205 protein-coding genes, 1 riboswitch and 1 other annotated feature (1 of these 207 only partly in view) are annotated in these 230,686 nt (G+C 47.6%); of the genes, 69 read left to right on the forward strand and 136 right to left on the reverse strand.

Annotated elements, in window-relative coordinates:
• Both ACE3MZ_RS18565 and ACE3MZ_RS18570 read left to right on the forward strand, forming a co-directional pair.
• Positions 1-638 carry the 3' portion of a LysR family transcriptional regulator gene (locus ACE3MZ_RS18565; protein WP_411343595.1) on the forward strand. Its footprint begins 241 nt before the window's first position, so only the last 638 of its 879 coding nucleotides appear in the window; the start codon falls outside the window, past its left edge; its stop codon occupies positions 636-638.
• A 174-nt stretch (positions 639-812) separates the two neighbouring features.
• A complete protein-coding gene (locus tag ACE3MZ_RS18570; protein ID WP_411343596.1) occupies positions 813-3,119 on the forward strand; it encodes a glycoside hydrolase family 105 protein in 2,307 nt (768 codons plus the stop codon).
• Between the two features lie 202 nt (positions 3,120-3,321).
• Here the strand turns inward: ACE3MZ_RS18570 and clpB are convergent, their stop codons facing one another.
• From clpB to ACE3MZ_RS18585, 3 genes are all read right to left on the reverse strand, one after another.
• Entirely contained in the window at positions 3,322-5,961 is a 2,640-nt protein-coding gene (clpB, locus tag ACE3MZ_RS18575; RefSeq protein WP_411343597.1) for an ATP-dependent chaperone ClpB, read from the reverse strand.
• A gap of 348 nt (positions 5,962-6,309) precedes the next feature.
• On the reverse strand, positions 6,310-7,278 hold the full coding sequence (locus ACE3MZ_RS18580) for a DnaJ C-terminal domain-containing protein (protein WP_411343598.1): 969 nt from the start codon (positions 7,276-7,278) through the stop codon (positions 6,310-6,312).
• 404 nt (positions 7,279-7,682) lie between these two features.
• Positions 7,683-8,582, reverse strand: a complete 900-nt coding sequence (locus ACE3MZ_RS18585; protein WP_411343599.1) for a helix-turn-helix domain-containing protein — start codon at positions 8,580-8,582, stop codon at positions 7,683-7,685.
• A gap of 108 nt (positions 8,583-8,690) precedes the next feature.
• On the opposite strand from ACE3MZ_RS18585, the gene ACE3MZ_RS18590 reads away from it, so the two are divergent.
• Complete coding sequence (locus ACE3MZ_RS18590) at positions 8,691-9,596, forward strand: EamA family transporter (protein ID WP_411343600.1); 906 nt, start codon at positions 8,691-8,693, stop codon at positions 9,594-9,596.
• Between the two features lie 159 nt (positions 9,597-9,755).
• Here the strand turns inward: ACE3MZ_RS18590 and ACE3MZ_RS18595 are convergent, their stop codons facing one another.
• Both ACE3MZ_RS18595 and ACE3MZ_RS18600 read right to left on the reverse strand, forming a co-directional pair.
• Positions 9,756-10,712, reverse strand: a complete 957-nt coding sequence (locus tag ACE3MZ_RS18595; protein WP_411343601.1) for an acetylxylan esterase — start codon at positions 10,710-10,712, stop codon at positions 9,756-9,758.
• 92 nt (positions 10,713-10,804) lie between these two features.
• Positions 10,805-11,020: a hypothetical protein gene (locus ACE3MZ_RS18600; protein WP_411343602.1), complete on the reverse strand. Its 216-nt coding sequence runs from the start codon at positions 11,018-11,020 to the stop codon at positions 10,805-10,807.
• A 399-nt stretch (positions 11,021-11,419) separates the two neighbouring features.
• Between ACE3MZ_RS18600 and ACE3MZ_RS18605 the strand changes: the two genes are divergently transcribed.
• Positions 11,420-12,604, forward strand: a complete 1,185-nt coding sequence (locus ACE3MZ_RS18605) for a DUF418 domain-containing protein (protein WP_411343603.1) — start codon at positions 11,420-11,422, stop codon at positions 12,602-12,604.
• 53 nt (positions 12,605-12,657) lie between these two features.
• Here ACE3MZ_RS18605 and ACE3MZ_RS18610 read toward each other — a convergent pair whose 3' ends face one another.
• Positions 12,658-13,104: a GNAT family N-acetyltransferase gene (locus ACE3MZ_RS18610; RefSeq protein ID WP_411343604.1), complete on the reverse strand. Its 447-nt coding sequence runs from the start codon at positions 13,102-13,104 to the stop codon at positions 12,658-12,660.
• A 155-nt stretch (positions 13,105-13,259) separates the two neighbouring features.
• A complete protein-coding gene (locus ACE3MZ_RS18615) occupies positions 13,260-14,147 on the reverse strand; it encodes a GNAT family N-acetyltransferase (protein ID WP_411343605.1) in 888 nt (295 codons plus the stop codon).
• Between the two features lie 373 nt (positions 14,148-14,520).
• On the opposite strand from ACE3MZ_RS18615, the gene ACE3MZ_RS18620 reads away from it, so the two are divergent.
• From ACE3MZ_RS18620 to ACE3MZ_RS18630, 3 genes are all read left to right on the forward strand, one after another.
• Entirely contained in the window at positions 14,521-15,723 is a 1,203-nt protein-coding gene (locus tag ACE3MZ_RS18620; protein WP_411343606.1) for a cytochrome P450, read from the forward strand.
• A 553-nt stretch (positions 15,724-16,276) separates the two neighbouring features.
• Positions 16,277-17,251 carry an ester cyclase gene (locus ACE3MZ_RS18625; RefSeq protein ID WP_411343607.1) on the forward strand — a complete coding sequence of 325 codons (975 nt, stop codon included), beginning with the start codon at positions 16,277-16,279 and terminating at the stop codon, positions 17,249-17,251.
• A gap of 375 nt (positions 17,252-17,626) precedes the next feature.
• Entirely contained in the window at positions 17,627-18,589 is a 963-nt protein-coding gene (locus ACE3MZ_RS18630; protein ID WP_411343608.1) for an AEC family transporter, read from the forward strand.
• Positions 18,590-18,755: 166 nt separating this feature from the next.
• Here ACE3MZ_RS18630 and ACE3MZ_RS18635 read toward each other — a convergent pair whose 3' ends face one another.
• Together ACE3MZ_RS18635 and ACE3MZ_RS18640 are read right to left on the reverse strand one after the other, a co-directional pair.
• A complete protein-coding gene (locus ACE3MZ_RS18635) occupies positions 18,756-19,376 on the reverse strand; it encodes an NUDIX hydrolase (RefSeq protein WP_411346847.1) in 621 nt (206 codons plus the stop codon).
• 34 nt (positions 19,377-19,410) lie between these two features.
• Positions 19,411-20,010, reverse strand: a complete 600-nt coding sequence (locus ACE3MZ_RS18640; protein ID WP_411343609.1) for a histidine phosphatase family protein — start codon at positions 20,008-20,010, stop codon at positions 19,411-19,413.
• A 437-nt stretch (positions 20,011-20,447) separates the two neighbouring features.
• On the opposite strand from ACE3MZ_RS18640, the gene asd reads away from it, so the two are divergent.
• A complete protein-coding gene (gene asd, locus ACE3MZ_RS18645) occupies positions 20,448-21,284 on the forward strand; it encodes an archaetidylserine decarboxylase (RefSeq protein ID WP_411343610.1) in 837 nt (278 codons plus the stop codon).
• Positions 21,285-21,788: 504 nt separating this feature from the next.
• Here the strand turns inward: asd and ACE3MZ_RS18650 are convergent.
• Both ACE3MZ_RS18650 and ACE3MZ_RS18655 read right to left on the reverse strand, forming a co-directional pair.
• Positions 21,789-22,574: a helix-turn-helix domain-containing protein gene (locus ACE3MZ_RS18650; RefSeq protein WP_411343611.1), complete on the reverse strand. Its 786-nt coding sequence runs from the start codon at positions 22,572-22,574 to the stop codon at positions 21,789-21,791.
• A 200-nt stretch (positions 22,575-22,774) separates the two neighbouring features.
• Positions 22,775-24,451: a PLP-dependent aminotransferase family protein gene (locus ACE3MZ_RS18655; protein WP_411343612.1), complete on the reverse strand. Its 1,677-nt coding sequence runs from the start codon at positions 24,449-24,451 to the stop codon at positions 22,775-22,777.
• 234 nt (positions 24,452-24,685) lie between these two features.
• On the opposite strand from ACE3MZ_RS18655, the gene ACE3MZ_RS18660 reads away from it, so the two are divergent.
• From ACE3MZ_RS18660 to ACE3MZ_RS18670, 3 genes are all read left to right on the forward strand, one after another.
• On the forward strand, positions 24,686-25,318 hold the full coding sequence (locus tag ACE3MZ_RS18660; RefSeq protein ID WP_411343613.1) for a pyridoxamine 5'-phosphate oxidase family protein: 633 nt from the start codon (positions 24,686-24,688) through the stop codon (positions 25,316-25,318).
• A gap of 298 nt (positions 25,319-25,616) precedes the next feature.
• Positions 25,617-26,915: an aminotransferase class I/II-fold pyridoxal phosphate-dependent enzyme gene (locus ACE3MZ_RS18665; protein ID WP_411343614.1), complete on the forward strand. Its 1,299-nt coding sequence runs from the start codon at positions 25,617-25,619 to the stop codon at positions 26,913-26,915.
• Between the two features lie 353 nt (positions 26,916-27,268).
• Complete coding sequence (locus ACE3MZ_RS18670) at positions 27,269-30,241, forward strand: S-layer homology domain-containing protein (protein ID WP_411343615.1); 2,973 nt, start codon at positions 27,269-27,271, stop codon at positions 30,239-30,241.
• 198 nt (positions 30,242-30,439) lie between these two features.
• Here ACE3MZ_RS18670 and ACE3MZ_RS18675 read toward each other — a convergent pair whose 3' ends face one another.
• The 15 genes from ACE3MZ_RS18675 to ACE3MZ_RS18745 all read right to left on the reverse strand — a co-directional run bounded on the left by ACE3MZ_RS18675 (position 30,440) and on the right by ACE3MZ_RS18745 (position 46,475).
• A complete protein-coding gene (locus tag ACE3MZ_RS18675; RefSeq protein WP_411343616.1) occupies positions 30,440-31,144 on the reverse strand; it encodes an ABC transporter ATP-binding protein in 705 nt (234 codons plus the stop codon).
• On the reverse strand, positions 31,141-31,929 hold the full coding sequence (locus ACE3MZ_RS18680; protein WP_411343617.1) for an ABC transporter ATP-binding protein: 789 nt from the start codon (positions 31,927-31,929) through the stop codon (positions 31,141-31,143). Before ACE3MZ_RS18680 ends, ACE3MZ_RS18675 begins: the two co-directional genes overlap by 4 nt.
• A 103-nt stretch (positions 31,930-32,032) precedes the next feature.
• Complete coding sequence (locus tag ACE3MZ_RS18685; protein WP_411343618.1) at positions 32,033-32,299, reverse strand: hypothetical protein; 267 nt, start codon at positions 32,297-32,299, stop codon at positions 32,033-32,035.
• Positions 32,235-33,533, reverse strand: a complete 1,299-nt coding sequence (locus ACE3MZ_RS18690) for a branched-chain amino acid ABC transporter permease (protein WP_411343619.1) — start codon at positions 33,531-33,533, stop codon at positions 32,235-32,237. The genes ACE3MZ_RS18685 and ACE3MZ_RS18690 overlap by 65 nt, the downstream gene beginning before the upstream one ends.
• A gap of 9 nt (positions 33,534-33,542) precedes the next feature.
• A complete protein-coding gene (locus ACE3MZ_RS18695; protein ID WP_367063079.1) occupies positions 33,543-34,529 on the reverse strand; it encodes a branched-chain amino acid ABC transporter permease in 987 nt (328 codons plus the stop codon).
• A 90-nt stretch (positions 34,530-34,619) separates the two neighbouring features.
• On the reverse strand, positions 34,620-35,825 hold the full coding sequence (locus ACE3MZ_RS18700; protein WP_411343620.1) for a branched-chain amino acid ABC transporter substrate-binding protein: 1,206 nt from the start codon (positions 35,823-35,825) through the stop codon (positions 34,620-34,622).
• A 491-nt stretch (positions 35,826-36,316) separates the two neighbouring features.
• Positions 36,317-37,036 (reverse strand): HEAT repeat domain-containing protein, encoded by a 720-nt coding sequence (locus ACE3MZ_RS18705; protein WP_411343621.1) that lies wholly within the window; start codon positions 37,034-37,036, stop codon positions 36,317-36,319.
• Between the two features lie 179 nt (positions 37,037-37,215).
• The gene (locus tag ACE3MZ_RS18710) at positions 37,216-38,232 is read right to left on the reverse strand and encodes a glycosidase (protein ID WP_411343622.1); all 1,017 of its coding nucleotides are present in this window, start codon (positions 38,230-38,232) and stop codon (positions 37,216-37,218) included.
• 312 nt (positions 38,233-38,544) lie between these two features.
• The gene (gene ald / locus ACE3MZ_RS18715; RefSeq protein ID WP_411343623.1) at positions 38,545-39,681 is read right to left on the reverse strand and encodes an alanine dehydrogenase; all 1,137 of its coding nucleotides are present in this window, start codon (positions 39,679-39,681) and stop codon (positions 38,545-38,547) included.
• A 357-nt stretch (positions 39,682-40,038) separates the two neighbouring features.
• The gene (locus ACE3MZ_RS18720) at positions 40,039-41,256 is read right to left on the reverse strand and encodes a PucR family transcriptional regulator (protein WP_411343624.1); all 1,218 of its coding nucleotides are present in this window, start codon (positions 41,254-41,256) and stop codon (positions 40,039-40,041) included.
• Between the two features lie 247 nt (positions 41,257-41,503).
• Positions 41,504-42,766: an ABC transporter permease gene (locus tag ACE3MZ_RS18725; RefSeq protein WP_411343625.1), complete on the reverse strand. Its 1,263-nt coding sequence runs from the start codon at positions 42,764-42,766 to the stop codon at positions 41,504-41,506.
• Entirely contained in the window at positions 42,723-43,487 is a 765-nt protein-coding gene (locus ACE3MZ_RS18730) for an ABC transporter ATP-binding protein (RefSeq protein WP_411343626.1), read from the reverse strand. Before ACE3MZ_RS18730 ends, ACE3MZ_RS18725 begins: the two co-directional genes overlap by 44 nt.
• Before the next feature lie 11 nt (positions 43,488-43,498).
• Positions 43,499-44,947: a DEAD/DEAH box helicase gene (locus ACE3MZ_RS18735; RefSeq protein ID WP_411343627.1), complete on the reverse strand. Its 1,449-nt coding sequence runs from the start codon at positions 44,945-44,947 to the stop codon at positions 43,499-43,501.
• 119 nt (positions 44,948-45,066) lie between these two features.
• Positions 45,067-45,843: an SDR family NAD(P)-dependent oxidoreductase gene (locus ACE3MZ_RS18740; protein ID WP_411343628.1), complete on the reverse strand. Its 777-nt coding sequence runs from the start codon at positions 45,841-45,843 to the stop codon at positions 45,067-45,069.
• A gap of 173 nt (positions 45,844-46,016) precedes the next feature.
• Positions 46,017-46,475, reverse strand: a complete 459-nt coding sequence (locus ACE3MZ_RS18745; protein WP_411343629.1) for a chemotaxis protein CheX — start codon at positions 46,473-46,475, stop codon at positions 46,017-46,019.
• Positions 46,476-46,924: 449 nt separating this feature from the next.
• Here ACE3MZ_RS18745 and ACE3MZ_RS18750 point away from each other — a divergent pair, with 449 nt between their 5' ends.
• On the forward strand, positions 46,925-47,827 hold the full coding sequence (locus tag ACE3MZ_RS18750) for a LysR family transcriptional regulator (RefSeq protein WP_411343630.1): 903 nt from the start codon (positions 46,925-46,927) through the stop codon (positions 47,825-47,827).
• Positions 47,828-47,940: 113 nt separating this feature from the next.
• Entirely contained in the window at positions 47,941-48,750 is an 810-nt protein-coding gene (locus ACE3MZ_RS18755) for a histidinol-phosphatase (protein ID WP_411343631.1), read from the forward strand.
• A 674-nt stretch (positions 48,751-49,424) separates the two neighbouring features.
• Here the strand turns inward: ACE3MZ_RS18755 and ACE3MZ_RS18760 are convergent.
• The 9 genes from ACE3MZ_RS18760 to ACE3MZ_RS18800 form a co-directional block, all read right to left on the reverse strand.
• On the reverse strand, positions 49,425-50,387 hold the full coding sequence (locus ACE3MZ_RS18760; RefSeq protein WP_411343632.1) for a DMT family transporter: 963 nt from the start codon (positions 50,385-50,387) through the stop codon (positions 49,425-49,427).
• Positions 50,384-51,022 carry a GNAT family N-acetyltransferase gene (locus ACE3MZ_RS18765; protein WP_411343633.1) on the reverse strand — a complete coding sequence of 213 codons (639 nt, stop codon included), beginning with the start codon at positions 51,020-51,022 and terminating at the stop codon, positions 50,384-50,386. Before ACE3MZ_RS18765 ends, ACE3MZ_RS18760 begins: the two co-directional genes overlap by 4 nt.
• Before the next feature lie 18 nt (positions 51,023-51,040).
• A complete protein-coding gene (locus tag ACE3MZ_RS18770) occupies positions 51,041-51,781 on the reverse strand; it encodes a metallophosphoesterase family protein (RefSeq protein WP_411343634.1) in 741 nt (246 codons plus the stop codon).
• Between the two features lie 55 nt (positions 51,782-51,836).
• Positions 51,837-52,817: a metallophosphoesterase gene (locus tag ACE3MZ_RS18775; protein WP_411343635.1), complete on the reverse strand. Its 981-nt coding sequence runs from the start codon at positions 52,815-52,817 to the stop codon at positions 51,837-51,839.
• A gap of 194 nt (positions 52,818-53,011) precedes the next feature.
• Complete coding sequence (locus ACE3MZ_RS18780; protein ID WP_411343636.1) at positions 53,012-53,791, reverse strand: DUF3891 family protein; 780 nt, start codon at positions 53,789-53,791, stop codon at positions 53,012-53,014.
• A gap of 48 nt (positions 53,792-53,839) precedes the next feature.
• Positions 53,840-54,637, reverse strand: coding sequence for an aminoglycoside N(3)-acetyltransferase (locus ACE3MZ_RS18785; RefSeq protein WP_411343637.1), 798 nt, complete (start codon positions 54,635-54,637; stop codon positions 53,840-53,842).
• A gap of 160 nt (positions 54,638-54,797) precedes the next feature.
• Complete coding sequence (gene sdhB, locus ACE3MZ_RS18790) at positions 54,798-55,586, reverse strand: succinate dehydrogenase iron-sulfur subunit (RefSeq protein WP_411343638.1); 789 nt, start codon at positions 55,584-55,586, stop codon at positions 54,798-54,800.
• A 139-nt stretch (positions 55,587-55,725) separates the two neighbouring features.
• On the reverse strand, positions 55,726-57,468 hold the full coding sequence (sdhA, locus tag ACE3MZ_RS18795; RefSeq protein ID WP_411343639.1) for a succinate dehydrogenase flavoprotein subunit: 1,743 nt from the start codon (positions 57,466-57,468) through the stop codon (positions 55,726-55,728).
• A 69-nt stretch (positions 57,469-57,537) separates the two neighbouring features.
• Positions 57,538-58,206, reverse strand: coding sequence for a succinate dehydrogenase cytochrome b558 subunit (locus tag ACE3MZ_RS18800; RefSeq protein WP_411343640.1), 669 nt, complete (start codon positions 58,204-58,206; stop codon positions 57,538-57,540).
• Positions 58,207-58,531: 325 nt separating this feature from the next.
• Between ACE3MZ_RS18800 and ACE3MZ_RS18805 the strand changes: the two genes are divergently transcribed.
• Both ACE3MZ_RS18805 and ACE3MZ_RS18810 read left to right on the forward strand, forming a co-directional pair.
• Positions 58,532-59,509 (forward strand): LysR family transcriptional regulator, encoded by a 978-nt coding sequence (locus tag ACE3MZ_RS18805; protein WP_411343641.1) that lies wholly within the window; start codon positions 58,532-58,534, stop codon positions 59,507-59,509.
• Between the two features lie 267 nt (positions 59,510-59,776).
• Positions 59,777-61,804: a type II CAAX prenyl endopeptidase Rce1 family protein gene (locus ACE3MZ_RS18810; RefSeq protein ID WP_411343642.1), complete on the forward strand. Its 2,028-nt coding sequence runs from the start codon at positions 59,777-59,779 to the stop codon at positions 61,802-61,804.
• 253 nt (positions 61,805-62,057) lie between these two features.
• Here the strand turns inward: ACE3MZ_RS18810 and uvrC are convergent, their stop codons facing one another.
• From uvrC to ACE3MZ_RS18830, 4 genes are all read right to left on the reverse strand, one after another.
• Entirely contained in the window at positions 62,058-64,241 is a 2,184-nt protein-coding gene (gene uvrC, locus ACE3MZ_RS18815; RefSeq protein WP_411343643.1) for an excinuclease ABC subunit UvrC, read from the reverse strand.
• A 497-nt stretch (positions 64,242-64,738) separates the two neighbouring features.
• The gene (gene trxA / locus ACE3MZ_RS18820; protein WP_411343644.1) at positions 64,739-65,056 is read right to left on the reverse strand and encodes a thioredoxin; all 318 of its coding nucleotides are present in this window, start codon (positions 65,054-65,056) and stop codon (positions 64,739-64,741) included.
• A 250-nt stretch (positions 65,057-65,306) separates the two neighbouring features.
• Complete coding sequence (dnaI, locus tag ACE3MZ_RS18825; RefSeq protein ID WP_411343645.1) at positions 65,307-66,272, reverse strand: primosomal protein DnaI; 966 nt, start codon at positions 66,270-66,272, stop codon at positions 65,307-65,309.
• 705 nt (positions 66,273-66,977) lie between these two features.
• On the reverse strand, positions 66,978-68,558 hold the full coding sequence (locus tag ACE3MZ_RS18830; RefSeq protein WP_411343646.1) for a helicase DnaB: 1,581 nt from the start codon (positions 68,556-68,558) through the stop codon (positions 66,978-66,980).
• A 353-nt stretch (positions 68,559-68,911) separates the two neighbouring features.
• Here ACE3MZ_RS18830 and hemQ point away from each other — a divergent pair, with 353 nt between their 5' ends.
• Together hemQ and ACE3MZ_RS18840 are read left to right on the forward strand one after the other, a co-directional pair.
• Positions 68,912-69,661, forward strand: a complete 750-nt coding sequence (gene hemQ, locus ACE3MZ_RS18835) for a hydrogen peroxide-dependent heme synthase (RefSeq protein ID WP_411343647.1) — start codon at positions 68,912-68,914, stop codon at positions 69,659-69,661.
• 333 nt (positions 69,662-69,994) lie between these two features.
• Positions 69,995-72,076, forward strand: a complete 2,082-nt coding sequence (locus ACE3MZ_RS18840) for a methyl-accepting chemotaxis protein (protein ID WP_411343648.1) — start codon at positions 69,995-69,997, stop codon at positions 72,074-72,076.
• Positions 72,077-72,220: 144 nt separating this feature from the next.
• Here the strand turns inward: ACE3MZ_RS18840 and ACE3MZ_RS18845 are convergent, their stop codons facing one another.
• Together ACE3MZ_RS18845 and ACE3MZ_RS18850 are read right to left on the reverse strand one after the other, a co-directional pair.
• Positions 72,221-72,475, reverse strand: coding sequence for a hypothetical protein (locus tag ACE3MZ_RS18845; RefSeq protein WP_411343649.1), 255 nt, complete (start codon positions 72,473-72,475; stop codon positions 72,221-72,223).
• Between the two features lies 1 nt (position 72,476).
• Complete coding sequence (locus ACE3MZ_RS18850; RefSeq protein WP_411343650.1) at positions 72,477-73,670, reverse strand: NAD(P)/FAD-dependent oxidoreductase; 1,194 nt, start codon at positions 73,668-73,670, stop codon at positions 72,477-72,479.
• Positions 73,671-74,278: 608 nt separating this feature from the next.
• Between ACE3MZ_RS18850 and ACE3MZ_RS18855 the strand changes: the two genes are divergently transcribed.
• The 7 genes from ACE3MZ_RS18855 to ACE3MZ_RS18885 all read left to right on the forward strand — a co-directional run bounded on the left by ACE3MZ_RS18855 (position 74,279) and on the right by ACE3MZ_RS18885 (position 80,096).
• Positions 74,279-75,277 (forward strand): NAD(P)/FAD-dependent oxidoreductase, encoded by a 999-nt coding sequence (locus ACE3MZ_RS18855; protein WP_411343651.1) that lies wholly within the window; start codon positions 74,279-74,281, stop codon positions 75,275-75,277.
• 393 nt (positions 75,278-75,670) lie between these two features.
• Positions 75,671-75,862, forward strand: coding sequence for a hypothetical protein (locus tag ACE3MZ_RS18860; RefSeq protein ID WP_411343652.1), 192 nt, complete (start codon positions 75,671-75,673; stop codon positions 75,860-75,862).
• A gap of 37 nt (positions 75,863-75,899) precedes the next feature.
• Positions 75,900-76,586, forward strand: coding sequence for a TraX family protein (locus ACE3MZ_RS18865; protein ID WP_411343653.1), 687 nt, complete (start codon positions 75,900-75,902; stop codon positions 76,584-76,586).
• A 149-nt stretch (positions 76,587-76,735) separates the two neighbouring features.
• A complete protein-coding gene (locus ACE3MZ_RS18870) occupies positions 76,736-76,963 on the forward strand; it encodes a hypothetical protein (RefSeq protein WP_411343654.1) in 228 nt (75 codons plus the stop codon).
• A 333-nt stretch (positions 76,964-77,296) separates the two neighbouring features.
• A complete protein-coding gene (locus tag ACE3MZ_RS18875) occupies positions 77,297-77,956 on the forward strand; it encodes a hypothetical protein (RefSeq protein ID WP_411343655.1) in 660 nt (219 codons plus the stop codon).
• 165 nt (positions 77,957-78,121) lie between these two features.
• Positions 78,122-78,742, forward strand: coding sequence for a hypothetical protein (locus ACE3MZ_RS18880; protein WP_411343656.1), 621 nt, complete (start codon positions 78,122-78,124; stop codon positions 78,740-78,742).
• 460 nt (positions 78,743-79,202) lie between these two features.
• Positions 79,203-80,096 (forward strand): hypothetical protein, encoded by an 894-nt coding sequence (locus ACE3MZ_RS18885; RefSeq protein ID WP_411343657.1) that lies wholly within the window; start codon positions 79,203-79,205, stop codon positions 80,094-80,096.
• Between the two features lie 119 nt (positions 80,097-80,215).
• Here ACE3MZ_RS18885 and ACE3MZ_RS18890 read toward each other — a convergent pair whose 3' ends face one another.
• Positions 80,216-81,040: a hypothetical protein gene (locus ACE3MZ_RS18890; protein WP_411343658.1), complete on the reverse strand. Its 825-nt coding sequence runs from the start codon at positions 81,038-81,040 to the stop codon at positions 80,216-80,218.
• 229 nt (positions 81,041-81,269) lie between these two features.
• Here ACE3MZ_RS18890 and ACE3MZ_RS18895 point away from each other — a divergent pair, with 229 nt between their 5' ends.
• Positions 81,270-81,992, forward strand: coding sequence for a metallophosphoesterase family protein (locus ACE3MZ_RS18895; protein ID WP_411343659.1), 723 nt, complete (start codon positions 81,270-81,272; stop codon positions 81,990-81,992).
• 405 nt (positions 81,993-82,397) lie between these two features.
• A complete protein-coding gene (locus ACE3MZ_RS18900; protein ID WP_411343660.1) occupies positions 82,398-82,607 on the forward strand; it encodes a hypothetical protein in 210 nt (69 codons plus the stop codon).
• A gap of 284 nt (positions 82,608-82,891) precedes the next feature.
• On the opposite strand, the gene ACE3MZ_RS18905 is transcribed toward ACE3MZ_RS18900, so the two are convergent.
• Positions 82,892-83,254 (reverse strand): HesB/IscA family protein, encoded by a 363-nt coding sequence (locus tag ACE3MZ_RS18905; protein ID WP_411343661.1) that lies wholly within the window; start codon positions 83,252-83,254, stop codon positions 82,892-82,894.
• A 449-nt stretch (positions 83,255-83,703) separates the two neighbouring features.
• On the opposite strand from ACE3MZ_RS18905, the gene mqnE reads away from it, so the two are divergent.
• Both mqnE and ACE3MZ_RS18915 read left to right on the forward strand, forming a co-directional pair.
• Positions 83,704-84,810 (forward strand): aminofutalosine synthase MqnE, encoded by a 1,107-nt coding sequence (mqnE, locus tag ACE3MZ_RS18910; protein WP_411343662.1) that lies wholly within the window; start codon positions 83,704-83,706, stop codon positions 84,808-84,810.
• A 321-nt stretch (positions 84,811-85,131) separates the two neighbouring features.
• Positions 85,132-86,208, forward strand: a complete 1,077-nt coding sequence (locus ACE3MZ_RS18915; RefSeq protein ID WP_411343663.1) for an NAD(P)/FAD-dependent oxidoreductase — start codon at positions 85,132-85,134, stop codon at positions 86,206-86,208.
• Between the two features lie 282 nt (positions 86,209-86,490).
• On the opposite strand, the gene ACE3MZ_RS18920 is transcribed toward ACE3MZ_RS18915, so the two are convergent.
• Positions 86,491-86,748 (reverse strand): YuzB family protein, encoded by a 258-nt coding sequence (locus tag ACE3MZ_RS18920; RefSeq protein WP_411343664.1) that lies wholly within the window; start codon positions 86,746-86,748, stop codon positions 86,491-86,493.
• A 182-nt stretch (positions 86,749-86,930) separates the two neighbouring features.
• Between ACE3MZ_RS18920 and ACE3MZ_RS18925 the strand changes: the two genes are divergently transcribed.
• A complete protein-coding gene (locus tag ACE3MZ_RS18925; RefSeq protein ID WP_367063181.1) occupies positions 86,931-87,179 on the forward strand; it encodes a NifU family protein in 249 nt (82 codons plus the stop codon).
• Between the two features lie 99 nt (positions 87,180-87,278).
• Here ACE3MZ_RS18925 and ACE3MZ_RS18930 read toward each other — a convergent pair whose 3' ends face one another.
• Entirely contained in the window at positions 87,279-88,049 is a 771-nt protein-coding gene (locus ACE3MZ_RS18930) for an SDR family oxidoreductase (RefSeq protein WP_411343665.1), read from the reverse strand.
• A gap of 253 nt (positions 88,050-88,302) precedes the next feature.
• Between ACE3MZ_RS18930 and ybaK the strand changes: the two genes are divergently transcribed.
• Positions 88,303-88,782 carry a Cys-tRNA(Pro) deacylase gene (ybaK, locus tag ACE3MZ_RS18935; protein WP_411343666.1) on the forward strand — a complete coding sequence of 160 codons (480 nt, stop codon included), beginning with the start codon at positions 88,303-88,305 and terminating at the stop codon, positions 88,780-88,782.
• Positions 88,783-89,000: 218 nt separating this feature from the next.
• Here the strand turns inward: ybaK and ACE3MZ_RS18940 are convergent, their stop codons facing one another.
• The 17 genes from ACE3MZ_RS18940 to ACE3MZ_RS19020 form a co-directional block, all read right to left on the reverse strand.
• The gene (locus tag ACE3MZ_RS18940) at positions 89,001-89,843 is read right to left on the reverse strand and encodes a MetQ/NlpA family ABC transporter substrate-binding protein (RefSeq protein WP_411343667.1); all 843 of its coding nucleotides are present in this window, start codon (positions 89,841-89,843) and stop codon (positions 89,001-89,003) included.
• Between the two features lie 78 nt (positions 89,844-89,921).
• Positions 89,922-90,521, reverse strand: a complete 600-nt coding sequence (locus ACE3MZ_RS18945) for a methionine ABC transporter permease (protein ID WP_411346848.1) — start codon at positions 90,519-90,521, stop codon at positions 89,922-89,924.
• 74 nt (positions 90,522-90,595) lie between these two features.
• Positions 90,596-91,615 (reverse strand): methionine ABC transporter ATP-binding protein, encoded by a 1,020-nt coding sequence (locus ACE3MZ_RS18950; protein ID WP_411343668.1) that lies wholly within the window; start codon positions 91,613-91,615, stop codon positions 90,596-90,598.
• Between the two features lie 131 nt (positions 91,616-91,746).
• Positions 91,747-91,898: riboswitch (SAM riboswitch) on the reverse strand.
• 287 nt (positions 91,899-92,185) lie between these two features.
• A complete protein-coding gene (locus tag ACE3MZ_RS18955) occupies positions 92,186-93,196 on the reverse strand; it encodes a COX15/CtaA family protein (RefSeq protein ID WP_411343669.1) in 1,011 nt (336 codons plus the stop codon).
• 181 nt (positions 93,197-93,377) lie between these two features.
• Positions 93,378-93,734: a thioredoxin family protein gene (locus ACE3MZ_RS18960; protein ID WP_411343670.1), complete on the reverse strand. Its 357-nt coding sequence runs from the start codon at positions 93,732-93,734 to the stop codon at positions 93,378-93,380.
• A 120-nt stretch (positions 93,735-93,854) separates the two neighbouring features.
• The gene (locus ACE3MZ_RS18965) at positions 93,855-95,480 is read right to left on the reverse strand and encodes an oligosaccharide flippase family protein (protein WP_411343671.1); all 1,626 of its coding nucleotides are present in this window, start codon (positions 95,478-95,480) and stop codon (positions 93,855-93,857) included.
• 153 nt (positions 95,481-95,633) lie between these two features.
• Complete coding sequence (locus ACE3MZ_RS18970; protein WP_411346849.1) at positions 95,634-96,119, reverse strand: DUF456 domain-containing protein; 486 nt, start codon at positions 96,117-96,119, stop codon at positions 95,634-95,636.
• 195 nt (positions 96,120-96,314) lie between these two features.
• Positions 96,315-97,067 (reverse strand): Cof-type HAD-IIB family hydrolase, encoded by a 753-nt coding sequence (locus ACE3MZ_RS18975; RefSeq protein ID WP_411343672.1) that lies wholly within the window; start codon positions 97,065-97,067, stop codon positions 96,315-96,317.
• Positions 97,068-97,879: 812 nt separating this feature from the next.
• Positions 97,880-98,761, reverse strand: a complete 882-nt coding sequence (locus ACE3MZ_RS18980; RefSeq protein ID WP_411343673.1) for a metal ABC transporter permease — start codon at positions 98,759-98,761, stop codon at positions 97,880-97,882.
• Complete coding sequence (locus ACE3MZ_RS18985) at positions 98,751-99,668, reverse strand: metal ABC transporter permease (protein WP_411343674.1); 918 nt, start codon at positions 99,666-99,668, stop codon at positions 98,751-98,753. The genes ACE3MZ_RS18980 and ACE3MZ_RS18985 overlap by 11 nt, the downstream gene beginning before the upstream one ends.
• Before the next feature lie 13 nt (positions 99,669-99,681).
• A complete protein-coding gene (locus ACE3MZ_RS18990) occupies positions 99,682-100,416 on the reverse strand; it encodes a metal ABC transporter ATP-binding protein (protein ID WP_411346850.1) in 735 nt (244 codons plus the stop codon).
• A gap of 201 nt (positions 100,417-100,617) precedes the next feature.
• Positions 100,618-101,535, reverse strand: coding sequence for a metal ABC transporter solute-binding protein, Zn/Mn family (locus ACE3MZ_RS18995; RefSeq protein WP_411346851.1), 918 nt, complete (start codon positions 101,533-101,535; stop codon positions 100,618-100,620).
• Between the two features lie 503 nt (positions 101,536-102,038).
• Positions 102,039-104,060: a peptidoglycan D,D-transpeptidase FtsI family protein gene (locus tag ACE3MZ_RS19000; protein WP_411343675.1), complete on the reverse strand. Its 2,022-nt coding sequence runs from the start codon at positions 104,058-104,060 to the stop codon at positions 102,039-102,041.
• 297 nt (positions 104,061-104,357) lie between these two features.
• The gene (locus ACE3MZ_RS19005; RefSeq protein ID WP_411343676.1) at positions 104,358-105,617 is read right to left on the reverse strand and encodes a cytochrome P450 family protein; all 1,260 of its coding nucleotides are present in this window, start codon (positions 105,615-105,617) and stop codon (positions 104,358-104,360) included.
• A 499-nt stretch (positions 105,618-106,116) separates the two neighbouring features.
• Positions 106,117-108,138, reverse strand: coding sequence for a peptidoglycan D,D-transpeptidase FtsI family protein (locus ACE3MZ_RS19010; protein WP_411343677.1), 2,022 nt, complete (start codon positions 108,136-108,138; stop codon positions 106,117-106,119).
• 184 nt (positions 108,139-108,322) lie between these two features.
• Positions 108,323-109,477, reverse strand: a complete 1,155-nt coding sequence (locus tag ACE3MZ_RS19015; RefSeq protein WP_411343678.1) for a transglutaminase-like domain-containing protein — start codon at positions 109,475-109,477, stop codon at positions 108,323-108,325.
• Positions 109,478-109,574: 97 nt separating this feature from the next.
• Positions 109,575-110,024 carry an ATPase gene (locus ACE3MZ_RS19020; RefSeq protein WP_411343679.1) on the reverse strand — a complete coding sequence of 150 codons (450 nt, stop codon included), beginning with the start codon at positions 110,022-110,024 and terminating at the stop codon, positions 109,575-109,577.
• Positions 110,025-110,225: 201 nt separating this feature from the next.
• Here ACE3MZ_RS19020 and ACE3MZ_RS19025 point away from each other — a divergent pair, with 201 nt between their 5' ends.
• Positions 110,226-110,567 (forward strand): toprim domain-containing protein, encoded by a 342-nt coding sequence (locus ACE3MZ_RS19025; RefSeq protein ID WP_411346852.1) that lies wholly within the window; start codon positions 110,226-110,228, stop codon positions 110,565-110,567.
• A 39-nt stretch (positions 110,568-110,606) separates the two neighbouring features.
• Here the strand turns inward: ACE3MZ_RS19025 and cyoE are convergent, their stop codons facing one another.
• The gene (gene cyoE / locus ACE3MZ_RS19030; RefSeq protein WP_411343680.1) at positions 110,607-111,542 is read right to left on the reverse strand and encodes a heme o synthase; all 936 of its coding nucleotides are present in this window, start codon (positions 111,540-111,542) and stop codon (positions 110,607-110,609) included.
• 365 nt (positions 111,543-111,907) lie between these two features.
• Here cyoE and ACE3MZ_RS19035 point away from each other — a divergent pair, with 365 nt between their 5' ends.
• Positions 111,908-112,903, forward strand: a complete 996-nt coding sequence (locus tag ACE3MZ_RS19035) for a metal-dependent hydrolase (protein WP_411343681.1) — start codon at positions 111,908-111,910, stop codon at positions 112,901-112,903.
• A gap of 729 nt (positions 112,904-113,632) precedes the next feature.
• Here ACE3MZ_RS19035 and ACE3MZ_RS19040 read toward each other — a convergent pair.
• From ACE3MZ_RS19040 to ACE3MZ_RS19050, 3 genes are all read right to left on the reverse strand, one after another.
• Entirely contained in the window at positions 113,633-114,583 is a 951-nt protein-coding gene (locus tag ACE3MZ_RS19040) for an ABC transporter substrate-binding protein (protein ID WP_411343682.1), read from the reverse strand.
• 73 nt (positions 114,584-114,656) lie between these two features.
• Complete coding sequence (locus ACE3MZ_RS19045; protein WP_411343683.1) at positions 114,657-115,682, reverse strand: FecCD family ABC transporter permease; 1,026 nt, start codon at positions 115,680-115,682, stop codon at positions 114,657-114,659.
• On the reverse strand, positions 115,682-116,689 hold the full coding sequence (locus ACE3MZ_RS19050) for a FecCD family ABC transporter permease (RefSeq protein ID WP_411343684.1): 1,008 nt from the start codon (positions 116,687-116,689) through the stop codon (positions 115,682-115,684). Before ACE3MZ_RS19050 ends, ACE3MZ_RS19045 begins: the two co-directional genes overlap by 1 nt.
• A 313-nt stretch (positions 116,690-117,002) precedes the next feature.
• Between ACE3MZ_RS19050 and ACE3MZ_RS19055 the strand changes: the two genes are divergently transcribed.
• Entirely contained in the window at positions 117,003-117,188 is a 186-nt protein-coding gene (locus ACE3MZ_RS19055; RefSeq protein WP_411343685.1) for a hypothetical protein, read from the forward strand.
• Positions 117,189-117,249: 61 nt separating this feature from the next.
• Here ACE3MZ_RS19055 and trpS read toward each other — a convergent pair whose 3' ends face one another.
• Positions 117,250-118,239, reverse strand: a complete 990-nt coding sequence (trpS, locus tag ACE3MZ_RS19060) for a tryptophan--tRNA ligase (RefSeq protein ID WP_411343686.1) — start codon at positions 118,237-118,239, stop codon at positions 117,250-117,252.
• A 186-nt stretch (positions 118,240-118,425) separates the two neighbouring features.
• Positions 118,426-118,802, reverse strand: a binding site (T-box leader).
• Between the two features lie 160 nt (positions 118,803-118,962).
• Here trpS and ACE3MZ_RS19065 point away from each other — a divergent pair.
• Positions 118,963-119,940, forward strand: coding sequence for an aldose 1-epimerase (locus ACE3MZ_RS19065; RefSeq protein WP_411343687.1), 978 nt, complete (start codon positions 118,963-118,965; stop codon positions 119,938-119,940).
• Between the two features lie 631 nt (positions 119,941-120,571).
• Here ACE3MZ_RS19065 and ACE3MZ_RS19070 read toward each other — a convergent pair.
• Together ACE3MZ_RS19070 and ACE3MZ_RS19075 are read right to left on the reverse strand one after the other, a co-directional pair.
• On the reverse strand, positions 120,572-120,979 hold the full coding sequence (locus ACE3MZ_RS19070; protein WP_411343688.1) for an O-methyltransferase: 408 nt from the start codon (positions 120,977-120,979) through the stop codon (positions 120,572-120,574).
• Positions 120,980-121,346: 367 nt separating this feature from the next.
• Positions 121,347-123,152, reverse strand: coding sequence for a M3 family oligoendopeptidase (locus ACE3MZ_RS19075; RefSeq protein WP_411343689.1), 1,806 nt, complete (start codon positions 123,150-123,152; stop codon positions 121,347-121,349).
• Positions 123,153-123,291: 139 nt separating this feature from the next.
• On the opposite strand from ACE3MZ_RS19075, the gene ACE3MZ_RS19080 reads away from it, so the two are divergent.
• Both ACE3MZ_RS19080 and ACE3MZ_RS19085 read left to right on the forward strand, forming a co-directional pair.
• On the forward strand, positions 123,292-123,444 hold the full coding sequence (locus tag ACE3MZ_RS19080) for a YycC family protein (protein ID WP_411343690.1): 153 nt from the start codon (positions 123,292-123,294) through the stop codon (positions 123,442-123,444).
• A complete protein-coding gene (locus ACE3MZ_RS19085) occupies positions 123,441-123,671 on the forward strand; it encodes a hypothetical protein (protein WP_411343691.1) in 231 nt (76 codons plus the stop codon). Before ACE3MZ_RS19080 ends, ACE3MZ_RS19085 begins: the two co-directional genes overlap by 4 nt.
• A gap of 219 nt (positions 123,672-123,890) precedes the next feature.
• Here the strand turns inward: ACE3MZ_RS19085 and ACE3MZ_RS19090 are convergent, their stop codons facing one another.
• Both ACE3MZ_RS19090 and ACE3MZ_RS19095 read right to left on the reverse strand, forming a co-directional pair.
• On the reverse strand, positions 123,891-124,601 hold the full coding sequence (locus ACE3MZ_RS19090; protein ID WP_411343692.1) for a DUF2225 domain-containing protein: 711 nt from the start codon (positions 124,599-124,601) through the stop codon (positions 123,891-123,893).
• A 54-nt stretch (positions 124,602-124,655) separates the two neighbouring features.
• Complete coding sequence (locus ACE3MZ_RS19095; RefSeq protein WP_411343693.1) at positions 124,656-125,033, reverse strand: globin; 378 nt, start codon at positions 125,031-125,033, stop codon at positions 124,656-124,658.
• 757 nt (positions 125,034-125,790) lie between these two features.
• On the opposite strand from ACE3MZ_RS19095, the gene ACE3MZ_RS19100 reads away from it, so the two are divergent.
• Positions 125,791-126,600, forward strand: coding sequence for an NAD kinase (locus tag ACE3MZ_RS19100; protein WP_411343694.1), 810 nt, complete (start codon positions 125,791-125,793; stop codon positions 126,598-126,600).
• 338 nt (positions 126,601-126,938) lie between these two features.
• Here the strand turns inward: ACE3MZ_RS19100 and ACE3MZ_RS19105 are convergent, their stop codons facing one another.
• From ACE3MZ_RS19105 to lipA, 3 genes are all read right to left on the reverse strand, one after another.
• Complete coding sequence (locus tag ACE3MZ_RS19105) at positions 126,939-127,352, reverse strand: hypothetical protein (RefSeq protein WP_411343695.1); 414 nt, start codon at positions 127,350-127,352, stop codon at positions 126,939-126,941.
• 155 nt (positions 127,353-127,507) lie between these two features.
• Positions 127,508-128,200, reverse strand: coding sequence for a YutD family protein (locus ACE3MZ_RS19110; RefSeq protein WP_411343696.1), 693 nt, complete (start codon positions 128,198-128,200; stop codon positions 127,508-127,510).
• 20 nt (positions 128,201-128,220) lie between these two features.
• Positions 128,221-129,114 (reverse strand): lipoyl synthase, encoded by an 894-nt coding sequence (gene lipA / locus ACE3MZ_RS19115; protein ID WP_411343697.1) that lies wholly within the window; start codon positions 129,112-129,114, stop codon positions 128,221-128,223.
• Positions 129,115-129,327: 213 nt separating this feature from the next.
• Between lipA and ACE3MZ_RS19120 the strand changes: the two genes are divergently transcribed.
• From ACE3MZ_RS19120 to ACE3MZ_RS19140, 5 genes are all read left to right on the forward strand, one after another.
• Entirely contained in the window at positions 129,328-130,569 is a 1,242-nt protein-coding gene (locus tag ACE3MZ_RS19120) for a multidrug effflux MFS transporter (protein WP_411343698.1), read from the forward strand.
• Positions 130,570-131,193: 624 nt separating this feature from the next.
• The gene (locus tag ACE3MZ_RS19125) at positions 131,194-131,577 is read left to right on the forward strand and encodes a hypothetical protein (protein WP_411343699.1); all 384 of its coding nucleotides are present in this window, start codon (positions 131,194-131,196) and stop codon (positions 131,575-131,577) included.
• A 458-nt stretch (positions 131,578-132,035) separates the two neighbouring features.
• Positions 132,036-132,623 (forward strand): biliverdin-producing heme oxygenase, encoded by a 588-nt coding sequence (locus tag ACE3MZ_RS19130; RefSeq protein WP_411343700.1) that lies wholly within the window; start codon positions 132,036-132,038, stop codon positions 132,621-132,623.
• A 39-nt stretch (positions 132,624-132,662) separates the two neighbouring features.
• Entirely contained in the window at positions 132,663-135,203 is a 2,541-nt protein-coding gene (locus ACE3MZ_RS19135) for a diguanylate cyclase domain-containing protein (protein WP_411343701.1), read from the forward strand.
• A 521-nt stretch (positions 135,204-135,724) separates the two neighbouring features.
• Entirely contained in the window at positions 135,725-136,729 is a 1,005-nt protein-coding gene (locus ACE3MZ_RS19140; protein ID WP_411343702.1) for a cation diffusion facilitator family transporter, read from the forward strand.
• Between the two features lie 231 nt (positions 136,730-136,960).
• Here the strand turns inward: ACE3MZ_RS19140 and ACE3MZ_RS19145 are convergent, their stop codons facing one another.
• Entirely contained in the window at positions 136,961-137,608 is a 648-nt protein-coding gene (locus ACE3MZ_RS19145; RefSeq protein ID WP_411343703.1) for a hypothetical protein, read from the reverse strand.
• Positions 137,609-137,764: 156 nt separating this feature from the next.
• On the opposite strand from ACE3MZ_RS19145, the gene ACE3MZ_RS19150 reads away from it, so the two are divergent.
• Entirely contained in the window at positions 137,765-138,691 is a 927-nt protein-coding gene (locus tag ACE3MZ_RS19150) for a dipeptidase (protein WP_411343704.1), read from the forward strand.
• A gap of 145 nt (positions 138,692-138,836) precedes the next feature.
• Here the strand turns inward: ACE3MZ_RS19150 and ACE3MZ_RS19155 are convergent, their stop codons facing one another.
• Positions 138,837-139,190, reverse strand: a complete 354-nt coding sequence (locus tag ACE3MZ_RS19155; protein ID WP_411343705.1) for a DUF3139 domain-containing protein — start codon at positions 139,188-139,190, stop codon at positions 138,837-138,839.
• Positions 139,191-139,613: 423 nt separating this feature from the next.
• On the opposite strand from ACE3MZ_RS19155, the gene ACE3MZ_RS19160 reads away from it, so the two are divergent.
• The 3 genes from ACE3MZ_RS19160 to ACE3MZ_RS19170 are packed head-to-tail and all read left to right on the forward strand — an operon-like array spanning position 139,614 to position 140,691.
• The gene (locus ACE3MZ_RS19160; RefSeq protein WP_411343706.1) at positions 139,614-140,111 is read left to right on the forward strand and encodes a hypothetical protein; all 498 of its coding nucleotides are present in this window, start codon (positions 139,614-139,616) and stop codon (positions 140,109-140,111) included.
• Between the two features lie 13 nt (positions 140,112-140,124).
• The gene (locus ACE3MZ_RS19165; protein ID WP_411343707.1) at positions 140,125-140,397 is read left to right on the forward strand and encodes a hypothetical protein; all 273 of its coding nucleotides are present in this window, start codon (positions 140,125-140,127) and stop codon (positions 140,395-140,397) included.
• Positions 140,398-140,442: 45 nt separating this feature from the next.
• Positions 140,443-140,691: a DUF6877 family protein gene (locus tag ACE3MZ_RS19170; protein WP_411343708.1), complete on the forward strand. Its 249-nt coding sequence runs from the start codon at positions 140,443-140,445 to the stop codon at positions 140,689-140,691.
• A 620-nt stretch (positions 140,692-141,311) separates the two neighbouring features.
• Here the strand turns inward: ACE3MZ_RS19170 and ACE3MZ_RS19175 are convergent.
• The 8 genes from ACE3MZ_RS19175 to ACE3MZ_RS19210 form a co-directional block, all read right to left on the reverse strand.
• Positions 141,312-143,027, reverse strand: a complete 1,716-nt coding sequence (locus ACE3MZ_RS19175; protein WP_411343709.1) for an ABC transporter ATP-binding protein — start codon at positions 143,025-143,027, stop codon at positions 141,312-141,314.
• A 167-nt stretch (positions 143,028-143,194) separates the two neighbouring features.
• Entirely contained in the window at positions 143,195-143,428 is a 234-nt protein-coding gene (locus ACE3MZ_RS19180; RefSeq protein ID WP_411343710.1) for a hypothetical protein, read from the reverse strand.
• Positions 143,429-143,736: 308 nt separating this feature from the next.
• Entirely contained in the window at positions 143,737-144,735 is a 999-nt protein-coding gene (locus ACE3MZ_RS19185; protein WP_411343711.1) for a Gfo/Idh/MocA family protein, read from the reverse strand.
• A 300-nt stretch (positions 144,736-145,035) separates the two neighbouring features.
• Positions 145,036-146,541 (reverse strand): alpha-glucosidase/alpha-galactosidase, encoded by a 1,506-nt coding sequence (locus ACE3MZ_RS19190; protein WP_411343712.1) that lies wholly within the window; start codon positions 146,539-146,541, stop codon positions 145,036-145,038.
• Positions 146,542-146,653: 112 nt separating this feature from the next.
• Positions 146,654-147,619 (reverse strand): helix-turn-helix domain-containing protein, encoded by a 966-nt coding sequence (locus ACE3MZ_RS19195; RefSeq protein ID WP_411346853.1) that lies wholly within the window; start codon positions 147,617-147,619, stop codon positions 146,654-146,656.
• 390 nt (positions 147,620-148,009) lie between these two features.
• Positions 148,010-149,416 (reverse strand): NAD-dependent malic enzyme, encoded by a 1,407-nt coding sequence (locus ACE3MZ_RS19200; protein WP_411343713.1) that lies wholly within the window; start codon positions 149,414-149,416, stop codon positions 148,010-148,012.
• A gap of 2 nt (positions 149,417-149,418) precedes the next feature.
• Positions 149,419-149,595: a hypothetical protein gene (locus ACE3MZ_RS19205; protein ID WP_411343714.1), complete on the reverse strand. Its 177-nt coding sequence runs from the start codon at positions 149,593-149,595 to the stop codon at positions 149,419-149,421.
• A gap of 123 nt (positions 149,596-149,718) precedes the next feature.
• Positions 149,719-150,639: a LysR family transcriptional regulator gene (locus ACE3MZ_RS19210; RefSeq protein WP_411343715.1), complete on the reverse strand. Its 921-nt coding sequence runs from the start codon at positions 150,637-150,639 to the stop codon at positions 149,719-149,721.
• A 270-nt stretch (positions 150,640-150,909) separates the two neighbouring features.
• Here ACE3MZ_RS19210 and ACE3MZ_RS19215 point away from each other — a divergent pair, with 270 nt between their 5' ends.
• Positions 150,910-151,818 (forward strand): DMT family transporter, encoded by a 909-nt coding sequence (locus tag ACE3MZ_RS19215; protein ID WP_411343716.1) that lies wholly within the window; start codon positions 150,910-150,912, stop codon positions 151,816-151,818.
• Positions 151,819-152,030: 212 nt separating this feature from the next.
• On the opposite strand, the gene ACE3MZ_RS19220 is transcribed toward ACE3MZ_RS19215, so the two are convergent.
• Entirely contained in the window at positions 152,031-153,176 is a 1,146-nt protein-coding gene (locus tag ACE3MZ_RS19220) for an NADH:flavin oxidoreductase (RefSeq protein ID WP_411343717.1), read from the reverse strand.
• Positions 153,177-153,439: 263 nt separating this feature from the next.
• Here ACE3MZ_RS19220 and ACE3MZ_RS19225 point away from each other — a divergent pair, with 263 nt between their 5' ends.
• On the forward strand, positions 153,440-154,144 hold the full coding sequence (locus ACE3MZ_RS19225) for a TetR family transcriptional regulator (RefSeq protein WP_411343718.1): 705 nt from the start codon (positions 153,440-153,442) through the stop codon (positions 154,142-154,144).
• A gap of 168 nt (positions 154,145-154,312) precedes the next feature.
• Here ACE3MZ_RS19225 and ACE3MZ_RS19230 read toward each other — a convergent pair whose 3' ends face one another.
• The 13 genes from ACE3MZ_RS19230 to aroD all read right to left on the reverse strand — a co-directional run bounded on the left by ACE3MZ_RS19230 (position 154,313) and on the right by aroD (position 167,461).
• Positions 154,313-155,164 carry a MetQ/NlpA family ABC transporter substrate-binding protein gene (locus ACE3MZ_RS19230; RefSeq protein ID WP_411343719.1) on the reverse strand — a complete coding sequence of 284 codons (852 nt, stop codon included), beginning with the start codon at positions 155,162-155,164 and terminating at the stop codon, positions 154,313-154,315.
• A gap of 78 nt (positions 155,165-155,242) precedes the next feature.
• Positions 155,243-155,896: a methionine ABC transporter permease gene (locus tag ACE3MZ_RS19235; RefSeq protein WP_411346854.1), complete on the reverse strand. Its 654-nt coding sequence runs from the start codon at positions 155,894-155,896 to the stop codon at positions 155,243-155,245.
• Positions 155,897-155,915: 19 nt separating this feature from the next.
• The gene (locus tag ACE3MZ_RS19240; protein ID WP_411343720.1) at positions 155,916-156,677 is read right to left on the reverse strand and encodes a methionine ABC transporter ATP-binding protein; all 762 of its coding nucleotides are present in this window, start codon (positions 156,675-156,677) and stop codon (positions 155,916-155,918) included.
• A 260-nt stretch (positions 156,678-156,937) separates the two neighbouring features.
• Positions 156,938-157,261: a nitrite reductase small subunit NirD gene (gene nirD / locus ACE3MZ_RS19245; protein ID WP_411343721.1), complete on the reverse strand. Its 324-nt coding sequence runs from the start codon at positions 157,259-157,261 to the stop codon at positions 156,938-156,940.
• Positions 157,262-157,351: 90 nt separating this feature from the next.
• Positions 157,352-159,775, reverse strand: coding sequence for a nitrite reductase large subunit NirB (gene nirB, locus ACE3MZ_RS19250; protein WP_411343722.1), 2,424 nt, complete (start codon positions 159,773-159,775; stop codon positions 157,352-157,354).
• A gap of 422 nt (positions 159,776-160,197) precedes the next feature.
• On the reverse strand, positions 160,198-160,728 hold the full coding sequence (locus ACE3MZ_RS19255; protein ID WP_411343723.1) for a DUF523 domain-containing protein: 531 nt from the start codon (positions 160,726-160,728) through the stop codon (positions 160,198-160,200).
• A gap of 12 nt (positions 160,729-160,740) precedes the next feature.
• Positions 160,741-161,352, reverse strand: coding sequence for a DUF1273 domain-containing protein (locus tag ACE3MZ_RS19260; RefSeq protein ID WP_411343724.1), 612 nt, complete (start codon positions 161,350-161,352; stop codon positions 160,741-160,743).
• 276 nt (positions 161,353-161,628) lie between these two features.
• On the reverse strand, positions 161,629-163,281 hold the full coding sequence (locus tag ACE3MZ_RS19265) for a stalk domain-containing protein (RefSeq protein ID WP_411343725.1): 1,653 nt from the start codon (positions 163,279-163,281) through the stop codon (positions 161,629-161,631).
• A 303-nt stretch (positions 163,282-163,584) separates the two neighbouring features.
• Positions 163,585-163,797, reverse strand: coding sequence for a hypothetical protein (locus ACE3MZ_RS19270; protein WP_411343726.1), 213 nt, complete (start codon positions 163,795-163,797; stop codon positions 163,585-163,587).
• An 86-nt stretch (positions 163,798-163,883) separates the two neighbouring features.
• Positions 163,884-164,639, reverse strand: a complete 756-nt coding sequence (locus tag ACE3MZ_RS19275) for a hypothetical protein (protein ID WP_411343727.1) — start codon at positions 164,637-164,639, stop codon at positions 163,884-163,886.
• 16 nt (positions 164,640-164,655) lie between these two features.
• Positions 164,656-165,441: a glucose-1-dehydrogenase gene (locus ACE3MZ_RS19280; protein ID WP_411343728.1), complete on the reverse strand. Its 786-nt coding sequence runs from the start codon at positions 165,439-165,441 to the stop codon at positions 164,656-164,658.
• Between the two features lie 132 nt (positions 165,442-165,573).
• Positions 165,574-166,500: an SMI1/KNR4 family protein gene (locus tag ACE3MZ_RS19285; RefSeq protein WP_411343729.1), complete on the reverse strand. Its 927-nt coding sequence runs from the start codon at positions 166,498-166,500 to the stop codon at positions 165,574-165,576.
• A gap of 184 nt (positions 166,501-166,684) precedes the next feature.
• Positions 166,685-167,461, reverse strand: coding sequence for a type I 3-dehydroquinate dehydratase (aroD, locus tag ACE3MZ_RS19290; RefSeq protein WP_411343730.1), 777 nt, complete (start codon positions 167,459-167,461; stop codon positions 166,685-166,687).
• A gap of 348 nt (positions 167,462-167,809) precedes the next feature.
• On the opposite strand from aroD, the gene ACE3MZ_RS19295 reads away from it, so the two are divergent.
• On the forward strand, positions 167,810-169,603 hold the full coding sequence (locus ACE3MZ_RS19295) for a SulP family inorganic anion transporter (protein ID WP_411343731.1): 1,794 nt from the start codon (positions 167,810-167,812) through the stop codon (positions 169,601-169,603).
• Here the strand turns inward: ACE3MZ_RS19295 and ACE3MZ_RS19300 are convergent, their stop codons facing one another.
• Entirely contained in the window at positions 169,604-170,647 is a 1,044-nt protein-coding gene (locus ACE3MZ_RS19300; protein ID WP_411343732.1) for a potassium channel family protein, read from the reverse strand.
• Positions 170,648-170,811: 164 nt separating this feature from the next.
• Between ACE3MZ_RS19300 and ACE3MZ_RS19305 the strand changes: the two genes are divergently transcribed.
• Both ACE3MZ_RS19305 and ACE3MZ_RS19310 read left to right on the forward strand, forming a co-directional pair.
• The gene (locus ACE3MZ_RS19305; protein ID WP_411343733.1) at positions 170,812-171,429 is read left to right on the forward strand and encodes a TVP38/TMEM64 family protein; all 618 of its coding nucleotides are present in this window, start codon (positions 170,812-170,814) and stop codon (positions 171,427-171,429) included.
• A gap of 229 nt (positions 171,430-171,658) precedes the next feature.
• Positions 171,659-172,291, forward strand: a complete 633-nt coding sequence (locus tag ACE3MZ_RS19310; RefSeq protein WP_411343734.1) for a TVP38/TMEM64 family protein — start codon at positions 171,659-171,661, stop codon at positions 172,289-172,291.
• A gap of 4 nt (positions 172,292-172,295) precedes the next feature.
• Here ACE3MZ_RS19310 and ACE3MZ_RS19315 read toward each other — a convergent pair whose 3' ends face one another.
• Together ACE3MZ_RS19315 and ACE3MZ_RS19320 are read right to left on the reverse strand one after the other, a co-directional pair.
• Positions 172,296-173,909 (reverse strand): gamma-glutamyltransferase family protein, encoded by a 1,614-nt coding sequence (locus ACE3MZ_RS19315; RefSeq protein ID WP_411343735.1) that lies wholly within the window; start codon positions 173,907-173,909, stop codon positions 172,296-172,298.
• A 124-nt stretch (positions 173,910-174,033) separates the two neighbouring features.
• Entirely contained in the window at positions 174,034-175,038 is a 1,005-nt protein-coding gene (locus ACE3MZ_RS19320; protein ID WP_411343736.1) for a DUF2167 domain-containing protein, read from the reverse strand.
• A gap of 417 nt (positions 175,039-175,455) precedes the next feature.
• Here ACE3MZ_RS19320 and ACE3MZ_RS19325 point away from each other — a divergent pair, with 417 nt between their 5' ends.
• Positions 175,456-175,836, forward strand: a complete 381-nt coding sequence (locus tag ACE3MZ_RS19325; RefSeq protein WP_411343737.1) for a hypothetical protein — start codon at positions 175,456-175,458, stop codon at positions 175,834-175,836.
• A gap of 169 nt (positions 175,837-176,005) precedes the next feature.
• Here ACE3MZ_RS19325 and ACE3MZ_RS19330 read toward each other — a convergent pair whose 3' ends face one another.
• The 5 genes from ACE3MZ_RS19330 to ACE3MZ_RS19350 form a co-directional block, all read right to left on the reverse strand.
• Positions 176,006-176,677, reverse strand: a complete 672-nt coding sequence (locus ACE3MZ_RS19330) for a deoxynucleoside kinase (protein ID WP_411343738.1) — start codon at positions 176,675-176,677, stop codon at positions 176,006-176,008.
• Positions 176,655-177,296 (reverse strand): deoxynucleoside kinase, encoded by a 642-nt coding sequence (locus tag ACE3MZ_RS19335; RefSeq protein WP_411343739.1) that lies wholly within the window; start codon positions 177,294-177,296, stop codon positions 176,655-176,657. The genes ACE3MZ_RS19330 and ACE3MZ_RS19335 overlap by 23 nt, the downstream gene beginning before the upstream one ends.
• A 328-nt stretch (positions 177,297-177,624) precedes the next feature.
• Complete coding sequence (locus tag ACE3MZ_RS19340; protein WP_411343740.1) at positions 177,625-178,302, reverse strand: Na-translocating system protein MpsC family protein; 678 nt, start codon at positions 178,300-178,302, stop codon at positions 177,625-177,627.
• Between the two features lie 112 nt (positions 178,303-178,414).
• Positions 178,415-178,786 carry a response regulator gene (locus tag ACE3MZ_RS19345; RefSeq protein ID WP_411343741.1) on the reverse strand — a complete coding sequence of 124 codons (372 nt, stop codon included), beginning with the start codon at positions 178,784-178,786 and terminating at the stop codon, positions 178,415-178,417.
• A gap of 129 nt (positions 178,787-178,915) precedes the next feature.
• Positions 178,916-179,596, reverse strand: a complete 681-nt coding sequence (locus tag ACE3MZ_RS19350; protein WP_411343742.1) for a Na-translocating system protein MpsC family protein — start codon at positions 179,594-179,596, stop codon at positions 178,916-178,918.
• Positions 179,597-179,866: 270 nt separating this feature from the next.
• Between ACE3MZ_RS19350 and ACE3MZ_RS19355 the strand changes: the two genes are divergently transcribed.
• The 3 genes from ACE3MZ_RS19355 to ACE3MZ_RS19365 all read left to right on the forward strand — a co-directional run bounded on the left by ACE3MZ_RS19355 (position 179,867) and on the right by ACE3MZ_RS19365 (position 183,115).
• Positions 179,867-180,241, forward strand: a complete 375-nt coding sequence (locus tag ACE3MZ_RS19355; RefSeq protein ID WP_411343743.1) for a DUF805 domain-containing protein — start codon at positions 179,867-179,869, stop codon at positions 180,239-180,241.
• A gap of 503 nt (positions 180,242-180,744) precedes the next feature.
• Positions 180,745-182,013, forward strand: a complete 1,269-nt coding sequence (locus tag ACE3MZ_RS19360) for a stalk domain-containing protein (protein WP_411346855.1) — start codon at positions 180,745-180,747, stop codon at positions 182,011-182,013.
• 289 nt (positions 182,014-182,302) lie between these two features.
• A complete protein-coding gene (locus ACE3MZ_RS19365) occupies positions 182,303-183,115 on the forward strand; it encodes a TraX family protein (RefSeq protein WP_411343744.1) in 813 nt (270 codons plus the stop codon).
• Between the two features lie 564 nt (positions 183,116-183,679).
• Here the strand turns inward: ACE3MZ_RS19365 and ACE3MZ_RS19370 are convergent.
• From ACE3MZ_RS19370 to ACE3MZ_RS19430, 13 genes are all read right to left on the reverse strand, one after another.
• Positions 183,680-186,400, reverse strand: coding sequence for a DUF5704 domain-containing protein (locus tag ACE3MZ_RS19370; protein WP_411343745.1), 2,721 nt, complete (start codon positions 186,398-186,400; stop codon positions 183,680-183,682).
• A 376-nt stretch (positions 186,401-186,776) separates the two neighbouring features.
• Positions 186,777-187,010 (reverse strand): hypothetical protein, encoded by a 234-nt coding sequence (locus ACE3MZ_RS19375; protein WP_411343746.1) that lies wholly within the window; start codon positions 187,008-187,010, stop codon positions 186,777-186,779.
• A 239-nt stretch (positions 187,011-187,249) separates the two neighbouring features.
• The gene (locus ACE3MZ_RS19380; RefSeq protein ID WP_411343747.1) at positions 187,250-188,239 is read right to left on the reverse strand and encodes an S-layer homology domain-containing protein; all 990 of its coding nucleotides are present in this window, start codon (positions 188,237-188,239) and stop codon (positions 187,250-187,252) included.
• Positions 188,240-188,371: 132 nt separating this feature from the next.
• Positions 188,372-189,361, reverse strand: a complete 990-nt coding sequence (locus ACE3MZ_RS19385) for a hypothetical protein (protein ID WP_411343748.1) — start codon at positions 189,359-189,361, stop codon at positions 188,372-188,374.
• A complete protein-coding gene (locus tag ACE3MZ_RS19390) occupies positions 189,348-189,893 on the reverse strand; it encodes a hypothetical protein (RefSeq protein WP_411343749.1) in 546 nt (181 codons plus the stop codon). The genes ACE3MZ_RS19385 and ACE3MZ_RS19390 overlap by 14 nt, the downstream gene beginning before the upstream one ends.
• Before the next feature lie 13 nt (positions 189,894-189,906).
• On the reverse strand, positions 189,907-190,242 hold the full coding sequence (locus ACE3MZ_RS19395; RefSeq protein ID WP_411343750.1) for a hypothetical protein: 336 nt from the start codon (positions 190,240-190,242) through the stop codon (positions 189,907-189,909).
• A 67-nt stretch (positions 190,243-190,309) separates the two neighbouring features.
• Complete coding sequence (locus ACE3MZ_RS19400) at positions 190,310-190,792, reverse strand: ABC transporter permease (protein ID WP_411343751.1); 483 nt, start codon at positions 190,790-190,792, stop codon at positions 190,310-190,312.
• Positions 190,793-190,952: 160 nt separating this feature from the next.
• Positions 190,953-193,040 carry a hypothetical protein gene (locus ACE3MZ_RS19405; protein ID WP_411343752.1) on the reverse strand — a complete coding sequence of 696 codons (2,088 nt, stop codon included), beginning with the start codon at positions 193,038-193,040 and terminating at the stop codon, positions 190,953-190,955.
• A complete protein-coding gene (locus ACE3MZ_RS19410) occupies positions 193,027-194,943 on the reverse strand; it encodes an ATPase, T2SS/T4P/T4SS family (RefSeq protein ID WP_411343753.1) in 1,917 nt (638 codons plus the stop codon). The genes ACE3MZ_RS19405 and ACE3MZ_RS19410 overlap by 14 nt, the downstream gene beginning before the upstream one ends.
• A gap of 6 nt (positions 194,944-194,949) precedes the next feature.
• Entirely contained in the window at positions 194,950-195,780 is an 831-nt protein-coding gene (locus ACE3MZ_RS19415) for a hypothetical protein (RefSeq protein ID WP_411343754.1), read from the reverse strand.
• The gene (locus ACE3MZ_RS19420; RefSeq protein ID WP_411343755.1) at positions 195,768-196,487 is read right to left on the reverse strand and encodes a hypothetical protein; all 720 of its coding nucleotides are present in this window, start codon (positions 196,485-196,487) and stop codon (positions 195,768-195,770) included. The genes ACE3MZ_RS19415 and ACE3MZ_RS19420 overlap by 13 nt, the downstream gene beginning before the upstream one ends.
• Positions 196,488-196,533: 46 nt before the next feature.
• Positions 196,534-197,694 (reverse strand): SAF domain-containing protein, encoded by a 1,161-nt coding sequence (locus ACE3MZ_RS19425; protein WP_411343756.1) that lies wholly within the window; start codon positions 197,692-197,694, stop codon positions 196,534-196,536.
• A 135-nt stretch (positions 197,695-197,829) separates the two neighbouring features.
• Positions 197,830-198,030: a helix-turn-helix domain-containing protein gene (locus ACE3MZ_RS19430; protein ID WP_411346856.1), complete on the reverse strand. Its 201-nt coding sequence runs from the start codon at positions 198,028-198,030 to the stop codon at positions 197,830-197,832.
• A gap of 217 nt (positions 198,031-198,247) precedes the next feature.
• On the opposite strand from ACE3MZ_RS19430, the gene ACE3MZ_RS19435 reads away from it, so the two are divergent.
• Together ACE3MZ_RS19435 and ACE3MZ_RS19440 are read left to right on the forward strand one after the other, a co-directional pair.
• A complete protein-coding gene (locus tag ACE3MZ_RS19435) occupies positions 198,248-198,637 on the forward strand; it encodes a winged helix-turn-helix transcriptional regulator (protein ID WP_411343757.1) in 390 nt (129 codons plus the stop codon).
• A gap of 113 nt (positions 198,638-198,750) precedes the next feature.
• Positions 198,751-199,311 carry an NAD(P)H-dependent oxidoreductase gene (locus ACE3MZ_RS19440; RefSeq protein ID WP_411343758.1) on the forward strand — a complete coding sequence of 187 codons (561 nt, stop codon included), beginning with the start codon at positions 198,751-198,753 and terminating at the stop codon, positions 199,309-199,311.
• 76 nt (positions 199,312-199,387) lie between these two features.
• On the opposite strand, the gene ACE3MZ_RS19445 is transcribed toward ACE3MZ_RS19440, so the two are convergent.
• Both ACE3MZ_RS19445 and ACE3MZ_RS19450 read right to left on the reverse strand, forming a co-directional pair.
• Positions 199,388-200,572 carry an MFS transporter gene (locus ACE3MZ_RS19445; protein ID WP_411343759.1) on the reverse strand — a complete coding sequence of 395 codons (1,185 nt, stop codon included), beginning with the start codon at positions 200,570-200,572 and terminating at the stop codon, positions 199,388-199,390.
• A gap of 12 nt (positions 200,573-200,584) precedes the next feature.
• Positions 200,585-201,007, reverse strand: coding sequence for a MarR family winged helix-turn-helix transcriptional regulator (locus tag ACE3MZ_RS19450; protein ID WP_411343760.1), 423 nt, complete (start codon positions 201,005-201,007; stop codon positions 200,585-200,587).
• A 151-nt stretch (positions 201,008-201,158) separates the two neighbouring features.
• Here ACE3MZ_RS19450 and ACE3MZ_RS19455 point away from each other — a divergent pair, with 151 nt between their 5' ends.
• Positions 201,159-202,664, forward strand: a complete 1,506-nt coding sequence (locus ACE3MZ_RS19455) for an MFS transporter (protein ID WP_411343761.1) — start codon at positions 201,159-201,161, stop codon at positions 202,662-202,664.
• Positions 202,665-202,844: 180 nt separating this feature from the next.
• Here ACE3MZ_RS19455 and ACE3MZ_RS19460 read toward each other — a convergent pair whose 3' ends face one another.
• Positions 202,845-203,741 carry a DUF4261 domain-containing protein gene (locus ACE3MZ_RS19460; RefSeq protein ID WP_411343762.1) on the reverse strand — a complete coding sequence of 299 codons (897 nt, stop codon included), beginning with the start codon at positions 203,739-203,741 and terminating at the stop codon, positions 202,845-202,847.
• A gap of 379 nt (positions 203,742-204,120) precedes the next feature.
• Positions 204,121-205,080 carry an MraY family glycosyltransferase gene (locus ACE3MZ_RS19465; protein ID WP_411343763.1) on the reverse strand — a complete coding sequence of 320 codons (960 nt, stop codon included), beginning with the start codon at positions 205,078-205,080 and terminating at the stop codon, positions 204,121-204,123.
• 706 nt (positions 205,081-205,786) lie between these two features.
• Here ACE3MZ_RS19465 and ACE3MZ_RS19470 point away from each other — a divergent pair.
• Positions 205,787-206,635: a hypothetical protein gene (locus ACE3MZ_RS19470; protein ID WP_411343764.1), complete on the forward strand. Its 849-nt coding sequence runs from the start codon at positions 205,787-205,789 to the stop codon at positions 206,633-206,635.
• Positions 206,636-206,665: 30 nt separating this feature from the next.
• Complete coding sequence (locus ACE3MZ_RS19475; protein WP_411343765.1) at positions 206,666-206,872, forward strand: hypothetical protein; 207 nt, start codon at positions 206,666-206,668, stop codon at positions 206,870-206,872.
• Positions 206,873-206,951: 79 nt separating this feature from the next.
• Here ACE3MZ_RS19475 and ACE3MZ_RS19480 read toward each other — a convergent pair whose 3' ends face one another.
• Both ACE3MZ_RS19480 and ACE3MZ_RS19485 read right to left on the reverse strand, forming a co-directional pair.
• Positions 206,952-207,215: a NifU N-terminal domain-containing protein gene (locus ACE3MZ_RS19480; RefSeq protein WP_367063360.1), complete on the reverse strand. Its 264-nt coding sequence runs from the start codon at positions 207,213-207,215 to the stop codon at positions 206,952-206,954.
• Between the two features lie 43 nt (positions 207,216-207,258).
• Complete coding sequence (locus ACE3MZ_RS19485) at positions 207,259-207,792, reverse strand: HEAT repeat domain-containing protein (protein WP_411343766.1); 534 nt, start codon at positions 207,790-207,792, stop codon at positions 207,259-207,261.
• 197 nt (positions 207,793-207,989) lie between these two features.
• Here ACE3MZ_RS19485 and ACE3MZ_RS19490 point away from each other — a divergent pair, with 197 nt between their 5' ends.
• Positions 207,990-210,302: a hypothetical protein gene (locus ACE3MZ_RS19490; protein ID WP_411343767.1), complete on the forward strand. Its 2,313-nt coding sequence runs from the start codon at positions 207,990-207,992 to the stop codon at positions 210,300-210,302.
• 12 nt (positions 210,303-210,314) lie between these two features.
• On the opposite strand, the gene ACE3MZ_RS19495 is transcribed toward ACE3MZ_RS19490, so the two are convergent.
• From ACE3MZ_RS19495 to ACE3MZ_RS19535, 9 genes are all read right to left on the reverse strand, one after another.
• Complete coding sequence (locus tag ACE3MZ_RS19495) at positions 210,315-211,040, reverse strand: DUF6707 family protein (RefSeq protein ID WP_411343768.1); 726 nt, start codon at positions 211,038-211,040, stop codon at positions 210,315-210,317.
• A gap of 306 nt (positions 211,041-211,346) precedes the next feature.
• Positions 211,347-212,183, reverse strand: a complete 837-nt coding sequence (locus ACE3MZ_RS19500; protein WP_411343769.1) for a MurR/RpiR family transcriptional regulator — start codon at positions 212,181-212,183, stop codon at positions 211,347-211,349.
• 155 nt (positions 212,184-212,338) lie between these two features.
• Entirely contained in the window at positions 212,339-213,112 is a 774-nt protein-coding gene (locus tag ACE3MZ_RS19505; RefSeq protein WP_411343770.1) for a PHP-associated domain-containing protein, read from the reverse strand.
• Positions 213,113-213,710: 598 nt separating this feature from the next.
• Entirely contained in the window at positions 213,711-214,922 is a 1,212-nt protein-coding gene (locus ACE3MZ_RS19510) for an ABC transporter ATP-binding protein (RefSeq protein WP_411343771.1), read from the reverse strand.
• A gap of 1 nt (position 214,923) precedes the next feature.
• Positions 214,924-216,762, reverse strand: coding sequence for an ABC transporter permease (locus ACE3MZ_RS19515; protein WP_411343772.1), 1,839 nt, complete (start codon positions 216,760-216,762; stop codon positions 214,924-214,926).
• A 127-nt stretch (positions 216,763-216,889) separates the two neighbouring features.
• The gene (locus ACE3MZ_RS19520) at positions 216,890-218,083 is read right to left on the reverse strand and encodes an extracellular solute-binding protein (RefSeq protein WP_411343773.1); all 1,194 of its coding nucleotides are present in this window, start codon (positions 218,081-218,083) and stop codon (positions 216,890-216,892) included.
• 360 nt (positions 218,084-218,443) lie between these two features.
• Positions 218,444-219,070 carry a flavin reductase family protein gene (locus ACE3MZ_RS19525; RefSeq protein WP_411343774.1) on the reverse strand — a complete coding sequence of 209 codons (627 nt, stop codon included), beginning with the start codon at positions 219,068-219,070 and terminating at the stop codon, positions 218,444-218,446.
• A gap of 66 nt (positions 219,071-219,136) precedes the next feature.
• Complete coding sequence (locus ACE3MZ_RS19530; protein ID WP_411343775.1) at positions 219,137-219,745, reverse strand: bifunctional transcriptional activator/DNA repair enzyme AdaA; 609 nt, start codon at positions 219,743-219,745, stop codon at positions 219,137-219,139.
• A gap of 74 nt (positions 219,746-219,819) precedes the next feature.
• On the reverse strand, positions 219,820-220,038 hold the full coding sequence (locus tag ACE3MZ_RS19535; RefSeq protein ID WP_411343776.1) for a helix-turn-helix domain-containing protein: 219 nt from the start codon (positions 220,036-220,038) through the stop codon (positions 219,820-219,822).
• A 108-nt stretch (positions 220,039-220,146) separates the two neighbouring features.
• Between ACE3MZ_RS19535 and ACE3MZ_RS19540 the strand changes: the two genes are divergently transcribed.
• The gene (locus tag ACE3MZ_RS19540) at positions 220,147-220,410 is read left to right on the forward strand and encodes a DUF6809 family protein (protein WP_411343777.1); all 264 of its coding nucleotides are present in this window, start codon (positions 220,147-220,149) and stop codon (positions 220,408-220,410) included.
• A 129-nt stretch (positions 220,411-220,539) separates the two neighbouring features.
• Here the strand turns inward: ACE3MZ_RS19540 and htpG are convergent, their stop codons facing one another.
• Positions 220,540-222,441 (reverse strand): molecular chaperone HtpG, encoded by a 1,902-nt coding sequence (gene htpG, locus ACE3MZ_RS19545; protein WP_411343778.1) that lies wholly within the window; start codon positions 222,439-222,441, stop codon positions 220,540-220,542.
• Between the two features lie 386 nt (positions 222,442-222,827).
• Here htpG and ACE3MZ_RS19550 point away from each other — a divergent pair, with 386 nt between their 5' ends.
• A complete protein-coding gene (locus ACE3MZ_RS19550; RefSeq protein ID WP_411343779.1) occupies positions 222,828-223,874 on the forward strand; it encodes a hypothetical protein in 1,047 nt (348 codons plus the stop codon).
• A gap of 52 nt (positions 223,875-223,926) precedes the next feature.
• On the opposite strand, the gene ACE3MZ_RS19555 is transcribed toward ACE3MZ_RS19550, so the two are convergent.
• Positions 223,927-224,787 (reverse strand): aminoglycoside 6-adenylyltransferase, encoded by an 861-nt coding sequence (locus ACE3MZ_RS19555; protein WP_411343780.1) that lies wholly within the window; start codon positions 224,785-224,787, stop codon positions 223,927-223,929.
• A 152-nt stretch (positions 224,788-224,939) separates the two neighbouring features.
• On the opposite strand from ACE3MZ_RS19555, the gene ACE3MZ_RS19560 reads away from it, so the two are divergent.
• The 6 genes from ACE3MZ_RS19560 (at position 224,940) to ACE3MZ_RS19585 (ending at position 230,434) form a co-directional block, all read left to right on the forward strand.
• Positions 224,940-226,997 (forward strand): BglG family transcription antiterminator, encoded by a 2,058-nt coding sequence (locus ACE3MZ_RS19560; RefSeq protein WP_411346857.1) that lies wholly within the window; start codon positions 224,940-224,942, stop codon positions 226,995-226,997.
• Positions 226,972-227,436: a PTS sugar transporter subunit IIA gene (locus tag ACE3MZ_RS19565; RefSeq protein ID WP_411343781.1), complete on the forward strand. Its 465-nt coding sequence runs from the start codon at positions 226,972-226,974 to the stop codon at positions 227,434-227,436. Before ACE3MZ_RS19560 ends, ACE3MZ_RS19565 begins: the two co-directional genes overlap by 26 nt.
• Positions 227,437-227,533: 97 nt before the next feature.
• Positions 227,534-227,848, forward strand: coding sequence for a PTS fructose transporter subunit IIB (locus tag ACE3MZ_RS19570; protein ID WP_411343782.1), 315 nt, complete (start codon positions 227,534-227,536; stop codon positions 227,846-227,848).
• 16 nt (positions 227,849-227,864) lie between these two features.
• Positions 227,865-228,974, forward strand: a complete 1,110-nt coding sequence (locus ACE3MZ_RS19575; RefSeq protein ID WP_411343783.1) for a PTS fructose transporter subunit IIC — start codon at positions 227,865-227,867, stop codon at positions 228,972-228,974.
• A gap of 70 nt (positions 228,975-229,044) precedes the next feature.
• Complete coding sequence (locus tag ACE3MZ_RS19580; RefSeq protein WP_411343784.1) at positions 229,045-229,926, forward strand: ketose-bisphosphate aldolase; 882 nt, start codon at positions 229,045-229,047, stop codon at positions 229,924-229,926.
• Positions 229,927-230,197: 271 nt separating this feature from the next.
• Positions 230,198-230,434 carry a hypothetical protein gene (locus tag ACE3MZ_RS19585; RefSeq protein WP_411343785.1) on the forward strand — a complete coding sequence of 79 codons (237 nt, stop codon included), beginning with the start codon at positions 230,198-230,200 and terminating at the stop codon, positions 230,432-230,434.
• The last annotated feature ends 252 nt before the right edge of the window (positions 230,435-230,686 follow it).

Below are 230,686 nucleotides of genomic sequence, written 5' to 3' on the forward strand. Positions count from 1 at the left end.
AGCAGGTAGCTGCGGAAAAAGGATTGGAAGTCGGGACGATCACTGTCGGTGCATTTCCGTCGGCTTCAGCATATTTTCTACCTCCGATTATCCACGACATTCAGCAAAATTATCCGAAGCTGATCTTTGATCTGCACGAAGGTTCCACCAACGAAGTGAAGGAATGGGTGCATAATCGCCGTCTGGATGCGGGCATTATTTTGCTGCCGGATCCGCTAGTTGATGCTATTCCGCTTCACTCTGACCGGATGGTGCTGTTATTACCGGACGGGCATCCATTACAAAAGCAGTCGCAGATCACGATCCGGCATCTGCACGGGCAGGATATGATTCTGTGCAAAGGTGGGCATGAGGTGGCAATTCTGGAAGCCTTTGATCAGGAGAAAAGTCAGCTTACGATCCGCTTCACTACGCACAATGTCAGCACGCTAGTCAATATGGTGCGACAAGGATTAGGGATTGGCATCGTATCTGATCTGGCGCTGTCGATGTTCCCACACGAGCTGGCAGTCAAGCCGGTATATCCCGTCATTCAGCGCCAGATCGGCATTGCAGTGCCTTCGTTGGAGCAAGCTTCACTGGCAACACGATTATTTATTAAAACTGCACAGGAGCTATTTGTAACCGAATCGGTATGATACTGGTTCGGATTCTTTTTATTTTTGTAAGCGTTAACAAAAATGCATGGCATCTATATGTTATGTCGTTTATACTGAAGATAGTATATACAACAGTTGAACAACAGTTTGGCAAAAGATGCTCTATAATGTGCTTTGTCTGTCATTTATCCGTGAAGGGGATGTATATGCCGCATGACCACGTATTTTGATGAACCGCAGAGTATGTATTACCGTTTTGGAGAGGATCAGTCGCAGGTGCTGAAGGTGCTGGCGGAACGATATATTGGTGCGAATGCGCAGGCGGACTTTGTGTATCGCGCCTTTCAACGGGAAGGTATATTGCAAACGTCTTCCGGCTTGTACGATCTGAATCTTGGTGAGCGATTTCCAGAAGTTATCAAGGGGCAGCTTGTCTACGCCGCTGGACTTGTTTGGGGTGATGAGGAGCGCAATCTGGATGTGCTGCTGCGCTGTTATGGACCTGTGCGCTTTTTCTTTAACGGAGCGCTGCATTACCGTTCCAACGTTATGGATGAGCTAGAGCCTGATTCTACGGTGAAAGTGTCTATCGACATCAAGCCGGGCTGGAATACGCTGGTATTGGAAATGAAATATACGCCTGCCGGATTCGGCTGTCAGTTTGGCTCAGACGAAGGCAAGGTGCGGATTCTGAACGTGGTAGCGCCTTTTGCAGAACGCGCGGGACAGGCTGGCTGGGCGTATTCTGTACCATTTACACCAGAACGGCCAACAACAGCAAACTCACATTCGTCATCTGACGATGCGATAATTCTTGTACCAGAGTCATTGGATGTGTTCGGGCATGAGCAGGATAACGGTCTACAATGGCTGCCACGACAGTCATGGAATGAGCAGGAGCAAGCACTGCCACCCCTAGAGCGCATGTACGGACGTAGTGTACATCAAAGTGTGTATGCGTGGACGCGCATCAATCATACTGATCCTCAAAGTCATTCTATTCGTCTGCATGGTCAGGCAAGCGGTTCACTGCACATCTGGCTACAACAGCAGGAAGTGGTACGGTTAGAGCAAGCGGGAAACTTCGATGTGACTGTTCCTGTTCACTTTGGCTTTAACGACTTGCTAGTATGCAGCACATGTAGTGATACGGATACACCGTGGCAATTCACGGTACAAGCGCATAACAAAGAGCAAAACGTGCAACCGGAATTACCATGGCGGATTCGTGGAACGGGAGATGAGAATTGGCTATACGCTGGACCTTTTGCCAGCGGCGCGGAGCCGGCACCGGAATGGATGAACCGGATGGATCGGCTATATGACGGTGGCGGCAATTCCGTTTCCCAGCATACGTATTGGCGGTTGGATCGTCCGGGGACATGGATTCGACCGCATTACGAAAATGCCATGCTCAGCAACAAATGGACCGTCGGGCAAGTGACCAATTACGGACGCTGGGATTATCCACTCGGCGTAACCATTTACGGACTGCTTCAGGCAGGAGATTATCTGAATCGCCCGGATATTGTGCGTTATGCTGCCGAGCATGTGCAGTCATGTACACGGATGTACGATTATTCGCTCTGGGATCGGGAACAATACGGCTTTCCGGCAATTAATCAGCAGCTAGTCATGCTGAAAATGCTGGACAATTGCGGATCCTTCGGCTCGGCGATGCTGCAAGCGTATGGTGCTTGCGAAGAACCGACCTTCCTGCCAATTGCCGAGCGGATTGCTGACTTTATATTAACCCGGCTGGAGCGGCAGCCAGACGGTGCCTTTTATCGCAAATGTATCGGTGAGTATGCCGCCAATACGATGTGGGCGGACGATCTGTATATGAGCACGCCATTTCTCGTTCGGTATGCCAGATTGACTGGTCGCACGGAAGCACTGGATGAAGCAGCGCGCCAGTTCCTATTATTCCGCAAATATCTGTATATGCCAGAGCAGCAAATTATGTCGCATGTGTATGATTTCAAATACAATCAGGCGACGCAGGTGCCGTGGGGACGTGGTAATGGCTGGACGCTATTCTCATTATCCGAAGTGTTGGAAGCGTTACCGAAGCAGCATGCACAGCGCGGGGAATTGATCGCCTTTTTCAACGATCTATGTGCTGGATATGCCGCCTTGCAGGCAGATAGCGGGCTGTGGCATCAGGTACTGAATGAGCCGGATACGTATGAAGAAGCATCCTGTACAGCGATGTTCGCATACGGGTTCGCGCGTGGCGTTCGGTTTGGCTGGCTGCATGATCCGGGTATCTATACGGCTGCTGCACAAAAAGCATGGAATGGTCTAACTCGTCATGCGATCGACCGTCAGGGCAATGTGCATGGCGTATGCAGCGGCTCGCGGTATGCGTTTACCCCGGAATATTACGACCGCGATCTGCGTACAGTGACGAACGACAATCACGGGATTGGCATTATGATGCTCGCCGGAACGGAAGTGGCACGGATGAAGCAGCATCTGGGACAAACGATTGGCGTATCGGATGGCATCTTGTCATAGGATGATGCGTTTCTATAGCAATAGCCGGATATAACGAGAGAGCTTTCCCGTTCGTATCCGGCTGTTTGTCGTACTCCCATTCTTGTTGCCTATCGTATTATTTAAGACCTGAATCTCAAACTAGTTACCAATCTATATATCAAAGAACGTACACCAAGAAGCGTATTGCGAGATGAGAACGAATCACCAACTCGCTACAAACTTACAATGACGTGCCTACCGGATGAGCCGAGGATGGGGCAACAATCTGGACGTTCAGCTCCCCCTCCTGCACCGTCACATTTACCGTGCAACCGGGCAAAGCTTCCCCGGCGATCAACGCACGAGCGACCTTCGTTTCCAGTGCACGCTGAATGAATCGTTTCAACGGACGTGCACCATATGCAGGATCGAAGCCTTCCTCAGCAATCAGACTTGCTGCGTCATCGCTAATCTGTAGGTTGATCTGCCGATCATGCAGACGTTGACGTAATCCCTCTGCCAGCTTGAGCACAATTTGACGGATCTCACTGCGATTCAGCGGTTTGAAGATGACGATATCGTCTACCCGATTCAGAAACTCCGGTCGAAAATGACTGTTCAGTTCACGCAATACGGTTTGTCGTACCGATTCCTGAATATCGCCGTCACGCTCCATCGCATTCAGCAGGTGAACGGAGCCAATATTGGAGGTCATGATGACAATCGTATTTTTAAAATCGACATTCCGTCCTTGCGAATCGGTCAACCGACCGTCATCCAGTAATTGCAGCAGCAGATGGAATACGTCAGGATGCGCCTTCTCCACTTCATCTAGCAAAATAACAGAATACGGCTGACGACGTACCGCTTCAGTCAATTGACCGCCTTCTTCATACCCGACATAGCCCGGAGGCGCGCCAACCAGACGGGACACACTGTGCTTCTCCATATACTCGGACATATCGATACGGATCATACTCTCCTCACGGTCAAACAGGGAAGCGGCAATCGCTTTGGCAAGTTCGGTCTTGCCGACACCCGTAGGACCGAGAAACAGAAAGGAACCGATCGGTCGATTCGGGTCTTTGATTCCGGCGCGTGAACGAATCACTGCATCGGCAACAAGCTGCACTGCCTCCTCCTGGCCGACAACCCGCTCATGCAGCACTTCTTCCAGACGTAACAGCTTCTCACGCTCACCTTCCACCAGACGACTGACTGGAACACCCGTCCAGCGGGACACGATATCCGCAATTTCCTCCTCAGTCACGGCTTCGCGCAGCAGGCGTCCATCCTGATCGCTCTGTGCCGCTTCTTCTGCCTGCTTCAGCCGACGCTCCAGATCGGGGATGATACCATAACTTAGCTCGGCGGACTTGTTGAGGTCATATTCTTCCTGTGCTTTTTCCAGATCCAGACGCGCTTGTTCCAGTTGCTTTTTGATATTGTTAATATTGTCGATCACTTCTTTTTCCTTGTCCCAGCGTGCCTTCATCTCCAGCTGTTTCTCCTTGAGATTCGCCAGTTCACGCTGCAAATGCTCCAGACGGGACAAGCTCAGCTCATCGGTTTCTTTTTTCAAAGCGGCTTCTTCAATCTCCATCTTCATGATGCGGCGGGTAACTTCGTCCATCTCAGACGGCATCGAATCAATCTCGGTCCGAATCATCGCGCAGGCTTCGTCGATCAGATCAATCGCTTTGTCTGGCAGAAAACGGTCCGAAATGTATCGATCCGACAGCACACCTGCTGCCACAATTGCGTTATCGTGAATTTTCACGCCATGATGCACTTCAAATCGTTCCTTCAAGCCGCGCAAAATAGAGATTGTATCTTCCACATTCGGCTCGCTCACAAGTACCTGCTGGAAGCGACGCTCCAGCGCAGCGTCCTTTTCGATATACGTGCGATATTCGTCCAGTGTCGTCGCACCGATACAATGCAGCTCACCACGCGCCAGCATCGGCTTCAGCATATTGCCCGCATCCATCGCACCTTCTGTTTTACCAGCGCCGACAATTGTATGCAGCTCATCGATAAAAAGAATGATCTGCCCGTTGCTCTGCTTGATCTCACGCAGTACCGCTTGCAGCCGTTCTTCAAATTCACCGCGATACTTGGCACCTGCTACCAATGCGCTCATATCAAGTGAAAAGATCATTTTATCCTTCAAGCCCTCTGGTACATCTTTGCGTACGATACGATGCGCCAATCCTTCTACAATGGCTGTCTTACCAACGCCCGGTTCGCCGATGAGCACAGGGTTATTTTTCGTTTTGCGTGACAGGATACGGATGACGCGGCGGATCTCGTCATCGCGACCGATCACCGGATCGACTTTGCCAGCACGCACATCGGCGACCAGATCGCGTCCATATTTCTCCAATACTTCATATGTTGCTTCCGGGTCCTTGCTTGTAATACGCTGATGCCCGCGAATGTCTGATAATGCGGTCAATACAGTGTCGCGCTTCAAGCCATGCTGACGCAGCAGTGTGCGTACATCCCGATTGCCGCTATCGTCCACATCCAGCAGTGCCAGCAAGGCGTGCTCCACCGCCACATATTCGTCCTTCATCTCTGCTGCTTCCTGTTCTGCCCGGTTCAAGACAGCCAGCAGCCCTGCCGACGCATAGCGACTAACGGCTGTCGAACCGCTAATGCTTGCTTTGCGGCGCAGCTGTTCATCATTTTGCTGACGGATCACATGTGGCGAAACATTCAGCTTGTGCAGCAATCGAGGCAGTAAGCCTTCCTCCTGCTCCAGCAAGGCTTTGAGCAGATGGGCGGTACTGATCTCCTGATGTCCCATACTCGTTGCCAGCGATTGCGCCGTTGCTACCGCCTGTTGTAGCTTGTTGGTCAATTTGTTGTAATCCATACATTTTCATCCTTTCTATAGAGTAGTTATTATTGATTCATAGAAATTCTATCTTTATGAGAAATCGGCAAAATGCTGTATGGTACATTCGGCAACATGTCCGATTCACACATACAGCAGGGAAGGTATTTGGAGATAGCCCAATTGTTGTACAGCTATCGTATAGTAAAAGGCAGCTTCTTTCGTTCAGGATGCTACCCGTCTAGCAATTCAGAACAGATAATGTGTGGATTACGTGAATTACGTGATACCTGAGTTATACGATGTCTGGATTACGCGATATCTGGATCATGCAATGTCTGATGTAATTCTGGATTACGTAATGTCTCTATCATGAGTGCCTACAGGCTACAGATTGCGCTTCATCCTCGCCCGATAACGGCTCGTGCGGGACAATTCCTCGTACAGCTCGCGTTCGCGTACACTCAGATCAGTCGGAACGACAATTTCCACGCTGAGCATCAGATCGCCGTATCCGCTATCATCGTCTTTTAGCCCTTTGCCGGGAATCCGTAGCTTGCGCCCGGACTGGATACCAGCTGGCACCTTCACCCGCACACGAGATGTATCAGGCAACTGCACCTGAGCTTCCGATCCGAATACCGCTTCCCATGGAGCAATCTGCAACGTTGCCAGCAAATGACTGCCATCCAGTTGAAAGGTACCATGTGGGAGAATATGCAGTGTGATCAGCAGCTCGGTATCTATACTGATCCCGTTCGCGCCTGTTCCACGAATACGGATCGTACGGTCATTCTGAATACGTTCGGGAATTTTGACATGGATATTGGAGCTTCCTAATTGTACCGGCAGTTGATCGCCACGGTATGCCTGTTCTAGCGTAATATCCATCGTAGCACGCGTCGTACGCTGCTGCGATCCGCTATTCCAGTAATCACTGCCCAATCCGTTTGCCGCCTCGCCGAATATGTCATAGCCATTCATCCGCTCACCGAAAAACATATCAAATAAATCCTCATCCACAAACCCACGTCCAGCTCCGGTCTGTTGTTCGCGCCTTGCACCGGCTCCGCTATTGCTGCTACCGGATGAACGCTGCCCAGCTGATTGACCCGCGCCTGCTTCATATGCTCGGCGCGCCGATTCATATTGAAGCTGCTCATCGTATGTTTGACGACTCTTCTCATTACCGATGGTCTCGTACGCTTCGGTGATTTCTTTGAATTTGGATTCTGCCTGTTCATCCTTGTTCACGTCAGGATGCCACTGCTTGGCGAGTTTCTGGTAGGCTTTTTTGACCTCCTGCTTGGAGGCGGTAGATGATACGCCGAGAATATCGTAGTAACTACGGGACATCTTCTCCCTCCTTTCCACAACATAAACATACAGGTATAACGTAAGACATGGTGAAAAGGTGCATTTTTGTCGTATCTATCGACAACACACTTTGGTGAAACCACTTGATCAAGCAGTGGCATATACAATCACCAGCGATGCTGGTTTGTGATTGGAATGTATCTCTGATCTAGTCGAAAAGGGAAGCGTATCATCCACTAGTCTACCTATTTTTAAGCCAATTTACTAGTAGTCTAAACATGTGACGTTTGATCTTTATTGACTTTCAATTGTATGACTTAGCCCCGCTGCAACTAGGATCAAAAGCGAAATTCCTTCCTATTCCATCATGATCGCAGATGGAAGATATGATATCACCTATACCTGCATCGTATCCCTGTTTTTCATGGAATATTATGCTACTACTAATTGCTCGGAGCATGCCAACGTTTGCTCTTTTTGTAAGCTAGCGGTGTCATCTGCATCACATTGCGGAATCGCTCGATAAAATAGCTCGTACTGTTGAAGCCTACCTGATATGCAGCTTCGGTGACACTGCTCTCGCTCTGTAGCAGTATAAGACTTTGCTGAATTCGATAATCGGCAACATAATTCAGCGGTGTCGTTTTCAAGAAACGGCGGAAGTAACGACAGCATTCCGAACGGCTTAGTGATCCGACGCTCGCGATCTCGTCTAACGTTATCCGATCGGCATAATGCTGATGAATCCAGTGCAGCATCTGCTTTATACGCTGACTTTTGATCATTTCTGCTGGGCTATATTCAGGCTGGAAACCATGACTGATCAAGCTTTTCCAGATGGACGTCAGCTGTACTGCCAGCTCCATTTCAAACAAGGCAGGGCGCTCCTGCAAACATTGCCGAATCCTACGTATCGCTTGCTTAATACAATGTCCCCATGTCTGCTGCGGATCAATAAGCATATACGGTACATTCGTCGCTTGAATATACGGCTGCACGCAGCTAATGTACAATTCCTGCGTGGTTACAAAATGGGGCGCAACATTCAGGCAAATATATGTGCATTCATATCCACGTACCGCTTCTGCCATATGCAGACACCCGCTATTGATAAACAATCCCTCTCCTTCGCGTACATGCACCTGTTGATCCTGCACCTGAAATAACGCTTCCCCATGCGTAATCAGCACAAATTGCAATTCATCATGCCAGTGCAGCGGAATATAGCCCTGAGCATGCTGACGAATATGAGTCTCATAACAAGCAAGCGGCAGTGTCGTTGTCCGGTGCAGCGTCAATTCGCGGCGACTGCCGTTATCGATAGCAAAGCTGGTCGCACACATATGCCTCCACCTCAATCTAGTGTTATTTTCGGATGATATATCGGTATTCTTGAACGGCTTCTTTCCTTATCCTAATCATATCATTGTAGTTTAGAAGGAGAAATGATTATGATTCTGTCATCCAGAAGTAAAGGATTATTGCTGGTGATCATTGGAGCAACCTGCTGGGGAATCGGCGGTACAGTTGCCAAAAAGCTATTCGAACAATTTGCGGTCGATGTGAATTGGCTGGTTAGCACGCGCTTGCTGGCAGCAGGCATTCTGCTGCTGACACTGCAAGCTATACTTGGTGGTCGCTCTGCCGTCACCTCCGTTTGGCAACATAAATCGACGGCTGGGCGGTTAATTCTGTTCGGTCTGGCAGGCATGTTGGCAGTGCAATATACGTATATGGCATCCATTCAGCATGGTAACGCCGCGGTCGCGACGCTGCTGCAATATTTGTCACCTGTGATGATCATTATGTATTTGTTGCTACGTCGGCAAATGGTGCTCTCATCTCGTGATCTGATGATGGTAACGCTGGCGCTACTGGGCTGCTTTTTGCTGCTGACGAACGGTTCGCTAGCAGGCTTGACGGTACCGATCCCTGCGATCATCTGGGGTGTGCTGTCTGGCGTAGCAGCTGCATTTTATACCTTGTATGCCGCTGCACTTGTGCGGGAGCATGATTCGCTGACCATTGTCGGCTGGGCGATGATGATCGGAGGCTGCGGCTTGAGTATCCTTCATCCACCGTGGCAAGCGGACTTTGCCCATATGGCACCTACGATCTGGCTCTATATGGCGTTTATTATCATCTTCGGTACGATGATTGCCTTCTGGTTCTATGTCAAAAGTCTGCAATACTTGTCCGCACGCGAAGTCAGTCTGCTCGGTAGTCTGGAACCACTGGCGGCGGTGATTACGACAGTCTTCTGGCTACATACGCCTTTTGGGTGGTTTCAATGGCTTGGTACTGCATGCATCATCGGATTGATCTTGCTGCTGACGCTGAATCGTCAATTGACATAGATCCAATGGCATAAAATATGCAAAAAAACCGCGCAATCGTTGATCCATTGCGCGGTTCTTTTACTATATGTGCATACGTGTATATGTGTATTACATCATCATTCTATGATCATATCATGGTATGGAAAATATCATGCGATGAACAATACGCTCCATACATTATCCAAAATGCTGCTGCAAAAACTCCATCGTCCGCCGTGTATGGTACGGTCCGACATAATGCCCGTCAAATGGATAGACCGCAATGTCCTTCGGTGCGCGAATACGGTTGTACGCCGCGAAGATCGTTTCCGGCAAACAGACCATATCCTTTAGCCCGCAGGAGACAAGTAGCGGAATCTTCACCCGGTCACCCAGATTGAGCATATCAAAATAGCTAAGCGTTTGCAGCACCTGACCAAGATGCTCCGGGTAACGGCTTACAAATTGCGCCGCTTCTTTGAGCGAACTTTCCGAATTCAAAATCCCAAAATCCATATGGCACATATTCGGAATGTTAGCGACAGCAACCGCTGGAATCTCGCTAAGCGCCGCCGTAATCAGTGACAATCCACCGCCCTGGCTCGCGCCGTACACTGCAATCCGCGAAGCATCTACATCGTGACGCGCCGCTGCCCATTCTACTGCCTTCAGTGCATCGATCGTAATCGCCAGATAATAAAATTGCTCCTTATCCAGAATGCCCTGCGTCAGCCAGCCCGTGCTCATACCGAATTCTGACGGCAGACGATTGCCTGTCTCCCCGCCTTGTCCGCGTACATCAACAGCAAATACAGCATAGCCCATCGCCGCCCACTGGGCATATTCCTCTGGGTATCCTTTACTGCCAGTATATCCGTGGTACATCACAATACACGGCAAGGCTTCCTGCTCCTGCCCAGCTGGACGAACAAACCAGCCCGACAACGGAGTATCGTCAAATCCTTCATACGTCACTTTGAATGCCTGTACCGTTCTCATCGGTGTAGGTTGTTCTTCCACATGATCGTTTAGCGGCTTGTCACGAAACGTATCCAGCGTCCGGCTCCAGAATTCATCCAGATCTGCCGGTGCAGTCAACATCGGCGAATATTGCTCCAGATCGCGTATTCTGCGTGCAATCGCATGGCTTATCATCAGGTCAGGACTCCTTTATCATCAATTAAAATGGATCGGCAAGTACGTCATCTGGTTCATTGTGCGACTGCTCTGTATGCCAGCCTTATCACTTATTTGTTCAGCTTCACGATCCAGCCGGTAATCATACGGAAACAAAAGCTAAAAATCGCCGCCGGAATAAGCGCCACGATAAGCGTAAGCACGACACTACCGACACTAACCGTACCCGGGTTGTTACGAAACTCCAGTACGACCAACAAAATTGCCATAATAACATACCAGCCGATAAAATCGGACAGTCTAACATTGGATTTGATCCAGTTCATGCTTCTCCCTCTTTACTCCAGAATAAGCCTGCACCGCCGCAGCATGCCGGAGCGAAGGCTCAATATCCTCATGCTATCAATAAACGTGTAGGATGACAAGCCAGCATTGCCGTCTAAGTAACATTGCTGCAACCCGCATACAATCCACCCAATATTGCGTACACGCATTGGATGTAAATGGTAAAAAAATGCAACGCCTCTCCTATATCGTCGTAGTAAAGCGTAGACGTGAACAGCAGAGTCAACCGTTGTAATGAATTATGAAGGCGTAGTAGCTTATGCTTATCGCAACCCCAATACGATAGGCAATATAACGACTACCTCATGCAACAAACAATCACAATTTGTACATACGATACAACATATGCAGCTCACAAAAACAATAATGGAGGTGTCCTGATGAATACGTCTGGAACACGATTACAGCTTATCGATGCGATGCGCGGCTTTTCGCTGCTTGGCATCATCATGGCGAATATGCTCATTTTCCAATATGGCAGTTGGGGCTTAATCGATATACAATCAGCGTCCTTCACCCGTCTGGATCACATCGTCAACGGACTACTGGAAGTGTTGGTAGTTGGGAGTTTTATGCCGATTTTTGCTCTGTTATTTGGCTTTGGGATTGTGAAAATGAAAGATAGTCTGGAGCGAAAGCAACTGTCCCCATATACGCATCTGAGCAGACGCTTTTTGCTACTAATGTTGATCGGGATGGTGCATGCCTTTTTTATTTGGGAAGGCGATATTTTGACGTATTATGGGCTGTTTGGCTTTGGCTTGCTGCTGTATCTTCGCTGTCGTCCGAATACACTGCTAGTATGGACATACATCGGATTTGGCATATTGCTACTGATTGGACTGGTAAGCGTTATAATACCTGATCCGGGCAGCAGTATGGCAGAAGAGCAGTATTTGCAACATATGCTGACTGTGTATACTCAGGGCAGTTATCTGGATATTCTACTGCATCGTAATACAGAGACGCCGTTTGGCTCGTTCCCATTCAGTTTTGTGCTAATGTTTTTGCTACTTGCGATGACTTCGCTGCTCTATATTCCGATGTTCTGGCTCGGTATGTATATGGCGAAAACAGGTGTATTTGAGCAGGCAAATGCCAAACGTTCGCTGTATGCACGCGGTACGCTGATCTTACTTCCACTCGGTCTGATTCTCAAGGCGTTGCCGCTATTCATGCCAGTGCTGGAATGGGAAACGCTGGCGGTATTAGTGGGTGGTCCAATGCTAGCGATTGGCTATGTATTTGCTTTTGCATGGTTGTATGTCAACGTAGGTGAACGTCGCTGGATGAATCATTTTGCAGCAGTCGGGAAGTTATCGCTGAGCAACTATTTGCTACAAAGTCTGATCAGTACCACGCTATTTTATGGCTACGGTTTCGGCTGGTTCGGTCAGTTTGGCGTGGCGGCAGGTACCTGTGTTGCGCTAGCGATTTATATGCTGCAATGGCTGCTTAGCCCGTTATATGTCCGCCGCTATTCATATGGTCCGGTAGAAAAGCTACTGCGTATGTGGACGAATCTATCTCGCAGCGGACAGCCAAAAGCGGCTTTCTTTGAATAAAAGAAAGCCGCTTTGTCATCGTATATATTCATATTTGTGCCAGCTTGTATACATTACTGCAATGGCTTCACAAACCCGGTCGAGCCTGCCTCATAACCCATATGGCGGTAAAAATCATGCGCCCCATTGCGTTCTTCGCGGTTGCCACTATTCAGTGTCATTGCGCGTGCGCCCATCGTACCTGCCCAGCCTTCTGCCGCCTGAAGCAGCGCGCGCCCGATGCCACCACCGCGTACGTTCTCATCTACAACCAATGCGCCAATACGCACATGCGTACCATCCCGTTCAAAACGCATCTGATGAATAAGCCCGATCATCCCTACTACTTCACCGTCTGCTTCTGCCACATATGTTTGATAATCCTGATGATCTTGCAATGCCGTAAAGCGTCTACGTAAATCGTCCTCGGATACAGGATAACCAAGCTGATCCATTAGTATCGTCAATGTTGGAATATCTTCCTGATGCGCTTCGCGAATAACAAGTGTGTGCTGTTCCATACGGTGTGCTCCTTTGAATGATATTGGGTCGTGCGAAACGCTGATCTTTCTTTTATCCATCGCTTCTATGTAGTTCATAGCAGCATCTTACATGCAAGTTAATATAACGAGCCTGCACCATTCCATACCAGCAAACGTATACGTTTATCCGATTGTCAGACGTTCTCTACTCTATACCAGTAGCGATATCCATGCTGGAATCCGAGCTGCTCATACAGCTTGCAAGCCGGTTCATTATCTGCAATCACTTGCAAATACGCATATTGCGCGCCTATCTGCTCGCCCCAATTCAGCAATGCATGCACTGCATAACGTGCCAATCCCCGACGGCGATATGCTTCACCCGTCATTACATCATATATACCCACAAATTCCCCATCGCATACAGCTAGCGCACAAGCTGCCGGTTGCCCTTCCACATAAACGATCACACCTGCATAGGGACATTGACTGGCTTGTAGCAATTGCGGAATCATCTGCTGCGCTTGCTCCGACATGTCACCAATAGAGCCTGCCAGCTTGATCCATTCTAGTATAGCTTCATATTGAAAAGGAGTCTGATGGATACAATCCGTCTGAGTAGAACTGATAAACATTTTGCTGGTAGCTGCATTACTAATACTTACAACGCTCTCATCATTATGTTTGTTGTCCGGATGAAAATGATGGGCAATCTTCTGTATAGATTGATCTATAGCAGCATTGTTGGACACGTACGTATCCAGCCGCAACCACTGCACAAGTGAAATATCACATTTGTCATATCGCTGCTGCTCTAGTTCACGATCGAATGCAGCGGATACCTCATCCTCCGTGATTTTAACAATCGCTGGCAATTGCTGCGCATGATAATACGCTTCACATTGCGAGATGATATGCTGGATGTCTGCCAGATCGCCATCATAATTCAGCACACTCACGGAATTGGAGCGCTTGGTATAACCATTTGCTGTACGTAGTGCTAGCCCTTGCAGATTATACGTATGCAGCGTCGCCCATGTGCGAAGACTGCTCTGCTCTAATATCCGATGAAACTGTTCCATTATGTATACCTCCTTCACATTGTACATTGCCGTTATATGTACATACCACCTCACTCACTTCATAGTGATATCACATATTTACAACAACCGATTGACAGAACGATCAATAGAATAAAAATTCACTTTAATGAATAAAAATAATTATAAATATACTCGTAAATTGCCATACCAGCAAATATTTTGTGTAGAACAAAGTAGGTAAGCAGCAGCTCTCATATTCTCCAATTTCTACGATCCAAGTTACAAAATTTGTATACCACAGTGCAAAAGAGTATAATAGAGTCATCCTAATATGTAAATAAATATATATAAAATAATGGAAATTGTAATATTCCACTGTTTCCGCATTTCAATATCTGTAAGGAGGATATGTATGAGTCAGACAAAAACGAAGTACGCCAACTATATCCCGATGCGAGAATTGAACACAACAGAGAACCAATTATATCCATTTCATGCGTATAGTGAATTACTAGAGCAAACGCCCGTCCGCTATGATGAGCATCGCCAATGCTGGGATGTATTCCGATACGAAGATGTGCAATATGTACTCAAACATCCAAAAGTATTTTCCTCTCAGCGCAACCGTAGCAATCAGAGCCTGTTATACATGGACCCACCGAAGCACAAGCAGCTGCGCGATCTGGTAAATCAGGCATTTACTCCGAAAAAAATCGAACAGCTAGCACCACATATTCAGAATATCGCTGACGATCTGCTGGCTCCGCATCTGGCAAATGGTACGATCCCTCTGGTGCATGAGCTGGCTACCCCATTGCCTGTTATCGTTATTGCCGAACTGCTCGGTGTACCAACGACAGACCGGGATGCGTTTAAGCACTGGTCAGATCTATTAGTTAAAGGCGCACGCGACGATAGTGAAGAAGCGTTCCAAGAGTTAATGGAAGAAAAAACGCGTGCTCATGAAGAGCTAGAGCAATATTTTGGTGAAATCGTCAATCAACGTCGTGAACAATTAAAAGACGATCTAATCTCCCTGCTCATTCAGGCAGATATCGAAGGGCAGCAATTAAACGATATGGAGATTATCCGTTTCTGCATTCTGCTGCTGGCAGCCGGTAACGAGACGACGACCAATTTGATTACAAATGCAGTGCGTATTTTGTCTGAACAACCGGAGCTTCAGCAGCAATTGCGCGAGCACCCGGAATGGATTCCGACGACTGTGGAAGAAACATTGCGGTATTATCCGCCAATCGTGGCAATCGGTCGGGTTGCCCACGAGGACGTTGAGCTGCAAGGTCAACATATCCAAGCAGGGCAGCAAGTAATCTCATGGGTCGGTGCTGCCAACCGCGATGAACGCAAGTTCCCGCAAGCGGAAACCTTTATCCCGAATCGCAAGCCAAATCAGCATATGGGATTCGGCTTCGGTATTCACTTCTGCCTCGGCGCTCCACTCGCCCGTCTGGAAGGTCGGGTCGTGCTGCAAACGCTGCTGCGTCATATGGAGCAGATCCAGTTGGTAGAGGATGTTCAATTGAAGCCGATCCAGAGTGCATTTGTATTCGGCGTACAAGAATATCCCATCACATTCAAGCCGCTTAACCCGTGAGCTGGTTAATTATGACGATCGATTGTAGAGCAGTCTAGTCACTTGCTGCATGTTGTATCGTGCATATGTATCGTTTGGTGAAAATGCCGTTTTGCTCTTTGTGAGTAGAACGGCGTTTCTTTTTACTAATGTAGTCTGTACAATATCGCTCACATGTACATGTACGATCCGTGCTTTGTATTCTTTTTCCCGCTCTACTCTACGTATAACCAACTTATTAACGAATATATAAATATGTCCATAATCGCATTTTTCAGAGGATCTATCTTAGCGTTCCCATTCTCAATACAGACCCAACATCTTGGTAAAGATTTGATGAACATACAGGACTATTCGCTTATTTTTGGCTGTTTTTATATATTTTTAGCACATATACTCATCATTCGCCTGTGTTCGATCCCCATTACATAAGGGCAAACACTTGCCTATACATCCTTTCACCCAGCCATTATGGGGCAAGTTTAGCCAAACTTGAAACATGTAATGTTACAGGTTACAATCAAGGCATTCCGGTAGCTATAGCTGACCGATACCTTTTGAAGGAGTGATCTGAATGCCAAGAAAAACATCCGTTTTGCTGAGTATGTCCCTCGCTTCCGTTCTAACGCTGACTACGGTCGGTACCGCAGGAGCTGCTGCGGCAGATAGTGCCAACTGTCCATCCGTGAATGCTGTATCTGTAAAAACAAAAGCAGCTACTGCTCCCGCTCAACAAACCCAGCAGCAAAAAGCACAAAAACAATTAACACAAAACAAACAACTCGTACTGAATATGTTTAAAACGATTTTCACTGAACATAAGCTTGATCAGGCTAGCCGCTATATTGCTACCGACTACATCCAGCACAACCCGCTCGCTGCTAATGGGCGTCAAGCATTTGTCGACTTTTTCCAACCATTTGTCAAACAAAATCCAGATTATAACGTAGAGGTCAAACGGATCATTGCGCAAGGTGACCTTGTATTCGTACACAGTTTGGCGAAAACAACCAAAACAGATCGCGGTATGGCAGTCGTGGATATTTTCCGCGTCAAAAACAATAAGGTCGTTGAGCACTGGGATGTCGGTCAAGCCGTACCAGAAACGTCTGCCAACGACAACACGATGTTCCCACTGGCTGGTACACCAGTACAAGTCAAAGCTACCAGCACCAAGCAAGTTGCCGCCAATGTGAAGCTTGTAACGACATTCTATAATGACTTTTTCAATAAAAAAGATGGAAATGCGCTCACCAAATACGTAGCCGAGAATTATATCCAGCATAACCCTACCGTTCCGACCGGACGTAAACCGCTGGAATCGTTTATCCCTATGTTAAAACAAAACCCGGATAGCCAGAACAAAATCGTACGTGTCATTGCTGAAGGCGATATTGTAGCACTACATGTACATTCCACAGCCAACAAACAAGACCGCGGCTCTGCCGTCGTCGATATTTTCCGCGTAGCCAATGGCAAAATCGTTGAACACTGGGATGTGATTCAAGAAGTTCCAGCGCAATCGGCGAATAATAATACAATGTTCTAACGATGCGTTGGGAGTCGAATGAGACTCTGCTTCCTTTCATTTGCAAAGATAGATAGGATTCACGAATAGACCTGTTTGTTCCGGGCATACAATTGCTGCCTGTAGAACAAACAGGTTTTATTCCATTCAAGTAGAGATGGATAGAACAATTAGGATAACAAAATCGTCTGTTAACGAATAAACCGATTGGATGTAAACAGCACTATCTATATCTTTTATAACTATAATCAATAACGTATAAGTTAATTAATAGCTATAGCCTATCAATCAATAGGATGCAAGTATTTGACCCTACAACGATTCCAGCGTAAAGTGAAACTCGTTCTTACATACTCCATGGAACTCAAACCAGCTTCACCGGAAAGGATGTTGTTCATGCTTACTCAGTTGCTAGCTACGATGTATCAGGTATTTCTGCCCATCTCTCTACCGGTGATAGGTGGCGTATTATTACGACGGTTTCGCGGACTGGATACGAAGCCACTAGCAACGTTATCGTTGTATGTGCTCACACCGTCCATCGTATTCACTACATTGCTGCATGCGGATATTTCGCTTGGTGATGTAGGGCATACGATTAGCTTTTCATTACTTAGTCTCGTTATTTTGTGGCTGGTGGCGATTATGTTGAGTCGGGTGCTTCAGCTCAATCCACAGGAGCAAGCCGGGCTGACGATGATTTCGACATTTACGAATTGTGTCAATTACGGGTTGCCGCTCGTATTGTTGGCTTTTGGTCAACTTGGCTTGGATAAAGCTTCAGTGTATGTGATCGGGCAGATGATTATTGTGAATACAGTCGGGGTGTTTTTCGCGGCTCGTTCTCATTTTTCGGTACGTCATGCGGTGTATTCGGTCTTTCGGTTGCCTGCTATTTATGCGGCGATGATAGCGACCATCCTACGGCTAAATGGATTATCACTCCCAACGGCGCTGGATGAAGGATTTGCGATGTTAGCTGCTGCTTATTCGCCGGTAGCACTGGCAGTTCTTGGTGCACAAATGATTCATGTCGGTGTGACCAACGTCAATGCCAGCAGCAACGATCCCGCCCAGCTTGCTGCACAAGTTGCCCCTACTCGCCGTGCCTTATGGGCAGGTTTGAGTTTGCGCATCATAGCGGCTCCGCTATTATCTTGGCTGCTTCTCCGGTTGCTTGGCATTGATGGAATCTTGTTCAATGTGCTGTTTATTTTGACTTCTATGCCGACAGCGGTGAATGCGGTCATTCTGGCAGAGCAATTTGGAGCTGCACCTCGTCTGGTGTCCCGCTGCATCTTATGGACAACCTTAAGCTCGATTGTTGTATTGCCTGTGTTGATTTACCTCCTTCAATAACAAACAGGTTATACAGTATGATGAACAATGAGCCACGACAACACTAACTAGATGCAAAAAAGTAGGATACCACACATAGCGGAGTATCCTACTTTTTATATACAACGTATATAGAACATCTATTGTATCCCAATCTGACATTGTACAAATATACCATCAACATGAGTCAGTCGCAGAATACCGGCAAATGCGGATTACGCAGATGCTCAAACAACATTTGAATCTGCTGTTCCGTGTTACGATCAACCGACAACGGAGGCAATGCATCTTCGGCAAAAAAGCCGACGTCCATCGTCTCCGTTGTATCGGTGGCTGCTTCGCCTCCGGTAATCTCGCATAAAATAAATAGTTTATAAATATGCCAAGGTGATGGCGGATGCTGATGGAATTTTTTATCGAGGATGCCTAGCAGACGTACCGCTCTGGCTTCGTAGCCCGATTCTTCTGCTATTTCCTTCACGACAATCTCTTTGGGGGATAATCCGATGTCTGCCCAACCGCCCGGCAGCGCCCATGCTCCGTCGATCTTCTCGCGAATAAGCAAAATGCGTTCATCCCGAAATACGACACCACGCACATCCACTTTGGGCGTTGCATAACCCGTTTCATTCGCAAACAATCCACGAATCTGTTCTGTTTCCACATCCGTATACTGTTCCATGATCTCCACACTCAGCTCACGCAATTGCTGGAAACGCTCGATATCGTACACATCGCGCGAATATTCCAGTCCCGCTTGACTGATTGCTTGCATCTGCTTCGCCCACTCCAGCCACTTTGGCTCCACCGCTACCACCCTTTCCATCTCTCTCATCCGGCACTCAGTCTGCCGGGTTTGTCTCATATGGTAACAGATGGCGCGTGCAATTGTACAATTCGCAATTCCATTGCTCTGGCTCGTCACACTGGACGACGGTGATCGACATATTTTCAAGTGCATGCCACTTTGGTTCCTGCTGCAAAATAGCATTCAGCACATGATTCAGCAGTACACCGTGACTGACGATGAGAATACGTTCATTCGGATAGCGCTGTGCCAGCTCGCTCAAGCAGCTAATGCCGCGTGCTGCGCCAGATTCGGGTGTTTCCAGTCCAAGATCTTGTTGCTTCCAGTTCTCTCCCCAGCGTTCGATGCGTTCCGCCTGCGTCGTACCTTCGATTAATCCACCGTCCAGTTCACGCAGACGCGCATCGCAGGAGATATCCAGCTTGGCGGCTTCGGCGATTGCCTGTGCAGTCTGCTGCGCACGAATCAGGTCGCTGGCATAGATGCGATCCCAGTGCTCACCAGCGATGCGTTCGCCGAGCAAACGTGCCTGTTGCCACCCGTTTTCATTTAGAGGAATGTCCGAACTACCCTGTGCACGGCCTTCTTTGTTCCAGATTGTACTTCCATGCCGGATCAAGCCGAACGTCGTCATAATGATGCCTCCATTCCCTGTCGTTTCTGTTGAGATTCGCTGTATTATTCTGTTGAGATTCGCTGTATTATAAAGTGACTTTTGCATGTAAAAGGTATACAATGATCTTTTGGCAAGTCTGTTTGCATGATGCGCAATGCCACGTTCTGCACAGACCTCTATTTAGTGTATCATTTTTCATGTAAACGGTCTGTCCTTTTCGCAATTGTATGCTGTACGCTGGTCTTTCATTGGATATTAGCAGTACAGTCACACGTTCAACCGATTCATTCTGCGATTGATTTTGCAGTTTATATATGGCAATATAACGAAACGGATTAACGTTCGGCTATTCGTGTTTATACTATTCAAACACGGTGTTTTCCGAGGTGGATGGCTGACAGTCATCGTATCTCACTGTTTATCGTTGTTATTTTGGAAAGGGGTTCAATCATATCATGGCCAATACCATGTTTCGTCTGTTCACCGAGTTATCTTCACGCAAGTGGGTATCTCGACTGACAGGCAGCTTTGCCCAATCACGCGCCAGCCGCGCAATGATTCCGAAGTTTATTCAATTGTACGGAATTCCGGCTGAAGAAGCAGAGAAAAAAGTGGAAGATTATCATACACTGAACGAGTTTTTTACCCGTCGACTGCGTCCAGGCGCGCGACCGATTGATACGGACTCCATGTCCATAGCCAGTCCAGTCGATGCGCTGATTACCGCGATGGGTCCGCTAAACAATGAGCTGATTCCGAATGTCAAAGGGCAGGATTACACGCTGGAAGAACTGCTGAATCATTCCCCGCGCCTGGAATCGTACCGGGACGGCTATATGTTCGTATTATACCTCAGTCCGCGTGATTATCATCGCATCCATGCACCTGTGACCGGCAAGCAAACGGAACGCGAGCATATCGCTGGTAAAGTATATCCGGTGAATGAGAAAAGCATGGTGAACATGCGTACCGTGCTGAGCCGCAATGAGCGCCAGATTACGTATATGGCGCACCATTGTGGAGAAGTCGCTGTAGTCAAAGTGGGCGCGCTCAATGTGAGCAGCATCCGCTATGCCGATGAACAGCGCACGAGCTGGAACAAAGGCGATGAACTCGCTTATTTTGAATTTGGCTCTACTATTGTGCTACTCATGCAAAAAGGCACCTTTACCCCTGACGAAGAATTAGCGATCGGCAGCCGCGTCAAAATGGGCGAAAAACTCGGTACGCTGGTCGATCTGGAAGCTACACGTCCATACCAGCGAATCAAGGAAGCCGAATTGCAAAAATAGTAACTACAGCAACCGCAATCTACAGCAGCATTGATCAATTGTTATATTTGTAAACGACAGATAAAGCCTGGACAGCATCATGTGCTGACCAGGCTTTTTGCGTAAGCTTGTAAGGTGAATCCGCGTAAGATGCGAATTCTTATACCAAAATGAAGCTGTATATAAAATAAGTACGTTTACATCATTAAGTATAAACCGTTTTCAGAACCAAGCCTCTGCTTCGGGAATACTAATCTCAAAGCGGCGCAGGCGGCTGCGGAAACTTGTTCTACCGTTTCCTTGGTTACCGTTGCTTGTACGTCCCCGGCGTCTAAAGCGCATGACTGTACCCTCCTTTCTGGATGACTGTATGTGTAATCAAGCTGTATGTGAGTGGAGTGCTACATTTAGAATGAGGTGAGATTGTATTTACACAGCCTTTACAAATCGATATAACATGATTTGTACTTACCCCCGCATGTCAGCAATGAAACAAGCAGGCAACAAGCTAGGATCGCGCAGCAATCAGCGGATTTCGGAAGGGCTTTTGCCTGTATATTGTTTAAATTGACGACTAAAAAAGAAGATATCGCGGTATCCGAGTGCATCTGCTACCTCTGTTACATTCATGCCTGTATATACGAGCAGATGCTCCGCGCGCTCAATACGCATACGGATAATATAGGATTGTACTGATACGCCGATCAGTTCCTTAAATTTGATCGAAAAATAGCGTGGCGACAATCCGGCACGTGCAGCCAAATCCTCCACCCGGTGTGCCAAGCTTGGGTGCTGACGGATATAGTTTGCCACTTCCTGAATCGTCTCATTCAGCTGATTGCTCACTTTACGCGGTGCAGGTTTGTGCTGCTCATCACGCAGTAGATGGATCATAAGCTGCTTGAGAATCAGACGTGCTTCCTCTTCGGCAGCAAATGCCTGCTCTAACAACAGACGAACATAACGAACGAGCATATATTCAAAATCAATCGTTTCTTCCAATATACGATAATGTATAGGCACCTGACTGACCGGTTGATCCACATCGAAGTGAATATACGTTAACACCAGCGGTTTTTGCGGATTGTGGGTAGCGGTCGTCTCGTCACCCGGACGGAACAGAAAACAGCTGCCTTTGCTGATCGCATACGGCTCGCCGTTCAGAATCAATTCTCCTTCTCCGCTCCATACGTAGAACAGATCGTAGTTCGGCATTGGTTTATCTCGCTTCGGCCAGCGCCATTCCGGTTCGCAGAAGATTTTGGCAAAAGCCGGTTTTAATACGTAAGAAGATGGTGATAATTCAAGCATTCATGTCCCCCCCTTGATTCGTTTATGTGTATTTATGAGCAGCCGGAAGATGGTGATATACGATTCTCCACGACCGGCACATTGATCATAATGCAAAAAAGTTGCTATGCGCTTATATTGCGCAAAAAGAAGGCATTCGTCAATGGCTTGCCCTGCATCGCTATCAGAAAGAGGCAAATGTACATACCAATCATCCTGTATCAAACCTGCGATACGCGTTGCCATGCTAGCTGCAAACGCTGGATGCCCTCGCGAATTTGTAGTTCATCCATCTGAGCAAAACTAAAGCAAACTGACGGTGGTCCCGGCGTCAATCTGGAATCTGCTGCATCCCGCCAGTAGACTTGCAATTGACGAGCTTGCTGACGAAACCGTTCATATTGCTCTACCGATTGCGTCCATATACCGTAACGATGCAACCCCGAATCGGTCGGCATCCATTCAAACAGACCGTTCAATTGCTCATCCATTTGCTGCTGCAACAGATCGAATCGAGCGCGATACAACCGAGTCATCCGCCGCAGATGGCGCATGTACTCGCCGCGCATCATAAAGCGTGCCAGCGCGCGTTGTTCCAATTGCGAGGATGGCAGTGGATCGTACAGCTTTTTGGCGGCGATTAGTGCGGACGATAGACCAGGTGGCATGACCGCATAGCCGATGCGCAGACCGGAAAACATACTTTTGGAAAAGGAACCGACATAAATGACTGATTCCGACGTATCCAGCGCCTTGAGCGGCTCAATTGGACGACCACCCCAGCGAAATTCGCTATCATAATCATCCTCTACAATCCAAGCTGAATGACGATCTGCCCATTGCAGCAGCTGTTGACGACGCGCTAACGGTAAAATCACACCGGTCGGAAACTGGCGCCCCGGCGTGACAAACAACAGCTGCGATGCCCAATCCTGCGGCAAAATCCCATGCCGATCCAGCGGTGCCGGTATAATCTGTCCACCACTAGCAATAATGGCACGGGCGATGCCATTGTAACACGGGTCTTCCAGCACAACATCATCCTGCTCGTTAATTAGCAGCTGACAGAGCAGCACAATTACTTCCATCGAACCACTGCATAACACGACCTGCTCTGGTTTTGCCTGAATGCCTCTTGTTCGTCCCAGATGAGTGCAAATCGCTTCACGCAGACGTTCATCACCAGCGATACCAGTACTGCCTGCAAAATCAGGCGACTGCATATCGCGACTTGCTGCTGCCAGCGCCGTTTTCCATGCCGCTAATGAGCTACCAGATAGCAAAATATCCGGTGGAGCGAACGAAATAGGTGACAGATGTTCTTCTGTACACGCATGGTCATAGAGATGTGTAGGTAGCAACGAATGATTCAACGATCCATGTAGGCTGGAAATCGGATTGGTCGAAGTCTGTTCTGAATTGTTGGGCTGACCTTGGATAGAAGAACGATGATCAAGATCCAACACCCTCTGTCCCCAGCGTGATAACTGTGGACGGTCAGATGGAAGATCTTCGTTTTCATTTTCGTTTGCTTTTGCATTTGGATCATCGTTGTCATAAACGCGATTGGATTGTGACCATGCAGACGGCTGGTGATGCGGTTGTTCGTTAGACGTACTATTGGAATGAAGCGGTGGCAATCCCGCCAGCTGATCGGATACGTATGTGCCGCGCCCGACAGCAGATTCCACATAGCCCTCTGCCAGCAACAGATCATATGCCTCCGCTGCACTACCACGCGAAATACCGTACACTTCCGCCAACTTGCGAGTCGAAGGCAGCCGACTACCGCGCGCAAGCGTTCCATTCAAAATCCCTTCCCGTAGCGCATAATACAGCGCCAAATATTTATGCCCATGACGCTCCAATTGACGCTGATACGAGATCATAATCTCCATCGTACTGTCCCTCCCTTCGTAATCCTGTCTCTGTCTCTGACAATGATGTCAAATGCTATGTATAATTTCTATACTTTAACTCACTAAAATTGGACTACTCGTTTTGTGGATTATTGGATCTTTTCACCTGTCACTTTTTAGCATAATCTCAAACTACATAGTTGGTCAACCAATGGCAATGCGAGCTTGTCCATGGCAGAGAATGTATACAATAGACAGAGGGAGAGAATACACATGCGTAGAAAAGATTTCTCGATTGAGGAGCAGCAGGAGATTGAAGAATTTTTGGAAGAAGTCAGTTTTGGATTTCTGGGAATTCCTAGCGAGGATGGATGGCCGCGAGTCGTGCCGCTGAATTTTGCGTATGGCAATGGTGTCTTTTACGTGCATGGCAGTCGTGTGGGCGAGAAGATGAAGCTACTGCAACACGATAATCGGGTCAGCTTCTCGGCGGCACACGAATATGCGCTGATTCCTTCGTATTTTACAGATGCGGATATGGCATGCCCAGCGTCGTCCTTTTTCAAAAGTGTTACTGTACGCGGACATGCGGAGATCGTTACCGATCTGGATGAGAAGGCGGAAGCGTTAGGGATTTTTATGCGCAAATTGCAGCCCGAAGGCGGCTACGATCCGATCACCACCGACGATCCACGATATGTTCCACGTCTCAAAGGCGTAGCGCTGATCAAGATCGTTCCGCAGGAATGGAGTGCCAAATTCAAATTCGGGCAAAATGCGCGCGACGAAGAACGCCAGCAATTAATGACTGGCTTGCAACAGCGCGGTACCCCGGGCGATCTGGTAACGCTGGAAATGATGGAAAAGTACTGCCCGGCTCACCGCTCCGCACAGAATCCAGAATAATATTTCACCTGATCCTATACCTTTCTGTTCACATTCATCGTCACTTGACTCTTGGCTATCCTAATTTTCAATATATATGTAGGAACAAATTTTGTAGATACGTCAGCTATATGCTGCATAGCCAATATGTATTCACATCCTTTTCACATCTGACCGCGCAAAATTCACCGTCTGCACCGTGACACCTTCGCATCGTCAATGCTATACTATGAGACAGCGAAATCAGGCGGAAGCTCCTGAACAATCTCCATACTCTTCGCCTGGTTAATATTTAAGCAGACCCGGAAGGATGAAAAAGATGAACCCACTGGCAGGACAATTGAATGACAATTTGAAACAGGACAGTCCTTACATTTATGATATGCTGTCCGCGCTCGGCAAAGAGCTGTATTTTCCGAAGGAAGGCATTTTGAGCCAATCGGCGGAAGCGTCGAGTAAGGCGAAGAAATACAATGCCACGATCGGGATTGCGACGGAAAACGGCAAGCCGATGCATTTGAAGGTCATTCAGGACTCCTTATCCGCTTTTCAGCCAAAAGATCTGTACCCGTATGCACCACCAGCCGGCAAACCAGAATTGCGTACCGCATGGCGTGAGAAAATGATCAAGGACAATCCGTCTCTAGCCGACAAAACATTCGGTAACCCGGTAGCTACCAATGCCCTAACCCACGGTTTGAGCATCGTTGCCGATCTGTTCGCCGACGTTGGCGATGCGATCATTTACCCGGACAAAAACTGGGAAAATTACGAACTGACCTTCGGCGTACGTCGCGGTTCAGAGATCGTCAATTATGAGCTCTATACCGACGACATGAAATTCAATAGCGACGGACTGCGTGAAGCATTGCTGGCGCAAAAAGATAAAGGCAAAGCGATCGTCATTCTCAATTTCCCGAACAACCCGACAGGCTATACGCCAGATGTGGAAGACGGTCATCGCATTGTTGCAGCGATCAATGAAGCGGCGCTGGCAGGCATCAATGTTGTTGTCGTAACAGATGATGCGTACTTCGGATTGTTCTTTGAAGATTCGATGCACGAATCGCTCTTCGGTGAACTGACAGGTTTGCATCCGCGTGTGCTGCCGATCAAAGTCGATGGCGCGACCAAAGAAGAATATGTATGGGGCTTCCGCGTCGGATTTATTACGTATGGCGCTCAAAGCAGTATCGCTCTGAATGTACTGGAGCAAAAAACACTGGGTATTATCCGCTCCACGATTTCCAGCGGTGCGCATCCTTCGCAAACATTCGTACTGCACGCACTGCAATCGCCGGATTTTGAAGCACAAAAAGAAGAAAAGTTCCGCATTATGAAAGGTCGTGCCAACAAGGTCAAAGATTTGCTCGATAGCGGCAAATATGACGATGTGTGGGAGTATTATCCGTTTAACTCCGGGTACTTTATGTGTCTGAGACTAAAAGATGTATCCGCTGAAGCGGTACGTCAACGTCTGCTGAGTGAGTACGAGATCGGCACGATTGCCCTGGGCGACCACGATCTGCGCGTCGCATTTTCCTGTATTGAGGAAGAGTATCTGGAAGATTTGTATAATCTGATTTACCAGGCGGTTCTGGATGTGAAGCAGGGGTAATATGTTATCTAACTATAGAATCATAGGATGTAGCTCAAAATGATAAACAGGTCTGCGGAATATGCTGAACATCAGCATATGCTCCGCAGGCTTTTTTGTATGGAATTGGTGCAGAAAATGAAGCTGTTATATGTTGGATGATAATGAATATGGACAGTGCAGCTGCTCTACTATCCAGCCTCTTCCATTGAAGGAAAAATTCATTTTCAAATCCGTTTTGTTATAGTATTATGAATCCATATACCTACATACCTATTTCCTATAATAATAGATAAAAAATAACAATTATAGGCGGAAAGTTGTGGATTATATACACTTCGACTCATATCCACTCAATTGGGGGAACAACGGGAATGATCAAACAGAAAATACAACCGTGGGCTGTGCTGCTGTTAAGCACATTGCTAGTACTGCCTGTAACAGGCTTCAGTGGTAGTTCGACGGTTCATGCAGCAACAGATACACAGCATCATTGGGCAAAGCAAGTATTAAACGATTGGCAAAACAAAGGTTATATTAGTGGTTTTGAAGATGGCAGTCTGAAACCGGATCAAAGTGTAACCAGATCGCAGCTGGCTGCACTGATCAACAAAGCATACGGGTTTACTCACGCCGCTTCTATCCAGTATACGGATGTACAACCGTCCGACTGGTACTACAATGATGTAGCTATCGCCAAAGCAGAAGGTTATATGGAAGGATACAAAGACTCTACCTTCCATCCCAACAAACAAGTAAGTCGTCAGGAACTAGCAGTCATTCTCACCTCGCTCAAAAAATTAAAATCATCCAATTCAGCTAGCACGCTGACAGATACCGCCAATAGTCCATCATGGAGCAAAGGCTCGATCGGCGCTGTAATCGATAGCGGTCTGATGAAGGGCGACGAAAAAGGCTTCCGTCCCAAAGACACCACTACCCGCGCTGAAGCAGTAACAGTACTGGATCGTTCTCTGCAAGCAGCGACTTCAGCCGCAACTGTATACAATACGGCAGGCGTATATGGTCCAGCTAGCGGGCAACAGTCTCTAAGCGGGAATGTACAGTTGAATGCCGCAGGCAGTACTTTGCGAAATACAATCGTTGAAGGTGATCTCATCCTCGGCGAAGGAATTGGCGAAGGCGATATCCTGCTGGATCATGTAACCGTCAAAGGGACAACGACAATCAATGGCGGCGGCAGTCACAGCATTCATTTGGAAGACTCCGCATTTACCAATGTAATTGTTAATAAGAAAAGTGGGGATGTACGCATCATCACTGCCGGATCGACCACGATTCAACAATTACTGCTGCAATCTGGAGCGACATTGGAAGAAGAAACATCTACCTCCTCCGGCTTTAGTAATGTGATTCTGTCTTCCTTTATCCCATCTGGCTCTACGGTAAGCATGAAAGGACATTATGATGCAGTCGATGTAGCTTCCTCTAATGTAAATATTCAACTAAATAGCGGTGCGGTAGATCAACTGGCAGTATCCGCTAATGCAATCAACAATCGCATCAATCTGCCAACCGCAGCCTCCATCGGTACACTGAGTCTGAATGCACCAACTACCGTAAACGGGAATGGAACTATTCATCAGGCATATATTCGTTCGTCCGGCGTAACGATTACACCGAAAGTGGGGCAAACCACGCTAAGTGACGGCATTACTGCAAAAGTACAGGGTGATACCCTTGGTCTTCCACAAGCAACGACCAATATCAAAAAGGACGATGACAAGGATAAAACCAGTACAACGCCTGTACCGGAAGTTATACAACCGCAATCATATAATCTGGATGTAACAAATGGGAAAGCGATTTTGCCAGCCGAATTGGCATATGCCGGGCTGAATATGAGCGATATGAAAATTACGTTCACACTGGATGGTAAGCCGTATTCACCTTCATTGTTAACCTCACTGCATTACGATAGCGCTAGTCACTCGCTGCAATTCGCACCATTTATCGTGAAAGAAGTTAACTACGGTAAAATCGTGCAAATTACAGTAGAACCATCCGGTCCGTCTTCTTTGTTAAAAGCTTCGCTTAAAGGTAGCTTCCGTATTCATGGAGCGGTCGGACGTATTACCGATCTACAAGGCGAGCCAGTGCACAACATGTTGATTTCGTTCCGTAGAGGTATGGATGTGCGGACTGGTCCTATTGTTACTACTACCGAAAGTGGCTACGATGGTGAATACCGATTGGACTTGCCACCGGGCGTATATACCGGTGAATTACAAAAAGATGGCTATCTCATTACGTATGTCACCGTTTCTGTTCTGGCAGAGGAATATACCGAAACCGACGCAGTCGCTATTCCCAAAGCGGGGCAAGATCAGATTCGTATCGTGCTGACATGGGGCGAATTTCCACAGGACGAAGATGCTCATCTCACTGGACCAGCCGGAGATGGCTATGGATTCCACATCTCTCCGATGGATGAGAACAACTATATCTATAATGATGAAGTGTACGCGCAGTTAGATCAGGATCAACAAAAATCGTATGGACCAGAAACGATAACGATCCGTAAGCGTATGGATGGGCAATATATGTTTTACGTGACTAATTATAGTGCTATGCAATCATCCAGTGCAGCTAGCTTGAGCCGTTCCTCTGCACGGGTGCAAGTATATGTTGGTGATGCCAGTGCACCAATGAAGACGTATGATATTCCGACCGAAGGCGGCAATGAAACAGTATGGCGCGTATTTGATCTGGATGTAAAAGATGGGCAACTACAATTTTGGGATTATAACAGTCTGTTTGATTATGCACCTTATTCACCATACATGCCGGTTCAGAATAGAACGCAGCTTAACGAGCTAAAGCAGCAGTTGGATGATGAAGTCGATCTGCTGCCCGCAAGTCTCACATTGCCGTATGATACAACACCGCAGCAAGCGGTTGAATTGATTACGAGTGGCAGTGATCCAGAAGTCGGACGCACTGTGACTTCCATCAATCCTGTACAAACGACAAATGCAAGTACAGTTACCGCAGATGCGTACCTCGGAGCTTCCGAGTACAAAGATAATCTACAGTTGCTGCAATACAATGGCAGTACGGTTGCAACACAATATGATGTAACCGTACAATTTTATATTGATAATCTGGAAAAGAGTCGTGTCATCCGTATTACAGTTCCAACTATCGATACATGGCTGAATGAAGCGGCGGTTGAAGCACAAACATTGATCAGTCGTTATGGTGATGAAGATACAGCACAACTGCAAGCTGCTGTTGCTCGTCAACAAGCATTGACTAATGATGCAATCACAAACGATAAAATTGCAGTATTGGAGCAACTCAACATAGCACTCAGTGAGTGGTAAAACGTATCTCACTAGCTAACACTTCATAATTCATCGCAGCTAGATACTTTGAATACTAAACTAGTAAAAGCCAGTCCTTTATGGGGACTGGCTTTTTTGTACACTACTAGACATGATGCGAAGCATGTTATACATAGGAATCGAAACGGATGAAGCCAGTCAGCATTCATTTTATAAACGAATCATGAAGCACCAGTTTTAAGCCAAATACGCCTCTTTCACCTGATCATTTTTCAGCAACTCGCCCGCTTGATCCTGTAGCGTAATCTCGCCTGTCTGAATGACATATCCGCGATGCGCGATTTGTAGCGCTTGATACGCATTTTGTTCCACCAGCAAAATCGTCATGCCAGTCTCATTCAGCTCCTGAATGATCTCAAAAATCTGATCCACGATGACAGGTGCTAGTCCCATCGACGGCTCATCCAGCAGCAGGATTTTCGGACCCATCATCAGCCCGCGCGCAATCGCCAGCATCTGCTGTTCGCCGCCGCTCATCGTACCGCCGACCTGATGATACCGCTCCTTCAATCTTGGAAAATAAGCAAATGCCTTTTCGGTACGCTCTTTGATCAGACTTTTGCTTTTTACAGAGAATGCACCCATCTCCAAATTCTCTTTGACTGTTAAACGTGGGAAAATGCGGCGTCCTTCTGGCACATGGGCGATGCCGCCCTGCGCAGTCAGATGCGGTGGCTGGGCGGTGATGTTTTTACCGTTGAACCAGATTTCGCCTTTCATCTTCACCTGACCGCAGATTGATTTGAGTGTGGTCGATTTGCCTGCTCCGTTGGAGCCGATCAGGGTAACAATCTCGCCCTCGTTCACTTCGATATCGATGCCGCGCAGCGCTTGAATGGCGCCGTAATAAGCCTCGACCTGTTTCAGTTGCAGCAGACTCATTCCGCCACCACTCCTTCCTCCACTGCACTTTTACCGAGATATGCCTCGATCACTTTCGGATTGGTACGAATATCTTCTGGACCACCTTCTGCAATTTTGACTCCGTGATCCAGTACTAGAATATGATGTGACAGCTCCATCACGAGTTTCATATCATGCTCGATCAGAATAATGGAAATGTTCAGCTCGCTCTGGATGCGCCGGATCAATCCGGTCAGATCGGCGGTTTCGCGCGGGTTCATCCCAGCGGCTGGTTCGTCGAGCAATAATACTTTTGGCTTGGCTGCCAGTGCACGGGCAATTTCCAGTCGTCGTTGCGCGCCGTATGACAGACTGCTTGCTTCGGAATTGTACCATTCTGCCAGACCTACATATTCCAGCAACCGATACGCTTCTTGCTGTGAATGATGCTCTTCGTGCCGAACGCGCGGCAGATTCAGTAGCGTACCGACGACACCGGTTTTCAGATGGATATGCATGCCGACCTGTACATTTTCCAGTACGGTCATGCTGCCGAACAATCGGATATTTTGAAATGTACGGGCGATGCCTTTGCCAGTAATGCGATCCGGCTTCACATTGACGATCGATTCACCGTCTAGCTGAATACTGCCGCCGTCCGGTACGTAAATGCCCGTGATCATATTAAAAAAGGTTGTTTTGCCCGCACCATTCGGTCCGATGACTGCGGAAATCTGACCGCTTGGAAACTCAAAATCCACGCCGCCCACCGCCGTCAGCCCGCCGAATGTTTTGGTCAATCCGCTCACCTTCAGGATGCTCATTCTGCCAACCCCCTTTTTGTATATTCCTTACAGCTTCAATTCGATGATGCATACCATCGTAATCTTCCGATCTGATCCATCAGTGGCTATACAATGTATAGTTTTAGTGATGATTCGCTTCCGAGGTCGGTACAGGAACGATAACTACAGGGGTGTAGCGCGCCATGATCGAACCGGTGAGATGAATATACGCATTGCTCCAGAACGATGAACGCTTTTGAGACGATTGTTGTACCGTCTGGCTTTCGCTGAAGACATCGGATGTAGATGCTGTGTGCTGAATATTCCGTTCCAATGTATCCTGTTCATTTGGAGCTGACTTCGGTACGAATGGCAGCAGCAGGGGTTTTAGAGTTTGGATGATGGTCACCGGTAACAACCTCCTTCGGAATTTTGCGATTTTTGGCAGCGATAAGACCGTTGGGACGGAAGATCGCGACCAGAATCAAGATCATGCCGAAAATAAACCGTTGCATTTTGGATGGAGACAGCGCTGTCGGTACATTAATAATGCCTTGCATGGACAGCTGGTTGAGCCAGTTGGTCACTTCCGTTAGCACCTGCAAATTCAAGATCGTGACAAGACTCGCGCCGAGAATAACACCTGGTACACTCCCCATACCGCCGAGCACGACCATAACAAGAATCGTCGTCGATTCGATCAGCGTAAAGCTTGTCGGATCGATAAATGTCTGCTTCGCCGCGAACACTACACCCATCATCCCGGAAAAGGATGCCCCGATCGCAAAGGCGATCAGCTTGGTACGAATGAGCGGAATCCCCATCGACTGAGCAGCGATTTCATTTTCACGAACTGCTTTCCATGAACGTCCGAGTCGGGAATGCTCCAAGCGACGTACTGCGAAGATTACGATCAGCAAAATCGCAATCACGATAAAGTAAAACTGATGCGGAAACGTAAAATCAAAACCGAACAGATCTGGCGGCTGAATCGAGGATAAGCCCATCGCGCCGTTCGTGATGTTCACCGGCTTTTCCAGATTGTTAAAGATGATGCGGATGATCTCCCCGAAACCGAGAGTGACGATGGCTAAGTAATCGCCCTTGACCCGCAGTACTGGCAACCCAAGCAGAATCCCGAAGATGCCTGCCATAAAGCCGCCGAGCAAAATGAAAATCCAGAATGTACCACCGGATAGCGGAAACAGCTCACCGGAGATAAAATTGTTCGCCTGATCGGTAGCAAAGATACCATACGTATATGCCCCAACCGCGAAAAAAGCGATAAAGCCCATATCCAGCAGACCGGCAAAGCCGACCACAATATTCAATCCCAGCGCCATCGCCACATAGATGCCGCATTGCGTCGCCACTTCCATATACGATTCATACGAAGAGCCGCCGGATGTAGCGAACGGAATGACGACCACCAGCAGCACGAGTGCGATGATCCATTTGATCCCATTCGTAAACGAGGTGTAATACAGTAACAGCAACGATCCTAGCATTAACAAAAAGGCGGTGACCGAACGATCCATTAGATAGACCGCCCCCGCCGTCACGAGTGTGAAGGCAATCAGGAGCAATCCTTGTGCCAGCTTGCTGCCGCGCAGCGATGAGCGTACATTTGCCAGTTTTCCCATATGCTTCACCTACACTTTCTCTTTGACGGCTTTGCCAAACAAGCCTTCCGGTTTGAAGATCAGTACGACGATCAGAATCGCAAATGCGAATACATCCTTGTACTCTGCGCCAAAATTGCCACCGGTCATAATGCCGAGGTTCGCGGAAGCAAACATCTCCAGCACACCGATTACGACACCGCCGAACATCGCGCCGCGGATATTGCCGATGCCGCCCAGTACCGCAGCAGTAAAAGCTTTTAGCCCGAGAATAAAGCCGATATACGGATCAATCGTGCCATATTGCTGTGCGAACAGAACGCCTGTCGAACCGCCTAGTGCCGAGCCGATAAAGAAGGTTAGCAAAATGACTTTGTTCACGTTGATCGACATCAAGGAAGCCGTCTCCCTATCCTGCGCCACGGCACGCATCGCGCCGCCCCATTTGGAACGATTGACGAAGATGTCCAGACCGATCATCAATACAATCGCTACGATAAAAATAAAAATCGTATTCGTCTTCACTGTTGCATTGCCAAACGCCGCCGACAACGACGAGAACCCGAGTGTAAAACGTCCTTCAAACAACTGCGGTACGCTGACGATGTAGTTGCCTGTTTTCAGCTCAGCGATAAACCGAACCACGTCCTGCAAAACGAACGAGACGCCGAATGCCGAGATGAGTGAGATTAGCTTCGGTGCCTTGCGCAGCGGACGATACGCTACACGCTCAATACCGACACCGAGTGCTCCAGTGACCATCATCGCAATAAACAGAATAAGTACATACGAGAGCCATGGCGGCATGCCGCTCGATAATCCCATCGCCTGAAATCCGAACAGGACAGCGGTGCCGACAAACGCTCCGGTCATGAAAATCTCCCCGTGCGCAAAGTTGATCAATTCCAGAATGCCATATACCATCGTGTATCCGAGTGCCACGACCGCATAGATCGCGCCTAGTGCCAGACCGTCAATCAGCACCTGGGGCAATGTTTGTAAAATAGTTGCGAACATGAACGTACCCCTTTCGTAAGGAATAAAACAAGAGCCAAAAGGTATGCCGTCAACCTGCACATACCTTTTGGCCGCATGCTAACTTCCGTATTATTGGCTCACTTCGGAAACAAGCTCACCCGGATAAGTGTCCCCTTTAAATTCGTAAATGTAGACTTTTGCAAAGGAGTTGTCGCCTTTGTCATCAAAGGAAACTTCGGTGGCAATCCCTTTGAAATCTTTCGTTGCACGGACTGCATCACGAACGGCTTCACGAGTTGGCAGTTCACCTTTGCTGCTTTCAACTGTTTTCTTGATTGCATCTAGCATGATGGTCATGGAGTCGTAGGCGTAAGCGGAATAACCTTCTGGCGCTTTGCCGAATTCTTTTTGGTAACGTCCCGCCCAATCTGTACCGCCTTCCATTTTGGCAATTTCACCGGCTACGGAGCTGTACAGTGCACCTTTAACATCGGCACCTGCAACTTCTACCAGACCGGAGGAATCCAGTGCATCGCCGCCCATGATCGGTGCGGTAATGCCTTTATCGCGTGCCTGCTTGATGATCAGACCACCTTCCGCATACAGACCGCCGAAGAAGATAAAGTCTGGGCTTTGCGTTGCCGCAATGTTAAGTACGCCGTTGAAATCTTTCTCACCGACTGTAATGCCTTCATAACCAACGATCGTTGCACCTAGCTCCTGCGCTTTATCGCGGAATGCTTCGGCAAGACCTTGACCGTATGCCGTTTTATCCTGAATGACAAAGATCTTTTTCGCGCCGACCGTGTTCACCGCGTAATCAGCAGCTGCCGGACCTTGGAAGTCATCACGCGCTACGACGCGGTTAGCAACTTTCAGCTTGCGATCTGTAAACTCGGTTGCCGTACTGGCTGGCGAGATCATTGGAATATTGTATTTTTCATACACAACGGAAGATGGAATGGATACCCCGGAGTTCAGGTGACCGATAACGCCCAGTACGGATTGATCGGCACCGATTTGCTCAGCGTTGGCAACGCCTTTTTTCGGATCGCCCTGATCATCGTAAGGAACGAGTTCGAGGGAATAGCCCAGTTTGGTGAATTCTTCTTTGTGATCTTCGAGCGACATCTGCGCGCCGAGACGGATCGCTTCGCCCTGAATCGAGCTGCCGCCGGATAGAGGGGATTGGGTGGCAATTTTGATTACTTTGCCTCCACTGCTATCTCCTCCAGATGCGCCGGTTGTTGTTCCCGTACTACCACTGTTGCCACAACCTGCCAGCAAGCCCGTAATCAATGTTGCTACCACCAAACCATTCCATTTCCACTTCATACTTTGTAATCCCCCTCTTTAATGTAAGTTTATATAACATATAAAGATATAATAACTTGACTAAAGTATACATAGACGTCATGCATAGAGCAATCAAAACTTTTAATCCAAAACTTCATATATTGGAATATATTATGAATTAATATTTCAAAATTCCGAATATTATGCTGGATAAACGTCTTTATTTTTCGTTTCAGACGAATTTCGTATACATTCTATAAATAAATATGCATTTTCGAGTGATTTCATTTATAGTCATTTGTAGGATTATGTAGTTTTTCATAGGTTTTAGTTTAGAATTTTCTCTGCTTTAAATGTTAGTTTATATAACATTTAAAATAAATATTTTCTATTGAAATGTTAAATTTTATTTATCAGCTGTATTTCTGGAATATATATGTAAAAAAGCGATCTACCTAGTAGGCAGATCGCTTCGATATTTATAATGTGACAAGCATTTCGATCATATGAATTTCCCATGTACTCATTTATTATATATATCCTTTGATGCGAGCGATGGCTTGTTTAGCAGCTGTTTTCCCATTGGGCGATCCAATACGCACAACATCCGCAAGCCATTCCAACGCTTGTTCATCACGATGATACCCTAGAATCTCACATGCCCGTTCTTGCACATACATATCTTCATCCTGCACATAATGATATAGTGTGTGCAATTGTTGTGCAGGAGTCAATGCCATAATGCAATACAACCATTGGCAACGTAGATCATCATCTATATCCATCTGTTGCAGTCGAGATTGAAGTTCAATGATACATTCCACATCCAATTTCATCTGTTTTTCCGCTACTGAATATTCCAAAGTTGCCGGATAATCACGTCTCCACTCACTCCACATCGCAGAGGAACGCTGTTCCCACTGCATTAGAAAAGAAGACAAGTCACAAAACACAGGAGAAATATCTGTCTCTTCATGTCGCACAGTACAAATACGATACGACAAAGGTCCCTTATAAAAGACACCTATATAATTGGACTCATCATCTGTCCATAATAGTAAGATATCGTGAAACACTTCAATTTGAGATGTGAACGTAAGCATCTCCTGAATCTCCCCCAACTCCATAAAACGAATGTTACATTCATTCGGCAGCAACATAGCCAGTTGGGATCTATGCCGGTCTAGCGGCTCTATCCATTGGGATGGTAATGAAATCGATACGGCTTCTAATATTTCGCTAATTAGCATATGTAATAACTCCTTGCTTCAGTATTCGCTTTTGTATTTGATTGTACTACAATTATGTAGAACGACTCCAATAAAGACATAGCTTGGATAACATCCAATATTCCTTCGACATACAGTCTTTAATATACAAAAAGAAAAGGAAACGCTTGGCAAAGCGTCTCCTTTCCGAGATAGATTTCTCAGGAACTTGGATCGAGAATATGGTTAACCAGATCGCTTAAAGGCACAGTTGCCAGCGCGATGGCGGTATCGGTTACGCCATAATAAATATAGAGCAGATCGTCTTTGACAATGTTGCCAGTTGGGAAGATCACGTTGGGAATCTGGAAGCCGAATTTCTCATAGTAGGTTTCGGGTTCCATAATGAAGTGATGAGTGCGAGCGATGACCAATTCCGGGTTGTCCAAGTCGAGCAGCATAGCGCCGACACGGTAAACGATCTGGTCGTCCACTCCGTGGTATAACACAAGCCAGCCTTTATCGGTACGAATTGGTGGAGTCGAGCCGCCGATTTTGCGGGATTCCCAATCCATGTTTTCCGCTTTGGCGAGTAGCTTAGGTTCATCCCAGTGAATCAGATCATCAGAATAGGTGATCCACATCGCTGCTTTATCTGTGCCGTATGGTGTGCCTATGTATTCTTCAGGACGGCGCAACAGGACGTATTTGCCGTTGATTTTTTCTGGAAACAGGATATTGTCGCGGTCGTTAATCTCCAGCGGAGTCGTATCGGACACATGCTTCCAGTGGATCAGATCGGTAGAGGATACGATGCCAGAGCGGGTCAACCAGTGTCCCGGCTCGTTGCCCCAGCCGTCAGGATATTCAGGAATGGAGCGCTCAGGAATACCAGCACCGGTCGGATAGTAATTCATCGCACACGGACGCAGTGCATAATTCAGGTAAAAGGTGTCGTCAATTTTGACAATACGGGGGTCTTGTACACTACCATACGGAAATCCCAGCTCATCCGGCGTCAATATCGGTTGATCCACCACATGGGTAAAATGCACACCGTCGTCGCTTTCCAATAAACCAAGATAGTTTTTACAAGGGGTTAACGAACCGGCGGTGCGCTCAATCATATAAAACTTGTCATTGTCCACGATAACGGCGGGATTGAATACAGTCACTTTGCGCCATTCATACTCGCCGGGTACGACGATGGGATTGGCTTCATGTCTTGTGATTTTCATTCACTGCCTCCTGCGATATGGAATGTGGGTAGGTCATATACTTTATTTAATATAACATTATGATGTTTAAAATAAAAACAAAATATGCCTTCCTATCAAAAAAGATGATAGTCCATTCCAATAAACGATAACGTAGCAGTGCAGATGTTATGCAGCAGAAGTCATTCTATATTCCCAGACAGCAATGATCCCTTCATCCTTCTAACCTTGCGCTGTCGTAGTCGAAAGGTGCGGAACGATGAAGGGATGACATTGTACTATTCCTTGTATATGAATCGTAACTATAGCCTACTGCCTCTCAGGTAAAATAAATTAGCTCATCGCGGCAAAGGTTTTCTCCAGTGCTTGTTCAATCGCGACATGCTCGTAGCCAAGATCGCGAGCAACCGCTTCATACGTCATGAAGCCTGCGGCGGTGTTTACACCTAGCTTGAGTGCAACATTCTTTTCCAATGCAATGCGCAGACCGAGATTGGCGATTAACGAAACATAAGGCATGGTGACATTAGTCAGCGCCAATGTGGACGTTTTCGGTACAGCTCCAGGCATGTTCGCGACGGCATAATGCACGACATCATGCTTTTCGTAGGTTGGATCATTATGAGTAGTAATGCGATCCACTGTCTCCACAATGCCACCCTGATCAATCGCCACATCAACGATGACAGAATGAGCTTCCATCTGCTTGACCATATCCTCAGTCACCAGCTTCGGTGCTTTGGCACCCGGAATCAGTACAGCACCGATCACAAGATCAGAAGCTTTTACCGCTTCTGCGATATTGTATGGATTGGACATCAGCGTCTGTACGGACGAACCGAAAATCTCCTCCAGTTGACGCAGACGGTCGGCGCTCAGATCGATAATCGTTACGTCCGCGCCCATACCAACAGCAACGCGGGCTGCATTTGTACCGACGACTCCACCGCCAATAACGGTCACTTTGCCTTTTTTCACACCCGGTACACCACTAAGCAAAATCCCTTTACCACCGTGCGGACGCTCTAAGAACTGGGCACCGATCTGTACTGCCATCCGTCCGGCAACTTCACTCATCGGGGTCAACAGCGGCAGCGTGCGGTTCACTTCTACCGTTTCATAAGCGATACCGATGACCTTTTTGTCCAATAATGCAGCAGCCAGTTCTGGAGCAGCCGCCAGATGGAGATAGGTGAACAGAATGAGTCCTTCGCGGAAATAACCATATTCCGATGGCAACGGTTCTTTGACCTTGAGGATCATATCCGCAGTTGCCCATACGTCAGCAGCCTGTGACAGCAGTGTTGCGCCTGTCGCTGCATAAGCTTCATCCGTAAATCCGCTACCTATGCCTGCACCGCTCTCCACATATACGTGATGCCCTGCACCTGTTAACGTTGCCACACCTGCTGGCGTAATTGCCACGCGGTTTTCGTTGTTTTTGATTTCCTTCGGGACTCCAATCTTCATATCCATTCCTCCTTAAAATGTACTGCTGTATCGAACGTTGCTGAACCATACACTCATTATAGGATAGCTAAAATATCATGTAATCGTCTGTTTCCCCAAATTTGATAGAATTCACTTGTTTAAAAACACAAAAAGCCCCCTATAATGTCATTTAAATTAACACAAAAGAAGGCTTATTACATTGTGATGCTATGTTGAGGTGGATATACTAGTAAGTTTTTATGGCATTATGTTAATCTTTTACCCGTGTATGACAGGTTCGTATCATTTCATTATAGTCTGATAGCATACCTATGTTGATTTTGTAGGTATCACTATAGATATGCTACATGTATCGATACGTATACACCCTTCGACTTAATGCTCACCGTCAAACCAGAGCAGCTTCAATTCCAAGTACAAGGTCACCTTTTCCGCCATGCTATTGAGGTTAATCCCACCCACCTCGGCAATGCGGCGCAGGCGATAATTCAGCGTATTACTATGCACATGCAAAATCGCCGCAGCTTGCTTACCATCGCTATCCCGATCCAGAAATACCGCCAGTGTTTGTAGCAGATTGCTGTTATGCTCCTGATCGTAAGCAGCTAAGCGATCCAGCGGTCCCCATGATACCGGGAATTGACGCGCCTCGCGATGCATCGCTGGTAAATATCTGTAAAAGCCCGCATCCGGGTAATACGTGATGGACTGCGTTTCCGGCAAATGCTGATGCAGCACGAGCAGCTCTTTTGCCTGTTCGTAGCTACGCTGGATATGCAGCGCTGAGCTAACCTGTTCTCCGGCGGCGATCATGCCAAACTCACTGACAGGTAACAATTGCTGTACCCGCGCGACCATAGAACGAATACGCGTGGGCAGATCGGACGGCTGTTGTCCCGCCTGACAGCCGCACAGTAAAATCAGTCGATTCCCTTCTTCCATATATAGAGGAATCCGCACTGCATATTCTACTGCTGCCTGCTGGATACGCTCCGTACATGTATGTAGATGACGATGCTCGCCTTGCTCCATCAGCAGTACATAATGGTACGGAAGCAGCTCAATGCTATGACTGCGTGCATGATCTGCGGCTTCCTGCTCCGATTGAAAACGACCATTTAACAGACGGCGTAACAGATCGATCTTCTGTTGACGTTGTTGCTGCTGCATCATTTTGGAAGCGGCGATTACAGCGCCTCGGCGAAACTGCTCCAATTGCTCATCGCTATACGAACCGTCATGCTCCATTAGCCAGATATAACCGATGACCTCATCGTAATGACGAACCGAGATCGCCATGCGGCGGCTCAAGCCCACATCACTCAATTGCCGAATATGCTGCGGCTCAGCACTATCCTGCAATTGCTGCATCGCTCCAGATTCATATAATGCTCGCTGGACATGCTCGGGTACACGACGACCGATAATCGTCGCAATGCGCGCCGGATCGGTATTCGGATCGTGCATACTATAGGCAAGCAGCCGATGCGCTTCATCCTCAATCGTCACCGGGCTGCCCATCACTTCGCTGATCATCTCCGCCAGTGTTTGCAAACTATCCACTTCGTGCTCATTTATTTTTTTCATATCCATCGGTGTCCACCACCTGTCTGCCGGTTGTTGGTCATGTTTCATTGTGCATGGTCTAATCGATCGCTGGATACAACGACAGCAAGCCGGGCTTACGAAGCACCGGCGCTGTTATTGTACATAGGTATGATTCTAGATTGTATAGGCTTGTGTTGTTGCACATAGCTGTTTGTGTGTATAACGATTGTTCTACATCGTATATTCTCATGCTGTTGGCTAGATTTGCATTCTGAACATGTAAGCGAGCTTGTTATCCCAACTCATCATCAGCTGCCAGATCGCGCAGCCATTTCCGATTGAGCGAAGCGCGCTGCATCCATACGACGACTAGACCTGCTGCCAGTGTCCATACCATACGCAGCGGATCGCCAGTGAATAGAAATGGAATCCACAGCACTACCGCGATTAACAACTGGGCGTGAGTGATCAGGCGCACCGTTTCTAGTCGCTGTGCTGTAACCGGTAGCGGATAAATGGATAACCAGAGTGTGTCCGTATGCTGTTTGCGTAGCATCGTCATCTGAACGCCGGACAGCAGAATGAACAGCAGATATACCGCTACTCCAAACCACGACAGACGCGCCAGTAGCACTAGCACAATCCCGATGATGACGAACCGTGCCAGCGTTGGCAGAAGTTCGCTACGTACAAAAGTCTTGATTAACAGAAAACGGAATGCCTGCTCCTGATTCCAAGGCACTCGGCGTCCGATAAAGGACAACCAGCGACGGTGATTGATCTTGCGTTCACCGGTCGGTACATCGACGAACCAACCGAGCATACGCATCACACCTGCGGCATGATTCTTCTCAGCAGCAATCAATCGTTCCCAAGGCACAGCCGCTTTACCAGGCAGACGCAGAACTAGCCAGTACACGATCACGCCCACAATCACAACGACACTCGCAGTCGTCAGTGGTAGCCACAGCCATGCCGCCAGCAAAGCGGTAATATACACATACCGCAACAGTCGGAACAGCACACGCGCAGTCTGTCCGTTGATGCGTAGCTCCTGCCAGCTGCCGTAATTGCTGGCGATTTTGAGCAATAATAGAACAGCGAACAGCAGCAATAGCGGCTTGGCATCAGCCGCGGCACGTACATAGAACGGCCACGATACGAGCGCAATGAGCGCCAGCCAGATATATTTACCGATCACACTACTACGCCAAGCTGGAGCAAAATAGTTCTGCATCTGTGTTTCCAGTGGCAGCATGAAGATCACATCCGCCGGTCGCATATACGTACGAACTGTTCCATATATCGTCAGCGGTGTCAGCAGCACCAGCATAATCCAGTACACCGGCAAGCCTGCTGGAATATGTTGCACAAACGTCGTATACCAGGCGGCAAAGGCAATGAGCAGAAAGAAAGTCACAACTGCCACACCGCTCTGGACAATATATTGCGTATACGGCAAAATGCGACCCCAGAACTCGCCGCGCCGCTTTTGCCGCAACTCTGCCAGATTAATCATTGCTAACCGTCCAAGTCGAATCCTGTACCAGATCATAGAAAATCTGCTCCAGCGGTACGCCCTGCTGACCCGTCTGCTCACGAATCTGCTCCAGTGTACCTTGTACAATTACGCGACCTTTGTGCAATACGATAAATCGGTCGCAATAATTCTCAATCGTGGACAAAATATGCGAACTGAGCAAAATCGACGAACCGCTCTGCTTCGTTTCTACCATAAAATCAAGCAAGGAACGAATACCAAGCGGATCGAGTCCGAGAAACGGCTCATCGATCACATACAGCGGCGGTGCCGCCACAAAGGCGCACATGATCATGACCTTTTGCTTCATCCCTTTGGACAGATGCATGGACAAACTATCTTCCTTTTCGCCCATATTGAACAGCGAGATGAGGCGTGCTGCCCGCTGTTCATACAGACTCTGATCGACACCATAAGCGCGTGCGGTGAATTCCAGATGCTCGCGCACCGTCATTTCCTCATACAGCTGCGGCGACTCCGGTACAAATGCTAGCGAAGAACGGTACTGCTGAGCGTCGCTTTGCAGTGTCGTTCCATGAATCTGTACTTCGCCACCCTGCGGTGTCATCAGACCGAGAATATGCTTCATCGTTGTACTTTTGCCTGCACCGTTCAAACCGATCAGACCGATCATCTCGCCACGGCCAACGCTGAAACTAATATCGTGCAGGACAGGCTTGCCAAGACTGTAGCCGCCAGTCAGACGGTCTACCTGAAGTACGGGCACCTGTTCCATAGACTATAACCTCACTTTTCGTCAGAAGCGCCATTCCGTTTGGCTTTCAGCCATTTTGGCGCTCCTTTGCTTTTTTGATCGGCTTTGCGCACTTTGGCTTTGCCATCGCGTTTGGTTGGTGCAGCTTTGCCAGTAGCTGGACGACGCGCTGGTGCTTCTGATGATGTGTGTTCCTGCGTGCGGAAGCCATTCGTCTGACCTTGATTACTAGATGTAGCTGTATTGGCATTTCCTAAGCCTGCACCATTGCTATTGGTTGCCTGATCGCCTGCTGGTTTATCGTTACGGACAACCGGCTTTTTGCTGCGCGGCTTGACTGGGGAAGCGGTACGTGCTTCGCCACTCTCCAGAACGAGTTCTTTTAACGAGATATGCAGCGTATCGCTGAACTTGCGCATAATGAAGCGCTCGCGTTCGGTAATGATCGAAGCGGACACGCCTTTTTTGCCCATACGACCGGTACGTCCACTACGATGCACATAAAATTCCGCATCAAATGCCGGGTCCAGACTGACGACCAGATTCAGGTCTTCGATATCCAGTCCACGCGCAGCTACATCGGTTGCGACCAGCACCTGCAATTTGCCGGAGCGGAATTGTGCCAGCACGGTGCTGCGGGTTACTTTATCAGCGTCACCGTAGATCGCGCGCGCTCTAAAGCCCATATATTCCAGCTTGGATTCGACTTCAGCGATCTGCTCGGTATCGTTAACGAATACGATAGAACGCGGTGCTTTGTAATGGCGCAGCACACGACGCAGCGTATCCACTTTGTCGCGTTCTTCCGTTACAAAATACACATGATCAATCGCGGACGCGGTATGCTGTACCGGCTCGATGCCAACGATAGCATGATCGTTCATCTCGCGCTGAGCGATGCTATGAATCTCTTCATTAATCGTAGCCGACAAGAACACAAGCTGACGGTCACGTTTGGCGCTTTTGATAATCCGTTGTACATCGCTACCGCCACCAAGCCCAAGTACCTGATCCACTTCATCGACTACGATCGTACTGACGTTGTGCATCTTCAGCTTACGTACATTGATCAGCTCGTTGATACGTCCCGGCGTACCGACCGCGATATGTGGGTGACGACGCAGCTTTTCGATCTGGCGCTTGATTGCTGCGCCGCCGATCAGTCCGAGTGAAGTGATGCCTTTCTCTTCGCCATACCGCTCACATTCGCGAACGATTTGCATCGCCAGCTCCTGCGTTGGTGCGAGGATCAGCGCCTGCATCTCCTTTTGCTCTGGATTGATCTTTTCCAAAATTGGCAGCAGATATGCTAACGTCTTACCGCTACCAGTCTGCGATTGAGCGAGCACATCGCGTCCTTCCAAAATAAGCGGAATGCTCTGTTCCTGCACCGGCGATGGTGCGGTAATGCCATAACGGGACAGTGCATCATTCAGCGATTCACCAATGCCCAGCCCGAGAAAATTTACGTTAGTTTCCATAAGTTTCATCCTTTATCTTTCCATACTATAGCGTATTGACAAACAATTACTTCACGCCATGCAGCAAGTACCATTATATCAGCAATTCACCCTTGTCCGCACACAATCTATCCGTTCCTTTATTTACGGTCAAAAAACGAATACGTCAGGCGATCGACGAGCCGTGGGAACAGCTGATACAATCGCAATGCAAACCCGGCATAACGCGGCAAATCCACTTCCTCACGTCGGCGTTCCATCATGCGTACGATCTCGCGACAAACTTTATCCGTCGATAACATAAAGCTACTCACATTGCTCACATAAGCCCCTGTCGGGTCCGCACGATCAAAGAACGCGGTACTGATCGGACCCGGGTTGATCGCAGATACGGTAATGCCGCTGTTCCGCAGCTCCTGACGCAATGAATTGGTAAAGCCCAGCACCGCGAATTTGGTTGCCGTATAGGCGGTTGATTTGGCAGTCGGAAATTTGCCCGCCATCGACGCGACGTTGATGATCTGACCGCTACCGCGCTTCAGCATATGCGGAACAATCGCTTTGGTACAACGAACGATGCCCATATAATTCACATCCATCATCTGCGCATATTCATCTACACCCGTTTCCGCCAGTGTCGTGAATTGCCCGTAGCCCGCGTTGTTCAGCACAATATCAATGCGTCCGTACTGGTCTAGCACCTGCTGCACCACTTTCTCGACATCCTCCTGCTGCTGTACATCCATACGATACACGCGATGCTCACCTTGCAAGCCAGCCGATAATGTCCTTAGCTTATCCTCCGAACGGGCAGTCAATATCGGAATGGCGCCTTTCTCCGTCAATAATTGCGCTGTATGAGCGCCCAATCCGCTTGAGGCGCCGGTAATGAATACGATTTTGTTGTTCAATTTCAACGCCAATCCCTCCAGTCTACCTTATTTTAGGTGATGCACGGTTACATATCCAGCACAAACAAAAAAGCCGTTCTTTCCCCCTCTACCAAAGGGGCTAAAGAACAGCTTGCTTGTTTACTACATTTTCATTAAATTGTATCTTACTCAGAAACGAAATCAAGCAATAAGCGAAATTAGGATACCATAACTTGAATATCCAGCTCGCCGATCCCATCCATAATCAATGGAATCGTCAGTGCTTTGGCAGACATAAAGCCTGTTACCGCACTCGTTTTCATCACTTTTGGTGGCGTGATATCTACTACTACACCTTGATTCGATAAAATAGTACTAGCGTTACCGCTGATCATATTGCCCAGCTCCGAAATCGCGCTCTGTCCCATCTCATCCATCTCCGTTAGCACAAAACCGCCCATCATTGCCGAAACCATACGCAGTGCTACACTTTCATGAATACCGAAAATAATATCTCCGCTCATTTGCCCGGTCATACCAATTTGAATCCAGATATGATCATCAACCAGCTCGATATCTTTGATACCGAGACTGCCTGTAGAAGGTGAGACTTGAACGACCTGACCAATAACGAGTCTCGCTGCTTCCAAAAATGGATTAATAACTTCCGCCTTCATACCTTAATACTCCCTCCACTAATGGGCTATATTTTAAATGAAACTTATGACCTATGATTAATATGCTCATTATACCTTATAACCTAGGACAATTCATCCAGAAACATGGCTACAACCCAAAATTTTAAAATTATTTTTACAAAATGGGAGCGAAATCGACATGTTACGATTTTATTGGGTATAAAGACTGGTATAACGAACCTTTTTATGGGTCCATTTGACGACTTTTTATTATTATCGGAAGGTAACGATGTTTTATGTAGACCAAAAGCTGGCGTTTTATTCAAATTTCAGTGTTTTTCTGGTAAAAATTTCGTCGAATTTCGCTGTAAATGATCCATGATTGCTTTTGCAAAACTTGCGAAATGAAGAATTGGATTTTCAGCATCATTGCCGCTTTTTCGGCAATCCACTATAATTTACTCACAGGTGTACATAAGGAGGAACTCATGAATATCAGTCAACTGGAAACATTATTGACCATTTCGCGGACGATGAGCTTCCGTAAAGCAGGCGAGCTGCTGAATCTGACCCAGCCTGCGGTGTCCGCCCAGATCAAAAGTCTGGAGGACGAGTTCAAGACGGTACTGGTGAACCGGAACCAACCGGTGACACTGACCGATCAAGGAACGGTCTTTCTGGAGCATGCCGAACAGATTCTGGCTGTTGTGGAACAGCTGAAGCAGCGTCTGGCGGATCTGGATGAGACTCCACAGGGACGCATTCTGCTCGGCACGACAACTTCGTTTGCCATTCAGATTCTGCCGCGCGTGCTTGCTTATTTTCAAAATCAATTTCCGCTGATCAAAACGATGATTCATTCGATGCCTTCCTCCCAAATCTACTACAGTGTGGAAAATGGTATGGTTGATGTTGGAATCGGTTACCTGATCGAACGCAACCCGAACCTCGAAACCTCCATCCTGTATTACGATATGTTTGAGCTGGTCGTTTCTCCCCAGCATCCGCTGGCTCGCACCAAAAAGGCAACCATTCAGGATTTGCAGCATCTGCCGCTTATCATGCTCTCACCGGATACCGTCGGACGCAAATTCGTAGATGATGTATTCAAAAAGCACGGCGTTGTGCCGGAGATCATTATGGAGCTATCCAGCAGCGAGGAAGTAAAGCGCATGGTCGAGATCGATCTCGGTGCTGCAATCATCTCCCGCCAATCCATCTCCAGCGAGCTGCGTCATGGCACACTGGTCATGATTCCGATGCCAGAGTTTGAAGTAAGTCACCCGGTCGGTCTGATCTACAAATCCGGTCGTTATCTGAATTCGGCGATGCGCCAGTTTCTGGATGATCTCAAAGGCATGCCAGAAGACCGCTTTATCAGCCCTGAATAAATCGACAGGATAACTGTACGAAGTTGCGATTCTCGTGTGCTGCAACTGGTGATATGTTATGTACCAGTTCATCCGCACCTCATTCCCATGGAAGCAAAGGAGCCTGTTTGCCAATGAAATTCGATCTTCATACTCATCATTATCGCTGTGGACACGCGGATGGCGACATCCGAGACTATATTGAAGCAGGCATTGCCGCCGGGCTGCAAGTGATCGGCATTTCCGATCATACGCCATACTTCGGCTTTGACGAAGACCAGGCATTTCCTAATACCGCTATGGGCAAAAGCCAGCTATCCGCCTACGTGCAGGAAGTGCTGGATCTGAAAAAGGAATATGAGGGCAAGATCGACGTTCTGCTCGGCATCGAATCCGACTATTTCCCGCATCATGCCCATTTGTACAAACAACAGCTGGATCTATATCCATTTGACTATATTATCGGCTCTGTTCATTTTAGCAGCGGTCGCAGCATCTTCGATCCTACTCGCTGGGATGAATTGGACAATGCCGGCAAAGTAGCGGTCAAGGAAGAATACTTCCGCATGATCGGCGAATCCGCCCAGAGTGGATTGTTCCATATTCTTGGTCACATTGACGCCATGAAAAGCAACTACCCGGCGTTCACCGACATCGAAGCACCGCAAGCGCTGGATCAAATGCTGCAAACGATTGCTACTTCTGGCGTCGCCATCGAGGTCAATACCTCTGGCAAAATCAAAGCCTGCGGACTCTGGCACCCCGTCGATGCCATTCTGGAACGCGCCTACCATTTTGGTGTAGAAATTTCCTTCGGCTCCGACTCCCACATCCCACAACGCGTCGGCGACGATTTTGATGTAGTGGCTCAGAAGCTACGCGATATCGGCTATACCGAATGGGTATATTACAAACAAAAACAACGCCAAGTCGTGGCGCTGTAATAGTAAAATCAATCTGTAAGCATCTGATCACCATCCAAGTCCTGCCGACCAAAGCAGGACTTTTTTGTTTTCCACTAACCATAACTAGATAACCCCTTATCCCTCTAACATCCAATAAAACAAGTCCCCTACTCTAAAAAAACCGTACCCCATTGTAACAAATACAAGGTTTACGGTTTACGGTTTACGGTTTACGGTTTACGGTTTACGGTTTACGGTTTACTCTTCTGCCCTTCCAACTGCTCCCCTCCGTATCTGGACAAATCCGACATAGCGCGGAAGCACATAGCGGCGTAAAGGGAATAGGGAACAAAGACGACTTATAGTGTTTTCTTCAAACACGAGGTTCAATAAAAAGTGATTTTTGCGGAAGCAAAATATCTTACTGCTTTGGAGCGCGGGAATCTACCTTCACTTCCATTGCGTAGATTCCTGCGGCTCCACCGGAGTCTGTTTCCCCTATCCCTTTACAGAGCGATTGTTGCTCCAAGCTCAAACTGTCGATTTCCCCACCCATACCCACAAATAAAAAGAGACCCGCCAAGTCGACGGGTCACATGCATATACCAAAAAGGGGGTCTTACACTATGTATCTTACCCGCTCCCTGTTAAAGTTAGATTGCAACCACATTGCAGTTGCATAACATTAAATAACATAAGCATTTCCACTCCAGCTAACGTTTCCTTGGTGTATCATCCATACCAGCAGTACTCACTGCCCGCCGCTCCCGATTCACCAGTACAATCCCGCACGTCACCAACGCCAGCGCCGCAAATGACCAGATCGATGCCTGTTCATGCAGCCACAACGCCGACAGAATCACACCGAACGGCGGCGACAAAAACAAATACATCGACACCTTGCCGACCTCGTTGTACTTCATCACCGTATTCCACAGTGCAAACGCACCAGCCGACAATAGCGACAAATACAGCAGCATGAGTAGCCCCGTCCCATCCCAATCAAACGGAAACGGATTCCCCGACGCGCAACCGACGATCACCAACCCGATTCCACCCCAGAACATCTGTCTGCCAGTCAGACTGATCACCGGTTCAAAAGCTGCCTGACGACGTGCCAGCACATTCCCAACACCGCCGGACAGAGCAGACAGCAGCATCAGCAATTCAGCCACGCCAAATGCCAGATGCTGATTACCCCCAGACGCCATCCCCATCACCGCAATACCGCCAAAGCCGAGCAACAGCCCCAGCCACTTACGCGTAGACAGACGCTCCGTACGCACCAACCAGCGCACTGCCAGCAGTTGGAACAACGATACTGAACCTGAAATGATCGACATCGTCATACCTGAGCCGTTGCCTAGCGCCGCATATACGAAAATATACTGCAAAAAGGTTTGCGTTAATGCCAGCACCACCAGCGAAGAAGCTGGAATACGCGGCGCCGGAACACCACGCGGTTTGAGCAGCCACGCCAGTCCCATTAGCAGCAATCCCGCTAGTACAAACCGATACCCTGCAAACAGCCACTGAGCGAACAGATCGCCACTACCAATATGTAGATGCGCATAGCTTAATTTGATAAAAGGCAATGCACTGCCCCATAGCATCGTTGCCAGCACTGAACTGACAACAACGCCAAGGCGACTCGTAAACCAGCGTTCCACCGTCATGGCGCAACAGAATCGCCGCCGTGTTCACGCGAGGACGCATACAGTGCGGCGCGGTCTTTGCGGAGCTGAAATTCACTCTGAGCGACCGAGTACACAATGATGCCCATCTCCTGCCAGTAGCTTTTGATACCGGAATTAGAAGGCGGCTGTTGACGCATGCCGTTCTTTTCCAGCACCCGGATCGACAGATCGTTTTTGACATGACAGCGACCGACGATATGAGACAAGCCCATTTGCTCAAACCCAAAGCTGATCAGACTGCCCACTGCTTCGGTAGCATAGCCTTTGCCCCAAAATGTTTTGCATAGCGCAAAGCCAATTTCAGCGCGCGCGGCATGCTCGTCCCAGCGTTGAAAGGAGCAAACGCCGTACATGGATTCTCCATCTTTGGACATGATCGCAAAATGAATCGAACTCATACTGCGGAACGCTTCCTCCACCCGGCGCCCAAGTCGATCTGGCTGTAGCACCTGATATTCCTTCATCTCCGGTGTACCGTACAGATAGGTGAGCACCTGGGGATCGCTAGCGCACTCCCACCAGCGCTCCACGTGCTCCGCTGTCAGGCGACGCAGCACCAGCCGGTCGGTATGCAGCTCAGGCACAGCCCTTTTCAAATCCTGTTTATTCAGCATCGCCATTCCTCCGTTTCCTTACTTCTGCAATGCCCGGTAGATACCGGTACGCAGTTCTTTCATATAATAATCCAGCGCCGGAATACCAGCGTCAACCGCATCCTGTACAGCTTGCTCCACATCATACGGAATACGGGCAAATTGAATGGAATACGGAACTGGCTCCGTGGCATCTGGTTCGCCTTCAAGAATGACATACGATGCTCCTTTGCCATCTAATGGATTACCAACGCTACCGGTATTAAACAGGACGCGTCCATCCAGATGCTGCAAATACGCATTATGAATATCACCATAGCCGACCAGCTCGGGAATGCGCGGAAGAGATGTATCTTCGTCCGGCACCGGAGCAAACATGCCCATGCGACTGTCCAGATCGTCCCACGGTTGTACACGCTGAAATACACTTTCCGGTGAAGCGTGGACGAGCGAGATCAGCCGTCCGCTGAATGTAAAGTCATATCGCAGTGGCAAGGAATCCAAAAAGGACAACCGTTCTTCGCCCAAACGGCGATGATGCCAGCCGAACAACTCATCTTCGTTGCTCATGCGCACGATCAGTTCCTCCCAGTTGCCGCGCAGCACAAGTTCACAGCGTTCTCTCACACTGTCGGTAATAGCAACCGAATCCGGTCCCTTCCCCACAATGTCGCCAAGACAAAAAATGCGCCGTATCCCACGGCGATCTATATCATCCAGCACTGCCTGCCAAGCAGGCATATTTCCATGAATATCCGATACAAGTGCAATACGTTCCATGATTTCCCCCTCCATCCTGACCGTTTGCCGGCATAATTCAGTAAGCGCCCGCAGATCAGGTCGACGCGCGGTGCAAGGTAAAGATAGTCAGCTCCGGTCGGCACATAAACCGCACCGGTAGCTGCGACATCCCGATTCCTCGATTCACATACAGCGGCAGATGACCGTTGATTCCAGCCTTGTAACCGCCCATCACATATTTGCGTGAGCCTTTGGGCGTAATGACCGCTCCGACCAGCGGCACCCGAATTTGCCCGCCATGACTGTGCCCGGACAACTGCAAGCCGAATTGTAATTCCTCTGGTATACGGTCGGCATAATCCGGCTCATGCATTAGCAGAATGCGGCAGGCATCATCTGGAATGCCTTTCGCTCCTTTATGTACATCCGGGTTGCCGAGCAATTGATCATCCAGTCCGGCGATTGCCAGCACGCCGTCATCGCGAGTGATGACATGATTTTCGTTAATCAGCATCTGGAATCCACCTTGACGCATCTGCTGCGATACTGCTAGCACATCATCCAGATAATCGTGATTTCCGAGTACGGCGAACTTGCCTAGTGGTGCCTGCATTCGCTGCAAAGCGGCAATTCCGCCATTCAGCTCGCTAGCATATTCATCTACCATATCACCGGTAAAGCACAGCAGATCAGGCTTTTCGCCCATAATCACATCTGCCAGCTTATCCAGATCGCCGATATTCTTGCCCATGCCGAGATGCATATCGCTAAACTGTACTAGCCGCATCCCATTCAGACTAGGTGGCAAATTGGGCAATTCCAGCGAAATATATACCTTTTCCAGCCAGTTCGGTTCCCCGATCCAAGTGTAACTCAGCCCACCCAGACCAAGCGCTGCGCCAGTGGCAAGACTGCCTTTGAGAAACTGACGCCGACTGAAGGTGCGAGGATGCTGTGGTTTGTTCTGATTTGTATTTGAATTGATTGCTGTCCATACACGCAATTCCGGGGAATGGGTACTCCCGAAGCAGGTATATGCTTGATTATAATATGGCTTCAGGTATGTTCCCTCCATTTCCCATCCAAACGGCGATCCGCTGTTATCATTATAAGTTCTCATAATATATAATGATTATTTTGCCGAATCCTTGCGCCGCCGTCAAATGTGGAACGAAGCAATACCCAATCATACATCGTGCATTGCCAGCAATACAGCCTGCTGTATCCTTTAGAACATGAGGTATTCTGCTCTTCTCAATCCAACCATGCTTACGCCGATTCGGTTCCTCGGAATACCACTTCCTGCAATCGCTCTTCTGACGCCTCGTAAGCCACTTCCATGCCTTTTTCGGCGATCAGGGACTTGGACACTTCACGATAAATAATCGTCGCTTCAAACGGCTTCAGGAACGGGAACGGATCAAGTACAACCTGACGCTCATCCAACCATGTTGGCATAATAGTCTTCTGGTCGGCGGCGTCCAGCTTTTTACCAACTTCAAAGCCTTCTTTCCACCATTCCATCTCGTCTTTTTTGTCTACACCCGGCTCGTTCAAGCACACATACAGCGACAGATCATCGCACAATTCCAGCACAGCGCGATGGTAACGTAGCTCCTCTTCGCCCGGTGCGGTCTGCTCTTTGATCCGCTCCTGACGCTTCTTCTCCTCATCCAGAAACCCTCGTCCAAATGGATCTTGTGCACCATATTCACCGATTAGCGCGCCATAATGGAAGCTGGCAAGCATGCCTGCATACGGACACATCTCCTCTAACTGATCAATCCCGTATCGGTAAAATACCAGCTTCGCAGGCTCTGGAAAATCCATAAACGAAAATGGACGCTCCTTCACTTCATTCCACATCGGAATCTGATCCAGCGGAATCCAGCCGCGATCATGCTGCTCACAAGCGAGTAACACATCGTCCCAGCGCTGCTGATCGCGTGAAGCCCCTTGATCCATATGACGGGAAATCGCTCCCGATATACGGGCATGGTCATGCTGTCGAATCATAATAAATGAATCTTTTCGTTCTCTCCAGATCATATCTGTCATCCCCCTAGTCATGTACTTGCTGTCATTATCTATATATCCTTAGCGGTTCTGTTCCAACCAGCTTGCTGCATAATCCACCAATCCACGTTGTTTGATCAATTTGGCAGTCGCACTGCCGATGGTGCCTTGAACGACCAGATGCGGACAATCCTGCTCCAGATCAGCACCAATACGGTCAAAGTCATCAGAATCAAAGTTCAGATCGCGGAATCGTACCCATTGCTTGCCCTTCTCCGTCGTCATCGGTGCATCCATGGTGATCTGCTTTTTGCCATTCCATTCTCCATGATATTCCGCCAGATGAATCGAAGTGTTGGTGAGATACGTCGTACCGAGCATCAGCACGTATCCATCAGCGTCATATAGATGTTGAAGCGGCGATTGATCGCCCAATCCAAAGTCCAGCGGATGCTGCTCCGCCCACTCTTTTCCATGCTTGCCACGAATCGCAAATGATACATGCGGATGATGACTGCGATACACACCATGTTGCTTGCGGAATGTCTCAGCGATCACCCCCATGCCTGTCGTAACGGTAAAATCTGGATCATACGGCGGCATACTTTCGCGAATCAGATCCCACCAGCGCGGATCGGCTGGCGGGTAGCGCCATAATTTGGGATCGGTCAATTGTGATGTCTGCGTTGGCATCATGAGGGTGCCTTCGAAGCCGAGCACATCTTCTAACGCCAGAATGACCGTTTCCGCACCACCGGGAATCCAGCCGCCGATTTGTTTGAGCGAGGAATGCAGCAGCAGATTCATGCCGGGCTGCACGCCGAGCGCGGCAAATTCAGTTTTCAATTGGGTATAGCTAATCGGACGTTCCGTAATCATATTCATTCCTCCGGTCATATCTTGCTGCTATGTATATTTCAGGTACAGCAACCGAACAGATAGGAAAAAGCGGGCTGCACAATTGTGTGCTACCCGCCTTCACCGGAACCTACACGACGAGTGTATTTCCGTTCTGTATTTGCTGCCGGTCTATATGAAATTATACACTCAACCAGCGTTTAAACATACGTTTGTTCGTTTCCTTGTTCAGATCCGCAATAGATGTTGTGAGCGGAATGCCTTTCGGGCAAGAACGTACGCAGTTTTGCGAGTTCCCGCACGCTTCGATACCGCCTTCGCCCATGATCGCATCCAGACGTTCTTCCTGATTCATCTCGCCTGTCGGATGCGCATTGAACAAACGCACCTGAGACAATGGTGCCGGACCGATAAAGTCCGTTTTCTCATTCACGTTCGGGCAAGCTTCCAGACAAACGCCGCAGGTCATACATTTGGACAGCTCATACGCCCACTGACGCTTCGTTTCCGCCATCCGCGGACCCGGACCAAGATCATACGTACCGTCGATCGGAATCCATGCTTTGACCTTTTTCAGCGCGCTGAACATGCGGCTGCGGTCAATAACAAGGTCGCGTACGACCGGGAATGTTTTCATCGGTGCAATCGTGATCGGTTGCTCCAGCTTGTCGACCAGCGATGAACATGCCTGACGCGGTTTGCCGTTGATGACCATCGAGCAGGCTCCGCATACTTCCTCCAGACAGTTGGATTCCCAGCATACCGGAGCGGTGTCTTTGCCCCCGCTGTTGATCGGGTTACGCTGAATTTCCATCAAGGCGCTAATTACGTTCATACCCGGACGGTATGGAATCTCAAATTCCTCATTATACGATGGACCTTCCGGTTGATCCTGACGGGTGATGACAAACTTCACTTTCTTGGCTGTCTGCTGTGCTGCCGGGTTTCCGGTGGTTACTGCTTCCGCCATTGCTAATGCCCCCTTGTTTGGACAATAAGATAGGTTGCGTGTGCAACATGATGCTGATCAGGCTCCCTGTAGAATTACGTCATGCACAGAAAGCCTTGTATTGGCTGAACCTGACATTATCATAAACAGACTTGACGTCTTAGCTTTTGGAATAGTCGCGGATACGCGGCGGGATGAGCGATACATCTACTTCGTCGTAGGAGATCTTCGGTCCATCCGGTGTCCAAGTGGCTACCGTTGTTTTCAAGAAATCTTCGTCATTCCGACTTGGGAAGTCTGGCTTGTAGTGCGCGCCGCGACTTTCATCACGGAGCAGAGCACCGAGCGTCATCGCTTCTGCCAATTCCAGCATGTTCCACAGCTGACGGGTAAAGGCTACGCCCGGGTTGTTCCAGCGGGAAGCATCGTTGACGTTGATCTTGTTATACCGCTGCTTCAGTTCCTTGATCTTGTTGATCGTCGCTTGCAGCTTGTCGTTGTAACGAACAACCGTCATATTGTCGGTCATCCATTCGCCCAGCTCACGGTGGATCACATAAGCGTTCTCCGTACCGTCCATACTGAGCAGACGCTCATACTTGTCTTCCTGCTGCTTGCGTGCGCCGTCGAATACACTTTGCGATATATCGGCAGACGATTTTTTCAGACCTTTGACATATTCGACTGCCTTCGGACCGGCGATCATGCCGCCATAGATGGCAGACAGTAACGAGTTGGCGCCCAGACGGTTTGCACCGTGATACTGGTACTCACACTCACCGGCTGCGAACAGACCTGGAATATTCGTCATCTGGTTATAATCGACCCACATGCCGCCCATCGAATAGTGGACTGCCGGGAAGATTTTCATCGGGATTTTGCGCGGATCGTCGCCCATGAATTTTTCATAGATTTCGATGATGCCGCCCAGTTTGACGTCTAGCTCTTTCGGGTCTTTGTGAGACAGATCGAGATAGACCATGTTTTCGTTGTTCACGCCTAGTTTCTGGTTAACGCAGACGTCGAAGATTTCGCGGGTAGCGATATCACGCGGAACGAGGTTACCGTAGGAAGGATATTTTTCCTCCAAGAAGTACCAAGGCTTGCCGTCTTTGTACGTCCAGATCCGTCCACCTTCTCCACGCGCTGATTCAGACATGAGACGCAGCTTGTCGTCGCCCGGAATCGCGGTCGGGTGAATCTGGATAAATTCGCCGTTCGCGTAATTCACGCCCTGCTGATACACGGCACTTGCCGCTGTACCTGTATTGATAACCGAGTTGGTCGTTTTACCGAAAATAATACCAGGACCACCGCTCGCAAGAATGACCGCATCCGCGCCAAACGTAACGATCTCCATCGTACGCAGATTTTGTGCAGCTACACCGCGGCATACCCCTTCGTCATCCAGTACGGCATTCAGGAATTCCCAGTTTTCGTACTTGGTGACCAGACCAGCAGTTTCCCAGCGACGTGCCTGCTCATCCAGTGCGTACAGCAATTGCTGACCCGTCGTTGCACCTGCAAAGGCGGTACGGTGATGCTTCGTTCCGCCAAAACGACGGAAGTCGAGCAGACCTTCCGGTGTCCGGTTGAACATGACGCCCATCCGGTCCATCAAGTGAATAATACCCGGTGCCGCATCACACATCGCTTTGACAGGCGGCTGGTTGGCGAGGAAGTCACCACCATAGACTGTATCGTCAAAATGCAGCCACGGCGAGTCACCTTCCCCTTTTGTATTAACCGCACCGTTGATACCGCCTTGTGCACATACGGAGTGCGAGCGTTTGACCGGTACGAGTGAGAATAAATGAACGTGAACGCCAGCTTCCGCCGCTTTGACGGTTGCCATCAGACCAGCGAGACCGCCGCCCACGATAATAATATTGGATGTTGCCATAAGAAATTACCCTCCCCTTATAACGTGCCTACTCCGGCAGGTGAGCAACGAATCCGCTCTGCCGGTAATTTATGCGACCAGATGACGAATACTTTCAAATGCAACAGTCGGATCTTGGAAGTCCACATTGCGGAATGCCACCATGGACAGCAAGAACATAATTGCAACCACCACGAAGATGGTCATGCAGATATAGCTGGATACACGCTGCGCGCGCGGTCCCACTGTGATGCCCCACGTAACGAGGAAGGACCAGAGTCCATTGGAAAAGTGGAACGATGCAGAAACGACGCCGATCGCGTACAATACGAAGGTAACAGGATTGGTCATAATATTGTGCATAATCCCGCCAAGCTGTTCATGTGTTACATTGCCCAGTGCAACTTGGAAACGTGTATCGTACACATGCCATGAAATATAAACAAATGTAATAACACCGGTTACACGCTGAAGCGTATACCGCCAGTTGCGCTCATTGCCGAAATGATTGTTGTTCGGTTTCGCCTGATACGCGATATACAGACCGTAAATCCCGTGATACAGCAATGGCAAAAAGATAAACACAAGTTCCAGAAACAGGACTAGCGGCAAACCGTTCAAAAATGCCACACCTGAGTCAAATGATTCCTTTCCCCCTTCGTATGCGGAAAAGTTGGTGATCATATGCTCAATAAAGAACAATCCGAGCGGAATGATCCCGAGCAGCGAGTGCAGCCTTCTGGCGTAGAAGCCTTTCATGAATGACGTTCCCCTTTCATAATAAGAGCGTTTTCATTGCGACAGGCATGTAAAATGCCGCCTAGACTCGGATAGACGGTAATAAATCGGACCTCCGGCTACCCTTGCATAGGAAGTTCCCCATCTTCCGCAGCGTTGCAACCTGTTATTTAGCCATCATCGTATCTTGCGTTACAGTCACTCCATTCAGGGAGGCTGTCACATAAAATTACGTTGTGAACAAGTTGTGTCTTTTTCATGTTACTCTAAATTGTCTTATAATGGAATTGCAATATAATTATTAATTGTTATAACTTTTTTGCATAAGAGAGGAGACTTTTGTCAGATGATTGAAGATCTGGATGTGTTTGCAGTCGTTGTTGAGCAATCCAGCCTAAATCAGGCTTCCCGCCTGCTCAACTTATCGCAGCCTGCTTTATCACGCAAAGTTGCCAAATTAGAGGAACAGTTAGGCGTATCGCTATTCAATCGCAACGGTAAACGGCTGGAGCTAACCGCGATCGGACGGCTAACGTATACATTCGCCTTGGAACAGCGTCAGCAGCAGCTGCGCTTTTTGCAAAGTTTGAACCGCTACAAGTCCGAGGAACAGACCACCGTCACCTTCGGCGCCAGCCTGACTACGTTACAGACGACGATGCCACCGCTCGTACGCAGCTTTACCGAGAAGCATCCGTATGCCGAAGTGAAGCTAATTACGGGCAAGACACATGAGATTGTCAATGACATTCGTGACAAACGTGCTGATATCGGCATCGTCGCTTCGTCGATCCATGAATCCGGTCTTGTCTGCGCGCCACTGTTCGACGATCACTTAGAACTGGTCATTCCGAAAAGTCATCCGCTTGCTGAGCAGAAACAGCCGGGTATGCAAAGTCTGCAAGGATTGCCGATGATCATGTTCTCCAAAGGCACCTGGTATCGCAAACTGATCGACGATGTATTTCACCGTTACATGGTCATGCCAGACTTGCGCATGGAGATTGATTCCTTTGAAGCAATTGTACGCTTACTTCCGATCTGTATGGCGGCGGCACTGTTACCGCGCTCGTATATCGGGGAGCAGCTGTTGTCTAGCAATGAATTGGTATCGCTACACATTCCAGAGCTGGAACAGACACGGCGCACAACCTGTCTCATTTACAATGAAGCGGCAGAGCTGGGTAGCGCCGCTCGCCAGTGGATTGCGGATACAACTGCCAATTTTGGCGACCGTTCACCGATGATTCGCGATGCCAATATCCGGGTGGAAGATAATCCGCCTCTATTGGAAAATGAACAATTATCACCGGATGAAGAGTAACATTGCACTCGCCGTTTACCTTTTTACAATCGTGAACATACATCCTGGCATTCATACACAATCCCGTTGTAAAAGAAGACATGAGTCTTTTGCAATGGGTACGGTATTGCGATACACTTGCATTACGTATGCCTGCGCTCATCCACTACTCTATCAGAGCAAGATCATAGTTGATTCCAGCACGGTTTGTTGCGGTTAATATCCCGTATCATTACAGACTGCAATTTACAGCATACATTCATTTATTTTCATTATGAGGAGGAACTCATGAATCCAACCGGACAGCCCGTACAATTGAAACCTAATTATAAAATACTGGGCATACTTGCTATGATCGGTCTGATCTTCTTTCTGTTTACACAGGTGTTTCCCATTACGCCGTCCGACACACTGGAAACCGAACAGACCGCATCCATCACCCCACAGCAAGCGCTGCAAACCGCAGAAACATTCAAGTCCAGTCTGCCGTTGAACCCAGAGGAACGCAGTAATCTAGGCACGCCCAGTGTTACCTACGTAACCAATGCAGAATTGAGCGGTTATATCGCGCGCGAGAAGCTAGGCAGCGAATATTCCAAATCCGTCGAGAAGCTCGCTCCCTACGATGTGTTTCGCGTTCATTACGGCAACCCTGCGTATTCTGTAGATATTGATGTACATATGAACACCGGCAATGTCACTGGCTTCAAAATCGGTAAAGTGTCCCATGCACTGAGCAGTATGACGAGCATGACTACCGAATCCCCAGTCAGCAATGATGGCTCGCTCACCCTTGCGGATAAAGAAGAACTGGCACATCCGCTGTTGCTAACGCTCGGCTACGATCCTGCCAAACTGAAACTGCAAAGCACTGAAGATCAACCGGGGCTGGATTATATAGTAGATGGCGCTACAATCGGCGACGCACAATTGCACCTCAAATTGGCATTCGACGACAATCAGGTTGCATCCCTAGAACCCGTATTGACACCACCATCGTCGTATACCGGTTATATCGAGTCCCAGACCAATCTGGCGCTCTGGTTAACGCTGGGCGGTTACGGCTTCTTCACACTGGTGCTTGGCGTACTAGCGATTGTGTTCGCATCGATCAAACGCCGCCATACTTCTTTTAAAAGAGGAATTATTCTCAGCATCATCTACTGCGCAGTATCGATCATCAGCGTTGTGAACATGTGGCCGTATCTGGAGCGCATGTATGGCGGCGGCTCTTACGGCGAATTGACCATGCTCATCATGGTTGCACTGCAACTCGTACTGAATGTGCTGATGGCAGTACTGCTATACTTCTCGCTTGTCGGCGGGGATGCATTATGGCGCGAGCGCGGCATGAATATGTGGCCACGTCTCCGTGAAAAAGGCTATGGCACCTATGTACTGCACAGCGCAGCGATTGGTTATCTGTTTGCAATCATTTTGCTGGGCGTGCAATCGGTCATTTATCTGTTGCTCGAAAACTCACTTGGCGTCTTCTCGTCCAGTGACGATTCCAGCTCACCATACAATATGGTCATTCCCGTTCTATTGCCGCTACTAGCATGGATGGCAGGCATCGGCGAAGAAGGTGTATACCGTCTGTTCGGGATCGGCATGCTCAAAAAGCTGCTGCGCAATACATTTATCGCGTCCGTCCTGACATCAATCATCTGGGCGCTCGGTCATACGCTGTATCCGATCTATCCGGTCTACTCGCGTCCGATTGAGCTGCTAATTATCGGTCTGCTGTTCAGTCTCGTGTTCCTGCGCTATGGCTTTATGGCTGCGGTCTTCGCACACGTCATGTTCGATACCATTCTAATGTCGTTCAGCCTGATGTTAACTGGCGGCGCAACCAATGTGGCGTTTGGTATTTTCTATATCATTATGCCAGCGATTATCGCATATCTGATCTATCTGTATGCACGTAACAAAGGTGTGGATAACGCCTATCCGCCATACACACCACCGCCGCATCCGTATGCACCATTCCCAGGTGCTGTACCGGATGGTGGACAACCATACTATCGTCCAGATTTGCCACCGCCGGGTAACTTGCCAAACGATCCGCAGCGATTCCGTATGTATGAGGAACCGCAGCAAGGTCAGTCACAACCGTCTGATCCACAACAGCCGACACAGACACCATATGATGGGCATTCCGTTCAGCAGAACGTACCGCCCGTGCGACAACAACCAACGGATACCTCATCCGTGCAATCGGAGCACAATGATTCTTCTCTACAACAGAATGATTCTTCACAACAGAAGGATTCCCATTCGCTGGACAAAGATGACGATCCCGATCGCAAAGTGTAAAGGATCAAATACGAATAGATATACTGAAACATTCGTTCCGAACGCTCGTATAATCATCCTTCGTAAAAAATGATCATCAGAATAAGCAAAGAAATAGCCGCTGAAAAACCTACTGAAATAACCAAAGAGCCTCGACCTTATATCGGTCGAGGCTCTCTTTATTCATTTATTATACCTATATTGTATCCATACTGTACCTAATTGTAATGCCAGTTAGAATTGCATACACCATACGCTGCCGCTGAAGCATCCTCTACTCTTCCTTCAACGCATCCAAAATCGTATGTGCCAGCTTATCCCCAATCGACAACGGACGGAAATCCTCCACACTCGCCTCGCGAATCTTCTTCACTGAGCCAAAATGCTTGAGCAACTGCTTACGCCGCTTTTCGCCAATCCCCGGAATGCTATCCAGCTGCGATACGACCATCGACTTGGCGCGTTGCTCACGGTGGAACGTAATCGCGAATCGGTGAACCTCATCCTGAATCCGTTGCAACAGGTAAAATTCCTGACTGTCGCGTGCCAGCTTCACCGCTTCCGGCGGATCGCCGATCATCAGCTGTGCGGTACGGTGCTTCGCATCTTTGACCAAACCACAAACTGGAATAAACAAGCCGAGTTCATTTTCCAATACTTCAATCGCCGATGAAATCTGACCTTTACCGCCATCGACGACGATCAGGTCAGGCATCTCCAGATTTTCCTTGAGTACACGCTCATAGCGACGGCGAATGACTTCACGCATCGTGCCATAATCATCCGAACCTTCTACGGTACGAACTTTGTATTTGCGATACTCTTTGCGGGCAGGATTGCCATCTACAAAGACGACCATCGCCGATACCGGATTGGTTCCCTGAATGTTGGAGTTATCAAACGCTTCGACCCGATGCAGATTTTGCAGACCGATTGCCTGACCGAGATTTTCAGCAGCTTTGGATGTACGTTCCTCGTCACGTTCAATCAGACGGAATTTCTCATCCAGCGAGACACGTGCATTATCCTGCGCCATCGTAATCATCTGCTTTTTCAATCCACGGCGCGGGATCAATACTTTCACATTTAGCCATTGCTGCAATAAGGCTGCGCTGCTGATCGCATCCAGCGAATCTTTACTACCCGCCGCTGCTTCGCCTGCGGCAACGATCACTTCACCAGACATATCCAGTGTATCGCCTGACGCGTGCTGCGCTTCTTCCGCCTGTTGTGCAGCTTGTGCAGCTTGTGCAGCTTGTGCAGCTTGTGCAGCTTGTGCAGCTTGTGCAGCTTGTGCAGCTTGTGCAGCTTGTGCAGCTTGTGCAGCCGATTGTACCGCATACTCCTCACCTTGCTCCGCTACCTGGTCAGCAACATCGTTGAATCCGGTCGCAACGTCATTGCCATCCACGTCGCTACCGTTCAATCCCTGCTGTTCCGCCGCATCCAGCGCTACATCATCTGCACTACTCAGATCGGTAAACAATTCTTCCGCTGGTAGCATGATTTCTTGTGGCATCGCCGGATTATCGCTATAGTATTGCGTCACATACGACATAAAGTCATTATACGGCTCTCCATAAAAAGGAAAGACGGACGCATGGCGCTCAATCATTTTACCCTGACGCACGTACAAAATCTGTACACACATCCAGCCTTTGTCGACCGCAAAGCCAAACACGTCGCGGTCTTTCGCATCCGCCATCGTGATCTTTTGCTTCTCCATCAGCGCATCAATATGACGAATCTGATCGCGTAATTCCTTTGCACGTTCAAAATACAAATCTTCCGCTGCTTCTTCCATTTTGCGCTGCAAATCCTGTTTGATCTCTTCATGACCACCACTTAGAAAACGCGTAATCTCCTGACGGATATCTTCATACGATTTCTCTGGCACTTCATATTCACATGGCGCCAGACATTGTCCCATATGATAGTACAAACACACTTCCTTCGGCATCACTTTGCATTTACGCAGCGGATACATACGATCCAGCAGCTTCTTCGTCTGTTGAGCGGCAAAAGCATTCGGATATGGACCAAAATACTTCGCTTTATCTTTGAGCACCCGGCGCGTAACTTCCAGCCGCGGATGCTCCTCATTCGTGATCTTAATGTAGGGAAATGTTTTATCGTCCTTCAGCAGAACGTTATATTTGGGCTGATGCGTTTTGATCAGATTACACTCCAGAATGAGTGCTTCCATATTACTTCCAGTAACGATATATTCAAAATCGCGGATATCCGCGACCAGACGCTGGGTTTTGCCATCATGACTGCCTGTAAAATAAGAACGGACACGATTTTTGAGTATTTTCGCCTTACCGACGTAAATGATCGTACCCTGCCGATTTTTCATCAGATAACAGCCCGGCAGATCAGGCAGCAGCGCAAGCTTATTGCGAATATTGTCAATCGCCTGCTCCTGTTCCTGAATTGTTTCGTAGTGCGACTCCATAGACTGCTCCTTTCTGTCTCTGTACGCAGATTACCGATCACGCTGGGCATAGGGCTACTTGTGCCCTAAAGCAATCTTCCATCGTATCAGTCTGCTTCTCTGTTGTATAGCTAGCATTGTATAAACTATGCTCTTGCAAGCAAATCACTATCTCGATGAAACATTTCAAAATAAAAGCTTTCAATGATGACTATTACTTATTAACCGCATATAGCACACTTGCCGCGCTGTCATCAGAGCATATGCTATCGTGCCTACCCTAACTCGCCAAAATATTCATTCCTTTTTGCAACAATAGAGAAACATATGTTCTATTTCATTATAAAACATTCTGCCTATTATAATCTATCCCCAGATGATGATTACAGCAGCCACTCTCGCCTGCTCTGTATACCTGTCTTCTGAATATATGGAATCAAACACGACAAAAATACGGCAACCGCCCTAATGGACAGTTGCCGTATTATACTGCATCACATTACATGATGAAATGCGAATTATTGGTGTTTTGCCAAGATCGATTTCAGGGAGTCTTTGGAGTTCAGACCTACCACTTTATCAACCGGTTGACCATCTTTGAAGAAGATCATTGTAGGGATACTCATTACGCCGAAACGGGAAGCCGATTCAGGATTTTCGTCTACGTTGACTTTAGCGATTTTTACATTGTCGCCAACTTCAGTTGCCAGTTCATCCAGAATAGGAGCTAGCATTTTACAAGGACCGCACCATGGTGCCCAGAAGTCTACCAGTACAGTGCCTTGTCCTTCCACTTCGTTTGAGAACGTTTGATCAGATACATTAACGATTGCCATGGAAAAATCCTCCTCTAAATATACATGTATTTAAATTATTACTTATTTAAACAACGAATGCTGTCATTACAACACTATTATAACACAGAAAACGGTATCCCGAAACAGTAAATAGGAATTTTTCATATATAACTTTATTTTCGTAAGTTATATCCATTATGGAACTATGTTATAAAAGATGTCTGTTTTATTATAATCTTTTCGTGCGAAAAAGGAATCTTCTTCATCAGAAAATCATAATCCAGCTTCTCTATGACAGATTGTCCATATTGCCGCGTTTGTTATCGCCGCTAACACTGACAACGTCGACAAAAGGCGCGATCCGATTCAACAACCGCTCGCCTTTGTATCGTTCTTCACCGTCTTTGTTCGTAAAGCTCAAATGCTGCAAGAGTGCATCCAACGAATAATTGGATGTATAAAAGGTAGGCTTGCGCTCCATACGGTAGTTAAGAATAGCACCGAGCACATGGTCACGCGCCCAAGGGTTTAAATTTTCCGCACCGATATCGTCAAAGATGAGCAGATCGGTATTCTTCATCATTTCAATCGTTTCTTTAAGTCGGTTGTTATCTTGCATCATAAACTTCAAATCTTCCACAAATTCCGGCATGTAGACGATGACGCCAGTATAGCCGACCTTTGCTAGTTCATGCAGCATATAAGACATCAAAAAGGTCTTGCCTGTACCAAAATGTCCGACCAGATACAGTCCCTTGTCGGTCAGACCATTTTGTTTGACCCCGTTAATATAGTTAAAAATCTGCTTCACTGCCGGTACGCGCTCCATATCTTTGGATACGATCTCGACAGCATTATAGCCTTCATTCAGTGCGCGGTCATCCACATAAAAGCTATGGATACGTTCCCGCACCTGAAGTTCATGTTGATGGACGAGTTGCTTCTGACAGGGCGTTTTGCGTTCATGCAGCCGTGCGCCGTTTTCGGACGGTTGGACGACCAGATTCGTATAATGTCCTTGAAAATCGTTCGGACATTTGTCCAGTCCGGGGCAGTTATCACAGTGGCGTCGATCCCCGACGTATTGATACAGTTTGCTCAGATTGGTCAGCAGTTCCTGATCGGTTAGATCAGGGTGCTTGCTTCGCAGTTCCAGTACCAGCGGGTCGCCGAGCAACTGCGCGGCAATTTTATTCGATTGTTCCCGAAAACGAGAATTTTTCATCTGTCGCAGCAGATCACCGATGGATTCCATGGTGGGCTCCCTTCAAGTAAAGTGTTGGTGTGGATGGTTTTGCTCTGTTTGGAGCGGAATGATGGGGCGCTGTTGAGGAACAGCGCTTCGGAAAGGGATGAAGGCACGGACTCCGGTGGAGCCGCAGGAATCTACGGAATGGGAATTACTTGTAGATTCCCGCGCTCCAATAGGTAAGATATTTTGCTTTCGCAAAAATCACTTTTTATTGAACCTCGCGTTTAAAAATCACAAACGCTACAAGTCATCCCTTGCCTTCATTCCCTTTCCTTCGCTCCGTGCAAAGCGTTCATTGTGGTGCTTGTAAGGCGTAAAACGATCCACTCCTTGTGGAGGGGATAGCAGGAAAAGAAAATGGATTCGTGTTGGGTGGCTCTTGGTGAACGTACATTTTGGTAAATGTGCATATACTTTATATATCAATTACATCAAGCGATTTGGAGATTTTAGATTTGGTGTCGATATTGTTTGTACATATTAGAGACTTGGGATAGGTCGTGGAGCATATCTCTTTGTATTGTGTACATATGAAGTCGACATGGGAACGCGTATTTTTCAGGTGTCGAACAGGTGTTGTGCTTTTCCCGTTCTTTTATTGTACTGTTCTTTTATGGGATGGGCTATTGTTTTATTTGGTGGCAAAAGGGCACAAGCAGGCTGCGGCAGCCTGGTATTGGGAGGCTGGTGCGGCCTGCTTGTGGGGTATTAGTTTCCGTTTTTGCCGGATTGCATTTGTTCGGCGAGACGCATAACTTCGGCGAGTTCCTCTTCGGAGATGCCGGATGGTTTGCCTTTGGTATTTTCAACGATTGGGATTTCTGGTTTGGGACGAGTATTACGATTATAGGTGCGACCGGGTGCGCGTTTGCCACCAGCGGCAGCTGCGCGACCGCGTGCCTGATCGGTCAGTTGAACGTCGAGTTTTTGCTGTTCGCGTACGTAGCGTACGGCTTTTTCGTACGTGTCTACTTGCTGATTCAGCATATTGGTTACGATCCAGTCGACGAATTTGCTACTCAGGCGTTCACCCGGTTGCGACATTTTGATTGCCAGCAAATAGTGAATCAATACGTTCATCACTTGCTCTGGCAATTTGTAATTGATATCGATATGTTCGAATATATCGTGAATGCTGTTCGGCACACTGCCGGGATAGAACATTTCCAGCACTCTTGTGTATGGATGGTTGCGCAGCATCATATTGTACTGGTGGATATCGCATTTGCCGGTAAACTGGCGCGGCACCTCCAAATAATATTCCATCTCTACCGCGTATTCGACTTGCAGATCCTGTGTCTGCTCCGGCGTCTCCGCAGTCTCGGCAGCTTGAGCAGACTGCTCAGCTTCCTGTTGTTTGCGTAGCGAGACGACCTTCGCTTCGTGAATCTGGCGCTCCTCTGTCCGTTTTTTGCCCTGACGGAATTGCAGATTGGCACGACGCTGAATTTCTTCCTCTGCCAGTTCGCCTGTCGACGTGAACACACCATCTTCGTCCAGCATACGACAGATATCCTGAATATCCAGTTTGTATTTGTAAGCGATATAACTTAGCACATTCATTTGCTCAGGCTGGAAGCGCAATTGCTCCACCTGCGCCCGATTGCGTGAACCGCGCGGGAAGTAGCGAATGATGTCCGCATAGTTAATCAAGTCTTCCTCGCTCACTTTATGCTGACGATTGCGCGGCTGTGCAGCTACTTCGGTTAGCGCCTGCTCCAACTCGTAATCGATCACATGCGTATTCAATTCGAAAATATCATAAAACGGCTGCGAAATATTTTCACGCTGCAATGACGGATGTTCCCATCCTTCCGGCTGTGGTGCAAAAAACTGTTCACGTAGCGAGAGCACAGCGAATTTGCCAATTTTGTCCCGCAGCAGCAATGTCAAATGCTGTGTTCGGAAAAACTCGCCCGGTGACAGCGGCGGTTGAAGCTCGTATTCATATATATAATCATCCTGCTCAGGAAAATAAACCCGGCTCGTCTGTAACAGACCGACCGCCTCTAAGAGCGAAGCCTGCTCCATCAGTTGCTTGCGTCCTCTTTCCCCCGGCTCCAGACCAAGTGTAAGAAACAGCCCACGCTGCTGTTCAGCTGCGGAATAACCGACCCGACGTGCATCCACCTGCTCGCACAGTAACCGATATAGACTAACGGCAAAAGCACCAGTCAGCGGCTGATATACGAGATTCAGCATCCGTTCGTCCAGACTGCTCAAACCGAATTCTCGGTATACGCAGTAGCGATGATTTTCAGTAAAATGTAGTAAATTCTTGATGCGCATAGTCCGCCCCCTTTCTGTTTGCGCTTCATAATGCGGAATTTCATTCTACCATAAATCCAATATCGCAGGCGGCAAAAAGAAGTTCAAATTCTCGGCAAAATCATCACCGCTCGGGCTGAACATCCATCGTTTGCGACCTTACGCCAGATCGCCTGTTTTTTTAACAGTATACAAATGAAACAAGCATGAACAGACTGTGAAGTGAATTGCCCTGCCCTGATGCTTACGGTACAATGGAAAAGACAGATTTTGCATGATTCGTCTGTTACGTTTCCTTGCTTCCCTAAGCAAAGTAACGGGCAGACGATCCGAATAAATGTATGTTATTAACCATTATAGGAGTGAATGATCATATGAACGAAGCTGTAGCTACATTAGAAGGCTGGTACGCCTTGCATGATTTCCGCACGATCGATTGGACAGCATGGAAAGCGACAGATGATGAGGAGCGCGCTGGTGCATTAGAAGATCTGAATGTGCTGCTGGATCAATGGAACAGCATTAGTGAAGCAGGCACAGGCAGTACTGCTACGTACAGCATTGTCGGGCAAAAAGCTGATTTTGTATTCATGCACTTGCGTGAAACGCTGGAAGAGCTGAACGAGATCGAAACGGAATTTAATAAAACAGGCTTCGCCAAGTTTACGCAAAAAGCCTACTCTTATGTAAGCGTCGTTGAACTGAGCAGCTACATGGCAGGCAACAGCGATGAAGATCCGATGCAGAATCCGCATATCGTTTCCCGTCTGAAACCAGCATTACCGGGTTCGCGTTACATCTGCTTCTATCCGATGAACAAAACACGCAATCTGGGCGACAACTGGTATATGCTGCCGATGGACGAGCGCCGCGAGATGATTCGCAGCCACGGTCTGATCGGACGCAGCTATGCAGGCAAAGTGAAACAGATCATCACCGGTTCGGTTGGTCTGGATGACTGGGAATGGGGCGTTACGCTCTTCTCCGACGATGCACTGCAATTCAAAAAACTCGTTTACGAAATGCGCTTCGACGAAGCAAGCGCGCGTTTTGGCGAATTTGGTGCCTTTTATGTAGGCAGTCTGCTGAACAGCCAGAAATTCGACGATATGCTCAAACTGTAATGTATAGTTTCCCAATCATACCTCGTACTGCTTCTCGTGATAGAAGCCGGTACGGGGTATTTGCGTATAATATTTACTGTTGATTACTATCCTTTTTATGCGCATGTATGCAAATTTGGTAAATATTCATGCCTATTGGAGTAGTAGGAATATATTTTTTTCTATAATTTTGAAAAAAAGGAGATAGAAACACTGATTTTATTGAAATTTTTGTCGAAAAAGGTAATCTTTCAGTTGATAGCGGACGATATAGAAATCAAGCTGATAGACACATCGACCACGTGAAGCAGATCGTCAGCAAAACAAGATGACCGTGAAAAGAGGGGAACGCTTATGTCACTGAAATTCAAATTGATTTTGCTTGTCGTATCTGCCGTTATTCTGATCGCTGTGCCTGTAGGGGGAATCGCATTGTATGCGATCAAAGGCGAAGCGACAGAATCCGTCCATAATGAATTGCAAAACACCGTTCAAAGCGCTGTAAGCCAGACGCAAGGCTGGGTGAATACAAACCGTAAAGTACTGGAAACGATGGGCAGTTTCATTCAAGACAATATCCCATTGGATCAGGTCACAACCAAACAACTGTCCGTTTACAAAAATGAATACAACGGCGGCAGTATTTCCGATATGTATCTTGGTCTTACCAATAACAAACTGGTAGACGGAAGCGGCTGGGTGCCAGATGCGGGTTACGATCTGCGTACGCGTCCATGGTATATCAACGGCAAAGCGGCTGGGAAACTAGCAGTCAACGATCCGTATCTGGATCTGAGCAGCAACAAATATTCCGTACCAATGACTATGCCGATGAAAGATGCAAATGGCGACTTCGCTGGTATTCTCGGCGCCGATATGTATTTGTCCACCATTACCGATTATATCAACTCTATCAAAACACCAGGCGGCTTCAGCTTCCTGCTCGATAGTAAAGGCACCGTTCTGTCATATCCAAATGCAGACTTTGTTAATAAACCATTGTCCGAGCAAGCCGACTACAAATCCGTTGCTTCCAGTCTGCTCGCCAGCGATTCCGGCAATGTCACTTACAACTATAACGGCGACCCGCAACTGATGTACTTCCAGAAACTGCCGGATACGGGCTGGGTCATCGCCACTTCTATTTCTGAAAAATACGCGTTTGCTGAATATGTAAAACTGCGTAACAATATCGCGCTGATTCTAGTTGCGCTGACAATCGTCTTTATCGTGCTTGCTGTCATTATTGCAACACGCATCGTTAGACCGCTGATCAAACTGAAAGAAAATGCACAAAAACTCGCTGAAGGTGATCTCACCGGTCAAGTTGAGGTCAAAGGCAAAGACGAAATCGCTCAACTGGGCACAGCATTTAACAAAATGTCCACTTCCTTACGCGGTCTGATCCGTACCGTCTCTGGCTCTGCAACAAGCGTCAATGATGCTTCCCAGCAAATGCATCGCAATGCTGGCAACTCCAGCGATATCGCGCAGCAAATCTCCACTGTCATTGAAGAAATCGCTCGTGGCGCTAACGAACAAGCAGAATCGATCCAAAGCGGTGCCGAAATGGTCGGCGACATGACATCATCACTGGATAAAGTATCCAACCATGCAGAACAAGCTGCCAGCATGATCGGTAGTGTGAATGAAGCGATGACACGTGGTACCGATGCGATTACGCGTCAATCGTCCCTGTCACAAGCGAGCCAAGAAGCGACTGGTCGCGTTGAATCGTCCAATACCCTGCTGCTGCACAAGCTTGATGAGATCGCCAAGATTACACAGGTGATTCGAGAAATCAGCAGCCAGACCAATCTGCTATCGTTGAATGCTTCGATTGAAGCGGCACGCGCTGGCGAACACGGACGCGGTTTCGCCGTCGTTGCCAGTGAAGTTCAAAAGCTTGCTGAGCAAGCTGCCGGTTCCGCTGAAGATATCAACCGTCTGCTGAGCGAACTGCAAGAAGCAGGCAAACAAAGTACCGAAGTGCTGGGCATCTTCCGCGATACGAATACCCAACAGCTTGGTTCGATGAACGAAACCAAAGCTTCCTTTGACGAAATTCGTGAATCGGTAGACGGTATTATCTCACGCATTACGCTCGTTCTGTCTGGTGTGAACGATGTACAATCTGGCGCAGCACGCGTCTCCGATGTGATCACTGGTCTCGCTGCTGTTGCCGAAGAAAGTGCTGCTGCAACTGAAGAAGCTGCTTCGTCCACATTGGAACAAGCGCAATCCATTTCCAGCATCTCCACATCGTCCCGTAATCTGACCGACAGCGCTGATCTGCTGCTGCAAGAAATCGGACAATTCAAAGTGGACAACACTGGCGATGCTACAACATCTACTCATACTGCACCATCTGACAACACATCCGACCCTAACGCTCCAAAAAGCAAAAAAGATAGTTTCTTCCGCCGTTCGGCTTGATCGTAGTACAAACAAAAAGCAGGTTTTCCCTAATCGGAAAACCTGCTTTTTTATACATACCATATCTATTCATTTCCATATGAGACTTGCTGTTAGGAACAACAACTTGCAACAAGAGGTTGTTCCTCGCGCCGTGCACGATATTCAGTCCGCATCGATAGCGGAGCCGTCCTGACGGGAAGCCAGATAATCCTGTTCTTCCCGATCGCGGGTACGGCTTTTGTCCTTGAGCCGTTCGATGGCTGGCAGAATCAGAATGTCGACTTCTTGCTGGATGATATAAGCAAGATCATACTTGCTCTGATCTTCCAGAAAGCCGCCAACTTCCATTAAACCGTTGTATCGGTCTAACTCCTCACGCGTGAGCAGACCGCGCACTTGAACGCTACAGTGTCTCATCTTAGAAGAATTTACCTTTTTTCAGTGCCAGCGATACGCCGCCGATGATGAACAGCCAACGGATATCGATTACTTTTTTCAGTTGTGCAGCTACGAAGCCTTTCAGCTTACGGTCGCCTACGATACCTACCGCTTCGCCTTTACCCAGGGATGCTACAGTACCTTTGTTGTGGAAGACGAATTTCTTCGGCTGTTGACCACGGATCGAAGCTACGATATTTTGTGCAACGATTGGACCTTGTTGCATTGCGATTTGTGCTGTTGGAGGGTACGGACGACCTTCCGGATTGAACATCAGCGCGCTGTCACCGATGATGTAGATATCATCATGACCCGGTGCATGCAGGTACTCGTCGATTTTGACACGACCACGCATGTTTTCGAAGCCAGCATCTTCTACGATACGGTTACCACGGATACCACCTGTCCATACAACTGTGTTAGCAGGGATTTTCTCCAGATCGTCGCCAACAACTACGCCGTCTGTTTGACATTCTTTGATCGCGATACCGATTTTGAATGTAACGCCTTTGTTTTTCAGAACGTTCATTGCATACTCAACCAGTTCCGGATCGAAGCCTGGCAGTGCAGTTGGAGCTGCTTCTACGTTGTAGATTTTTACCAGCGAACGGTCGATACCGTGCTTGCGGCACAGTTCAGGAACACGGTCAGCCAGCTCAGCTACGAATTCGATACCTGTGAAGCCGGCACCGCCGACAACAAAACTCAGACGCTCAGGTTTTTGATCTTGTTTGTAAGCTACGAATTGACCTTCGATGTGCTCACGGATTTTGCGGATGGAGTTGATGCTGCGGATCATCATCGCATTTTCCATCATACCCGGGATACCGAATGTTTCCGGCTCGCCGCCCAGAGAGATAACGAGGTAGTCGTAAGACAGTGTACCGTCTTCCAGAACAACCTTTTTCTCTTGTGGCAGGATTTGTTTGATGTTGGATTTCACCAGATCGACTTTGAATTCGTCAACCAGTTTGGAGATCGCTACTTGTGCGTTCTCTTCTGCATCGGTACCTGCAGCAGGCATATGCAGATGCGTTGTGAAGTAATGATAGTCGTGACGATTAACCAGTGTCACGTCAGCCTCATTATAGTTCAGTTCTTTTTGAAGACGTTGTGCTGTCATCAGACCGCCGTAACCAGCGCCCAGAATGACGATTTTTGGAATGCTACTCATGTCAGTTTTCCCCTTCCAGGTTTGTTCGATTATAGGTAATTGAAAATAATCTACTCATTATTAACCATACTTCCGATACCGGTTTGCAAAAATACCGGAAATCAGCAAAGAATGGGCTGTATTCCGGATTAACAGACGTTTTTGCAATATTGTATAATTGTGAAAATATACACAACAGTATGCAAAGATACGTGTTTCAACAAAAGTACTATGTCATATCTCACATAACATTGTAACCTTTATCGCTTATCTTTTCAAAAAAAGTTCGACTTTTTTCAAAAAAATGTTCGTTTTCTGTCACAAACCAATATCGACACAACTGAAATGATAGCGATTTTCAGACAAAAGATCAAGAGTTAAATTGACAATATCGTCAAATTTCATATTTTATTCCTTTAAAGCGCTCACATCAACGTAAATCCGTTAACCGTGCCCTGTTCCACTTTCTTTTCCTTTGAAAATCGTTCTCAAGCGACTTATAATGAGTAAGACTGGTGTTGACCGGATGCATCGCTGTTTGTCATCCGCAATCCTATATAAATAGAGAACCATTGCAACATGCGCTGCTTACAAGCCGCAATCATTTGACCCTTATGGAGGTGTACACGGTGACATCTACAACCACCGGAGAACGTACTGATATTATTATTATTGGCGGAGGCCCTGCGGGCATGTTCGCTGCATTTTATGGCGGTATGCGTCAGGCATCCGTGAAATTAATCGAAAGTATGCCGCAGCTCGGCGGACAGCTGGCTGCCCTTTATCCTGAAAAATACATTTATGATGTGGCTGGTTTTCCAAAAGTAACCGCGCAGGAGCTGGTGAACAACCTGCAACAACAGATGAACCTGTTCGACGCAGACATCAAGCTGGAGGAAAAAGTAATCAGCGTGGAGAAAAAAGGCGACCGTCACTTCGTCGTTACGACAGACAAAGGTATTCACGAAAGTAAAGCCGTGATCATTACCGCTGGTGTCGGCGCATTTGAACCACGCCGTCTGGAGTTGGAAGGCGCGGACAAATTTGAAAAGCAAAACCTGCACTATTTTGTCAGCGATCTGAGTCGTTTTGCTGGACGCAAAGTGCTGATTAGCGGCGGCGGTGATTCCGCTGTCGATTGGGCGCTGATGCTGGAACCGATCGCTACTGAAGTGACGCTGATTCACCGTCGCGACAAATTCCGCGCGCATGAGCACAGTGTAGAGAATCTGATGGCTTCCGGTGTGAAGGTCATTACCCCGACTGAAATTACCGAATTGCATGGCGACGAGCAGATTGAACGCGTAACACTGTCTCATGTAAAAACCAAAGAAACGCAAGAGATCGAAGTCGACGACGTCATCGTTAACTTTGGCTTCCTCTCCTCACTCGGTCCGATCGCTGAATGGGGCATCGAGATTGACAAAAACTCCATCGTGGTCGATTCGCGTATGGAAACGAGCGTTGAAGGCATTTTCGCTGCCGGTGACATTACGACGTATCCGGGCAAACTGAAGCTGATCGCTGTCGGCTTTGGTGAAGCACCAACCGCGATCAACAATGCTAAAGTATACGTTGATCCAGATGCCAAGCTGTCTCCGGGACATAGTAGTAACCTGAAGCTGTAACGGATCGAAATGGAGTTTCTTTAACGTTACTATCATCCAATCAGATGATATCGTTGTAACACTTCTTGTCTCGTCATATCCTATACAATCTGTACTATGTACAATTTGTAATATGCACTAAGCGCCTGTTTCGTTGTATCAGTAATGATGCACGGGACAGGCGCTTTTTTGTTGCCAATGTTGGTATTTGTTCATCTTTTAACAGGCAAAATGATCTATTTTTATCGTATAGTATAAAGAAGTGAAGCAAACTGTTTTAAATTGGGTTATTTCAAATCAAGCGCAATACACACGGCAGTCATGTTGCTGGTTGCACTACAGCATGATGTATGGCTGCCTCTCATGAAGTCTGCTGTGCAGACCTATGCTTGTATAATAAAGGAGGTTTACTGCTTGAGCGTTGGTGTATATTTGATTCTCCGCGTGATTATCTCGCTGGTGCTGGTCGTGATTGGCGGCATGATGGTCATTCTCGGACGTAAATTTTTCAAACAGAGCAGCAAGGCGGCTGGGATTGGCTTCGTCGTATTCGGTCTGCTCGTGATTTCGCTTGCCGTACGTGGCGTTATTATGAATTTTGCCTGATTCGTAGCGGCTGGAATGAACGTTCGGGAGGTGCGACATGTTGCAATGGCTAGCAATGATTACGATGCTGATTGATCATCTTGGATATGCCTTTTTTCCAGATGAGCGTTATTTGAGGGTAATCGGACGACTTGCTTTTCCGATTTACTGCTACTTTATTGTGGTCGGCTACAGCTATACCCGTAACAAGGGCAACTATGCTGGTCGGCTGTTAACCATTGCGGTACTGGCACAATTTCCATTCATGTTCGCTTTTAACATTCAGAATCTGAATGTTGTGTTTACGCTCTTATTCGGTCTGCTGCTCATTCTTGCGATCGACCGGATTCCTAAACCGTACTTCCCACTGTCGATCTTGCTAGCGCTTGCCGTTGCCTGGATTGCCGAAGCGCTGCATACGGATTATGGAGCATATGGTATTCTGCTGATTCTGATCTTCCGCTACGCGCAAGGCTACTGGCGAGTGCTGCTGCATCTGATGATGGATATCTTGTTCTTGCTCGGTCATCTGAACAGCTCTATCCAGATCTACAGTGTACTGGCTACCCTTCTCATTACGGTTAGTGAGCAGGTACAAGTACAGCAGATGTCCAAGTCGCCAACCGAACGTCCTTCGTGGCTAGGCTGGCTGCAACCCCCGCGCTGGCTATGGCGTGCCTTCTATCCCGCCCATCTGGCGATTATCGCCATCATTGTTCAAGGAAGCGCCTATGGGTATCTGTAGGTGCTTTTTTATCGGATAGATGAAGAATTTTCGATTTTTTCTGTTTTTATATAAAAAGCTATCGCCAGATCAACAGTCATGGAGTATAATCTTTACCGGAACAATTCCGCTGGCATCAGGCGGTTTTAAATATAGGAAGGGGCTCCTCCATGAAATCGAACAAAAAACATAACCTGACTGAAGACATTCATTTTTTTACGGCAGGGCTGTCCGGCAGTCTGATTACCGTATGGCAGGAAGATGCTGCTAGTGTCTATTGTGAAATCGGGCGTGGATATGTTGAAGCTTACACAAACAAGTATGTGCGTGTACGCAATTTGCAATCCGGAACGAAAAGCCTGTATAGTCGCGATGTAACGATGTTTCAAACCGACTGATTTCGTGGCAACAACGAACACAATTGTATACAAAGGCATAGTGCCTACTGACTCACATCAACCACTGTTTTCTGCGACCAGCAGCAAAACGGTGGTTTTTTTGCGGTTTTCGATGATTCTGTCATCTCTATGAGCATATGGGATCAGGCGCTACAGCGGAATAGAAGAGTGCTTTTTTCACGTTTTTTGCCAGCTTGCTATATGAACAAAAGCTGAATTTTTTTTTAGATACTGTTCACGTACAGTTCATTTCATCTACCTATACTTCATCTCAGAGCCGCACCGATTCGTATTCTATTCAGCAGAGTCGGCTCTCATACAGAGGAGGAATTTATGATGAAAACCAATACTTTGAAAATGTTGTCCGGCGTTGCACTATCCGCTGCTATTCTGGGAGGCACCTTCGCTTCGTTCAGTACTGCCAGCGCTGCTACCCCGACATCTACCGTCACCCATAAAACAACTGCTGTTACAGCGCAAAAAGCAACCGCTCAGGCAAAACCAGCCGCACTGACCGAAGAGCAATTGGCGGCACAACAAGCGGCTCAAGCTCAAGCACCGGATACCGATGCACCCGCTCCTGCCAATGATGATGCCACTGTACCTGCTCCCCTGCCAGACGATCAGCTGAATCAAACAACGCAACCAACCCCTGTACCTGCCAAACCAGTTGTCAAAGCTACATCAATTAACAAAGTGAGCACTGTCAGCGAGCAGGAGCTGATTATTGGTAAAATCAAAGCGATCACTGGTAACAAAATTACGATCTACCGTTCCAAAGGCGAAGATTGGGACAGCCCTTCCTACAACGGCGCAACCGTCACCTACACATTGACTGAATCTACCCCAATCACAACCGTCCTGCATGACGAAGATGGCGATGTAGTCAAAGAAACGAAGCAAAACCTGTCCAATCTGAAAGTTGGCGACCTGCTCGCTATCCATCTCGCTTCCGGTAGCCAAAAAGTGATCGAAGTCGAATTGATGAAGTAACCTGTTGAACGAAGATCATTAAAAAAGTTCTTAACAATTGTTAAGAACTTTTTTATACAAATTCAGACTTTATTCATTGGGAGTTCATATAGTCAGCCTATACTTTGTACAGTAAGACAGTCACCTGGCTTACATTAACCTTAACATTTCGGGAGGAACTCAATAATGAAAGCACTCAAAGTACTATCCGGTATCGCTTTATCCGCAGCACTTCTGGCAGGCACGGCTGCCGCATCGGTTTCGACAGCTAGCGCAGCAACAACAACCAAATCGACGACAACGAAAACGACAACTGCCAAGTCCAGCACAGCCAAAGCACCAACGGCTAATACGAATGCGATTGTTGCCAAAGTGAAATCGGTAAGCAGCGGTAAACTGGTTGTCTACAAATCATCCACACAGCCGGATATTCCAAGCGGTACCGAAGGTTCCACAGCTCCAAAAGCTGGCGAAGCGCCTCCAAGTGGTACGGCTCCTACAGCTCCAGCAGACGGCGCAGCCAAAGCAGATGCAGGCGGTCAACCACCTAGCATGAGCTTCAGCACGACAGCGACTACACTGACAACAACTAGTGCAACCAGCGTCGTGAGTGTGACTCGTACAGCGAACAGCACCAAAGCAACAGAAACGAAAAAATCCCTGTCTTCCCTGAAAGCCGGTGACGTTGTCTTCATCACGCTGGCATCCGGTAGCACAACCAAAGTTAGCAAAATCGAGATCATGCCTGCTCAAACCGCTGCCAAAACGACAGCAAAAACAACAACGAAAACGACAACTAGCAAATAAGCATAATCGTCGTATCGAAGCCTGTTGCAAGCATATCGCAAGATCGGCGTTGTACTCACTGCCTGACAACGCTGCTACACACATGAAATCACGATTGCGCATAAGCAATATTCGTACATTTCGCATATATTATACAAAAGGATCGTACCGGGTTATTCCTGGTCACGATCCTTTTTAATATGTACATAGTTATAATTATACCTGCGCTGAATCCCTGTTATCCGTCCTAATCCACAGATTATGTTCTATTTTATCATTTTTTTTTAAAATTTTATGCTGTTTTCCAAGCTTATGTAAACCGCATAACAATAGGCTTTGTGATTGATATATAGTTTTTTTGCAAGCGAAAGGAAAGGAAATTTTAAGTTTCTGTTCATATAGAATTCATATAGCGTGGGTACACTCCGTGAGAACATGCTTTTCAAACTCATGTTCAGCAATGTTAAGGAGGAATAAACATATGAAGACAATGTGGAAAGTACTCTCCGGTTCAGCGTTCTCAGCAGTATTGCTGGCTGGTACAGTCTCTACAGCAACATTCGTATCAGCAGCTCCAGGTGGCGGTCCCGGTGGACAAGGCGGCAATGGCAATAATGGACGTGCAGCCCAGGTACAACAGGGTCCGGCAGCATTTGGACCAGGCTCCCAACAACAGCAGGATCGGAACCAGGCGCAAAGCACCTCTTCCAATAGCACGACAGCAACAACTGCCGAGCGTCCCGCTCCTCCGTCAAATAGCAATGGCGAAGCACCAACACCACCTGCACTGCCAAATGCAGATGCTCATGGAAAACATGTGGACGGTAACATTACAGCGATCAGCGGCAGCACGATCACTGTAGAACGACCAACTCCACCAACTCCACCGGTGAAGGCGGACAAATCGACAACGACTAATACATCGACAAAAGCAACCAAAACAACGAAAACCGACAAATCGGCGAAAACAGGCAAAACGTCTGACCGTCCAGCATCCGTTCAACGTGATACGTACGGTGAGAACAAACCTGTTAAACCTTTGCCTTCTGTAGGTAACGACACGTATGGCGGCAGCACAACGGTGACTGTCACCGACTCTACGTATATTGTAAAAGTAAGCGGCGACCCGAAATCGGGCATCACCGAAACGAAACTGTCTCTGTCCGATCTGAATGTCGGTGATCATATCTCCGTTATTCTGGAAAGCGACAGCAAACAGGCAGCACGTATCGAAGTACGCGAAGCGCCTGAAGCACCGGCAGATGGCAAAGGTCTTCCTAAGCCACCAACTCCGGGCAAAGATGCTCCAACTCCACCGGACGGTCCACCAGCACCACCGGTAGCAACAAATGAATCAACCTCTTCGGAATCCTGATTATTGCTGATTCGAACGCACCATCTGTAGAGGACAAAGCAGCTATTATGCTGAATAGCAAAACCCCCGTATCTCTGAATAGATCGAGATACGGGGGTTTTGTCATTTCTATTGTGCTATCAACCTGCGGAAGTGGTAGATGCGCTGCTGTCGGTTGTAGAACCGGAATTGCTATCAGCTGGTGTACCGCCTCCATTCCCTTGCGGTGCTCCGCCGGAGCCACCAGGACCGCCCATTCCGCCGCCCTGCATGCCGCCACCCATTCCATCAGACAACTGGATTTTGTCAGCTGTTGAGGAGTCGCTGGCGTTCAGCCATACGCTAATGATGTCGCCTTCTTTGAGGTCAGATACAGATTTGGTCGTTGTACTCGTTTGATTGTTGTCCATTGTCATTGCAGAAATCTCGGTGCTATCGGAAATGGTAATCGTTACCGTTTCGTCGGAGAACATAGTTTGTCCGCCGCCCTGTGCGCCACCGCCGTTACTTTGCGAAGTCGATGTAGATGATGCGTCGCTAGATTGTCCGGTTGGTGCTTGCGTGCCTTCATTTGGTGGAGCGGTTGGTGTCTCACCATCCGGTACTGCTGGTGGAGTCTGACCGCCATCAGCTGGCGAAGCGCCGCCATCGCCCGGTTGTCCTTGTGGTGGTGTACCGCCACCACCTCCACCGCCCATCGCGGACGGGTCCATATTGGACTTGTACAGTGTGATCGTATTGCCGTCTACCGATTTGATTTTGCCGAATAGGTCAGCGGTCTGCTGATTCTGCGTATTATCTGTCGATCCAGCAGCGGAATCCGTTGCCGACGAGCTGTCGGTTGTCGATGTGCTTGTTGTTGCTGTAGTTGCCGCGCTGGTTGCAGCTGTATTCGTACCGGTGCTGCATCCTGCCAGCATCGCGATTGCCATTGTCGTGCCCAAAACGATTGTCCATTTTTTCATATCACTTGCCTCCTTGTGTTGTAGCCGGTGCTGTAATCCAAGTTGTATTCGGCTATGAATGCATTGTAAAAAAGGCTTGTGAACTACGCATGAACACTTTCTAAAAAAAATTTAAGGTAATCTGTGATATGATAAATGGAACCATCGTACCGCAACTTAGCACCGCTGAAACAGAATATTACTTTGACATATCTATATCCCCGTATTGTATGCAGAGGAGGAATCCCCTATGACACAGCGAATGATTGCCATCAGCGATATTCACGGCGAGGTTGACCTGCTGAACCAACTGCTTGAACTAACCGAATATGATCCTGTACAAGATCAGCTTATTTTGCTGGGTGACTATGTAGATCGGGGCAGCGATGCCCGCGAAACATTGGAACGTGTAATGGAACTCGTAGATCAGGGTGCGGTTGCTCTGCTAGGCAATCACGAGGATCTGATGCTGACTGCGCTGACTAGCGGACGCGAATCTGACTGGAACCGCTGGTTGAAGGTAAACGGCGGACTGGCAACACTGCAAAGCTATGGCTTTACACGTGAGCAGCTGATTACGCTCTCTGGTGAAGATTTTCATTTGCCGGATCTGCATAATGAGGTACTGGATCGGCATCTGGCGTTTATCCGCACATTGCGGCTGTATTATGAGACACCGAATTATATTTGCGTGCATGCAGGTATTGAACCGGGCAAAACGCCGGAGGAATGTTCCCGACGCGAGTTGATCTGGATTCGCGAAGCGTTTCATAATGGATATGATGGCGACAAATTCGTTGTATTCGGTCATACGCCGACCTTTTATCTGTATCATGACAATAGCAATTTTGAGATTTATTACGGTGTGAATCGGATTATTGGCATCGACGGTGGCGCGGTATACGGCGGTCAACTCAATGCGCTTGATCTGACTACTGGAACAGCTTATTCTGTCCGCAAAGTACAGGCATAGTGTAGTGCCTATAATGCTTTGATCTGCGCGGTTCAACGAAACAGGCTGGTGGTAGTGCTATGATGCTTCGTGCTTCGGTATTGTTATGGTGCTTGCACTTGGTAGTAGCACTTATATTATTGATATAGACCTACAGCGCTGATCGTTTAAACCAGATTGTTATATACGCGCAGATCGAGCATCTATTCAAACGGTATATCTATCTGTATGATGGAGCGAATGCAAAGACTGAATTTGTACATATGTATCCTTTTCGTGACGAATTGCCGGAATATTTGTCATTAGGGGCTGAAGCTTTTACAATAGAGAATAAGACTGTTATATAACAACGATGACCAATGACCGGCAAACAAAGATCTGTTTCTGTTCTTCTGTTTGTTCCCGGTGAACCGACAAGGAGGCGCCATGAACGAAAGCACCGAGCGCAAATTGACCACCAATGTCCATTTCTTCGCCGCCGCCCTGTTTCAGGAACGCATCTACGCCTGGCAGCCCGGCTTTAGCGTGGAGCATGGCATTATCGAGCGAATCGGCAGTGATTATATAGCACTGAGAAATGAACTCGGAGACCTGACATTTTACCAGCGCAACCAGACGATCTTCGTCAACAAATGAATCTGTCGCCAACAGCACGATGGGGTGCTGACGGTTGGCGGATATTCTGTTTGTACATAATCAGAGTTCGCATCAGAGCACGAACAACAACGTTCAAGTACTAATTAATAACAGCCAACGTATTACTATAATCAGTTGAGTTATACACGAAATACCAATGCCAAAAAGCACCTGCGTAGCAGAATAACCTTCTGTAGGCAGGTGCTTTGATGTGCTTGTGCTTCTTATGTGCCGCAAACGCTATCCATATTGTAGCTCAGTCGCGCTCATTGCATGTTATACACTTAGTCCTCGCAAGGCTGAGCCAGTACTTCATCTTCCTCGCGTGTGCGGAACGATGAACCGCAGCCACACGTTGCGATCGCGTTCGGATTGTGGATCGTGAAGCCGCCGGACAGACCGGATTCTTCAAAATCGATCTCTACACCGTTCAGAAACTTCAGGTCTTCTTTATCGACAACCACTTTCATGTCCTGAATCGTCATATATATATCCTGTTCGGATTCCTCACTATCAAAGCCCATCGCATACGAAAATCCGCTGCATCCGCCAGCATTCACGCCTACGCGAACAAACAGGCCGGGAATGTCCTGGTCAGCCATGATTCCCTTCATGCGTGTTGCTGCTGCATCACTAATTGTAATCATCTGTATTCCCTCCTTTTCCCTTTTCATTATACTCCTCCACGCACAGGGTCTCAAGGCATATTCCTATATGAAAATACCTCATTTTTTAAGCAATTGTGTTGCCCGTGTCCCGGTAGAGGTTTATAATGATAAGTGAACGCTGACATGAAATGTCGAATTTTCGTCATAAACAATTCCCGTTTTAGCCCTATTTTTCGTTGTACCTTTTTTCACAAATATAGTCTTTTTCTGATGACTTCTTATGTATATTATTGTATATTGGATAATGGACAACATTTTACCTGTGGTTTCTCGCTGTCGAATACTGGTATGAATCACAGATAAATGATGACCGATAGACTTCTTCTATTATTCAATAGTGCCAAATTGGTGTAAGACAGGACAAGGGGAGTCTTACCGTATGATGACACCAGAGACAGAAGCGTCAAGGAGAACAGGAGGAATCTAGCATGTCCACCATTATTACACCGCATACGGATACTCGCATGGCGGAGATCATTCACAAAGTACGCACCGGTGAGCGTTTGACGCTCGAAGATGGCGTCTATTTATATGAAAGTGACGATATTTTGACCATCGGGCAGCTGGCGAACGAAGCCAACCAGCGCAAAAATGGCAATAAAGTCTACTTTATCGAAAATATGAGCCTGTACTTTACCAATGTGTGTGAAGCACATTGCGCATTCTGTAACTTCCGTAAGGATGAAGGCGAAGAAGGCTCGTACACACTGAGCGGTCAGGAAATGGTCGACTATGTGCAACAGCATATTCACCCTGGCATCCGTGAGTTCCATATTGTCGGCGGTCACAACAACAACGTACCGTTCCAATATTATGTAGACTCTCTCAAAGCATTAAACGAAGCGTTCCCAGACGTTACACTCAAAGCCTACACCGCAGCGGAGATCGACTTCTTCACTCGGATCAGCGGATTGAATGTACGCGAAGTACTGATCAAGCTGCGCGAAGCAGGTCTGCAATCATTGACCGGCGGTGGCGCGGAGATTCTGTCCGACGAATATCGCAAAAAAATGCGTGTCGACAAAGCGAATGTGGATCGTTATCTGGAAGTGCACCGCACCGCTCATGAACTCGGTATGCGTACGCACACTACGATGCTGTATGGTTCCATCGAGAGCTATGAAGATCGCGTGCAACATATGATTCATATCCGCGAGCTTCAGGACGAAACAAACGGATTCCAAGTATTCATTCCGTTGTCCATGCAGCCAAAAAGCAAAAATGCAAGCATTATGCGTCGTAACTCGGCGTATGAAGATCTCAAAACGATTGCGATCAGTCGTCTGATGCTGGACAATATCGACCATATCAAAGCTTATTTTATCAACATCGGGACACAGCTCACTCAGATGGCATTGGCGTTCGGCGCATCCGACGTACACGGCACTATTCTGAAAGAGCGCATCAGTCACGCAGCCGGCGCTCTAACACCGGAAGGGTTGACCCGTAAAGAGCTGGTATGGCTTGTAAAAGGTGCTGGACGCATTCCCGTCGAGCGCGATACGTTCTATAACGAAATCAAAGTGTACGACTGAGCAGATTAGACAGGATGGCGCGCGGCATAACCGTGCGCTTCATCCGCTATGATTCTCAAGCTTTCCATTTCAACACATACCGGGCTTTACTTTTGAGAACTGCATGCATACATGTGCGCTCATCGAGTAAAGCCCGTTTATACGCCTGCCGTCGTACATACCGCTGATGCCAGGCTACAATCGGCTTCACCCGGTCTCTTCTGTCCCCAATCATGCCGGATGATGCCTGTACACATCATAATCATTTCCATCTATATCATTGCTATCCGGGAATCTACTGCATTCCCTATCCATCACACTGCATATAAGGGAGAAGATACTATGAAAAACTTTGTCATTCTGGGTGGGGGTTACGGCGGCATCACGCTGCTGCACGAACTGCTGGATCAGAAAATACCGGCGGATACTCAGATCATTCTCGTAGACCGCATGCCATTTCAGGGACTGAAGACCGAATATTATGCACTGGCGGCAGGCACATCCTCCGATATGGAGCTACGTGTCAAATATCCAACCCATCCTAAGCTCAACATTCGTTATGGCGAAGTGACGGGCATTAATTTGGATGATAAAAGTATCCAATTTCAAGATAGCGAAGTCATTGCTTACGATCAACTCGTGATCGCACTCGGTTGTACCGACAATTTCCACGGTGTACCCGGTGCAGATGAATATACATGTACCATTCAAACGTTTGAAGCGACGAGAGAAACGTACCGTCGGATCAACAATCTGCCTCCACAATCGACGGTGAATATTGTCGGCGGTGGTCTGAGCGGAATCGAGATCGCTGCAGAAATTCGCGAAAGTCGTGAAGACCTGCATGTACGCATTCTGGATCGCGGTGAGCGTCTGCTCTCCTCTTCCCCGGCACGTATGTCCAAATATGTAGAAGCATGGTTCCGCGAGCATAATGTAGAGCTGCGCAACAAGATCAATATTAGCCGTGTCGAAGAAGATTGTGTCTACAATGGACCCGACGAGCGCATTGCCGCCGATATTACCGTCTGGACTGCCGGTATCCGTCCGGTGCCGCTGATCGACGAATTGAATGTCAATCAGGACAACTCCGGTCGCGTCATTCTAGATGATCTGTACCGCATCCCAGGTCGCCCAGAAGTATTCGTATGCGGCGATTGTGCATCCTTGCCATTCGCAGCTAGCGCGCAAGCAGCGGAGTCTCAGGCAGAGCAAATTGCCAATGTCGTCGTAGCTGGCTGGAAAGGCGAAACGCCAAAAGTACAACCGCTCAAGCTAAAAGGCACACTCGGCGCACTCGGCAAACATGCTGGCTTCGGTTCCGGCTTTGGCTTTGGTGGCAAAAGCTCTGTAACCGGTCGTGTACCGCGTCTGCTAAAAAGTGGCGTACTTTGGATGTCCAAGCATCATTTCGGCTAGATCCTACGCTGAAATAGCAATTGGATGAAAATACGCTGTGAAGTGTATCCTAACTAATTACAGAGACTCTTCTAACTAGTTACAGAGTATATTCTGACTTGCTACATCTTCGCTGGAAGCTGTGACAACGTATGGATATCCGATACAGCATGTTCTCATATCAAAAAAACCTTCTGCATCCGTTGAGTGAAGCGATTGCTTCCTCTTGGAGTGCAGAAGGTTTTTTATGTTAAATCCATCGTCCTCAATAGTATCATGCTTGGCAGAAATCGGTAACCTCAATCAATCGAGGTCCAAATTCGCCCATGCGTCAGCTTCGGCAATCTTTTCTTTGATTAGGGTATATAGGGAATCAGCATCGTCGGCTGATACAATTTCTCCATTTACGAGCGCGTACGGCATCGCATAACATTGTCCGCAGTTGCCCAGACAACCATATTCCACAACATCATAATCCGAGTGATTCTCCAGTTCTTTCAAGATTGCGTCCGTGCCATTATGCATATTGCTCTGACAAAATTCAATAATCGGTCTCATCATACGTAACACTCCAATCTGTATTGCGGTACATCTTTTTTATTCTAGCACGATGTGCTCGTTCTGTGCCGGATAATAAGGCGATTTTTAAAATAAATTTGAAATGAGTATAAAAATCAATGTTACAAATGCTGAAATTGGTTTACTTTTATATTATAATGTAGTTACGAAAGGAGTTGAACAATATGAGTGATAATAGCGTACAAACACAAATGTATGATGAAGTGCTTGAAGTGCTGGATAAATTGCGTCCGTTCCTGCAGCGCGATGGCGGTGACGTGGAATTGGTAGACGTTGAAGACGGTATCGTCAAACTGAAACTGATGGGTGCATGCGGTAGTTGCCCAAGCTCCACCATCACGCTGAAAGCCGGTATTGAGCGCGCCCTTTTCGAAGAAGTTGAAGGTGTAGAAGAGGTTGTACAGGTATTCTAATCTGTCTCCTGTTCATGCTTAATGTATAGGCGATTACCAGCCAAAAGAGACCTTTCCATTGCGAAAGGTCTCTTTTTTATATGCCATTTGATATGATTATTATTTACCAACATACGGACGAATGGGGTCTAGACCGCCGGAGATGTCCATAATATTACCAGTGATAAAATCAGAATTCTCTTCGCACAGGTACGAAATCACGCGAGCAATATCCTCGCCGCTGCCGGGGCGTCCACGCGGAGTTTCTCCGTCGCTCATGCCGAGTACATCCTGAATGCGCTTTTCTTTGTTATCGCCACGTATATCGCCTGGGCAGATCATATTCACGGTAATCCCGTTAGATGCTTCCTCAACTGCCAACGTTTTTGTAAACGAGACCAGCCCGACTTTGGCTGCTGCATATACTGCACGGTGCGGCCAAGAACGCGACTCGGCAGCGTGACCGAAGCCAAAGTGGATAATACGTCCCCATTTGCGCTCCCGCATACTAGCCAGCACTCTATGATCCAGCAGCATGGTGCCGATCAGATTGCCCTGTAGCAGCTCCATAATCTCAGAGCGCTGATAGTCGGCAAATAAACGTCGTTCACGGATAAACGGCCCTGCATTGTTCACCAGAATATCCACATTGCCCAGTTGTCGCTCTACCTCGTCGATCAGCCGGTCGATATCTTCTTCCTGCGATACATTCGCCTGCACTGCAATACAGCGCACACCCATATGTTCAATCTGCCGCTGAAGCTGCTCCGCCTCATGCCGGCTGTGTACGTAATTCAATGCAATATCATGACCCTGGCTCGCTAATGTGAGCGCCGTCATTTTACCAAGACCTTTGGCACTTCCGGTAATTAGGGCGGTTTTACGTTCCAATCGTGTGCCTCCTTCGATCCATCCTGCTTGCGTTTCCTTTTCAGTGTACCGATTTATTTGCCATCATGTCAAAATAAGCACCAAATCTATGCCCATATTCTGATCATGCAGCATCCTCAAGCAGGTTAGCTATCAAATCCTTACCCGTGCCGCTATCGGTTTGAAACCGCACAATATTTGCAGTACATTAGAACAAGAGACATCCAAAGCTGCGGATAGCCCTACACAGACACACGATGAAAGGAGTACGACGATGAGTTCAGCCAAAGTCAAGACGAATGCGATGCGCATTCTGGACAAAGAACATATCCTCTACCATGTACACGAATATGATCCCGAAGATGGTCAAATACACGGCAATGCCGTAGCCGAAAGAATCGGCAAACCCGCCGAAGTCGTACATAAAACGCTCGTTACTCGCAGCAAGCATAGTCTCCATATCTTCGTCATTCCCGTTGCCGAAGAACTCGATCTAAAAAAGGCAGCTCGCGCCGCAGGCGAGAAAAAGCTGGATATGCTGCCTGTAAAAGAACTGCTTGCTCACACCGGCTACATTCGCGGTGGCTGCTCGCCAGTTGGTATGAAAAAGCTATATCCTACCTTTATCGATCATCGTGCACAGACACTGGAAATGATCATCGTGAGCGCTGGCAAGATCGGTATGCAAGTGGAACTTGCTCCACAGCAATTGGCAGATGTGGTCAAAGCCCATTTTGCCGAAGTTTGTATGTGATTATATGAATATAGGGAAAAAAGCATTCTGTCTGCAGCAGATAGAATGCTTTTTTGATTATCAAAACAGGTTACCAAAAACGATATTGGTATATCTTGCGATTCGTCCTCAACAACAAAAAGGCACGTTATCTCTACTACGATAACGTGCCTCCTGTATCCATGATTCACTTTTCAGGTGATACTTAGGATCTGATTCGATCAGATATACATTAGAACTTAAAATGCAGGGATAACTGCACCTTTGTACTGTTCTTCAATGAATTTCTTCGTATCGTCGGAAGTCAGTGCTTTTGCCAGCTTTTGGATCGCTTCGGAATCTTTGTTGTCCGCACGAGATACCAGGTAGTTGGCATATGGAGCGCTACTGTCTTCTACGATCAGCGCGGATTTAGGATCGATCTTCGCTTCCAGTACATAGTTCATGTTAATCATCGCCAGATCGACTTGATCCAGTTGACGCGTCAGCATCGCTGCATCCAGCTCTTTGAATTGCAGGTTTTTCGGGTTGGATGTGATGTCTTTGGTAGTCGAAGTGATGTTTGTTTTGTCTTTCAGTTCGATCAGACCATTGTTAGCCAGCAGGATCAGTGCGCGCGCACCGTTGGATACTTCGTTCGGGATTGCGATCGTTGCACCGTCAGGCAGTTGGTCGATAGAAGTGTACTTTTTGGAATATCCACCGAAAGGCTCGATGTGTACGCCCTGTACAGTTACCAGATCCATACCGCGGGATTTGTTTTGCTCATCCAGGTAGGGCTTGGTTTGGAAATAGTTTGCATCCAGTTTACCGTCGTTCAGCTGTACGTTCGGTTGGATGTAATCAGTAAATTCAACAACGTCCAGGTTTACGCCTTCCGCTTCCAATGTTGGTTTCAGATGGTTCAGAATTTCAGCATGTGGTACAGCTGTTGCGCCAACGCGCAGTGTGACTGGCTCGCTAGAGCTACCGGAAGTACCAGATTGTGCGGATTCATTACTAGTGCTGGAAGAACTGTTACCGCAAGCGGCAACAACCGCGATCAGCATAACGCTAAGAAGTGCAAGCAACCATTTTTTCATGTTCATGTTCCCCTTTTTCTAATGTGTATTGGTATGATAAAAGTGTCATAAACGCATTATACCTACCTGATAACTCGATTATCGGCGTGAAAAATGAATCACCAGGCGATCGCCCAGCATTTGTAGCGCTTGTACGATCACAACCATCAGCACAACCGCAACGAGCATGACGCCCATATCATAACGGTAGTATCCGTAGTTGATTGCCAGCGTACCCAGTCCGCCTGCACCGATCATACCTGCCATTGCTGTATTCGATACGAGTGCAACGACCGTTACCGTCAGACCAGCAAGCAGTCCCGGCATCGCTTCGCGCAGCAATACTTTGCCTACAACCTGTCCGGTTGATGCCCCCATTGCATAAGCGGCTTCGATTACACCACGATCTACTTCACGCAGTGCAGTCTCTACCAGCCTTGCAAAAAACGGCGCAGCCGCAATGACGAGCGGCGGGATCGTTCCTTTGACACCAAGTGTAGTACCGACAATCAGATCCGTGACCGGCAACAATGCCACGATCAGGATAATAAATGGTACTGAACGCAAAATGTTCACGATAACTGACAATACCGTATACAAGCCGCGTAAAAAGCCAGATGTAGAACGAGCAGTCATAAACAGCAACACGCCCAGCGGTAAACCGATTAGCAAGGTAAACAGTCCAGATGCTCCAACCATCTCCAGCGTCTCAATCGTCGCCGTACCGAATTCGCCCCAGTCAATCTGTGAAAAGTCCAGTTCGCCAAAGTTGCTCACGATTCTATCACCTCCACATTCAGACCTTCGGCTTTCAGCATATCCAGCGTCCGCTGAACCGCAGCCGGTTCGCCATCAAAACGTACGACCAGTTGTCCGTACGGTACACTTTTGAGCGTTCCGATCGTCCCCTGCAAAATAGCAAAGTCTACACCAGTCTCACGTACCGCGCGCGATAAAATCGACTCGTACGTCTTCTCGCCAAGGAAGGATACTTTGACAGCCTTCGAAGATGCACTATGCGGACCTGCTAACACGGCATCCAGCAAGGAGCCTTCACTAGATTCACGAGTAATAAAGTCGCGTGTAACTACATGTTTCGGCTTCAGAAATACTTCTGCTACCGGACCTTGCTCGACAATGCCACCCTGATGAATGACTGCGACGCGATCACAGATCGTCTGGATTACGTTCATTTCATGCGTGATCAACACAATCGTCAGATTGAAGCGCTGGTTAATGTCCAGCAGCAGATTGAGGATCGATTGGGTCGTCTGCGGATCAAGCGCTGATGTCGCTTCATCGCACAGCAGCACATCTGGATCGCTTGCTAGTGCACGAGCGATGCCGACACGCTGCTTTTGTCCACCAGACAGCTGCGCGGGATACTTGCGCGCGTGTGCTTCCAGACCGACCAGATTTAGCAATTCCTGCACGCGGGAGCGAATTTTGGCTTCCGGCGTTTTGACCAGACGCAACGGGAAAGCGATATTATCATACACCGTTGCTGAGGACAGCAGATTGAAATGCTGAAAGATCATGCCGATTTTGCGGCGACGGGTTTGCAATGCCCGTTTACCAAGCCTGGTCATATCTACATCATCGATCCAGACATGCCCGGAAGTCGGACGCTCCAACAAATTGATACATCGGATGAGCGTACTTTTGCCTGCACCGGAATGACCGATCACACCGAAAATTTCACCTTTTTCAATCGACATGTTCAGGTTGTCCAGTGCTGGACTCAGGTTCTTGCCTTTTCCATATACTTTGGTTAAGTTCTCAAGACGGATCAAACGTAAGGTCCTCCTCCCTGTTGTCAATCATGTTGCGATTTCGTTCGTATCTATTTTCAACCGGTTCTTTTTTATACACAAAAAGAGCCCATTTCCTGCAGAAAAGGGCTCTCTATCCGTAAGATATTGCCTTCTCATCTGCCAAAATCACAGACTGTGCATATGCTGTACAGCTGTCATCTTGTAGGATTTAGCACCATGTCATTTTGCAAAGGCTCATGCCATTCACAAAATCGGTTGCCGGGCTTCATCGGGCCAGTCCCTCCACCACTCTCGATAAGAAAATATGAAAACATCGAATGAAAATCTTTACTCAGTATAGTGAACTTCACAGTCTTTGTAAAGTGCAAAATGGGCTTTTTTCACCTATTTCAGCAAATATTCATATTGGTAGAAAGTTCCGCCATTTCCCGTTCACATCCAGTTGGATTGGAAATTAAAATACGTAAAACGGCATATACTGCTGGAACGTGATCGTTGCCATTGCCTACAAAAACAGCTGACAAACACGAAATATCCGTGCTGTCAGCTGTACGTGGCTCGTGGCTCGTGGCAATTATACTGTAATCATTATCGTGGCGCAGGTACGCCTTTGTCGCCTGGTGTTTCTTTGTTCCATGCGTCCGGTGCGATTTCGCCGCGTGGTCCACGGCTTAATTGCCACGTACGCAAACTCATGTAACATAGAATCCCAAATAAGAACTGAATGAGCAATGTATGTGTCATCGTAGCGAAGAAATAAATTTCCGGCACACTCATCGTAAAGATGTTCACTGCACCGCTCACAAATTGCAGCAAAATGAACAGAACGGCGATCAGACCCATTTTGCGGATACCCGGATTGTTCGGATGATACCGGTAAGCGTAATGACCGAGAATCGCAATGACGATCACCAACGCGACCGCTGCCACACGATGCAGGAAGGCAACAGCTACACCGCCAGACAATTCCGGCACAATCGCTCCATTACAGAGCGGGAAGCCCGAACAGCCACCGCGTGAATCGGTATGTGTAACGAACGCTCCAGTATACACGACGATATACGTGAAGATTGTTGCAAACCAAGTCAGGTTACGGAAGCCTTTGCTGACAGGTGGCTGATTGGACAGATCATGCGTCCGCTGACGTATATGGAGCCGCCGTGCAGTGAACGCCATCAGCATGGAGCTAGAGAAGGCGATCATCGAGAACCCAAAGTGCAATGCCATAACAGCCGAAGATTGTGAAAATACAACTGCCAGTGCGCCCATAATCGCCTGCAATACGACGAAAATAAAGGTCAGCAACGCATACAGTCGCAATTCCCGATTTTTGTTAAAAAACATAAATCCGATAAACGAGAACAATGCGGTCAAACCGGCAAATCCGCTTACTGCCCGATGCGTGTACTCAATAAATGAAGAGATCGTATAGGCGGGAATAAATTTGCCATGACAAAGCGGCCATTGAGCGCCGCATCCCATCCCGGAGCCGGTCTTCGTAACGACTAGACCGCCCATGGTAGCCAAGAACATGGCGAGACAGGTTATATAGCTCAACCATTTTAACTGTTGAATCGTGATCAGTGGCTTGCGTGCCATAATAAGAATCACCCGCTGTTTAGTTAATAGTGACGTTCATGTGAAGTCCTCTTTTATTATAACGAAAGGACAGCCTGTGATACCGCAGGCTTTGTGACAAAAAACGATCAATCTTGCCTACATATCCAACAAAAACAGCCTGCCCCGCATCAGATCGGAACAGGCTGTTGACTTGCAATTGTTATTCAGCAGTTTGTGCATTCAGTGTATGGTACACCTCAACCGCACGATCCAGAAACTGCTCAATTTCTTGACGGGATTTGCGTGCTTTGTTCACAAAACGGATCAATTCTTTGCCGTTTGCATACGCAACAAAGCTTGGGATGCCGAGAATATTTTGCTCCTGACTCACGTCGCCCACACCGTCTACATCGACTTCTACCAGTGTCAGACGATCCGCATAGTTAGACTCTACCTCTGGCATAAATGGATCGATAAATTTGCAGTCTCCACACCAGTCGGCTTTGAACACGGCAACCGTCAGTTCTGGTGAAGCAATAGCTGTATGGAAGCTTTCGCTTGTATTAATGATTTGCATCACATATTCCTCCTTTTGAAACATAGTATGACTTTGTATCTACCACCTAAGAGATTGTAGATACGTGCTGCGGACGATCAGCGATCCTGTCCAATGCAGCAATGTTTACCAAAAATCAAATCAAGATGCTCTGCCGCGCTGCAATCTCATGAGCGGACTGAGCAATTTGCGTAATGGTCCCGGATACGTGGATAATTCCTCGGCTCGTACCACACGCAGCACAACAAGTGAAACAGGATAAATAATCAGCGTTGCTATTCCTACCATACAACAACCAATGAAAAATGCAACCCTGTGGTTCATATATGCTGTCAGCGCAATGCCCGCCTGATTGAGTAGCAGACCGACTACTGTCAAAATCATCACCGTCAGAATAAAGCCAATCCAGCGATTACCAAGCACAGAGAATGGCACTACCTGACGCAGCGAACGCAAATTAAGTACAGTGATCAGGATAAAGCACAATCCGGTCGCTGCGATGATACCGTAGATGCCTAGTAGCGGCGCCAGCGCCACGCTCATGATCAATTTTAATACGATACCAGCAAGCACATGGAACATAGACAGATTGACTTTATTGATCCCGATCAGCATGGAGTTGGTCGTCATCATCGTAATCTGGAAAATCGTGCCTAGTGTGAGCAGCGCGATAATACCTGCTCCTTCGGTATTCGTAAACAGCAAGCCGTTAATCGAGTACGCTGCCGTCGTCAGCATCAATACGATCGGAATACCGGTCAATACCGATATACGCAGCGCTAGTGAAATCTGACGTTTAAGATTATCCTCTTCCCGGCGCGCATAAGCTGCCGAGATGATCGGAATGAGCGATGTACTGAGTGCAATTGCTAGAATCGGCGGAATACCGGCAATGCTTTGTGCACGCGTACCGAGAATACCGAGTGCAGCAGTTGCTGCCGCATCGCCGATATGACCGACTAACAGCGGCTTAATCAGCGTACCATCAATAAAGTTTACCGCTGGAATCGTCAGCGACGAGATAACAATCGGAATCGACAATTTGAAAATATCACTATAAATTTGACGCAGTGGAATTACTGTTTCCGATTGCAGCGATGTTGCATGGATTCGATTCGCTGCATCCTGACGACGCAATTTCAAAGTATAGTACAGCATAACGGCAAATGCCCCGATACTCCCCAGCACACTACCAAACGATGCTCCGGCTGCAACTTCAATATCGCCGTAACCAATCCGTAGCAACGTATATGCGAGCAAAATGGCAGTCAACACACGCGCAAACTGCTCAATAATTTGCGAGATACCTCCGGCAGACATCATATTGCGTCCTTGAAAATACCCGCGCATCATCGCAATTGCCGGGAATAGCAGCAGAGATGGCGCGATTGCCTGCAATGCCAGTGCCGCAGACGGTTCTTTTGCCATTTGTGCGTAATACGGTGCCCCTATGTACATCAGCAGCGTCATCACCACACCGGCTGCTCCCGCGAATAACAGCGCCGCATAATAAATGCGCTGTGCTTCATGTGGACGTCCGAGTGCATAGCGTTCGGATACCATTTTGCTGAGCGTACTTGGAATACCGGCTGTGGCAACCGCCAATAGCATTAAATACACATTATTCGCTAGTGTAAACGAAGCATCCCCGGTAAACCCGAGCATATGCTCCAGCGGCACGCGCTGTACCAGACCGAGCACGCGCGCAACGAGTGCAGCGGCTGCCAGAATGATCGTGCCTTTAATAAATGATTCGCCTTTGGACAAAATAATTCCCCTTCTCTCAGTGCCATATTGCAAACTAGCAGACAATATAAAAACCGGAAGGCTGATTCGCCTCCCGGTCGTCGTTTTACGTCAGCATTACTATTATAGACACGCATCGCCCCGCTTCGCAATGCGACAAAACAAACGAAATCGTCAGTTAGCCACAATCCAGATGATCCAGACACCGATCATCGCCAGTTGCAAAATAATCTTTACAACGGCGCTGGCGAATAGTCCAAGCACGGTTCCCCAGCCGACGCGCAGTGCATTTTGCCAATCGCGTCCCTGAATGAGTTCCGCCGATACCGCACCGATCAATGGACCGAGAATCAGACCGAATGCCGGAATGACAAACGGACCAATCACCATACCGACAATCGATAGTATGACCGCTAATCGTGAACCGCCGAATTTCTTCGTTCCATAGGCACCGACCAAATAATCAGCAACGAGCAGTACAACTACGATCACTGTTTCAATGATCCAGAACAATGGTCCAAATTCATAAAAGGTAAAAAACCAGCCGTACACGAAAAAGGCAAAATAAATCGCTACAACCGAAGGTAGGATCGGATAAATCGTACCCAGCATCCCGACAATAAACAGGGCTATTACAAGCACCCAGCCGATAATCTCCATCGTCATATCTAGTCTCTCCTCATTGTGATGTCCGGTAAGCGGACAATCGAAATCGATGTGTATTGCTAGGAAGTCTTCTACATGACTCCATACGTTTGTATACCTGTATACTGTGCAAATGACACATTCGTTTCAAAAACATGTGGAGTCGGCTAGCTACATGTGTAGATGGTTCTGCCTAAGCAGCCTGTTGCCTTACACGAGAATATGGTCGCGGATTACTTCTACAATGCCGTCGTCATTGTTGCTGGCGACGACCAGATCGGCTTCTTCTTTGACCGTATCCTGTGCATTGCCCATCGCTACGCCAAGACCGACCGCTTGGATCACCGCTAGATCGTTCAGACTGTCACCGACGGCAACTACCTCGGACATGTCGATATTCAGCAGCTTGCACACTTCAGCGATACCGGTTGCTTTGTTAATGCCGAGTGGATTGATCTCCAGATTGTAAGGCGACGAATTGGAAATTTCCAGTCCGCCCATATTTTGCAGCGTCATCAGAATATCATGACGCAGTTCGTCATTTGGTGTGTTATAGCCAAACTTGAGCCATTCCACCTGTTCCAGCGGCTGATCTTCGTTCAGCCAGTTATCTCGATTGTATAGACGTTCAACAGAATATGCCCAGAACCAAACGTCTTTGTCGATAGCAAGCTGGTGCATTTTACGGATATTGTCCGGGTCGAGCAACGTACGACGATGCAGCTCGCGTGGGGACTTCCATACTTCGCTGCCGTTCACAGTGACCATCGGTGTTTCCAGGCCAAGCTCTTGTCCGTATGGCAATGCGCTGGAAGCAGCACGACCGGTGGACAGGCAGACATGGATGCCAGCGTCCATCGCTTTGTGAATCCATTTGCTTGTTTCGAGACTGATCTCGTGGTTATCATTGAGCAGGGTGCCGTCCATGTCGAGGGCTAGTAGTTTGTATTTAGGGGTTGTCATTGGTGGAGCCTCCAGTTGAAATTTAGTCTGTTGGGAAGTGTAGGTGATGCTTGCGGTTTGATGCTTTATCCACTGCGGAAAAGAATAAGGGAACGTAATCTTCTGATTAGGAGAGAATGAAGATTCCCGCCCCTCCAAAGAGGTAAGATATTTTGCTTCCGCAAAAATCACTTTTCATTGAACCACGTGTTTGAAATTCGCAAACACTATAAATCGTCCTTGTCCCTTATTCCTTCCCTCCGTTCCGTGCATATTGTTACTCTCACTTCTCACTTCTTACTTCTTACTTCTTACTTCTTACTTCTTACTTCTTACTTCTTACTTCTCACAATTATAGCGATGTAGGCATAAAGGTATTCAAAACTGGATGCAATATATAACAGTAATGGAATGGTTGAGCATTTGGGGACTGATAGTACATGTACAGTTTTGTAAGGTGGTCTATATTCGCAATCTCAGTAACTTCATATCAAGATAAGTGTAGCATACTCTGATTGGTGCTCTCAAAATTTTTTGTAAAATGTAAATGAAGTTTTCGTAAGATTTTTCTTTTGACTCATTTGTTCCTATGCTTATTCGCTAATGTGGAATGAGAGCATGGTTGGGGTGATGGACAATTGGCAATTTGCTAGTTCACAATCAATTTCAACAATCAGTAAAAAGGTACAGTGCGTATGGCACTGTACCTTTTATGTTAGCTGATGTTCTGGTTGTGTATTGGTATGAATTGGACATGTAGTTGGAATAGCGAATGAACGTATATACATGGTGCTCTATGCCACTTGTTTGCTTGCATTTTACGCTGTTCCCGATTACTTGGCTGGGATGGCGCGGGTTTGGCGCCATTTGCGTAGAAGGATGCCGTGGCGGGGGGAAAGTAGGAACGTGATGATGAACAGGATACCTGCTGTGGTGACGATGCTGCCGCCGATGGAGGCGTTTAAGATGTAAGCGGCGGCGTAGCCTAGAATGGAACTGGCGACGCCGACGGCTACGCTGGACAGCAGCATCATGTGCAGACGGTCGGTCAGCAGGTAGGCGGTAGCTGCCGGGATGACGAGCATGCCGACGACGAGGATTGCGCCTACGCTTTCGAAGGATGCTACTGATGTCATAGACACCATACCCATGAGCAGGTAGTGGAACAACAGTACCGGAATGCCGCAGGCTGCGGCGAGTGCCGGGTCAAAGGCAGTTAGTTTGAATTGTTTATAACATAGTGTTAGTAGTGTTACGACGACGAGCAAGGTGAAGCCTAGCATCCACACAGAACGCGGTCCCATGTCTATGCCGTTGAATGCCCACGTATCCCATTGCACATAGGCGATCTCGCCGAATAGGACGCAATCGAGATCCAGATCAATATTGCGTGCGTTCAGACTTACAACGATGACGCCGATCGCGAACAGCGCGGTGAAAATAATGCCGATAGACGCATCTGACTGTACGCCGGAGCTTTGTAGCCATTGAATGAGGAAGACCGCCAGCAGTCCGAGCGCTGTGGCACCGATCATCATTGCGAGCGAATCGCGTCCGCCACTAAATAGAAAAGCAATGGCGATGCCCGGCAACACAGCATGGCTGATGGCGTCGCCGATCAGTGCCATTTTGCGCAAAATGAGAAAGCACCCGAGCAATCCGCAGCTTGCCGACATTAGAATCGCTGTCGTAATAATCCAAAAATCACTGCTCATGCGTCGCCCCTCCGTTTCGCTGCCATTGTTGTCGATTGCGTCGATGCTGCCACATGCGTGCCAGCCAGCCGCGGCGCGGTGATGCCAATGCCGATATAGCAAAAATCAATGTTGCCGCCAATACGGTTACTGGTCCGGTCGGTAGCTGTGATACCATGCCACTCCATAACGTACCTACCATTCCGCTGACAGCACCGAATATGCCCGCTAGTATGAGCATGATGTGCAAGCGATCTGTCCAATAGCGTGCCGCAACCGCTGGCGTAATCAGCAGCGCCGACATCAGCACAACGCCAACCGCCTGAATACCGGATACGACCACTACGACCGTTAATAGCAAGATCAATTGCTCCAGCCAGACCACCCGCCAGCCCAAGCCACGGGCAAAATCACGATCAAAGCTGATCAGCTTGAACTGTTTGAAGAGCAAGCCGCACAGCACGAGTAGAACGACGCTAATTCCTGCCAGCAAATACAAATCTTCACGCATCATCGACGCCGCTTGACCGAACAGAAATTTGTCCAGCCCGCTTTGCCCACCATCTCCACTATGTTGAATCCGGGTCAACAATAGCACACCGATGCCAAAAAAGAGCGACAACACAATGCCCAGTGCCGCATCTTGCTTGATGCGTGAATAGGTCGTAATCCAGCGTATACCGAAAGTAGCAATTACCCCGGCAATCAATGCTCCGATAAAAAAGCCAAGCGCCGATTTCACCCCGGTCAGCATAAAAGCGATACAGATGCCCGGCAATGCCGCATGGGCGAGCGCATCGCCGATCAGGCTACGCTTTTGCAAGACCATGTAGCAGCCGATCACGCCGCTGCTTAATCCGAGTAACATGCAGCCTGCAATAATCCAGCGCACATTCGGATCGCCAAGCATGTATATGAGCAGTTCCATTCTGTATCCCTCCTTATTTGCCGGCGATGATCATGCCGCCTTGATCATTATGTTGCAGAAATGTAATTTTACCGCCATACGCACGTTGTAGGGTCTCGGCTGTAAAGTTCTGACTAACCGGACCAGCTGCGATCAGTTCACGATTCAGCAGCAGCACATCGTCAAAATACGATGCAACCGTCGACAGATCATGATGCACAACAAGCACCGTTTTGCCTTGCTGCTTGAGCTGCTCCAGCAGTGTGATGATCGCCTTTTCCGTTGTGGCATCTACACCGGCAAACGGTTCGTCCATCAGATACAAATCCGCCTGCTGTGCCAGTGCTCGCGCCAGAAAGATACGCTGCTGCTGTCCGCCAGACAACTGGCTAATCTGACGATCCGCATAGTCTGCCATACCAACCTGACGCAGACACTCCATTGCGGTTTCCTTTTCCCGTTTGCCCGGACGACGGAACCAGCCGAGTCGTCCATATGTGCCCATCAGTACAACATCCAGCGCATGCGTCGGAAAATCCCAGTCGACCGATTCGCGCTGCGGCACATAACCGATCCGTTTGCGCTGCTCCGTATACGGCTTGCCATAAATGTGTACCTGTCCGCTGAGCGTTGGTACTAATCCCAGCATCGCTTTGAGCAGCGTTGATTTACCAGCACCGTTCGGTCCAAGCAGACCGATGAGCCGACCTTCGCCCAGTGTAAAAGAGACATTTTGCACGACAGGCTTTTTGTGATAACTAACCGTCATATTCTCTACACGGAGCGGATAATCATTTGCAGAGATAGACCTGCTCGTAGTCTCTGTTGCGGTTGATGCAGTGAATGATGTAGTCATGGAATGACCCTCCTTGCTCGTGATTGGTATGATGAACGTTTCTACATAGGATACTATTTGCTGATCGTTACGATTCAGCTATGGATCGATCCTATGCTCTTTCGATGCAATATGTTATTTCAGCGCATTGACGATCGTTGCGGTGTTGTGTTTGACCATGCCTACGTATGTGCCTGCTTCACTGTCAGCAGCGCCAAGGGCATCGGAGTACAATTCACCGCCAATGCTTACCTGATGACCTTGCTCTGCGGCTCCGGCAATGATAGCTTCCATCGAACGTGCCGGGATGCTGCTCTCGACAAATACAGCTTTGATACCGCGTTCTACTAACATATTGCGCAGCTCGACGACATCTTTGGAGCCATATTCCGAAGCGGTGCTGATGCCCTGCAAGCCGCGTACTTCAATATCATAAGCATCGCCATAATATCCAAAAGCATCATGGGCGGTGACCAGCACCCGACTTTGCTGCGGAATATTCGCAATTTGCTGTTGTACATCGGTATGCAGCTGCTCCAGCTCTTTTAAATACGTATCCGCATTGCTGCGATAAGCATCTGCATGAGCAGGATCGGCAGCTACCATAGCATCGCGAGCACGTTCAACCGCACTCATCCACAAACTAACATCAAACCAGATGTGCGGATCATGCTCGGTTGCATTTTCCTCACTTTGACGTAGGCGCTCTGGCTCGATCTGGTCGGTGATCGCAACAACTTGTCGCGTATCGCTCATCTTTTCCAAAATGTCGGTCATGCTGCCTTCCAGATGCAATCCGTTGTACAGCACCAAATCGGCATCGTCCAGCTTGCGAATATCGCCTTGAGACGCTTTGTACATATGCGGATCGACGCCCGGTCCCATCAGACCGACAACCTCCACATGCTCGCCGCCTATTTCTCGCGCGGCATCGGCAATCATGCCAGTAGTGGCAGTAATATGCAAAATGCCATCTTCCGGTTCACCCGCTGCCTGTCCACTACTGCACCCGGCAAGGACGACAATCAGAGCAATGAGCATGGCAGACTGCATCCAACGACGACGCCATGTGCGAACAGACTGGATATGACGTATTACTACCGCTGACGATAAAGTCTCCATAGCTTGATTTTGTTTGCCAGTCTGAACGTGTTGATCTGTTTGCGCATGATGTACAGCATCTGCTGATGCATGAGAAGAATGTTGGGAGGATGATTGGGATGGCAATTGCTTGTTGTACATAAATGATTCCCCTTTCGTCATTCGCTTTTGATTATGGATGGAATGTATGAACTCAATGTTTCCTCTATGACTTTATTTTTATATACACCATATTTGTTTCCTTAGTGCAAATTTTAAGGTGTAGGGAAAGAAAAAACAAGAATGTAATTTTGAACATATTCATTTCAAGACAATAGAAAAAGCCTGTTTGTCTATAAAAGGACAAACAGGCTTGATTCAGCTCACTTTCTGTATCTTTTTGTTATTCGTCTTTTGCATGTACGTAAGACGGTCTATGTCGAAAATGTTGACATTCATTAGAAGTGGGCGAAAGCTTACTGTTGGGGATCATCCGCTTGCGCATCGGCGTTTTGATTTTGCGTTTTCTTCGGTACACCGTCCAGACCATACTCCTGATCGTAAGCGTCAAAGATTTTGACCGCAACTGGTGCCGCGCTACGAGAACCGAAGCCACCTTCTGGAATAACAACTGCGACAGCAAGTTTCGGGTTATCACGTGGGGCGAAGGCGATGAACACACCGTTATCGACAATTTTGCCGTATACGGATTGCTGGGATGTACCTGTTTTGCGTGCAACATCATAGCGATAGTTGTTCAGTACTTCCACTTTACTGCGCATTCCGTTAATAACTACGTTCCAGTCTTCTGCTGGGAAATTAATGGTGTTAAGCACTTCACGTCCATATGTTTTGACCGTATTGCCTTTGGCATCTGTAATTTTGCTGACAAACTGAGGCTTTAAGCGCTCGCCTCGGTTAGCGATTGTAGTTACATACTGCGCCAATTGTAATGCAGTATAACGCCCCTGCTGACCAAAAGAAGCATATGCCATCGCCGCCTGTGCACTACCGGCAGCTTTGATATTCGTATATTCACCACGTCCGGGATTCTCGTAAGGTAGACCGCTTTGTGTCGCTACACCGAGTCCAAATTCTTTCATATATTTGTCCCATACATTCACTGACTCATTGCCATATTTGCTATACAGCGGTTTACCGACCATATCGATCATAAACGCATTAGAAGATTTCTCAATAGCCCTTGAAGGAGTTAATGAGCTTAATACTTCACCCAATGCATTTCTGACTCGGGTTTCGTAGCCTGCTTTACCAAACTCAGCATAGCCGCGATCATAGTAACCTGCATAAGGTCCAAAAAATCCTTCCTTCATCCCAATGAGTACACTAAGCGGCTTAATAACCGAGCCCATCAGCACAAGCGACGAAGCACGTCTGCCATTGTAAATCTCCCGAATGGTACCGTTTGGATAATACGGTTCAATCGCCTTCAATTGTTCAGCTGTCGGTGACTGCGACCAGATCATCGGATCGTAGTCCGGCATACTTGCCATGGCAACGACATTCCCTGTATCGACTTCCATCGCCACTGCATACCCAGTCAGCGCGTTGGCAGCATGAGCAGTACCGCTACGATACGAACGCAGAAATGCCACTTGATCCGTAATTGCCTGCTGAGTAGCCAGCTGTACATTTTTATCAATCGTCATCCACAGATTGTAGCCCTTTTGCGGCGGTGTCAGCTCTGATCGTCCGTCTACACGATTGAGTGCATTGATTGGCGTGCTGCGAACGCCATTTTGGCCGCGCAGCTCATCTTGGAAGGTATATTCCAATCCGTCTACACCGACCAGTTCGGTATCCATATACCGTTCATCAGTTCCGCTAAGACGCGCGCGGTTTTTGTATTTGTTCATACTGGATTTTACACCGGAAAATCCTTTCAAATAGCCAATCGTCTGCACAGCTACACGATCCGGGCTATACTCGCGGATACTTTCTTCACGTACTTCAATTCCTCGATATTCGTCCTTATGCTCTAAGAAATAAGCGATTTCTTTGTTACTCAGGTCTTTCTTGATTCGACGCGGAGTATAGCCGTAGTTTTTACGATACGTAATATCCATCGCTTCGATAATCTGATCGGCAGTCATCTTATTGTTCGGGTCGCCATATGTATTGAATACCCGCTTCAGATCGCCGACAATTTTCAAAAATTCATCTTTATTCTCATCCAGACGATAGTCTTTGCTTAATGTAAAATAAAGCGATTGCGTCGATAACGAATACGCAATTTTACTGCCCGACGCATCGTAGATGATGCCCCTGCTTGGCATAATCGGCGTCTCATTGTTCACGATACTGGACTCCGCTTCCGTCAAGGTTGGACCTTCCACAAACTGTAAAATTGCCAGTCGCACGACCAGCACACTAAAGATCAGAAACGTGGCAAAAAAGAAAATATTCAAACGGATCGAAAACTGCCGCCGGTGACTCTCTTCAAATTCTTCCGAATCGGTCGAATTCCATTTTTTCATCGACTGGGTAAACCTCCTATTTGCTACAAAATATAAAATCAAGCGACAGGTATATGATTCATATTCAACAATTTTCATATTCCATAATATGTAGTTGTTTCTTCATTTTAGCATATGTGTGAACAAGAACAAATGCCATTCAACATCCTAAGCAAAATATGTGTAATACCTTATCTCACCTGCAAAATGGAGAAGGTCATACCTTATGAATCATGTTCTAACGTTTTAGATGCAAAAGCCCCGGAAGTTCCCTTCCGAGGCTCATTATATTCTATCTCCCAATGTACGAACCGATCTTCAAAATGTAACTGGTAGCGAAGCCAGACTTTGGGACGACAGCGAGAAATGCCAGACGATATCGTCGCGCGGAATGCCCAGTCGAATATTCGGCATGCGTTGCAGCAATGTCGTAAATGCCACATCCCCTTCCACCCGTGCCAGCGGAGCACCCAGACACATATGCACACCGTTACCAAATGCGAGATGGCGGTTAATATCGCGTGTAATATCCAATTCCTCGGATTGCTCAAACTGATGCTCATCCCGATTCGCCGATTTATTGAAAACGATCACTGTATCGCCCTTCTGAATCTGTTGACCGCCAAGCTCAATATCTTCTTTAGCAAAACGTGGACCGACAATTGTAGATGGACCGTTAAAACGTAGTAGCTCCTCCATCGCATTCGGGATCAAGCTATGATCGTTTTTGAGCTTTTCTAATTGCTCTGGGTAATCGAACAGCATCAGCATACCGGTCGCAATCAGATTGGATGTCGTCTCATGCCCAGCAAAGATCAGTAATGTGATCATTGAGGTCAATTCATCTACGCTCAGCTTATCGCCTTCTTCTTCAATCGCAATCAATTGACTGATCAGATCATCCTGTGGATGCTTACGCTTTTGCTCAACCAGTTGCAGCGTATATTCACCAAATTTGCGCATATTGTCAGCGACGCCGGGATCGGTTTTACCAAGTCCCAGACCGCTTGCCAGCGCATCCGACCATTCCTGAATGCGAATATGATCTTCCTTTGGTACACCCAGCATTTCCGAGATTACCCGAATCGGCAGTAAAAAAGCATAATCGTTGACCAGATCCATATGCCCTTGCTCCTGCACCTGATCCAGCAGCTCGTCTGCAATTTGCTGCACTCTCGGTCTAAGACCTTCCATGTACCGCGGCGTAAATGCCTTGGATACCAGCCCACGTAATCGACGATGATCCATACCGTCGGACGTATGCATCGATTTGCCAGTAAAGAAGGTCGCTGGACCCGACGGATCCGCCTGCTGCTTCAATGCGCGATTCGGCGGCTCGTATCCTTCGATCAATGCTGGATCGACCGTAAAATGATTGCGATCCTTCAGCACAGCTATCGCCTCTTCCATACGTGTAACGAGCCATGCCGGACGCTCCGACAATCCCCACGGCGAAGCAATCGGAACAACGGGTGCGACACCACGTACTTCCGCAATGGCTGGAAATGGATTATCGCCTGCCTCACCTTTGAAGATACGAAATGCTTTGTCAGATACTTGCGTATTGGATGGATCCATAATGAATAACCTCCTGTTGTTTTGATGTGAATGCAGGAGTCTCTCCCGTGAAATAAATAGTAAACCTACCTAAAATCAATCGCAAGTTTCCTTTTTTTCGCAAAAACGTAACATAGCACTCATTTACTGTTAGTGTGATTAGAAGTGAGCATGCCATTTTACCCAGTGTTTGAAGGGATTAAAATAGACACATCATTCTCCGCATCCCTTGCTGTATATCGTTTGAACAGATACTTGCTACTTTTATATGGATTTGTATAACATGCTTTTTTACTTTGGATCAGTGTACGCCTTCAGACTACCCATTCCGCATAAAAATGATAATAATTACTTAGTATAAATTAACATATGTATTTTTGATAATAAGTATTTTTCACTCTACATATAGAATGTACTTTCAGATCTTAGAATAAACAAAAAAGAAGCAAGCGTATCGCCTGCTTCTTTTTGTGCTTTGACGAACTGATGCTAAATCGTGATCTGTTGGCTGATTATACTATTATTGACTTGTGTTCGTGCTATCCGCATTCGCATCTGTCGATTGTTTTTTCGGTACGCCATCCAGACCGTATTCCTGATCATAAGCATCGAAAATCTTACGAGCGACTGGCGCAGCACTTTGCGCACCAAAGCCACCTTCGGGAATCACGACAGCGACAGCCAGTTTCGGATTATCACGTGGAGCAAAAGCGATAAATACACCATTATCGACATTGTGTCCATAAATGGATTGCTCAGATGTACCTGTTTTACGCGCGATAGCGTAAGGGAAATCATCGAATACCTGTACATCCGTTTGCATCCCTCTAATCACGGTGTTCCAATACTCATCTGGGAAACTAACCGTATTCACAACCTGCGCCTTGAATTGCTTCACCACATTGCCTTCCGAGTCCGTAATTTTGCTAACCATCTGTGGTTTCAGACGTTTACCTCTGTTGGCAATCGTTGTTACATACTGAGCCAGTTGCAGTGTTGTATATTTCCCACCTTGACCAAAGGAAGCAAATGCCATTGCTGCCTGTGTACTACCCGCAGCTTTGACATTCAAATACTCACCGGAACCTGCACTTTCGCCAGGCAGCCCACTCTTCGTCGAAACGCCCAGTCCAAATTCTTTCATGTATTTATCCCATACATTGACTGAATCTGCTTGGTATTTGCGATATAGCGGCATACCGACTTCATCAATCATAAAGGCGTTAGAGGAATGTCGGATTGCCGAAGCTGGATCAAGAGAGCCATATACGTGCCCACTGGCATTTTTGATTTTGGTCGTATGCCCTTCTTTACCGATCTCGGCATATCCTCTATCTTGATAGTACGTATACGGAGTAATAACTCCTTCTTTTAATCCAATCAGTACCGTGAGCGGTTTGATAACCGAACCCATTAATACCATGGAAGAGGCATGACCTTCACGATACACCTCTTTGATCGTTCCGTTTGGATAATACGGTGTAATATCCTTGATCTCATCGCTGGAAGGCGACGTGCCCCAGATATTGGAGTCGTAATCTGGCATACTTGCCATCGCAACAACGTTACCGTTAGTCACATCCATAGCGACTGCATAACCGGTTTGCGCATTGGGTGCATACGCATTCCCACTACGATACGAGTGCAAATAGGACAATTGATCCGTAATCGCTTTTTGCGCTGCTAGCTGGACATTTTTGTCGATCGTCAGCCAGACGTTGTCACCTTTTTGCGGAGCAGTCAGTTCGGTACGTCCGGTTGCGATATTCAGCGAGTTGACCGGAGTCGTTTTCAGACCGTTTTTACCGCGCAGAGCGTCTTGATACGCATACTCAATACCGTCGACACCTACATACTCAGTAGACAGATATTTCTCATCCGCATCAGTGATGCGCGATTTGTTAATATAGTGATCCATCGTAGTGCTAACGCCGCTAAATTGACGCAGATAGCCAACCGTCTGCACGGCTACACGATCTGTATCGTAGTGACGAACACTTTCTTCCACGACTTCAATTCCCGGAAATTCATCTTTGTGCTCTAGAAAATGAGCGATCTCCTCGTTGGTTAGATCTTTTTTGATCCGACGCGGGGTGTAGCCGTAGTTTTTCTTATAGGTAATATCCATCGCATCAATGATCTGCTGAGCCGTCATCTTCTCGTTGGGATCGCCATATTTGTTGAATACTTGCTTCAACTTGGCAACAATGCTGTACAACTCGTCTTTATTTTTCTCCAGCGAGTAATTTTTGGACAAGGTAAAGTAGAGCGATTGGGACGAAGTAGAGTAAGCGATTCGCTGTGTACCGCTGGCATCCAGAATGTTACCCCGGATCGGCGGGATTGGCGTACTTTTCGTGGAGATACTGGCTTCCTGCTCACGCAGATTCGGTCCTTCCACAAATTGCAAAATCGCCAGTCGTACAATGAGAATGGTAAATACGATAAACGTGGCAAAAAAGAACACATTCAGACGGATAGAGAATTGGCGCTGATTTCTGAGTTCGCGTTTGGACGACTCATCAATACCCGATTTTTTCATTGGCTGGATCTTTTCCCTTCTCTTGCGGCATTGCTTTATGATGCCTGCTTGAATCTTAGTTTTGCGTGTTTCTTGATCTTGAACGACAGCAGCTTGCGCTGCACGAATATGCAACAAACTTTATATTAGCACATGGATTACCATGTTGAGAAATTTTGCGTTCATATGATGTGATATGACATGGTTACAATACACTTTGCTCTACATGTGTCTCAGCAAACTTCGGTGGATTGAACCAGTTGCCTGCGGATGCCCACGTTGGATCAAGTGGAATCCATTGACCAGAACTCGGCACATACACCTGATTCCACGCATGCGGACCATATCCGCCTTGACCGTTATATCCAAGCCCGGTAACGACACGCACATCAATTCCTTGCGAACGAGCCATGACCGCATACAAACGAGCATAGTCGATACATACACCGAGCTTCGTTTCAAATGTATCTTCCGGTGTTTGTTCATGCCAGACGCCGCGCTGCTCATAATCGGCAACTTTGCCATAGTCGTAGCTGACGCGCGAGCCGACCCAGTCATATAGCAGTTTGGCTTTCGTCTCGGTATCGGTCGTAGTACCGACAATCTCGGCAGCTGCCTGTTCAATATTATCTGGAATGCTGCGATCCACTACATCATATTTACGCTGGAAAATGCCAGTCAATTCCTGCTCCACCGCACTGGTGAACACAGGTAGCGTATTTTTGACAAAGGAGCCGGTCAGCGGCTGTACAACTGATTTGACCGTACCATTGTATAATGACGATGCTTCTACATACGACGACCATTTGTTGTTGGGATACAGACTGACCGCGATAAATAGAATTACGATCACAATCGCACCGCGTAGCACACCATTTAGCAATCCGACCAGACCGCCAAGTATTCGGCTCAGCCAGCCTGAACGCCGCCCTTCCGTCGGAACGGGTCCACGTCGCAGACGTTCTGGAATAAGCAATACCGCCAACAACGAAAAGGTGATATTCGCTATGACATAACTCAACATAAACAACACGGCAAACCGTAACAGCGAGAATTCCGAGATCAGGTAAATGGCGGAGTAATACATTTCCCACCACCATTGCAAATTGCCGTCCGGCACGGAATTGGACACCTGCTCTGCCCATGACTGCACATACGGGGAAACGAACAGCGCAAACGGCGCCGCCAGCAGCAGCGCCAGTACCGTTAGCAGCGTGCGTCCTGCCCACGAAAATAGACGCCCTGCCGAGCGACTTGCCCCGCTGCGGACGCCTTGCAACACCGAGATCAATACGATGACATACAGCAGACAGGAAACAAAGCTGCTGTCAAACCACGCTGCAATATCCTTTACTTCCATCTACGTCCTCCTCTAGCATGACGGTCTGTATACCGCTTGCCAGTATGCTCTGTCATTCGATGATCACATGAACGAACACTCTGGATGCTTCCATTCTTCATTTACTTGCCGCCGTATTTTGCTTTGCCTGCGTAATGACCGATTGAATCGTACTGTTCACGTCCCATTCGCCAAGCGGCACACCGCGGAAGGTCATGCTGACTTTGCCTGCACCCGGTTCACCGGTAAACTCGATATTGTCCGATTTCACGGTGTACGTGCCATCTCCATTTTGAATAAAGCGTGCATCCTTAGCTTCATTTTTCATCACGTCGAGTGCCTGATCGCGCAATGCACCGACCGTTTGATCCGTTACATTGGTAACGGTATCGCGAATCTGATCCAGCGAGATGCCGCTGTAAATACAGACCGCTGCGACGATAATGATCACGATCAGCCATTTGATCACTGTTTTGACCAGATTGATCACGAGAAATAATATAATTAGAGCTACCAGAATGATCAGCCAATTCTGTTTAAAAAATTCGCTCCATACTTGCCAATCCATCTGTATAACCTCCAATATGCATTTTCCTATGGTGTCTGTACGATCTATTTTTTGTCCATGATGGTATTCAGTAGCTAGCTTTTTGGCTAGTCTATAGTATAACCGAAATATGCTTATGGTGTCAGTAGTCGCCTTGCCGCTTACAACATCATCGAATACGAGGTGTTCATTCCTTTCCAATCTTAGACAGAGGTGATTGCCCTGATTCATATTATCGTAGAAGGCAAAAACGACCGTAGTAAATTGCGCCGTGTCCTACAACCAGAAGTGCAGATTCTATGCACCTTTGGCACGCTAAACTCGCAAAAGCTGGAAAAGCTACGCAAGCAGGTCGGACAGGACGAAGTGTATCTGTTTCTGGATAACGATTCGTCCGGTCGCAAAATTCGCGGCGTGCTCAGCGATGCCTTTCCAGATGCAACGCATATGTATACCCGTCGCGGGTATGCCGGTGTAGAAGGCACGCCGGATGAGTATGTCGCAGCACAACTGGAAAAGGCAGGGTTAGACGAATATATTATCTACCCTGCACCGCCTTTTTAAAGTTTTGTTATTCGTATTCGTCGCAGACTGACATCATTCTCAGCGATGCACCGTGTCGATCATCATCAAAATAAAGCTTATCGTCAAATAGTTAATCGAAAAGATAAATGCTCTTTTTGCCCATTGATCCTTGTTCTGCTTTTGGAAACCAGCGATTGCCATCACCAGCCATGTCACAGACAGCACCAATGAAGTCACCATATAGATCCAACCAGTATAGCCGTACACATACATTAGAATCGGCACTGGAATCAGCAGTGCAATATACGGTAGCATCTGATACTGGGTACGAGTAATGCCTTTGACAACGGGCAAAAGTGGAAAGCCCGCAGCACGATATTCTTCCACCCGACGAATGCCCAACGCCCAGAAATGCGGCGGTTGCCACAGAAACAGCATCGCAAACAATAACCATGCGCCTATATCTATTTGTTGCGACACCGCTACGTATCCGATCACTGGTGGCATCGCGCCTGATATACCGCCGATCGATGTACTCCAAGTGGAGCTTCGTTTCAGCCATAGCGTATAGATGACGATATAGACAAACATGCCCAGCGCGCCAAGTGCCGCTGCCAACAGCCCTGCGAATATTGCCAGTACGGATAAGCCAACGATGCCGAGTCCAATCGCATACCACAATACAATAGTAGGAGATAGGCGACCAGTTGCCAGCACACGGTCACGAGTACGCGTCATTTTCATATCCAGTTCGCGATCCCAGTAATTGTTAAATACGCACGATGATGCCATTACCAGCATCGTTCCAAGTAATGTCCATAACAAATGTCCAAACTGAATATGCCAGCCCGAAGCGAGCCAGAAGCCGCCAAAGGTAGCAATCAGATTGGAGCGCAAAATCCCCGGTTTGGTAAGCGCGATAAAGTCACGCCAGCTTGCTCCTTGCTCGCCTGGAGCCGGAGCTTCATGTAAGCTAGAATCCGGTAGTGTAGAATAGCCCGGTTGTTTATCCAAGTGAACTTCTTCCTCCTTAACATTAGGTTGCATGCAACCGATGATTACAACATAGGGCTGTTCATAAAAAAGGCTCACCTCTTCCACTCCCTATTTCCATAGGAAGATGCAGGGTGAATCCCGATACATCCGTACAAATCGCCTTATCCACTTTATCATACTCCCATGCAATTGTCTTTGCCTTTGCCAAGAGATGGCGGCGATTATGACAATTTGTTGAAGGATGCGTATTTTAATCTCAGTTTCACGTTTTTGCTAACTGGTTATGGTAAACTACAGGCGAAATGAAGCAAAGCTACTGCGTCATTGCAAAATTGGAATTGCATACGAGATGAGACGCCGAATGACTAAGGAGAGAATATTCAATGGATACTGCCACCCATTTTGCCATGGGGTTTGGACTTGCCGGACTTGCTTATGTAGACCCTGTTGTCGCTTCCGACCCCGGTCTGGCGATTGCAGTTATGGTCGCAACGATCATCGGTTCGCAAGCGCCGGATTTTGATACTATATTACGTTTAAAAGACAATGCCACTTATGTACGCAATCATCGCGGCATTACGCATTCCTTGCCATTTATGGCATTTTGGATTGCGCTGATCGGCGGAGGCACTTCGCTGCTGCTACATCATGAAGGCTTCTGGCACATTGTATTGTGGACTGCGATTGCGGTTGTCCTGCATGTGTTTACCGATTTGTTTAACACCTACGGTACACAGGCGGTGCGACCATTTAGCGAAACGTGGATTTCGTGGAATATTATTAATATTTTTGACCCGTTTATTTTTGGGACGCATATTGCGGCGCTGCTGCTGTGGGTAACCGGATTGGTTCCGCCTGCACCGCTATTTATTACGTTGTATTCGACCATCGCTGTCTATTATGTATGGCGGACGACGACACACTGGTATTTGACCCGCAAGGTAGAGCGCATGGATATTGAAGACGGACGCTCACCGGAGCCGGATGGACATTATGTGCTCATTCCGACCATTTCGCTGCGCCGCTGGCATGTTGTGCATGCCAAACAAGACGGCAGCTACCGAGTCGGCTGGTATAGCCCGAATAAACTGATCTGGATTGACGCTGTGGCATCGATGCAGCATCCAGCGATTGAAGCGTCCCGTCAGCATCGGGATATTCAAGCGCTGCTGTACTTTTCCTCGTATACGATTTCTGAGGTGGAGCAGACGGCTGGCGGGTATATTGTACGCTGGGCGGATGTGCGCTATCGCCATCGTCGCCAGTATCCGTTTGTCGCGGTTGTGGTGATGGATAAGGAGTTTCATACGCTGGATTCGTATGTGGGCTGGTTGAGCCCGGATAAGATGAATGAGCGGTTGAGTGTGCATGTTGGATGATGTGGAGTTGAAATGATTTGGCGGGAATGCATCATGCACTTCGGGAAGGAATAAGGGAACGGGACTCCGGTGGAGCCGCGGGAATCTTTTGGATTAGGAAGGAATGAAGATTCCCGCCCCTCCAAAGTCGTCCCTATCCCTTATTTCCTTCCCTTCGTTATCTGCGCCCGCCTCATTTTCAGCTTTCACTTGGTAGGGGAAGTAGAAATTAGAACATGAACATTGCTGTGGAGTAGAAACGGGATTACTGTTTTGGATTCAATTTTTATGTGTATTATCTATTAGTTTACTGGTTCACTATTTTGTTGGTTTACTGGTTTGCTGGTTTACTATTTTAATTGGTTGATTTGTTTATTGGGTGACTAGTTTGTTGGTTTATTGGCTTAGTCGTGTATGGGTACATTATGATTAGTAAACGTTATGTATCTCTATCATTTTCAAAAAAAGCCCTGATTGGTTTGGCAGCTGGAGTGCTGGGACCGGATCAGGGCTTTTGGTGTTTTTTACATTTGGTGTTTTGGGTTTGTTGTTTACTTTTTTGTTTAGTTGGAACTTGGTGTTGTAGCGTGTGAAAGAGCGTAAACAATATGGTTGGGTGGTGGGCTGCATGGGTTGGTGTGTCATGCAGCGAGTGGTGATGATTGTTGTACGTTTTTCTTACGTGTTACTTTTAGCGGTTGGAGTTACTAAATTTCGTTTATTTCTTTATTTCGTTATTTACGTTTGTCGTTAGTTGGAAAATAGTTTTTCGGCGTCGTCTAGTGCCATGCGGTGACCTAGGGATGAGTAGTCTAGCCATTTTTGACCGTCGAGCATGTAGACGTGTTTTTCTTTGACGGCTTTTAGGTTTTGCCAGACTGGGTTTTTCTCTAGTTCGTCAAAGGTTGCCTGCGCTTCGTTGCCTTTGCTGATGATGACGAAGATCGCGTCGGCGTTGTAGTCGGGCAGTACTTCTTTGGAGACGACGGCGAATGGTTCGTCGGTAGAGATTTGTTTGACCATGTCTGGTGCTTGTAGTTTCAGGTCGGTGTACATAATTGGACCAAGTGGGCGAGCGGTGCTCATCACGCGCAGTTCTTTGGCGGTAGCGCGGATTGCCATGACTTTGGCGTTGTCGCCCAGTTTGCTATGGATCAGGGTGCTGACTTCATCGGCTTTTTGTGTGTATTCTTTAATAAATGCGTCGGCTTTGTCAGTCAGTCCGATATGCCCGGCGATTTGTTTTAGGTGATCCTGCCATGTGCCTTCGTCCATGTTGATGGATATGGTTGGTGCGATTTTCTCGAATTTGGAAAGGTCTGTGCCGGAAATGGATTCGTCGACGTAGATTACATCCGGATTCAACGCCAGCAATGCCTCCATATCAGGATCATCGGCTTTGCCTAGTTTGGTAGTACCTTGTAATTGATCCGCTACATGTGGCAGGAAGTCTTTAATATCGCCGCCAATGACCGAACCGACAGGCTGAATGCCCAATGCCAACAAATCATTGGTGACATGAATGGACAGCGATGCAACGCGTGCGTCGGCTGTATGTGTAATAGTGCCATTCTCGGTTTTAACTTTGGATGATGCTTCACCAGTAGCGCTGCTTTCGGTCGTGCTTGCGCTCTGACCGCATGCTGCCAGCAGAGCAATCAGCAGCCCCAATACGATAAATAGATGTACCTTTTTCAACATGTCTCTTACTCCTCCAAATGGATACTTATTTATAGTTGTATTGCCTGTTTACATTTCAAAACATAATCTCTGTTCAAAATTTACTTCGGAACAGCAAATACAGAAAATACGGTCCCCCAATCGCCGATACGACGACACCAGCAGGAACAGCATTCGGTTGGAAAATCGAGCGTCCAATCGTATCCGCTGTTAGCAAAATGACCAGTCCGATCAATCCGGCAGCAGGCAGAAAATATTTGTGCTGCGCACTGGTCAGACGACGCGCAATATGCGGCGCGACTAATCCGATAAAGCCAATAGAACCGACCATCGCTACACTCGCACACGACAGAGCCACCGCCAGCAGCAGCATTTCGATCCGGCTGCGACTGACATGACCGCCCACGCCTAGTGCGAGTTCATCTCCAAGCGCGAACAAATCAAGTCGGGATGAACGATAATATACCCACGGTACAATCAGCACGATCCACGGCAATAGCGTCCACACATGAATCCAATCGCGCGCCCATACACTGCCCGCCAGCCAAGTCGCGGTAAAGCTGTACGTGTCTTCGTTCAACCGAAGCGATAACAGCAGTGTCAGTGCACTGATACCCGCCGCTACTGCAATGCCAACCAGTATAAGCCTAATGGGCAACAATCCGCGTCTGCGGTCATAGGCAAGGGTGAAGATGAGCAATGCTGTGAGCGTACCACCGACAAAGGTGAAGATCGGTATCCAGATTGAGGACGAACCTTCCAATGTACGGAAAAAAGACACATACACAATCAAGCCCAACCCGGCTCCGGCATGAATACCAAGAATACCCGGATCAGCGAGCGAATTACGCGACGTTCCCTGCAAAATCGCTCCAGCAATCCCAATGCCACTTCCCGCTAGCATCGTAATGAGAATACGCGGCAGCCGATAATCAAACAAAATCAGTTGCTCTTGCCTGCTACCTGAGCCAAATAATGTGGACAGTACGCGCAGCGGAGACAAGCGGATTGTGCCAGTATTGAGACTGACGAGTACAACTAGCAACGACACAACGATGAGCAGCAGACTAACGAGCCATGCGCGCCGAGCTCTTTTCATCTGTACGCTATGTAGATCCATCACAGTCCCCTCCCTTCCCGGCGCGCCAGATAAAGGAAGAATGGAACACCGACCATTGCGACCATCGCTCCAATCGCAAATTCACGCGGCGGCTGTACCATCCGTGATGCAAAGTCCGCCCAGACGAGCAACATCGCACCCAGCAATGCGGAAAACGGAATGATCAACCGATAATCAACACCGATCAAGCGGCGTGCAATATGCGGGATCACTAGCCCGACAAAGCTGATCGCGCCTGCTGCCGATACCGATACCCCTGCCAGAATCACGACAGCAATCAGTGCCAGCACTTTGATCCATCGTACCCGTACACCTAGATTAACCGCCGACTCCTCACCAAGTGCCAGAAAGGTAATCGGTCTGCCCAGCGTGATCGCCCAGATCGTCGTTAGTACAATGATTGGCACTAACAGCTTCAGTTGATCCCAGCTAATCCCGCCGACGCCCCCTGCATACCAGAATGCCAGATCCTGACTGAGATCATAATAGATAGCAATGCCCGTACTAAGTGAATGCAGCATTGCCGCAATCACAGCTCCGGCTACTGTCAACTTCATCGAGTTCAGCCCGCCCGGTGTCGATGCGCCCAATGCAACGATCAATACCGTCGCCAGCGCCGCTCCGACAAAGGACATCAGCATGAGCGACGAATACGATAATGTCGGCAAAAAGGCAAAGCTCAACGCCACCACCAACGACGAACCGGCATTGATACCGAGCACGCCAGTATCCGCCATCGGATTACGCGTGACCCCCTGCATGACTGCACCGGCAACAGCAAATGCCATACCGACAATGACTGCCCCGATGACGCGTGGCAAACGCAGATTATAAATAATCTGATCCGCCGTAGCCGCCGGGTTATAATGAAAAACCGCCGACCATACAGCCGACAGCGTCAATTCCTTCGCTCCATACGAAATGGCAAAAAAGACGGACAGCAATAGCCCGGCTACAGCACAGGCAAACCAGATGCCTGTTTTCAGTTGTTTGTGTAATCTACTCAAAGCATACCGCCGCTTTCTTCCAATTAATAGTGAGAATCATTATCATTATAACATCGTTATTATAACGTATTCCCGACATTTGTATATAGTCATTCTGGCTTTCGTTTGGCTTGACCATCTTCTCAAACTACGGCAAAATAGAAAACAGAAGTCTTGTAATACGCTTACATGACTTCTGCTTCGGGATGTATATTATATGCTGTCGAGACTGTATCATGTAAAAAGCAGGTGTGTTCCGATTCACCCCATTTGGGTAAATCGAACCAACACCCGCTCTCATCCATCTTATTTATTTCAGGAGGCTGTCATCGCTATGAGCAAGATTCTTTCCGCCTGGTTTGCCTTTTCTTCCATTATTCTGTTGTTATTCTGTGCTGTTGCTATTTCGTACTCTGCCTGGCTCGCCATTTTGCTTGGTGTCGTTGCTATTGGCAATATTGGCTGGGGCTTTGTCATCAAAGCCAAACAACAACGCCGTAGCGGGAATCACCCTGCCTGACCGATACGCATGATCCGTATGTTCTTGCAGCGCTGCATTGCCCAGCAGAGCATACAACCGCTTATCGCGATACAGGCAAAAAGCCCATTTTCTCTTTGACGCCAGTCAATATTTTCTCCGCTGAGGCTTGTGCATGTTGTGCGCCCTGGCGGAGAATGTCGCGTACCTCGCCGGATTCACGAATTTCTTTGTAGCGCTGCTGCAACGGTTCCAGACCAGCAACAACCACTTCGCCCAATTCCTTTTTGAATCCTCCGTACATTTGACCTTCGAATTTGTCAGCTACCTGCGCCAGACTCAAGCCCGAAAATTGCGAATAAATCGTCATCAGATTACTCACTTCCGGTTTGTTGATCGGATCATATTGCACTTCGCGTCCAGAATCCGTTGTCGCGCGGCTGAACTTTTTGCGAATGACATCTGGCGGGTCTAGCACGGCGATATAACTGCCTGCGTTCGGGCTGCTTTTGCTCATCTTTTTCTTAGCGTCATCCAGTGACATGATGCGTGCGCCCACTTCGGGAATGTACGGATCTGGAATGGTGAAATACTCACCAAAGCGGTGATTAAAGCGCGCAGCCAGATCGCGTGTCAGCTCCAAATGCTGCTTCTGATCATCGCCAACCGGTACTAGATCCGCATTATACAGCAGAATATCCGCTGCCATCAGTGCCGGATATACAAATAGACCGGTACCAATATTTTCTTTACCTGCGGATTTGTCTTTGAACTGAGTCATACGTTCCAGCTCGCCCATCGAAGCGAGCGTTGTCATAATCCATCCCAGTTCCGCGTGCTGCGGCACATGCGATTGCATAAAAATATTCGATTTGGACGGATCCAAACCTGCGGCAAGATACAGCGCAGCAACCGATTCGGATGCTTCGCGCAGTGCTGCTGGTTCTTGAGCTACTGTGATCGCATGCAGATCGACAACCATAAAGTAACAGTTGTATTCATGTTGCAGTTGAACAAAGTTCTGGATGGCTCCAATGTAGTTACCGATCGTCAACAGACCGCTTGGCTGAATGCCGGATAGTACAGTTTTCATGCTTATTTCCTCCCTTGTCGTTGGCTTACTACGTATACAGCTGTGTGTATTCTACATATCAGGAGTGTTCAGCTGACATGTATAACCTTCGTGCTATTGTTATGTACAGCGCGTTCGAATGGCTTACCCATTGATCCGCCTGCACCATCATCGGATATGGGCGAACGCAAAAAAGGCCCACATCCTGCAAGGGACGTGTGACCGTGGTGCCACCCTTATTTACCGGAAAAGAATACTCAAACAGACAGCAAACTGTGCGTCGTATATACATCGCAGCAGTCTGTGCGCATGCTTGCATCTTACAATCGCAAGCACATAACAGCGTCCAAACGCCAAACGTGAAGCTGTCCCGTTCATAACTGAACCCAGCGGTTCTGATCCGGCCTTTATGCCACGTTAACGGCGGGCTGCCGGCCGGCATACTGAGGACGATCGCTGTGCAATCTCCGCTTCAACCTGGCACTCCAGAGTCCATTCGGCAAACCATCTTCACCGGTTTCCATCACCCACCGGCTTTCTGTAGAAGCATTCTTCTGCCTACTCTTCTCTATCATCGTTTTCCGATATTTACAAAAATACGCGTTGGTGCTGCGTGTTCTTTGAAACTCATCATAATTGGCAAATCGTCAAATGTCAAATCGCTTTTTGCCCAAAAAATCTGGTATGATAATGATACTATATTTGCACTTTATTTGTTCTGCAAGATGAGGAAGGAGCCGCGCAATGACAGTTAGCAAAGGAACCTGGAACCAATATGAAACCTATATTCTCAAAAGCAAACAGCTCGAAGTCACGCTGCTGCCTAAGCTTGGCAACAATGTAATCGGACTGCGCGATGTACAGGAAAACCGCGAGATTTTGCGCCGTCCTGAAGAAAGCGAACTTGATTTTTATTTGCAAAAGCCATACCACTTCGGTATGCCTATGCTGATGCCGCCGGGACGTATTCGCCGTGGACATTTTGAATTCGACGGTGTGGAGTATCAGTTTGATCAAAATACAGCTAACGATAATCATATTCACGGATTGCATCGTACCCAGTCATGGCGAGTTGCTGATATTGATGAGAGCGAAGACGGTTGCCAGATCGTTACCGAGTTGTTAACGGCTGATGATCCCAACTGGATTCGGCAATACCCTACCCCGCTCAAGCTGGAAATGACGTTGCAATTGCAAGGAACTTCTCTAATGCAACGCCTCAAAATTACCAACCTGGGGCAAAACTCCGCTCCGTTCGGATTCGGTCTACATACCTGGTTCCTGTTAGATGGCGAACCGGAGCGTTGGACGCTGAAAATCCCGGTGAGCAATCAGCTCTTGCAGGATGAAGAGCAGATTCCGACTGGCGAAGTCGTGCCGCTGGAGGAATGGGACGAACTGAATACCGGCATGAATATGCAACATCGCAATTGGGACAATCTGCTGCGCATTGGTGATAAACGTCCAGTGAGTGCCGAATTGAAACGCGATGATGGTTACGGGCTGCGCTATTCTGCTGATCCGGATCATTTTAAATACTGGGTATTGTACACCAAGGGCGAAAGCGACCAGTTCTTATGTATCGAGCCGTATACAAGTCTGCCGGACGCACCGAATTCGACACATCCACGCGACTTTACCGGTCTGATCGAATTGCATCCCGGGCAACCGGTGGAATTGAATCTACAGCTGGATGTTATTGAGAAATATACACAACTGTAATAGAAATACTGCTGTAACAGAAACATAGCTGTAACGGAGCAAACGATTGTGTTGCTGCCTCGGATCAAGGCTGCTGCATAGCTTCGATATTGCGTTGTGCGACCTAGCTGAATCCATCTACACACAAAAAGCGACTCCATAAGGAGTCGCTTTTGTTTGATATGATCGTGCTATCCATTGTTCCATCCCAGCACACCGGGTATGTGGCTCAATCGAGCCGAATAGGAATATAAAATAATATAATGGCAGGAATCATGATGCCTGTTCCGGTTCAATGGCGGTATTGCGTTTAGTGCTAGTTATGATATTGGTTGTACATCCGTATGATACGTTCTAGTGTACCGCTTGATTCTGTTGTTACTACTTTGCGAATAGATGCGTAACAATTGCTTGATAACTACGTTCCTTCTGAATAAGTGCTGCTTATGATTTTTGCTCATATAGTTTGTGTTTATTGCTTGTTATATCTAGTTTTGTTTCAAATTGGTTCTAGTTTCGTTCTGCTTTCACTCTTATTTCAATCTACTTTTCTACACTCTACCTCTTGCTACGTATTGCCTTGCTACCACAGCTAAATCCCTACTACTTGCTTCTCACCAATCGTTAGATCGACGGTGTACATACTGGCTAATTACGACAATTCTGCATTTGCCTCGTTGTATGTAGCTCTTGGATAACGAATCATGTGGTTCGCCATGTTGTAGTTAGATTCGATCACAGTGTCGACCATGATTAATCCTTTGGATACAGCGAATTCGTAACTGATCTCTCCGTGTGTCCAGTGGTTTTTGAATTTTAGCGATTCAATTGCCATTTGGCGGAACGATTTGATCTGCATTGCCGTCAATCCATCTTCTGGACCGCTCCATTCTCCGTTTCTACCACTGATCGGGTTATGCTTGATACCAAACTTACCAATCGTGTTGTTGCGGATCTGTACGAATACTGTACCAGAATCCAGATGCGCCAATTCATTTTCCAGTTCTTTGAACACAATGTCTACTTGTCTGGATAATGAAAACAAATCATTTTTAGGCATTTGTTCCCCTTCCTTTCTCTGTCAATCATGTAAATTCAGGACTTCGGACTCATTATATGGTGATTATGGAGTAGTGGCAAGCACATCATCAATAAATAGGTCTTTATAACTATTATTCGACATTTTTCACTGTTATTATACTGTTTTCTGCTGTGTTTTACGACAGCAACTGAGTTAAATTTGTCACTTTATAACTTGCGCATTTATGCAAAAATTAAGAGTCGGTAATAAAAAAAGAAAGGCTTTGTCTATGAAAAGACAAAGCCTTCTTTACATCATGTGTTGCATGAATTGGATCTTTTACTGTGTATTCATGCAGCAGGAATGACATTCTTTTTACCAACTACATCATGCGTATTGGAACAAATTATTGTTGTACCCGGTCAGCAGTCATTTCCAGGAATAGATTCACATCGGCGATACTCGCGTCGACTGCTTGCTGCCAAAATTCTGGTTGTGTCAGATCGACACCAAGATGTTTCTGTGCCAGATCTTCGACTGTCATCCGACCAGTATCACGCAGCAGCGCATCATAACGAGCAGCAAAGCCTGCACCTTCTTGTTGAGCCAGCGCATAGATACCGGTGCTGAACAGATAGCCAAATGTATACGGGAAGTTATAAAATGGCACGCCCGTTTTGTAAAAGTGCAGCTTGGATGCCCAGAAATGTGGATGATACGAAGACAACGTATCGCAGAACGCTTCACGCTGCGCCTCTTCCATCAATTCATTCAGCTGCTCGCTACCTACCATACCGGAACGACGCTGCTCGTAAAAGCGTGTTTCAAACAAGAAGCGCGCATGAATATTCATATAAAAAGCAATGCTGCGTTGAATTTTATCTTCTAGCAGAGACAGCTTTTCTTCATCGTTAGCTGCACCTTTGACCAGTGAATCGGCAACAATCATTTCCGCAAATGTAGACGCCGTTTCCGCTACATTCATCGCATATTGTTGACTGAACGCAGGCAGCTCGTTCATCACATGCTGATGATACCCATGACCGAGTTCGTGTGCTAGCGTTGATACATTGGATGCTGTACCGCTATAGGTCATGAAAATACGGGTTTCCTTACTTTGCGGCAGCGATGTACAGAAGCCACCCGGACGCTTACCAGCACGATCTTCCGCTTCAATCCAGCGCTGGTCAAATGCTTTGACCGCAAAGTCTGCCATATCGGGATTAAACTTGCGGAACTGCTCTACGATCAGATCGGCGGCATCGTCATAGCTAACTTGACTATCCACATTACCGATTGGCGCATCCACGTCATTCCAGCTCAATCTCTCGACGCCTAGCACTTGAGCCTTCCGTTCCAGATACGATACGAAGACAGGCTTATTTTTGACAATAACATCCCACATCGTATCCAGCGTTTGCTGAGACATACGGTTTATATGCAGCGGCTCCTTGAGTACACTGTTCCAGCCACGATTATCATACAATTTCAGACGGAATCCACCTAGATGGTTGAGCGTATCGGCACAGAAATCTTCTACTCCAGTCCATGCTTCTTCCCATTTGTGGAACATGTCTTCACGTACTTCTCGGTTTGTATCGTTCATTTTGTTGGCAGCCTGTCCAGCGGACAACTGCACGGTTTCACCATTTTGTTCAAATGGAATTCGCACATGGCTTACGATCGTATCATAAAAGTCACTCCAGCCATGATATCCATCAACCGCCAGACCTAGCGCCAGACTTTCCAGTTCTGGTGTCATTTTCTCACGTGCCAGACTACGAATTTCGTTCAGGAAAAAGGAGATCGGCTCCACTTCTGGGCGTTTGATCCACTGTGCGAATACGTCATCTTCTGTATTCAGCAGGATACTTTGAAATTGTACAAACAGACTTTGCAAACGTGCTGACAAATCGCCAAGCGATGCCGACAGACGAACCGCCTGCTTATCACTCTGATCCTGTGCAGTCAGACAACCTGCAAAGGAAGCAGCTTCGCGTAGACGAATCCGAGCATGTTGCAGTTGTTCTAGCAAACCGTCAAAAGCCGTTGTCTCTTCTACTGTGTTCGGAGCAGACACGGTTTTGACCTGTTCAGTCAGTTTTGTAATATCTTCGGTCAGCTGCTGTAAGTGCTGTTGCAGTTGTTCCGAGCCAGAGCCTCCAGCAAAGATCGGTTCCAGATTCCATGTTTGGTTAAGCGGATGGTTCATGATGACATCACCTTTCTGTGTAAGTTTGCAGACAGACCACCTGCGGTTGCTATGTACAATAGATCTCTCATCGCCAAGTGGGTATAACTATAGTATACTCTAATTCAACACTATTTTGGTATGGAGGAGGAAGCCTGACATGCGACCACTACAAATCTCAGCTGATACCGCCGTCAAGCTGGCAGAGAAGCTGAATATCCCGCTTGAACAGCTGATGCACATGCCTCAGCATATTTTAATGCAGAAACTGGCTGAAATGGCTAAGGACGAACAGGGTGACAAGTCTCAATGATTCCGTTCAACCAGGCATGGCCTTACGATATTGTGATGAACGATGTATATATTCAAGACTGCCCCTTTTGCCAAGCTGGCAATGTGCTGTTACCGATCAAGCCGAAGGAATTGGCAACAATCCGCAACGGTAAAAAAAGGCTGCTCGTCTTCCCATGTTGCAGCAATCGGGTGACTTTGCTGGACAGTGATAGCGATTATTTGCTGACGGATACCATTTTACGCTGATTGAACCGCCGATCAAGCACGTTTGTCACTAGAACATGGTTCATTAGCTACGTATGGAGAATACGCGGATAAAGGTATCTTGTACGGATGTTGTTTACATGTGAGCAGAAATAATGAGAAAAAGAACCATCTTGTGCACTGGATACTGTGCGCAAGACGGTTCTTTTTTGTGTTTTATCTTTAAAGTTTCAGCATTTTCTAAACATAGTATCCTGCTGACTACTCCTGCATCTCATGCGGAAGCTCGTGATTTTTCGCTAGCATCTGCTCGCGCAGAACGACCCATTGCTCACGCGAAGCACGAATCATCGCGGAATCGGTAATGCGCTGGTCGTTGATAACACGTGAGAACCATTTGACCGCTTCGTTAAATTGATCAAGACGCCGGTGCAGCTCACCGATCAGGAACATGAGCCGAGCATCGCTACCGCCGATACTTTCTAGTTCATACACACGGATGTACGAATCCATGCAGTATTTTAAAAAGCGCAGTTCCTGCTCGGTTTCGCCATTGTAACGGTGCAACCATGCGATATGATGCAAAAAGCTAGCAATAATCCGTTCTCTGTCACCGATTGCTTGCGCACACATCAGTGCCAGTTTATACGTTTCCAGTGCTTGCTCGCGTGTGCGATGACCGCCCATATCACGTTTGGCAAGTCGATTACCGATTTCGGTCATAAACTTTTGCTTATGGGCGGAGCTGAGTGTAGCCATCGAATTCTCCGTTGAGGCAAAGCCGCAATGCGGACAAACCCGTACGACGTAGAAATCAGGATTCTCATGCTGGTAATATGCGCAAAAATCAGAATCCCGGCGTGAGACGCGTTTTAGACTTGGTCGTACCCGACTCGTCTGAAACGATTCCTCACATTGCGGGCATTGGACGTTGATTTGATATAGCGGTTCTAACTGTATGGACTCCTCCATCTGTACTTCTTCCCCCACGTTTATTTATACTTCTGTATGCTGACGATACAGAACTCAATGACTGTTCACAAAATGATGTGCTGGACCGGATAAACGGTCGACTACGAATTGACGCAATTCATCCTGCACGCCAATCTCCTGAAGCGCTGCATTCATGCAAGCTAGCCAGGCATCTGCCTTTTCATTCGTAATCGGAAACGCCATATGCCGCGCACGCATCATCGGATGACCATACGCATCAGAAAATAACGATGGACCACCAAAAAACTGTGACAAAAACATATACTGTTTCTCCATCACAGGATAAATATCTTCTGGAAATAAAGGACCGATCAATGGGTCTTGCTGCACTTTCGGATAAAAAGCCTCCACCAGACGGCGGACACCTTCGGCACCGCCAAGCAGCTCATAAAGAGATGCACGATTATTCAAAGGGTATCGCCAACTTTCGTTACGTCGTTGCCCAAAGTATACCATAGTTACCCGGCAAGTGGGACGCGCGTTGTCGAAATTTCTGCTATCCCACGGTCGTCAACAATGCCTGTCGCCTCTGATCTGGTATAAACCGATCATTTCAAGACAATGACATATAAAAAAGGACGCTAACTCAATGTTTAGCGTCCTTGTGCAGCCGAGTGTATCTACGCGGCTGCGTCTATAGGTTCAAGTTCAACAATTCAATTCATACTGCTCACCCTGCTGACTTGCAGCAGTTGTTCATTCAGCCCATACGTCATACCAACTGATTTCAGTACATGCTGCCGTCTTCTTCCCCGGGTTGCGCGAAAGAGGATCGGATGACATATACAAAACCACACACTAGAAGTCCGGAAATAATGCTTATACCCATCATGATCACTCCAATTCTTGAATGTGTTGTTGACTACCGACGGTTGATTACGGTTAACTTATGTATTCATTTTACCATACTGACTGCGAAATAGTACCCTTTTTGTAAGCGTTTACTTTAACAATTAGATTACAGGCTCTTTACAAAAGATCGTATTATTGCGGTTTTGTTGCATAAGCCTAACGAATGTCAACGTTTGCCTGCCAACTGGCTCTTTATCTATGGTTTGGAGATGTGTTCTGTGAAGATCCCTGCCCAAAAAGATTGTTTTCATTGCCAGAATTGATTATCATCAAAAGGGAGCAGGTTAACGATTCTGGATAAAGGAGCTTCCCCAACTTGAGATACTATGTACTGGATCGCGGAGACCAACTATCGATCGAACTAAGTGAACGGTTTCATAAGCTGGCTGCCGGATATGGCTTTCAGCTCGATGCGGAATCGCCGGAAATTGTTGTCTCTATCGGCGGAGACGGCACGATGCTGCACGCTTTTCATACGTTTATTGACCATATTCCTGATCTTGCCTTTGTCGGTATTCATACCGGTCATCTCGGCTTCTATGCCGACTGGAAAGCAGATGAGCTGGAAGATCTGGTAAAATTCATGGCTGGTGAGGTTAGCGAAGAAGACGATCACAATCCGAAAATCGTCAAATATCCGCTGATCGATCTGGAAATTCACGCCAAAAGCGGGGTATCTCGCTATACGGCACTGAACGAGTTTACGTTAAAAGGGCTAGATGGCACGACCATCGTGGCACAGCTGGACATCAATGATGAGATTTTCGAAATGTTTCGCGGTGACGGCATTTGCATTTCTACCCCTTCTGGCAGTACAGCCTATAACAAGGCACTTGGCGGGGCGATGGTGCATCCGACGATTGAAGCGCTACAAATCGCCGAGATTGCGTCGATCAACAATCGAGTCTATCGCACACTCGGCTCGTCCATGATGCTGCCCAAGCATCACCACTGCGATATTCACTCGCGCAAGCAGCAGCGCTTGCAGCTGACTGTGGATCATCTGAACATTCCAATCGACGATCTCATCTCGATCCGCTGTCAGGTGTCCAACATCCGCGTCAGCTTCGCCCGCTACCGTCCGTATCCGTTCTGGAATCGGGTTAGACAGTCGTTCCTCGGTTGAACTGACAGCTGACAGTAGCAATACGTAGTGACGCTACACCACATTTTTAATTGTATACATGCAAACAAGCCTTCCTCTCTCCGCCGGCTGATCCCGTTGGAGTGAAGAAGGCTTGTTTGTATATCACCTAGATTTTGGAGTTGAATGTTTCTTTGTCCGTGTGCAGCTGCTGTTTTAAAATCCTACTGAACAATGCAGGAGAAATTTCACCTATTCCTCTAGAAACCCGACATTTTAAAATATCCCCATTAGGTAAAACTTTTCTATACATATCATCGACGCCCCGTCTGTACATTTCCCAACCATCTCTTTGCAGATACCTTCTTAAGTCTTTCCAACTAGCCATGTAACAGGTTTACAATCTCTTCAGGACTGTTATAGACAAGTACACGCATAATATAGGGAACATGCTTTTTACGGTTAGGGGCATTCTGATACTGCTCAAAATATTCAAAATATTCTTCCGCATATTCAAATAATTGAGTAGCCAGAGACAATTTTAATTCTTCAAGCGTGTTTGCTTCGGCAATAATATCTTCAATTTGTTCAATCGAACCAACGAATGTGTCGTTTGTCTGTTCATATTCAAAAGTAAACTCGTATGCTGCAAAAATTAACTTTAGCTGCTCTATGGAAAAACTGGCAATAATATCGCGATTACGTTTGACGAATTGTGGTTTCACTCTAACAACATCATCAATATATTGTCCAAAGTTAGCTCTTACTTCAGTAGCACTTTGTATAGCATTCATAAAAAGCACTCCTTTCTGTATGTATGATTATACGACTATAAATGAAAAAAGTACAGAATGTACATTTTGTACTTTTTTAAATTTCACAAATAAAAACTCCTTCTGCATTCACTGTATTTCACAGTAAGTATAGAAGGAGTTTCATTGAAGGTTATTTAATCCTTTTGCGGCTCGTTGGCTGCCTGTGGGGCTGCTACGGGTGCAGGAGCTGCCGGAGCAGGTGCCGGATTGTTCCGCTGGGATGGAGAAGGTTGCTGCGTTTGCTGTTGCGGTTGTTGATTGGAAGCTTGCTGCTGTTGATTAGGAGACTGCTGTTGGTTCTGACGTTGCTGATTATTCTGGTGATGCTGTTGGTTCTGATTCTGGTTATTCTGCTGCTTTTGCCGTGGAGATGACTCTTTGGCTTGATTGTCAGCAGAACCAGCGGCTGTTGCTTGGGCAGAAGCTTGTTGCTTGCCCTGCTTTTGACCGGAAGAGCCTTTGTCCTGACGGTCACCACGGTCACGTTTGCCGTGACTTCTGCTGGAGCGCTGTGGTTTGTCGCCGCCCTCGCTGGACTTGGCTTCCGGCGGGCCGTCTTTGGTCTTTTGCAGAACAAAGTAGGCACAGCCAAAATTGCAGTATTCGTTAATATACTCGGTCAGACTGGATAGAGAACTGTCCTTCGCCGCTTTCGGATGACCATCCCGGTAAAATCCTTTGAGTCGAAGCTGGTTATAGCCCCAATCGCCCAAAATATAATCATACCGTTCCAGTACTTCGCTATAGCGTTCACGGAAAATATCGACATTCCAGCCGTTCCGGTATTCTTTGATGATCTCGTAGGTTTTGCCACCAATCTGAATCAAGGTCGTCCCGCCTTTCGCAATTAAACGGTCGAAGTTTCCTTCGACTTCGATGCGGATTTTACCTGTTCATGCGCATGGTAGGAGCTGCGAACGAGCGGACCGGATTCCACATGGCTGAATCCGCGCTTCAGTCCTTCTTCTTTTAAAATCGCAAATTCTTCTGGTGTGTAATATTTCGCCACGTTCAGATGCTTCGGACTTGGCTGCAAATATTGACCCAGCGTCAGAATATCGCAATCCACGGCACGCAGGTCATCCATAGATTGTAAAATTTCATCCCACTCCTCGCCTACGCCCAGCATGATGCTGGATTTGGTCGGAATGTTTGGTTGCAATGTTTTGGAGTTGCGCAGCAGTTCCATCGAGCGTGGGTATTTTGCTCTCGCTCTGACCCGATCAGACATGCGCTCTACCGTTTCAATATTATGGTTCAAAATATCCGGTTTGGCATCCATCACAATGCGCAGCGATTCAATATCGCCCATAAAGTCAGGAATGAGCACTTCCACACTGCACAATGGCAGGCGTTTGCGCATCGCACGGATCGTTTCCGCAAAAATCATCGCCCCGCCGTCTTTGAGATCGTCACGGGCAACACTTGTAATTACACAATGATTCAGGCCCATCTGCTCTGCGGCTTCAGCTACCCTTTCTGGTTCTTGCAAATCAAGTTCCGTCGGCATCCCTGTATTCACGGCGCAGAAACGACAAGCGCGCGTACAGATATCTCCCAGTATCATGAATGTAGCAGTCCGGTTCGCCCAGCATTCGTAAATGTTCGGGCAACGAGCTTCCTCACATACGGTATGCAGCGTTTTGGAGCGCATCATGCTTTTGATTTCCTGATAGTTTTCGTTGTTGGTCATCTTGATTTTGATCCATTCGGGCTTCGGTTGCTTAGCTTTTGTAGACAAGATGCTTGACCTACCTTCCTCGGGTGTATTGTCATTCAGGATTTATCAATCATTGGGATTCATTATAGCATGAAATGCATAAGCCTGAAATCTTTGCTTTGTTTAAATGGTAATGATCGTTTACACTAATGATTGTCGTGCGGATGCTTCGTTCCCGTCATACGGCGGTTGCGGAGGATTCGCCAAAGTTGCGGAAAGGACGGCATAATCAATATGAACAAAATAAATGCAAACAAAACGTTGTCAGCCGAAAACATGAGTTCGTCGCGTCGCCTGCTGACCGCGCTCATTCTCGGTTCGCTATCGGCATTCGCGCCGCTATCAATCGATATGTATTTGCCAGCATTGCCTACGCTGGCTGATAATCTGCACACGCAAGCATCGCTTGCCCAGCTCAGTCTGACCGCATGTCTGCTCGGTCTTGCTTTTGGACAGCTCGTTGTCGGGCCGCTCAGTGATGTAAAAGGTCGCCGGATGCCGCTGTTATTTTCACTCGTGTTGTACACAATCTCCTCGCTATTATGCGCTTTTACCGGCAACATCTGGGTATTGATCTTGCTGCGATTTATTCAAGGTGTAACCGGAGCTGCCGGCATTGTCATCTCACGGGCGGTCGTACGCGATCTGTATTCTGGTCACGAGCTGACCAAATTCTTCTCTCTGTTGATGCTGATTAACGGGGTGGCGCCGATTGCTGCACCGATCATTGGCGGATTATTGTTAAAGGTTGTACCATGGCAGGGTGTATTTGTAGTATTGGCTATAATCGGGGCAGTTATGCTGATTGCGGTAACGTTCGGTTTGCCAGAATCCCTGCCATCGGATCGCAAAGCTGCTGGGGGGTTAAGCAGTACGCTTCGTACATTCGGTCGTCTTGTACGTGATCGTGCTTTTATGGGCTTTGCATTGTCGCAGGCGTTTGTTACAGCAGCGATGTTTGCTTATATTTCCGGTTCGCCCTTTGTGATTCAAGATATTTTTGGCGTATCGGCACAGGGCTTCAGTCTGTTCTTCGCGCTGAATGGTCTCGGGATTGTCATATGCTCTCAGCTGGCAGGTCGTCTGTCTGGAACGTTTGGCGAATTGCGTATATTGCGTCTTAGTTTGACCGTTGCTTTTACAGCGGCGTTACTGCTGCTCATTATCGCTTTTGCTGGTGGCGGATTGTTCCTGATCGCAGCCATGCTGTTCCTGATCGTATCGTGTGTCGGTTCGGTTGCGGCTACGTCTACTTCGCTGGCAATGCAAACACAGGGAAATTCAGCAGGTAGTGCCTCCGCTCTGCTCGGTCTGCTGCCGTTAACGCTAGGCGCTGCGGCTTCACCATTGGTCGGTCTCGGTAGTGGAACAACAGCGGTGCCGATGAGCGTCGTTATTTTCACAGCGGAGACGCTGGCAGTGATCTGCTTCCTATTGTTGGTCGAAAAAAGACAGCAGCAGGCGAAGTCGCAATAACAGCGTAATGACCTACAATCAGGCACAAAGGATGTTGCAACAAACGATGGTTGTCATTTGAGACACATGACTGTTTGCTGTGATTTGAGATGATTGCTTCATACAAGGTACATTTTGAAAGAAGTTATGTCTTAGAAGAAGTTACATTTTAGAAGACATTGCGTATTTAATAAGGGTTTATTTTAGAAAAATTGAATGTAGCGCAAGTTATATTGGGGAACAATATAAAATTAAAACAGGTGGCACTTTGCAGATTATGCAGAGTGCCACCTGTTTGTATATCATCTGTGGGTCTACTGTACATATATGCTATATGCGTATGCCACATCTGTAGCTACATATATGCTGTATTGGTAAAGGTAGATGTTGTACGTGAATTGCGAAGCTGAATCGTTCGTTTCACCAAAAAAATCCATTAATATCTATATAAATCTACATTTAGGATATGATCGTCCGATATACATACAAGTAGATACTAATAGAAGAAACCGAAACGCCAATCAGCGTATCGCGTAATGAATCTTACACGGTTAAACATGTGCACACATACTCTCAATGAAGCATCGGCACATCCATATATATAAGATGGCATCATAATTTTAAGGGTAAAGGGGATTGGCAGGCATGTGGATCGATCGGCATTTTGGCAAAATAACCGGGGTAGTGGTCTTTCTGATGATCATGAATTTCTTGCTGCTGCATACCGGATGGAATATTCTGCTGGGCATGATCTATGTAAGCATGGCAGCTATTCATTATCGTAATGAGATCCGGCATTTTGTTCATCTGTCGTTGCTGCATCGCTATGGAACAGCACTAGGCGGGCTTGTTCTCACTGGTGTGATCTCGCTGCTATTGTTCTGGTACGGCTTGGATCTGGCAAATCAGTCTCAACATGCCGCATTGTTACACTGGACATGGATGAGCGCCGCGACAGCGACACTGCTCGCAGCGTACTTATTCGCAATGATCTGGCTTCGCAAAAAGCCAGCTACATCCAATAACTAAACGTTTCTTTTGAGTCCTATAGGCTTTTATTCATATGAACAGGCTGTCTTCCTTAGATATAATAGGGGAGGCAGCCTGTTGCATCATGTAGGAAATAGATGAGCTGTATAGTGACTGATAGATTTGCGTTTGTGTTCATAATATGGTACGTTCTGCTACAATCCTACTATTTCTAGCATGATAACTGGAAAATCCTGTGTATTGCAATGGCTGTTTGTTTAAATTCAAACTATTTTTGTCTGGATGGTCATGTTAAAATAGTGGAACAGTTTAACAGAGTACGTTGGGTGATAACAATCAGATTACAATCTGCATGCCGTATTAGTTAAAGCGGTTACTTACATGTGCAAAATTTCTCATTGATCCTATCCTGCGACAAACTTTTATTTAGCGAAGTGCTGTCATGATTCCCCGTTTGTTTTGCTTATAGATATTTATTGGTAAAGGATGAGATCAGAATGACTACTAATATTTTGGAGCGTCTGCGGACAGATACTGCGGAAGCCCATCGTCAGATTGAGAATAATGACTATGCGCGCTCCATGATGGATAAAAGTATGACGTTACCTCAATATACTGAATATTTGCAGCTGTTTTACGGATTTTTGCGTCCGTTGGAGCAACATGCGATATCTTCTGGACTGCCAGAGCAGCTCGGATTGGATATGGATATTCGTGGTAAAACAGCATTGCTCGAACAAGATCTACTGCATCTCGGTGTAACTCGTGAACAGTTGGATGCCTTGCCACTATGCGACAGTTTGCCGGATATCTCTACATCTGCGCGCTTGATCGGCAGTATGTATGTGATCGAAGGGTCTACGCTCGGTGGACAGATAATTACAAAGCAATTGATGAAATTCCTACCGGTTGAGCCGGGAGCAGGTATTTCCTATTTTAACGGGTATGGTCAGGATACACGTGACCAATGGCAAAGTTTCCGCGATGTAGTTGTGAATCGTGGACAATCGCCGCAGGAACAACAAGAGATTGTGGATGCAGCACGTCAGACATTCCAACTGCTTGATGCGTGGTTCCATACGTAATTCGTCTTCTTACAACACAGGAATGGAGGTCAGCCTACAATGTCTGACGCCAGCAACAAGAACGATCAACCACTCAATCGCACTTTGCTGACAGAAGGAAACTACGTCACCAAGGAACCGATTGACCTGACTAATTGCGATAAAGAACCGATTCATATTCCAGGTCGTATTCAGCCGCACGGCATCCTGCTTGCTGTCACCAAAGATAGCGAGCATACAATTGTTCAGTGCAGTACGAATACGAAGAATATGCTGGGCTATACACCGGATGAACTACTGGGGCAACCACTGGAACGCATTATCGGAACAGAACAGCTACTCAGTTTACTACATAGTGATCTTAGTGCTGAAGCTACTTCCGATTTGCAATATACCGAAATTGTCATTGATGTAAATGGAGAAACGATAACGTTCTATGCCGTTTTACATGAAAGTGAAGGGCTTATCATTATTGAAATGGAATATCCAACGGAAGACGAAACAGTTGGATATGATTTTGAATGGATCCAGTCCTTTTTTACGAAGGTCAAGCAAACAAGCAATCGGATCGAAGCGAGTCAAGCGGCGGCGGAGCAGATTCAAGATATGCTTGGCTATGATCGGGTCATGATTTATGAATTCGATAACCAGTGGAATGGTAAAGTGATTGCGGAAGCCAAAAATGAAGGATTAGAACCGTTTCTCGGTCATCATTATCCAGCTTCCGACATTCCGAAGCAGGCACGCGCGCTCTATCTGCGCAATTGGCTGCGACTGATCGTCGACGTCAACTACGAGCCTGTTGAAATTGTTCCAACAACTCAACCGCTTACTGGGAAACCGCTCAATCTGAGCTTATCCGTATTGCGTAGCGTATCCCCGCTGCATATTGAGTATTTGCACAATATGGGTGTGGGTGCGACGATGACTATCTCGCTGATTCATGATAATCAGCTGTGGGGTCTAATTACCTGCCATCATTATTCGGCAAAATACATTTCCCATCGTAAACGCAATCTTTGCAATTTTCTTGGTTCGTTCTTCTCCAGCGAATTGTATCAGCGGCAGCAACTGGACAATTATGAAGCCGAACTGCAATTGCGCAAAACGGCATTACGTATTGCGAGTATCTTCACCGGTAATACAAGTTCGGTGCGGGTAGCAGAACAGCTGCATGACGAAGAACATACGTTACTTGCCTTAATGAGCGCATCTGGTGCAGCAATCAGTTATCAGGACAAGCTACTGACGTTCGGCAATACGCCAACTCCGCAGCAGATTCGCGAGCTGGCAGGTTGGATGGGCGGGCGTTCGCGCGAATACTGGCATGCTACTTCGCGGCTCAGTCTGGAATACGAAGCAGCCAAAGCATACAAAGCCAAAGCATCCGGTGCGTTATATCTGGCGATCTCGCCGGGGCAGCAAAATTATATTATCTGGTTCCGCCCTGAAGTACTGCAAATCGTCGATTGGGCAGGCGACCCTGCCAAAGCAGTCATTCAAGAAAATGACGGTATCCGACTCTCCCCACGTAAATCGTTTGAAAAGTGGCGACAGGTCGTGCAATCCACCTCCTTCCCTTGGCAGCCCAAAGAGCTGAATATTTTGCCGGAATTGAAAGCAATTGTGCATCGGCAAACGGAAAGTCAATTGCGGCAAGTTGAAGAACAAGCGCTTCAGGATGCACGTACACTGCGTCGGAACGAGCAGCGATATTTACAGCTCATGGAGATGTCCCCAGTTGCCTTCTTCACGCTGACGGAACGTCGAATCATCTATTCCAATCACGAGGCTGCTGTCCTGCTCGGTCTGGAACAAAGCGATGATCTGCTTGGTCTGGACTTCATGCAGTTTGTACAAGATGATTCCAAGGATGAGATGGTCAATTATCTGGAACAATTGGAACAGAATCTGATCCATATGATCACCAACAATACCTTTTTCCAAAATCGAAACGGCGATTCGTTAAAATTGGAATTAACGCTGGCTTCGATTAGCTATGGCGGCAAACCGTCAGTGATGATCATTGCACGTGAATCTTCACTCGATACTGGTCTGGAAGAAGCGTATCATGTCGTCAGTGATCAGCTGCAAAACTACATGACAACCGATCCGCTCACCGATATGCCAAACCGCGTGTCATTTGAGAAGAAGCTGATGGAAGACTGGTATACCGCTATTCAGCAGGAGGAATTGATGTCTCTGCTGCTCGTTGATATTGACGATCTGCGAGAATACAATGCCATCCACGGACTCAACGGCGGCGATCTATGCGTACAATGGGTTGCGGACGTGTTGAATGTAATCGCAAGTGGTGCAGAATCAGATATTGCCCGTTTTAGTGGCGGTACCTTTATGATTAATCTGCGCGGTAGCAGCAAAGACGATGTAGTGCAACTTGCTGAGGATATTCGCAGTAGCGTCTTAGCACTGCAAATTCCTGCGAACACAGCGGAAACCGGCGACTTTATTACCGTTAGCGTTGGCGGAGTTATGCTGCAACCAGATCCACTCGTTCACCCGACCGATCTGATCCTGCGCGCCGAAGAAGCGTTAATGCAGGCGAAGAATCTTGGTAAAAATCAAGTCGCCTTTTTATAAATGATGTCCATCGTCCTGTATACGATGACAGGATAAAATAACATAAATAGCCCGCATCGCCGGAACCATTGCAACTGAATTGCATAGATGGTTAACGACGGATGACGGGCTGTTCGTGTTTGTAAGTTACGAAAGCATACAACAATTAGACGATAAATAGATCATAGATAGAACGATAGGTAGAACTTTAGATATTTTCTCAAAAAATAAGATGCAGGTTTACCAAGAATGAATCGGCGCTTTGTAAAACTTTGTTAGACGCAACCTTGGGTGTTTGCAGATGATTGTATAAATGAATATTGTGACGTATCCGTTATGTATGTGCATATATAAATAAGACCATCACTGTGTTGCACTACGAATGACACTGGAAAAGATTGCTGTATAATAGGCTAAGCACCGATTCAACTATGTACATAGTACGGCTCTATTCCCTTTGTTCCTATGCAATCAAGCGAACAGATTATGAAAATGGAATACGGCACAGAACGAGAAGGATTTTACTTTTTAAGGAGGTTCCTATGTCTCAGCAACAACCCAAAGAATCACTATTGCAACTCATCAAAAAAGGAAACACCTCTTCCGCTGTCGCCATGATCGGCAATGCGGTTATCGCCATCTGCAAAGGTGTCGCTTTTGCCTTTAGCGGCAGTGGTGCGATATTCGCGTCAGCGATGCACTCGCTGGCAGATGCGGTCAATCAGGGGTTTGTATTTGTTGGTAGCGTCCTATCTGAAAAGAAACCAACTCCACGCTTTCCAAACGGCTTCGGACGGGTCATCAATATTTTCTGTATGATCGCGGTAATTGTCGTTACGATTATGGCGTATGAAACGATCCATGAGGGCATTCACCTGCTTCAGCATCCGGCAGCTAGCGGCAGTGGGGTCTGGCTCAACATTATTGTGTTGATCATTAACATTCTGGTCGATGGGCTTATTCTAATCAAAGCAATGAAGGAGATTATTCACGAATCTCGCGCGCCGGAAGCGCATGGATTGGGCATAGTTTCGAGTGCGTTCCGCAATGTAGGACGCGCAGCACCGCCGACACGGCTCGTCTTTTACGAGGATATTGTAGCGGTACTAGGAGCAACGCTGGCGCTAATATCGGTAATCGTGATTGCATTGACCAACTTTGCACTGTTGGATGGGATCGTCACGCTGATGATTGGCTGTCTGATGATCGCTGTTGCCTTCCGGGTCGGTTACGACAATATGATCGGGTTGATCGGTGTCTCCGCGCCGAAGGATGTGGAAGATAAAGTGACCGAGACGATCTTTGCAGATGAACAGGTGGCAGATATTCAAATGCTGCGCATCGTGCAGGAAGGTCGTTATTATCATGTAGATGGCGTGATTGAGCTGAAGCAAGGATTGACGTTAGCGGATGCTGACGATATTAAATTACGCGTTCAGCAGGCACTACTCACGAATCCCGATATCGCCGATGCGGCGCTTAGTATTATCGAGGATGACCGTATTCAGACGTGGAAAGATAGCGATGCCGAACTTGATCGAGTGTAATAATCTACATCTTATATAGCAATATAGAATGTAGATGGATGCGGCATAATAAATAGCATGACTATATTCCGCATCAGCCTATTCATTCCGTACCAATTCATTCTATACAACAACTGTACCAAAAAAATCGTGGCTATCTCTATGTATCATACAATACGCCTGAGCAGAATGAATATCGCTGCTCAGGCGTATTGTTTTGATTCATGTTTCGTTCGTAAGGCAATCGTAGTATCAGGCGCGATAGTATGTGCCGACAACTTTCAGCTCTGCCGATTTGACGATCCGAAACGGGTAGATATATCCGTGCCGGATTTTTCTTTTGCCTTTGCCCCAGATGTCAGTTCCGCTGGTGAAGCGGTATGCCTGATCAATAAATTTGGAGCAATAGTTGTTGGTCACATCGTCCATTCCCGTATGCAGACGGTACGCTTTGACCTGTTTGTAATACTGCTCCGCCCACTCTGCCGCCAGCACACCTACATCTTCGTGGCGTGCACGAAAAACGACAAAGCGGTCACCTACATAAAAGCGTTTGACATACCATTCCACCGTATCCGAGAATACCGGACCAAACGGATGCACGTGATACACGCGTCCATCTGTCCCGAGAATGCCCATATGACCAGCATAATACGTTGATTCCGAGCTGGGCGTGTACAAAATATCGCCCGGTTCCAGCGGAATCTCACGAATACGCGATACTGGTAGATCGCTCTCCTGACGACGTGCAGCTGCACGCTTGCGCGGAGTCTCCACTAGCGCCCGGTGAAAGACACCGCCGATTGCCAAATACACTTCCGCCCATTTGATTCTATGATCCTGATCGCGATCCAGCCATTTACGTAGAAAAGACCGGATACGCTCTATTGTTTTCCCCATATTGCACCTCTACTCTGATCCTGTACCTGCTGTGAATGTATTACCCATTACCCGCCCGTTGTCTGTACTTTATGTGATCGCTGGGCTATGCTGGATAGTAATCTTATTTTGATACATACACAGGATGCAAATCAACATTGGAAGGAGTAGGAATATATGCATATTATTGATCTGCATTGCGATGCACTGTATAAACTAGCTGAAGCGCAAGGAACACTCAGCTACAGCGATGCGCCGGAGCTGGAAACCAACTATGCTCGCTTACAGGAAGGGCAGGTGCGGATGCAGGGATTTGCCATTTTCGTTGATCCAGCATTGCCTGATCCGCTGCGATTCCAGAATTGTCTGGATCAGGTGCATTACTTTTACGATGAAGTGTTAGGCAAACATCCGCAGATGGTTCATATTACGGAATGGCAACAAATTGCCCAATTGCAGCCCGGACAGATTGGTGCGTTATTGACGTTAGAAGGTGTCGATCCGATTGGCAATGATCTGAAAAAGATGCACATTCTGTATCGGCTTGGTGTACGTTCGGTCGGGCTGACATGGAACTTTGCCAATCTGGCGGCAGATGGAGCGCTGGAAGAACGTGGAGCAGGTCTGACGGCATTTGGACATGAGCTGGTGCAATTTTATAATGACCATCGCATATTGACGGATGTGAGTCATCTATGCGAGCGCTCGTTCTGGGATGTGCTCGATGTGGCGAAATATCCCTTTGCTTCGCATTCGAATGCACGCGCTATTCTGGATCATCCGCGCAATCTGACCGATGAGCAGGCAGTGGCGATGTTTGAACGAAATGCGATGGTGCATGTTGTGTATTGCCCGTATTTTATCAAGGAAGGTGAGCAGGTTCAGATCACTGATCTGCTGCGGCATATCGATCACTTCTGCTCGTTGGGCGGCGTGAAGCATATCGGGCTGGGATCGGACTTTGACGGGATTAGCGAGCATGTGCAGCAGCTAGAGCATGCGGGGAAATCGCAGCTGGTCATTGATGAGCTGCTCAAGCATTACAGCGAGGAGCAGGTGCGTGGGTTTGCGCATGAGAATGTTATCCGGCATTTGCCTGAATGATAGTTGATAAATGCCCGGTGGTCGCAAAATAAAAGTACATGTTTGTATTACGATAATGAAGAGTACACTGAGCTTCCAATGCGCAGTACTAGCAAAAAGCCGGACTTGTCCTATTACTGGACAGATCCGGCTTTGCGTCGTTGCTTCAGTTATCTTGCTGATGCGTTTCGTTCTGATTGGGATTTTCCCAGTGTTTGAATTGCCCACCTTTGCTTATTACATCCTCATTGGGAAATAGCTGCGTCCATTGTCCGACGCCCCGATCAGTATACATATAGGTCTGATGAGGTTCGTCCTGAAAAATCACGTACATCGGAAAAGTGGGTAATGTACTTATTTTCGTTTCTATACTGTAAATATCGTTGGCTGCATATCGCTTCTCGTGAACCAGATAGTTTGTTACATCTTTTTTGAGATACATAATTTTCAAATGAATCGTTGCAAATATTAGCGTTGCGATCACTGACAACATCAGCAGTACCCACCATCGCTTTCTCATGAATACCATCCTTCCAGTATGCTTATAGAGGTTCAGATCGTATTGATACGACAGTGAAAAGTAGTGATAGAACTTTGCCTCCAGTTGGGATATTGTGATGGGTTTTAAAAAAGGAAGGATTACTGAGCAACAGTATACTAACACTTATTATAATAAGATGCGATATCCCTATGTAAACAATCATGCTAAGTGAATGGAACTATTATCGAGAGACGAGGCTACGATTGTATGCTTTTGTGCGTACGGTCAATTTTGTTATCGCCACCTGCTAAAGACATACTTGTGAAGTGTGGCTCTATCTATGTGGGTGAACGTGGACATATTGCTTAATCAATATTTTTCTTTTCTCCCTGATCCACTCAGTGATATGATATTTATGTTTTCCATCCTAATTATTTTATTCATACATGCGAGGTGTTGTTGTTGTCTTGGAAAATCTTTAGTCCGACCAAAACTACATATCGGGGCGAGATTACCCCTTTGACTGACGAAGATTTAAAATCTCTTCTTCCAATACTTGATACACAAAGACAAATCGATGGATGGTTTGACTGGGCATCTTTTGTAGAACAGCACCCTGAATATCATTACTACAAGCTCAAACGTTTTGGTGCTCGTGGCATTCTTGGCGTCATTGCTTTAACCTATCATGACGGCGTGTTTGTAGCTTCCGTTGAAACAGCCAAGCATAGTCGTCATAGACCAGAAAATAAAAAGCGATATATTAACCTTGCTGATATCATGCTTAGCTTTGCTTCATATTGGGGTACAGTAAATCATAACGACCCTTTTGTCGCATTGATCCCTAAAGACAATAAGGTCAATTACTACAAACGAAAGTTTGGCGCCAAACCATTTGGAAGAGTTTATGCGTTGGATCAGTCTGTTATTAGACAGATGATTCGGTTATACTATTACTAAGGAGTTGATGATTATGCGGAAAAGAGCTTTTACTAACCCAGACGGTGCTCAAATTAAACTGGTACCAGCAAAAGCACCTTTCGTTGGCGCAATCCTTACTAAACTACCTGTTGACGGAATGCTTACTAAGCCGCGCCCCCATGATTATACTGACGATATGTTGTCCAGAGATATGCGGGCAGCCAGACAAGCCATGATGTCACAAGACGGTGATTCTATTCGACAAACGAGAGAAGACATTAAAGATCATATTCGTCACATTGATAATCAGAGAGCTCGTATATAACGGGCTCTTTTTTCTACATATTTTATTATAAAATCGAGGTATTTTATGCTTACAAGTGAATATGTTTCTAAACAAATCAACGATCTAGTTTCCAAGTATGATTTCCCATTTCCAGCCATCCAAGATGTATACAATGGTTTGCGTGATTGCGATCATCCAAATTATGCAGCTCAGCAACTACGATACCTCAATAATCTTGTTAGTGCTGCTAAAGCTACAAGAAAAACGATTTGGTTTTATTTCATGTGGAACATTGTATTATTTAATCATAAAGAATTAGAGGTATTTCTATGACTAAGCAGTCTATGGCTTTAAACATTCTTGCTCAAAGATATCCTAGTGTTGTACTCTCTCAGGGCGAATCTGGCTATAATATGATTCAGGTTAATCGTGAACATGCTCCTAGATTAGTTTGAAGATATTTCTTCGATCATCCTTACCGGTTTTTCTCCTTTCGTTATTGAAAAATGTGACTATATTGAAATCAGATTCACTTCTCAATCAATCCAGCTTTACATCGGTCGCTATATACCTGATTCCGGTGGAGTCGCTAATGTGCAAACAGTATATGAGGCTAAGTATGCTGATGAAACTAACGATCAAAAATAATAACCCTGCATAGCGTAGAAGTTTGCTGATGAGGTGTGATTTATAGATTTGATGACTTATTATATCGAGAATGCTTATGTGGCTCTCTGCCAGATAATACTTGGCGTTACATATCTCTATTTCTCTTCGTTTCTTGCTACATCAGTGCGTGTAGTTCTGTTTCGCGACTCGAATACTGGTAAACCTGTATGTAATGTATACAATCGCCCGAACAGCAAAGTTGTGCAGTTCGGGCGATTGTGTGAGTATTGGATTGATTCAAAATCTTGTTATTACGTGCTGCGATTACTGATCTGTACGCCTTATCAAGCACCAAACTGTGCGGCATGCAAACGGGCATACGCGCCGCCAGCGTTAATCAATTCATCATGTGCGCCTTGCTCGGCGATGCCTTCTTTGGTCACGACGATGATGCGGTCGGCGTTCTTGATCGTTGCCAGACGGTGAGCGATAATCAGTGTCGTACGACCGACGGACAGCTCATTCAGGGATTGCTGAATCGCTGCTTCTGTTTCGGTATCAAGTGCCGACGTTGCTTCATCCAGAATGAGGATCGGCGGATTTTTCAAGAACATGCGAGCAATGGACAGACGCTGCTTCTGTCCACCGGACAGCTTCACGCCACGTTCCCCAATGATCGTATCCATGCCTTCCGCATACGACTGGATCAAGGTTTCCAATTGCGCCTGACGTGCTGCTTGCCAGATCTCTTCATCAGTCGCATCCAGTTTGCCATAAGCGATATTTTCCCGAATCGTACCGTCAAACAGGAACACATCCTGCTGGACAATCCCGATCTGTGTCCGCAGTGACGATAAGGTCATCTGCTGGACATTCAAACCGTCAATCGTAATCTCGCCAGCACGAATATCATAGAAGCGCGGCAGCAGACTGCATAAGGTCGTTTTCCCCGCACCGGATGGTCCGACTAACGCGACCGTCTCTCCTTCACGAATATCCAGATCGATGTTGTGTAAAATATCATCCTTGCCTTCATATCCGAACGAAACGCCGCGATAGCGAATCTGTCCGCGCAGTGGCGGTGCAGGCTGCGCACCCGGCAGATCATGAATCTCGGTATCAGTTTCCAGCAATTCCTCATAACGGCGGAAACCGGCAATGCCTTTTGGATACGTCTCAATAACCGAGTTCAGCTGTTTGATCGGCGTCAAGAACACATTGGATAACAGCACAAAAGCAACAAAATCGCCATACGTCATGCCACGTTCCAGTACGAACCACGTACCACATACGAGTACAAACAGCGATACGAATTTCATCAAAATATAACTAATCGACGAGTTCCACGCCATAATCCGGTATGCAATCAGCTTCGTACGGCGGAAGCTGCCGTTATCTACCGCAAACTGAGCAATCTCGTGATCTTCGTTAGCAAATGCTTGTACAACGCGCATACCACTTACGTTGTTCTCTACGCGTGCATTGAAGTTAGCGATATCGCCAAACATTTTGCTGAAGGCGCGCGACATTTTCCGACCGAAGAAGATCGACAGATAGATCATGAGCGGAATAACGATAAAGGTCAGAATCGCTAGTTCCAGATTCAGACTTGCCATCAGCAGGAATGCCCCGATCAGCGTCATCACCGCGATAAATAAATCTTCCGGTCCGTGGTGGGCAATCTCCCCGATATCCATCAGATCGCTCGTCATCCGCGAGACGAGATGACCCGTCTTCGCATTGTCGAAAAAGCGGAACGGCAGACGCTGAATATGATCAAACAGCTTTTTGCGCATGTCCGTCTCAATATTAATTCCAAGCTTGTGACCCCAGTATGTAACGATATATTGCAAAATAGAACTAACTAGGAATATACCGAGCAACCCGGCACATGCCCACAAAATAACCTGCCAATTGCCACTTGGCAGCAAATCATCGATCACGCGCTGTACCGCAATCGGAAAAGCTAACTCCAGCAGCCCTGCGATCACAGCACAACCAAAGTCGATCATAAACAAACCTCGATACGGTTTGTAATAAGCAAAAAAGCGACGCAGCATATGAACCCTCCCTTTTCTGGCATTTGCCAGCAACATCGTGACATAACACGACGCCGTACGAGCGACAGAAACTGCCACACATACAGCGCCGAACTGCACTGAAAATCAATTATAGCACTACCAAACATAATTGAGAACAGTTATCAATTACTTTTCTCACATATTTTTCACATGAAGGCGCGGATAAAATAAAGCACAGGCACCGCCACGGCATAAAACATCGCAAATTGCAGCCTTTGCGCCCGTGGCATCGTTAATAATCCAATAATAATCCCAATCGCCAGCAGTACCATGCCGACCAGCACTGCCGCCCGGGTCTGAAATAGAATATATACGACAACCGCAGCCAGTACCAGCAGCCAGCTTGTCCATTTGTACATCGTGTTGTTCATGATTGTCATCTTCCGCACCTCGTCTCCGTATGATGGTTCCATCTGCTGAGTGGCTGCTCCCGCTTATCTGGCTAGGTGACGTCGTTGTTTGTAAAATAAGATCAGCGCTATGTTAAGCCAGTCAGTATACTATGTATTTCAACCGATTCAGGCAGCTTCTATCAAAAAATGTACATATTCAGCATATTTTTTTGCAACGAATGGTTGGAGTTCCTATTCAGTCATACAAAAACAGGATGCCTGCTCAGTCTATGACTGAACGACATCCTGTTTTGTATAATCAAGCTATTTATATCTTTACGTATTCTTACTGAATCTTATTGCTCTGACGGATACTTTAGTCCCCATTGACTGCGCACTTCATCCAGCAGACGCATGATGGACAGCGATTCTTCCAGCGGCATGATGTCACTTTCCAGCTCACCTTCGAGAATGAGGCGACCTGCTTCCTCCGCTTCAAAGGAATAGCCCTCGGACTCGCGGTCATCGGTAAAATGCTCCACTTCTTCGCCGTTAATGTACAGGTACGCTTCGCGGCTGAACAGGAATTGCGGAATGCGGATATATCCTTCAGTACCGTGAATATATGCTTCATTCGGAAACAGGATGTTGACTGCGCCGTTCAGACTGGCAGCACGTCCACCTTCATAATCCAGCAAGATGGAAAATTGCTCGTCCACCCCAGTTTGTCCGATATACGATGTGCTGTGAATATTATTAGGCTTGGCGCCCAGCACCATGGAAGCGAACGATACCGGGTAAATGCCTGTATCCAGCAGTGCCCCACCGCCCAATTCTTTGTTAAGCAAACGATGATCTGGATCGCCGTCAAAACGGAATCCAAAATCTGCTTTCACCAATCGCACTTCACCAATTTTGCCATCTTGAATCCATTCTCGCACTTGGCGCAGCGGTGGCAAGAAGCGCGTCCACATGCCTTCCATCAGGAACAGCTTGTTCTCGCGGGCAAGCTGGATTGCTTCTTCGAGTTCACCAGCGTTCATCATAAACGGCTTCTCACACAGGACATGCTTGCCAGCATGCAGCGCGTCCAGCACATTTTGCTTATGTAATGGATGCGGTGTACCGACATAGATCGCATCGACCTGCTCGTCCTGCAATAGCTTCTCGTAGCTGTCGTACCCAACGGTCATATTGTATTTACGAACGAATTCATCTGCACTTTCCTGACTGCGCGAACTGGCGGCATACGCCACTCCGTTATTCGTAAACGGCAGATCGCCGACAAATTTGTTAGAGATACCACCGGTGCCGATGATGCCCCAGTTGATTTTGCGTTCACTAGCTTGAGACATACAATACCCTCCACTTCGATAATATACTTGCGGCATATTGCTGCTAATTCTATATTTCACCATTACAGCCTTCTTTTAAGCGTAAAAGGTTTTGACGATGCCGTATAGCAATATTCTGATATTTTATATCATATATTTGCGCTCGTCTTACATGGGATTGCAGAATAGGGAAAAACAGTCGGATGTTGTTGATCCGACTGCTCTTTTTGTGGATATAAAACATACTGTTGATTTTACTATTATTGTTTCTTCTGCTACTACTTCTATTACTTCTACTACTTCTTCTACGTTCTACTTTTTCTATTGTTGTACCTTTTCCCGATCTTTGCCTTTATCGGCTTCGCCTGCGTTGCGGTTGGCAGCATCGCGGTCTTCCTGCATTTCGGCGACGGTTTTGACCTTCAGGCGTGCTGCACCGGCGTAATCTTGTGTCGGCAGCAGATTGCCGCTGTCCAGACGCTGTTTGGCGGCGGCGATTGCTTCACCGTATTGCGGTAGCCATGCTTCGCCTGCGACTAGCATCTCGTCCACCATTTGCCAGATTTCCGGTGGATTGCAGACTGCGCCGATCAGCGGGTCCATCATAAATGCCTGACGTAGCAGCTTATCATCGCCATGCACAGCTGCTTCTACCGCCAAGCGCTGCACCGAAATGCTCACATTGCACACTGCCGCCGGACCAAGTGGCAAATCTCCTACATGCGGCATCGAAATGCCATTGCGATCTACATAACCGGGTGCTTCGATCACAGCGTCATTCGGCAGATTGGAGATGACGCCGTTGTTAATCACATTAAAATGTCCACGGTACACGCGCCCCGTTTCCAGCGCTTCGATAATGTACGAGCCGTGTTCTTCGCTGCGTTCTTCCGCGGCAAAGCGCTTGGGCTCCTCCTGCATCCAGTTCGGGAAATCCGTTTCAAACCAGTTACGTCCTTCGGTACAGACACGTAGATAGCCGCCCGTCTCGCCGTTAATCCAGCTATTCAAGTCGATCCAATCACCGATCTCCTGCGGACGCTTGCGATACCAAGGCACATATTCGCTCAAATGACCGTTCGATTCGGTGCTGTAATATCCGAATCGGCGTAGCATATCGATGCGTACCTTTTCCGTACGGCTATATTCGTCATGCTTCTCAAATGCTTCTAGCAAACCAGCCGTCAGGTCGCGCCCCTGATGACTCGCCCGAATATACCATGTCTGATGATTGATACCAGCACAGACGATATCGACATCCTGTTTGTCCAGTCCGTACACGTCCGCAATCTGATGATGACCATGCTGTACGCCGTGACAGAGACCCACCGTATTGACACCGCCATACGTATTGCACGCCCATGTTAGCATCGCCATCGGGTTGGAGTAATTCAGCAGCAGTACATGATCGTCTGCGACCTCGCGAATATCGCGGCAAATGTTCAGCATCTCGGCAACACCACGCTGACCGTACATAATGCCACCGGCGCACAACGTATCACCGACGCATTGATCAACACCGTATCTAAGCGGAATGTCTACATCTGTCGCAAAGGCTTCCAGCCCGCCGACACGGATCGTACAGATGACGTACTTCGCGTCCTTCAGCGCTTCCCTGCGATCAGTAGTATGCTGAATGCGAATATTCAGCCCGTTGCCGTCGATATCCCGCTGACAGAGCCGGGTCACCATATCCAGATTGTGCTCGTTAATATCTGTAAATGCCAGTTCAATCTCAGCAAAATCTGGCACTGCTAGCAGATCACGCAGCAACCCGCGTGTGAATCCGATACTTCCCGCTCCTACAAACGCTACTTTAAAAGACATGATACTATCCCTCCATCTACTATGATGAATGTATTGTAAAACGCCTTTCTAAGTAAGCGTTATCAATATTGTGACTCTTTCCACGATGATCTGTCTAAAATCCTAACCTTCCTCACTCCTGCAACGGTTGGTTATCTGTCCCCTCGTTCGCAGGCTCTTGATAGCTACGTACAAACCGCTCGGATTGCATCCGATAATCGGCAGGTGTATACCCAGTATGCTTTTTGAATAACAGATGAAAATAAGGACGGCTGGCAACACCTACATAATCGGCGATCTCGGCAATGGGAATGTCCGTTTGACCAAGCAGCATCATCGCCTTGTCCATGCGCAATGTGTTCAAATAATCCGTCGGTGTGCTGTGCATATGTTTTTTGAAGATACGATGCAGATAGCTTGGATGTACATTAACAGATGCAGCAATCTGTTCCATGCGAATGCTGCGATCATAGTTCTGACGCATAAACTGGATGCTCTGATGTACATATCTCTCGCTCAGGGGCGTCTGCTGCTGCCGATGTTCCTGCGATAGTCTTGCAATGCGTACAAGCAGTTGAGCAAATAGTAGATCGCCCAGCATCGATCCTTCGCGCTGCTGATCCAGCTCTAATACAAGCGACTTGAGCGTGTAATACACATCCTCTGGATCGGACAGCACCATGTAGGGCTGGGATGTATGAATCAGCTCTGCCAGTTCTTTTTCCTGCTGAATCAGTTGATGCAGGATGGATGCGGTCGGTGTACAGCTTTGCAATCCAAATTCTAGATTGAGCATGCGACATGGTGTATCGCCAACGATCAGGCGGTGCGGAATATTCGCATCAATCACGATGAATTGTCCTTTTTGCAGATCAACGCCAACGCCCTTTACAGCATTGTCGTTCTTCGCTTGCTTCGGTGTACCTGACGAAGGATATAGCTCGATACGACAACAACCGGAGATCATATACATAATCTCTGTGGACTGGTGCTGATGATAGTCCATTTCGTACTGTTGCCATTGTTTGTAGTAGTAGGCATAATGCTGCGGTCGATAGCCCGATTCCGCGATATGTAGATGATACAGACTGGCGGACAATGCTAGATCATGTGCATCTGTAGGATGATTGGCTTGTGTTGAGGCATCGTACACCTGAATGGAAGGTAAATCCTCATTGGAAGGTCGACGTGCAGAAGCTGTCTTTTTACCTTGACGATGCGGGCTGTCATTGCCCGGTCGTTGTGCAGTCATAGTTGATCACCTGCCTGATTACATTAAGATAGTACTGCTATCCTACCGCATTCCCTCTATTGGTCACAAGTGAGCGTATATCTTCATTGTGTGCTATATAGATATCTTCATTACGTACTAGATCGTATAGAAACCATACTACATAACATGTATAAAAATAACGTAGATCAAAAAGTATAAAAAAGCTTCGCCGTTATCACATTGCTGTCGGCGAAGCTTGCTTTATTTAAGTCCAGATTAACGGAATTCAGGTGGTGTACGACGTGCTACACCAGTCGCAATCGCTGCTTGGATAACGCCGCGACGAACTTCCTGCACAACTTGTTCGTTAAATACACCGGGAATGATGTACAGCTCGTTCAGCTCGTCTTCCTTCACGACCGAAGCGATGGCGCGTGCAGCAGCGACTTTCATTTCCTCATTGATCACGCTGGCACGGCAATCCAAGGCACCACGGAAAATGCCGGGGAAGCACAGCACGTTGTTGATCTGATTCGGATAATCGCTGCGTCCAGTTGCCATTACGCGTACATGACGCTCTGCCACTTCAGGATCAATCTCAGGATCAGGATTCGCCATCGCAAATACGATCCGATCTTCTGCCATCGTATGCAGATGATCGACGGTCAATAGCCCCGGACGAGACACACCGACGAATACATCGGCACCTTGAATGACGTCGCTCAGACTGCCTTTTTCCAATTGCGAATTACTGTTGTTGGCGATCCAGTTCCACATCTCGTGCGGATATTCTTCGTCGCGCACCAATGCGCCGTTTTTATCGACAGCGATCAGGTTTTTCGCACCGGCGGACAGCAGCATTTTGACACAGGCTGCTCCTGCTGCTCCGATACCGAGCACGACGATTTTCGCCGTTTCCAGCGATTTGCCAACGATGCGTAGCGAATTGAGCAATCCAGCAAGGACAACGACTGCTGTACCATGCTGATCATCGTGGAATACCGGAATATCCAGTTCTTCCGTCAATCGGCGTTCGATCTCAAAGCAGCGCGGCGAACTGATATCTTCCAGATTGATCCCACCGAATGCCGGAGCCAGCCATTTGACCGCTTGAATAATCTCTTCCGTATCCGTTGTATCTAAGCAGATCGGGAATGCATCGACTTCGCCAAATTGCTTGAACAGCATCGCCTTCCCTTCCATAACTGGCATTGCCGCTTCTGGACCGATATCACCTAGTCCGAGCACTGCCGTACCGTCGGAGACGACTGCGATCATATTGCGCTTTACGGTTAGGGAAAATGCCTTTTGCCGATCTTCATGAATCGCCATGCACACTTTGGCTACGCCCGGTGTATACACATGGGAGAGGTCTTCCCGGTTTTTGACTGGAGACTTGGGCTGTACTTCAATCTTGCCGCCCAGATGCGCCAGAAAGGTGCGGTCGGATACGTTAACGACTTTGACTCCCGGCAGTGCCCCAACCGATTGCAGCATTTGCTCGCGCACATTTTCTGGCAAGTTGACGGTCAAGTCACGCGTCGTACTTTCCGGGCTGGCATGAATGACGTCAATCGCCACCACATCGCCGCCAGATTCGGCAATCGCACCAGCCACATCACCAAAACTCACCTGTTTCTTATCCATCTGCAAACGCATAATCATGCTCGTTCCAAGAGCCATCGTTATACCTCCTGCAAAATACGATTTTGGGTATTGCCCATCACTATCGGATATTCATCATCCACAGCGCCAATCGCCACGATACCGCTATCTATCCGGCTTGCGCCCGCTATATATATGGCAGAAATCGGTGCATGGGATGATGATATGTAAGCGGCATTTCCTTCCATCCGCTTCATAATAATAACGCTTACATTGGAAGACGGACTTAATTATAACATAGTTTACGGTGAAATAAACGCAGTCCCACGCTCGGAAATGAGGTTGCCTTTGCCATTTTCGATACGATGGTTGGACGGTTGCTATTCAGCATCCCTACTCGTTGATCGCCATGCTTCAACATTCCGCTTCTCGACTTGCTGTACCCATTCTTTTACATATTCCAAAAAACGCCGCATCGCAGGTGAAGCTTTTGATAGTGATTGTACCGCCAATCCAAGCGAACGGAAGCTTCGTTCCTCTAGCTCTAGCATCCCGGCATTGTGATCCCGCCCTTGCAAGACGAGTTCTGGTAAAATGCTAATTCCCAGCCCGTTCTCCACCATCGCGATAATCGCATAATCATCGCCCAGTACAAAGCGCACATTCGGCGTAATACCTGTATGTTCCAGTACACGCCGCACATCATAATCCGAACCTTCGCGCGGCATAATAAAATCCTCTTCTGACAACCGTGACAATGGAAAAGCATCCGCCTCCCGCAGTGGATGATCTGGCGGTACAATTACTAACATCCGATCTTGACGCAGCGGCAAAATATCAAATGTCCCGCGCGCAGGCAGTGTCATAAAGCCGCAATCGATCTCACCGTTAGCAATCCACTCTTCAATCTCCTCATAATCGCCTTCGATCAATCGGAACGTAATGCCCGGATAATGACGCTGAAATTCCTTAATCATCCCCGGCAGCCAGTGCACCGACACACTTGTAAAGGTGCCAATCCGAATCACACCAGATGCAAGCCCATGAATGGACGAGACTACCTGCTTGAGCTGTTCGTTCCAGTTCACTGTCTCACGCATCGGAATCAATACACGTTCACCATTAGCAGTCAGTCGTACCCCGGAACGGTCGCGTAATAACAAGGGAAAGCCAAATTCCCGTTCCAGCCCGTGAATAATATGACTCACCCCGGATTGTGTAAATCCTAGCACTTCCGCTGCTCGCGTCAGACTGCCCAGCTCCACCACTTTGAGCAGAACCTCATATTTATGAATACTCAATCTGTATCCGCTCCTTTTGCCACTGTATCGGCTGTATCTATTAAGAAACAATCAATGCTGCTTACACTTTGTTCTATGTTTGCCGACTTCATAATTCGCAGGATGATTCGCAAGGATTTAGCCATTACTTTTACTCATGTATATCATTACAAACATTCAATATACTTATACTTCTAACGCTACTATACTGATTTTATTAACCCGTTGCTAGCAGGAATTCGGAGCCTGTATACAGCGTCTATGACTACACCAATCAAAGGATGGATTACCATGAAACAATCGCGGGCTGACCTGCTGATCTTTATCGTTACATTATGCTGGGGGTCCTCTTATTTATTTATGAAAATGGGCATGGATTCGCTTAGCCCGTACAATCTGATTGCGCTGCGTTTTGGCTTTGCCTTTATTCTGACAGCGCTCATCTTCTTCCGCCAATTGCGGCATCTGGACTGGCGTACGACCGGATACGGGGCGCTGCTCGGATTATGCCTGTTTGGCGTGTTTGCGTTTATTATGTTCGGTTTGCAGACGACCTCGACGTCCAATGCAGGCTTTCTTGTTAGTCTGACGGTCATTTTTGTCCCGATTTTGTATTGGATCATCTTCCGGCGCAGATTGGCAGGGCGGCAGATTGCTGGTGTACTAATGGCGTTATCAGGGATTGGATTATTAACCTTGAACGGGCAACTCAGCATTCATCCCGGCGATGCGCTCTGTATTCTGGCGGCACTCTGTTATGCGGGTTATATTCTAATGACTGGTGCGGCGGCGCGTATTACGTCCAGCACGCTGAATCTGGGCATTATGCAGCTGGGATTCGCTGGTCTGTACGGACTGATCTTTTCGTTTCTATACGAAACGCCAACCTTGCCGCAGACAAGTGACGGTTGGATCGCTGTGTTGGCACTCAGTGTAGTATGCAGTGCATTTGGATTTGTCATACAGCCGATTGCACAGAAATATACAACACCGACGCGTACCGGGCTGATCTTTGCACTGGAACCGGTGTTTGCGGCGCTGTTCGCCTTCTGGTTCGAACATGAAATGCTGTCAGTCAAAGGGTATATTGGTGCGGCTCTGGTACTTGCAGGTGTAGTCGTATCAGAGTGGAAGTTGAAAATAAAAGCGCCTAAACCGGTCATACCGCCACAGGACGTTCAGAACGTCTCACCGCTATAGGTCGAATCGTAAAATGGTCGTGAAGCATGTCGGAGCAACTACGCATCCTTACTATTACTCAAATAGACTTACTGAAATAGAAATACACATGAAACAATATCAAGCCGCTAGATTCCCACTCCATAAAGCAAGGAATCCAGCGGCTTGATTGGGATGTGCGATTGAACATATTGAACGGTACCATTCTGTTGCTTACACGTTCCCTATACGGGTTAGTACAGCTTACCAACTGCCTCTGCTTGAAATGGTTTCAGTTCGTCTAGACGATTGTCATGGATTTTGGCTGCCCATGCTGGATCGGCAAGCAGCGCGCGACCGACCGCAATCAGATCGAATTCGCCTTGTTGCAATCGTTCTGCCAGACCGCTTACACTTCCTTGCTGCTCAGCATCTGCACCAGAAGCGAAAAATTCAGTAAAATCCTGCTTCAAGCCGACCGAACCAACGGTAATGACGGCTTTGCCAGTGAGCTGTTTTGCCCAGCCTGCCAGACTGAGCGGTGAACCTTCAAATTCCGGCTCCCAGAAACGACGGGTGGACGCATGGAAAATGTCTACACCTGCTGCGGCAAGCGGCTTCAACAGCGCTGCCAGTTCCTCTGCATCGTTTGCCAGCTTCGCTGTGTACACTGGATATTTCCACTGCGAGAACCGGAAAACAATCGGAAAGTCAGGACCGACCGCACGGCGGCACGCTTCCACCACCTCCACGGCAAAACGTGCCCGGTTGGCAATACTTCCACCGTATTCATCTTCGCGGCGATTGGTCGTTTCCCATAGAAACTGGTCGATCAGATAACCATGCGCCCCGTGCAGCTCAATGCCGTCAAAACCCAGCTGCTGCGCTTGCGCTGCCGCATCAGCAAATGCCTGCACAACCTCCTTGATCTGCTCTACCGTCATGATTTCGCCTTGTACGGTACCATTCACATCCAGACCTGACGGCCCGATCGATGGTACGGCACCTTCTGGTTGCGGAAAGTTCTCTCTGGCGATACCAGCATGAATGAGCTGCGGCATAATTTTGCCACCGACGCGATGCACCTCGTCAACCACATGCTTCCAGCCTGCACGAGCAGCTTCACTGTCAAAGTCCGGGCTGTTCGCCGGGTCCTGATTGGCAGAAGGATGCGGAATGGAGACATTTTCAGTAATAATTAGACCGACGCGTTGTTCAGCACGACGACGATAATAATCCGCTACCTCGGTTCCGGGTACACCGTTGGGCGAGAACCCACGCGCCATCGGTGCCATAACGATACGGCTGGACAGCTTCAATTGGCCAAGTGTAAATGATTCAAACAGCGGCGCCACATACTGTGTATGATTGGATTGCATATTATTGTTAGTATGATTCATATTTATCGTAACCTCCAGAGATATTTTCGGTTATACTGTTATTATTATCTTTAGGAAACAAATATATAAAAGTAAGCTTGAGTGTAAAAGAAGTCCCGCTCCGGTGCATGCTGCCGGGTGGGTATATGCCTGATTGTACAGGCGTCTAGCAACAGATACAACCAACAGAAACCCAGATGTGTCGTTTAAGTCTCACATGTTAGCAATTGTAGTTTAGACATTGGCACATGACTACTATATGACCGATACAGGAGGTATCCCCTATGAATACAGCACCACGCCCGAATGCGCAGGACCCTCGTGTCATTCGTACACGCCAATTGATTCATCAGTCGTTTGTCGAATTGCTGCAAACGAAAGAATTCAATGAGATTACGGTGAGCGATATTACCCGTCGTGCCACCATTAACCGGGTTACATTTTACACTCATTACACCGACAAATACGAATTACTGGAATATATGATCTCCACACAGTTGATTCAATTGCTGTACAAAGGCATCGATCCGCAACAGGCACTTTCTGCGGAAGCACTAACGACCCTAATCTGTGCGCTATGCAATTATCACGAATATTCCAGTTCCCAATGTCCCAAAAATTTCGATTCGCTCAGTCCGTTGGTCGAGAAAAACATGAAGTCCCAATTGCAGCAGCATATGCTACAACAGTTAACTCGTCATCTGCCGGATCAGGATGAGGCGCAATTGGTTCCTTTGTCCGCGATGATCAGCTGGTCGCTGTACGGCGCAACCTTACAATGGAATCTGGAGCAAAAAGATCGTCGCGAAACGTCGCAGCAATTGGCGTCGCGAATCGTTCCGTTGCTGATGAGCTGGATGACGATGTCTGGTATAGAATATCCCATTTCCAATCAACTCCCAGCAGCTGCTACCAGCAATACGATCCTACCAACCTCTGTATGCCTATCCCAATGGAGTGAATCATATGAACTCAAAACAAGTATCTGATAGTAAGTAGGATCAGGTATAGACAATCAGATGAACTGTTTTACGAACGATGAATACAAAAAACCTGTCGCACCCTTTAGGGTAGGACAGGTTTTTTGTGCTAGTATAGCCTATTTATCTCTGGAGAGCTACGTGATTGTGATGCAGCTCCCCTCTCAAATGATCCGCTTAAAAGGCAGGTACTGCGATATCTGCGTAGTTATCTTGCAGGAATTTCTTCACTTCTGGACCTGCCATATGTTCTTTGAGCTTTTGGATAGCAGCGGAGTCCTTGTTGTCTTCCCGTGCAACAAGTGTGATGGCGAAGGTGGAGTCTTCTTTTTCCGTTACAAGTGCGTCTTTGACTGGAGTCAGGTTCAGCGGTTTGGCATAGGCTGGAGTCATTGCTACCAGATCAGCTTCGTCATACATCCGTGCCAGCATCAGCAGATCGACTTCTTTGAATTTGAAGTTTTTCGGATTGGCTGTAATATCAGCTTGTACGGCATTCATGCCTACGCCGTCTTTGAGCGTGATCATACCAGCTTGGGCAAACATTTGCAGGGAGCGACCGATGTTGGACGGATCGTTAGCGATCGCGATCGTTGCGCCTTCTGGCAGAGCGTCGATGCTTTTGTAGTTTTTGGAATACGCGCCATAGATGGCATTATAGATCGGTTGAATGCCTACGAGATTGCTGCCTTTGCTTTCATTGTACTGCGTCATATACGGTACGTGCTGGAAGAAGTTCGCGTCGACTTCTTTGTTAGCCAGTGCATCGTTCGGCTGTACGTTATCTGATAACACGATAACATCCAGATTGATGCCGTCCTGCTTCATCAGCGGTTTCACGATGTCCAGAATATCGGTCATTGGCGGGATCAGAGTAGCGACTTTTAATGTCGTTTCGCTAGTTGTGCTTGCTCCGCTCGTGCTTTCACTGGATGCGTTGTTCGTTTCGGTAGTTGCTTGTTGTCCACATGCTGCCAGTAGCAGTGCCATAGCGAACAGTAGGATCAGGATCGGTTTTTTGTTAAACATATGCAATAGATACCCCCGTATTTGTGTAGTGATAATGTAGATGTTACTTTTTTGGCTTTTCCAGCATTTCCTTATTCGTCAGCGCTTGTCGATCAGGCGCGAGATCAGGCTGCCAGTGAATTGTACCGCCTGTACTAAAATAATCATAAGAATGATCATATAGACCATTACATCGGTTTCAAAGCGCTGATACCCGTATCGAATCGCAAAATCACCAATTCCGCCGCCACCGACAATACCGACCACGGTCGAGTACGAGATAAAGCTAATCGCTGATGTCGTCAGTCCCAATACCAGCCCAGAACGAGCCTCAACGTACAGAAATTTGAAAACGATCTGTATACCAGATGCCCCCATCGCACGCGCCGTTTCGACGATGCCGCGCGGCACATCCAGCAGCGCTTGCTCCACCAGCCGCGAATAATACGCGATGGCGATAATTGAGAGCGGTACGGATGCTGCTTCGGTGCCAATCGATGTGCCGACCACTATACGTGTAAATGGAATCAGAAATACGACTAGCAGCAGAAAGGGAAAGGAACGTACGACATTGACGATACTGTTCAGCAGCCCGGACAGATACACATTTTCATACAGCTGTCCTTTGCGAGTGAGATAGATCCAAGTACCGAGCGGCAAACCGATCAGAATGGCAGCTGCTAGTGAAATGCCGACCATTGTAAAGGTATCGCCAATCGCCTGCCAGATCTCTGTCTGATACTTCTCCACCATTTCACCGAATGTGCGTGTATTATCCACGGTCGCCACCTCCGATGCCGAGCAATTGCTCACGATACGATAGTGTATAATCCGGCGCAGGGGCAAAGCCGTCCTCTGCGCGCGAATACCTCTCCACGATCATGCCCTGCTCCATGACGGAGACGGTATGACAAAGGCTTTTCACCACATCCATCTCATGCGTAACGAGTACAATCGTTACGCCCAGCTGCTCGTTGATCTGCCGAAGCAGCCCGAGAATATCCGCGGTCGTACCGGGATCAAGCGCCGATGTCGGTTCATCGCATAACAGCACCTGCGGACGTGTAGCAATCGCACGCGCAATGCCAACACGCTGGCGCTGCCCTCCGCTTAATTGAGACGGATAATGTTGGATTCGATCCAACAAGCCAACCTGCTCCAGACACTCTCTAATGCGCTGTTCTCGTTCTGCCCTCTTGATGCCTGCCAGTTCGAGCGCTGCTGACACATTGCCACCAACGGTACGATTGTGCACCAGATTGAATTGCTGAAAAATCATACCGATTCGCTGGCGTACCGGACGCAATTGACGTTCCGACAAGGTGGTCAACTGCTGGTCACCAACGATGACACGACCTTCATCAGGACGCTCTAGCATGTTGATCATACGCAGTAGTGTAGATTTACCTGCGCCACTGCTGCCGACGATGCCATGAATATCGCCTGCACCAATATGCAAATCCACCTGCTTGACCGCAGGAAGTGTACTACCAATTTTGCCAAAATATTTGCTCACGCCTTCCAGCGTAATCATTGCTATTCCCTCCTCCGCCTCAATCCGGACCGATGAGGATAAGTGTATTACTATTTTGGTATATCTGTTATAGCCTGTTACTCCTGCTACATTATAAGCAAATGCTGCGCCTGTGTCACTATTTTTCACAGGTTATTAAAAATGAAATATGTATGAAGATACTACGCGTTCCTTCTATACAAACAAACACCGCCTGTATTGTCGCTCTCATGACGGCAATACAGGCGGTGCTATATACAAATGATTTTGTCATATCCAACTCATCCAACGGCGATCCAGACCTGATCCTGTTCCACCTTAACCGGGAATGTGCGTACTTGCCCTTCATCCGGCGCTTGCACCAATCCAGTTTCCAGATCGATCTGCCAATCATACAGTGGATCATATAGAACGTGACCGGAGACGATGCCTTCGGCAATTGGTCCACCCTTCGGATGCGGGTTGCGATTTTCGAGCGCGAAGACTTGATCGTCTGACGTGCGGAATACGGCAAGTTCCAGACCTTGGATCTCCAGAACACGTCCGATTCGGCTTAGAAATTCATGTTTGGTTCCTGCGGGGTAAAAATGTTGTGTGCTGTTCATCGCTAATCCTCTCCTTTGCTGCATCGTATGGATGCTGTACACTTCTATTGCTGATTTATATTATTGGCGATTCATACTACTCTTGATTATTTATACTTCTACTTTTTTGCCAAATAGGGCGGTGCGCGTTTGTTCGTCGTTCAGTACTTGTTTCCATGGATCTTCGACTTGTGCCAGCGCCAGATTGACGCGTTCGATTAGCTGTTGGCGATTGTTCTCATCGTCCAGCACAGCCGCTCTGATCGATTCCAGTCCCATGCGCTCCACCCACTCCGAGGTGCGTTCGAGATATTTCCCTGTTTCGCGGTAGTATTGGATAATTGCGCCGCACAGATCGATCAGCTCCTGATCAGTTTTTACTTTGCAGAACGAATCCGCCAGACGAGCCTTGATCCCGCCGTTACCGCCGATGAAGATCTCCCAGCCGCCATCGTTGCCGACGATGCCGATGTCTTTCGTACACGATTCAGCGCAGTTGCGTGGGCAGCCGTTAACTGCCATTTTGAATTTGGCAGGGAAGTCGAGACGTTCAAACCGCTGTTCCAGTAGGGCGCCCATGCCCATCGAATCCTGTGTACCAAAGCGGCAAAATTGGGAGCCGACACAGGTTTTGACGGTACGGAGCGATTTGGCGTAGGCGTACCCAGATGGCATATCAAGTTCTTCCCAGACGCTGGGCAGGTCTTCTTTTTGTACACCGATCAGGTCGATCCGTTGTCCGCCCGTCATTTTTACAGCTTTGACATTGTATTTGACCGAGACGTCGGCGATTTTTTTCAGATCTTCTGGTGTCGTAACACCGCCGTACATCCGTGGGACTACAGTGTAGGTGCCGTCTTTTTGAATATTGGCGTTCATGCGTTCGTTGACGAAGCGCGATTCTTTTTCATCTTGATATTGAACCGGGTTGATCATACCGAGATAGTAGTTGATCGCTGGACGGCATTTCGAGCAGCCTTCAGGATGCTTCCACTCCATCACGTTCATCACTTCTTTGATCGTTTTCAGACCTTTGTCGCGAATAGCAGCAACTACATCGTCACGGCTGTGGGTTGTACAAGCGCACATTCCTTGGCTCGAAGCGACAGCTGCGCCGTCACCGAGGACGAATTGCAGAATTTGTTCCACAACCGGTTTACAACCGCCACACGAGCGGGTTGCACCTGTGCAAGCTTTGATCTCGTCCACGCTGGTCAGCCCTTTGTCCTGAATCGCGCTAACGATATCCAGCTTGGTGACACCGTTACAACCGCAGACGATTTCGTCATCCGACATCGTTTCAACCGAAGCTTTTTTCTTGCCATGACTGCAACCGCCGGTGCCCATCAGCTCAGCATACAGCTCGTCAGTCATCGGTGCGCCATCGCGGATCAATTTTTGCAATTGTGCCGAATCGTTAATATCGCCAAACAGGACGGCACCGACGATCATATTGTCTTGCAAAATGATCTTTTTATATGTTTTCTTCCAATCATCACGCGCGGTGATGACGGATTGTTGTTCATTTTCGATAAAGACGCCAGCCGAGAATACATCGACGCCGGAGATTTTCAATTTGGTGGATACGGTCGAACCTTCATATGGAGTCGCTGGATTGCCGCAAATGTGTTTGGCAAGTACCATACCTTGTTCAAATAGTGGAGCAACCAAGCCGTAGCAGCTACCACGATGCTGTACGCATTCGCCGACAGCATATACGTTGTCCATCGATGTTTGCAAATAGTCGTTAACCAGAATGCCGCGTTCTGTTTCAATTCCACTATTACGTGCCACTGCTATATTCGGACGGATACCGGCTGCCATCACGACAAAGTCAGCTTCCAGTACGGTTCCATCTTTGAACAATAGGCTTTCTACGCGTTCGCCGCCTTGCAGTTCAGCCGTTTGTGCACCCATCATGAATTTGATGCCTTGCGATTCCAGTTCTTTTTTCAGCATAGCGGCAGCGACGTAATCCAGTTGACGTTCCATCAGATCGTTCATCAGATGCACAACCGTGACGTCCATGCCGAGACTAACCAGACCTTTGGCGGCTTCCAGACCGAGCAATCCGCCGCCGATAACGGCTGCGCGCGGATAATGAGCTGCTGCTTCCATCATCTGATGACAATCTGCAATATCGCGGAAACCGACAACACCTTGCTTGTCATGACCCGGAATCGGTAGAATGAGCGAGCTGGAGCCAGTAGCGATAATCACTTTGTCGTAAGGAACCGCTGTGCCGTTATCTGTCATGATCAGGCGATTGTCATTGTCAATCGATGTGACTGTGACACCAGTATGCAGCGTGATGCCATTCTCCTCATACCATTCGCGGCTGTTCAGCACGATATCATCAATCGTCTGACTGCCTTCCAGTACGTAGGACAGCATGATCCGGTTATAGTTCGGATGTGGTTCGCTACCGATGACGGTGATATCATAATTGCCGCCTAATTTGATAATCTGCTCCAGTGTTGCTACGCCTGCCATTCCGTTTCCAATCAGTACAAGTCGTTCGCGTGTTGTGGTCATTGCGTTTCCCTCCGTTTATTTCTGTTGTTGTCGCTTCGGCAATGATATGCCTATCTATAGGGTGATGTATCATAAATATGTTACATATTTCACAATCTTTAATATCTAAAATTAAATGCTTTTGATGTACTCAGTATACCGCTGGTAAAATAGGCATGATGTGATCTAGATCACCTTATTTTTTGTAAGAAGCCTACCTGCTGCGTATAGTTAGCTTGCAAAAATTCAGCTAACAAGAAACATACGAAATAATCGAATCTTTGCTATCTTCATCCAAATGTGAATAACATTTGACTATATATAATTTTAAATTCCGAACCTATCTATGTATTTTTTATGTATTCAAAATAAAAGTACACACCATGCGATCCACATCCTATTCAGATGACGTCAATCGCATGGTGTGTACTCTCATGCAAACGTTACACGGTATCTACCGATCTGCATGGAGACGGATGGTCAGTAACTTTGCTCTGTTCAGCGTTACCAGCAACCATATCCGGCAATTGCTCCAGCATATGTTCATCCAGCACGATAATGCCATGACGGCGAAATAGTGCAGCCGTTAGACCCGAGCCAGGCAATTTGCTGCCGCTGAAGGTGCCATCGTATACCATCCGACTGCCGCAGGATGGGCTGTTCGCTTTTAACACTGCTATTGTAATACCAGCCTGCTGCGCTTGTTCCAGTGCAAGCTGTGCACCGTGTTGAAAAGCAGCCGTCACATCTTCACCGGATACCGTCAGCACTTTTGCCTGTCCTTCCCATACATCCTCTGATGTACCACCCACAATCTCCGCCGGTTCGCGTGGTGTACTCAGACCGCCCAGCACTTCCGGGCAAAAAGCGACGGCTGTGCCTGCTGAGATCATTTCATCCAGCGGCTGTACCAGATTGCTGCGTCCGTCGTACCGGCAAGCGGCACCAGTCAGACATGCACTGATTCCGATCATGTCCATCCCTCCTCAAATCTCATCGCCCAATTCATTCCGGCTACCGTTCCTCTCCATCTCCGGTTCTTCCCATTGCTGCTCCAATCGCTCTTCGTCAGCAATGCCCTGAATATCCTCGGAGCTGATGCTAATATAACGATACCCTTCCTCCTGCTGACGCTTGAGCGCTTCTTCTTTTACGAAGCGCGGGCTGCCTTCTCCTGCATCTTCGTCATATACTAGCACAATGCCGTCTGTTTTGCGGAACAGCAGTTCATCACGCGCTTTGAATTGCCAGATGCCCTGATACGGCTGGTTGCTGACGATGCCGTGGAAATCAATGCCTTTCAAAATCTGATTGTAATAGTCCTTCTTGTCATCGCTCCAACGTTCCTCTGGATTAGCAAATGCGGACAATATCGACACCCGCAGCTGCGGATACTCTTGCTTCAATTCAATTGCCGTCTCGCATGCCCACAGATCGACGCCGTACTGTCCGGGCGTAATCACCCATTCCAAGCCTTCTTCCAGCAGCGGAATTAGCTTACTGCGGATCGCCTGACGGATATAGTGGATGCCTTCATGCTTTTGACTGAAAATGCTCAGTTCATGCGCACGGTAGCCGGTGACGAGTAGATTCTTCATGCTGTTCTGCCTCCGCTTCCGTTTCCATTGTTCTATGATGTCCCTATACATGATTCTGTTATTCATCATATCATGTTACCGGACGAAAAGTGAAAAGCCTGCTCCATTGAAGGCAGCAGGCTACAATTATGAACAAGCGATTGATGTTCTGGATATTTCACGTAGACGCGTAAGTCACATAGAGGTATAGAACGACTCATTTCAATCATTATTACTACATATCACACACGAACAATCCATTGATTTTATACGCGAGCATACGAGTATGCAAGTCTCTTATGATATCGGAGTCAGTTTACCACCGTCCTGCAAGGTTACCGTTTTGCCGTTCAGCCAGCTGTTGGCACTGTTGTCGGCGTCGTAGTAGATCGTATGACCGTTGTCGTTGATATTTGCCAGCGTTGTGTCGCTGTCAGTCAGAGCAGTCACGTAGGAATTGGCAGTTACGTTCCAGCTGCTCGTTGCATCCAGCTTCAAGGTTGCCGATTTCAGCTTCTGATCGCTGTTCAGTGCGCCTGACCAAGTGCTACCAGTAGCCAGTTTGAGCGTAATCGTGCTCAGGCTATCACCGATAACATTGCCGGACAGCTCTTGATTATTCGCATTTAACGTCACAATCGCACCATTGGAACCGGTGGTGCCCCATTTGTCAGCTTGAGCCTGCAACAGCGTGCCGGAAGCTCCCGTTACATCGGCATTGGTCAGGTTAATGACTGCATCCGTATTCGTAGAATAGAAGATCGGTCCAGCAGTTGCATTGAGCGAGCCGCCAGTCATTGTAAATGTACCTGTGCCATCTTCAGCATCGCCGGAATAGCTTTGATAGATCATGACACCGCGTGTACCTGCACCAGTCAGGGATGTATTTTTCACCGTAGCGGAGTTGCGACCTTCGATAACGACAGCTTCGGAGCCAGTTGCTTTGATCGTCGCACCGGATACGGTAATCTTACCAGTAGAATAGATGCCTGGTGAGCCTTCGCCGGATGTGTTCATTGTGCCGCCAGTTACATTCACTGTACCTTCACCACGATCGGTAGCAATTGCGGCAGCGTGTTCGCCAGCTGTCGTGATCTTCACATTCGTCGCGTTGACTGTACCAGTCATCGTTGCATCCAGACCGCGCGAGGAATCTTGACTCGTTTGGATGGTGGAATCGGAGATGTTCAGTACCGAGCCTTCGCCAGTGGAGAAGGTAGCGTTAGAGCCGTCCGCATCGGTCGTAATGGATGTATTTTTCACGGTAACTGTACTGCCGGATTCCGACAGAACCGCAGCATTCAGACCGTAAAAGTTACTGTTATCTTCAGACGATGTATCGCCGGTTTTGGTGATAGTTGAGTCGGTCAGTGTCAGTGTTCCGCTGTCGGATACTTTGACGGCGGATTGGTCGGCTTCGGTTGCAGCAATCGTCTGATCCGATTTGGTGACGGTATCGCCGGATTGTGTATATTTGCCTGTACCTTCGACTTTGGCATCTGTACCGTAGCCGCTATCGGTGCCATCTGGCTTGGCTGGTGCTTGATCACCGTCCGGTTTGGCTGGCGCCAGATCGCCTTCCGGCTTGGCAGGTACATTCTCATCGGTATTGATATCTGCGCCAGTGCTGTCATCGTCTGCTGTAGCAGTCGTACCGCTGGTCAGCTTGACCGTAGAGTTGGTGCTATCATAGGCTGCGGTCACGCCGAGTGCTTTGGACAATGCACGGATTGGCAAATAGATCGTACCGTTATAATTGATCGGTTCTACTGTGTTACCAGAACTGTCAGTAAGTGTCGTTTGCTGACCATTCAGCATAATCTTCACATCGCTCAGTGCGGCGGAGACGCTTTTCTGAATGGGTGCAGCGTAAGCGGAGAATGAAGTGGTTAATACGGCGGTCAATGCTGCGCCGAGAATAAAGCCTTTGATACCGGATTTTCGTGTCATGGGAATTCCCTTCCTTTGAATAAAATAGTGTGTATGTCCTGTGTATGGATGAAGCGTAGTATACAATCAAATCCAAGCATGAAAGAGTATAAGTTCGTATAAAGGATCTTGTCGTATGTTCTCTTCCTGCTGACAAACACATCTTACTGCTGCTTTGTGAATTTCATATGTACGGTGAGGAATAATTGCGATCGTTTACAAAATAAAAATTCGCGCACAAAAAAGACCGGTTCGGATCATCGAATCGGTCTTTTTGGGATGAATATTATGGATGCAGTAAATCAGACTGCGCATGGAAAGAGATTAGGTTCCCATCTTTTTGCGCTGGTTGTTTACTTTTTTGGTCATCTGGCTTTTCATCGATTTGGTGCCGGTGGATTGTTGTCCGTTTCCACCTTTGCCTTGATTGCCTTGCTTTTTCTGTGCCAGCAGACGTTTGGCCATCTCGGCTTGACTCAGCTTTTTCGCTGAAGCCTCTTCCGATGTGGATGCTGGTTGATTATGTTCTGTCGTCAATAGACTCACCTCAGCTCCATCATAGCATATCGTAACCGTCAACTCTATCCCAAAACGACAACAATTGCCTGACGATACGCATGTACTTATTCTAGCAAATACACCTGTTGCCGATGCGTATTCAGCAATGCGAGTACCGCGCCGCCACTGCTGGCAGATAGGAACCGAAAGCGCTCGGCACCGCCGACGATCATTTCCGGTTGCATGTCATAACGCATACGCAGCGTATCTGGCAAATGATCCAGTATAATCGCACTCATCTCCTGCGCTTCCAGCCGATCCAGCAGCAAATGCTGATCCAGCGGACGATGGTTGCCGATCAGTTCGTCAATGTGGCGAAATTCGCCAGTACGCTGATAATGAGTGCGTGCGTATAGATAACTGTATACATTTTCCGCATACGAGCGAGCTTCAAAATTGGCAATGCTGGACAATGCCACCTGTACTTGCTCTCCGTAATCGACGGCGGACAGCTTCTCATGCAGATAATACTCGCAGTTGCGGTCAAAGTCCTCCACTAACCACGCGTACACCTCTGGAATATTCACCCCGCCAAACACGTCGATATCGCCAAGAAAGCGGTACTTGCCATCGTGATATTCAAAGCCCCAAATATGCTGCTCGCTATATAGCGCATCATCTAAACATTGCAACCCGTCTGTACTTAATAGATGAATCCGATACGCACGCTGATCTTCCAGATGCTCATGCGTAAACGACAACATCGGCAAAAAGTAACAGGTCAACGATGGATCTTCCAGTACATCCTCCGGTTCTGGAAATAGCGTAATCGCTGGATCTTCCGTTGTCGATACATAGTCATTCAACTTGCGCTCCATCATGAGAGTCACCTCCCGTTTAACCGTTCCCACCTTGGAACGAAGGGTATTTGGTCATGCCGCCATCGGCAAAAATGGTAATCCCAGTTACGTAACTAGCTTCGGAAGAAGCAAGCCATACGGCGACCGAAGCGATCTCGGACGGTTCCCCGATATATCCCATCGGAATCAGCTTGGTGACGGCTGCCTTTTTCTCCTCGTCTTCGAACTTCTCGGCATTGATCGGTGTGTTAATTGCGCCCGGTCCAATGCCATTTACCCGGATACCATTCGGCGCATATTCCATTGCCAGCGTCTGGGTCATCATCTTCACGCCACCCTTGCTGGCGGTATAGTGTACAAAATGCGGCCACGGAATAATCTCGTGCACGCTCGACATATTGATAATGCTGCCTTTGATATTATGTTTCAGCATGTAACGAATCGCTTCACGGCTACCAAGGAACGTCCCGGTCAGATTGACGTTGATTACTTTGTTCCAATCTTCCAATGACAGTTCATGCGATGGTACTTCATTTTCCATACCTGCATTGTTAACCATGATATCCATGCTGCCAAATGTATCATGTGCCGTCTGAATGATGCGCTGTGCATCCTCTTCATTCGACATATCGCCCTGAACATCAATCGCCTGCCCACCGGCTTCCTTGATTTTCTGAATCGCTTCTTCCACGCCATCGTGGTTGCTATGGTAATTAATCACTACATTCGCTTTTTCCTGTCCAAAACGAAGCGCAATCGCTTGACCGATCCCTGTTGCCGCCCCAGTGACAATGACTGTTTTGCCCTGCAAATCCGGATACATACTGTCGCCTCCTTGATCATCATGCTGTCGTATTCAGCTCATCTTTTACCAATACAGCTTGTTGCTGGTAAAAGAAGGTACAACCATTGGTTACACGAAATCGCATGATGGTAAACAGTCGCGCCCTTTGTTTTACGATATTCCAGCTTCCTTGAGCGCCTGAAGTAGCGATTGTGTCAGATTCTCCTCATTGTCGGACGCTGCGGGATGATCGTGTACGAATAACACTTCCGCCGCGTACGCATAATTGAATCGAATATACCCGCCAACACTATGATAAAATAGCTGCCCAGAATGCTCTGTTTCCAATCGCAAATCTGGCGGCCATTGCAAAGCGATCCGATCAGCCGTTTCCTTGAGTCGCAATCGTAAAGGTTCACGGCTGCTCGGATGTGGTGTACTCTCAGCACTAGAAGAACCCGATGTTCCAACAGCGTATGTCATATCCGCGCCGGGATCATTGACGATAAACACACCGCCTGCGCTGGCAACTGATGAAGAGGCGTTAGGTGTGGAATGATCATTTCCATACGCGGCTTGGCTAGCGTTTCCTTTTTTCGATTTGCCTTTCTGTAACATCAATTGATGATATTGCTTAGATTCATTCAAGGGTTCAAAATAAGCTTTCTCACGCAGCTGTTCATAACCGGGATGATAGCGCTTTCCCAGCTCTATATCCATAAACTGCTGCCACGATAATGTGCCCCAATCGAGTGATTCGATAATCGTCGCATGACGCGGCAACCAGATACCGCCCGGCAATTCACGATGCAGTGCAATCATATCGCCGTCAATTGTACTGGCAATTACGATACATTCTTCGAGCTGCTGGGCGGTAATGTGGCTGCTCTCATCATGATCCCATAACTCATATTGAGCAAACCCCTGCAACTGCTGCGCATCGGGTTGTTCAACATGCAGCAATCCACAATACGTCCCCTGTCCATACTGCTGCAAAAATTCATTGTACGCCGCAGGCAATGTAACTTCATGCTCCTGCTCCCACTGTCGCAACTGTTCTGCATCGATAAGATTGTTCTGCTTGGATACCAGATACATGTTGTTGCCTCCTTCATAATAATGCCTCTGATTTCTTTTAAACCATTCCGATCATCTTTATACAAAAAATTCCTCTGCGAATAGATACGCAGAGGAATACTATCGGTTGTTTGGCGTCATATTGTCATAATCAGCTGACGCTGCATCACTTGTCCAATCGCCATACCTGACTGACTATTACTGCCTACTTGGAGTTGTTATGCAGTAGATTCAGCACACCGCGCAGATCGGCAATAGGAATCTGTCCCGGCGCAGAGGCACGTTGGACAGCGCCAAAAGTCAACGCCGAACCGACCAGCTCACCTGCGAGACGACTGATCAATCCCTGACCACCCATCGACATCGTAATGAGTGGACGTTCCGCATACTGTTCTCGCATCGTGACGGTCGCATCCAGCAAAGCAATGACATCCGCAGCAGACGTCGGCATCACTGCCAGCTTCAGCAGATCGCCACCCAGCTCCTGTGCTCGGCGCAAACGTGAAATCATCTCTTCCTTCGGCGGCGTTCCCTGAAAATCATGATTGGAAATAATCACCGCCGTATGATGCTGATGCGCCTTGTCCACGATAGTCTGTATATGTTCGTCGCCGCTGAATAGCTCAATATCGATCAGATCGACCTGACCGGAAGCTGCCAGCGACTGATTCAGCTGTACATAATAATCGGCATCAATCTCGCGTTCTCCGCCTTCTTTTGCCGTACGGAACGTAAAGATCATCGGCACGGATGGCAAATACGCACGAATCTCCAGCAATGCAGCGCGAACGCGTTCTATACTATCCACATGTTCAAAAAAGTCCGCTCGCCATTCCACGACATCCACATCAGCGGTTTGTAAAAAGCGTGCTTCTTCCTGCAATTGTTCGGTGGTGCGACCGACGAGCGGCACGCATAATTTCGGTGCGCCTTCGCCAATCACCACATGTTTTACAATAACGGGTGTAAAGTCGTTAGACATAAATAAGCTCCTTTGCGACGAAATGATAAGGTTATCCATGCAGTATACAGGGCATACGCCGGACAGCAGTGAATGAAGTGTTCATGGTGTATGTATGGAATACTGCTGTGTGATAGCTGTCAGTAACAAGGATATGCCTATTGCCATCACACCGAACTGCCCGGCATGGACGTTCATTGCCCTAGTATACCCGTTATTGTCGCGCTTGAGAATGACAAGCTGCATGGACATTTTCTGCAATGCTGCTGTGGAGCGCTTTACCATGATGTAAGTTACAGCATCTAACACGGATCATGCGTTATGGTAAACCAAGCTAGCCATATCACGGAAAAAGAAGGTCTGTCTATTATGAATGTCAGGAAATTAGCGCAACGTTTCGGATTCAACACGTATGGACGAAAACAATTACAACGCGATCTGATCGCCGGTTGTACAGTCGGCATTATCGCCATTCCGCTCGGCATGGCATTTGCCATCGCTTCCGGTGTGAAGCCGGAAACGGGACTGTATACGACGATTATCGCAGGGATCTTGATCTCATTATTCGGCGGATCTCGATTCCAGATTGGCGGTCCAACTGGCGCATTTATCCCTGTCTTGCTCGCCATCGTGCTTCAATACGGATACGATAAATTACTTGTTGCCGGCTTTCTAGCTGGTATATTGCTCGTTGTAATGGGATTGCTTCGTCTTGGTGCGCTTATTCGTTTTATACCAAGACCTGTCACCGTAGGTTTTACCGCCGGGATTGCCGTTACGATTTTTACCGGACAGATCGGCAGCTTCCTCGGATTGACCGGCTTACAACGTCACGAAAGCTTTCTATTGAATATGAAAGAAATCGGCTTACATCTGCATACGATCAATCTATATAGCGTCGCAATCGCACTTCTCTGTCTGACCGCATTGTTACTCATTCCGCGCGTATTGCCCCGCATCCCCGCTTCACTCGTCGGTCTGCTCACAGCTACACTATTCTCCGTCTGGCTATGGAGCGGCAAGGTAGCAACGATTGGCTCTGCTTACGGTGAGATTCCAGCCGCCTTACCCGGTCTGCATGGGCTTGATCTGTCTTGGTCGACCATTGTACTTATGATTCAACCCGCTTGTATTATCGCTCTGCTCGGAAGTATCGAATCCTTGCTATCTGCTGTCGTGGCGGATGAGATGAGCGGTACGCGACATCGCGCCAATCGCGAATTGATCGGACAGGGCATTGCCAATATGATAACGCCATTGTTCGGCGGCATTCCTGCAACAGGAGCGATTGCTCGTACAGCTACGAATATCAAAAGCGGTGCCTTCTCCAAAGTGTCCGGTATCGTACATGGATTAGTCGTTCTGCTCGTCTTGCTGCTTCTTGCACCGTATGCTTCTGCTATTCCGTTATCCTCTATGGCACCGATTCTGATGGTGGTCGCTTGGAATATGAGCGAGCGGCGCAGCTTTGCGGCTATTTTGCGTTTGCGAAATGGAGATTCGCTAGTACTACTGGTCACTTTTCTGCTGACTGTCGGTACAACTTTAACGCTAGCAGTCGAAGTCGGCTTGGCGCTATCCATGATTATGTTTGTATACAAAAGTGCAGCCGCGCAGCAGATTCGGCAAGTCGTACCAGATCATCAACTCCGTCATGGTAAAGTAGCTCCCTTATCTGCACATGCTGGAGATAGCAATACGATGCATTGTGAGCGATTGTCTATTTTTACGCTTCAGGGTCCGCTATTTTTCGGATCGGTCAATCCGTTTGAACAGCCCGAATTTGTGCAGGCGTATCGACCGGAAGGTGTCCTGCTATTACGGATGGGCAGAGTTAGCCTGATCGATGCTTCGGGTGAAGCACGATTGCGTACATTACACAATCAAATCAGCCAGCATGGTGGCAGACTGCTGCTATCTGGTCTGGTTGCACAGCCGCTTCATCTGTTGAAGCGTAGCGGCTTGTTGCATCAGATTGGTGAACAGTGCTGCTTTGACCATACAGGCGAAGCGATCAGTGCCGCTCTGCAAACGGACAATCGTACCTGCTGTATCAATTGCGCTGGTGGTCCTTATCGAGAATGCCGTGCACTGTGTACAAACAGTGACCGACTATCCGATTCGTCCGAACGTTCGGTTTCCGCTGAGACTGCTATCCTCTGATTATGTTTTTGCTTGATTATTTGCCGGATTGGTAGAACCGTTCATGCGCGCATAGGTAGCATCGTCACATAATACGAACAGCTTGGCATCTTCCGGTATTGCGTCATTTAGCTTGCGGTTGATCGTCATATCATTACGATCACTGATCAATGTTGCACCTTCCGCGAGTAGCGCATGAAAAGCATCACCATAACTGCGCCATTCCGCACGTACTGGCACATGAAATAGATCCTCGCCATATCGCCGATTCAATAGCTGATTAATAATATCATTGTTGCCTTCGTGCAGCGCCGAACGTACCGCGAGACGTGAGATCGCATCATGAGATAGTACAAATTCATTAATATGTACATGACGAAAGTTTTTGATATGATTTTCCAGCATAATTTCTACGGTGGTATGTACTTGCGGGGCGATGCGTTCGATACTGGAAGCGACCAGCAGCGATTTGCCATCTACTAGAGAAGCATCGTCAATCCGCGAATCAGCGAAAATAATTGCCGATTGCGCATGGGCGATATTCGCCTGCGCCAGTACTTCTTCGCGCGTCGGATCACCATGCACATAATGCACCTGCGGATGATCGTGCGGATGCTTGTCCAGCTCGTCGATAATAATAATGTCCAATTGCGGATTACTGGAAAATAGCTCGTCAATCGCGTATTGCGCTTTTTTGCTCCAATTGATAATGACGACATGATTATGCCCGGTATAACTCAATTTGCCCGCGTCCCTTCTGCGATTGTATTCCCCCATGGAGTCGATGATTTTCCCGATAATCAGACTGAGCAGCCCGATCCCGAAGATGTATAGAAATATCGTAAATAGCTTGCCCGGTACGCGTTCCATAAAATAATCTCCGTACCCGACCGTCGACATCGTCGTCAGCACCCAGTACAGCGCATTAAACCAGTGCCCAAACGTCTGCGGTTCCAGCGCATACGCGATCAACGAGCTGACAAGAACAAACAGCAGTGCCGTAAACGCCAGCACCGATTTGCGCATTCGGATTAGCCGACGCGACAATTGAATCAGGATATGCATGAGTCTATTCCTTTCGTATGTATATTCTGTTGTTCACTTTGCTTATTCCATCCTACTCCATTTGTACTTTCATCCGCTATAATAAAAACAACGAGAGAGAAATCGCACACAAGTATGCTGCCAGTGGCAGATTCAACAAGGCAAAACAAAGGGGTAGGCGCACTATGGAGATTGCAGTTTCGGATTGGCTGTCTTATCTTAACGAAGACAATCTAAAGCGATGGATGAATGAATATCGGTCACTCGGACCATTGATTAGCATTCTGATTCCATTTCTAAAATCATTTATTCCACCGATGCCAACGGTGATCGTACTGGGCGTCAATGCCGCCGTGTACGGGCTATGGATCGGTTTTCTGTATTCGTATATCGGCATTATCGGCGGATCGCTGGTGGCGTTTGCGCTGATTCGCAAGCTGTCACAGCACCGTTATCTGGCGCGTCTTACTAATCGTCCCAAAGTAGATCGTACCCGGCGCTGGATTCGCGAACATGGATTTACGTATGTATTTCTGCTCAGTCTGTTTCCAGTCGGTCCATTTACGATGCTGAATATTGCGGCGGGCTTGAGCGGTATTCGCTTTCGCTCGTTTCTGATTGCGATTCTGTTCGGGCGAGGGCTGATGGTATTCGCCGTTTCGTTTATCGGTGCAGATCTGGCACTATACTGGGAAAAGCCGTGGTATATTGCACTTGTGGTGCTGTTCATCGTTGTCTGTCTGATGATCAGCCGCCGAATCGAAGCTTTTTTTAGCAAAAAGGATGAACAAATACAAGCTTGAACAATGATTGAGTTGCACAGGCAATGAAATTTACCAGCAACGCGGTCAGATATGGATGGAACGGGTAATTATACGTATAGCACCATATCGGCTGCCTGCAATGCCTTGGCGTTCATCGTGATCTTCGTCTACTGTTGACGAGTCGTATGATCGCATCATATTCAATCATGCAGCCGCCAGCTCCCAATTTTGGGTCGCTGGCGGTTTTGTTTTTTTATAAAAGGAAGGAATGAAACGAATGGATATCACACTGCTGCTCTCCTCTACGGCAGATCAGGATATAACGGACATGATGGAGCAATATCGCGCCTTCGGTCCACTGGTCAGTATTGCGCTTGCCTTTTTACTATCGTTTGTACCGCCACTGCCTACGATGGTCGTCATTGGGCTTAATGCAGCGGCAAATGGATTATGGTATGGCTTCCTCTATTCATGGCTCGGTGTAATGGTCGGCATATTGACCGTATTCCTGCTTGTTCGTCAATTGTCACACTGGACCTACATTCAACGCTTTGCTCAGCGAAAAAGTATTCGCAAAAGCTTGAGCTGGATCGAAAAGAACGGCTTTCTGTATTTATTTCTATTCAGCTTGCTGCCGTTCGGACCGTTTACGGTAATGCACGCAGCGGCAGGATTAAGCGGCATTTCGCTGCGTTCGTTTCTCATTGCTTCTGCAACAGGACGGGCGATTATGATCTTTATCGTGTCGTATATCGGTTCCGATCTGGACAGCTATATAGAGAATCCGTGGCTATTGTTGCCGATTGCTCTATTCATTGCTGCCGGATTATTTTTGGTCAAAAAATTGGAAAGCTGGGTTGGCAAGCACCACGAAGAAGCGGCTGCCACTGCTGACAGATAATCGCTTACCATGAAGCGATAGCCCCATCTGTTCGTGATTCCGTACCGCCGATCAGCACACCATTCTGCTCATCACGCACGATTATTTGTCCGCGTCCGAATCCACCGGAGCTGTTGGCACGGCGAATGACATGACCTTTGCGCATCAGGCTTTGGGCAAGATGATCGGGGAACGACGGTTCTACTTCGATCACTTTCCCTTCCAACCATTGCCAGCGCGGAGCATCTAGCGCTGCCTGCGGATTCAGCCCGAAGTCGATCATATTCATCACCACCTGCACATGCCCCTGTGGTTGCATAAACCCGCCCATCACGCCGAATGGACCGACCGGACGATTCTCCTTGGTCAGGAAGCCGGGAATGATCGTATGATACGTCTTTTTGCCAGGTTCCAGTCGATTATCGTGAGTAGTATCCAGTGAAAAGGAATGCCCCCGATTTTGCAAGCCAATGCCTGTACCCGGAATGACGATACCGGAGCCAAAGCCCATATAGTTACTCTGGATATAAGACACCATATTGCCTTCATCGTCCGCCGCTGCTAGATACACGGTTCCACCAGCTGGCGGCTCCCCCGGTGCGGGCTGCAATGCGGTATCGCCAATCAGCTGACGACGCTGTTCAGCATACTCGTCGGATAACAGCTGTGCGGCGCGGATCGTCATTTTGTCTTCTTGCGTAATATATTTGAGCCCATCGATAAATGCCAGCTTCATCGCTTCCATCTGCTTATGATGCGTATCGACCGTATCCCGCTCGGTAAAGGTATATCCTTTGAGAACATTCAGCGCCATGAGCGCGATTAGCCCCTGCCCTGCTGGCGGGATCTCCCACACATCGTAGCCGCGATAGTTTAACGAGATCGGCTGCACCCACTCCGGCTTGAACGACGCCAAATCCTCCTTACGCAAATAACCACCATGCGCACGAGAATGTGCATCTATCTGCTCAGCCAATTCCCCTCTGTAAAAGGATTCTGCACTGCTCTCTGCAATACTGCGCAACGTTGCGGCATGTCCTGGCGATGACCAGATCTCACCGATACGCGGTGCTCTGCCCTGCGGTGCAAATGTATCAAACCAACCACGATACTGCTCGCCTTGTAATACTTCACTGAACCGCTGATACGCTATATTCCAGTAATATCCGAGTGTAGGCGATATCGGAAAGCCCTGTTCTGCATAATCAATCGCTGGCTGCAACACTTCCGTTAAGGGCAAGCGTCCAAATCGCTGCGATAGCGCCTGCCACGCTGCGGGCGCACCTGGCACTGTAACGGGTGTCCAACCATACGTCGGCATCTGCTCATGCCCAGCTTGTTGGACTGCATCGATAGAGATCGACTGCGGCGCAGGACCATTCGCGTTCAATCCATGCAGCTCATCCTTCATCCAGACGAGTGCAAACGCATCGCCGCCAATGCCATTCGATGTCGGCTCCACTACGGTTAGGCATGCTGCTGTAGCGATAGCAGCATCGACCGCATTGCCACCCTTTTTCAAAATATCCAGCCCTGCCTGTGCTGCCAGTGGCTGTGACGTTGCCACCATCCCATTGCGCGCATACACGGCATTGCGCTGCGAAGGGTACGGGTAAAATAACGGATCAAATGTAGTCATCTTCATCCTCCATTTCAACAATTACGATGTATGCCCATTATAAACCAAAAACCGCAAAGCCGTTTCTGTCACGAAACGAATCTTGCGGTTTGCTGTTAAAGTATATTGTTGATCGGGGTTATTTTTAATTGTTCGGACGGTTGTTGTCCCGTTGATCGGAAGACTCATTTTTGTGTAGATCAATTGGTGGTGGCGTTGGACTTGCATTTGCACCACCAGTAGGATTGCTGTTATGAACGTCAGAAGAATGATACGGCGATTGCTCCCGGCGTTCACGCGAACGGGTAAACAGACGCTTGATCCAGCCAAATGCCGCAACTACAGCAGCTGCGATAACATACCAGAATTTCTTCAATAGCAGTAGCAATCCGAATTTCTTCGCAGCAACCAATCCAGCACCACCAACGATCAGACCGGTTAGTCCCATTTCGGATACATGGTCAGTCGACTCATTAAAATCGATATATTGATTGCCGCTATTTACACTCAGCTTCGGCAAAATCTGCTGCTCCAGCACTTTGCGGTCAGCAGCCATATTGTTCGGATCGGTCACAAGAATAACGGAAATGTATCCGGTACGCGTCAGAATGCGCGAATTATAGTTAATAATCGGCTGATTCTGATAATCTGCAAGTTTCAATGACCACGTTAGGTTGCGCGTACTCTCATCATACTTCGGCTCCTGATCCCAACCGATCACCTGCAACTGATTTTCCGCAGGCACTTGTTTGTTGTTTTCCTCGGTTCCTTCACGGTAGCTGTCCAGCAGATCGTCAGCGTCGATGTCGTTTTTCTCATCATCGGCGATATGACCGGAATCTGTATATTCAAACAGCACCCACCAGCTCTGATTCTCATCGGCAGGGAATACGCTACCGATCTCTTTGCCACTCGGAATATCGTTGGAGTCGGTCGTCATTTTCTTCGTATCATCGCCGTTCAAATAGTAAAAATCCTTACTCAGATCCAGCGAAGCGATGTCGTCCATTTCTACGTTCTGTGGTCCAGCTACCCAGTTGTATGTACTCTCTGTCTGCGCACTGCTGTCACCGGATGCATATGCAGGCGCTGTGCCTACCATCATCCATAAAACTGCCCCTGCGAGGGCGATACTTTTTGCAAATTTCAATCTGTACCTTCCTTTCCAGTATCGTTTATGCGATACTGTCCCTTTTGTATTTATATGCTATTGCTATTCCGCTTGTTACGCGGACCTTTGCATCCTATCATTTGCTTGCTATATAAATCAATACACAATCAATGTAAACATAAATAATTATGACTTTAGAACTATTTTCATAATCCAATCTATTCACAATAAGAACGTATACAGTCACTTTTTTACATTAACATGCAATACGAATATAGACTAGATTCGTATACCCTGACACAAAAATCGGATTCAATTGTCACCAAATTAGCTTTCAGACTGAATTTGGTTGCTATTATGATTCGTGATAAACTATGCGAATAGCATCATCTCATTTCTTTGCTTATATTACACAGGCTACTGTTCCCTACTTCTTACACAGAAAGGTAATTGCGTATGCTATTTATTCGTAAAAAGGTAATCAATCAACTCGCCGAACCATACAGAGAACCAGACATGGTATGCTGTTATGTAGAGTCACAAAGTATGGCTTCCACTACTAGTCGTGCCATTCTGCTAATCAATCACAATACGATGAAGGTACTATTTCTCAATTTCTTCTCTACCAAAGTTGTACATACGATGCAATGGAATACGGCTGATCTGTATAACCATTCCTTTCTATCCAGGATGCCGCTGGTGTCCATCTGGTCCTTCGATGCAGGCGGCGAACATTGGCGCTTTCTGATCAACAAGTTCATTCTGACGCTCGGTTCCATGCAAGGCGATTTCCTAGACTTTATAAGTCACCATATTGTGCATGAGTACCAGCTGTAACTCTCCGTATGCAAGACGCGTTATCAAACCATTCGACCAACAAAAGACCACATCCACGTATCAAGAGTGCTTCTCCTACGTAGTCGTGGTCTTTCGTCTTCTATCTTTCGTTGTTCATGTATGCTTTAACATCCCATAGTGCTAAACATTCCAAATCTTAAACCGTCTATCAGATCATCACATTGTTGAGTTTCCCCTGACGTGATACCGCGATCACATCGCTCACCTTGCGCAGAATCTCATCCATCGAAGCTGGATCATGTACATCATATTCGTCAATGTTCAGACGCAGCACCGGGCATGCGCTGAATTCGTTGATCCAGTTGGAATATCGACCATGCATCTGCTCCCAGTACGAACGATCTGTATCAATCTCCATCTGGCGTCCGCGTAGCTGAATACGGTTCAGAATAGATGGCAGACTACCTTCCAGATAGACAAGCACATCTGGGTGCGGGAAATACGGTGTCATGACCATCGCCTCAAATAAGCTCGTATATGTCTCGTAATCGGTCGCTGACATCGTGCCTTTATCCGCGTGCATTTTAGCAAAAATACCAGTATCTTCATAGATCGAACGATCCTGCACAAAGCCACCGCCCGCTTCAAAAATATGCTTTTGCTCCTTAAATCGTTCAGCCAGAAAATAAATTTGCAGATGAAAGCTCCACCGTTCAAAATCATGATAGAACTTTTCCAGATACGGGTTGTGATCGACCTTTTCCAGCGAAGTTTTGAAGTTTAGCCGCTCTGCCAGCTTCGCCGTCAATGTTGATTTGCCGACACCTACTGTACCGGCAATCGTGATCAGGGCATTCTCAGGTATGTTGTATTCGTTCATGTATAAGCTCCTTTAAGGCGGCAGCAATTTCACTGAATTGCGCCGGATTTTCCACAAAATCAACGGCATCGCCGTCAATGGTAATGATCTTCGTCTCCGGCTCTTTGACCGCAATCGCTGCCATCGCACTATCATAATCAGCGATCAACTGCTCCAAATACGCTGTATCCATCGCCTGTTCAAACGAACGTCCACGACGCGCAATCCGCGTTAACAGCGTATCCAGACTAGCACGAATATAGAGAATGATATCTGGCTTCGGCAGATCGTCGGTTAGCAAATGATAAATCTGGCGGTACTTGTCGCGTTTGACGCCTTTGAGTGTGCGTTCGGCGAAGATCATGTTTTTGTAGATATGATAATCGGAAATGACCGGCTGATTGTTGGCAATATATTGCAGCCCGGTATCTTCCAATTGCTTGTATCGGTTGCAGAGAAAGAACATTTCCAGCTGAAAGCTCCACTCATCGATATTCTCGTAAAACTTGCCGAGAAACGGATTTTCTTCCACAATCTCTTTGATTAGCGGCAGGTCAAACTGCTGCGACAGCATTGTGGACAGTGTCGTTTTTCCAGCGCCAATTGGGCCTTCTACGGCAATAAACGGGGGTTGTGTCATAGGCTGTACTATCCTTCCTGTATCGCATCGTCGTGCATAGACTTTATGTATTGTATCACGAAAAATGAGGTTGACCAGCGAGGTGTTACATTTATGCCAGAATTTTTTGTGACGCTGTTGGACGACCGTGCAGCTATCCCTATATAGCGGAATCAGTCGCAATATGACAACAACACTAGCTATAGCCTGTTCGGCGTATCTCCATATTCATAACATACAAAATACGACCCAAAGCGGTCCTTAACCACCGCAAGTAGGCGATAATTAGGAATCGATTTGGGTCGTATTTATTTTGAAGAAGCGCAGGTAGACTTGAGATTGCCTATTGTTATTCCTCGAACAAATACACAATCATGCTGTGGTCTTGTTCAAAGTTCCAATCTACATAGATATCAGCTACCTTCTTGCCGACAATGGATTGGATACCGACATGATTTTCCAACAATTTCTTCTCAAGACGATCCTTCGTCATGCGCAGCATATGTTCATAACCGAGACTGATAAATTCCTTTTCCAGCAAAATCGTAACTCCGCGCCTGAAAATAAACAGCATACGGCTGTTGATCCACCATGAATCGATATCATCGGGCGGCTTTTGCAAAGCACTGGTCGCTTCGATGATACGCTCATGAATCAGCACCTTGTTGTCATAGTCGGCGGCAGACGACATGTCCTTGCCCAGCAAGGCAATAATTACACCGGATGCGTGATACAGTCCCCAATCGTAATACCAGTCCAGCACTTCCATATGCAGCTGATTCTGCAAAAAACTACGGAGTTCTGGTAATAACGATTTCATCAACAAATCGCGCGTATAGCGGAACGCCTGCTCTTCTTCCTGACTTAACAGAAACTTCTCCACTGGGCTTATAAAATTTTTCAAATGAAATACCATACAGTTCTTATTCAAATAAATGGATACCGACTCCGGACCTTTGCCAAAACGATTGCGCAAAAGTTTGGTCGTATAACTGGTTGTTTGGGTAATTATGCTTTTTGCGTTCACTGATTTATACACTCCAGGTTCCATAGAGTTTAGAGGATATCGGGATTGGATTGCCGTAGAGCATGGCAGTAGGACAGCGCTGATCTCACTCCACGCTGTAAGACGAACTAACTTAACTGCTCAGTTCGCGACGAAGCTGACGGACAAAACTAAACAGATGTAACGGCTTGGTAAAATAGCGCCCAAACCCGGCTTCAAATGCCCGCACGACATCCTGATCCATCGCAAAACCACTAACCGCCCACACCGACATGTCTGTATGCGGTAGATGCTGCTGCAGTTGGGCAGGGATCGTATATTCTTCCATGACAGGCAACTGGATATCCACAATGACCAGTTTGGGCAAATGCAGTTGTGCCTGCTGCACCGCCTCCACTCCATTTGTGGCTTCCATTAATGTGATGTGCGGGAACTTTTTGTGCAGCAAAGAGCGGAGTAACTGGAGGTTGATTGGATCGTGACCTACATACAAAATGGCTGTCATCTTCTCATGTCCCCCTTATAAATAAATAGGCCGAAGCAGAGGCGTTGTACACCTCTGCTTCGGCCTAATATCAGCGCATGTTCATGTCTGAATTATTACCGAACTCCATATTCGTCTGTATTATGACTATTATGATTTGAATGTATACAGGATCAAGCTGTCATCCGCCTGAAAGTTCCAGTCCGTATACACATCTTCGATCTCCTTTTGAAACAGACTTTCTAAGCTAGTCTGCTGCTGCAATAATCTTTTCTCCAGTCTGCGCTTCGCTGCACGCAACTGATTCTCATAACCCAGTTCACAAAGCTCTTTTTCCAGAAGTACGGTTATACCCTTTCGAAAGATCGCCAGTGTGTTGGGCGTTAACCACCATGAATCCATGAATGAAGCCTGCCGCTGAATCGCTCCGGTCACCTCATTAATCTGCTGATGTACCGTCTGCTTTCCTTCATAGTCTGCCTTCTGCCCCAGTTCTGGATCATGCAGAATCCCTGCAATGATACCAGAGGCATTATGCATACCCCAATCATAATATAACCGATCTACCTGCAAATTTAAATGCTCCTCCAAAAATTGTATCAGTTCAGGTAGTAGTGATTTCATTACCAACTCGCGAGTATGCAGAAAGGTCTGCTCCTCTTGCTCGTTTAATAAAAATGCCTCCACCGGGTTCAAAAAGTGATGCAATTGGATCAAAATCGCATGTTGATCCATGGTAATCGACATCGATTCGGGACCTTTTCCAAAGCGTGTGCGCAGCAACTTGCCGGCATAACTTGTGGTCCGGCTGATCATCTCGGTATTGTTCATTGGAAATGCACCCACTATCATCTATGCAAAATTTAGTACCACTTCACTCTTTCACTATACTCCATTTATATGGATACATGTTCAACGAACCTATAAATGGTTCTCCTTTGGCAAAATCAAGACTATAGTTGCAGACAAAATACGCATACGCTTTTATCTATTGTATTGCTTGGATATCGTGTTTTGGGTAAATTTACCTTCCAAAATCAGCCGTTATATGTTACTAATTAGTAGGTAATACAATACATAGATAGATAAGGGGTAAGTTGGATGAAATGGTTTCTTTATGTTTTGAAGCATTACGCGACCTTTACAGGTCGAGCATCGCGTACAGAGTTCTGGATGTTTGCATTGTTTAATGCACTATTTGCAATTGCCTGTCTGATTATTGACAATATTCTCGGCACTGAGCGCATTCTGTACGCTGTGTACATGCTAGCAGTTCTGGTTCCTACGATCGCAGTTAGCGTACGCCGTCTGCACGATATCGGTCGCACTGGTTGGTGGTATCTGCTGAACTTCGTACCATTCGGTGCATTTGTAATTCTCGTATTCGATTGCCTGCCAAGCGAACCAGCAGATAACCAATACGGTATACACCCAGATTATATCAATTACAACAATCCACAAAAGCAATCCGCATAAGCGCAGCTTGACCATATCGAACGCTACATCATAGATCCAACGCAAGACAAGATATTCAAGCAGCAGCTATTCCAATCAACATACGCAAAGTAACAAAACAAACCGCCAATCTACGGCTCCGATTATCATTCTCCGATGAGAACGAGATCAACCAGAGATTGGCGGTTTTCTGTTAACATCACATAGTAAGTGAACTCCACACCACGCTTCTACTGTTGGCATATGCTCTCTCATCGTTCTATATTCTCATTCTGATAAAAATATCATTCTTTTATAACTAACAAATGCACTGAATTCTGGTAAAATAGGAAGGGTTGAACAGTGTATGTAGTGAGCGTTCTTATTCGTCCACTCCATCGGAGCATAATGATCTGATTGCACCCAGATCATTGCAGTAAATTGCTCTCCATGACCAACCGTTCCCCTCTCTAGCTTGTATACAACAGACCGTACATATCCCACAACGAACAGGAGCCTTACACATGCAAACAGACTCTACACCTATGCAAACGTTACACAAAAAATGGATCAGCGCCGCTTTGTCACTGACGATCGCAGCTACCGGCGTATTCACGACCGTGCCAGCAGCATCAGTAGCTGAAGCTGCCACGTCGTCCAAGATCAGCATCACCCTTGACGGCTATAATCTACCTTTCCCGGTTGCTCCAACGATGATCAAAGGCACTACCATGGTGCCATTCCGTACCATTTCTGAAGCGCTGGGTATTACCGTATCATGGAATCAATCCGCCAAAACGATTACCGCCACATCACCTGCTGGACAAACTAGCAAAAAAGTTATCTTGAAGATGAACGATACAACCGCAACAGTGAACGGTCAAAATGTAACACTTGCTGTTGCTCCGCAAAGTATTAGCAATAATACGATGATTCCGCTTAGCTTTTTCAGTCAGCAATTCGGTGCGGATGTGAAATGGAATGCAGCGGCACGAACGGTAGAGATTGTATCGCCTGCTGAAGATCTGTACACACTAGGCTTTTACGCGATTTCATCGTACGATGAACGCAGCTTTGTGCCAGACTTTGACAGCGTTGCTTACGGATGGAGCCGGATTACAACGGACGGCGAATTTTCCACCACCAGCACCGAATACAAATGGCCGCAAGCAGCAGGCACCGACACACCGGATACCATTATTCAAAATACCGCAACCCAAGGCACATCGCCTTATCTGATGGTCTATTCCGTGGACGGACACGGTGAGCTGACCAAAAATCTACAAGACGCTACCTTGCAAAATCGCACGATCAGCGCCATCGTCGATACTGCCACCAGCAAAGGTTTCAAAGGCATCGTACTCGACTTTGAAGGTCTTGGTTGGAGCGGCGATAAAGCGAAAGCACGCACGGAATACAACGCCTTTATCCAAAATATGTCTGCCCGTGCACATCAGGCAGGTTTGAAGCTGACACTGGCACTGCATCCGCTGAATAGCTCGTACACCGGCTATGATTACAAAACGCTCGGCACCCTTGCGGACGATCTGATCATTATGGCATACGATTATGCCGACAAAAAAAGCCCTGAACCAATCGCTAAAGTCGACGATGCCATCCAACTCGCTGTGAAGCAAGTAGATAAAAGCAAGCTGATTCTTGGCATCTCACTCAGCAGCGAAGATAGCAGCTCCGTTAACACCAAGATCGGTCTTGCCAAGCGTTACGATCTGAAAGGCATCGCTCTCTGGCGTCTCGGTATCATCGGACAAAACGCATGGACAGCTATGCACAAGTCCGTTACGTTTAAGTAATCTATTGCGAGCAGGTACATTCGCCATATACGAGCGCAGTTTGATAATAAAACATATCCAAGTAGAGGATATGACAGCAAGCCACGAACGTTACCTTACATGAATGTAAGCTTTTTTTAAGATCATTCGATAGTACAGCAACCTCCGTATTGCATATGATGAAATCAGCAAAAGGCGTATCTGCCTTCTTCTCTATGTTACTGTTGATGCTTTTACGCAATCGACAACTATGACTGGAAGATAGGCATCATTCGCGCGGTTCATCTATTTCAAACGGAGGTTTTTTGTCATGTCTACACTTACTGCTCTTCCCGGCTTCAAATATTTACAAGTCAACAGCTTTCAGCTCAAGCTGATCGGTATTGTTCTCATGGTGTTCGATCATATTCATCAGTTTTTCTGGATGGACGGAATACCGATGTGGTTCACTTGGATTGGACGGATCGTGGCTCCTATTTTCCTGTTTGCTAGTGCCGAAGGATTTCATTATACGCGTAGCAGAGGCAAGTATTTGCTGCATCTGTATGTCGGATTCTTATTTATGAATGGCATTAGCTTTGTTGTTCAGCAGCAATTCCCTTCAGATAATGTGTTGATGAACAATATTTTTGGTACGTTGTTTTTGGCTGTATGGTATATGTGGATGATGAAGATGCTGAAATCGTCTGTCACCGAACGAAGCTGGCGCAAAGGCATGGTAGCCGCTCTTGGTTTGCTAATTCCGATAGGCTTGAGTGTGGTTGTACTGGTAGCGCTGAGTGCTGACACGCCGCAAGTAGGCATTATGTATCTATCCATGCTGTTCCCGGTTCCAATTACAGTGGAAGGTGGCTACTGGTTTGTACTGCTCGGTATTGCCTTTTATTTGTTGCGTCGCAGCCGTGCGTTACAAATCGCTGCACTTGCTGGATTGTCCGCATTTTTGGTATATAATAGCGGCTTCAACTGGATCGGTGAATTTCAGTGGATGATGGTCTTCGCCGCCATTCCAATTGCGCTATACAACAGGCAAAAAGGGCGCAATATGAAATATCTGTTTTATGTATTCTACCCGGCGCATATTTATTTGCTATACTTCCTTGCTTATTTTTTGCATAAATAAATGTGTGCTTGGGATATTGTAGATGGATGCTACTGATGGAATTTTCAATGTATTCGTTCTATCATGATAGGAATTGTATTCGTTCTGTATGAGAGGAATTTTAATTCATTAAGGCTGTTTAGGTGAATCTCAGTCTATGCATATGCTGTTATAAACAGCTTCTGCCTTTTTTGTACTATGAAATATGCACCCCAAATGCTCATTAGTGTACCCGTGGGGGTTTCTAATGAGCATTTGGGGTGCATTTTAGTGTACTTCTGTGTGTTCTAATGTCTGTTCTAATGTGTAGTTAAGCGAGCAGTTCACGGAAGGACAACAGCTTTTCGTTATAGATGACTGCATATGCTTTGTTAACATACTCGGTTACAACACTTCTTATTATTTTGTAGATGGCACTTCAATAGTAGTGCTTATAAACAGGACATTTAAAAAATGAAAAATCCTATATCGCTATGGAAGCACATCTTGAGAATAAAACGTCATATGTCGCTATGGAGACACATTTGGAAAATGAACGATTCTGTCTCATGGTGAAGACACAGCTATGACTGTTTCCGATCTTCATCAATGAGTGCCGGATGATTTGAAATCGCTATATGACGATTCATCTGTATCGTAGAATATAACATCCCCATCGGCTACAACATATTTTACGTTGTACGGATCAGTCACGATGCGGTCACGCTCGCCATCTGTATTGTCGAATTGCTCCATGTCCCACCATTGATTATCTAGCGGTGCATGAATGTATTGCAGATGCGGCTGACTCGTATTGCCGTTGACAATCGACTCCAGATCAAAATTGACGGTAATATAGCCCTGCTTCAAAAAGATCGGTGCTTTCTCATCCAGTGTATGGGTACGTCCGTATTCCGCCAGATTGGTTCCCTGCGGTACAGCGTACACATTGGCAGGCAGACTATACTCGCCGTACCACTGCTGTACACTTGCATTCACTCGTGCCTGAGACGCCGAAGCATTGTCCGGTCGTTCTGCCGAAGAGATGAACGTACGCAGCGGCGATGGCAGAATCTGAATATCATAGCCACCAGTATACGTCGTTTGTTGTGCTCGCTTCAAAAAGCTTGCGATATACTGCTCCTTGCTCACAGTCCAGCCTTGATTTAGCTCGTAAATGGTAGCTGCTGTACGGTTCAAGTCAGCAGTCGGTACATTGCGCAGCCGCTGATTCAACGTAACCGTACGACGCTCCGTGTCCGCCGACGAACCGATTTTGATGAATTTTCGCTGGTCAGAATGGTAATACAGATCGACTGGTATTCGTTTGGGTGCAGTAGCTGTATCTTTGTCTTGATACACAAACGAAGGCGTAATCCGAATTGCATCCTTGTCACCAAATAGATTGCCTTTCGTTTTCAGGTCGAATTTGAAATGGTAGCCTGTTTTGACAGCTACATTTTTGTAGCCCTGTGACGGATGACTACCACGCATAATCGGAAGTGTGTACGGGGCTTGGTTTCCACGCGCTACGCCGTCGATATTACCAGTGCCGACCCAGTAAGCCGCACCAGTCGAGGCATTGCTGCCAGTTGCCTTGCGAAATACTTGTTCCCAGTTAAAGTCAGCAATATCGGTCACTCGGAAATCGTACATCCGACCAATCACCTCAACCTCTACTGTATCCTTGGCAACATGGTTGGTCAGGTCGGTATTGGCATCTTGCTGAGCGGTAAAGCTGGCAGGTGCATTTTCAGCGATAGTACGGAACGATACCGTGTAATTGCCTTCGTCAATCCAGACTGGCAGGTTGAATACCGTATCCAGTTGGCTGACCGGTACGTTAATCCATGTGTTTTTTGGATAAAACGTAGTCCTATCCTTGCTGTACACATCGAACGGAAACAGCACCTGCTTGGCTTTTACATATTTTGCATAATCTCGATTACCATAGCCAGGGTAATTGACATGTTGTCCATTTGTCGGAATGCGAACCGTGAACGGACGATCCAAAATGAGTGCCATCCGTCCGGTTGTCGGCTGTGTCTTCTGGTTATGCTGCTTGTCGTCGGAAATGCTGGAATAGTTCACTACTGGCGTATGCACGGTGACTGTATTAATGCCGTAAATATCGTAGGAAGCGTTGGCACCGCCCTTGATATTGCCCGGCATCACGATGTAGTCGATGCTGCCTTTGCTGGTGGTGTTGGAGCGGTTCGTTTTGCTAGTTGGAACCGTGTTGCCGGTGCTGTATAGAATATTTTTGCCGATCATTTGCGGTTCTGGAATCGGTTGGGGATCGGTACCGTTTACGGCTGTTTTGGTATTATCCATGAGTATATCGTTGTTGAATTTTAGATAGTCGTTTTCTACTTCCACATCATCCACAGCGTTTTCGGCTTTGTTTCTGAATGAACTCGATTCATTCGGGATGCTAGGACGACTTTTGTTGCCGGTCAATGATTTGTTACCGCCATTGATAACGCTAGGTGTTGGTGGCGCATCGTAAGCACCTGTCGTTTTCGCAGAAAAAGATGGTGATACGTAGTTGTTAGGTGAAATTTCTATTGTTTCACCTGAGAACGCATAATTCATCAAGGTCGCCTGATCGATTTTGTATACTTCCAGATTGTCGATTTTCCAGTAGGAGTAAGGACGTTTGACGTCGTAGCTATAGTTTTTCGTTTCAATCGCTCGTTTGGTGCGTCCGGCATTATTTTCCCATTTGAGATTGTAGGTTCGTTTGACAACGACTTTGTATGTACAGACGCCGGAATATTCGGTGAATGTATGCTTGGACAGATACGTGCGTGCGAGTACATTACCGTATAGACTCTCGCTAGTAGGGATGCCTTTGGAAACGTTAAACTGTTCGGAATCGCGTTTATCTGCTTTGATCACAGCCGTTGCTAGCGGGTCCATGTATTTGCCGATGATCTGCTTGCCAGGTTGTGGGATGGAACAGATACCAGTTGGTTCAGGTGGAGGCTCTTGCTGATCCACTCCGACTGCGATTTCGACGGTGTCTTTGAGGTTCCAGACACCATCTGCGGACTTCCATGTAGCGGAAACCTGCGTTGTTCCTTCTGCAAGAGCGGTGACAAGACCGGTAGGACTTACTGTAGCAACTGAAGTGTCCGAAGACTCCCAAGTAGTTTGTGTTCGGTTAGTGACACTTGTCCAGTTGTCGTCGAAATCTTGCATGTCGTATGTTTTGGTACGTACCTCAGCTGCGAGCTGCGTAGTGTCACTCACTTGCAGCTCAGCATCTTCGGTAACTTGGATTTCTTTTTTTTCGGTGACATATCCTGTGTAATCAATCTGCAATGGAGTATAGTACTCTGCAATTCTTTTTGGTTGCCCATCAGCTCTAATATCATATTGATAATCTAAAGTAGATGAAAAGGGATATCCAGTTGTAAGGTAAATAATTGCAAACATATCCCCTTTAGTATATTCAACTCGAGCACTTTGATAATCATAACTAAGAGACAACAGAGGAATAATTTTATCAAATCTAAGATCACTAATAAATGCTTGCTTGTAAGGTTTATTGTTTTTATCTTGCATTGAATCCGGTGGATATTGATCAGCTGTTATTTTATTTCTCACTTCTTTTGCAACAGGAAAAGCGTTATTTCCTTTTCCATGTGTACTAGTTTCGTAATTATCATAACCGTCATTTCTTGATGCTTTCCAAATATCATATATCTGTTTGTACCCACATTACTTTCGGTATAGGTTGACTTTGACCGGTTAAAGGAATTTTCATTGTTTGTATTTTACTAGGTTCTTTTGGTGTAATACTAATGTTACTTGGATATCCCTTACTTTCTTGTTCATTCTGTTCTTCTGCGTTTACAGTACTTAGATACTGTGAAAAAATTAAACTTGATAAAAGAATTAATACCAACAAAAAAACAATATTTTTTTTCATAAGCAACCTACCTTAATTAATAGAAAAACGAGATCCATCATTAGTTATATATGTTGCACTAGGACTTTTAATCATAATTACGTTACTAACCCAAATATTCATACCATTTGAGAAACCATATTTTGTTCCATTAGGCAAAGTACTATAACCATACTTTTCAGGTAGCTCATTCCGAATAGGCATACCAATTGCTATTCTACTTAGACTTCCTGTCATATAATGATCAAAACTAAATTTATCTATTGAAGGATATATAGTTTGATTTTCGTAAACTCTATAACCGAATCTTCGGTTGGAAACTTTTCATCGTTTGCTAAAAATACAGGAGCATATATACTCTTTTTATTTTGCCAATCTCGCGCATCAACAACGATATAATAATTTAAAGACATACTGCCTGAAGCGTTTTTAAACTTCATTTTTTTTCCTTGAACATTTTTAAAATCATCTTTATTGATTTTATAAGGAGTTAACAAATTAAGATTCGTCCCAGTCGTCCCTACCTCGCGCAACTCATTCAAGTCTGAAAACGAATCTGCCTTCTTTGACTGAACGTCTGCCAATCGCATCAAAATCACAGCCGCTTCGGCGCGGGTTGTGGTCTTTGCTGGGCCGAAGGTTCCGTCGGCGTAACCGCCCATTAATCCGGTTCCGATTACTACCGATACATATGGCAGATCACTCTTGCTCATCGTCTTTTTAAAATACTCCGCTACTGGCACGACGGTATCCGCCGTATCACTCAGTGCCTGCTTGTAATTATCCGATTCAGCTGCCAATCCAGAGGACATCCATTTGGCCATTTCTTTACGCGTAATTGGCGTGGATGGTTTGAATCCGTTCGCGTAATCGGCAGATGTGATAAAGCCTTTGGCGGATGCGCTTTTCACACTACTTTCACTCCAATTTCCACTCACATCAGAGAACGAAGCGCTGGTGCCATCCGCTTGGTTCGTTGATACACGATCCAGCAATACGGCGAATTCTGCGCGTGTCACAGATGCGCTGGGTTTGAATGTTCCGTCCGCATACCCTTTAAAATATCCTTTGGATACAGCTTGATCGATAGCGGTTTTTGCCCAGTGCGAGGATGGAACATCCTTGAAGCTGGCTGCTGCTGCGCTGGAATGGTGTTCAGTTGGACTGCTCAGCATGAGCATGGACGCCGCCAGTACGGTAAACACGGTTTTCTTCATTACTCTTGTTGTACCCTCAAATCTTATCTTCATTTCGAAATCCCCCTGCATGAATAGTATGGCTTTGCTTGCTATCTTATGTAGATACTCAGTTAGCAATGTAGTGTCAGTTCTCAATATACACCAATTCTGGCATCTTTTCTTGCTTTTTATCGGTCGAAAGCCCTACTTTTGATAGCCGATTGTGCAATTGAGCGGTTGATAGCCTTTGCGCGCTGCTTCTTTGGGAGAAGTAAACAATTCTTCTGCTGTATAATCCGACGTACAGGAGCTGGTGGAATAGTAATATTTGCGTCCATTCGCGACAATGCCCTGATACATGTCCTGCTTCATAATACGTGCGCCGCCAAGTGCGTAATTGTTGTAATACGCGTTCCCTAACGGAATCCCCTGCACAAAAGCAAGCACACCGGCATCGTCGATCGTATTGTTCCACTGTTCCTGATCGATATAAGGCACGGTAAAGGTATACGAGACGCCGTATTGCTTGGACAGCATATTATAACGGTTAATCGTTGCACTGAGATCATTTTGGATTGTATTCACGATGGTGGTACGTCTTGCAGCATCATAAGAAGCTTCATCCTGCAAAAATGGAATCCCGCTATCTCCCTGTAGATCTCGGCGGAATCCTTCCAGCCATTTGCCATCCACAGCACGATTCACGGTTACATAGTCGTCCAGCGTAAAGTTGTAGGTGTTATGATCCTGATCTTCATACGCATACGGCTTTTTGGGACTCCATACATGGCGCATCTCTGTCTCTCCGGCAGCATTGCGATATGCTTCAAACTGATACACATAATATCCGTCGTACCCGATCACCAGTAGCGCAGGAATATATCCATTCAACACCTGCTGACCAACAGGATCGTGACTGACGCCAAAATTCAAATACATCGTATGAAAAAACGTATCTGCTGCCTCTTCTTTGTTAATGCGGACATTTTTGGCTGATTGGTACTGGCTTTCTTGCGGCTGACTGGCATTGGTCAGCAGTGCCTGTGCAGCATCCTGCGTCGCGGTATCGACCGCACGGTTGTAGCGAACTTGCAGTTGTAGATTGTTGCGATTATCCTCCTGATCCAAAGCGTTTTTGACGAATACAAATAGTAGAATCAGTACGAAGAAAATCGCCCAGTTAGTAATCTTCATTCAGTACCATGCCTCCGTACGGAATGACAATCTTCTCATTAGGAGCACTGCCACCATTGAACAACAGATCGCCCAGCAGAGTTGCCATGGTGCGATTGGTGTTTTTGACGGTGACGCTAAAATAATCCCCTGCCGCTAATTTGTACATCCGTGCGGGATCATGCATATTGTCGTTGCCAGCTGGAAATAACTTTGCCCGGATCTGACTGTTGTAATATCCTTCTTCATTCACCTGATAACTGTCCTGAAACGAACCGTCGTCGTTGTACACGGGATCATAGCGCTTATGCTGATGCTCCATCTGAACATCATACGTATTGCCGGTTAGATACAATTGATCTTCAAACTGCTGATACATCTCCGGCGTAATATATCCTTTATCCCGTACGCTGTCTACGAATTTGGTCACGGTATTCAGCACGATAATCTGGGAATTGCTATCCTGCGAGCTGTAGGCGGTATAGATCGGCCAGATGCCCATCAGCAGCACCGCCAGCAGCGCTGCGAATATTTTTAAAATGGCATTGCTCATGATCGTCCCTCCTTCAGTGATATTGCAATAATACCAGATTACCGGACGTATCCCGCACATAGATCGGGGCATAATCGCGGTTCAGATCAATACCGGATACATCCACATCGTCTGGTTCCAATTCCTTGCTATACCGGATTCCATCCACCTCAATATCGACACCGATATCATGGATCATATGAATACTCTGGCGCACCTCGGCTCCGCTGGCAGTCTCACGCTGTTGTATCTTCAATGTAGACTGTTGATTCCGATCGGTCGTTGACGTTAACGCATACGTTTGAGCATTTATGTTGGCGGTTGTGCGGAATAATGACGAACCGGCAGACAAGCACATAATGAAAATCAATATGCCTGCCCCTAGCCACAATGCCGATTTAGCATGTTCTCCTAAGCCCATCATAGATATGCCCGGATTAATTCTGTTTGAAAATCAAAGCGCGTACGACATTACTGCGGTCGCGGATGATTTGGCTTTTGAATGTACCTGTTGGATTGATATAGTTACCGGACGATTGTGCCAGTGCATCTGCAAATGTTCCGCCAGCTTTATCAGTGCTGACCGTACCGTAATCGGTGCTATCTGCGGATGCTGTCGTATTCACCTGATGGAAATACCAAGTACCGGATGGATTTTTACCAGTCAGCACTTGAATGCCGAACGATTCCTGATCCTGAAACTTACGCAGCGAGGAGATGACTTGACTACCGGAAATATTCGTATTGTCATACACTGCATATTGCGTCTGATCCAGTTCCTTCTGAATACCGGAAAAGTTATTTTGAGCAGTTTTTGTTGCTTCCTGTGCGCTAATAAACAGCACAACAACGATAGTGATAAGGGCGATCGTCAGGAACAGTCCTGCGGCTACTTTCAAAGCGGCTGATGCGTTATTCATGGTTTAACTCCTTTAAATTGAATTGGGATGAAATACGTGCTAGTAAAACTTTATAAAACGATAAGCTGATTGATATGTGTACGATAGAGCTGATGGATGATTCTTCACAATCTATTCCTGACAGTTCATTTCTTGCTGTTCATTCTTTGCCATTCATTCGTCATAGTTGATTCAATTGCTGGTAATATGCGCTCATCTGCTGGAAGCTCATATAAATAAATGGCAGTACCAGATACATAAAAGTCAGTACCGTCATCGGCGCAAACCCGATGATACGTCCCCATTCGGACTTCGTATCGATCATGCGTTCATAATCCTGCTTACGCTTCTCAAAATTGTAATTGCGCTCATTGTCCAGATCGTCGAATGCTTCCTTGATCGGAATACGCTCTACTGACAAAATGAGCTTATCAATTGTGCGGGATAATGGTACAAACGGCGCATCCTGCTTCAGCACTTCCAACGCCTGCTCCGCCCCACTTTCAAAATCCAGCACCGCCTTGTGTAGCGGTTCACGGAAAATGGTCGAGAATCGCTCCATCCACTCCAGCATCATATCAACCGACATACGGTCAATCTGGCAGAGCATGGCGAGAATCGTATGGAATTGATCGACTTCATTTTGCATATCGATATAACGGACTTTTTTCTGAAATAGCAGCATCGCGTATGGAAGCAGATAGCCGCCATAAGCAATTGCCGCTGCCAACAATAACTCGTACCATTTAAAATATTCATTTTGCAGTACATGTAGCTTGTCTTCGATACGTTGTGTTGTTGTTAGCATTTGCGAGCTATTGCCTGCCAGCTCTGGATTGGCATACAGCAGTTCCATCAGTCGATCTTCCGTCTGCTCTGGCTGCATCTGTTGTAGCTGTGTAATAACACTCGTATCAAAAGCGGTTGTTTGCCGCGCCTTGTCCATCTCTGCATCCGATAATTGACCGAACATCGTGCCATTCTGAGTTGGTGCTTGCAAGATGTTATGTACCGTAATGGAATGCATCGTTTGCAATGACATCATCATCACTGCGAATAGTGCAACAGCGAGCAATATCCGGTGCAAATAATGCCATTCCAGCGGCGTTCCCGCATTGGCATCCTTGATCAGCGTCGTGATACGATAGCGTGCCGTTGTACGCGGTGCAGGTAGGAAACGATTTACGATCCACTCGATCGGTGTCAAAGATAGCAGCTTTTGCTCCCACAGAATTTTGCGCACCTTTGCCTGATACAATCCCTCTTGCTGATCCTGCAATTTTTTGAGCAAAATGTACGATAGCAGAATGACTGCAAAGATAATGATTTTGAAAAAGAAGCCAAATTTGCTGTCGTAAAATTGCTCCATCACGGGAAAGTTATTTTTTGCCCATACTTCAATCGGTTTGGTGAACAAAATTGGAGCGATGCAGATCGCCGTCAGCCCTTTTAACAAATAACTGAGCTTTGTACGCTTGAGCAGTTCCAGATTGATTTCGTTAGTTAGCTTGCCCATATTGCTAAGATACAGCGAACCGTCCTTGACCGTTTTGTCGCCAAATTCCTTTACCAGATAGGTAATTCCAGCAAATGCCTTGAGAAAGCGGTTCGGCGCTGCTTGATAATAATGTTGCAGCAGCTTTTCGGGCTCAGGCGCAACCAGAATATCGTGCACCTTGCGCGCATGCAGTGAAGCTTCGTGGGTCGACGATTCTGCTGCATCATGCAGCGCTTCTTCGATCATGCCGTGCTGCTGATAACTGTGCCGCACATCGTCCATGACTGATTTAAGCTGGATGAGCAGGCGATTTTCTACCCGATTCACAAACGTATCGATCAGCATGCCGTTCATCACCAGCGCTGTCAGTGCAATCATGAACATAAAAGTCATATCTTTGTTCATAAACAGCAGCATTAGAACGAAGGTGGACAGGATCGCCAGTGTCGCAAATACGATCTTCATCGTCTCGCGGCGCATAGAGAATTCATCGTAAGAGTGAATACTTTGCAGCCGTTTGCGTACCCGCATAATGTAATGGCGCAGTAGCGGCACACGCATATACGCATGATACGAATCTTGTAAAAATCGGTTATACTGCCGGATACGTCTGGATTTGCCGGAGCCGATATAATCGGCATAGGTGCGATACAAATCGGCATTGCCATTTTGCATATTACGGCGCTGGACAAACTTGAACGCCGCAAGCAGCACCACAAAGCCAAATGCTGAACCAATCAGTACATAGATCAGTACATTAAGAAGCGTCAACGGTTATGCCACCCCAGTTCTCCGCCATAAATTGTTGGAATCGGAGCTGATCGGCAGGCTCCATCATCGTCAGCATCTGCTGTCGGTTATAGTCCGAAATCGGATGCACCGCCACATAACGTCCATTCTGATATTCGATAATGTTGCGTCCCTCGCCCACTTTGCGATTGGTCGAGCGCTGGAAGTATTCAGTCATACTCTCCATCATCGCTGTAAAGCGCTCGTCGGAACGCTTGGCAGTTTTGAAGCTGGTCGGATAGTCCTGCTCCTGATCAACAATGATACATTCGGTAATCCGCTCAATATAACGCGAACCATCTGGATCACGGCGCAAATGCACATCAAAGTTCAGCACGCGCACGACCTGTTCTTCGGCGGTTTTCTCATTACTGAAAATATTTTGCTTGAGCAGTGCATTACGCAGCGAGTACACCAGATCGCGGAACGTTTTGGCGTGGTGGGTGAAGATGGTGAACAAGCTTGCGACCTGCGCCATCTGGATCATCCATGCAGCGACCTCGTCCGTCGCTACCTCACCGAGAATGTTAACAGTACCATCGGTTTTCTTTTGCACATCCAGCCCGGCTTGACCGGATACCGTTTCGGTTTCTTTAAAGGTCAAAATATTGCGTTTGTTGTAAATTTTACGCAGATGCAGCTCGAACGACATCTCCTGAATCCGCAATGTGAACGTTTCGTTAATATGAGCGACAAGCGCCATCAACAGCGTCGTTTTACCGGAACCTTGCGCACCTGTAATCGCTACAATACGCCCGCCTTTCATCAGGTAGATGAGTAGCGATTTGACCATATCATGGTTGGCGATGTTGTCAGTAATGAGCTGATCCAATGTCGCCGAAGCGGGATCAAATTTGCGGACGAAAAACGCCCATGATTCCGAGAAGCTTGGACGCACGACTACAATTCGGCTGCCGTCCTTCATTTCGTTCACTTTGAATCCATTCGCTTCGGACAATTGACCGGGATTGTTATATCGGTAAATGTTCTGGCATACGCGCTTCAATTCGGCTTCGGTGCCAAACGACAGAAACTCCAAATGCACACTTTTCCCTCGGTAAAAGATCCACACACTATCATGGCTGAACGGAATCTTCCGCTCATTGATCGCCGAGGTAAAATCGTAAAAGTCATCATCGTATTCCACCTGATTGACTGGAACACCGGACACCCCACCACTGACACCATCGATCTTCATATCACGGATTTCATCAATGACACTGAAGCCTTTGAATGTCTGGTAAATGCGCTGTACAACAATATACAGCTTGTCTTCAAAGCCCAGCATACCGGGGAAATCATCGTATACACGGTTAATTTCATCAGCCGTGATCATGTACGAACCGGAGCCGCCGGATTGTGGATCGTATTTCAATCCTGCCAACGAATAATCTTCCAGCAATCGCGACAAACCGTTCAAACCGTGCATCATTTTGTACTGATACAGCAAAATATCGAACTTCTCCTGACTGCTCAGTGCCATCGCATGTTGAAATGGAATAACTTTATCCAGATTGTCCTCCGTCAATTCGTACGTTTTGAGCAGCAGATCATAGATCGTGCTTTTAACAAATGTTTTGGCGTTCAGATCACCATGCGTACAGTCTTTGAGCGACTTGATCAGCGTTGCACGCTGGTTAAGCCGTCGTGTATATTCCTCTTCGGACAATCCAAGATCGTCCAGCGACGATGAGGTCATTTCGTTCAGTGCGGCTTTGACATAATCAATCATCGTCGGCAACGTATATTTGCTGCTCTGACGGTCTTTTTTATCATTTGCACTGCCTTTGTATGCCAGCTTGAAATAAGCGAGCACGAACAAGATTAGTACAATCAGACCAATACAGGCACGGTTGATCAGCAATGCTATATCGAGGCTAGCCATATCGCTTTACGCCTCCTTTGCAAACATATGGTGATCCACTGCCAGCGCATCGAAGATGCCGCGGTTCAGTTTGCGTATGTCATGTAGCAATCCATAGTCCGGCTGGTCATGGTGCACATGCTTGCGTTTCAAGAAAAACTCAACCACTCGCTGCTCGTTGCAAGCATCCATATACCCGCTATTGTGTGGAATCGTAAACAAAGGTGCTTTGATTTTGAACAATCGGCGGATATTGGCAGCTGTTAGTCTTGAACTGCTATCATACTGACCAATGACCAGTACAACCTTCTTGTCATGCAGCCATGCTGGTGGATGATGGAAAAATTGACGCAGCATACTCAGATTCTGACTGAGTGAAATGACGACCAGATTCGCGCTATCAAGTACAGCTTCCATCAATGGATCAACCTCGCCACTGCCAATATCGAACAGCGTCAGATCGTACGCACTGCGTGCCGTTTCACAGATCGTACCTGCTACTTCGTGCATCGACAGTAACATATGTCGATCCGGCTTGTTCGTACCGGGCAGCAGATCAAGCGATTCGCTGAATACAGGCATCGTATAATCTTTCATCATCGCTGGCGTCAGTTGACCGGAGCGTGCCAGCATCTCTAGCGAATCCATGCCAAGCTGCGAATACCGAAGCGCCATCTCATCAAAGGAGCGCTGTTGACGGCGAAACGCGTCTTCGACCAGCGAACCTCCATATTGCGTATGCCCAACCAGAATCCGGCTTACATAATCCATCGCCAGCACTGCCGCCGAGGATACCAGATTGGAAGAACTCCCTGTCTGCCCGGCACGCGCTCCCCAGTAAGCAATTACATTCCCCATACCGGCTGATTCCTCCGTGACATTTTTTTGGCGTATACTTTCAACTGCTGTTGATCCAGCTCGCACACATTGCCTGCCATCTGCTGAATCGTACTGCGTAGTGGACGCGAGATGCGTTTGATGCTGATCGTATTACTGTTCTGATTCATAATTTTCTGCATATAATCCATCTCATCGAAGGGAATCGTGAATGCCTGTTCTTCAAAAATGACTGGTAATAAATCCAGCATTTTCTCGATATAATCCTCTGCCAATCCGCTATCTAACTGATTTACAAACAATCGTCCAAACGGAATACGCGGCTGTCTGCTATCTCGTCCGTGCAGCAGCAGGCTCATCAGCTCAATCGCCTTTCCCAAAGAACGACGTTCTGGTGAAATGACGACAAACCGTTGTTTGAAGCTCAGTAAATCGGATTCAGTTATAAAATCAGGCTGAGAGCAAAAGACCAATACCTGATCGTACTGCTGCTCCTGATCCAATTGAAGCTTCATATCACCAAATGCAGTAAAATCATACCCGATATCAAATTCATCGTACTGGGATACACCAGCTTCGGTAGCAAGAATCGGTGTGTTATAGCGGATAAACCCTTCACTGCTCGCATCGACCAGCAATACCCGCCGACCTGCGGTTTGCAGAAATTTGCTCAGATAGATCAGCAGATCGCTAATGTCGGCTGAACCGAGAAATAACGTGTAATTCATAGTAATCCTCCTTGCGAAATACAGAATATAGGTGGTGCAGCATATACTATTTGATTAATGGCTGTTCGAATACATCGTTCGCTTTTTGATCGGCTGATGATGACGAATTGCCTGCACTTGCATCGGATGAAGCATCCGTTGTGCCTGTCGTGGATGAAACAGACGTTGAATCCTGCTGAATCGGTGTCACGATTGGCTGCTGTGATGACGGCGTGGCAGACGGGTCGGTCTCCGGTACAGCAGACACCGCTGGCTCAGATTGCAGCGTTGGCGTCTGCGAAGTCAAAGAATCACTTGATGTAGAACTTGTTGCGTCATCGATAGACAGATCAGTTGTTGAATAAGCAGATGTGCTGTTGTTCATAGAAGCACTGGACGCCTTGGCTTTGTCGGCTTCACTCATACGGCTCAGGCTCTCATCCAGTGTAGTACGTGCTGCTTTGCTCAATTGCAAGGTCGCTTTTTCCAATACATTCGGATCGGACTGGATCAGATTGATAACATCTGTATTCGCCGGATAGTTAGGAATTGCTTTGTCCTGCATGTATGGATCGGCGTAAGAGATAGCGTACAGCTTCGCACCTTGCAAATACGCATCGACAATCGCGCTACTCATAACGAGCAATTCGGATTCGTTGATGTTGTACCAGACATTGGTGCCGGACAGGTCTTGAACCTTTTTCTTGGATAATACGATGTAGTCGTTACCGTTCGGAAAACCAATCCGTACATCGACGTAATCGCCTTTTTGCAAACGGCTTGGCAATTGCAGTACGTTATACTCGCGAATCCGCAGATCGTTCGGTGTAGCACCTTCGGCGTACACCATCGCAGGAGTTAGCGCTGTTCCTTTGCTGGTATCAATCTTCATTACTTTGCCGATCAACTGCTTCGGATCGGTCAGTGCATTACTTGGTGCGCCTTGTTTGGATACAAAGGCGGTCGTAATTTGCTTGCTGCTGATGGTATCCCCAGCTTTCAGTTCACCGGTTGTCACCACGATTTTGCTAGATACGGCTTGCTGTTCTTCCAGTGCTTGTTGCGTTTGCAGCAGTTCGACTTCATACTGGGCTTTGACGGCTTTTAACTGCTTGGATTGGTAATTGATGAGAAATATGTATCCTAGCGACGATACAATCGCCACGATCAGACCGCCGATGAGACCGGCGTAAATCTTATTTTTCATCCGAAAACGAATAATGGACACGTGCTAACACTCCTTACGCAAAGCTGGTTTCGATCTGTTTTGATATATTGGTGTTAATGCTGATGTTGGATCTACTATTTACTCATTATTGGTATGGGCTTGCTTGGATGTACTCAGGATTGCTTTGCATTGCTTTCATTCCCTGTCTGTGATCGACCAGATCGGCGTATTCAGTACTTGCTGGATCAACTGCTTTTCATGCTCAGTCGGTTGGCTTTGTGCATTTTCCAGACGGCTAATACGTGTCTGATACGAACCGATATGGCGTGCCAGCTCGCCTTGAGACAGCTTTTGTCGTTTACGTGCAAAGATCAATCGCTCCGCTTCGTTTAGCATGATTTCCAATGATGGTGGGCTCCTTTCCGCAAAATGGACAACAAAAAAAGCACGCAAAATGTCCTAAGACATTAAGCGTGCTTCGCTTATACTGAGTAGGTGTTGTTTATTTATACAGCCATATTATATGATCCTTTCGTACTATGTCAATCGCTTTTTTGTAAAAGATGGTAGTTCTCTCGCCATCATACCTTTACATAGACCAAGGAGGACAACGATGGAGCAACCGAAAAAATACCGCATCGGCGTAGAAGTCACACTGGAAATCATCGGTGGCAAATGGAAAAGTGTCATTCTGTACCATTTGACCGAAGGTGAGAAACGATACAACGAATTGAAACGGCTGATCCCGAATATCAGCCAGAAAATGCTTACTCAGCAGCTGCGCGAATTGGAGCGTGACGACGTAGTCATTCGTCATGATTATGGCGAGGTTCCGCCACGAGTGGAGTATAGTTTGAGCGCATATGGCGAGAGTCTGATTGAAGTGCTGGACTTCTTTTGCCACTGGGGTGAGAATCATCTGGAGCGTGTCTACGGCGACAAGCATCTGATGCTGGATGAATATTTTCTGGACGATCATCCATCACCGACCAAGGATCAATAATATGTGATAGGGTAGGTACTTGAAAGTGCCTACTTAACAGAGCATGGACTTCCCTCTACAATGGCGTTACAGCTTCACACACTATAACAATACGTACAGGAGGAATTTCCTTTATGAAAACATTGATCGTTGTCGCCCATCCGAACCTGCATGAATCCCGTATCAATAAACGCTGGTTGCAAGAGTTGGAACAGTACTCCGACCGGCTGACTATTCATAATCTATATGAGCAATATCCTGATAGCAAGCTGGATATTGCTCGTGAACAGACGTTATTAGAACAACACGACCGCATAATATTACAGTTTCCACTGTACTGGTTCAGCAGTCCGCCGCTGCTCAAGCAATGGCTGGATGAAGTATTTTTGGAAGATTGGGCATATGGCACAGATATTGAGCTATTTCACAGCAAGACGATTAGCGTGGCGATCTCCGCTGGCAGTCGGGAAAGCGATTATCAGATGGATCGCAAATATCGCTATGATATCCACCATATCCTCAGTCCGTTTGAAGTAACGACGAGGTATCTGAATGCGCAGTATCGGGAACCATTTGTGCTGTATGCTGCTGGGTCGCACTTGAGCGATGATGCGCTGGAAGATAGTGCAAAGCGTTATGCCGAATATGCATTGCAGCCTTACGCTGATACACAAGCTGTACAATACCTACACTGATGCTAGCAGTATTAGCATTGAACACTGCTCTGCAACTACCGCTCAAACAACAAGCGTATGACAAGGGAATGCTCCCTTATGCCATACGCTTGTTCCCATTCCATCTTCCCATACCCCATACTAGCAGCGACAGTACAATCATCACACCACCGGACAGACTAACCGCCGACCAACCGCCATGCTCCCACATATAACTGCCGACCGACGAACCGACCGCACCGCCGATAAATGTACTAACCATTAGCACCGTATTCAGCCGACTCCGCGCCGCCGCTTCCAATGCATAAATGCGCGTCTGATTGGAAATCTGCGCACCCTGTACACCCAGATCAAGCAGCAAAATACCGACGATCAATCCGATCAGCCACATACCGGCAAAGCCGAACAACAACCAAGACAGCAGCGTAATACTTAACATACCACCGATAATCCAATGCGGCGCTATGCGATCCGCTAATCGTCCGACCCACGGTGCGCCTAATGCTCCCGCTACACCAAACAAGCCGAACAACCCAGCGATGCGGCTGTCATAATGATACGGCGCACCTTCCAAATAAAAGCTAAGCGACGTCCAGAATACGCTAAATGCGCCAAAGTTCAGCGCACCAATCAGCGCGCCTTCACGCAAGGTAGCATACTTGCGAATCAAGCCCGTAATCGATAACATCAGCTCACCGTACGACGATTTCAATTCCGGCTCTACACGCGGCAACCGACTGCGCAGCACGATCAGCAGCACCAACATAAATGCCGCCGCCAGCACGTACATCCAGCGCCATCCCCATGTACCGCCGATCAGACCGGATATCGTACGCGCGAGCAGAATGCCGAATAACAAGCCACTCATCACCATACCGATCACCTTGCCACGCTGTTCCGGCGATGCCAGCTGTGCGGAAAAGGGCACCAGAATCTGTGGTACGACGGTGCTGAGTCCAATGATCATACTGGCTGCGTACATCCAATGAATCGACGGAGCTACTGCTGCACCGAGCAGCGATAACGTAACGACCGCCAGCAAAATAGAGATGAGCCCGCGCCGTTCCCGAATATCGCCCAATGGTACAAACAGCAGCATTCCTACCGCATAACCGATCTGCGTAAACGTCGAAATATACCCCGCTTCATCGCGTGATACGCCAAACGAACGCGCCATATCCGCCAATAGCGGCTGATTATAATACAAATTGGCAACTGCGGCACCAGCAGCAATCGCCATCGTCCAGATCAAGCCCGGAGTCAACTGTTTATTGTGCGTCATTCCACCGACTCCTTATGTGTTGTTGCTTTGATAGATTTTGTTGAGCAGCTGCCACAGCTGTTCTTTTTCCTCATCCGTCAAACTGCTGGTCAATTGCTCATTGGCTGCTAATAGCGTCTGATACAGCACCGGTTCAAAATCAACTGCCCGCTTTGTCGGATACAGCAAATATGCACGGCGATCATTGGGATCGACGCGGCGCTCAATATAGCCTGCTTCTTCCAGCTGACGCACCGAGCGTGCCGTCGTTGCTTTATCAAATTTGAGATCATTGGTCAGCTGATCCTGATTCACACCTGGACGCTGCAAAATCGCTTTTAAGTAGCTATGATGCCCACCGCTACCGATATCATGCGGCTTGAACATGCGAGCTAAATGCTTCTGATTCAAACGATTAATATAGGAGATCAGCTTGCCGATCGTATCCCTTTTCATACATGTACACCTTCTCTACCGAATATAAAGCGTCGTTCAAGAAACATTCAAATTTTATAATAAAATAGTTGCGAGCGCAACAAAATATCATTATACTCAGGTTGCAAACATTGTTGCACCTGCAACTAATTAGATAAATGAGGTGTATGACATGAGTGAAACCGCCAATCGGCGCACATATCAGGACGATCCCGATATTCAGCGTAAACGCTGGATTATTCTGATCGTTCTCAATCTGTTTACTTTTATGGCTACACTGGACGGTAGCATCGTCAACATTGCGCTGCCGACCATTTCCGAAACGTTGGGCTTGCCCGTTGCACAGAGTGAATGGGTGACAACGAGTTACCTGATGGCGATCTGTGCCGCCATTCTGTTCTTCGGGAAGCTGGGCGACAGTATCGGCAAAATCAAAATCTTCAAGCTGGGTATGGCAATTTTCATCGTCGGTTCTCTGTTATGCGGATTCAGCCATAGTCTGTCGTTTCTGCTTATTTCACGAGTAGTACAGGCGATTGGCGCTTCCATGACGATGGCGAACAGTCAGGGCATCGTAACGGATATTTTCCCGCCGACCGAACGCGGCAAAGCACTCGGTCTGGTCGGTACATTCGTCTCGCTCGGCAGCATTGCCGGACCAAGTCTAGGTGGTGTCATCCTGTCGTCGCTAGGTTGGGAATATATTTTCTGGGTGAATGTGCCGATCGGTATTATCGCTATCATCTTTGGTCTGAAGCTGTTACCGCCAGATATGGTAAAAACGGGCGCCAAAATCGACACTACCGGCACCTTGCTATTTACTGGCTTTATCCTGTTTCTATTTGCCGGATTGCTGCTTGGACAGCAGTTGGGATACGGAGATGGTCGCATCGTAGGTTCACTGATTGCGGCTGTCGTGTTGCTAGGCATCTTCTTATGGGTGGAAAAACGTAAAAGCGATCCCTTGCTTCAACTTGATCTATTCCGCAATCCGCTGTTCTCGCTTGGGATTCTGTGCGGCTTTCTCGTGTTTGTTGCTAACTTCTGCTTTAACATTATCGCACCATTTTATACGCAGAGCATCTTGAATCTGTCACCGTTTCAAGCGGGCTTTCTGTTAATGCTGTTGCCGATTATGATGGTCATTATCGCACCACTGAGCGGCGCGCTGTCGGACAAAATCGGTTCAGAAATTCTGACCTTTGTCGGGTTGATCGTGATGGTAATCGCGCAGTTCGGGCTATCGCGTCTGCATCAGGGTAGCCCGCTACCAATCGTCGGCACATGGGTCGCGATGCTCGGAATCGGCAGCGGCTTGTTCCAATCGCCGAACAATTCGCTGATCATGTCCCGTATCGCTCGTACCCAGCTTGGCATCGCTGGCAGCGTCAATTCCTTGATCCGTAACGTGGGTATGGTTGTCGGAATTACCGTCGCAACCAGTACGCTATTCGGCGTCATGAGCCGCGAAGCCGGGCAGCGTGTGACTGGATTGATCCCGGGACAGCCCGACATTTTCCTGAGCGGGATGCATGTTGTGTTTACCGTGTCGGCAATCATCTGTCTGGTCGCTGCCATTTTGACTGGCTGGCGGATGCTCCGTTCGCGTCAGGATGAAGTCGGTAGTGCGGAACCGCAACAGCAGCGGATGGCGGAAGGCAGCGCTGGCGGGAAATAAGAATAGAGTTATAAGGTATTGTGTCGGGCATACTAAGCTTCTGCATAATAGCCTAGTGATATAAATATATAACTACATTGGCAACGTTGATCCAATTGCTTACTACGCGAAAAAACCTCTGTTATTCGACAGAGGTTTTTCTGCTTTTATTTGGCTGTATATACTCACTACATATTCGATCTAAAATCCAATCTTGATACTCTCGCCTTCCATCGCCACCGCTGGCGATTTGGTCAAAGACAGCTTCTGATCTTCCGAATAACCTAGCGTTTCGCCATCGTGCAGTACTACATTGCTGCCTACTACATAGCTAATAATATTCAGCGTAAATTCAAATACATCTTCAATCGACTGCTTGGAATCGATAATCTCCAGCTCGTCTTTGCCAAAATTCTTCAAACCGACTGTGTAAGCACCGCTACCAGAGCCGTCTTCGGTTTTGTACAATCCGAGGAATACCCATAGTTGAACTGGCAATTCCTGCTCTTTTAAAATCTCGGCGCTCTCCACATACGATTCAGCTGACATGACCATAGGTGGTGCATAATACGCAATCGCATTGCTCAGCTGCAATACACTACTGGTCAACTGTGTAAATAGCGCATGACCGAGCAATACGTCTGTAATGCCCATCACGGTAATAATTACATGCGATTGATGAGTGGCTACAACCTGTTCCGCTTCCGGCCACAGTACGTTAAATTTGCAATTTTCTTCCACTTCACGGTTGGGAACCGGACCTGGCATATGAGCGATCGCAACGTTCATTCCGCCCAGTTCAAACACCATATTGTCATCCGGCTGTAAATCAGCAATCGTGATGCCCCAGTGTTCGCGCATAATCTCTACTAACTGTGCCGCATCAAAGGTATCGTTATTTAGCAAGGCAAAGCCAAGCAGCATCGTTGCTGGTTCTGGCAAATCCGACTGTACTTGTACAGCAGATGCCGCTTCTGTATCGTAACCAAATGCGCTTGGCTGACTGGATGCCGTAGTCGGCTCTGTCTGGCGTTGTTGCTGTTGAGTGGTTGATTCCGCTTCTTGTTTCTTGCGGCGAAACTTATCAAAAAATCCCATTATGCATCGCTCCTTTATTATGTAATGAATGGCGTCAAATGCTTTTTATCCGCATCCATCCGGCAGTTACGGCTGTCCGGCAATTGCAGATCATGATTGCAACGTTCGTTTCCAGTGTATCAGGTATGACAGCATTTTCCTATCTTCCCTCAGAACATTTGGCAAGAAGAGGAAATGGAAAAGCAAACGTTCTCGACATTTACCTATCCAAAAATCTGACATCAAAAAAAGCCTGACATCCCGTTACATGCTTCGGAATGTCAGACTTGGATCGAAAAAATGAGTGTATATTACATATCCATTGATGTGTTGTTGATTGGCTCATATGTTGTAAATGTTCTTAATACATGTACGTGGTAACTCTCAACATCCATCCTATCTAAATCGGTAACATCATCAAAATGATCGAAGACAATCCCAGACAGACGCTGATCAAACACAGCACCAGCAACACCTGCTGTGGATTCAATCCACTCGACAGCAGTCGATAATGAATTTGCGTCGCATCTGCTTCATAGATCTTTTGCCCTCTCATCATGCGCCGAATCACAACAAAGATATTGTCAAAGATCGGCACACCCAGTGCCAGAATCGGCACAAACAACGATAGCAAAGTCGCCTGTTTGAATGCTCCATCCAGCGCGATAATCGCCAGCACGAAGCCGAGGAAGGTCGCACCTGAATCGCCCATATATACTTTTGCAGGTGGTTTGTTGTAACGCAGATAACCGATGCCTACACCGACTAAGCTAATCGCCATGATCGCGGGACCGCTTTGCCCCTGTGCCATCGCGACGATGAATAGCGTAATTGCCGAGATCGTCGCCAGACTGCCTGCCAATCCATCCATGCCATCACTAAAATTAATAACCGTCGTCACACCAAAAATCCACAGCAAGGTCAACACCAGTTGTAACCATTCGGGCAACAAAATATACTCACCGTTAAACGGATTGGAAAAACCGACAAACTGAATGCCCGCCATATAAACGATTAATGCTGCTGCCAGTTGAACAAGCATTTTGGGCAGAGCTGGAAACTCGCGATGACTGACTTTGTACCAATCATCCACCAGCCCGATGATGAGCACCAGCAGCGAGCCGCCAAGCACCGCCGCCATTTTGCCGGGACTGGCATCCATAAATGTTATGTAGGAGATGACAAATCCGCCAAATAGCGCAATCCCCGCCATAAGTGGCACTGGTTCTTTGTGCAGCTTGCGCTCGCTATCCGGGCGCGGCTTGTCTACAAAATCCAGTGTAATCGCCCATTTGCGTAGCATCGGGATCGTGATCAGTACGAAGACAAACGACAGGATAAAAGCCGCAATATATTGCATAGTTCCCTCCTTGGGATTGGACATCACGATCATGGCTTGGTGGTTGAAGATGAAGAGATCGGAACGGATGTTGTTGATTCACGGTCAGTAGGTCTAAATTACATATACAGCGAAATTAGGGCGAGGGCAATATGGCAAATCTGATATTTCTGTCAGAATTGTTTTGAGGGGTGTATGGAGAGGGGGTGATTGGGCAGCATTCACTGCGGGAAGGAATAAGGGAACGGGACTCCGGTGGAGCCGCGGGAATCTTTTGGATTTGGGAATGAATGAAGATTCCCGCATCTCCAAAGTCGCCCTTTTCCCTTATTTCCTTCCCTCCGTTCCGTGCTTGCCCATCATCTGCCCTCAACATACAACTCCAAAAAATTCCTAGAGAGGGTGGGTAGTAGGATTAGAGATTAGGTTGATTCGGTTGGTTAGGTTGCTTGGGAATTATGTTGGCTGGATAAGGAGTTGTTTGAGTATGGGATTGGTTGGGATTTTGTTGTAAGGTGTTGAGATTGTTGAAGGGATAGGATTTTGAAGGTGGGGTTGGGGGTGGTATGCTTAGTTTGTTATTTTTATACATAATATGGAAGTTGCTTGAGTTTGTGATTTAGTTGGGGATTAGTTTGTATATGGGAAGGTGATGGGATTGGTGTGGAAGTTTAGGAGAAAGGGTTGGGGGCTTGGATTGTGGAAGATTTGGGTGGTTGTGGGGATAATGGGTTGGTTGGGGATGTGGGGCTGGGTTGGCATGGTTGAGGCGGGCGGTGTTCCTGATGATGTGAGGGTGAAGGTTGAGCGGGAGTTGCGGGATTCGCAGACGCAGTTTCACATATTGGGACAGGCTGGAACAGTGCAAGGGCATGTTTCTGTTCGTGAGGATACATATACGTTGGGTGAAGGGTATCGGTATTATAGTTTGAATGGAATTGCAGTTGAGAAGCTTGGTGGGCAGGCGGATAAACGGGAGATTTCTGCGAATCAGGTTCTGGATCTGGCAGGGTATGTATTTACGACGCAATATCGCGGGCAGGATCAGTCGTTGATTTATACGTCTACTCCGCCGAAATATGATGCGATTACGACGGTTGCGACTTCTGAAGGGTTCTCAGAGGATAATTTTACGCGACCATTGCAGCATGCTATTGCTTGGAGCGGTAATGATGGGGATGGTAAATTGATTGATGATATGCGTACTGGGATTAAGGCATGGGTTGCTGATGTTGATGGTCAAGAGCAGGTTATGCTAATACAAAACAATATGTTGTTAGAGATGAAGCAGTTTGATACGTTGACGCTTGAGGAATTTGTACACCGATTGTGGAGCGCTGAAAAATCACGGGCGGATTGGCAGGATGCGCCGGGGAATGGATGGAATCATGATGCTAGCGAAATGTCTGGGGCGGTTGGAGCTAGTGTACATGTAGACGATATAGAAAACCATAATGCCGATGATACGAATGATGGAATGGTTTGGATTTGGGGTGGTGTTGCTCTGGGAGTCGTTGTTGTGGGAATTGCAGGATGGTTGGTTGCTCGTAAGATTAGAATGAAGCGTAGGCAGTAGTAGTTTTAGGGTTGTGCTGCTGGGTGCTGGGTGCTGGGTGCTGGGTGCTGGGTGCTGGGTGCTGGGTGCTGGGTGCTGGGTGCTGGGTGCTGGGTGCTGGGTGCTGGGTGCTGGGTGCTGGGTGCTGGGTGCTGGGTGCTGGGTGCTGGGTGCTGGGTGCTGGGTGCTGGGTGCTGGGTGCTGGGTGCTGGGTGCTGGGTGCTGGGTGCTGGGTGCTGGGTGCTGGGTGCTGATTAAGTATAATAAATTTGCAAAAAAAGGGATACCTGCTTGATCAGCGGGTGTCCCTTTTTGGATGAACGATTCGGTTGGAAGCTTACGCTTCTTCGAAGATTTTCTCAACTTGTGGCATGATGTCGTCCCAGCTTGCGTCGGGCAGTTTGCTGACGGTGACGAAGTCGCGCATGCCGAAGATGTTGTCTACGCCGTCGATGTTGACGAGGGCTTGTGCCAGCGCGTGGTCAGTGGTGTCGCCTGCTTTGACGGATTTGCTGCCTGCACCTTCGAAGATCGTTTGGTCTGCGTTGATTTTTACGGCATTTGGGTTTGGTGTTGGTTGTACTTGGATTTGAATCGCCATGATTGTCATTCTCCTTTGCATCCTATAGTGGTTGTATGGGCAATTAGGAATTGCGTTTGTTGTTGCGAGTGTTGGCTTTGGGCTTGTCTTTTTTCGGGTTGATCGTCAGATCGAGGCTTTCCCAGCGACCGCGCAGCCAATTGTCGAATTCGTCGCCTTTTTCGCCTTCGTAGGCGTTATAGATATCGGCGCGCATTTTGTTCAGTTTGTCTTTGAAGTCCTCGTAGCTGTGATCAGCAGGTAGACTTTTTTTGATACGGATCAGCGTTTTGGTCATGTGGTTGAACAGTTCGCCGCCTTGACGCTCTGGCAGTTCTACATCCTGTCCCAATTGACGCAGCTGTTCGTATGCTTCCTGACGTACCGCTGTTACAGGATCGTTATGCAGCAAATGTTGCAGCAGATCGATAACCGGCGGCAGATCGTATTGACCTAGCTCGCGAGCGGCTTCTTGACGGCGCTGCCAATCCGACTGACGATGCGCATCCTTTTTCAGCTGGCTATAGTTTTCCGGCAGTTCATATTGTCGGGCAGGCACTGCCTGTTCCTGTTGTTCTTCATTGAATTCATTACTCAAAATATTCATTTCCTCTCTGTGCTTCATCACATGAAGCGTGCATTGTTCCAGCCTCTATATTAGCATACTTACCACGGTTACAGCATATGAACACCAAAATGCCTATATTCCTGTTTACGATACGTACGATTTCCTAGAAGTGACGTTTGCACCTATGGTACCATACAGCTATACATAGCCTTACAGGAGGAACGATTGTGATCAGAAAAACACTACGCTTATTCCCTATACTCATTTTTCTATTTCCCGCCATTTTGTTGAGCTTCTTCGTTTGGAACGAATATACCGATAGCTTGAATCTAGTAACGTCTTCGCAATATTCGAACGAAATCAGCAACATTTTTTATGTCGATCAGGGACATCGTGTTGTTGCCCTTTCCCCATCTACGTCGGACAATCAACTGAATGCGTATCTGTATCAGGCAGACGGATCGCAATATGAAGGAGAAGTGAGCATGGACTCTAATATCTTCATGGAGCATCTGGCGGCTTACTACAAGGATCAGCTTCTTCTGACTGTAAAAGATCAAGAGAACGATGCCCATGCTTATATGCTCGATACTGCAACCAAACAGCTCACCAATCTCATCAACCAGCCGCTGTCGATTACTAGTTATCTGAGTTCGGACAGCTATATGTGGCGCAATCAAATCATCTTCGCGCAGGCAGATCAGAGTGGACAATACGACGCATTTATCGCCCGCATTGCCAATGGGAAGTTCCAGTATATCAATTTGCAGGATGGCAGTTATTTCAAAGGGCAACGTCCAATCAGCATCGATGCAGTCAGTGATACCTTCGACGATGCAGGCGGCACCATTCCGATGTTCACCGTATCACTGGCAGATTCCACTACCGCTTACATTAGCGGCATTCTGGACGACAAGGGTAACATCGACGTGTATTACCATCCCGAAAAGCAAGACAATACCTTTGAAGCAGAGGATCTGGCGCAGCTGCAATTCCGCAAGCATTTTGGCACGCAGTCGCGTCCTGTCATCAAGATCAATAGCACGTATCCGGTACAGGCGTATACGTATTCGCAAGACGACGATGCACTGGCGGTCGTTCCTACACCAAAGCCGGTCTACGACGCCCAGCTCTTTTTGCTAAATGACAATGAAATCCTTCTTGCCGGTTCCACCACACCAGACCCGGTCAAAGGCAAGCGCCGTGGCTATGTCTACAACGAACAAACCAAGCAATCCATCGACGTCTCTGCGTTACTGGCTAACTTGAGCGTAGAAGACTTCAACAATAACCAATTGCGATTTTACAAAGAATCCGGCAGTCCGCTGATCTACTATTCGTATGAAGAACATGGGGGCGGCTGGTTGAATACCGATACGAAGAAAACGGCTTCCCTACAAACGGACGCCGTACGACGCTGGCAGCTAAACGGACAAACAGGTGCGCTGAGCAATTCGCCATCTGTACATGGATTTCTTGCTTTTGTCGGTCAAGGCGGTGCGCTGGTCATCAACTGGCTGATCTGGCTTGCCATTCCGGTGCTGATGATTCTAGTGCCGCTCCTTCTCATTCCACTGCTCCGCTATCGTAAGAAACGGCAGCTATCCAGAGGCATCGTGGTGGATGCGGTCATTACAGGAATGAAGGAAACCGGTACCCGGATCAATGAACAGCCGTTGGTCGATTTTACGATTGCTTTTCATATGGAAGGTCAACCGCGCGAGCTGCATATATGCAAAGTGATCTCCTTGCTGAATGCACCTTCTATCGGCGATACGGTCATGATCAGCTATGATCCAGCACGCAACAAAGCGATATTTGTTAGCGAAAATGATGACGTTCCACTGCCACAAGAAGCACCAGAGCCAGAGTTGATTCAAAATGCTACGCTTCAGCGTATTGACCGAATCGATTCCGTTCAGCGGGCAGAAGCACTGGTGCTGCATTTTGAAGCGGGCGGACAGCATTATGACATTCCTGTTGTGCAGTCTGTCGGATTCACGTATCGAATAGGGGAGCAAGCGACTCTCGCTGTCATTGCTGGCACTCCGCGTTTGTTCCGCTACGGCGCATCCCAGCCATATCGTCCAGAAGATCATCTGACGTTGCAGGGGGAACTGATTTACAGCAAACCGTATCCGATACGTAGTGAAGATCGTCAACTGGTGCTCATGGAAATTTCTATTCAAGCGGGCGAACAAGTCATCCGACGGATGAACAGTCTGTTTGTACAGGATGCAGTATTGCGCGCCATGCGTATCGGCATGACCGTGCCTGTCAGTGTCAATCGATATGAACTGGAACGCGAAATCCGTTTGCTGCGCGGCAAGCAAGGTAGCGCTATCGTACAACAAGTGGAGTTTCAAGGAACGATTGGCGAACGTCCACTGGCGAAGATCACTGTACAGCGCGATGGTCGTCATTATGTGATCGAACAGTCCATTGAACCACTATTCGGCGTGCAAATCGGCGATGAGCTATGGATCGCTTATGACGAGCAGTTACAGGAAGCGATCATCGTAAAATATGCTCATAGCTGACCGTAGAGGTTATCAGCGAAACGGTATCAGTTTGAACAGACCGATATCCGCAATAATGTCGCGAATACGTTCAATCTGCTGCTTCGCTTCGTCAGCGGCATGCAATGCCGGATATTGCTCTGAACCGCCTAACAGTTCCAGCTTGCTGAGCCGCATGAGATGAATCAATCGGCGATTCGCTTCGCCTGCCGGATCATCGGCAGAGATATGGCGTTCCAGATCGTTCGGCTGTACCATATCTCCCTCCAAAAAACGCTGATGCACTTTGCGCTTGATCTCCACCACGTCCGGCTTGCCTGTATTCACTGCCGATTCGATAGCAGCGATGGCTTGCTGCTTAGCTGTATCTGCCTGTTCGGCTGGTGCAAGCACCGCATGTAGCACATGGGCATGCTCAAGCCATGTCCAGTAATCGTAGCTATTTTCAAAAGGAACGGTGATGAGCGGTTCGGTAATGTGGCGTGCGATATCCTCCTCCCCATTTACATACAGCAGCCATGCCAGTTCAACGAAGCATTGCAGCTGCCCTTTGTCATTGCGCATCTGTCGCTTAGGAAGACGCTGGATGTAGGAAGAGAGCGTTTCTATTTCTTGAACTGGTGCGGTGGTGGAAGTGGCATGTTCATCGGCATTAGTGCTGGCTGGTTCGGTGGTGGATGGCGCTGGATTGGGCGATTGAGATTGGGCGGCTTCTTGGATTTGTGTGAGAGCCTGTTGTAGAGTTTGTGTTTCGCTCATACGTGTACCTCCGGGTATGTAGTTTGGGATTAGTCCATCATGTGCAATCTGTGCGACAGAGGGCATGACTTTGATTCGCGTGATGCAACCTCTGCGCACGATTCATCTCGTTCCACTGCTGTGCATCATGGGTGGTACGTTGTTTCTTTTACACTATTAACCCCTACAGTATACCTGAAAAGATAAATCTGGCTCCAGCATACTCATAGCGTACCATTCTATCAGTATAGAACGAGCCAAAAAGGTCAGAACCAATTGATACATCATCATGGTTCTGACCTTTTCTTTTGGCTTGCTCTGTTTTACTTACACCCGCTTCGGCAGCCATTTGCTGTACTGGCGGCGTAGGCGGTGCAGTTCCTCGCCGTGGCGCATCGCTTTTTGCTCCTGCGATTTGCCAATTGCGACGATCAGTGCTTCCAGCATAACGAGCGGCGCTGCCATGGAGTGAAATTCCCAGACTTCGCCGCGTGCGGTATACAACGCGACGTCCGCTTTTTGTCGCATGTCGCTGACGACCAGATCAGTCAGCAGGATGATGCGGCAGCCACATTGACGCGCATAATGAAACAGCGTTGCCATCTCTGGCGATTCCGATACAAAGCCGAACATAACCACTGCATCCCCCGCGCGCATATGGATAAAGTATTCCAGCAGTTCATGCCCGCCGTGATCCATCGTGCGCACACGGTTGCCAAATCGAGTCAGGCGAAATTCCAACAACTCCGCCAGCGCGCGTGCCGAACCGGGAGCATACATATGAATCGTACCCGCTTCGGTCAGCATGCGTACCGCCCGGTCAAAATCCTTTTGCTCCAGACGGTCGGCAGTTTGCTGTACATAATTGGCGGTGTCCATCATTTGCGCGGTGGTGCTGCCCTGCTCCTCCAAACGGTCAAAAGCAGATTGCAGCTTGCGTGTCGGTGAAACCAGACCTTCTTTTTTGACGCGGTTTTTGAATTCTTTCAGGTTACGGCATTCAATCTCCGCCCAAAAACGCGAAACGGTCGATACGCTCACCTCGCAAGCGGAAGCGATATCTTCCTCCACCATAAAAGGGATGCCATCGATATGTTTTAAAATATAATCTGCCACCCGCTGGTGACTGCGCGACAATTTGACATGATCAAACGTTAGTCCCATCGCCGTCCCTCCCTTATGTTGTTCCCGATGTCCATATTAAACGTCCCATGTGTGTCATACAGGTGCTTGCTGCTATACATCATATTGGTATGAAAGCATACGACTACATGCGCCACTTCTACTTTTGCTATTTCATCTGCATACAAGTGATTCTCTTATCCGTGCAGGGAATCAACAACTTCGACTTTCTTTTTTAACAGCTTTTTGACGGTATTGGCGGCGCGTACTTGTAAATGTAGAGAGGGCGAAATGTGGCGTTTGCACAGTCCAGCGGCGATGGCGGCACGGATATTTGCAACGGTGTCGTAATTGCCCGGCAATTCGTTGTACACACAGCCGACTTGGAACATCTGGTGCGCGTCACTGCCTGCTACGACTGGTACACCGTGTTGCTCGCCCAGTGTGAGCACTTTGGCGATATTTTCTTGAATACCGATTTCGTGTAGGTCTTTGCCGTTCAGATCGAACGCGTCGAATCGGCGTAGCAGTTCAGGTGCTACATGGTATAGATGATTGGATTTGCGGAACGGGTGTCCGCCGATGACCATCAATCCGGCGGGTTCGCACAGCTCAAACAACGCTTCCAGCGGGATAAAGCGATCTGGTGAAGTGTAGCCGTCTAGCGCTTTGCGTACGCTTAGTAATTGTTCCTTTGGTCCGCTGATCAGGATATGACCGCCTTCGGCAACGTCTACCTCCATACCGGTAAAGATGCGGAAGCCGTTACGGTCGTAGTAATGACCGTTGCATGGGAAATGCTGATCCAGTGTGCCGTATACGTCGTCAAAGCGGTGAGTATTGAAGTGCTCGGTGAGGATGATCGCGTCGAGTCCGTGCATCTTGGCTTCGTCAAGGATCGTGGTGAAGTGTTCGATGGAGAAGTCGGTTTTTTTGGACAGTTTGGCGTGAATGTGGAAATCGAATTTCATGGTGGGGTACCTCCGGGTGAATGTATTTGAGTTTGGTTTATTTGGTGGTGGATCAACATGCGCTTCGGGAAAGGATTAGGGAACGTCCTCGGGTGGAGCCGCGGGAATCTTTTGGAATGGGAGTAAATGAAGATTCCCGCACCTCCAAAGTCGTCCTTTTCCCTAATTCCTTTCCCTCCGCTCCGTGCGATTTAGTTACTCATATGGAACGAATGCAGCAAATTCACACGGAGGTGGAGAGGGAGTAGTGTAGAAAGATTTTAGGGCATGTTACTTTTAAAGAAAACATTGTAGAGATATAGGATTATTTTCAACTGTTAGAGTTAGACAGTGTTATTTCCTTTTGCGAATCCTGTTTGCAGTTGGAGCATCGGGTATATTCAGCAGGTTGTATTTGGTTCTATATTCATTTAGCTTTTATTTACTCAGGTTCTGTTCTTTTAGCTTCTAAGCTTTGGGGTTCTGTTCACTTAGAATGTACTTGTTTTTCTATTTACCGTCGTTTGGTTTGTTTGCTGCTATCTACTTGCTTTTACTAGGCTGCTACTTAGTTACTTTCTATACCTTGTCTCTATCTTCTTTATATCCTATACCCTGCTTAGGCGCGGATGGTTTCGCGTTTGGGGAAGGGATAGGGGGTGGGGTCGGCGATGGGGGTTGGGATTGGGGTTAGGTTTGATAGTAGGGTTCCCGTTTCGCCGTGGTATAGGTTGATGTGGTTTGGGTGTAGCAGCATGTAGATTGGGGTGCCGGGTTCGTAGGTTGTGTCGCCTAGGGTGCGGGCGGTTAGGGTTCTGCCGTTGGTGTGGACGGTTACGGTTGTTTCGGCGCCTGCTGGGATGACGGTTTCGATGATGCAGGGGATGGCGCCGGGTGTGTAGTGCTTTTGTAATTGGATGTGTTCGGGCTTGATTGTTAAGACGACGGGTTGGCTGGATTGTGGTGCTGGATCGTCATAGGATGCTGGATTAGTCTTGTTCTTGTTATGGACTACGGCAAAGGAGCAGACAGGGCTGCTGATGTACAGGTTGCCGCCATCGGTTGGGACAAGCTCGGCTTCCAGATGATTGGTATCCATACCGCCATTACCGAAGAAATCGGCGATCCGTAGAGTCGTGGGGCGGCGATATAATTCCTGTGGACGATCCACCTGAACGATATTGCCATCGAAAAAGACAGCGATTCGCGTAGATAGCGTCAATGCTTCCTGTTGATCATGGGTAACGTAGATGATCGTGGCGCCCAGCTCGCGATGCAGTCGTTTCAACTCGGCTCTCATCTCTACCCGCAGTCGTGCATCCAGATTGGACAGCGGTTCGTCGAGCAGCAGCAATTCTGGCTCGGTCACGATGGCACGGGCAATGGCGACGCGCTGTTGCTGTCCACCAGATAGTTCGCCGGGATAGCGGTCTGACAGTTCGGCGATACGTACTTTGTGCAGAGCGGATTGTACCTTTTGCCGAATGTCGGCTTTGCTCATTTTGCGTACCTGTAAGCCGAAGGCAACATTATCGAATACGGACATATGGGGCCATAGCGCATAGCTCTGGAAGACGAGATTCAGTCCACGCTTTGCCGGGTCCATATGGTAGGCGGTATCGCCATTGGCAACCTCGCGACCGCTTAATACGATGCTGCCTCCACTCGCCTGCTGCAATCCCGCAATGGTACGCAGCAAAGTCGTTTTGCCACAGCCGGAAGGACCGAGAAAGGTCATGAATTCGCCCTTTTCCACAGTCAGGTCGATGCCTGACAGCACTTGCTTGCTGCCAATCTGCACTTGTACGCCCTGCAATTGTATTGCACTCATATTACTGTCCTCCAATTCCTGTAGTCAGATCGGCTTTGCCGTAACGGGTCGCCAGTGCATATACCGCAATGACGATGCCGATCATGATCATCAGCACGACGTTGGTCAGCTGGGTATACCCCTTTTCCACATATTCAAATGTTAGCGTAGTCAGCGTCTCCGTTCGCGGCGTCACTAGCATGATAATCAGCTCCGTCTCCTTCATCGCCCCGATAAACACAAGCAAAAACGCAGACAGCAGGCTTTTCCGATTCAGCGGTAGCAAAATGCGCCGGAACCGTCGCCACCACGACGCACCATTCATCTGCGCCGATTCTTCCAATTCACCGCCAATCTGCATCATCGCGGCACTGCCTGCTTTGACCGTAAACGGCAGCTCTTTTACAACGGTAATCAAAATAATGAGCCAGATCGTACCATACAGCGCGGGAACGATCCAATGCGGCTTGGCGAACATCGTAATATAGATCGCCGATAGCGAGATCCCCGGCATCAGATACGGTAGAAACGATACCTGATCTACCGTACGCCCGATCCATGTCTGCTTGCCGCGCGCCACCACATAACCGAGAATAAGTCCAAAGATCGCGGCAATGATCGCCGAAGCTCCAGCGATTAATAGCGAATTACGCAGTGCCAACAGGAAAATCGGATTGTGCAGCACGCCCTTTTCCCCCGAATTGATCCCGCTCACCGAACCGCCGATCCAGTAATGCAATGTTAGATTATCGAGACTATACACGCCTTCGCGCAGCATGAATGTTTGCAGTAACAGAATGAGCAGCGGCACGACTGAGATGAGCAGCATCAGCACGGTTGTTATGCTCGCTACTGGCGAACGCCATTTACCTAGTGTCAGTAATGTACGCGGACTGTCCTTACCAGTAATCGTCACAAAGCTGCGCTGCCGCCCCATAATCCGGCTATTCCAGTAGATCATCAGCATCGAGATGAGCATGAGCATCAGCCCGAGCACATGCGCTTCTGTCGTCAGACGGGCACGCATACTGGAATACAGCATCGTTGAAATCATATAAAAGTCTACTGGTGTTCCTAGAATCGCAGGAACGCCATACGAGCTAATCGCCCGTGTAAAGGTAAGAATGAAGCCTGACAGAATCGCGGGCAACATGAGTGGAAAGACGATTTTGCGCAAAATATGCAGTCGCCCCGCTCCGCTAATACTCGCCGCTTCCTCCAGCTGTGTATTCATCGAACTAAGCGCCGCCCCGACCAGCAGGAAGAAGTACACACTGTCATGAATCGTCAGCGACATCACAATCGGAAGGAATCCGTATGCCAGTCCGTCCGGCGTACTCAGATGGGTCAGCGATTGCCAGATGCCCGGCGTACCGCCGATTTTGTCATTTTTAAAAAAGGTCAGCCATGCTTGCGCAATGACCCATGACGGCAATAGATATGGGATGACCGCGAGAAAGGTAATGCCCTTTTTGAAAGGTACATCCGTACGCGTCACCAGCCATGCCAGCCCGCAGCCAAGTAACATCGACAGCACAGCAACCGTCAGCGCTACGGCTCCGGCATGCAGTACCGGCTTGTAAAAGAGTGACGTACTTATATCGCTCGCCAGCACCCGCTGCCAATGATACAGTGTGAAATGCCCCGGATTCGCCTCCGCTGTCACGCGCATATCCTGTTGTTTCCAGACAAAGGTGGAGATCAGAATGCTGATCACCGGCCATACAATCGTATACGCGAGAAACAGCAAGCCAAGCCCGCCGATCAGATGAACCGGACTACGCAGCCAGCGCAGGAGTGTATTGCGCAAGCGAAGCCGCTGTTGTTGGGGAGAAAGGGAACGGATAGGCGTGCTCGACATGTGTTCAGGCTCCTTTAATAGAGGATGGGATACAATACGTTCGTATAAGTCCGTGTAACTTTTCAATGAATCTTTGGTCATAACTGGCTTGAAACTATCAGCTTGCTATCTTACAGCATCTAGACGTTTACTTCTGCTTGATCCAGAAATCGCGTACTTTCGGTGACGTCATATACAGCGTATCCGCATCAAAATCCCACAGATGCAACTGCTCAAAACCAACCGGATTCTTCGTCTTCACATCAGAACGCGGTACCCAGGAACCGACTTCGTTGAACGGCGCCAGTCCTTCGCCTTTGCCGTCCGCTTCGCCCATCATCCAGCGGATAAACAGCTTGCCTGCCGCTTCATGCGGTGCTTGTTTGGCAAGGTACAGATACCCGGCATCCGGTACAGCGGTTTTGGGCTGAATATCGTAGATTGGCTGCACATGCCAGCCCTTTTCCTCCACTTTGGACACGTCGCCCGAAACGGCGATTCCGACGGCATCACTGGACGTTTTGCCGATGGCGTCGAGTACATCGTCGCTGCCTTTAAGTACGGTCAGACCGTTGGCGAACAGCTGGCGGATAAATTCATATCCGGCATTTTCCGTGCCTTGCAGCTGAATGTCCTTGCCGAACTTCTCTTTGTATGCCGCTGCCATATCGTCGCTGTGAATGACCATTGTGGTGAACAGATCCATAAATGCTGGCGAGCTGAGCGGATCGGCAACATACACTTTATTTGTAAATGCGGGCGTTGTCAGATCCCACCAGTTGGTCACCGGAATCTGCTTATAATGATCCGTATTGTAAAAGAGGGTACGAAACTCTACATAGTTGGCATACCCTGGTGCCTGTGTGCGATACGGCTCATCCACCTTGGACGCGATATCGTCAGGCAAATATTTCAGATAGCGTCCCTGCTCGACCATCTCTTTGCCAACTGCTCCACTCACTTCCTTGGTGATGATTACGTCCGGGTTGAATTGTCCGGCATCCTGCTCGTTGGTAACCTTGTCCATCATCTCGTCGGATTTGACTTTGCTGACTTCGACTTGGATGTCGGGGTATTGTTTCATAAAAGTTTCTGCAGCATCGTTAGCGCGACCGGAAGTGGAATAGACGACTACTTTGCCACCTTCTTCTTTTGCTTGCTGGTATAAGGTATCTGCCGTCTCGCTCGTTGTGACTGTCGATGCTGCCTGCCCGTTGGCGACGGATGAATCGGTGCTATTGCCACATGCGGACAGCAGCAGTGCCGGAATGAGCAGCATGGAGAGTACACTGGTCGCTCCCGCTTTACGAAGTGAAGATTTCCCTTTGAATGTTGTGTTCATACATTCCTCCTGGAATAATAATAATTGGCTTTGGCATGAGCAACTCGTGATTGCGTATGCAGTCAACAACAGACAGCAGCAGAAGTGGAACATCGATGTTGATTGAGATTATGTATGACTTGTAGATATGTTGTCGCTGCCTGCATGTCCCATACTAAAGTCGAAGTGTCAAAATGAGATTAAGTCATATGTCGATTTTGGTAAAAAATTATCACGTTCTATATACTTGGTATTTTATTATCAAAAAAACTCGGAATATTACAAAAAACGCTTACTGCCCTCGTTCTGAGGAAAGTAAGCGTTTCGCTATTGATGATGTATTCAGGTGTATTGCCAATCTTGTCAGTCACAGCGACCATCTCAGGACTCATAATATTGCTTGGTAAACGGCTCCGCTAATCGCGAAGGATGAATCGTCGCTCCTGTCGTAAAAAATTCGCAAAAATTCATAATCAGCGGATGCCAGCGTTCGGCTATGATGCGCTGCCGATCGTTCAGCAATGCTTCTTCAATATGGACGCGTTCAATTCTCAACTCGGCGGCGCAAATATGTCCGCCGCCTTTTTCATCAAATACGTGCGCTTGTTCCAGCACAGCTTCCATTTGCACCGGGCACTCCTGTATACATAGCGCTTGCACCGTCTGTGATGGTACAGCAGTCAAACCAGCATGTTGGAATTTGTCCGCTACATGGACATAGCCTATATTCTGCTTGTACTCCGGCACCGGAAACGAGCCTGTCGTCAACGCCAATCGATCAACCGCATGCACCAAATCGGCAGAAGCGAGATTGATCGTGCACTGCTTTTCCCTTTGCAGATTGGCAATTGTCTGCGAACGATTCGACATACCGATCATGCACGATTGATTGATCCACCAAATGGACGAAATCGGTGCGATATTCGGCGTGCCGTCCGGGTTGAGTGTGCTAATAATGACAACAGGTGTGCCAAAGTACAAAATTTGTGGCTGAATGGTCTGATGCATGAAGATGCCCCTCTCTGATCCATAGTATGGACATAGTATAGATGAGAGGAGCAGGAGCTTCTTTTGTTATCTTGCGGCTTCATTCTGTACGGGAGCGCGATCCTGCTGACGATAAGCAGTTGGCGTGAAGCCTGTCTTTTGCTTGAATAAGGTTGCAAAATAGGACGGGTTATCCAATCCAACCTGTATGCCGATTTGCGATACGCTCTGTGTCGTCGTCAACAGCAGCTTCTCCGCTTCACGGATACGCACGGTCTGGATATATTGTGTCGGCGTGTATCCTTTTACTATACGGAATGAGCGTTGCAGGTGAAACGGGCTTCCGCTCGCGAGTCGGGATAATTCCTCTAGCTTTAGATCGTCCCAGTAGTATTGGTGTATTAATTGTACAATTTCTTCCACCCACTGCTCCTGTGGAGAATATAGTTGATCTGGGCAGCATCGCTTGCACGCCTGAAATCCTGCCATTATCGCCTGTTGCACGGTAGAGAATAGTCGCACATTGTGACGATTCGGTATCCGTGATTTGCAAGATGGACGACAGAAGATTTTGGTTGTTTTGACACTGTAAAAAAATGTCCCGTCATACCGCTGATCATTTTGAACAATCGCTTGCCAGTAAACATCGGTCAGTACAGGAGAAGCAGTGGTCGTTTCGGATAGTATCACGTTCATATTCATCACACTCCTGCACGTAGTGTACTATGACTCCATATGCTCTATTCTATGAGGATTTCTGTTCCTACACATTAGTCTAGTGGATAGCGTTCTTTGTGATTGGTTCGATTTAATAAATAATCGGTGCTGGTATCGTGAAAATCGGCGATTTTGATTAAAATATGCGTTGGAATATCCACTTCGCCACGTTCGTAATTGCTATAAATACGCTGGCTGCATTGAAGATACTGCGCCATCTGTGTTTGTGTTAAATCTTTGTCTTCACGTAAATGGCGGATTCGTATGTACATAAACTACACCTCCAACGCCAGCATATCCTAGCGAATATCTCGCTATTGATTTTTAGCGAAAATATCGCTAGAGTGTAGTTATCAAATATTTCACAAGGAGCAGATCATATGAGTATTTTGGAAGAAATATATTACGGAACGTATCGACCATGTGAGCAAATTAAGCCTGATTCCAAAGAATACGAACAAATCAATAATCGTATACATACTATGCTTGAAGCACTACAGCATCGAATGACCGAAGTGGATTATCAATTATTGCAGGATATGTTTGATCTATATGACGAGGTAACTTCGTTATACACTGCATCTGCGTATGCTCACGGATTTAAAGCGGGGATTCAGATGTGGAATGAAATGAATAACAAATAATAAAGAGAGACCTTTTTATAGAGGAATTTTTGACAATGAGCATACAATAAAGCCCGAATGAACACCTGTATTCAGGAAATCATTCGGGCTTTATTCATTTAAGAAAGATAGCTAATATGCAAAATCCACTTACACCATCACTTTACAAATATCATTCGTAAACTCAACCGGATCTTGCAGCGGCAGTCCTTCGATCAGCAGCGCTTGGTTGTACAGCAGGTTCGTGTACAATCCCAGCTTCTCGCTATCGCTCTCATGCGCTTTTTTCAGCGATTGGAATACGTCGTGGTTGATGTTGATTTCTAGTACTTTCTCGGCTTTGACATCCTGGCTGTTTGGCATCATTTGCAGGATTTTCTCCATTTCGATTGACAGCTCGCCGTCAGTAGACAGGCAGACCGGGTGGGATTTGAGGCGTTTGGATGCTTTGACATCCTTCACTTTGCCGCCCAGTACATCCTTCATCGCTGCGAACAGTTCTTTGCTTTCGTTCTGTTCCGCTTCTGCTGCTTCGTCCTTCTCATCCGGCTCGATGCCAAGATCGCCGCTGGATACGGATTTGAATTCTTTTTCTTTGTATGCGCTGATGATCTTGATTGCAAACTCGTCGATATCGTCGGTCAGGTACAGAATTTCGTAGCCTTTGTCCGATACCATCTCGGTTTGTGGCAGCTTCTCAATGCGCTCAATGGAATCGCCAGCAGCATAATAGATATACTTCTGATCTTCCGGCATCCGCGATACATACTCATCCAGTGTAACGAGTTTCTTCTCTTTGGACGAATGGAACATGATCAGGTCTTGCAGATCGTCCTTGTGCATGCCGTAGTCATTGTAGACGCCGAATTTCAGCTGACGACCGAATGATTGGTAGAACTTCTCGTAATTGTCACGCTCGTCTTTGATCAGGCTTTGCAGTTGGGATTTGATTTTGTTTTTGATATTTTTGGCGATCAGCTTCAGCTGACGGTCATGCTGCAACAGCTCACGCGAGATATTCAGCGACAAGTCTTCGGAATCGACCATTCCTTTAACAAAGCTAAAATAATCCGGCAGCAAATCCGCACATTTGTCCATGATCAGAACGCCGTTGGAGTAGAGTTCCAGCCCTTTTTCATACTCTTTGGTGTAGTAATCGAACGGCGTATTTTCCGGGATAAACAGGATCGCGTTATACACAACGGCACCGTCGGCACTAATATGCACATGCTTGAGCGGCTTGTCGAAGCCGTAGCGTTTTTCCTGATAAAAGTTGTTGTAATCGTCGTCGGTCAGTTCGCTTTTGTTTTTGCGCCAGATCGGGATCATGCTGTTGATCGTCTGTTCTTCGGTATATTCTACGTATTCCGGCTCTGCGTCTTCTGCTGCATCTTCTGCCTTCTCGACCGGACGGCTGTTGGTCACATCCATCTTGATCGGGTAGCGGATAAAGTCGGAATATTTTTTCACGATAGTACGCAGACGATACTCGTCCAAATACTCGTCGTATTGATCGTCCTCGGTATTTTCCTTAATGCTGAGGATGATGTCCGTACCGACGGTTTCTTTGTCCGTTGGCTCGATGGTGTAGCCATCTGCGCCTTCAGAATGCCATTTGTACGCTTGGTCGCTGCCAAGTGCGCGCGTGATCACTGTCACTTCATCCGCCACCATAAAGGCAGCATAGAAGCCGACACCGAATTGACCGATGATATTGTGACCGTCCTGCGCCTGATTTTCCTTTTTAAAGGCAAGCGAGCCGCTCTTCGCGATAATCCCGAGGTTGTTTTCCAGCTCCTCGGATGTCATACCAATCCCTGTATCGGAGATGGTCAGCGTACGAGTCTCTTGGTTTGGCTTGATTTTGACGTAGTAATCTTCCTTATGGAACGTCAGATTGTCGTCGCTCAACGTTTTGTAGTAAATTTTGTCGATGGCATCACTGGCGTTGGAGATCAGCTCGCGCAGGAAAATCTCGCGGTGCGTGTAGATTGAGTTGATCATCATTTCTAGGAGACGTTTGGATTCAGCTTGAAATTGCTTTTTGCTCATAATGAAGTGAAAGCCCCTTTCCATTCTTGTATAAAATAGCAGGCATATTCTGCTTGGCGACACGTATGCGGCATAGCAGATACCTTATGTATCGTGACATTGTTATTTAGCACTCTAATCAATCGAGTGCTAAACCTATCTTTTATATATCATATTCCCAATTTCCATGTCAATGTTTGATCTGATTCATCCACTTTACGGAAAGGCAAGATCCATACGGAACTACTGTATATTATTTACATTACAGGTATACCCTTTTCTCACTAACTGAACTATTATATACTACTCTTAATGTCCCTCCGCTGAGAAAAAGTTATTGCCTATGCAACCATCTAATTTTAAAATACATACTTTGCCTGATCTCAGGCACCAAGGAGTGAATACCGATGCCCCACTCGTACCGCATCCAGCTGAAACCGCTACCGGGATTTGAATGGTCCAGCTTGACTGGCAACGTTGCCAGTGCTGCCGCTTATGTAGGTAGCGATTATATGTATGCTTTTGCCGATGCTTGGTCGTTCTCCTGCTTGAAGGAACAGCCAACATCCGGCTTTGCCGCGCTCGGGCAGGAATCGGTATTGTACAACACCTCATATGAACAGATTCTCGACTGGAGCCGGATCGATTACCGCGTATCCAACCATTTACCTGCTGAAGAAGCACTCGGAATCATCCGGCTGGAGCTAGCGCAGGAGCGTCCGGTGCTGGTGAAGGGCGATTCCTTTTATTGCGGCTGGTTCCCGGAAAATTATGGGCAACAGCACAGTCATAACTTTTACCTGATTACAGGTTACGACGATCTGACCAACCACCTGTTCTGCACAGATGTGGCGTATATGACGCATCAGTATCCGCAATCAGTGAGCGATTTCAGTCTGGGCTTTGCCGGGGAACTGATGACGATGTGGCCTACCCATGATCGTTATCGTCCGATTGTGCATCAGCCAACACGAAGCGAAATTCTGGCGCGCAGTGCGGAGCGCAATCTAGGTCACAATCATGAAGCTTGTCCGATGTTTGAATCGATGTTGCGATTTGCTGACGAATTGCCAGAGCTGGATCGGCTAGCAGTGGAGCAGCAACAGCAGGACGGTCCGGGGAGTATGAATCGACTCAGCCTGGAGCTGCTTTATATCGTACAATCACGGATGCAGTTTGTACGATTGCTGGACAAGCTGTGTAATGAGCAGGATCAGGCGATGTGTCCGTTAAACGATGCATTTACCCAGAGTGTACGTAGCTGGTCCTTGATTCGTTCTGCGTATTTACATACATTTGAGCCGCGTATCAAACGCGAACGTATTCTGGATAGCATGGCAGCCGAGATTCGAGTCACGGCAGCGTTAGAACGGGAAATAGCGCAGAGTATTCTACATATTCGCCGTTTACAGCATGTATCTGAGCGTTACCAACAGCGAGTGTTAGGCGGCTAGCTCGTGTACAAAACACCTGCAATACCTGTAGATTGCGCATCATGAATCGGGGTCAATGATCGGCAGGAAGATGATAGACCGAAGCAAGATAAGCAAGTACCCGCTCCGCTTCATGCACATTGTAATCCAGCGTCATTGTCTGGGCGAGTTGCTGAGCTGTCTCATGAAACAATGAGGTCATAATCCAGACAGCACTCCAGATATGTGCAGTTTCGGCGCGCGGATATGTATCCAACAATCGCTGATACGTCGCGCTTGGTAAATATTTGTGCAAATATTTACCGCTTTTGCCTACATTGATGCCCTCTGGATGTTCACTTGCTACTTGCCATGACAATAGCAGCTCCAACATCGGGCGTACATACCGATTCAGATGATCCAGCGCGTATAACAGTTCGCCGCGTCGCAGCCCTTTGGCGATGTAGGTGGACACCCACCAGAATTCATTACAGCAATCGGCAAAATGCTGCGCAGTTGGCAACTGGATGCGATGACTTGCATCTGTCGGCGCTGGGATCGTCGGCATGATGCCGTCCTTATCCAGCACAATTCTCGTTAACGTATCCTCCTGCACATAATCATATCGCTGCTCCATCGGCAGTAGCCGCAGATCGATCCGGTTGCCATCGGCAAACAGCATCAAATACATGAAGCTGCCATTGTTCGCGGGCGGAACGAGCGTCCCCAGCTCCGGCATCTGCATGATGATGCGCTCGCCGAACACGTCTACCCAATCGTGATTGTCCATAAAAAACTGCATCTCATCCACGATATACACCACATCATAATCCTGAAAAGAATCACGCGTCGCCGCCGGATTAACGCGTGATCCATTCATCGCCACCGCCCGCACATGCTCATACTGCTGCGCCACATGTACAATCAACTCCATCATCTGCTGCTCACTTCGCATCTCGTTCCTTCCCCTCTGTATTCAAGTTAATCCAGTATTCTCCAACCATCGCTCTGCTGCATTAGGAACTGCCTAGATGACAGTTGTCTATTAAATTGACCGTATGCTACGGACATGTTTTAGTATTTTAGCTCCTTTTCCACCATGCTATGATGAATGCATCACCACAAGCCAAGCCTTCATGCACTGTCAGCCTTCAGGAGGTGATATTTATGATAACGCTATCATTCAGGCAAAAGCAAATGATTCACCTGCTGCTTCAGCATGAGCATTATTTGCCTGCCAAACAGCTTGCTGACGCTATGCAGCTATCCGAAAAGACCATCTATCGAGAGTTGCAAGTCATTGAAGAATTGCTTCACGACTGCGGCATCGAATTGCACAAGCAAACCGGACGCGGCTATCGACTAGAATTGACTGCCGCTCAGCGAACACAGCTGCATCTACATGAACCGCCGGAACAAGCGGAAAGTATGCATCTATCGATCCAAAGTCGGCGCATTCGGATTTTGGCACAGCTACTCAGTCAGGCTCCGCATGAAACGTCGATCAGCCGACTAGCAACGCAGTATTACATCAGCAATGCCTCTATCGTCAATGATCTGCGTTTTATTGAAGATATGCTCGAACCGTTTGAGTTAAAGCTCGTTCGCAATCAGCGCGGCACCTGTATTACCGGCTCCGAAGCGGACATTCGCAAAGCATTCATGCATCTGATCAACGATCTGATTCTGACCGAGCCGTATGGTGCCGAATATGCGGTGCATGAACGGCTCGATCATCTAACTGTTCGCGAATTGAAGCAGCAGTTTGCCGCAGATGATATCGCCTTTGTGCAATCGCTGTTGGAGGAAGCGGAACAGGAACTGCATTATCCGATTGGTGATCCGTACTATATCAATATTCTCACCCATCTGCTCATTCTGATGAAGCGGATGGAGCATGGCAAGCTGCTCACCGGTAAGCTGAATACGGCGCAGGCACAATCGCCGGACGAACGTATTTTCCGGCTGGCACGGCGAATGCTGTTACAGATTGAAGCATACCGCGGTAATCGGCTGCCAGAAGAGGAAATCTATTTTATTTATCAATATCTGATCAGCTCCGGGGCAGGCGTATCGCTGCATGAACATACCGCTACTGAGCTGATCGTGCAGGACAGCCCGCATATACCGGAGCTGGTGCAGCAGTTGATTCGTTATTTTGCCACTTTATCGCACACGTCGTCATTGGATACAGAGCAGCTGGCACATGGCATGCTTGTTCATTTCAAACCGATGCTGAATCGGCTCAAGTATCAGATTTCGATCAAAAATCCGCTGATTCAGCAGATCAAGCATGAATTTCCGGCAGTGTATGATCGTACTGCGCTAGCAGTGAGTCTGATGCTGGAACAGCTGCATGTCCGGCATATGAGCGAGGATGAGATTGGCTATCTGGCATTGTATTTTCAAAATGCACTGGAACAGCAAGTGCGCCATCAGCGTGTGCTGCTCGTCTGCTCCAGCGGTGTCGGCACCTCGCATCTACTGAAAAGCCGGATTGCGCGTGCATTTCCCGACTGGGAGATTGTGCAGATTGTATCGTCGAGCCAGCTGGCACAGGCGATGCAGGAAATGGAACCATCCATCGATCTGATTATCTCTACTGTTAAGCTGCGTGAGAGTGAATGGTCTGTCATTTATGTAAGCGCTCTATTCAATGAGGATGATGTCAAACAGGTGACTGCGCACATCCTACAACATGCGAGAACGCATGAACAGGCGACTTCGCTGGAAACACATTTCAGCCGCTATCTGGATGATCGTCATCTGGAGATGATTACGCAGGATAAGGCGCGCGCCATTCGCCGACTCGCAAACAAAATGAGCGGCAAACGTCAGCGCGGCAGTCAATTAACGGGCTTGCAGCAGATCAATCTGTCTTGCGGCGATCGCATCTCGTTAGTAGCTACCGCCGCATCATCTCAGCCGCAGCTTGGCGTGATTCTCACCTGCGATGCAGAGGATCGGATTCAATCGCTGGACTGGCTACTCTGCTTGCCAGATCAGGATACCGGTCTGCAACTGCTCACACAACTTGCCGACTGGTATCATCTCTCCGACAGTCGTCAGCATCTGCTCCAATTGTCAGGCTCACACGTTAACAGCACTTCATTTCAACAACGATTGAAGGAGGATCATTATGGATATCACGAAAATCATCAATAAACATCGGATCAAGCTGGATTTACAAGCAACTACCAAAGATGAAGTCTTTCATGAGTTGAGTGAATTGCTCTACGAGCAGGGCGTGTTGTCATCGGTTGATGCATTTGTCGCTGACATCTACCAGCGCGAAGCCGAAGGACAAACCGGGCTGGAAAATCATATTGCCATCCCGCACGGCAAATCCGAAGCTGTACTGCAAACATCGCTCGCTATCGGACGCACCGCCCACCCAATTCCGTGGGAAACAATCGACGGCAAGCCCGTGCACTGCATTATCTTGTTCGCCGTCCGTATGGTTGATAAGACGACTACCCATATCAAATTAATGTCGCAGGTCGCTTCCGCGCTTGCTGATGAGGAGGTGGTGGACAGGCTGTTGACCGAGCCAGACCCGGATAAGCTGATTGCCCTGTTCTCGGTTCACGCCGAGACACACTAACGGGATACAGTCGTTCCCCCATTTCAAGCGTACAGTTACATCCGACGATATAACGTCATTCCATATTCAAATCCAGTGCATTAGGGAGGAAACACAGATGAAGATTGTTGCTGTTGCCGCCTGCACCGCAGGTATTGCTCATACGTATATCGCCCGTGAGAAGCTGATCAAAGGCGCTCAGGCGCGTGGTCATGAGATCAAAGTCGAAACTCAGGGCACGATTGGCACCGAAAATGAACTGTCGTCCGCCGATATTGCCGCTGCCGATGTGGTCATTCTAGCAGTTGATATCAAGATCGGTGGCGAGGAGCGCTTCAAAGGCAAACCGATTATTCGCGTCAAAACAGAGACGGTGATCAAATCGCCGGTACAGTTTGTGGAGAAGGTAGAGAAATCGCTGGCAACCATCTGATTGCTGGGAGGGAATAATGATGACGACCCGTAGTAAAATGATTGGTCAAAACATCAAAAAGCATCTGTTGACCGGTATTTCGTACATGATTCCATTGATTGTAGCGGCAGGGATCTGTATCGCGCTTGGACAAGTGCTTGGCGGTATTCATGTATCCAAAGCCGTTGGCACCATTCCGTATTATCTCAATGAGATTGGCGGCTGGGGCATGGGGCTGGTCGTACCGCTGATCTGTGCGGCGATTGCCTACTCCATCTCTGATCGCCCCGGCATCGCGCCTGGTCTGATCGTCGGGTATTTGTGCGGACAGATTCAGGCAGGCTTTATCGGTGGGATGGTTGGCGGTTTTCTAGTCGGTTATGTCGTACTGGCAATCAAAAAGTACATCCGGCTCCCTGCCTCCATGCAAGGCTTAATGCCAGTCATGATTATCCCCGTGCTGGCGACTGCCTTTTCTGGACTGATCATGTTTCTGTTTATCGGTCAACCGATTGTCTGGCTGCAAAATGGTCTGGTGCATATGCTGGAATCGATGCAGGGCGGTTCCAAATTCGTGCTTGGCGCTGTACTCGGCGCGATGGCAACCTTTGATTTTGGCGGTCCTGTTAACAAGACGATGTCCTTGTTCGCTGACGGTCTGCTCGTACAGGGCATTTATGGACCGGAAGCCGTCAAATTCGTCGGCTCCATCATTCCGCCGCTCGGTATCACCTTGTCGTATCTGCTAACTCGCAAAAAGTACACCAAAGCGGAAAAAGAAGCGCTCAAAGCCGCCTTCCCGATGGGCATCTGTATGATCACCGAAGGCGTCATCCCCATTGCCGCACGCGATCTCGTACGGGTTGTACTCTCCTGCGTTATCGCATCGGCAGTCGCTGGCGGGCTGATCATGACTTGGGGCGTAGAAGCACCTGTGCCACACGGCGGACTGTTCGTTGTCCCATTGTTCACACATCCGTGGCTGTTCATGCTGGCACTGCTAATCGGCACTACCATCTGCGGCGTTGTCCTGTCTGCGATCAAGAAGCCAGTGACCGAGCTGGACGAGCAGTTTGACGATAGCATTGACCAGCAGGTGGATGAAGACGATATCGTATTTACATTTGAAAAGGCGGAAAAAATCTGACGTCATTCCATGTATGTATCACCAACGATGTATATCTAACAATCTATACTAACCAAGAGGAGTGTTGACCATGTTGTTGACGATGAGCGAGTTGCTAAAAGTCGCACAGGAGAACAAATTTGCAGTAGGTGCATTCAATATTGCGGATAGTACGTTTGTACGGGCGGTGATTGAGGAAGCAGAACGCTCGCAATCCCCGGCGATTCTCTCCTTCCACCCGACCGAATTGGAATTTGTAACAGATGAGTTCTTCGGTTATGTCCGTGAACGTGCCGTGAAAAGTAGTGTGCCGTTTGTCATTCATCTGGATCATGGCGGCTCCATTGCGGACGTCGTTCGGGCAATCAAATGTGGCTTCACCTCCGTTATGATCGACGGCTCGCTATTGCCATATGAGGACAATGTCGCGCTCACGCAGCAAGTAGTCCAACTGGCGCATGCTGTCGGCGTATCGGTCGAAGCAGAGCTAGGTACAATCGGCAGCACTGGCAATTCAGTCGAGGGCGGCGTAACCGAAGTAACGTATACCGATCCGAATCAGGCGGAGGATTTTGTTCGTCGTACAGGTACAGATACGCTGGCGGTAGCGATTGGCACGGCGCATGGCATCTATCCGAAACATGTGAAGCCGAAGCTGCAACTGGATATTTTGCAGGATATCTCGACACGCGTCGATATTCCGCTCGTCCTGCATGGCGGCTCATCGAATCCAGATGCCGAGATTGCCCAATCGGTCACTATGGGCATCGCCAAAGTTAATATTTCCAGCGATATGAAGTACGCCTACTTCGCCAAAGCACGCGAAATTCTCGCCCGCGAAGAATGGTGGGACCCAAACGTCATTTATCCAGAATGCATCGTTGCCGCACAAGAAGTCATTCGCTACAAAATGAATCTGTTCCAATCAGTTGGTAAAAGCGAGCTGTACCAGAAGCAGCCTGTGCTGCAATAATTCATCATTTCATAAAACAAGCGACCATGCCTTGAGCATCGTCGCTTGTTCTTTATTGTTATTACTTGTTCTGTACAGTAAGCGATAATCAGACTGGAAATGACGTTCAGCCGTTGCTCACTCCATTGTTCTGTACGCAGAACAGTTCAGCCAGGGTACATATATAACAGGATGATATACTGATCATAGTGTTACAGTGTGGTACAGGTGGGAGCGTTATAGTATTGACCGCCTACACACATACACGCTCATAGTTAAGGAGGTCAGCTGGATGAAGGTATTACGCAAATTCATTCTCGCTTTTCTATTGTCCAATGTGATCGGCAATTGGAGCTTCAAGCAGATCTCCTTTTTGCAATACGATCTGGCGACGGGCTGGCTAAGTACTGGCAATATGGTTCGCTATCTGGTCAATCTCGCCTGCTACATCGCAGTGGCAGTCTGGATCTATCAGATTCTGGAATGGATCGAAAAGCGGCGAGAGCAGCGCAAAGAGGAATCCCGTTAACGCAGCAACGAACATCGTGCAACAGACGATAACCGTTGCCCTGTATGTCACCGGGTTCCTCTTTGCTGTGAGGTATTGCTTGTTTGCTACTAAATCAGAGCACAGCTATCATCTAAATGCACCCCCAATGAGTGATCCGCAAATATATTTCAATTTTTATTGATGATTGTGATTTATATCACATATTAAATTTTAGTTTTAATTTAATATAAAGGCATGGAAGAGATGATCATCCCTCACAACAAAAGATCA

It is taken from the genome of Paenibacillus sp. WLX1005 (assembly GCF_046603685.1).
Classification (GTDB): Bacteria; Bacillota; Bacilli; order Paenibacillales; family Paenibacillaceae; genus Saccharibacillus.

What these genes read in the sequence shown, in the direction of transcription:
- ACE3MZ_RS18570 (WP_411343596.1), top strand. Translation starts at nt 813, where the DNA reads ATGACCACGTATTTTGATGAACCGCAGAGTATGTATTACCGTTTTGGA.
- ACE3MZ_RS19360 (WP_411346855.1), top strand. Translation starts at nt 180,745, where the DNA reads ATGCAAACGTTACACAAAAAATGGATCAGCGCCGCTTTGTCACTGACG.
- ACE3MZ_RS19155 (WP_411343705.1), bottom strand. Translation starts at nt 139,190, where the DNA reads ATGAGAAAGCGATGGTGGGTACTGCTGATGTTGTCAGTGATCGCAACG.
- htpG (WP_411343778.1), bottom strand. Translation starts at nt 222,441, where the DNA reads ATGAGCAAAAAGCAATTTCAAGCTGAATCCAAACGTCTCCTAGAAATG.
- ACE3MZ_RS18730 (WP_411343626.1), bottom strand. Translation starts at nt 43,487, where the DNA reads ATGGAACAGGTGCCCGTACTTCAGGTAGACCGTCTGACTGGCGGCTAC.
- ACE3MZ_RS19140 (WP_411343702.1), top strand. Translation starts at nt 135,725, where the DNA reads ATGTCTCAGCAACAACCCAAAGAATCACTATTGCAACTCATCAAAAAA.
- ACE3MZ_RS18675 (WP_411343616.1), bottom strand. Translation starts at nt 31,144, where the DNA reads ATGAGTCTGCTGCAACTGAAACAGGTCGAGGCTTATTACGGCGCCATT.
- ACE3MZ_RS19510 (WP_411343771.1), bottom strand. Translation starts at nt 214,922, where the DNA reads ATGAGTGCAATACAATTGCAGGGCGTACAAGTGCAGATTGGCAGCAAG.
- ACE3MZ_RS18840 (WP_411343648.1), top strand. Translation starts at nt 69,995, where the DNA reads ATGTCACTGAAATTCAAATTGATTTTGCTTGTCGTATCTGCCGTTATT.
- ACE3MZ_RS19120 (WP_411343698.1), top strand. Translation starts at nt 129,328, where the DNA reads ATGAACAAAATAAATGCAAACAAAACGTTGTCAGCCGAAAACATGAGT.
- ACE3MZ_RS18670 (WP_411343615.1), top strand. Translation starts at nt 27,269, where the DNA reads ATGATCAAACAGAAAATACAACCGTGGGCTGTGCTGCTGTTAAGCACA.
- ACE3MZ_RS18925 (WP_367063181.1), top strand. Translation starts at nt 86,931, where the DNA reads ATGAGTGATAATAGCGTACAAACACAAATGTATGATGAAGTGCTTGAA.
- ACE3MZ_RS18870 (WP_411343654.1), top strand. Translation starts at nt 76,736, where the DNA reads ATGAAATCGAACAAAAAACATAACCTGACTGAAGACATTCATTTTTTT.
- ACE3MZ_RS19190 (WP_411343712.1), bottom strand. Translation starts at nt 146,541, where the DNA reads ATGTCTTTTAAAGTAGCGTTTGTAGGAGCGGGAAGTATCGGATTCACA.
- ACE3MZ_RS19280 (WP_411343728.1), bottom strand. Translation starts at nt 165,441, where the DNA reads ATGTATCCGGATTTGCAGGGCAAAACAGTCATTGTCACTGGGGCGGCA.
- ACE3MZ_RS18775 (WP_411343635.1), bottom strand. Translation starts at nt 52,817, where the DNA reads ATGGAGGGAACATACCTGAAGCCATATTATAATCAAGCATATACCTGC.
- ACE3MZ_RS19570 (WP_411343782.1), top strand. Translation starts at nt 227,534, where the DNA reads ATGAAGATTGTTGCTGTTGCCGCCTGCACCGCAGGTATTGCTCATACG.
- ACE3MZ_RS19530 (WP_411343775.1), bottom strand. Translation starts at nt 219,745, where the DNA reads ATGAACGTGATACTATCCGAAACGACCACTGCTTCTCCTGTACTGACC.
- ACE3MZ_RS19175 (WP_411343709.1), bottom strand. Translation starts at nt 143,027, where the DNA reads ATGCTGCGTCGCTTTTTTGCTTATTACAAACCGTATCGAGGTTTGTTT.
- ACE3MZ_RS19460 (WP_411343762.1), bottom strand. Translation starts at nt 203,741, where the DNA reads ATGGGATTTTTTGATAAGTTTCGCCGCAAGAAACAAGAAGCGGAATCA.
- uvrC (WP_411343643.1), bottom strand. Translation starts at nt 64,241, where the DNA reads ATGGAGTCGCACTACGAAACAATTCAGGAACAGGAGCAGGCGATTGAC.
- ACE3MZ_RS19585 (WP_411343785.1), top strand. Translation starts at nt 230,198, where the DNA reads ATGAAGGTATTACGCAAATTCATTCTCGCTTTTCTATTGTCCAATGTG.
- ACE3MZ_RS19500 (WP_411343769.1), bottom strand. Translation starts at nt 212,183, where the DNA reads ATGGGACTAACGTTTGATCATGTCAAATTGTCGCGCAGTCACCAGCGG.
- ACE3MZ_RS19000 (WP_411343675.1), bottom strand. Translation starts at nt 104,060, where the DNA reads ATGAAAAAATGGAATTCGACCGATTCGGAAGAATTTGAAGAGAGTCAC.
- ACE3MZ_RS19265 (WP_411343725.1), bottom strand. Translation starts at nt 163,281, where the DNA reads ATGACACGAAAATCCGGTATCAAAGGCTTTATTCTCGGCGCAGCATTG.
- ACE3MZ_RS18920 (WP_411343664.1), bottom strand. Translation starts at nt 86,748, where the DNA reads ATGATGAGACCGATTATTGAATTTTGTCAGAGCAATATGCATAATGGC.
- ACE3MZ_RS19345 (WP_411343741.1), bottom strand. Translation starts at nt 178,786, where the DNA reads ATGACAGCCATTTTGTATGTAGGTCACGATCCAATCAACCTCCAGTTA.
- ACE3MZ_RS19455 (WP_411343761.1), top strand. Translation starts at nt 201,159, where the DNA reads ATGAGTGAAACCGCCAATCGGCGCACATATCAGGACGATCCCGATATT.
- ACE3MZ_RS19255 (WP_411343723.1), bottom strand. Translation starts at nt 160,728, where the DNA reads ATGATCGGAATCAGTGCATGTCTGACTGGTGCCGCTTGCCGGTACGAC.
- ACE3MZ_RS19240 (WP_411343720.1), bottom strand. Translation starts at nt 156,677, where the DNA reads ATGATTACGCTGGAAGGCGTGAGCAAATATTTTGGCAAAATTGGTAGT.
- trpS (WP_411343686.1), bottom strand. Translation starts at nt 118,239, where the DNA reads ATGAAAACTGTACTATCCGGCATTCAGCCAAGCGGTCTGTTGACGATC.
- ACE3MZ_RS19565 (WP_411343781.1), top strand. Translation starts at nt 226,972, where the DNA reads ATGGATATCACGAAAATCATCAATAAACATCGGATCAAGCTGGATTTA.
- ACE3MZ_RS19315 (WP_411343735.1), bottom strand. Translation starts at nt 173,909, where the DNA reads ATGACTACATTTGATCCGTTATTTTACCCGTACCCTTCGCAGCGCAAT.
- ACE3MZ_RS18975 (WP_411343672.1), bottom strand. Translation starts at nt 97,067, where the DNA reads ATGACAACCCCTAAATACAAACTACTAGCCCTCGACATGGACGGCACC.
- ACE3MZ_RS18600 (WP_411343602.1), bottom strand. Translation starts at nt 11,020, where the DNA reads ATGAACTGGATCAAATCCAATGTTAGACTGTCCGATTTTATCGGCTGG.
- ACE3MZ_RS19550 (WP_411343779.1), top strand. Translation starts at nt 222,828, where the DNA reads ATGCCCCACTCGTACCGCATCCAGCTGAAACCGCTACCGGGATTTGAA.
- ACE3MZ_RS18940 (WP_411343667.1), bottom strand. Translation starts at nt 89,843, where the DNA reads ATGAAAAAATGGTTGCTTGCACTTCTTAGCGTTATGCTGATCGCGGTT.
- ACE3MZ_RS18605 (WP_411343603.1), top strand. Translation starts at nt 11,420, where the DNA reads ATGAATACGTCTGGAACACGATTACAGCTTATCGATGCGATGCGCGGC.
- sdhA (WP_411343639.1), bottom strand. Translation starts at nt 57,468, where the DNA reads ATGGCAACATCCAATATTATTATCGTGGGCGGCGGTCTCGCTGGTCTG.
- ACE3MZ_RS19135 (WP_411343701.1), top strand. Translation starts at nt 132,663, where the DNA reads ATGTCTGACGCCAGCAACAAGAACGATCAACCACTCAATCGCACTTTG.
- hemQ (WP_411343647.1), top strand. Translation starts at nt 68,912, where the DNA reads ATGAACGAAGCTGTAGCTACATTAGAAGGCTGGTACGCCTTGCATGAT.
- ACE3MZ_RS19580 (WP_411343784.1), top strand. Translation starts at nt 229,045, where the DNA reads ATGTTGTTGACGATGAGCGAGTTGCTAAAAGTCGCACAGGAGAACAAA.
- ACE3MZ_RS19365 (WP_411343744.1), top strand. Translation starts at nt 182,303, where the DNA reads ATGTCTACACTTACTGCTCTTCCCGGCTTCAAATATTTACAAGTCAAC.
- ACE3MZ_RS18980 (WP_411343673.1), bottom strand. Translation starts at nt 98,761, where the DNA reads ATGAGCAGTGATTTTTGGATTATTACGACAGCGATTCTAATGTCGGCA.
- ACE3MZ_RS19520 (WP_411343773.1), bottom strand. Translation starts at nt 218,083, where the DNA reads ATGAACACAACATTCAAAGGGAAATCTTCACTTCGTAAAGCGGGAGCG.
- ACE3MZ_RS19575 (WP_411343783.1), top strand. Translation starts at nt 227,865, where the DNA reads ATGATGACGACCCGTAGTAAAATGATTGGTCAAAACATCAAAAAGCAT.
- ACE3MZ_RS19285 (WP_411343729.1), bottom strand. Translation starts at nt 166,500, where the DNA reads ATGTATCTGGTATCCAAGCAGAACAATCTTATCGATGCAGAACAGTTG.
- ACE3MZ_RS19525 (WP_411343774.1), bottom strand. Translation starts at nt 219,070, where the DNA reads ATGCATCAGACCATTCAGCCACAAATTTTGTACTTTGGCACACCTGTT.
- ACE3MZ_RS18800 (WP_411343640.1), bottom strand. Translation starts at nt 58,206, where the DNA reads ATGAAAGGCTTCTACGCCAGAAGGCTGCACTCGCTGCTCGGGATCATT.
- ACE3MZ_RS19080 (WP_411343690.1), top strand. Translation starts at nt 123,292, where the DNA reads ATGCGACCACTACAAATCTCAGCTGATACCGCCGTCAAGCTGGCAGAG.
- ACE3MZ_RS19010 (WP_411343677.1), bottom strand. Translation starts at nt 108,138, where the DNA reads ATGAAAAAATCGGGTATTGATGAGTCGTCCAAACGCGAACTCAGAAAT.
- ACE3MZ_RS19130 (WP_411343700.1), top strand. Translation starts at nt 132,036, where the DNA reads ATGACTACTAATATTTTGGAGCGTCTGCGGACAGATACTGCGGAAGCC.
- ACE3MZ_RS19215 (WP_411343716.1), top strand. Translation starts at nt 150,910, where the DNA reads ATGAAACAATCGCGGGCTGACCTGCTGATCTTTATCGTTACATTATGC.
- ACE3MZ_RS19090 (WP_411343692.1), bottom strand. Translation starts at nt 124,601, where the DNA reads ATGGAGGAGTCCATACAGTTAGAACCGCTATATCAAATCAACGTCCAA.
- ACE3MZ_RS19330 (WP_411343738.1), bottom strand. Translation starts at nt 176,677, where the DNA reads ATGAACGAATACAACATACCTGAGAATGCCCTGATCACGATTGCCGGT.
- ACE3MZ_RS18690 (WP_411343619.1), bottom strand. Translation starts at nt 33,533, where the DNA reads ATGGGAAAACTGGCAAATGTACGCTCATCGCTGCGCGGCAGCAAGCTG.
- ACE3MZ_RS18735 (WP_411343627.1), bottom strand. Translation starts at nt 44,947, where the DNA reads ATGGAAACTAACGTAAATTTTCTCGGGCTGGGCATTGGTGAATCGCTG.
- ACE3MZ_RS18900 (WP_411343660.1), top strand. Translation starts at nt 82,398, where the DNA reads ATGAACGAAAGCACCGAGCGCAAATTGACCACCAATGTCCATTTCTTC.
- ACE3MZ_RS18630 (WP_411343608.1), top strand. Translation starts at nt 17,627, where the DNA reads ATGCTTACTCAGTTGCTAGCTACGATGTATCAGGTATTTCTGCCCATC.
- ACE3MZ_RS19410 (WP_411343753.1), bottom strand. Translation starts at nt 194,943, where the DNA reads ATGGCTAGCCTCGATATAGCATTGCTGATCAACCGTGCCTGTATTGGT.
- ACE3MZ_RS19125 (WP_411343699.1), top strand. Translation starts at nt 131,194, where the DNA reads ATGTGGATCGATCGGCATTTTGGCAAAATAACCGGGGTAGTGGTCTTT.
- ACE3MZ_RS19480 (WP_367063360.1), bottom strand. Translation starts at nt 207,215, where the DNA reads ATGGCGATTCAAATCCAAGTACAACCAACACCAAACCCAAATGCCGTA.
- ald (WP_411343623.1), bottom strand. Translation starts at nt 39,681, where the DNA reads ATGAAGATTGGAGTCCCGAAGGAAATCAAAAACAACGAAAACCGCGTG.
- asd (WP_411343610.1), top strand. Translation starts at nt 20,448, where the DNA reads ATGGCCAATACCATGTTTCGTCTGTTCACCGAGTTATCTTCACGCAAG.
- ACE3MZ_RS19535 (WP_411343776.1), bottom strand. Translation starts at nt 220,038, where the DNA reads ATGTACATACGAATCCGCCATTTACGTGAAGACAAAGATTTAACACAA.
- ACE3MZ_RS19230 (WP_411343719.1), bottom strand. Translation starts at nt 155,164, where the DNA reads ATGTTTAACAAAAAACCGATCCTGATCCTACTGTTCGCTATGGCACTG.
- ACE3MZ_RS18785 (WP_411343637.1), bottom strand. Translation starts at nt 54,637, where the DNA reads ATGATTACGGAACGTCCGATTAGCTATACCCAATTGAAAACTGAATTT.
- ybaK (WP_411343666.1), top strand. Translation starts at nt 88,303, where the DNA reads ATGAGTTCAGCCAAAGTCAAGACGAATGCGATGCGCATTCTGGACAAA.
- ACE3MZ_RS19005 (WP_411343676.1), bottom strand. Translation starts at nt 105,617, where the DNA reads ATGGATCCATCCAATACGCAAGTATCTGACAAAGCATTTCGTATCTTC.
- ACE3MZ_RS19200 (WP_411343713.1), bottom strand. Translation starts at nt 149,416, where the DNA reads ATGGCTCTTGGAACGAGCATGATTATGCGTTTGCAGATGGATAAGAAA.
- ACE3MZ_RS19260 (WP_411343724.1), bottom strand. Translation starts at nt 161,352, where the DNA reads ATGAAGAATCTACTCGTCACCGGCTACCGTGCGCATGAACTGAGCATT.
- ACE3MZ_RS19295 (WP_411343731.1), top strand. Translation starts at nt 167,810, where the DNA reads ATGAATGTCAGGAAATTAGCGCAACGTTTCGGATTCAACACGTATGGA.
- ACE3MZ_RS18895 (WP_411343659.1), top strand. Translation starts at nt 81,270, where the DNA reads ATGACACAGCGAATGATTGCCATCAGCGATATTCACGGCGAGGTTGAC.
- ACE3MZ_RS18750 (WP_411343630.1), top strand. Translation starts at nt 46,925, where the DNA reads ATGAATATCAGTCAACTGGAAACATTATTGACCATTTCGCGGACGATG.
- ACE3MZ_RS19380 (WP_411343747.1), bottom strand. Translation starts at nt 188,239, where the DNA reads ATGAAGATAAGATTTGAGGGTACAACAAGAGTAATGAAGAAAACCGTG.
- ACE3MZ_RS19430 (WP_411346856.1), bottom strand. Translation starts at nt 198,030, where the DNA reads ATGCTAAACGAAGCGGAGCGATTGATCTTTGCACGTAAACGACAAAAG.
- ACE3MZ_RS19145 (WP_411343703.1), bottom strand. Translation starts at nt 137,608, where the DNA reads ATGGGGAAAACAATAGAGCGTATCCGGTCTTTTCTACGTAAATGGCTG.
- ACE3MZ_RS19440 (WP_411343758.1), top strand. Translation starts at nt 198,751, where the DNA reads ATGAAAACATTGATCGTTGTCGCCCATCCGAACCTGCATGAATCCCGT.
- ACE3MZ_RS19505 (WP_411343770.1), bottom strand. Translation starts at nt 213,112, where the DNA reads ATGAAATTCGATTTCCACATTCACGCCAAACTGTCCAAAAAAACCGAC.
- ACE3MZ_RS19275 (WP_411343727.1), bottom strand. Translation starts at nt 164,639, where the DNA reads ATGATGGAGCGCAAGTTGAATGACTATGTATCGACAACGGAAGATCCA.
- ACE3MZ_RS18760 (WP_411343632.1), bottom strand. Translation starts at nt 50,387, where the DNA reads ATGACGGTGGAACGCTGGTTTACGAGTCGCCTTGGCGTTGTTGTCAGT.
- ACE3MZ_RS19515 (WP_411343772.1), bottom strand. Translation starts at nt 216,762, where the DNA reads ATGTCGAGCACGCCTATCCGTTCCCTTTCTCCCCAACAACAGCGGCTT.
- ACE3MZ_RS18845 (WP_411343649.1), bottom strand. Translation starts at nt 72,475, where the DNA reads ATGAGACACTGTAGCGTTCAAGTGCGCGGTCTGCTCACGCGTGAGGAG.
- ACE3MZ_RS19400 (WP_411343751.1), bottom strand. Translation starts at nt 190,792, where the DNA reads ATGAATAACGCATCAGCCGCTTTGAAAGTAGCCGCAGGACTGTTCCTG.
- ACE3MZ_RS19420 (WP_411343755.1), bottom strand. Translation starts at nt 196,487, where the DNA reads ATGAATTACACGTTATTTCTCGGTTCAGCCGACATTAGCGATCTGCTG.
- ACE3MZ_RS19355 (WP_411343743.1), top strand. Translation starts at nt 179,867, where the DNA reads ATGAAATGGTTTCTTTATGTTTTGAAGCATTACGCGACCTTTACAGGT.
- ACE3MZ_RS18865 (WP_411343653.1), top strand. Translation starts at nt 75,900, where the DNA reads ATGTTGCAATGGCTAGCAATGATTACGATGCTGATTGATCATCTTGGA.
- ACE3MZ_RS18745 (WP_411343629.1), bottom strand. Translation starts at nt 46,475, where the DNA reads ATGAAGGCGGAAGTTATTAATCCATTTTTGGAAGCAGCGAGACTCGTT.
- ACE3MZ_RS18970 (WP_411346849.1), bottom strand. Translation starts at nt 96,119, where the DNA reads ATGGAGATTATCGGCTGGGTGCTTGTAATAGCCCTGTTTATTGTCGGG.
- ACE3MZ_RS19350 (WP_411343742.1), bottom strand. Translation starts at nt 179,596, where the DNA reads ATGAACAATACCGAGATGATCAGCCGGACCACAAGTTATGCCGGCAAG.
- ACE3MZ_RS19055 (WP_411343685.1), top strand. Translation starts at nt 117,003, where the DNA reads ATGAGCAAGATTCTTTCCGCCTGGTTTGCCTTTTCTTCCATTATTCTG.
- ACE3MZ_RS18655 (WP_411343612.1), bottom strand. Translation starts at nt 24,451, where the DNA reads ATGGAGATTATGATCTCGTATCAGCGTCAATTGGAGCGTCATGGGCAT.
- ACE3MZ_RS19465 (WP_411343763.1), bottom strand. Translation starts at nt 205,080, where the DNA reads ATGCAATATATTGCGGCTTTTATCCTGTCGTTTGTCTTCGTACTGATC.
- ACE3MZ_RS18945 (WP_411346848.1), bottom strand. Translation starts at nt 90,521, where the DNA reads ATGGTTGGAGCATCTGGACTGTTTACCTTGCTAATCGGTTTACCGCTG.
- nirD (WP_411343721.1), bottom strand. Translation starts at nt 157,261, where the DNA reads ATGAACAGCACACAACATTTTTACCCCGCAGGAACCAAACATGAATTT.
- nirB (WP_411343722.1), bottom strand. Translation starts at nt 159,775, where the DNA reads ATGACCACAACACGCGAACGACTTGTACTGATTGGAAACGGAATGGCA.
- ACE3MZ_RS18590 (WP_411343600.1), top strand. Translation starts at nt 8,691, where the DNA reads ATGATTCTGTCATCCAGAAGTAAAGGATTATTGCTGGTGATCATTGGA.
- ACE3MZ_RS19040 (WP_411343682.1), bottom strand. Translation starts at nt 114,583, where the DNA reads ATGTTGAAAAAGGTACATCTATTTATCGTATTGGGGCTGCTGATTGCT.
- mqnE (WP_411343662.1), top strand. Translation starts at nt 83,704, where the DNA reads ATGTCCACCATTATTACACCGCATACGGATACTCGCATGGCGGAGATC.
- ACE3MZ_RS18770 (WP_411343634.1), bottom strand. Translation starts at nt 51,781, where the DNA reads ATGGAACGTATTGCACTTGTATCGGATATTCATGGAAATATGCCTGCT.
- ACE3MZ_RS19235 (WP_411346854.1), bottom strand. Translation starts at nt 155,896, where the DNA reads ATGGTGGAGAAGTATCAGACAGAGATCTGGCAGGCGATTGGCGATACC.
- clpB (WP_411343597.1), bottom strand. Translation starts at nt 5,961, where the DNA reads ATGGATTACAACAAATTGACCAACAAGCTACAACAGGCGGTAGCAACG.
- ACE3MZ_RS19310 (WP_411343734.1), top strand. Translation starts at nt 171,659, where the DNA reads ATGAAACGAATGGATATCACACTGCTGCTCTCCTCTACGGCAGATCAG.
- ACE3MZ_RS18890 (WP_411343658.1), bottom strand. Translation starts at nt 81,040, where the DNA reads ATGAAAAAATGGACAATCGTTTTGGGCACGACAATGGCAATCGCGATG.
- ACE3MZ_RS18990 (WP_411346850.1), bottom strand. Translation starts at nt 100,416, where the DNA reads ATGACGGTTAGTTATCACAAAAAGCCTGTCGTGCAAAATGTCTCTTTT.
- ACE3MZ_RS19335 (WP_411343739.1), bottom strand. Translation starts at nt 177,296, where the DNA reads ATGACACAACCCCCGTTTATTGCCGTAGAAGGCCCAATTGGCGCTGGA.
- ACE3MZ_RS19170 (WP_411343708.1), top strand. Translation starts at nt 140,443, where the DNA reads ATGCTTACAAGTGAATATGTTTCTAAACAAATCAACGATCTAGTTTCC.
- ACE3MZ_RS18595 (WP_411343601.1), bottom strand. Translation starts at nt 10,712, where the DNA reads ATGATAAGCCATGCGATTGCACGCAGAATACGCGATCTGGAGCAATAT.
- ACE3MZ_RS18955 (WP_411343669.1), bottom strand. Translation starts at nt 93,196, where the DNA reads ATGGCACGCAAGCCACTGATCACGATTCAACAGTTAAAATGGTTGAGC.
- ACE3MZ_RS18725 (WP_411343625.1), bottom strand. Translation starts at nt 42,766, where the DNA reads ATGATCTGGTACAGGATTCGACTTGGACGGTTAGCAATGATTAATCTG.
- ACE3MZ_RS18610 (WP_411343604.1), bottom strand. Translation starts at nt 13,104, where the DNA reads ATGGAACAGCACACACTTGTTATTCGCGAAGCGCATCAGGAAGATATT.
- ACE3MZ_RS19300 (WP_411343732.1), bottom strand. Translation starts at nt 170,647, where the DNA reads ATGCATATCCTGATTCAATTGTCGCGTCGGCTAATCCGAATGCGCAAA.
- ACE3MZ_RS19415 (WP_411343754.1), bottom strand. Translation starts at nt 195,780, where the DNA reads ATGGGGAATGTAATTGCTTACTGGGGAGCGCGTGCCGGGCAGACAGGG.
- ACE3MZ_RS19150 (WP_411343704.1), top strand. Translation starts at nt 137,765, where the DNA reads ATGCATATTATTGATCTGCATTGCGATGCACTGTATAAACTAGCTGAA.
- ACE3MZ_RS18810 (WP_411343642.1), top strand. Translation starts at nt 59,777, where the DNA reads ATGAATCCAACCGGACAGCCCGTACAATTGAAACCTAATTATAAAATA.
- sdhB (WP_411343638.1), bottom strand. Translation starts at nt 55,586, where the DNA reads ATGGCGGAAGCAGTAACCACCGGAAACCCGGCAGCACAGCAGACAGCC.
- ACE3MZ_RS18765 (WP_411343633.1), bottom strand. Translation starts at nt 51,022, where the DNA reads ATGCTGAATAAACAGGATTTGAAAAGGGCTGTGCCTGAGCTGCATACC.
- ACE3MZ_RS19305 (WP_411343733.1), top strand. Translation starts at nt 170,812, where the DNA reads ATGGAGATTGCAGTTTCGGATTGGCTGTCTTATCTTAACGAAGACAAT.
- ACE3MZ_RS18875 (WP_411343655.1), top strand. Translation starts at nt 77,297, where the DNA reads ATGATGAAAACCAATACTTTGAAAATGTTGTCCGGCGTTGCACTATCC.
- dnaI (WP_411343645.1), bottom strand. Translation starts at nt 66,272, where the DNA reads ATGGAATCCATCGGTGATCTGCTGCGACAGATGAAAAATTCTCGTTTT.
- ACE3MZ_RS19450 (WP_411343760.1), bottom strand. Translation starts at nt 201,007, where the DNA reads ATGAAAAGGGATACGATCGGCAAGCTGATCTCCTATATTAATCGTTTG.
- ACE3MZ_RS18580 (WP_411343598.1), bottom strand. Translation starts at nt 7,278, where the DNA reads ATGTCCCGTAGTTACTACGATATTCTCGGCGTATCATCTACCGCCTCC.
- ACE3MZ_RS18850 (WP_411343650.1), bottom strand. Translation starts at nt 73,670, where the DNA reads ATGAGTAGCATTCCAAAAATCGTCATTCTGGGCGCTGGTTACGGCGGT.
- ACE3MZ_RS19085 (WP_411343691.1), top strand. Translation starts at nt 123,441, where the DNA reads ATGATTCCGTTCAACCAGGCATGGCCTTACGATATTGTGATGAACGAT.
- ACE3MZ_RS18880 (WP_411343656.1), top strand. Translation starts at nt 78,122, where the DNA reads ATGAAAGCACTCAAAGTACTATCCGGTATCGCTTTATCCGCAGCACTT.
- ACE3MZ_RS18805 (WP_411343641.1), top strand. Translation starts at nt 58,532, where the DNA reads ATGATTGAAGATCTGGATGTGTTTGCAGTCGTTGTTGAGCAATCCAGC.
- ACE3MZ_RS18620 (WP_411343606.1), top strand. Translation starts at nt 14,521, where the DNA reads ATGAGTCAGACAAAAACGAAGTACGCCAACTATATCCCGATGCGAGAA.
- ACE3MZ_RS19180 (WP_411343710.1), bottom strand. Translation starts at nt 143,428, where the DNA reads ATGACAATCATGAACAACACGATGTACAAATGGACAAGCTGGCTGCTG.
- ACE3MZ_RS19225 (WP_411343718.1), top strand. Translation starts at nt 153,440, where the DNA reads ATGAATACAGCACCACGCCCGAATGCGCAGGACCCTCGTGTCATTCGT.
- ACE3MZ_RS18755 (WP_411343631.1), top strand. Translation starts at nt 47,941, where the DNA reads ATGAAATTCGATCTTCATACTCATCATTATCGCTGTGGACACGCGGAT.
- ACE3MZ_RS18960 (WP_411343670.1), bottom strand. Translation starts at nt 93,734, where the DNA reads ATGCAAATCATTAATACAAGCGAAAGCTTCCATACAGCTATTGCTTCA.
- ACE3MZ_RS18885 (WP_411343657.1), top strand. Translation starts at nt 79,203, where the DNA reads ATGAAGACAATGTGGAAAGTACTCTCCGGTTCAGCGTTCTCAGCAGTA.
- ACE3MZ_RS19015 (WP_411343678.1), bottom strand. Translation starts at nt 109,477, where the DNA reads ATGGAAGTAAAGGATATTGCAGCGTGGTTTGACAGCAGCTTTGTTTCC.
- ACE3MZ_RS19065 (WP_411343687.1), top strand. Translation starts at nt 118,963, where the DNA reads ATGACAGTTAGCAAAGGAACCTGGAACCAATATGAAACCTATATTCTC.
- ACE3MZ_RS18695 (WP_367063079.1), bottom strand. Translation starts at nt 34,529, where the DNA reads ATGTTCGCAACTATTTTACAAACATTGCCCCAGGTGCTGATTGACGGT.
- ACE3MZ_RS19445 (WP_411343759.1), bottom strand. Translation starts at nt 200,572, where the DNA reads ATGACGCACAATAAACAGTTGACTCCGGGCTTGATCTGGACGATGGCG.
- ACE3MZ_RS18640 (WP_411343609.1), bottom strand. Translation starts at nt 20,010, where the DNA reads ATGACGACGTTCGGCTTGATCCGGCATGGAAGTACAATCTGGAACAAA.
- ACE3MZ_RS19385 (WP_411343748.1), bottom strand. Translation starts at nt 189,361, where the DNA reads ATGAAGATTACTAACTGGGCGATTTTCTTCGTACTGATTCTACTATTT.
- ACE3MZ_RS18615 (WP_411343605.1), bottom strand. Translation starts at nt 14,147, where the DNA reads ATGGAACAGTTTCATCGGATATTAGAGCAGAGCAGTCTTCGCACATGG.
- ACE3MZ_RS18680 (WP_411343617.1), bottom strand. Translation starts at nt 31,929, where the DNA reads ATGAGCATCCTGAAGGTGAGCGGATTGACCAAAACATTCGGCGGGCTG.
- ACE3MZ_RS18915 (WP_411343663.1), top strand. Translation starts at nt 85,132, where the DNA reads ATGAAAAACTTTGTCATTCTGGGTGGGGGTTACGGCGGCATCACGCTG.
- ACE3MZ_RS19105 (WP_411343695.1), bottom strand. Translation starts at nt 127,352, where the DNA reads ATGAATGCTATACAAAGTGCTACTGAAGTAAGAGCTAACTTTGGACAA.
- ACE3MZ_RS19045 (WP_411343683.1), bottom strand. Translation starts at nt 115,682, where the DNA reads ATGGATCTACATAGCGTACAGATGAAAAGAGCTCGGCGCGCATGGCTC.
- ACE3MZ_RS18985 (WP_411343674.1), bottom strand. Translation starts at nt 99,668, where the DNA reads ATGGAACTGCTCATATACATGCTTGGCGATCCGAATGTGCGCTGGATT.
- ACE3MZ_RS18705 (WP_411343621.1), bottom strand. Translation starts at nt 37,036, where the DNA reads ATGCTAATTAGCGAAATATTAGAAGCCGTATCGATTTCATTACCATCC.
- ACE3MZ_RS18905 (WP_411343661.1), bottom strand. Translation starts at nt 83,254, where the DNA reads ATGATTACAATTAGTGATGCAGCAGCAACACGCATGAAGGGAATCATG.
- ACE3MZ_RS18660 (WP_411343613.1), top strand. Translation starts at nt 24,686, where the DNA reads ATGCGTAGAAAAGATTTCTCGATTGAGGAGCAGCAGGAGATTGAAGAA.
- ACE3MZ_RS18995 (WP_411346851.1), bottom strand. Translation starts at nt 101,535, where the DNA reads ATGCAGTCTGCCATGCTCATTGCTCTGATTGTCGTCCTTGCCGGGTGC.
- ACE3MZ_RS18700 (WP_411343620.1), bottom strand. Translation starts at nt 35,825, where the DNA reads ATGAAGTGGAAATGGAATGGTTTGGTGGTAGCAACATTGATTACGGGC.
- ACE3MZ_RS19560 (WP_411346857.1), top strand. Translation starts at nt 224,940, where the DNA reads ATGAATGCATCACCACAAGCCAAGCCTTCATGCACTGTCAGCCTTCAG.
- ACE3MZ_RS19540 (WP_411343777.1), top strand. Translation starts at nt 220,147, where the DNA reads ATGAGTATTTTGGAAGAAATATATTACGGAACGTATCGACCATGTGAG.
- ACE3MZ_RS18720 (WP_411343624.1), bottom strand. Translation starts at nt 41,256, where the DNA reads ATGGATATGAAAAAAATAAATGAGCACGAAGTGGATAGTTTGCAAACA.
- ACE3MZ_RS19495 (WP_411343768.1), bottom strand. Translation starts at nt 211,040, where the DNA reads ATGAGCGAAACACAAACTCTACAACAGGCTCTCACACAAATCCAAGAA.
- ACE3MZ_RS19020 (WP_411343679.1), bottom strand. Translation starts at nt 110,024, where the DNA reads ATGGATTGGCAAGTATGGAGCGAATTTTTTAAACAGAATTGGCTGATC.
- ACE3MZ_RS18830 (WP_411343646.1), bottom strand. Translation starts at nt 68,558, where the DNA reads ATGCGCATCAAGAATTTACTACATTTTACTGAAAATCATCGCTACTGC.
- ACE3MZ_RS19185 (WP_411343711.1), bottom strand. Translation starts at nt 144,735, where the DNA reads ATGTCTCAAGCTAGTGAACGCAAAATCAACTGGGGCATCATCGGCACC.
- ACE3MZ_RS18665 (WP_411343614.1), top strand. Translation starts at nt 25,617, where the DNA reads ATGAACCCACTGGCAGGACAATTGAATGACAATTTGAAACAGGACAGT.
- ACE3MZ_RS18710 (WP_411343622.1), bottom strand. Translation starts at nt 38,232, where the DNA reads ATGAAAATCACAAGACATGAAGCCAATCCCATCGTCGTACCCGGCGAG.
- ACE3MZ_RS19220 (WP_411343717.1), bottom strand. Translation starts at nt 153,176, where the DNA reads ATGAATCATACTAACAATAATATGCAATCCAATCATACACAGTATGTG.
- ACE3MZ_RS19325 (WP_411343737.1), top strand. Translation starts at nt 175,456, where the DNA reads ATGCTATTTATTCGTAAAAAGGTAATCAATCAACTCGCCGAACCATAC.
- ACE3MZ_RS19075 (WP_411343689.1), bottom strand. Translation starts at nt 123,152, where the DNA reads ATGAACCATCCGCTTAACCAAACATGGAATCTGGAACCGATCTTTGCT.
- ACE3MZ_RS19165 (WP_411343707.1), top strand. Translation starts at nt 140,125, where the DNA reads ATGCGGAAAAGAGCTTTTACTAACCCAGACGGTGCTCAAATTAAACTG.
- ACE3MZ_RS18650 (WP_411343611.1), bottom strand. Translation starts at nt 22,574, where the DNA reads ATGCTTGAATTATCACCATCTTCTTACGTATTAAAACCGGCTTTTGCC.
- ACE3MZ_RS18780 (WP_411343636.1), bottom strand. Translation starts at nt 53,791, where the DNA reads ATGATCTGGAGAGAACGAAAAGATTCATTTATTATGATTCGACAGCAT.
- ACE3MZ_RS18585 (WP_411343599.1), bottom strand. Translation starts at nt 8,582, where the DNA reads ATGTGTGCGACCAGCTTTGCTATCGATAACGGCAGTCGCCGCGAATTG.
- aroD (WP_411343730.1), bottom strand. Translation starts at nt 167,461, where the DNA reads ATGTCTAACGACTTTACACCCGTTATTGTAAAACATGTGGTGATTGGC.
- ACE3MZ_RS18625 (WP_411343607.1), top strand. Translation starts at nt 16,277, where the DNA reads ATGCCAAGAAAAACATCCGTTTTGCTGAGTATGTCCCTCGCTTCCGTT.
- trxA (WP_411343644.1), bottom strand. Translation starts at nt 65,056, where the DNA reads ATGGCAATCGTTAATGTATCTGATCAAACGTTCTCAAACGAAGTGGAA.
- ACE3MZ_RS19375 (WP_411343746.1), bottom strand. Translation starts at nt 187,010, where the DNA reads ATGAAAAAAAATATTGTTTTTTTGTTGGTATTAATTCTTTTATCAAGT.
- ACE3MZ_RS19035 (WP_411343681.1), top strand. Translation starts at nt 111,908, where the DNA reads ATGGATACTGCCACCCATTTTGCCATGGGGTTTGGACTTGCCGGACTT.
- ACE3MZ_RS19070 (WP_411343688.1), bottom strand. Translation starts at nt 120,979, where the DNA reads ATGCCTAAAAATGATTTGTTTTCATTATCCAGACAAGTAGACATTGTG.
- ACE3MZ_RS19470 (WP_411343764.1), top strand. Translation starts at nt 205,787, where the DNA reads ATGGGTTGGTTGGGGATGTGGGGCTGGGTTGGCATGGTTGAGGCGGGC.
- ACE3MZ_RS19435 (WP_411343757.1), top strand. Translation starts at nt 198,248, where the DNA reads ATGGAGCAACCGAAAAAATACCGCATCGGCGTAGAAGTCACACTGGAA.
- ACE3MZ_RS19205 (WP_411343714.1), bottom strand. Translation starts at nt 149,595, where the DNA reads ATGAAGCGGATGGAAGGAAATGCCGCTTACATATCATCATCCCATGCA.
- ACE3MZ_RS19555 (WP_411343780.1), bottom strand. Translation starts at nt 224,787, where the DNA reads ATGCGAAGTGAGCAGCAGATGATGGAGTTGATTGTACATGTGGCGCAG.
- ACE3MZ_RS19390 (WP_411343749.1), bottom strand. Translation starts at nt 189,893, where the DNA reads ATGAGCAATGCCATTTTAAAAATATTCGCAGCGCTGCTGGCGGTGCTG.